A 185,669-nucleotide genomic window follows, 5' to 3' on the forward strand; every position below is an offset into this window, starting at 1 on the left:
GGGTGCGCGCCGACGGCGGACGCTGCCTGGCCTTCGGCCACGGCCACGCCAGCCGGGTGCTGGCCGCTCGCTGGCTGGGGCTGCCGGTGCGCGACGGCTGCCACTTCGCGCTCGACACCGCGACCATCTCGGTGCTCTCCGCCGAGCGGGAGTCCCCGGTCGTCCAGCGCTGGAACTCCTGACCCGGCCCGGTGGCTCTATCGTTGGCCGGTGGCCCTTGCTCCCTGGTGCCCGCGCTGCCAGCAGCCGGCCCCGCGCAGCTCGACCGGATGGGTCTGCGTCGACCACGGTGAGGTGACTCCGCTGTGGCGCGCGGCGCAGCCGGACTACGACGGCTTCGCCGAGGTGCTCGGCCGGTGCGGGGAGACGCCGGTCTACCTGCCCTGGCCGCTGAGCCCGGGCTGGCGCGTCGCCGACTACGGCTGCGTCGGCGACCCGGGTACCGGATCCGGCGCGCTCGCCACCGTGACCACCACCTGCGGCACCAGCTCGCTCGACGGCGACGTCGAGGTGACCATCGCGGTCGAGGAGCCGGGCGTGGGCCTCGGCGCTCGCCTCGCCGGCACCGGGACCGCCGACCCGGGCGCCACGGTGGGGCTCGGCGCCGCCGCGGTGCGGATCCGGGTCGACCAGCGGCCGGTGCCGCTGTGGGCGGTGCCCAGCGGCGAGAGCGACGACGTCCTGGCCCGATCGGTCTTCGCCGGCGAGGCCGGCGGCCGTTGGCTGTGGCTGGTGATGCGGCCCGCCTCGGCGGCGCTGCTGCTGCGCGACGAGTGGCTGTTCTCCGACGCCGCGACGTTCGGTCCGCAGGCGGTCGAGATCGGCTTCGGCGGCCGGCCTGCGTCGTGGTGAGCGCAGCCGGGGGCATCGACCTCCACACGCACTCCACCCGCTCCGACGGCACGGCGTCGCCCGCCGAGCTGGTCGCCCAGGCGGCCGAGGCCGGGCTGTCGGTGGTCGCGTTGACCGACCACGACACCACCGCCGGGTGGGACGAGGCCGCCGCGGCGGCCGAGCGCCACGGCGTCGAGCTGGTGCGGGGGATCGAGATGAGCACCGAGCTCCGCGGCCGCAGCGTGCACCTGCTGGGCTACCTCTTCGATCCCGACCACCCGCCGCTGGTGGCCGAGCTGGAGCGGATCCTGGCCGGACGCGAGGGCCGGCTGCCGGCGATGGTCGCGAGGCTGACCGACGCCGGCTACGAGCTGACCGAGGCCGACGTCTTGGCCGCGGCCCCGTCCGGCGCGGTGCTGGGCCGCCCGCACGTGGCCGACGCACTGGTGGCGCGCGGCTACGTCGGGCACCGCGACGAGGCGTTCGCGACGCTGCTGGGTCCCGGCGGCGTCGGCTACGTCCCGCGCTACGGCACCCCGCTCGAGGACGCCGTCAGGATCCTCACCGAGGCCGGCGGCGCGACCGTGGTGGCCCACCCGTGGGGCCGGGCCCGCGCCCTGCAGCCCGACGACCTGGCGCGGCTCTCGGTGCTGGGGCTGGCCGGCGTGGAGGTCGACCACCAGGACCACACGCCCGAGCAGCGCGCCGAGCTGGGTTCCCTGGCGCGGTCGATGGACCTGGTGGCCACGGGCTCCAGCGACTTCCACGGCACCGGCAAGACCGACCACGAGCTGGGCGTCAACACCACCGACCCGGCCGAGTACGCCCGGCTGCGGGAGCGGGCGCGGTGAACGCGACGCTCATGATCGAGGTCTTCGTGACCCTGTTCGTGATCATGGACCCGGTCGGCACCGTGCCGATCTTCTTGGCGCTGACCTCCGGCCGCTCGGCGCTGACGGCGCGGCGGGCCGCCTGGCAGGCGGTGACGGTCTCGTTCGTCGTGATCGCGGTGTTCGGGTTCTTCGGCCAGCAGATCCTGGGCTACCTCCACATCTCGCTGCCCGCCCTGCAGGCCGCCGGCGGCCTGCTGCTGCTCCTGGTCGCCCTGCAGCTGCTGACCGGGCAGGAGGAGGAGATGACGGCCAACGCCAACACCAACGTCGCCCTCGTGCCGCTGGGCACGCCGCTGCTGGCCGGCCCCGGTGCGATCGTCGCGACGATGGTCTTCGCCCGGCAGGTCGACGCGTTCGGAGACTTCTCCGCCGTGGGGCTCGGCGTCATCGGCGTGCACGTCACCTTGTGGCTTGCGATGCGGTTCTCGCTGCCCATCCTGCGGTTGCTGCGCGAGAGCGGCGTGCTGCTGGTGACGCGGATCTCCGGCCTGCTGCTCTCGGCCATCGCGGTGCAGATGGTGGCCGACGCGGTGCGTGCGTTCATCGAAGCCGGGTAGAGGGCAGGGCATGCGCATCCTCTTCACCGGCGGCAGCGGCAAGGCCGGCCGGCACGTCGCCCCCTACCTGGCCCATCGGGGACATCAGGTCACCAACGCCGACCTCGTCGCCCTCGACCACCCCGACGTGTCCGACCTGCGCGTCGACCTCACCGACGCCGGCCAGACCTACTCGGCACTGGCCGGCCTGGCCACCATGGCCGAGCTGGACCTGCCCCGGCCGCCGGCCTACGACGCGGTGGTGCACTTCGCCGCCGTGCCGCGCATCCTGCTCGTCCCCGACAGCACGACGTACGCGACGAACGTGCTGAGCACCTACCACGTGCTGGAGGCGGCCACCCGGCTCGGCGTGCCCAAGGTCGTGTTCGCCTCCTCGGAGACGACGTACGGCGTCTGCTTCGCCCAGGGCGAGCGTCGTCCGCTCTACCTGCCGGTGGACGAGGAGCACCCGACGGTGCCCGAGGACTCCTACGCGATGTCCAAGGTCGCCGGCGAGGCGACCGCCCGGTCGTTCCAGGCCCGCACCGGCCTCGACGTCTACGGGCTGCGGATCAACAACGTCATCGAGCCGCAGGAGTACGCCGAGCTGTTCCCGGCCTTCCTGGACGACCCGGCGCTGCGGCGTCGCAACCTGTTCGCCTACATCGACGTGCGCGACCTCGGCCAGCTGGTCCAGCGGTGCCTGGAGGTCGACGGGCTGGGTTACCAGGTGTTCAACGTGGCCAACGCCGACCTCTCGGTCGCCGCCACCACCGAGGAGCTGCGCCGGCGCTTCTACGCGGGCGTCGAGTGCCGGCGCGAGCTGGCGCCCGAGGAGACCTTCTACGCCATCGACAAGGCCCGCGACCTGCTCGGCTACGAGCCGCAGCACTCCTGGCGCGACGTCCTGCCCGACCCCCGCGCGCGGTGAGCCCGGGCCGACCGGGTGTCGCAGCGGCCCCGGCTTGGACGCGCGGGATTCAATAGGCACGACATGACGCACCCTCGCCGCCTCCTGCTCTCCGTCCTCGCCGGCGTCCTGCTGCTGACCGCCTCGGCGTGCGGCGACACCTCCGGCTCGACGCCGCAGGCCGGCTCCACGGCCACCGTCACCGTGACGCCGTCGACCTCCGCCTCGACCAGCCCGTCGCCCTCGGCCTCGCCGACGAAGAAGGTCTACCCGACCGGCCCGCCGATGCTGCTCGACAGCATCGCACCGCTCAGCGGCACCACCGTCGGGGTCGCCATGCCGATCTCGATCGTCTTCACCGACCCGGTGAAGCCCTCGGCCCGCGCCCGCGTCGAGCGGCACCTGAAGCTGACCACGTCGGTGCCGGTCACCGGCGCCTGGCACTGGTTCGGCGACCAGCGCGTCGACTTCCGCCCCCAGGGCTTCTGGCAGCCCGGCACCACCATCGCCCTGGACGCCGAGCTCGACCACGTCGGCGACGGCTACGGCCGCTACGGCACCCACAGCTACACGCGGAACTTCACCGTCGGCGCCGACGTGCGGACCCACGTCTACGTCAAGAAGCACAAGACGGTGGTGACCAAGAACGGCAAGGTCGTCCGCACCATGCCCAGCGACGCCGGCAGCCCGGAGTTCCCCTCCTGGGACGGCACGATGGCCGTCGTCAGCACCTCGCGCACCGTGCGCATGACCTCCTGCAGCGTCCAGATCGCCTGCAACAAGAACGACCCGAACTTCTATGACCTCACGCTGCCCTGGGACGTCCGGATCACCAACTCCGGCACCTTCCTGCACTACTCCACCGGCGACCCCTACCCCGGCCACAGCTACGGCTCGCACGGCTGCGTGCACCTCTCCTACAAGGACGCGCAGTGGTACTACCAGCTCTCCAAGGAGGGCGACCCGGTCACCATCACCGGCTCCCCGCGAGGCAAGGCCGAGGGCGACAACGGGTACGCCGACTACGACGTGAGCTGGACCGACTGGCTGGCCGGGAGCGGCATGAAGGCGTTCACGACGACCGCTGCGTGAGAGCTCGCCGGGAGTCGACTCAGAAGCCCAGCACCTTGCCGAGCGCGGAGAAGAAGACGTCGAAGGTCTTGGCGATCGGGCTCGTGGGTCCCTCGACGGTGGACTTCTGCCAGAAGAGCTCGTGGTGGCCGGTGAAGTCGCTGTCGACGAGCGGGGTCCTGCCCCACAGGTAGGGCCAGAAGACCTCAGTCCGTCTCACGCCGACGGACAAGCGCGAGTCGAAGCCCATGACCAGGTTCTGCTCCATCCTGGTGGACCTGCCACCGGGACTGGTGGCCACGACGTCCCCGAGTCCCTGGACGATGAGGCTGCCGGTGCCGGCGAAGAGGATGTAGCGCACCTGCCAGGTCGCGAACGACTGAATGCCCCACTGCCACCGCGTGTACAGATCCGGCGCACCGATGACACCCACGACGTGCTTGGGGTGGATCACCAGGCCCGGGTGATCGGCGAAGTCGATGCGCATCAGGTAGGAGTCGGGGTCGCTGGGGGTGGCCAGGGTCGCCGAGGTGCCCTGCTCGTCGCCGGTGATGCGGCTCAGGCCGTAGAGCCCGGCCGCGAAGCTGATGAACGGCGAGCTCCAGTCGTAGAGCAGTCGACTGCGCACCTTGCCCCGCACCGGGCGTACGTGCTCCGACCGCGCCGACATCACCTCGCCGACGGGCAGCTCGACCGTCAGGGTTCGCCGTGCCTCGGCCGTGTGCAGGCGGGCGGACGGATGCGAAGAACCGCCGGCGAGCTGCATGGGCCTGTGCACCCGGCTCACCATCGGCATCAGCACGAAGTAGCTGAGGGTGCGCAGGACTCCAGGCATGAGGACGAGGAGCAGTGCGGTCACCACCAGCCATCTCCACGACCGGTGCCACACGTTGACGACCCATCCCGACCAGGAGCCCTGAGCAGCGCGCAGGCTCTTCTCCTCGGCCTTCTTCTGGCCCAGCCTGGACTCCTGCGTGTCGATCTGCCGCGCGAGCGGCGAGAGGGCGCCGTCCGCGCCCAGCCGGTCGAGCTTCTGCTCGGCGCTCAGGTCGTCGTCACGGAGGATCGCAGCGTCCTTCTCGGCCCGGCCGAGGTTCTTCTCCAGGGTCTGCTCGGTCGCGACCGCCGCGTCGTACAGCTTCTGCTTGGCCCTGCAGGTGTCGGGCAGAGGTGTGTGGTTCTCGATGAACTTCCTGATCGGGCCGCAGACCTTGTCCCGGGCCTTGCGTCGATCGCTGACCTGTCGCTTGCTCTGGGCGACGTCGCGGCGCGCCTGGTCGATCTCGGCGTCGATCGCCGGCTTCAGGGAGCCGACGGCCTTCGTCTGCCCCGCTGCATACGTACGTCTGAGCTTCCCGAGATCCTTCTCCAGGGACGCTCGTTCCTCACTGACCTGCTGCAGCCGGTGCCGCTCCACCTCGGCCTTGCGCAGGGCCGGGACCAGGGCCGATGTCAGGAGGAGACCGAGGAACAGCGAGAGCAGCACCGCCGCGAACAGACCCGTCTTCCGGAACACGAAGCCGAGGACAGCCGACGCCAGGCGCACGCGCGCGATCCTACGTTCGCCACGTCCGGCCCGACCTCGACGAGCCGGGAGCCCTACGCACTCTCCGCCCCCACCCGCCTCGTCCCCGTGTGGTCGACCAGGTACATCGCGCCGGCGGGATCTCGCCAGAGGTAGATGCCCGGGAAGGGCTGCTCGACCTGCCAGTCGCTGTGGGTCTTGATGCGGTGGTGGCGTCTGGACATCGGGCCGTAGTTGCCGATTCGCGACTGGCCCGGTGGGCCACCCCGGCTCCGGGGGCGGTAGGGGCGGGTGTGGTCGATCTCGACGGCGCGGGTAGTGCGGCTGGCGAAGGGGAAGATGTCGGCCGGCGTCATCAGGTGGACGGCCTCGGCGTGGCGCGCCGGGACCTCGTAGGCGTCGACCGGGGTCTGGTGGAGCGGGTCGAGGACCGGCCGGACGGTGAACCCGGCGCGCAGGCCGAGGTGGCGACGCACCCAGCCCGCTGAGACCGGGCCATGACCCTCGATGCGGGCGACGCCGTCGTGGCCGTCCTCGGCGCTCTGTTGGGCGAGGTGGACGTAGAGCTGGGCGCGGGCGACGAGGGTGGAGGCGTCGGGGACGAGCTTGTGCAGGCCGGGCACCTCGCGACCGGCCTGGCGGTCGACGCGGTGGTGGATGGCGGCCACGGCCACGGCCGGGTTGCAGAGCACCAGCAGCGCCTGCAGCCGGATCTCCTGCACCCGTGCCGGCTCGGAGTCGCCGTCGACGCTGGGATCGGCCCAGCCGATCTCCTGAAGGGTGGCGGCCATGTCGGTGACGGCCGCGTCGATCTGGGTGGTTGCCTCGACCGGGCCACGGACGAAGAGCGCGCCCATCGCGTCGCCGAGTGGGCGGCAGGAGCGGACGCACACGTCCTCGGCCGCCTCGCGCTCGCGCTCGGCGGCGGTGTCGGGATCGGCCTGGATGACCGCGGCGTCGACCAGCGCGGTGAACCGCGACCACGGCAACCGGCCGTCGGCCACCTCGGCGGCGCGCGCGTCGACCCGGCCGGCCTGCTCGAGGCTGAGGTGACGCGTCTTGCGGGCCACCAGCCGCGCGTGGCCGACGGCGACCTCGAAGGCCGTCAGCCGGGCGAAGAGGTGGGGGAGTCGGAACTGCAGGTCGAGGCCGTCGGCGATGAGCCGGTCGGCCGACCAGGCGGAGAGCTGCAGCCGGCCACCGACCATGGCGCCGCTGAACTCCGCCACCGCCGGCGTGCCCTCGCCGCCGAGCCGCACCAGGCGCTCGCGGCCCGCGCGCCCCGCCTGGGCGGGATCGAGGTCGGCGTTCGCGAGGGCGAACGCCGTGGCCGTCAGCAGCTTCCGGGTCTGCGCCTCGCGCTCCTGCCGGTGCAGCACGTCCAGCTCGTCGAGCAGCCCGGGCTGCTGGAGCGTGGGGGTGGAGGGCATGAGGTCAATCTATCGAACACATGTTCGACATACAAGAGGATGTGCGCTGAGCCCGTCCTGCCATCGGCCAGCACTGCGAGCCCCCCTTCTCCGCGCTCGTGCGACGTCGCCGTCGAGCTCGGTCACGAGGATGTTGGTCACGTGGTGCGCCAGCGGGTTCCGCTCGCCCAGCGCCCTAGCAGCCTCGGCGATCGCCTGGGCACCCTCGAGCACGCCGCCACGGGCGTGCAGGTCGATCAGCTCGTGGATCGCGATCCGGTCGCTCGCCTCGCTCATCTCGCCGCGCTACTTCCGCCCCAGCACCTGCGCCCGCTGCTTGACCACGCCCGGCACCAGCCGGCTGCCGGCGACGATCGCCTTGTAGCGCAGGCTCGGGATGCAGACCGCCTTGCCGGCGTGAAGGTCGTGCAGCGCCTCGGCCACGACGTCGCCCGCCTCCAGCCACAGCAGCCGGGGCGCCGAGGACTGTGAGACGTCCATGCGCTGGTGGAACTCGGTGCGCACGAAGCCGGGGCACATCGCCATCACCTGCACCCCGGCGGGGGCGTACTCGGCGTGCGCCCACTCGCTGAGCTTGGTGACATAGGCCTTCGCGGCGCTGTAGCTGCCGCGCGGGAAGAACCCGGCCACCGAGGAGACGTTGACGACCTGGCCGCTGCCGCGCTCGACCATCGGGCCCAGGGCGGCGTGCAGCAGCCGCATGACGGCGACCACGAGCACGTCGAGCTGCGCCTGCTCGCGCTCGAGGCCGTGCTCGAGGAAGCGACCCTTGAGCCCGAAGCCGGCGTTGTTGACCAGGACGTCGACACCGGCCGCCAGTCTGGCCTCGACGGTCGCCAGCTGCTCGCGGTCGGTGAGGTCGGCCACCAGCACTTCCGTGCCCACGCCGTGCTGGTCGCGGAGCTCGGCGGCCACCTGCTCGAGCCGCTCCTCGTCGCGCGCGACGAGGACGACGTCGTGCCCCCGCGCGGCGAGGGCGTGGGCGAAGGCGTGCCCGATGCCGGCGGTGGGGCCGGTGACGAGAGCGGTCGACATGGCTCCACCCTGACAGGTTCGTACCGACCGGTACGGCATCATGGATGCGATGTCCTCCACCGACAGCGCGCGTGTGCTCGCCGTGGCGAACCAGAAGGGCGGCGTCGCCAAGACGACGACGGTCGCCTCGCTGGGTGCCGCGCTGGGCGAGCTGGGCCTGCGCGTGCTGCTCGTCGACCTCGACCCGCAGGCCTGCCTGACCTTCAGCCTGGGCATCGATCCCGAGGACGTCGAGCTCTCGGTGCACCACGTGCTCACCAAGGGCGTCGCGCCTGCCGAGGTGATCGTGGGCACCGACGACGGCGTCGACCTGCTGCCCGCCACCATCGAGCTCGCCCGCGCCGAGACCGACCTGCTGACGCGGACGGGCCGCGAGTACGCCGTGCGCTCGATCGTGGAGGACCTGCCCGACTACGACTGGATCGTGCTCGACTGCCCGCCCTCGCTCGGCGTGATGACGGTGGCCGCGCTCACCGCCGCCGACTCGGTGCTGATCCCGCTGCAGTGCGAGACGCTCTCGCACCGCGGTGTGGGCCAGCTGCTCGACACCGTCCACGACGTCAAGCGGTTCACCAACCGCGACCTCGAGGTGCTCGGCGTCCTGCCCACCCTCTACGACGGCCGCACCAACCACGCGCGCACCGTCTTGGACACCATCTCCGAGACCTACTCGCTGCCGGTGGTCGAGCCGCCGATCCCCAAGTCGATCCGCTTCGCCGAGGCGCCCGCGGCGGGCCGCTCCATCCTGCGCACCGCGCGGAGCACCAAGGGAGCACAGGCCTACCGCGAGGTGGCCGCCGGGCTCGCCGGGAGGGCGTGAGCGTGGCCGCACGCTCCCGCGTCCGCTACGACCGGATGACCGCGCTGCTGGTCGCCACCGGCACGACGCTGTTCGCGTTCCTGTCCGGCATGGGCACCTTCGGGCCGGTCTCGGCCGAGGGCGCACCGCAGCAGACCCGGGTCGGCTCGACGATGCTGCGCGCCGAGCGGGCGATGAGCACGGCGACGCCGCAACGTGCGGGCGTTGCGGTCGAGGCCAGCGCCCGCCACGAGGCGACCGACCAGGACGGCAGCACCGCGACCGTCGCCCTGCCCGCCGGCAGCGGCGCCGGCAAGCGCGTCGTCTTCGACATGTCCGACCAGCGGGTCTGGCTGGTCGGCGCGAACGGGTCGGTCGTGCGCAGCTACCTGGTCTCCGGCAGCGTCACCGACAACCTCAAGCCGGGCCGCTACCGCGTCTACTCGCGCTCGCGGCACGCCGTCGGCGTCGAGGACTCCGGCACCATGCAGTACTTCGTCCGCTTCACCCGCGGCCAGAACGCCGCGATCGGCTTCCACGACATCCCGGTCGACCACGGGCACTACGTGCAGACCACGGCCCAGCTGGGCACGCCGCAGTCGCACGGGTGCATCCGGCAGTACCGGCCCGACGCGATCCAGCTGTGGAACTTCGCCCCCGTGGGGACTCAGGTCTCGGTGGTGGCCTGACCGCTGGTCTGGCTGCTGGTCTGGCCGCTCGCCTGGCCGCCACGGGTGCGGCGGCGACGCCGGTTGCGGCTCTTGCGGGGCTGGTCGCCGTCGGCGGCAGCCGCCGGGGCCTCGGACCGCTCGGACCGCTCGGACCGCTGACCGCCTCGTGACCGTGAGCGGCCGCCGCCACCCTTGCTGCCACCGTTGCCGCCGCGGGCCGGCTTGTCGTCGGTCCTGGGGCGCTCCGACGGGGGCTTGATGCGGCCCTTGGTGCCGGGCGGGATGCCCATGTCGTGCAGGAAGTTCTCCGAGCTGGAGTACGTCTCGAGCACGTTGTCGAAGGGCAGGTCCAGCGCCTTGTTGATCATCTTCCAGCGGTGCAGGTCCGACCAGTCGACGAAGGTGACGGCGACGCCGGAGGCGCCCGCGCGGCCGGTGCGGCCGATGCGGTGGACGTAGGTCTTCTCGTCCTCGGGGCAGGTGTAGTTCACGACGTGGGTGACGCCGGAGACGTCAATGCCGCGAGCGGCGACGTCGGTGGCCACCAGCACGCGCAGCTTGCCCTCGCGGAACCGGGTCAGCGCCTTCTCGCGGGCCGTCTGGGCCATGTCGCCGTGCAACGGGCTGGAGTCGAAGCCGCGGTCGGAGAGGTCGTCGGCCACGCGCTGGGCCTGCCGCTTGGTGCGGGTGAAGACGATGGTGAGCCCGGAGTCCTCGGCCTGCAGCATCTTGCCGAGCATCTCGGGCTTGTCCAGGTCGTGGGCCTGGTAGATGAACTGCGCCGTGGCGGGCACGGTGGCGTTCTCGTACGACGACTCGGCCCGGATGTTCATCGGGTGGCGCATGTGCATGCGCGCCAGGGCGACGATCGCGGCCGGCATGGTGGCCGAGAACAGCATGGTCTGCCGGGTCTCGGGCGTGCTGCGGATGATCCGCTCCACGTCGGGCAGGAAGCCCAGGTCGAGCATCTCGTCGGCCTCGTCGAGCACCAGCGCCTTGACGTGGCTGATGTCGAGCGAGCGGCGGTTCATCAAGTCGATCAGCCGGCCCGGCGTGCCGACGACGACGTCGACGCCGGCGGACAGGGCGTCCAGCTGCGGCTCGTAGGGCACGCCGCCGTAGACGGTGAGCACGCGGATCTTGCGGTCCGCGCCGGCCAGGGCCAGGTCGCCCGACACCTGGAGCGCGAGCTCACGGGTGGGGGCGACGACCAGGGCCTGCGGCTTGCCGGGGGCGACCAGCTCGGCGTAGTCGGGGTCGTGGGGGGCGACCGTGCGCTGCAGCACGGGGATGCCGAAGGCGAGGGTCTTGCCGGTGCCCGTGCGGGCCTGGCCGATCAGGTCGGTGCCCATCAGGGCGACCGACAGGGTCATCTCCTGGATGGCGAACGGGGTGACGATGCCGACGCGCTCGAGCGCGTCGGCGATCTCGGGGAGCACCCCGAGCTCTCGGAAGGTGGTCAAGCGTGGTCACGCTCTCTCGTGCGTAGGTCGGAGAAAGACGCTCAAGCCTCGCTTGGTGGTGGAGCTTCACACCGTTCCCGGTGTGGTCACCCGGCTCCGCGGCTCGGGTGAGATGCGTCGGGATGCCTGGACGTCGAGCGCCAGTCTACCCGCTGCTAGCCGCGGAACCCGACGGTGCCGGTGACGCTGGTGGTGACGTCGACGTAGGCGAGCCGGTCGGCGGGCACCACGATGCGGCGCCCGCGAGCGTCGGAGAGGGCCACGACGCCGTTGTCGGCGATGGCCTTGGCCACCATCTTCTCGATGCCGTCGGCGTCGAGGTCGGTGTCGATGGACAGCTCGCGGGGGGCGTTCTGGACGCCGATCTTGACCTCCATGGGAGGACCTCCTGATACGTGGGTGGGTGTGGTCAGTGCTCGTCGTTGCGGGGGTAGCCGCGGATGCCGCGCCAGGCCAGTCCGGAGACCAGCGCCACGGCGTCGTCGCGGGAGAGCTTCGACCCCTGCGCCAACCAGTAACGCGCACTGACCTGGGCCATTCCCACCAGCGAGACCGCCAGCAGATGGGCGGGCTCGTCGGGCAGGCCGGTGTCCTCGCGGATGACCTCGGCGGTCAGCGCCGCGCACTCGCGGGTGACGCGGTCGACGCGCTCGCGGACGGCCGGCTCGTTGGTCAGGTCGGACTCGAAGACCAGCCGGAAGGCGCCCTCGGCGGCTGCGACGTAGTCGTAGAAGGCGCTCATCGTCGCCGCGACGCGCTCCTTGTTGTCCTCGGTGGAGGCCAGCGCACGGCGCGAGGAGTCGATGATCGTGTCGCAGGAGGTGTCCAGCAGCGCGAGGTAGAGCTCCAGCTTGCCGGGGAAGTGCTGGTAGAGCACCGGCTTGGAGACCCCGGCCCGGTCGGCGATCTCGTCCATGGCGGCGGCGTGGTAGCCCTGCTCGGCGAAGACCTCGAGCGCGGCCTGCAGCAACTGGCGCCGGCGAGCGCCGCGGGGCAGTCGTACGCCCCGGGCCGTGCGCGTCGCGCCGTCTGCTGTCGCCACGCCGCGAACCCTACCCGTCAGTCCGGATCGCGGTCGGTGCCCGGTCGGGCACCCACCACTGCGGGAACATGGAGCCGAGCACCGCTGTTGGGTGCATCGCAAGGACTCCACTGCGAAGGACTGCTGACGTGACCCCTCTGGTCGAACCCGCCGACGAGCTGAGCATCGACGAGGTGCGGCGCTACAGCCGGCATCTGATCATCCCGGACGTCGGGATGAGCGGGCAGAAGCGGCTCAAGAACGCCAAGGTGCTGGTCATCGGCGCCGGCGGGCTGGGCAGCCCGGCGCTGCTCTACCTGGCCGCGGCCGGCGTCGGGACCCTCGGCATCGCCGAGTTCGACGAGGTCGACGAGTCGAACCTGCAGCGCCAGGTGATCCACGGCCAGTCCGACATCGGCAAGCCGAAGGCGATCTCGGCGAAGGAGTCGATCGCCGAGACGAACCCCTACGTCGAGGTCGTCGTGCACAACGAGCGGCTCGACAACGACAACGTCATGGAGATCTTCCGCGGCTACGACCTCATCGTCGACGGCACGGACAACTTCGCGACGCGCTACATGGTCAACGACGCCGCGTACTTCCTCGGCATCCCCTACGTGTGGGGCTCGATCTACCGCTTCGACGGCCAGGCCAGCGTCTTCGCGCCCACCCTCGCCGACGACGCGCCGTGCTACCGCTGCCTCTACCCCGAGCCGCCGCCGCCCGGCATGGTGCCCAGCTGCGCCGAGGGCGGCGTGCTGGGCGTGCTGTGCGCCAGCATCGGCTCCATCCAGGTCAACGAGGCCATCAAGCTCATCACCGGCATCGGCGAGCCCGCCGTCGGCCAGCTGGTCATCTACGACGCCCTCGAGCTGGAGTGGCGCAAGCTCAAGGTCCGCAAGGACCCGAACTGCGCGCTGTGCGGGGAGAATCCCACCGTCACCGGCCTGATCGACTACGAGACCTTCTGCGGCGCCGTCTCCGACGAGGCCGCCGAGGCCGCCGCCGACGCCACCATCTCGGTGACCACGCTGGAGCACATGCTCAAGGAGCGCGCCGAGGGCACGCGGGACTTCCTGCTCGTCGACGTCCGCGAGCCCAACGAGTACGAGATCAACCAGATCCCCGGATCGGTGCTGATCCCCAAGGGCGAGTTCCTCAACGGCAACGCCTTCGAGCAGCTGCCCAGCTCCGACTCCGGGAAGCCGATCGTGCTGCACTGCAAGTCGGGTGTGCGCTCGGCCGAGGCGCTCGCGGTGCTCAAGGGCGCCGGTTACTCCGACGCCGTGCACGTCGGCGGCGGCGTGGTGGCCTGGGTGAACCAGATCGACCCCAGCCAGCCCAGCTACTGACGCGTAACCTCGACCCGCCGCCCTCGTTGGGGCCGGTATGCGTCGCACTCGACTCGTCCTGGCCGCCGCTTCAGCCGTCGCGCTCGCTGGGGCCGCCGTCACCGCAGGCACCACCACCGCGCAGGCCGCACCCACCTGGGCGCCGGCCGACTCGGCGCTGATTCACCCCGGCACGATGATGTACACCGACGGCGCCCAGTGCACGGCGAACTTCGTCTACAGCGACGCCGCCGGCGACGTCTACGTCGGCTACGCCGCCCACTGCGCGGGCACCGGCTCCTCGACCGACACCAACGGCTGCGACACCGCGTCGGTGCCGCTGGGCACCCAGGTCGACTTCACCAACGACGGCAACCTGGTCTCCGAGGGCACCATCGTCGGGCACGGCACGCTGGCCTACAGCTCCTGGATCACTGAGCGCGCGCTCGGCACCACCGACGCCAACACCTGCGCCTACAACGACCTGGCGCTGGTCAAGGTCGACGCCGCCGACGTCTCCAAGGTGAACCCGTCGGTGCCGTTCTGGGGCGGTCCCACCGGCATCGACACCGACGGCACCGCCGCCGGCGACCGGGTCTGGACCTACGGCAACTCCTCGCTGCGCGCGGGCCTCTCGCCGCTCTCGCCGCACACCGGCATCAGCCTGGGCGACGACGCCGCCGACGGCGGCTGGTCGCACCCGCTCTACACCGTCACCCCCGGCATCCCGGGCGACTCCGGAAGCGGCTTCATGAGCGCCGACGGCAAGGCGATCGGCGTGCTCTCCACCCTCGGGCTGGCACCGCTCCCGGCGTCGAACAACATCGGCGACCTGGCCAAGGAGCTCGCCTTCGCCCAGGAGCACTCTGGGATCAGCGGCCTGCAGCTGGTCGACGGCACCGAGCCCTTCGACCCCATCCTCTGACGACGGGGCACACTCCTCGGTGTGGTCAGCCGCACCGAGGAGTACGTCGAGCGCGTGCTCTCGATCGTCGAGCAGGTGCCGGCCGGGCGGGTCACCACCTACGGCCTGATCGCCGAGGTCGTCGGCAGCGGCCCCCGTCTGGTGGGCAACGTGATGGCCACCGACGGCGGCGGTGTGCCGTGGTGGCGGGTGGTGCGAGCCGACGGCTCGCTGCCGCCCTCGCACGGCGACGAGGCACGGCAGGCGTACCTGGCCGAGGGCACGCCGCTGCGGGCATCCGGCCGGGTCGACCTCAGCCGGGCGGTGTGGTTCCCGGACGACCCGCTGGACGAGGGCGCCACGCCAACAGCGGCGCACCGTCGCGGTTGACCAAGTAGGGCGAGAGCCACGGATCGAACTCGACGAGCTCGCCCCAGGTGCGGCGCAGGTAGGCCCGCTCACGCTCCACGCGCGGCTTCTCCTCCGGCGTGGTGGTGTCGCGGGTGGCGTTGGCCAGGTGCGTGAGCCGGGCGAACGGCGTCCACACCACGCGCAGCCCGGCCGCGCGCACGCGCAGGCACAGGTCGACGTCGCTGTAGGTGACGCGCAGCTCGTCCTGCTCCAGCCCGCCGACCTGCTCGAACACCTCGCGACGCATCGCCAGGCAGGCGCCGGTGACCGACCCGACCGTGCGGACGTCGAGCAGCGCGCCGCCCGCGACGGTCGAGTCCGCGGGCTCGTGACGGAACAAGTGTGGGGTGAGGGCCGCCGGACCGACGCTCATCCCGGCGTGCTGGACGCTGCCGTCCTCGTAGAGCAGCTTGGCGCCCACGGCCCCCACGTCGGGGCGGACGGCATGACCGACCAGCTCGGTGAGCCAGTCCGGGTCCAGCGCGACGGTGTCGTTGTTGAGCAGCACGACGACCTCGCCGCGTGCCAGCGAGACCCCGCGGTTGTTGAAGGCCGACCAGTTGAAGCCGCCGGGCTGCTCCACGACGCGCACCCGCGGGTCGGCGGAGAGCTCGGCCAGCAGGTCGGCCGTGGCCGGTTCGACGCTCTCGTTGTCGAGCACCAGCACCTCCAACCGCGGGTAGTCGGTGCGGTGCAGCAGAGCCTCAAGGCAGGCGCCGAGCAGGTCGGCCCGGTCGCGGGTGGGGATGATGATCGTGACCAGCGGCGCGGGGTCTGGCAGCCGATGGTGGACGCGGACGTGCGGTGCCGGGCCGCCGGGGGAGTGCAGGAACACGCCGGGCACGCGGCGGACGTCCGGCGGCGGGGTCCGGCCGGCGATCTGACGCACCAGGCTCCACGCCGGCGCGTCGGGGTCGAGACGGCACTGCGCCGCCAGCTCGCGACGCACCGCGACCAGGCCGGCCGGCGGCCGTGACCGTGCCTCGTCGGGGTCCCAGGCGGCGCGCAGCACCGGGCCGTCGGCCTGGTCGCCGTCGGTGAGCAGCACGTCGGCGTCGGCGTGCGGGCCCAGCCAGGCCTCGACGTCGGGATCCAGCTGCTGCCCCGGCTCCAGCAGCGCGACGAAGCGGCCGGTGGCGGCCGCCACCGCCGCCTCCCAGTCGGCGTCGGCAGGGATCAGGGTGAGCAGTCCCGGTGCCGGTGGGGGCGCGGTGGCCGCCCGCCACGACCGGTGGTGCTCGAGCCAGCGGCGGTAGGTCTGCGGGTGGGCCGGGTCGATGCCGCGCGGGGACTCCAGCTCCAGCTCGGAGTACTGGGCGCGCACTCCAGGGTCGGCGACCAGGGCCGCGACCGTCTCCGGCAGGCCCTGGGTGCGCTCCGCGGCGGTGGCCGGCCGTCGCTGGGCCCGGTCTGTCACGGTGTCGAACCGGTCCCGCTCGCCGAGGCGCTCGGCGTACTCCGGCTTGTTGGCCACCCGCTGCGCCGCCCAGGGGAGTCCACGTCCCTCACCGAGGCCGGTGAGGAAGGTCTGCTGCTCCTTGGGGCCGGGTGCCCGCTCCAGCAGCAGCCGGAAGACGATGAGCACGTCGAGCCGGTGGTCCGAGCCGCCCGAGCGTCGCCGGAGCCGACCGAACACCTCAGTCCCGCAGGGCCGCCACCGCGGCGTCGTAGTCGGGCTCGGAGCCGATGTCGGGCACCAGCTGGGCGTGCAGCACCGTGGCGTCGTCGTCGAGCACCAGCACCGCGCGGGCGAACAGCCCCCGCATCGGGCCGTCGGTCATCGTGACGCCGTACGTCTGGCCGAAGTCGGAGCGGAACGCCGAGGCCACCTTGACGTTGTCGATGCCCTCGGCGCCGCAGAAGCGGTTCATCGCGAACGGCAGGTCCATCGACACGCACAGCACCGTGGTCTCGGCGAGTCCCGCGGCGAGCTCGTTGAAGCGGCGGACGCTGGCCGCGCACACCCAGGTGTCGACGCTGGGGAAGACGTTGAGCACGGTGCGGCCGGTGGTGGGGAGACGGACGTCGGAGAGGTCCTCGGCGCTGAGCGTGAAGGCCGGTGCGACCGTACCGACGGCGGGCAGGTCACCCGAGGTGTGGACCTCGGACCCGCCCAGGGAGGTCAGGGACATGACCTCTGTCTACCGCACCCGGGCCCGGGTGCGGGCGGCGAGTGCGGCCAGCGCCGCCGGGAAGATCTCCGCCGGCGGCGTGACCAGTCCGGCGCCGACCTGGCCGACGCCGGCGACCGCTCCGGCCATGCCGGTGTTGATTTGCGGCAGGATGCCGGTCCGGCACACGCGGGCGACGTCGATGCCGCTCGGGGTGCCGTCGAAGTCGAGCACCGGGATGCTCCAGCGCGGGTTCTCGCCCAGCGTGATCTCGCGCATCCGGCGGGTGGTGGCCAGCGCGTCGGGCACGGTGCCGCCGACCAGCCGGACGATGGCCGGCGCCGTGGCCATCGCGAACCCGCCGAGCCCGGCGGTCTCGGTGATCGCGGAGTCGCCGATGTCGGGGTTGGCGTCCTCGGGGCCGTAGTCGCCGAGGAAGAGGCCGTCGGCCACCTGCGCGGGGCCGGTGAACCACTCCTCGCCCGTGCCGGCGGTCTGGATGCCGAACTCGGTGCCGTTGCGAGCCATGGCGACGACCATCGTCGAGCCCTCGATGTCGCGGGCGGCGTCGAGGGCCAGCTTGCAGGCCGGCATGGCCAGGTTGAGGAAGAAGTGGTCGTTGGCGCCGACGAAGCGGACCACCTCGGCCAGGTCGGCCTGGTCGGACTGGTCGCCTTCGGCGCGGATCATCGCCGGCATCAGGTCGCGCAGCAGCATCAGCGTGCCGGCGCGGTTGCGGTTGTGGGCCTCGTCGCCCATCTGCAGCATCTGGGTGAGGATCCCGGTGACGTCGACGGGCTCGCTCTGTGTCACCCCGACCCGCAGCCACGGCCCGAGCACGTCGTTCATCCACCGCAGCCGCTCGATCACCTCGGGGGAGTAGGCGCCGTAGCGCAGCACCTTGCCCAGTCCCTCGTTCAGGGTGCAGTGCGTGCGCCGGCCGCTGGCGGGGTCCTCGAGCACCCACATCCACATGCTGGGGGAGACGACGCCGGCCATCGGCCCGACCGAGGCGTGGTGGTGGCACGGCTCGAGGGTGAAGTCGCCGCGGGCGAACCGCTCGGCGGCGTCCTCCGGGTCCTCGACCAGCCCCTCCAGCGCGGCGGCGCCCATCAGTGCGCCACGCAGCGGGCCGGACGCCTGCTCCCAGGCGATCGGCGGCCCGGCGTGCAGGAACCGCCCCGGCTCCAGGCCGAGCACCTCGCCGGCGGGGCGGACGTCGACCAGCCGGGCCTGCACCGCCAGCATCGCGGCCAGTGCCTGCTCGTTCGCGCCCGGTCGTAGCGGGTCCAGCGCGACGGTGGCCAGGTCGTCCTCGGTGCCGGGCACGGGCGGTCGCCAGTCGACCCGCTCGACGCCGGCGGCCTGCTCGGCGACGGCGTCGGCGAGGACGTCGGTGCCGACGCTGACGACGTCAACCACGGCTGACCTCCAGGGCTCGGCGGGCGGCGCCCGCGTGGGAGAGGTGCACCTCGGCGCCGACCTCGACCAGCGCGGCCACCTGGCGCTCGCGGTGCTGCGGGTCGTGGCGGGTGCCCACGCAGGCGACGACCACGGCTACGCCGCGCTCGACGGCGGCCCGGACGGCCGGGGCGAGCCGCTCGGCGGGATCGGGCTCGGCGCCGTGGCCGAGCACGACGTCGAGCAGCAGCACGCCGTCGCCGACCTCTGCGATGCGCTCCAGCCGCAGGGTGGGGTCGATCATCGGATGGGCCCGGCCGCGGGTGTACTCGTCGTCGCCGAAGTCGATCACCTCCGCGCCCTCGTCCAGGATCTGGCGGGCCTCGGCCGCCAGCGTGCCGCCCACGTAGTAGCCGCGGACCGGGCCCGCGCTCGGCCGTGCCTGTCCGTCCACCGGCCAGGTCGGCTTCTCGGCGAGCAGGTCCTCCGACGCCGCGGTCAGGTCGAGGCGGCCCGCGCCCAGCAGGGCCCAGGAGACCGGGGTGCCCAGTCCCGCTGCGTACTGCTCCAGGTCTGCTGCGACCTCGGGTGCCGGTGGCTTGGAGACCACGACGATCCGCTCGACGGCCGGGTCGGCGTCGAGCCGGCGCAGCGCCTCGCGGGTGGCGGCGCCCCCGATCTCGGCGCTCAGGTCGCGCCCGCCCACGCCCAGCGCGTGGGTCACGCCGACGCCGGCGTGGTCGAGCAGGCAGAGCACCTGCTGGCAGCCGGTGCCCGAGGCCGCGACGATGCCGACCGGCCCCGGCTCGACGGCGTTGGCGAAGCCCAGCCCGAGCCCGTCGACCACCGCGGTGCCACAGTCGGGGCCCATCACCAGCAGCCCGTGCTGCGCGGCGTACGTCTTGAGTGCCACCTCGTGCGCGACCGGCACGTTGTCGCTGAAGAGCATGACGTCGTGCCCTGCCGCCAGCGCGTCCATCGCCTCCACGGCCGCGCTGGCGCCGGGCGTGCTGACCAGCACGATCGCGCCGGGAGCGTCGAGGAGGGCGGTGGCGGTGGTGCGGTGCGGCTCGGTCGCCGTCTCGGTGCTCCGGCTGCGGCGGGTCAGGGCGGTCTCGACGGCGGCCAGCGCAGCCCCGAGCGCCGCGTCGTCGTCGAGCCGGATCGCCACCACCATGTCGTTCGGGGTGGAGGCGGGCAGGTCGAAGCCCATCTTCGCCAGCACCTCGAGGTTGAGGGCCGTGGCCATCGCCACCTGGGCCGCGGCGACGCCGGCGACCTGCTGCACCTCGCGACTGACCTGCAGCAGCGCGACGGAGTCGGCGTAGGCGCCGGGACGGACCTCGACGTGCGTGCTCATGCCGCCAGCCCTCCGTGCTCGAGCTCCAGGCTGGCGCCCAGCAGCAGACCCGCGCCCGAGGTGTGGCCGACCGCCGCCAGTCGCTCGGCTGCCGCACCGAGGCTCGCGGGGTCGCCGAGGCCGACCACGACGTCGCGGAACTGCGGCAGCACCTCGCCGCGGGCCGCGCAGTCCACCAGGGTGGCCGAGAGCAGGGTGGTGGCACCCCGGACGTCATACGGAACGGTCGCCGGGACGCCCAGGGCGTATGACGTCGCGAGGCGGCCGGCGAGCACGTCGTCGCCGAGGGGGGTGAGCCCGCTGCCGCGGCCGACGAGGGAGACGGGATCGCTGACCTCGCCCAGCTCCTCGGACGCTGGGCTCGCGTGAGCGCTCAGGACGGCGGCCGCCTCGGGGTGGATCGCGGTGATCCTCGGCACGCGGACGTCGCGGAAGCGCGCGATCCTGACCCGTACCCCGTCCAGCTCCAGCTCGGAGTCGTCCGCGGTGGCGGTCTCGACGCCCGCCAGGTCGATCTCGGCGTCGGGACCCAGCACCAGCGCGCACGGCACCTGCACGGCGGGAGGCCGTACGACGCCCAGGCACCAGCCGCCCAGGTCGAGGTAGAGCGCGTCGTGGCCGCGGTGGACGATCGAGAGCTCGCGACGCGGGCCGGCCAGCCGCATCGCGGTGCGCGGGCCGGCCGCTGCGGCGAGCACGGCGCTGACCAACCTCACCGCAAGGACGGTACTGTCCGGCGCAGACGCGGGGTCATGTGAGGTTCTGCCAACGATCGGTGGTGAGCGGTGCAAGAGTTGCCCTCCGCCCCGACGGACTGGGACCAGCGGGCCGACGCCCTTCACATCGCGCTGACCCAGGTGGTGCTCGAGGGCGGTGAGCTGAGCCAGATCGCGGCCGAGCTCGCGCAGGTGCTCGACGTCGGCGTCCTCATCACCTCCACCGACGGCCGCGAGCGGGCGGCGTCGGTGCCGGCGCCGGTGCGCGAGGCGCTCGACGGGGCCGGGCTCCTCGACCCCACCGGGCGCTTCCGCGTGGAGCGCGCCGCCAAGGACGGCGCCGTGGTGGGCGCCGGACGGGCCCGCATGATGCGCGTGGTGGCGGCGGGCGCCGACCTGGCCCGGCTGGTGTGCGTCCGCATCGACGGCCCGATCACCGACCACGACGTGCGCGCGATGGAGCGCGCGTGCGCGGTCGCGGCGCTGTTCATCACCCGCCAGGAGGCGGTCAACGCGGTCGAGTCGAAGTACCGCGGCGACTTCTTGCGCGACGTGTTCCTGGGCCGTGCCGGCGACCCGGCGTACGTCGTGGAGCACGGCGCCGGGTTCGGCTGGGACCTCGGCCGCCCGCTGTTGGTGGCCTGCGCCGAGATCGACCCGCCGCTGCCCGACGAGCCGCCCGTCTCCCAGGCCCGGCAGCGGCAGTTCCAGGAGCGCTTCTCCGCGGCCTGGCGCCAGGTGGCGGCCGTCGTCGACCCCGGCATCGCCAGCCTGGACTTCTCCTCCGAGGTCGTCACCCTGCTGCCGGCCGGGGCCGACGCCGCGGCCGACACGCTGCTGGTCGAGCGGACGGTCCACGCCGTGCGCGGCGACAAGGGCGGCGGCCGGCGCAGCTTCTCGGTGGGGGTGGGGCGGCCGGTGCCCGGCGTCACCGGGCTGCCCGCGGCGTACGCCCAGGCACGGCGCGCGCTCGAGGTCGGCCGGATGATCCACGGCCGCGGCTCGAGCACCGCCTTCGACCAGCTCGGCCTGCACCGGCTGATCGCGCTGGTGCCCGACCCGGCCGAGCTCAAGGCGTTCGCCCACGACGTGCTGGGCGTGCTGGCCGGCACGACGCAGGAGGCCGCCGACCTGCGCGAGACGCTCCAGGTGCTGCTCGACACCAACTTCAACGTGGCCGAGGCCGCGCGCACGCAGTTCTTCCACTACAACACGATGCGCTACCGGGTCGGCAAGCTCGAACGGCTGCTCGGCCCGCTCGGCAGCGACCCGCACCTGCGCCTCGACGTCGCCGTCGCGCTGCGGGTGCTCGAGGTCACCGGGTGACACCGGGCTGAGGGCCCCACAACCGTTGCCATCGCACCCGGTGTTCCTTCGGCGCTTCTCGCCGGTGAGGGTGTGAACTGGATCGCACTAGTTTCGGGCCTCTCGGGAGCCGGACCAGGGCCGATGAAGGGTGCGCCGATGTCGCTGTTCAGCTGGGAGGTCGTCCACGACGGCAAGACGCCGCCGCCCGGACAGTCGGTGGGGCCGCGGCAGCGGCTGAGCTGGGGCCGCACCGCCGGGCTGGGGGCCCAGCACGTCGTGGCCATGTTCGGCGCCACCTTCGTGTTCCCGATCGTCATGGGCCTCGACCCCAACCTGGCGATCCTGTTCTCCGGCATCTGCACGATCGGGTTCCTGCTCGTGGTGCAGAACCGGGTGCCCAGCTACCTGGGCACCAGCGCCTCCTTCGTGGCCGCGGTGGCCGCGATCCGGGGGCAGGGCGGCGACTCCGCCGACGTCACCGGCGCCATCCTGGTCGCCGGCCTGGTGCTGGCGGTCATCGGCCTGGTGATCCACGTGGCCGGCGCGCGGGTGATCCACGCCGTGCTGCCGCCCGCCGTCACCGGCGCGGTGGTGATGCTGATCGGCTTCAACCTCGCCCCCGTGGTCGCCGGCATCTACTGGCCCCAGGACCAGTGGATCGCGCTGATCACCGCCACCTTCATGGTGGTCGCGGCGGTGATGTTCCCGGGCTTCTGGTCGCGCATCGCGGTCTTCTTGGCGCTGATCTTCGGCTACGTGCTGTCCTGGCTGAGCGACCTGCTGTTCGGCCAGATCCACTCGGTCACCGGCGCCGACACCACCAAGCAGATCGACCACGACCGCGTCAGCTGGGCCGGGGTCAAGGCCGCCGACTGGATCGGCCTGCCCAGCGGCAAGCTGGCCGACGGCGTCAGCGTCGTACACGCGCCGAGCTTCTCGCTCACCTTCATCCTGCTGGTGCTGCCCGGTGTCATCGCGCTCATCGCGGAGAACACCGGCCACGTGAAGGCGGTCGCGGAGATGACCGGCGACGACCTGGACCCCTACATGGGCCGCGCGATCGGCGCCGACGGCCTGGCCACGGCGCTCTCCAGCCTGTTCGGCGGCTCGCCCACCACCACGTACGCCGAGAACATCGGCGTCATGTCGGCCACCCGCGTCTACTCCACGGCCGCCTACTACGTGGCCGCCCTGGTGGCGATCCTGCTCGGGCTGTGCCCCAAGTTCGGCGCCATCGTCAGCGCGACTCCCGGCGGAGTCCTGGGCGGCATCACCGTGGTGCTCTACGGGATGATCGGTCTGGTGGGGGCCAAGATCTGGGTGGAGAACGGCGTCGACTTCGCCAACCCGGTCAACATGGTGGGCCTGGCCGCCGGCATCATCGCCGGCATCGGCGGCGTCACGTTGCAGATCACCGACGACTTCTCGCTCTCGGGCATCGCGCTCGGCACGATCCTGGTGATCGCCTACTTCCACCTGGTCAAGGGTCGGCGGGCCGAGCTCGGCTCGGGCGAGGTCACCAAGGCGCTGTGACACTGCTCCTGTGAAGCCGGCCCCCTTCGCGTTCGTCCGCCCCCGCTCCCTCGAGGAGGCACTCGAGGTCCTCGGCGCGCATCCTGACGCCAAGGTGCTGGCCGGCGGCCAGAGCCTGGTGCCGCTGCTCACGATGCGGCTGGCCGCGCCGGCGATGCTGGTCGACATCAACGCCGTGCCCGACCTCGACCGCATCTCCTGCGACGACGACGGGGTGCGCATCGGTGCCCTCGTGCGCCACGCCGCGCTGCTGCGCGACGAGGACGCCGCGCGTACGCAGCCGTTGCTGCGTCTCGCGCTCAGCCACGTCGCGCACCCGACCATCCGCAACCGCGGCACCACGGTCGGCTCGATCGTCCACGCCGACGCCGCGGCCGAGATGCCCGCGGTGCTGGCGCTGCTGGGCGGCTCGGTCGAGGTGGCCTCGGTCCGCGGCCGGCGCACCATCGAGGCCGCCGACCTCTTCGCCGGCCCGCTGGAGTCGACCCTCGCGCACGACGAGATCGCCGTCTCGGCGTGGTTCCCGGCGCTGCGTCCGGGCGAGCGGGTCGGCTTCGCCGAGATCGCCCGCCGGCACGGCGACTACGCGATGTGCGGAGTCGCCGCGCTGGTCGGGCCCGAGCGCACCCGGGTCGCCTACCTCTCGGTCGAGGAGGTGCCGACCATCGTCGACCTCACCGGGGTGGCGCCCGACGACGTCGGCGAGGCCGCGCTGGCCCACCTGGACCCGCAGCCCGACATCCACGCCACCGCGGCCTACCGGTCCCAGCTGGTGCGCGTGCTGACCCGCCGCGTCCTCGAGCAGGCCGCATGAGCGAGGAGCTCCACGAGATCACGCTGCGGGTCAACGGCCACGACCACGCCGTCGCGGTGCCGGCGCGGCGGCTGCTCTCCGACGCGCTGCGGCTCGACCTCGGCCTCACCGGCACCCACGTCGGCTGCGAGCACGGCGTCTGCGGGGCCTGCACGGTGCTCCTCGACGGGGCGCCGACGCGCGCGTGCCTGATGTTCGCGGTCTCGGCCGTCGAGGCCGAGATCACCACGGTGGAAGGGCTCTCGCAGCCAGACGGCTCGCTCGGCCCGGTGCAGCAGGCGTTCAAGGACTGCCACGGCCTGCAGTGCGGCTTCTGCACGCCCGGTTTCCTCACCACCATCACCGCCGGGCTCGAGGAGAACCCGCATCCCACGCGCGATGAGGCGCGGGAGATGGTCGGCGGCAACCTGTGCCGCTGCACGGGGTACCAGAACATCGTCGCGGCCGTGTTGAAGGCGGCCGAGCTGCGGTGACCACGAAGCTCTTCGGCACCAAGGTGCCGCGCGTGGAGGACGACCGGCTGCTGCGCGGGCAGGGCCGCTACGTCGGCGACGTGTTCTCCGGTCAGGACGCGCTGCACGCGGCCGTGCTACGCAGCCCCCACGCTCACGCCCGCATCCTCGACATCGACGTGGAGCCGGTGCTCGACGTCGAGGGCGTCGTGGCCGTCTACACCTACGACGACCTCGAGGACGCGATGGGCGAGCCGCTGCCGCTGCTCATCCCGCACCCGACGCTCACGCACGGCCGCACGCAGTACGCGCTGGCCAAGGACGAGGTGAACTACGCCGGCGAGGCGGTGGCGTTCGTGGTGGCCACCGACCGCTACGTGGCCGAGGACGCCGTCGCCCGGATCCGGGTGCGCTACGAGCCGTTGCCCGCGGTGGTGGGCATCGCGGCCTCGCGCGCGGCCGAGCACCTGGTGCACGACGACGTCCCGGGCAACGTCGGCGCCCGCATGGAGCAGCACAACGGCGACGCGCCCGCCGAGATCGCGAAGGCGCCGCACACGCTCACCTTGGACCTCGACGTCGAGCGCAGCGCGTGCACGCCGCTGGAGGGCCGCGGCGTCGCCGCCCGCTGGGACCCCGACCAGCAGCGGCTGCAGGTGTGGTCGTCCACGCAGACCGCCACCGGCGTGCGGGCCGCGGTGGCCGCCAAGCTCGGGCTGGACCTGCGGGCGGTCGACGTCATCACCCCCGACGTCGGCGGCGGGTTCGGGGTCAAGATCAACCACCCGTGGCCCGAGGAGCTGCTGGTGCCGCTGGCCGCGATGCGGCTGGGCCGGCCGGTCAGCTACGTGGAGGACCGCCGCGAGCACTTCGTGGCCAGCGCCCACGAGCGCGCGCAGGTGCAGCACATCGAGGTCGGCTTCGACGACGAGGGACGCCTCCTCGGCCTCGACGTGATGTTCTGGCACGACCACGGCGCCTACACGCCGTACGGGCTGATCGTCCCGATCATCACCAGCACGCAGCTGCTCGGGCCCTACAAGCCGCGCGCCTACCGGGTCGTGTTCGAGAGCATCTACACCAACACCGTGATCGTCACGCCCTACCGCGGCGCCGGCCGGCCCCAGGGCGTCTACGCCATGGAGCGCACGATGGACGCGATCGCGGCCTACCTCGGCAAGGACCGCACCGAGGTGCGTGCGGTCAACTTCATCCAGCCCGACGAGTTCCCCTACGAGCACGGCCTGGTCTTCCAGGACGGGCGGCCGCTGACCTACGACTCCGGCGACTACCCGGCGTCGCTGGAGAAGATCAAGCAGCTGGTCGGCTGGGACGAGTTCCCCCAGTACCGCAAGGAGATGGCGGCCCAGGGACGTCGCGTCGGCATCGGGCTGGCCTGCTACGTCGAGGGCACCGGAGTAGGGCCCTACGAGGGCGCGCACGTGCACATCGAGACCTCCGGGAAGGTCAAGGTGGCCACGGGGCTGACTTCGCAGGGACAGGGCCACCAGACCGTGTTCGCGCAGCTGGTGGCCGACGAGCTCGGGGTGCGGTTCGAGGACGTCGAGGTGGTCACCGGCGACACCCGGCGGATGCCGTACGCCGTCGGCACGTTCGCCTCGCGCGCGGCGGTGATGAGCGGTTCGGCCATCCACCTGGCCGCCAAGCGGGCCAAGGAGAAGGCGCTGCGGATCGCCGCCGAGGCGCTGGAGGCCGACGTCGACGACCTCGAGATCACCGACGGCGTGGTCTCGGTCAAGGGCGCGCCCGGTGCGTCGATCTCGCTCGGCACGGTGGCGGTGCTGTCGAACCCGCTGCGCTACGCCTTCGACGAGGCCTCCAAGTCGGCCACCCAGTTCGCCGTGGGCGACCCGGACAAGCCGCCGGTCGCACCGGGGGAGGAGCCGGGCCTGGAGGGCAAGGACTTCTACTCACCCGAGCGCTCGACCTTCGCCAGCGGCATGCACGCGGTGATCGTCGAGACCGACCCGGACACGGCCGAGATCACGATCCTCAAGTACGCGGTGGTGCACGACTGCGGGCACCTGATCAACCCGATGATCGTGGAGGGCCAGATCCACGGCGGGGTGGCGCAGGGCGTCGGCGGTGCGCTGTACGAGCGGATGGTCTACGACGAGAACGGCCAGCTGCAGAACGCCTCCTTCATGGACTTCCTGATGCCCTACGTGAGCGAGGTGCCCGAGACCATCGACATCGACCACCTCGAGACCCCCTCGCCGCTCAACCCGCTGGGCATCAAGGGCGCGGGGGAGGCCGGCGTCATCCCCTCGGCGGCGCTGTTCGCCTCCGCGATCGAGGACGCCGAGGGCATCGAGATCACCGCGATGCCGATCAGCCCCAGCGACCTGTTCACGCTGCGAGAGGAGCACCGATGAGGATCACCGGAGAGAACACGATCGCCGCCCCCGTGCAGCAGGTCTGGGACGCGCTGCTCGACCCGCGGGTGCTGGTGCGCACCATCCCCGGCTGCTCGCGGCTGGAGGAGACGGCCGAGCACGCCTACGCCATGACGGTCACCGCGGGCGTCGCGGCCATCAAGGGCACCTACGACGGCACCTGCGCGCTCTCGGACCTCCACGAGCCCTCCTCGCTGACGATGCGCCTGGACGGCTCCGGGGCGCCCGGCACGGTCGGTGCGACGGTGGAGGTGAGCTTCGGCGACAACGGCGACGGCACCACGCTGCTGCACTACGACGCCGACGCGGTGGTCGGCGGGATGGTCGGGGGCGTCGGGCAGCGGATGCTCACCAGCGTCTCGAAGCGGATGGCCGCGGAGTTCTTCACCCAGGTGGAGCGGGCGATCACCGACCCCTCGCAGGTCGAGGAGGTTGCGCCGGCCACCGTCTCGGAACCGAAGGGAGACAGGGTCTTCACCCCACCGTCGCGTCCTCCCGGCTCGCTGAACGAGCGTTCCTTCCTCACCGGCATCGCCGTCGGTGCGGGACTGGTGTTGCTCGGCGTCGTGGCCGGCCGGATCACGCGCCGCGTCTAGATGGATACGTACGCCTCGGCCCGGGCGATGGTGGCCGCGACCACCGCGGGCGAGATCTCGGCGGAGGAGCTGCTCGAGCTGCACCTGGCGCGCATCGCCGAGGTGAACCCGCGCGTCAACGCGATCGTCTCCCTCGACGCCGACCGCGCCCGCGAGGCCGCCCGGGCCGCCGACCGGCGCCGCTCGGCGCGCGGCCCGCTGTTCGGACTGCCGTTCGCCGTCAAGGACACCCACGACGCCGAGGGGTGGCCGACTACGTGCGGCTCGCCGATCCTGCGCGACAACGTCGCCACCGGCAGCGACCTGCTGGTCGAGCGCATCATCGCCGCCGGGGCCGTGGTGATCGGCAAGACCAACGTGCCGGAGTTCGCGGCCGGCTCGCACACCTTCAACCCGATCTTCGGCACCACGCTCAACCCCTGGGACCTGGGCCGCTCGGCCGGCGGCTCGTCGGGCGGTGCGGCCGCTGCCCTGGCCTCGGGGATGGTCGCGCTGGCCGACGGTTCCGACATGGGCGGCTCGCTGCGCAACCCCGCCTCCTTCAACGGCGTCGTCGGGCTGCGGCCCTCGCTGGGGCGCGTGCCGACCTGGCCCAGCGACAACTACTGGGAGACGGTCTCGGTGGCCGGCCCTCTCGCCCGCACCGTCGACGACCTGGCGCTGCTGCTCTCGGTGATCGCCGGCCCCGACCCGCGGGTGCCGACCGCGCTCGGCGAACCCGGCTCGACCTTCGCCCCCGCGGTGGCCGGGTCGCTGGCCGAGGTGCGGGTGGCGCTCTCGGTGGATCTCGGCGGCCTGCTCGACGTCGACGTCGAGGTGGCCCGGGTCGTCGAGGAGGCGGCCGGACCGCTCGGCGCCGCAGGCGCCTCGGTGCGATCGGCCTACCCCGACCTCAGTCGCGCCGACGGGGTGTTCCGCACGCTGCGGGCCTGGCTGTTCCACCACGGGCTCGGGCCGCTGCTGGCCGACCACGCCGATCGGATGAAGCCGTCGCTGGTGGCCAACATCCGGGCCGGGGAGAGCCTCACCGGCGAGGACGTCGCCCGGGGTTACGCCGGTCGTAGTGCGCTCTCGGACACGATGCGCACGTTCTTCGCCGACTACGACGTACTGGCGCTGCCGGTCTCGCAGGTGGCGCCGTTCCCGGCCGACCAGGAGTTCCCGACGTCTATCAACGGCCGGGCGATGGAGGACTACCTGGCCTGGATGCGCTCGGCCTACGTCATCACCACCACCGGCTGCCCGGCGATCTCGGTGCCGGCCGGGTTCACCCGCGACGGCCTGCCGGTGGGGCTGCAGCTGGTGGGTCCCCACGGCAGCGAGCGGCGGCTGCTGGAGATCGCCGCGGGGTTCGAGTCGGCCACCGGGCTGCGCGACCTCGCCGCCCAGCGCCGGCCCCTCGACCGACTGGCGGTATGAGTCCACAGCGACGTTCGCGGCCTGTGGATCCGAGACCCTTCCTGTGGATCTCGGCGGTCCATCGGTGGACGACTCGCGCCCGTTGCTCCCATCGCCGAGAAAGTTCCCCCGATCCCTTGCGCCGCGCCGAGCGCGGCGCATAGACATCTCCTCACGCCGTCCTCTGCTGAGGGCGGACGGACCCCGGGGTGGGGGATCCGATTCGGTGTCCGGCTGGGGCCGGCACACCGCGGTGGTGGGTGACGAGGCCACCGGGATCCGGTGCCGCCACGGGGCCTGGGCTGGAACGTCACCGCTCTCCGGCCCCGAAGAGCCCCAGCGCCTCATACCCGCTGGGGCTCTTCGCGTCCCGCCCCACCGGGCGTGACGCCTCTCGTGACACTGTGAGGGTCATGAGTGCCCCCGTCTCGGTTCTGGTCACCGGCGCCAACGGTCTGGTCGGCAGCGCGGCCTGTGCCGCTCTCGCCGAGCGCGGCGTGCGCGTACGCGCGTTGGTGCGGCGCTCCGGCACCGCGCCGCAGCTCGACGGCCTCGAGGAGCTGGTGGGCGACTTCGCCGACCCGCGCACGGCGCGTGCCGTCCTGGAGGGCGCCGGCGCGCTGGTCACCACCGTCCACCCGATGGGCTCCGACCTGGCCACCCAGCAGCGCATCGGCGTCGAGGGCACCGAGGTGATCGCACGCGCCGCGGCCGAGGCCGGCCTGGAGCGTCACGTGCACCTCTCCACCACCGCGGCCTACGACCGCAGGCCCGGCGTCGGCGACGTCGACGAGAGCTCCGACCTGGCCGCCGACGACGCCGGTGACTACGCCGTCACGAAGCGAGACACCGACCGCGCGATCGCCGCGGTCGAGGGCACCACCCGCATCCTGGTGCGCCCGCCGTGCATCCTGGGCCCGGGCCCGACGTCGGTGTGGAACACGCTGCGACCCCGCCAGCTGCGCGAGGACCCGGGCTCGCGCCACGCCGTCGCCGAGGAGACCTGGGCCTGGGTGCACGTCCGCGACCTCGCGGCGTTCATCGCCGACGCCGCCACCGGGGCCCTCACCGGCCCGGAGCCGGGCGGATGCACCGCGGTGAACGTGGCCGGCGGCTCGGACACCTGGCGCGACTACCTGGGCACGGTCGCCGGTGCCCTCGGCGTCGAGGTCACCTGGGACGACCAGCCGGCCTGGACCGGACGCATCCTCACCGAGCGCGCCGCCTCGTGGGGCTGGGCACCGCAGGTCGGCCTCGACGACGCGCTCGCCGAGCTGGACGCGGAGCAGCGGACCGAGCGGTAACCGCTTGAATGGACCCATGCTCTACGGCCTGCTCCACGCGGTGGTGCCGCCCGTGGCCAAGGCCGTGTGGCGCCCGGAGGTCGTCGGCCTGGAGAACGTGCCGCGCACCGGCGGGGTGATCCTGGCCAGCAACCACCGCAGCTTCGCCGACAGCGTGGTGGTGCCGATCGTCGTCCCGCGCACCGTGGTCTACCTGGCCAAGCAGGACTACTTCACCGGCACCGGGGTGCGCGGCTACCTCACCCGCTCGTGGTTCGAGGCGATCGACATGCTGCCGGTCGACCGCGACGACGCCAAGGCCGCCATCGCCAGCCTCGACACCGCGCTCGAGGTGCTGGCCGACGGCAAGGCGTTCGGCATCTATCCCGAGGGCACCCGCTCGCGCGACGGCCGGCTCTACCGCGGCCGCACCGGCGTCGCCCACCTCGCCCTGACGGCCGGGGTGCCCGTGGTGCCGGTCGGCCTGCAGGGCACCGAGCGGCTGCAGCCCGTCGGCGCCCGGCTGCCGCGCCTGGCCAAGGTCCGCGTCGAGTTCGGCGAGCCCCTCGACTTCACCGGCCGCTTCGACGGCGTCCCTGCCGGCCGCGCCCGCCGCGAGGCCACCGACGAGATCATGGCCGCCATCGGCCGCCTCAGCGGCCAGGAGCCCGCCGGCGTCTACAACGAGCGCCCGGGCGGCTCCTGACGTCATACGAGGTGGTTGCTCCCGCGACCTCTTCGTATGACGTCACGCGCCGTCCCTCCCTGACGTCATACGAGGTGGTTGCTCCCGCGACCCCTTCGTATGACGTCAAGAGTTCTCCACAGGTCGCGCAGGGGTGGGTGGTGAGAGAGACCGACGCCGGGGAGCGTTCCGGTCGTGTTCACCTCTCCCGCCCGTCGTGCCCTCCGACTCGCCGAGCAACAGGTCGGTGTCGTCTCGCGACGTCAGCTCTACGGCCTCGGGGTGACACGGGGCGAGGTCCGGGCGCACGTGCGTGCCCAGCGCTGGCGGCGGGTGGGCACCCAGAGCGTCGCCGTCCACCTCGGACCCCTGCCGGTCGAGGCGCGGCGCTGGGCCGCCGTGTTCGAGGCCGGCCCGCGGGCGATGCTCGACGGACTCTCCGCGCTCGAGGCGGCCGGGTTGCAGCACGTCACCTCACCGCTGGTGCGGGTCTCGGTGCCGCGGGGCGCCAAGGTCCGGCCGGGCCACGGCCGGCGGTGGGGGTTCGACATCCGGCAGACCCGGCGCTGGAGCGCGGACGACCTCGAGGCCACGGGGATCCCGCGTACGCAGCCGGCGGTGGCCGCGGTCCGGGCCGCTCTGTGGGCCCGTTCGGCGAAGGAGGCCGCGCTGGTGCTCACCACCACGGTGCAGCAGCGGCTCGCCGTGGCCGACGACCTCGGCCGCGAGGCGCTGCGGATCAGGCGCGACCGGCGTCGTGGCCTCGTCCTGGCCGTGGTGATGGACCTGGTGGGCGGTGTGGAGTCCCTCGGCGAGCTGAACGTCGTCCGCGAATGCCGGCGGCGCGGCATCCCACCGCCCTCGCGCCAGGTGGTGCGCCGCACCCGCCGCGGCACCTACTACCTCGACCTGGTCTGGGAGGAGTGGAAGGTGGTGGTCGAGGTCGACGGCATCCAGCACCTGTGGGCGGGTCGCGTGGTCGATGACGCCCTGCGCCAGAACGCCGTCACCCTCACCGACGCCACCGTCCTGCGGCTGCCCCTGCTCGGGCTGCGCCTGGAGCCCGACGAGTTCTTCGCCCAGATCGTCGACGCCCTGCGAGCCGCCGGCTGCCCGGGTCTCGGCCGGCTGAGCGCCTGAGCAGCCCAGGACGTCATACGAGGTGGTTGCTCCCACGACCGCGACGTATGACGTCACGCGCCCGCTCCGGTCGGCAGGTTGTGCCGGTGAGCCCCGGGGAGGGTCCGGGCTTGAATGCGGTCCATGGCAGCACGGCGGCTCCGCATCGGCATCGACACCGGTGGCACGTTCACCGACGTCGTCGCGTTCGACGAGGAGAGCGGCGAGGTGATCACCACCAAGACCCCCTCGACGCCGAGCAACCCGGCCGACGGGTTCCTGGCCGGGGTGGAGAAGGTGCTGGAGCTGGCCGGCGACGCGGTCGTCAGCGCGATCAGCCACGGCACCACGGTGGCGACCAACCAGCTGCTCGAGGGCAAGGTCACCGCGCTCGGGTTCGTCACCAACACCGGCTACGAGGCGATGCTGGAGATCGCCCGGCAGTCGGTGCCCGACGGCTACGGCAACTCCTACTTCTGGGTGAAGCCCGACCGGATCGTGCCGCGCCACCTCGTGAAGGGCGTCGAGGGGCGCCTCGACGTCGACGGCGCCGAGGTGCGTGCCTTCGACGAGGCCGGTGCGCGCGAGGTGGCGCGCTGGTTCCGCGAGCAGGGCACCGACACCCTCGGCGTCTGCTTCCTGCACGCCTACGCGAACCCTGCGCACGAGGAGCGGATGCGGGAGATCCTGCGCGAGGAGCACCCCGACTGCGTGGTGTCGCTCTCGAGCCACGTGCTGCGCGAGTACCGCGAGTACGAGCGCGCCATGACCACGCTGGTCGACGCCGCCGTGAAGCCGCGGGTGAGCCGCTACGTCGAGTCCATCAAGCAGCGCCTCGCACCGTTCGGGCCGCCGCCGTTCTACGTCATGAAGTCCAACGGCGGCGTGCTGAGCGCCGACGAGGTCGTGCACCAGCCGATCACCACCGTGCTCTCGGGTCCCGCGGCCGGCGCGCTCGGCGCGGCGCTGATCGCCAGCGTCGCCGGCTACGACAAGGTGCTCACCAGCGACGGTGGCGGCACCTCCACCGACGTCAGCGTCGTCGTCGGCGGCGAGCCGACGCTCACCACCGAGGGCAGCGTCGGCGTCTACCCCAGCAAGATCCCGATGATCGACGTCGTCACCGTCGGGGCGGGCGGAGGTTCCATCGCCTGGCTCTCGCCGGAAGGGACGCTCAAGGTCGGCCCGCAGTCGGCCGGTGCCGACCCGGGGCCGCTCTGCTACGGCGCCGGCGGCACGGAGGTCACGGTCACCGACGCCCACGTCGTGCTGGGCCGCATCCCGCCGCACCTGCTGGGCGGGGAGATCCCGCTCGACGTCGACGCCGCGCACAAGGGCGTCGAGGCGCTGGCCGACAGCCTGGGGCTGAGCCCCGAGGCGGCCGCCGCCGGCGTCCTGGAGATCTCGGCGTGGAACCAGGCCAACGCGCTGCGCCAGGTGACGGTCAAGCGCGGCCTCGACGTCCGCGACTTCACCCTCACCACCTTCGGCGGCTCCGGCTCGCTGCTGCTGTGCCGGCTGATGGACGTGCTCGGCATCCCGCGCGTGCTGGTGCCGCCCGACCCCGGCAACGTCTCGGCGTTCGGTCTGCTCACCGTCGACGTGCGCGGCGACTACGTGCGCACGCACGTCTCGCTCGACCCCGACGCCGCCGAGGTGGCGGCCGTCTTCGAGGAGCTGAGCGCCGAGGCCGCCGCGGCGCTGGCCGGCGAGGGGTTCGCCGCCGAGCACCACCGCTTCGCCCGCACCGCCGACCTGCGCTACTTCGGCCAGGCCTTCGAGGTGCGCGTGCCGGCCGAGGGGCAGCTGGCCGACGTCGAGGCGGCCTTCCACGCCGAGCACCGCGCCCTCTACGGCTACGACTTCGCCGATGACCCCGGCCAGCAGGTGGAGTGGGTCAACCTCCGGGTCACCGGCATCGGGCCGATCCAGCGGCCGGAGATCTCCCGCTCGGTCGACGTGCCGACCCCGACCCATGAGACATCGACCAGGCCCGTCTGCTTCGACCCCGCCGCCGGCTACGTCGACACCCCGGTGCTGTGGCGGCCCGACCTGGCCGGGGGCACCGTGGTCGAGGGGCCGGCGATCCTGGAGGAGTTCGGCTCGACGGTGCCGATCCATCCCGGCTACGCCGCCCGCGTGGACGACTACCGCAACCTCATCGTCGAGAGGAGCGGCCGATGAGCCGCCGCGCACCGACTCAGTTCCCGTTCGGCACGCTCACCGACGACGCCGGGGCCGGCGCCGACCCGGTGCTGGTCGAGATCGTGCAGGGCTCGCTGGCCAGCGTCGAGATGGAGGTCGAGACCGCCATCGCCCGCACCAGCCGCAGCCCGATGATCCGCGACGCCCACGACTTCCGCGCCGGCATCCACGACCGGCTGCTGCGCAAGCTCACCGGACGCTCGTACTCGGCGCTGGTGCACCCGGTGGCACGCGACTTCCCGATCAAGGAGATGCGCGAGGGCGACGTCTTCTTCCACAACGACGTCTACCGCTCCGAGGGCGGCATCGGCCACCTGCCCGACCTGTGCGTCACGGTGCCGGTGTTCTCGGCCGGGCGCGTAGTCGCGTTCGTGCAGGCCTTCGGCCACCACGACGACATCGGCGGCGCGGTGCCGGGCTCGATGCCCAGCCAGGCCACCAGCGTCTTCGAGGAGGGGCTGATGGTCCCGCCGATCCGGCTGTGGGACGCCGGGGTGCCCAACCGCGCGGCGCTGACGATCATGACCCGCAACTCGCGGATGCCGGAGTCGCTGGCCGCGGACCTCGACGCCGAGTGCTCGGCCTGCCTGATGGGCGCGCGGCGGCTGGGCGAGCTCTTCGACCGCTACGGCGTCGACGTCGTGGAGTCCTGCTTCGACGCCATCATCGACCGCACCACGCAGACCTACCGCCGCGAGATCCTCTCCCAGATCCCCGTCGGGGAGTGGGTGTGGGAGGACTACGCCGAGCACGACGGCGTCGACGAGCCGCGGCTGCACACCCAGCGCATCACGCTGACCCGCACCGGCCCCGACGACCCCGACGGCGAGCGCCTGGTGCTCGACTTCGACGGCACCTCGCCGCAGGCCAAGGGCCCGATCAACCACGTCGGCGACGCCAGCGACGGGGTCTTCCTCAAGAAGTGGCTGGCGCCGATCCTGCGCAACCTGGCCGAGTCGCCGGAGCGGATGGCCGAGCTCGACGTCAACGAGGGCGTCGTGCCGCTCATCGAGATGCGGTTCCCCGAGCCGGGCACCCTGCTCACGCCGGTCTTCCCGGCGCCCACCAACGCCCGCACCTTCGTCATCCTGCGGCTGCTCGGCGTGCTCGCCGGCGTCGTGGCCAAGGCCGTGGACGGCCGGATGCCGGCCGACCAGGAGACCATCCGCTACACCGGCGTCTACGGCGAGGACCTCCAGGGCCGGCCCTACCTGATGCGCGAGGTGCTCGGCGGCGGCTCGGGTGGGCGCTACTACGCCGACGGCGAGGACACCATCCACGTCGTCCCCGACTCGCGGAACCTGCCGACCGAGTTCACCGAGGCGCGCTTCCCCTTCCGTGTCGAGTCGCTCGGCCTGGCCGTCGACTCGGGTGGGGCGGGGGAGTTCCGCGGTGGGCTGGGCTACGAGAAGCAGATCCGCATGCTGGCCGACGCACACTTCATGTCCATCGCCGACCGCTCGATCCTGGCCTGCTGGGGCGTCAAGGGCGGCCTGGCCGGCCAGCCGTTCCAGGTCACCATCGACCCCGGCGGCCCGCACGAGCGCGAGGTCGACGCCCTCGCCGACGCCGAGCCCGTCCGCGCCGGCGAGCTGATCCGCATCCGCACCACCGGCGGTGGTGGCTGGGGCGACCCGCTGCGTCGCGACCCCGCGCTCGTCGTCCGCGACGTGCAGTGGCAGAAGGTCTCGCCCGAGGCGGCGCTGGCCGACTACGGCGTCGTGCTCACCGACGACGGGTTCGACCCGGCGGCCACCGAGGCCGAGCGTGGCTCGCGCCCGGCCCCCGCCGAGGCGTTCTTCGACCGTGGGCCCGGCTACGCGCGCCTGGCCGGCGGCGCCGAGCACGCCGAGGTGGACACGCTCTGACTCAGGGCCGCCCGCCGTGCGGCACGTCGACCGTGCAGGTGCGGATCTCGGCCTCGCGGGCGGCGCTGCGGGCGTGCTCGTCGAAGTCGGGCGCGCAGCTCATGAACAGCGTGCGGCCGTCGCTGCCGCCGAGCATGCAGGCGAAGACGCCGGTGCCGGGGGAGATCTCCTCGAGGATCTCGCCGCCCTCGCGCACCCGGAGCACGCGGCCGTTGATGGCGTCGGCCAGCCAGAGCGCCCCCTCGACGTCGAGTCCGCAGCCGTCGGGGCCGACCGACGCCTGGTGGAGCGCCTCGGCGATCACGCGGGAGGTGGGCAGCTCGCCGAACTGCGCCCAGATCCGGCGGTTGGTGAGCGTGCCGTCGTCGGCGATGTCGAACGCGGACACGCGGTTGCCGAACGTCTCGTCGACCAGCAGCACGCCGTCGTCGGTGACGACGCTGCCGTTGGGGAACCACAGGTCGTCGGCCACCTGCTCCACCGTGCCGTCGGGGTCGACCCGCAGCAGGACGGTGGGCTCGATGTCGGCGCCGGCCATCAGGTCGAACCCGAAGTTGCCCAGCCACGCGCGCCCGTCGGCGTCGACCACCATGTCGTTGGGGTGGCCGGTGACGAAGGCCGAGACGTCGGCGTGCACGACCAGCGAGCCGTCGGTCTCGCGGCGCATCACCGAGCTGTCCTTCATCGAGACGTAAAGCAGCCGGCCGTCGGGCAGCCAGCCGATGCCGGAGGGCTGCTGCGGCACCTCGACCTCGGTGCGCAGGTCGCTGCCGTCCTCGCCGACCGAGTAGATGGCGTGGGTGTAGAAGTCGGCGAACCACAGCCGGCCCTCGTGCCAGCGCGGGCACTCGGTATAGGACATGCCGCTGACGAGCGTGGTGATCTCCCGGGTCATGGCGCGACCCTAGCCAGTCGTGTGACGGCGGTCACCGTCGACGATGGACGCATGCACCCGCTCGTCACCCGCCTCGACCTGCAGCCGCACCCCGAGGGCGGCTGGTTCCGGCAGACCTGGGCCTCACCGGAGACGGTGGTGCTGCCCGACGGCCGGGTGCGTCCGACCGCCACGCTGATCTACTTCTGGCTGCCGGCCGGAGAGTCCTCGGCTTGGCACCGCGTGCGCTCCGACGAGGTCTGGCTCGCACACACCGGCACGGTCACCCTCGAGCTTGGGGGCAGCGGACCCGAGCCCGCCGCCGTCACCACCCGGGTCGTCGGCCCCGAGGCCGACGCCCAGGCGGTGGTGGCCGCGGACGTCTGGCAGCGCACCGTCCCCGCCGTCGACGACGCGCTGGTCAGCTGCCTGGTCTCACCCGGGTTCGACTTCGCCGACTTCGAGCTGCTCTAGCTCTTCTTCTTCTCCTGGCGCTCCTGCCGCTTGGCCTGGCACGCGTCCTGACGCTGCGCGCGCTTCTTGGCGATCTTCTCGACCTTCTCGCCGTAGGTGCCGGACGCGGCGTCCGACATGACCTTGGCGACGGCGGCCTTGCGCTGCTCGCCGGCGGGCTGCTGGGCGGCGTCCTTCAGCGCGGCCTTGAGGGCGTCGGGGGCCTGGGCGCGCCAGTGGAGCCGCCGGTTCTCCCGCTTGAGCACGGCGATCTCGGTGGCCTGGCCGTAGTGGCCCTGCCGGGCCTCCTTGCGGACCTTGGTCAGCGCCTCGCGGCGCTCCTTGCCCTTCGGCTGCTGGCGTGCCGCCTTGAGGTCGGTCTTGAGAGAGGCCGGCGCCTTGGCGAGCGCGAAGCCGTGACCGCAGTGCGCGGTCTTGGTGGTGGCGGCCGACGAGGCGCCGGCGGAGTGGACGCCGGTGACGCCGGTGACGATGGCGCCGGTGGCGAGAGCGGCGGTGCCGAGCACCTTGCCGGTGAGGATGAGGGTTCCGTTCATGTCACGAGACGATGCCGGGCCCTGGTGACGGGCGGATCAGACCGAGGTACGGGTTCGGTAAGTGGGACGGGTCTTCGCCCGTGCGCGCACTACCGTTCCTGCCATGGCGGAGACCGGACTGGTGCTCGTCGTCGAGGACGAGCCTGCGATCGCCGACCTCGAGCGGCGCTACCTGGCCCAGCAGGGCTACGGCGTGCACGTCGAGGCCGACGGCGAGGCCGCGCTGGCCGCGGTCGGCCGGCTGCGACCGGTGGCGGTGGTCCTCGACGTCGGGCTCCCGGGCGTGGACGGGGTCGAGGTGTGCCGCCGGCTGCGCGAGGCCGGCGACTGGACGCCGGTGCTGTTCGTGACCGCCCGCGACGACGAGATCGACCGCGTGCTGGGGCTGGAGATCGGCGCCGACGACTACCTGACCAAGCCGTTCTCGCCGCGCGAGCTGGTCGCCCGGGTCAAGGCCGTGCTGCGGCGCGGCCCGCGCGACGCCGACACGGTGGTGCTGGAGGCGGGGCCGGTGCGCCTCGACCCCGGGGCCCGCACGGCGAGCGTGGCGGGCGACCCGCTGGCGCTGACCGTCACCGAGTTCAACCTGCTCGAGGTGCTGTTGCGCGGCAAGGGCAAGGTGGTCGGCCGTTCGGAGCTGCTCGCCCGGGCCTGGGGCCAGGCCGACTACGGCACCAGCCGCACCGTCGACGTCCACGTCGCCCAGCTGCGGGCCAAGCTGGGCGAGGACAGCCCGATCGAGACCGTCCGCGGCGTCGGCTACCGGATCCCGGCCGGCTGAGCGGCCGCTGATGAGATCGGCGCTGACCACCCGGCTGATCCTGGCCATGCTCGCCGTGGCCACGGTGGCCTTCTTGTTCGCCGCGTTGCTGACCGCACCGCTGGTGCGCTCCTCGGCGGAGCAGTCCGCCCACACCACGCTGGGCCGCCAGGCCGACCTGATCGCCGACCTGCCCCGTGCGTCGCGGCTCACGCTGCGCGAGAACGCCCGCCTCGACGTCCGCGGCCTCAACCTGGGCACGGTCACCCCCGCCGGGAGGACCACCGGGGCGGCCCGCGCGCTGGACGAGTCGCAGGTCTCCCGGCTGCTCGCGGGCGGCTCGGTGTCCACCACCGGCCGGCTCGGCGACCGCCGGGTCATCGTGGAGGCCCGGCCGCTGCGCAACGGGGGCGCGGTGGTGCTGGCCACCGGCATCCGCGAGGTCTCCGCCGCGGTGGCCCAGCAGCGCGAGCGGCTGCTGCTGGCACTGGCGCTGGGGCTGGTCGTCGCCCTGGCCGTGGGCGCGGTGATCGCCAACGGCCTGGGCCGGCCGCTGGCCCGGCTGGCCGCGACGGCCCGGCGGATGGGCGCCGGCGAGCGCGGTGCCGTCACCCCGGAGATGGTCTCGGGCCGCGGCGGCACCCGCGAGGTCACCGACGTCGCCGACGCACTGCTCCAGCTCGACGTCGCCCTGCAGGGCAGCGAGGAGCGGCAGCGCCGCTTCCTGCTCTCGGTCTCCCACGAGCTGCGGACGCCGCTCACCGCCGTCCGCGGCTACGCCGAGTCGCTGGCCGACGGCGTCACCACCGGCGCCGACGTACCGGTGGTGGCGCAGACGATGGTCGCCGAGGCGCAGCGGCTGGAGCGCTACGTCGACGACTTGCTCGCGCTCGCGCGGCTCGACGCCGACGACTTCGGGCTGCGCGCGGGACCGGTCGACGTCGCCGAGCTGGCGCACGAGACCGCCGACGCCTGGGCCGAGCGCGCCGGCCGCGAGCAGGTGAGCGTCGAGGCCCGGGTGACCGGCGAACCGCCGGTGGTGACCAGCGACCGCGGCCGGCTGCGGCAGGTGCTCGATGCACTGGTCGACAACGCGGTGCGGGTCTGCCCGCCCGGAGCACAGGTGGTGGTGGCCGCGGCCGGTCACGAGGGCGGCGTCCGGCTGCAGGTGCGCGACTCCGGCCCCGGCCTCTCCGAGGAGGACGCCGTGGTGGCCTTCCGCCCAGGCGCGCTGCACGCCAAGTACGTCGACCGGGCCGGCGGCCACGGCCTGGGCCTGGCCATCGTCCACCGGCTGGTCACCCGGCTCGGCGGCACCATCCAGGTGGGCCGGGCCGCCGAGGGCGGCGCCGCCTTCGTGGTGGACCTCCCGCCACATCCGTGACGCAGGCGTTGGCAAGGGTTGCCACTGACCCGCGGCGGCCACGTCCGTACGTTGTCGGATCATGAGGGTTCTGCTCGCGCTCGGCGGCAACGCCATGACGGGACCCGACGGCAGTGCGCGGCCCGAGGACCAGATCGCGGCCGCCCGGCTGGCGATGGCGTCGGTGGCCGACCTGCTGGCCCACGGCGTCGACGTCGTGCTCACCCACGGCAACGGACCGCAGGTGGGCAACCTGCTGGTCAAGAACGAGCTCGCCGCGAGCGTGGTGCCGCCCGTGCCGCTGGACTGGTGCGGCGCGCAGACCCAGGCCACGCTGGGCTTCGTCCTCGTGGACGCCCTCGACGCGGCGCTGGCCGAGCGCGGCATCGACCGCCGTACCGCCGCGCTGGTCACCCGCACGCTCGTGGCCGCCGACGACCCCCACTTCGCCGATCCCACCAAGCCGATCGGTCGCTACCTCTCGCGTGCCGACGCCGCGGTGCTGGTCGGGCACGGCGAGACCTGGGAGGACCGCGGCGAGAAGGGCTGGCGGCGCGTGGTCGCCTCTCCCGAGCCGGTCGACATCGTCGACGCCCCGGCCGTCATGGCGCTGATCGACGCCGGGTTCGTCGTCGTCGCCAACGGCGGCGGCGGCATCCCGGTGGTCCGCGACGGCGCCGGTCTCACCGGCGTCGAGGCGGTCATCGACAAGGACCTCGGCGCCTCGCTGCTCGCCCGGCTGGTGGGCGCCGACCTGCTGGTCATCGCCACCGACGTGCCCCACGCCGTCCTGCACTTCGGCACCCCGGACGCCGAGGACATCGGCGAGGTGAGCGTCGCCACGATGCGCTCCTACGCCGCCACCGGCGCGTTCGGCTCGGGCTCCATGGGCCCGAAGGTCGACGCCGCCTGCCGGTTCGTGGAGCAGACGGGCCACCGTGCCGTCATCACCGACCTGTCCAGCATAGAGAAGGCCGTGACCGGGTCCGCCGGCACGGTCGTGACACCGGACGGTGGTTGAGGAGGTGCGCTAGCACCGCCTCGAAACCCCGTCAGAGAGAGGAACCCATGCCCAGCGCCATCGAGGTCCGCAAGGTCCCGATCCACTCCGTCTCCGACGCCAGCGAGCTGACCAAGCTCATCGACGACGGCGTCCTCGCTGCCGACCGCGTCGTCGCCATCATCGGCAAGACCGAGGGCAACGGCGGCGTCAACGACTACACGCGCATCATCGCCGACCGCGCCTTCCGCGAGGCGCTGGTGGCCAAGGGCGCCGACGCCGACCGGGTCAAGGAGATCCCGATCGTGTGGTCGGGCGGCACCGACGGCGTCATCAGCCCGCACGCCACGATCTTCGCCACCACGGACGCCGACGCCTCCGACGAGCCGCGCCTGACCGTCGGCTTCGCGATGAGCGAGGTGCTGCTGCCCGAGGACATCGGGCGCGCCGGCATGATCACCAAGGTCGCCGACGCGGTGAAGGTGGCGATGGAGCGGGCCGGCATCACCGATGTCGCCGACGTGCACTACGTGCAGACCAAGACCCCGCTGCTCACCCTGAGCACCATCGAGGACGCCAAGTCGCGCGGGAAGGACGTCTTCACCGAGGACACCCTGTACTCGATGGACGTCTCCAACGGCGGCACGGCGCTCGGCATCGCCGTCGCGCTCGGCGAGATCGACATGCCAGGAGACGAGCAGGTGCTCAAGGACCGCTCGCTGTACTCCTCGGTGGCCTCGTGCTCCTCCGGCGTCGAGCTCGACCGCGCGCAGGTGGTCGTCGTCGGCAACGCCACCGGGGTGGGCGGCCGCTACCGGATCGGGCACGCGGTCATGACCGACGCCCTGGACCAGGACGGGCTGTGGGACGCGATTCGCTCCGCCGGCCTCGAGCTGCCCGAACGGCCGCACACCAGCGACCTCGAGGGCCGCGTGGTCAACCTGTTCCTCAAGTGCGAGGCCAGCGCCGACGGCAAGGTCCGCGGCCGCCGCAACGCGATGCTCGACGACTCCGACGTGCACTGGCACCGCCAGATCAAGGCCGCCGTGGGCGGTGTGACCGCCGCGGTCACCGGCGACCCGGCCGTCTTCGTCTCCGTGTCCGCCGCCCACCAGGGCCCCGACGGCGGCGGCCCGGTGGCCGCGATCGTCGACCTGGGTTAGACCGCCGCCGTCATCCGGGCGGCGATCTCGCGCACGAACCCCTGCAGGTGCTCGCAGCCCTCGACGGTGAAGGGCACCGGCAGCCGGGCGAGGTTGGCGGCGTACTCGTCGGGGTTCTCGGTGCTGCCGACCAGCCGGCAGCGCTGCTCCTCGAGCGGCTCGACGCGGCCGGCGGCGCGTTGCACCCAGCGGCGGACGTCATCGGCCGGGGCCTCGATGCGCACCAGGCACTCGTGGGTCCACCCGGTGCCGAGGTGCTCGTCGAGCTCGCGGACCGCGTCGAGCCCGGCGGGCGGGGTGAAGGTGTCGTCCAGGACGCTCAGCCCGCGCACGCGGTCGACCCGGTAGGTCCGGCGCTCGCCGTGCGGGAACGTCTGGCAGTACAGGTACCAGCGCCCGGCCCGCACCACCACCGCCCACGGCTCCACCTCGCGCTCGAAGCTGCTGCCGGCCGCCGAGGCGTACTCGATCCGCACCCGGCGCCGGTCGGCGCAGGCGCGTACCAGGCGGGCGGTGGTCGCGGGATCGGGGCGGGCGGCGTAGCGGTCCGGCGTGGGGGTCGCGGTGCGGCGCACCGTCTCGGCCTGCTCGGCGACGGCCTGCGGCAGCGCTCGCATGATGCGGCCCAGCGCCGCGCCCACCGGATCGGCCGGGTCGGCGGCGGAGTCGCGGCTCTCCAGCACCGACATCACCAGCGCGAGCGCTTCCTCGGCGCTGAACTGCAGCGGCGGCAGCCGCAGCCCGCGGCCCAGCCGGTAGCCGCCGTAGGGGCCGCGGACCGACTCCACCGGGATGCCCGCCTCGCGCAGGATCGCCACGTAGCGCCGCGCGGCCCGCTCGGTGACGTCGAGGCGCTCGGCCAGGGCGTCGGCGGTGATGCCGGGGCGGGCCTGCAGCAGCTCCAGCGTGAGGAGGGCTCGAGCGGTCGGTGACATGCGGAAGCCTTTCGTCCGGAACCGATCCTAGGGTCGCGGCCATGACGTCGACGCCCTCCTGGGAACCACCGCTCGCCGGCACGGACCACGAGCACCTGACCGGTGCGCTGGACCGGCAGCGTGCCACCTTCCGCTTCAAGGCCGACGGTCGCGGCCGGGCCGGGCTCTCGCTCACCGTCGGCGCCTCGACGATGACCCTCGGCGGCCTGCTCGCCCACCTGACCGTGGTGGAGGACCACTACGCCGACCTGCTGGCCGGCCGGGTGCCGGCCGCGTGGGACGAGCGGGAGTGGGCGGCCGCGCGCGCGGCGGAGCCGCAGGCGCTCTACGACCGCTACGACGCGGCGGTGGCCCGCGCGCAGCAGGTCTACGCGGGCGCCGACCCCGACGCGCTCGTCCGCCGCGGCTCGGTCGACATGAGCGTGCGGCGGATCCTGTTCGACCTGCTGGAGGAGTACGGGCGCCACACCGGCCACGCCGACCTGCTCAGCGAGGCCGTCGACGGCCGGGTGGGGGAGGACCCGCCCCGGGACTGGTCGCCGGTCGGTGCGGTCGAGGACGGCGACGCGCACGGGGGTGCGGTGCAGGTCTTCGAGAACCGCCGCATGTTCGGAGCGCGCTTCCACGGCGTCGACCTGACCGGCGCGGACTTCTACCACGTGGACCTCTCCGGGGCCCGCTTCCGCAACATCGACCTCAGCGGGGCGAGCATCGTCAGCGCCGACCTGCTCGACGTCACGGTCACCGGCGACCTGCGCGACGTCGTCGTCAACGAGGTCGACGTCGTGCCGCTGATCGAGGCCGAGCTGAACCGCCGCGACCCCGACCGCGCGGCCGCCCACCCCACCGACGCCGACGGGTTCCGGGCCGGCTGGGAGCTGCTGGCACGACGCTGGGAGGAGACGGTGGCGCGCGCCCGGGCCCTCGACCCGACGCAGCTGCAGGAGTCGGTGGATGGCGAGTGGTCCTTCATCGAGACGCAGCGGCACCTGGTCTACGCCTCGCAGGCGTGGGTAGGTCGCGGCATCCTCGGGGAGGCCGCGCCGTGGCATCCGCTGTCGCTGCCGTGGGACCAGGCACCCGACATGCCGGGCGTGCCGCGCGACCGCGAGGTGCAGCCGTCGCTGGAGGAGGTGCTCGCCGTGCGCGAGCATACCCGGGCGACCGTCTCCGGGGTCATCGAGAGACTCACCGACGAGCAGCTCGACGTCGAGCACACCGCACCCGACGACGGCGTCTGGCCTTACGGCACGCACACCGTGCGCGACTGTCTGGCCACCGTGCTCGACGAGGAGTACGAGCACCGCCGGTTCGCGGAGCGAGACCTCGCGCGGCTGGAGACGCCGACCACCTAGGGTCGACGGATGGCCTTCTCGGAGCTGGCCCATCTGGAGTGCTCGCGTACCGGAGCGACCTACGACGCCGACGTGGTGCAGGGGCTCTCCGACGTCGGGGCGCCGCTGCTGGCGCGATACGACCTCGACGCCGTCACCGTGACGCCCGCGGAGATCGCGACGCGGCCCCCGGACCTGTGGCGCTACCACGAGGTGCTGCCGGTCCGCGATCCCGCGCACGTGGTGACGCTGGGCGAGGGCATGACGCCACTGCTGAGGCTGCCGCGGCACGGTGAGCGCCTCGGCGTGCCGAACCTCGTGATGAAGGACGAGGGACTCGTGCCCACGGGCGCGTTCAAGGCCCGCGGCGCGGCGGTCGGCGTCTCCCGGGCGCGGGAGCTCGGGGTCGCCGGGGTCGCCATGCCCACCAACGGCAACGCCGGTGCCGCCTGGGCGGCGTACGCGGCACGGGCCGGGATGCGTGCGCTGATCGCGATGCCCGTGGACGCCCCGCAGATCACGCGCCGCGAGTGCGTGGTGACGGGTGCCGAGCTGCACCTGGTCGACGGCCTCATCGGCGATGCCGGCCGGCTGGTGGCCGAGGCGATCACGCGGCGCGAGGGCTACCAGGACACCGCCACGCTCAAGGAGCCCTACCGCATCGAGGGCAAGAAGACGATGGGCTACGAGATCGCCGAGCAGCTGGGCTGGCGCTTCCCCGACGTGCTGCTCTACCCGACCGGGGGCGGCGTGGGGATCATCGCCATCCACAAGGCGATGCTCGAGCTGCAGCAGCTGGGCTGGGTCCAGGGCGACCTGCCGCGGCTGGTGGCGGTGCAAGCCACCGGCTGCGCTCCCATCGTCGAGGCGTACGAGGCCGGCGCCGAGGAGAGCACCGCCCCCGACGACCCGCACACGGTGGCCTTCGGCATCACCGTGCCCAAGGCGCTCGGCGACTTCCTGGTGCTGCGCGCGGTGCGCGAGACCGACGGCACCGCCGTCGCCGTCACCGACGAGGACCTGCTGGCCGCCCAGCGCTCGCTGGCCGGCGACGAGGGCACCTGGGTCTGCCCGGAGGGCGCGGCGTGCTTCGCCGCCGTCGGGCAGCTGCGCGAGGCCGGCTGGCTGCGGGGCGAGGAGGAGGTCGTCGTCCTCAACACCGGCACCGGACTGATCTACCCCGACACCGTGCTGGTCGACCTGCCGGTGGTGCCGAAGGACGGCGCGCTGCCATGACCGCGTTCCGGGCCATCGAGCGCGTCGGCAAGCTCGTGCCGCACCCGTTCTGGCTGTTCTGGTACCTGCTCGTCGTCCTCGGCATCGCCAGTGCGGTGCTCGCCGCCCAGGACGCCAGCGCGAAGCTGCCCGGCGCCGACAAGTCCACGCCGGTGCGCAACATCCTCTCCGTCGAGGGGCTGCAGCACCTGCTGACCACCTTCGTGCCCAACTTCATCGGCTTCCCGCCGCTCGGCGTCGTCCTCACCGTCCTCCTCGGCGTCGGCGTGGCCGATCGGTCGGGGTTCCTGCGCGCGGCCGTCGCCGCCAGCCTGGCGAGGGTGCCGGCCCGGCTGATGCCGGTGGCGGTCTGCTACGTCGCCGGCCAGGGCCACGTGATGGGCGACGCCTCGTTCCTGGTGCTGCCGCCGCTGGCCGGGCTGGCCTTCCGGGCCGTGGGCCGGCACCCGGTGGCGGGCATGCTCGGCGCCTTCGCCGGACTCTCGGCGGGCTACGGCTCCGGACTCATCATCGGCTCGCTCGACGCGAACCTCTCCGCGCTCACCACGGCCGCCGTGCCGAAGGGCGTCGACGCCAGCACCTCGGTGCTCATGAACTACTGGTTCCAGATCGCGGCCGGCCTGGTGCTGCCGCTCGTCGTCGCCTTCGTGCTGGTGCGCTGGGTCGAGCCCGGGCTGCGGCCCTTCGACCCCGACGCCAGCGACGCCGAGGCCGAGGAGCTGGCCTCGGTCACCCCGCGGCAGCGCCGCGCGCTGGTGCGCGCCGGCCTCGCCCTGGCGGTCTTCCTCGTCGTGGTGTTCGCCCTCTGGCTGGTGCCGGGCGGACCGCTGCAGGGCCCCGACGGAGCGCTGGTTGACTCCCCGTTCTTCGACGGGATCGTGCCGCTGGTGACGTTCTCGTTCCTCGTCGTCGGCATCACCTACGGCATCAGCGCCGGCACCATCCGCCGGGCCGACGATGTGCCGCGGTTGATGGCCGAGTCGGTGCAGGACATGAAGCTGTTCGTGGTGGTCGCGCTGGCCGCGGGCCAGTTCATCGCGATGTTCGACTGGAGCGGCGTGGGCGACTGGCTCGCCGTCGAGGGCTCCTCGGTGCTCGAGAGCGCCCACGTGACCGGGCTGTGGGCACTGCTGCTGGCCTTCGTCATCACCTCGGTACTGGCGATGGTGATCTTCTCCGGCTCCTCGTTGTGGGCGGTGCTCTCGCCGGTGTTCGTGCCGGTGTTCGTCGGCCTGGGCATCCACCCCGCGACGATCCAGGCCACCTACCGGATCGGCGACTCCGTCACCAACCCGATCTCCCCCCTCAACCCCTACCTGTACACGCTGGAGGAGCAGACCCGCAGGTACGACCCCGAGATCGAGATCGGCCAGATCTTCGCGCGGATGGCGCTCTTCGTGCTGCCCGTGGCGGTGTTCTGGGTGATCATCCTGGTCGTGTTCTACGTGCTCGGCATCCCGTTCGGTCCCGGCACCTCGGTGCAGCTGTGAGCACCGCTCTCGACTGGCGTCGCGACGTCCACGCCCACCCGGAGGTCGGCTTCACCGAGTTCCGCACCGCCAGCCGCGTGGCCGGTCACCTCGCCGACCTCGGCTGGACGGTGGTCGTCGGGCCGGAGGCGATGGCTCACGACCGCCGACTCGGAGTCCCGTCCGAGGCCGAGCTCGACGCCGCCTTCGAGCGGGCCTCCTCCGACGGCGGCGATCCCCGCTTCTTGCCGGCCATGCGGGGCGGGCACACGGCGGTCGTCGCCTCGATCGGCGAGGGCCACCCGCACCTGGCCATCCGGGCCGACATCGACGCGCTGCCGCTCGCCGAGAACGATTCTCGTTCCCACCGACCGGCCGCCGAGGGCTTCGCCTCGATGTACGCCGGCCGGATGCACGCCTGCGGCCACGACGCCCACGTGGGCATGGCCGTCGAGCTGGCGGAGCGGCTGGCCGCCGAGCCGCCGCCCGGCCGGGTGACGATCGTCTTCCAGCCCGCGGAGGAGGGCGGCCGGGGCGGCCGGGCGGTGGCGGCGTCGGGGCTGGTGGACGATGTCGACCTGCTCCTCGCCCTGCACGTCGGCCTCTCGCTGCCCACCGGCACGCTGCTGGCCAGCAACGACGGCCTGCTGGCCAACGCCAAGCTCCGCGCCACCTTCCACGGCCGCGCCTCGCACGCCGCGCTGCACCCGGAGGAGGGCCGCAACGCCCTGCTGGGCGCGGCGTCGGCCACGCTGGCCCTGCAGGGCATGACGCGGGTGGCCGGTCACGAGACCCGCGTCGCGGTGGGCCGCATCGCCGGTGGCACGTCGAGCAACATCGTGCCCGACCGGGCCGAGATGCTGCTGGAGGTGCGCGCCGACGACGGTGAGGTGTGCGACGACCTCGAGCGCCGTGCCCGCGAGATGCTCGCGGGCGCGGCGGCCATGCACGGCCTCGAGGTCGAGGTGGAGCTGGTCGGCCAGGTGACCACCGCCGTCGCCGACCCGGCCGCGGTGGCGGCGGTGCGTGAGGCCGCGTCCGCCGCTGGTCTCGCGCTCGTCGAGCCGGTGGCCGAGAGCGGCGTGGCCAGCGACGACGCCACCGCCCTGATGCGTCGGGTGCAGGAGCACGGCGGCCTGGCAACCTACGCCGCCCTGGGCGCCGACCTGGCCGGCGGCCACCACACGCCCACCTTCGACGTCGACGAGGCGGCGCTGCCGCTCGGCGTCGACCTGCTCGAGCGCCTCGCCCGCTCCTGTGGTCGGTAGCGGTCGCCGACCTTCGGCCGATGTGAGGAGGCGTCGAGGTTCCCTAGCGTCGCACGCGTGCGCAGACTCGGCCCGGTCCTCCTGGTGCTCTGGCCGTGCTGATCCGGGAGGTGGCCGTGCGCCGCGGGCGCGGCTGGGGCTGCGTCCTGCTGCTCGCGGTGGCGTTCGGGCTGGGCAGGCCGGGTTGGTCGACCAGAGCCTGTTCAACCCCGCCTACCGGGGCATCGGCTACTGGGATGCGATGCGCAAGCCCACCTACGTGGGCTGGCTGGGCACGAGTGCGTTCATGCTGCTCACCTTCGTCGGCGGGCACGTGCTGGGCAGCATCGCGGCATCGCTCGCGCTGGCTGAGTCGTGGTGGCCCGAGTGCGCGGGACGGCCCTGGCTGCGCCGCCGGGGCCTGGTCGGCGCCGGCCGGGTACCGCCGGCCTGGTGGCTGCTCGTGCTCAGCAAGGTCCTGCTCGGGGTCCGCAACGTCGTCGGCACCGGCTGGGTCTCGGTGGCGATGGTCGTCGTCTCGCTGGTGGCGTGGCTGGTGGCCTGGCGCGGCTGGCGGGTCAGCGGCCGGGTCAGTGGTGGGGGGCGACCAGCGCTGCCGGCGTGATCGTGACCGAGAACGGTCGGGTGAGGTGGCAGCTCTTCGCGCCGACTGCGTGGCCCGCCTCGACGTAGCTGCCGCCGTGCAGATCCCATGCGGTGATGCTCGGCTCGTCGGGGTCCACGATCCAGTAGGACGCGCAGCCGGCGTGCTCGAGGCGTGCCCTCTTGACGTGCAGGTCGATGCTGCGGGTTCTCGGTGAGAGCACCTCGACGGCGAGCACGGGGACTCGCTCGACGCCTCGGTCGCCGACATCGGTCGAGCGCGCCACGACGAGATCGGGCTCGATGACGGTGTCCTCGCCCAGATATACGTCCAGCGGAGCAAAGAACAGCTCCAGGCCGACGGGCGTGAGTGGATGGAGGAGGAGCGTGAGCTCTCGGACCACGCGCTGGTGGAGCGGACGAGGCGACGGGCTCACGACCAGGACTCCGTCGAGGATCTCGTAGCGGCGCCCGTCATCGGGCATGCCCTCGAGATCGGCGGCCGTGAACGGACCGCCGCGGGTCTCGGGGAGCGACGTCACGCCCACCATGGTGCCTCCTCCCGGTCACCCCGCCAACGATTGATCACGAGCCCGCCGCCGGCAACCGGTGCCTCACTCCGCTGTGGACAACCACTCCCGCACCGACTCGTCGTGCTGGCCGAGCATCGGCGGGGCCAGGTGCTCCTCGCGGCCGCCGGAGTAGGGGTTGTCGTCGAACCGCAGCGCCGAGCCCGGCAGCTGCACGGTGCCCAGGGTGGGGTGCTCGACGTCGATGAGCAGGTGCTGGGAGAGCGTCTGCTCCCAGGTGTAGACGTCGTCGAGGGTGCGCACCTTGCCCGACGGCACGCCCGCCTCGGCCAGTCGGGCGAGCCAGTGCTCGGCGTCGTGGCCGGCGAAGAGCGTCTCGAGCACCGCGACCAGCTCGTCGCGATGGGCCACCCGGTCGGGGTTGGTCGCGAAGCGGACGTCGGCGGCGTCGATCCCCAGCTCCTCGCACAGCGAGAGCCACAGCCCTTGGGAGCCGCAGGCTATCTGGATCGGTGCGCTGCCGGTGGCGAACAGCCCGTACGGCGCGATCGAGGGGTGGTGGTCGCCGGCCAGTCCCGGCACCTCGCCGGCCACCGTCCACCGCGTGCCCTGGAAGGCGTGCACGCCCACCATCCCCGCCAGCAGCGAGGTGCGAACGACCCGGCCGACGCCGGTGCGGTGCCGCTCGTGCAGCGCCGCGACGACGCCGTACGCGCCGTTCATGCCCGCGAGCAGGTCGGCGATCGGCACGCCCACCTTGGTGGGCTGCTCGGTGCCGGTGAGCGACATCAGCCCGCCCTCGCCCTGCGCGATCTGGTCGTAGCCCGACCGCCTCGCCTCCGGGCCGTCATGCCCGAAGCCGGTGATCTGCAGCACCACGAGCCGTGCGTTGAGCTCGTGCAGCCGCTGCACCGAGAATCCGAGCCGGTCGAGCACGCCGACGCGGAAGTTCTCGCACAAGACGTCGGCCCGGCGCACCAGCGCCTCGAGCACCTGCCTGCCGTCCTCGGACTTCAGGTCGAGGGTGACCGACTCCTTGTTGCGGTTGGCGGAGAGGAAGTACGTCGACTGCCGCTCGTCCTCCGGCCCGACGAACGGCGGCCCCCACGAGCGGGTGTCGTCGCCGCCGGGGCTCTCCACCTTGATGACGCGGGCCCCGAGGTCGCCCAGCATCATCGCCGCCTGCGGCCCGGCCAGGGCGCGGGTGAGGTCGACGACCAGGACATCGGACAGGGGGCCTTCGCTCATGCGGCCACGCTAGAGGCGACCCCGGACACCCTGAACGGCAGAGGTTGACCACAGGCCTGTCGGCGGCTCGTGCTTGGCTGACCCGACGATGACGACGTACCGCCTCCGGCTGCCCGAGCAGCAGACCCCCGAGCGCCCTGAGCTCGACGCCGACCAGCAGCGCGTGGTCGAGCACCCCGGCGGCCCGCTAGTGGTGCTGGCCGGCCCCGGCACCGGCAAGACCACCACGCTGGTCGAGGCGATCGTCGACCGCGTCGAGCGCCGCGGCGTCGATCCGGCCGGTGTGCTCGCGCTGACCTTCAGCCGCAAGGCCGCCGAGCAGCTGCGCGACCGCGTCACCGCGCGCCTCGGCCGCACGCTCGCCACCAACCCGGCCTCGACCTTCCACTCCTTCGCCTACGCCCTGGTGCGGCGCTACTCCCCGGCCGACCTCTACGCCGCTCCGCTGCGGCTGCTCTCGGCCCCCGAGCAGGACGTGCTCATCTCCGAGCTGCTCACCGGCGAGGGTGCGCTGGTCTGGCCCGACACCCTGGCGGCGGCCGTGCGCACCCGCGGGTTCGCCGCCGAGGTGCAGGCGGTGCTCTCGCGTGCCCGTGAGCGCGGCCTCGACCCCGTCGACCTGGTGGAGCTGGGGGAGCGGTCCGAGGAGCCGGCCTACGTCGTGGCCGGGCGCTTCCTGCAGCGTTACCTGGTGGTGCTCGACGACTCCAGCGCGGTCGACTACGCCGACCTGGTGCGCCGTGCGGTGCAGGTCGCCGAGCAGCACCGCGAGGAGATCCGGGCGCGGTACTCCTGCGTGTTCGTCGACGAGTACCAGGACACCGACCCCAGCCAGGTGGCACTGCTGCAGGCGTTGGCCGGCGACGGCCGCGACCTGGTGGTGGTGGGCGATCCCGACCAGTCGATCTACGGCTTCCGGGGGGCCGACGTCGACGGCATCCTGCGCTTTCCCAGCGCGTTTCCCACGGCCGGCGGCGCCCCGGCGCCGGTCGTCGCGCTGCGCACCACCCGCCGGTTCGGCAGCCGGCTGCTCGTCGCCTCGCAGCGGGTGGCCTCGGGCATCGGCACCCGCGGCGACATCGGGCGCGAGGCGTGGGCCGCCTTCCGCTCACCGGTCGCCGACGCCGAGAGCCCGGGCGCGGTCGAGGCGCTCACCTTCGACACCGCGCGCGCCGAGGTGGAGCACCTGGCCGACCTGCTGCGCCGGGCGCACCTGGAGGACGGCGTGCCCTGGTCGCAGATGGCGGTCCTGGTGCGCTCGGGCCGCTCGAGCCTGCCGGCGCTGCGCCGCTCGCTGACGGCGGGCGGGGTGCCGGTCGAGGTCGCCGCCGATGACACGCCGGTGGTCAGGGAGCCGGCCGTGATGCCGCTGCTGGCCGCGCTGTCCATGGTGGTCGACGCCGAGGTGAGCGATCCCGACGACCCGCGCTTCGTCGGTGCCGACCGGGTCGAGGAGCTGCTGGTCTCACCGCTGGGACGGCTCGACGCCACCGACGTCCGCGGTCTGGCCCGCGCGCTGCGGGGACGCGAGGTGGCCACGTCCGAGGGCGGCGTGCCGAGGTCCTCGCGCGAGCTGCTGCGTCGCTGCCTGCTCGAGCCCGAGCTGCTCACCGGGCTCTCGGGCCACGGCGTCGCCGGCGCGAGACGGTTGGCCGCGCTGCTGGCCCGCGCGGGCGACTCGCTACGGCGCGGCGAGACGGTGGAGGAGGTCTTGTGGTCGCTGTGGGACGGCACCGACTGGGGTGAGCGGCTGCGCACCGCTGCCCAAGGTGCCGGCGCGGCGGCGCGCTACGCCCACCGCGACCTCGACGCGCTGTGCGCGCTGTTCGAGACCGCGGCCCGGGCCGAGGAGCAGCGCGGCCACACCAGCGTGCAGGCGTTCCTCGAGACGCTGACCGCTCAGGAGATCCCGTCCGACACGCTGGCCGAGCGCGGGGTCCGCGGCGACGCCGTCCGGCTGCTCACCGCGCACCGCGCCAAGGGCCTGGAGTGGCGGCTGGTCGTGGTCGCCCACGTCCAGGACGGCGCCTGGCCCGACCTGCGCCGGCGCGGCTCGCTGCTCAACCCCGACCGGCTCGGCGCCGACGGTCTGCTGCCTCCGGTGGCGACCTCGCGGCTTCTCGCCGAGGAGCGCCGGCTGTTCTACGTCGCCTGTACCCGCGCCCGCGAGCGGCTGGTGGTCACCGCGGTCAGGTCTCCGGACGACGACGGCGAGCAGCCCTCGCGCTTCCTCGGCGAGCTGGGCCGTGACGTGACGCACCGCGTGGGGCGCCCCGTGCGGCCGCTGTCGATGCCCGGCCTGGTCGCCGAGCTCCGGCGCACGCTGGCCGACCCCGCCCAGCCGGAGGCACTGCGCCAGGCGGCGGCCACGCGGCTCGCCCGGCTGGCCCGGATCGAGGTCGGCGGGCGAGCCGTCGCGCCGCAGGCCGACCCGCAGTCGTGGTGGGGGATGCGCGAGCCCACGGCGTCGGTGCACCCGCTGCGCGATCCCGACCAGCCGGTCACCGTCTCGGCCAGCCTGCTGCAGTCGCTGCTGGACTGCCCGGCCAAGTGGTTCCTCGAGCGCGAGGCCGGTGGCGCGCGGGTGAGCACCGCGAGTCAGGGGTTCGGCACCGTCGTGCACGCGCTGGCCGACCGGCTCGCCACCGGCGACCTGGCGCCCGGCGAGGACCTGATGGCGCTGGTGGACGAGGTGTGGCCGCAGATGGAGTTCCGCACGCCGTGGTCGCGCGAGCGCGAGCGGGAGGCGGTCGAGGCGGCCCTGCTGCGGTTCGAGCTGTGGCAGGCCACCTCTGGCCGTCGGCTGCTCGGCACCGAGGTGCTGCTCGACACCGAGGTCGCGCTGGCGGGCGGCGAGACGGTCCGGCTACGCGGCTACGCCGACCGGCTCGAGCTCGACGCCGAGGGACGCGTGGTGGTCGTCGACCTCAAGACCGGCAAGTACCACCCCACCGACAAGAGCGTGAAGGAGGGGAACCCGCAGTTGAGCCTCTACCAGCTCGCCGTCGACCACGGCGCCGCCGACGAGCTCGTCGACGAGCCGACGTCTGCCGCCGGCGCCGAGCTGGTGCACCTGCGCGTCGGCGTGGGCGACGGCGCCCTGCCCAAGGTGCAGCGGGCCCCCGCCGACGACGACGGCCCCGAACAGCGCGTCCGCGAGCAGCTGGCCGAGGTGGTGCGCGTGGTGCGCGGGGAGCAGCTGGTGGCCCGCCCCGAGCCCACCCGCTGCGACCGGTGCGACTTCACGCCTATCTGCCCCGCCCACGTCTCGGGGTCGGTGCTCTCGTGACTCCGACCATGACGCCGACCATGACGCCGACCATGACCCCCGAGGAGCTGCGCGCCCTGATGCGCGCCGACTTCACCTTCTCCGACCAGCAGTTCGCGGCCATCACCGCGCCGCTCGCGCCGGGTGTGGTCGTCGCCGGCGCCGGCTCGGGCAAGACGACGGTCATGGCCGCTCGGGTGGTGTGGCTGGTCGCCACCGGCCAGGTCCGCCCCGAGCAGGTGCTCGGCCTCACCTTCACCACCAAGGCCACCGCGCAGCTCGCGGCCGGCATCCGCGGCGCGCTGCGCGACTCCGGGCTGATGCCGCCGCGCGAGCAGGGCCAGGACGAGGTCGTGGAGCCGGCGGTGGCCACCTACCACTCCTACGCCCAGTCGTTGCTGGTCGAGCACGGCCTGCGCATCGGCTACGAGCCCGACTCGCGACTGCTGGCCGACGCCTCGCGCTACCAGCTGGCCACCCGTGCGATGCATCGCTACCGCGCGCCCGTGCGTCACCTCACCGAGTCGCCCGACCACGTGGTGCGCTACCTGCTGGCCCTCGACGCCGAGATGACCGAGCACCTCGTCGATCCCGACGACGTGCGCCGGGTCGACGCCCACCATCGGCCGCTGCTGGTCGCCGAGCTCGAGCGGGAGTCGCGCAAGACCTACCGAGAGCTCAACGAGAAGGCGATCCGGGCCATCGACGCCCGCGGTGAGCTGCTCGGGCTGGTCGAGGCCTACCGGCGGCTCAAGGCCGACCTCGGGCTGGTCGACTTCTCCGACCAGATCGCGCTCTCGGCCCGGCTGGCGCGCGACCACGCCGACGTCGGTCGCCTGGAGCGCGAGAAGTACGCGGTGGTGCTGCTCGACGAGTACCAGGACACCTCGGTGGCGCAGGCGGTGATGCTGAGCCGGCTGTTCTCCGGCGACGACCCCGGTCACGGGCGGGGGCACCCGGTCACCGCCGTCGGAGACCCCCACCAGGCCATCTACGGCTGGCGCGGGGCCTCGGTCTCGAACATCCTCCAGTTCGACCGCTCGTTCGGTTCCGTCGAGGGGCGCACGCCGGTCTACCCGCTCAACGTCAACCGCCGCTCCGACGTGCGGGTGCTGGCCACCGCCAACCACCTCGCCGCCCCGCTCTACGCCGCGAGCGACGACGTGCGTCCGCTGCAGCCCAAGCCCGGCGCGGAGCCCGGCGAGATCCGCGCGGCGGTGCACGAGACGTGGGACGCCGAGCTCGCCGCGCTGGGCGACCAGGTGCTCGCCGCGCACGGGACCGGCACCGCCTGGCGCGAGATCGGCGTCCTGACCCGCGACAACGCGCACGCGGCTGCCGTCTTCGACGCGCTCTCGGCGCGCGAGGTACCGGTCGAGATCGTCGGTCTGAAGGGCCTGCTGCGGCTGCCCGAGGTGGCCGAGATCGTCGCGACCCTCTCGCTCGTGCAGGACGTCACGGACAACGCGGCCCTGCTCACCCTGCTCAACGGCCCCCGCTGGGCGATCGGGCTGCGCGACCTCGCCCTCCTCGGCCGGCGGGCGCGCGAGCTGGCCGGGCCGGCCGTGCGCGACCGCGCGTTCTCCGACGTCCACGCCGAGCTGGCCGCCGCCGTCGAGGGCTCCGACCCCGCCGAGCTGGCCGCCCTGGGCGACGCGCTGGACGACCCCGGCGAGGGGCCGTACTCACCGCAGGCGCTCGAGCGGTTCGCAGCGCTCGCCGCGGAGCTGCGCCGGCTGAGGGCCGCCGTGGGCGAGCCGATCCTCGACCTGGTGCGCCGCATCGTCGACGTCTGCGGCATCGACGTCGAGCTCGCCGCCTCGGTGAGCCCGGCGGCCACCGCCCGCCGGGAGAACCTGGACCTGTTCGTGCAGGCGGTCGCGGAGTTCCAGGCCGTCGACGGCCCGGTCACCTTGACGGCGCTGCTGGCCTGGCTGGAGGCCGAGGACGAGTTCGGCCAGGGACTGGACGTCGCCACCCCGAGCGAGGCCGACTCGGTCAAGCTGCTCACCGTCCACCGCGCCAAGGGCCTGGAGTGGGACGCGGTGTTCCTGGTCGGCGTCACCGAGACCAAGTTCCCGACCAACCGCGGCCGCTCGCGATGGACCACGGTCGCCTCGGTGATGCCGGTCGAGCTGCGCGGCGACGCCGAGGACCTGCCACAGCTGGGCGGCCACAGCCCGGCCGACCTCAAGGCCTACGCCGAGGCCGCCAAGGAGCACGACGGGGTCGAGGAGCTGCGGCTGGGCTACGTCGCCTGGACCCGGGCGCGGCACCTGCTCTCGGTCTCGTGCTGGCAGTGGAAGCCCAGCGGCAGGACGGGTCTTGGCCCCTCGCCCTACCTGGTCCGCACCCGCGAGGCCATGGCGCAGTGGGGTGCGACGCCGACGTCGTGGGCCGAGAAGCCGGAGAAGAGCACCCCGAGCCCCTACGCCGTCGACGGCGAGGAGCGGCCGTTCCCGCTCTCGCACCACACCGCCGAGGTCGAGCGGCGGCGCGAGGCCGCCCGGTGGGTGCAGCACGCAGAGGAGCAGGAGGAGGAGGCGTTCGAGGACGTGCTGGTGCTCGAGCAGGTCTCGGCCTGGGACGCCACCATCGACCGGCTGCTGGCCGAGGCCGAGCAGGCAGCCGTCGACGCCGTCGAGGTGCCGCTGCCCGGCAGCCTCTCGGCCACCGCGCTCTCGCGGCTGCGCGCCGACCCCGAGGCGTTCGCCGCCGACCTCGCTCGGCCGATGCCGCGGCAGCCCTCGCCCGCGGCGCGCTTCGGCACCCGGTTCCACGCCTGGGTCGAGGCGCGCTTCGACCAGCAGGGCATGTTCGACCCCGAGGAGCTCCCCGGACAGGGCGACGCCGGCATCGACGGCGAGGACGACCTGGCCGAGCTGGTGGCGCGCTTTGAGTCCGGCGCGTTCGCCGACCGCACCCCGTACGCCGTCGAGGCGCCGTTCGCGCTGGTGCTGCGTCATGGGGGAGGGCCAGGCCAGGTGGTGCGGGGTCGCATCGACGCCGTCTACACCGACGGCGACGGGTTCTTGCTGGTCGACTGGAAGACCAACCGGCAAGCCGACGCCGACCCGCTGCAGCTCGCCGTCTACCGGCAGGCCTGGGCCGAGCTGCACGGTGTCGAGCCGGAGCGGGTGCGGGCCGCCTTCTACTACGTCCGCGACGACCGGCTGGTCGAGCCCGACCTGGTCGATCGCGCGGCGCTGGAGGAGCTGCTCAGCCCTTGAACGCGGCCGCCCCGAACGCGGCGGTCAGTGCGATCTCGACCATGTCGGCGAAGGTCTGCTCGCGCTCCTGGGCACTGGTCTCCTCGCCGGTGACGATGTGGTCGGAGACGGTGCAGACCGCGAGCGCCCGCACGCCGTGCCCGGCGGCCAGCGTGTAGAGCGCACTGGCCTCCATCTCCACCGCGAGCACGCCGTGCTCGGCCATCGGCTTCATCAGCTCCGGGCGCGGGGTGTAGAAGCTGTCGCTGGAGAAGATCAGCCCGACGTGGCTGGTCAGCCCCTCGCGCGAGCGGGCGGCGGCCACCGCGGCCGCGAGCAGGTCGTAGTCGGCCACGGGCGCGTAGTCGTGGCCGCCGAACCGGATCCGGTTCATCGAGGAGTCGGTGCACGCCCCGGCGGCGATGACGACGTCGCGGACCGCCACCTGCTCGCTCAGCGCGCCGCACGAGCCGACCCGGATGGCGGTGGTGACGCCGTACTCGCGGAAGAGCTCGGTGGCGTAGATCGCCAGCGACGGCTGGCCCATGCCGGTGCCCTGCACCGAGACCGGGTGGCCCTGCCAGGTGCCGGTGAACCCGAGCATGCCGCGCACCTCGGAGTAGCAGGTGGCGTCGTCGAGGAAGGTCTCGGCGATCCAACGGGCGCGCAGCGGGTCGCCGGGCAGCAGCACGGTGGGCGCGACGGCGCCGGGCTCGGCGGCGATGTGGGTGCTCATGACGGTCCGATCTTCTGGATCCACGTCGGCGCCACGATGAACGCCTCGGCCCGCAAGGCTGCCACGCCGACCCGAGCAAGGTCGCCGGAGGTGCGGAAGCACAGGTACCGCGGCACCCACTCGGGGTGGTACTTGGCGTTGGCCCGGTAGAGCGACTCGATCTGCCAGAACCGCGAGGCCCACAGCAGCACGGCGTGGGTGAGCCGTTGCACCGGGCCGGCGCCGAGCCGCTCGCCGCGGGCGAACACGCTGCGGAACACCGCGAAGTTGAGCGAGATCCGCCGCACGCCGAGCTCGGGGCAGCGGGCGAGCAGCGCGACGACCATGTGCTCGATCAGGCCGTTCTCGCTGTCCCGCTCGCGGCGCATCAGGTCCAGCGAGAGCCCGTCGTCGCCCCACGGGGCGAAGTTGAGCAGGCCCTGCGGTCGTCCTGCTGCGTCGCGGGCGACGACGACGACGGAGCGGTCGTCGCCGGGGTCGCCGAACCGGTCGAGCGCCATCGAGAAGCCGCGCTCGACCGGGCCGTCGCGCCAGGCGTCGGCCAGCCGGCGCAGCTCGGCCCAGGTGGCCTCGTCGAGGTCGGTGGCGCGGTGGCACTCGACGGCCAGGTCGGCCCGGGTGCAGCGCGAGACGGCCTGCCGCACGACCCGCATGCTGCGGCCCTCCAAGGAGAACTCCTCGACGTCGAGGATCGCCTCGTCGCCGAGCTCGAGGGCATCCAGGCCGGCACGGTGGTAGGCGGTGGCGGCCTGGTCGCTGGCACCGAGCACGGCCGGCACCCAGCCGTAGGACTGCGCCTCCTCCAGCCACGCCTCGATGGCGCCGGGCCAGGCCTCGGGGTCGCCCAGCGGGTCGCCGGCGGCCAGCGAGACGGTGCCCATCACGCGGTAGGACACCGCCGCCTTCCCGCTCTTGGAGAACAGCACGGACCGGTCGCCGCGGGTGGCGAAGTACGACAGCGAGTCGACCTTGCCCCAGCGGGCCAGGATCTCGCGCACGGCGCGCTGCTGCTCGGCGTCGAGCGGGTGCGGGCCGTCGGCGGGCTGCAGCGCGACGACCGCGAGCGGGATCAAGATGCTGGCGCCGAGCACGACCAGCGCCACGGAGGCGCGGTCGTCGCTGGCGTCGCTGACGAACTGCACGGGGCCGCGGATGCCGGCCAGGCCGAGGAAGGCGTGCTGGAGCCGCTGCCAGGTGGTGGTGCCCGGCTCCTCGCCGCGGGCGTCGACGGCCAGCCACGCCCAGCCCAGCGCCGTGGCGATGATCGGGCCGAGCACGACGACGCTGAGGACCTTGCGCGGCGAGCGCGGGTCGGGCCGGGCGGTGAAGTGGCGTCGTCCGGCGATCAACAGCACCAGCAGCAGCAGCGAGATCGTCGCCTCCTCGACGTCGAGGCCCTTGACCAGGTGCAGCGCCACGGTGGCCGCGGTGAGCACCACCGCGAGCACCCAGGCCCGGTGCTTGCCGCGCCGCAGGGCGCGCGAGAGCACCATCAGCAAGATGCCCAGCGCCAGCGTGCCGGTGTCGGCGGCCGCCGGGAACACCGCGGGCAGCACGTCGAGCACCAGGTCCAGCCGGCCCCGGATCGCGGGCAGCAGGGCCGAGAGGAAGCTGATGAGGCCGACGACCCCGACGATGCGGGCCAGCCACGCCGGGCTGGTCAGCGCCTTCCACACGAGGCCACACCTTGGCACACCGGTGCTGAGCCCGTGCTGAGCCCCGGCTGACGTCGTGCTAATCCTGTGCTGTGGAGTACGACGTTCCGCCCATCGCGCTCTCACTGCGCGCGCACGACCGCGTCGCCGAGCACCGGGTCGACGACGAGTGGCTGGCGCAGGCCTGGGCCGACCCCGACACGCGGGTGCTGGTCGTGGCCGGCTCCCGGTTCGTCGTCGACGGCGACACGGTGCCCTGGGTGCCCACCGACCAGGCGCCCGAGGGGATCCGGGTGCTCCTCGGTCAACGAGATACCGCACAGCGCGACGGCGCGGTGCGCTTCGCGGTCGTGGCCGACCGGGTGCTGGCCGACACCGATCCGCCGGCGGGTCGCTGGACCGCGCTGCGCGGCGCCCTGCCCATCGTCCACAACACCGACGCCGAGCTGCTGGTGCACGCCCTCGGCATCGCCGAGTGGCTCGAGGCCACCCGCTTCTGCCCGCGCTGCGGCGGGGGGCTGGAGCCCACCCACGCCGGGCACGAGCTGCACTGCACGGGCGTGTGCGGCCGCAGCCAGTTCCCGCGCACCGACCCCGCGGTCATCATGGCCGTCATCGACGGCGAGGCTCCCCACGACCGGATCCTGATGGGTCGCAATCCCTCCTGGCCGCCCGGGCGCTACTCGACGCTGGCCGGGTTCGTGGAGCCGGGGGAGTCGATGGAGCAGGCGGTGCGGCGCGAGGTCTTGGAGGAGACGGGGGTCCGCGTCGGGGAGGTGACCTACATCGGCAGCCAGCCGTGGCCGCTGCCGGCCAGCCTCATGGTGGGCTTCCTCGCCCGCGCCGAGTCCACGGAGGTCGTCGTGGACGGTGAGGAGATCGAGGACGCGCGCTGGTTCACCCGCGAGCAGGTGGCGGAGGGCTCACGCACCCGCGAGCTGCTGCTGCCCGGCGGCATCTCGATCAGCCACGCGCTGCTGGAGACGTGGTTCGGCGGTCCGCTGCCCGGCGGCTGGTGAGCTAGAGCTCGCCGAGCTTGGCCTGGACCTGCTTCAGCGACGGGTTCGTCTGCGCGGTGCCGTCGGAGTAGACCAGCGTCGGCACCGTCTGGTTGCCGTTGTTGGCGGCCATGACGATCTCGGCCGCGCCCGGCACCCGCTCGATGTCGACGACCTCGTAGGTCTCGCCCTCGCGGATGCCCTCCCGCTCGAGCTGGCCGGAGAGCCGGTGGCAGTAGCCGCACCACGAGGTGCGGTACATCGTGAACGAGGGGCCTGTGGAGGCAGCCATGGAAGTGTCCGTCCGCGCGTCTAGATTGGTCGAGCACCTCAACAACCTGTCGCGGAGGACCATTCCGGATGCCCACGTCTGACGACCTGCTCGCGGCCCTCGACCCCGAGCAGCGCGCTGTCGCGCAGGCACTGCGGGGTCCGGTGCGGGTCCTGGCGGGTGCCGGCACCGGCAAGACCCGGGCGATCACCCACCGCATCGCCTACGGGGTGGCCACCGGCGTCTACGACCCCCAGCACGTCCTCGCGGTCACGTTCACCACCCGGGCGGCCGGGGAGATGCGCGGCCGGCTGCGCTCGCTGGGCGCGGGCGGGGTCCAGGCGCGGACCTTCCACTCCGCCGCGCTGCGCCAGGTGCGCTACTTCTGGCCCCGGGTCTACGGCGGCGAGCCGCCGGAGCTGATGGACACCAAGATCCCGATCGTCGCGGCCGCCGCCCGCCGCCACCAGGTCGAGACCGACCAGGCCCGCCGGCGCGACGTCGCCTCGGAGATCGAGTGGGCCAAGGTCAGCAACGTCCGCCCCGAGGACTACGCCCGCGTCGCCCCCACCCGCGGCCGCGAGGTCGCCGGGCTCGACCACGCCACGGTCGCCCGGCTCTTCGAGGGCTACGAGCAGCTCAAGCGCGACCAAGGCCGCATGGACATGGAGGACGTCCTGCTCTGCGGCGCCGCGATCCTGGCCGACGACGAGCGCGTCGCCGCCGAGATCCGGCGCCAGTACCGATTCTTCGTGGTCGATGAGTTCCAAGACGTCTCGCCCATCCAGTCCGCGCTCCTCGACCTGTGGGTGGGGGGCCGCGACGAGATCTGCGTGGTCGGCGACCCCGCCCAGACCATCTACTCCTTCGCCGGGGCCCGCGCGTCGTACCTGACCGACTTCCCTCGCCGCTTCGAAAGCTGCACCTCGGTCGAGCTGGTCCGCAACTACCGCTCCACCCCCCAGGTGCTCGACGTGGCGAACCGGCTGCTGGCCGGCACCGCCACCGCGAGCGTCCGGCTGCAGTCGCAGCGCGACGCAGGTCCCGATGTCGCGTGGGCCGAGCACCCCGACGAGGTCGCCGAGGCCGACGCCGTCGCCCGCGAGATCACCCGGCTCCGGCGCGCGGGAGTGCCGCTGCGCGAGACGGCGGTGCTGTTCCGGATCAACGCCCAGTCCGAGGCCTTCGAGGAGGCGCTGACCAGCGCCGGCATCCCCTACGTAGTGCGCGGAGCGCTGCGCTTCTTCGAGCGGCAGGAGGTGCGCCAGGCCACCGCGCTGATGCGGGGCGCCGTGCGCACCGACGACGTTGCCGGCGACTCGCTGCCCGAGCAGGTGCGCGCCGTGCTCTCGACCACCGGCTGGACCGACCAGGCACCCACGGCCCGGGGTCAGGCCCGTGACCGCTGGGAGTCGCTGCAGGCGCTGGTCACCCGGGCCGAGGAGCTGGCCCAGGAGAACCCCGCGGCCGACCTGGCCGGCTACGTCGCCGAGCTGGAGCGCCGTGCCCACGAGCAGCACGCCCCGGTCGCCGAGGGCGTCACGCTGGCCACGCTCCACACCGCCAAGGGCCTGGAGTGGGACGCGGTGTTCCTGTGCGGGCTGCAGGAGGGGTCGGTGCCGATCACCTACGCGAGCACCCCGGCCGAGGTCGAAGAGGAGCGGCGGCTGCTCTACGTCGGCGTCACCCGGGCCCGTGAGCACCTCACGCTGACGTGGTCGCTGGCGCGCAACCCCGGCGGGCAGGCCCGCCGCAAGCCCTCGCGGTTCCTCACCGACCTGCTGCCGGCGGGGGTCTCGGCCGCGAGCGTCCCGGGCCAGCGCGGGGCTCAGCGCGGGGAGAAGAAGCGCGGCCGGCGCCCGGCCACCTGCCGGATCTGCAACCTCGCCCTCACCACCGCGCGCCAGCGCAACCGCGGCTACTGCGAGGACTGCCCGGTGCCCTACGACGAGGAGCTGTTCGCCTCGCTGCGGGCCTGGCGCAAGGAGCGGGCCGAGGCCGACGAGGTGCCGGCGTTCGTGGTGTTCTCCGACGCCACCCTCGAGGCGCTGGCCGAGGTGCGGCCGGACTCGCGGGAGAAGCTCTTGCGCATCAACGGGGTGGGTCCTGCGAAGGTCGAGCGCTACGCCGACGACGTGCTGGAAATTCTGTCGTCATAAATCGTTTGGCGCGTCACCGTCACGGCGGTTACCTTGTTCTCACCCACCACGCGCACCACGGTCCTGGCACGACCGGCGCCCGATCAGCACGACAAGGAGGTGCAGGACCGATGAGCAACATCACCATCTGGATGGCCCCGTCCCACAGCACCTCTGACGTGCTCATGGGCGGTTACGCCTGCGCCGGTGCCGGCACGTTTGCCGGCCGCGAGCGTACGGCCGCCATCAAGCAGCACCCGGGGACCCAGGCCTGGAGTCCAGCGACGTAGGGGAGTCACTCCTCTCGATCGGCACTCACAGGCCGCGGAACCCGACAGGGATCCGCGGCCTTCGTGCTTCTCGGGGGGCACCGCCCTCCAGCGCCGCCGGATCCCGCGATGAGAAACCACCAGCGATCAGGTCGACCAGAGAGGAGGTGACACCCATGACCATCGACGTGAACCACCCGGGCCGGACCACCGGCCTGCCGTGCCAGGCCGGTGACGACGCGGAGCTGTTCTTCGCCGAGTCGCCCGCAGACCTGGAGCTCGCGAAGACCCTGTGTGCCTCCTGCCCCGTGATGGCGGAGTGCCTGGCAGGCGCCCTCGACCGACGCGAGCCCTGGGGCGTGTGGGGTGGCGAGATCTTCGACCACGGCGTCGTGATCCCCCGCAAACGCCCTCGTGGCCGTCCGCGGAAGAACCCGCTCCCGCTGCCCGCCGCCTGACCCGCACCCCGAGGAACACCACCACCGTCATGACCACTCTCGATCGGAGCAAGCAGATGAACCTGCGACATCACGACCTGGCCCGCAGCCATAGCCGGCTCGACCGCCACGCCGACCGCGCCCAGAGCGCTCGGCTGGCGCTCGCCCGGATGCTCTACGGCGGCCACGGCCGGTAGGACCCCAACGAAAACCTGATCGCTGGGAGAGGAGCCCCGGCTCGCATCGCGCGAGCCGGGGCTCTGTCGCGTGCTCCGGTAGCGTGCCGGCATGGTCACCTGCTCGTTCTGCGGCGCGACCGCCGAGACCGACGAGCCGCCGCTGACCTGGACCTCGGCCACCGAGCACGGGCGGTTGCGGCACTTCTGCGATCGCTGCTCGCGTGAGCACCTGCGCTCGATGGAGGGCAAGCTCGACAGCGAGTACTGGTGAGCGCCTACTCGGCGAACCCGGGCAGCGACTCCTCCAAGATGGCGCGGAACGGGGCCTCGGCGCCGAGCTGGCTCATCACGCCGATCGCGCCCAGCCAGGTGCGGTGGATCAGCATGTAGCTGGGCGGCAGGTTGAGCTTGATCGAGAGCGCGTAGCCCGGTTCGCGCGGGTCGTTGATCCGCTGGAACTGCGCGCGCATCCACTCCCGGCTGAACCGGAACCGCTCCACGCTGGCGGGCTCGACGAACGGCGCGAGGTAGTCGCGCAGCAGCCCGGCGTCGACCTCGACGCGGGGCCGGACGAAGCCCTCGTCGCGCAGCCCGGCCAGCAGCGAGGCGGGGTCGTCGTGCATCGCCACGCGGATCAGCCGGCCCATCGCCGGCGGCAGCCCGCCCTCGGGCAGCCGGGCGACGGCGCCGAAGTCGAGCACGCCGAGGCCGCCGGGGGAGCCGTCGGCGTCGGGCACCACCCGGTAGTTGCCCGGGTGCGGGTCGGCGTGCAGCATCCCCGTGCGCTGCGGCCCGGCGAACAGGGACCGCACGAACAGCTCGCCGTAGTGGTCGCGCTCGGCCGTGGTGGCATCGGCGATGATGCCGGCCAGCGACATCGGGCTCTCCAGCCACTCACTGACCAGCACCCGGGAGCCGTGGTCGACGACGTCGGGCACCACGATCCGCGACAGCTGGCCGGGCGCGTCGCGAAACGCCGTGGCGAACGCGGCCTGAGCCTCGGCCTCCAGGTCGTAGTCGAGCTCGTCCTTGGCGCGGTCCTGCAGCTCCTCGACCAGCGGCTTGACGTCGATGCCCGGCAGCATGGTGCCGATCGTGCGGGCGAGCCGGGAGACCTGCCGCAGGTCGGAGAGCAGTGCCTCGCCGGCGCCGGGGTACTGCACCTTGACCGCGACCTCGCGGCCGTCGACCCAGCGGCCCCGGTGCACCTGGCCGATGGAGGCCGCGGCCGCCGGCACGGGGTCGAGCTCGACCAGCCGCTGCTGCCAGTCCGCGCCCAGGTCCTCGGCCAGGATCTGACGCACCGTGCGGGTGGGCATCGGGGGAGCGGAGTCCTGCAGCTGGGTCAGCGTGGCGCGGTAGGGCGCCACCATGTCCTCGGGTAGCGCGGACTCCAGGATCGACATCGCCTGGCCGACCTTCATCGCGCCGCCCTTGAGCTCGCCCAGGGTCCGGAAGACCTGCTCGGCGGTGCGCTGCTGGATGTCGGCGAGCACGGCCTCGGCCGGAGCGCCGCCGAGGCGTCGGCCCAGGCCGAACGCGGTACGCCCGGCGTAGCCGATCGGGAGGGCGGCCAGCCGAGCGGAGCGGCTGATCGCGCGCCGCGGCAGGCTGCCGTCGTCGTCGCTCTTCTCCGCGTTCACCCCTCCATCCTCACCCACGCGTGGTGAGGCGGGGATCCTCCCCGAGGCTGACTCTTGTTCCATCCGCAGCCGCACGCGCGATGACGCAGCCAGCTGACCAGCTCGGCTCCGGTCAGCGAGGGTGGCAGGCGCAGCGTGGCCGACCACGTGGCCGGGCGGCCGCCGTCGAGAAAGGCCAGCAGATCGGTCAGCGCCCACCCGGCGGCGAGGGCGAGCAGCGCCGGGGGAGCGGGGTCGGGCACGCCGTCGTCACGGTGGGCGCTGCCGATCTGCTGCTCGACCAGCAGCGGCCACCGGGGATCGGTGTCGGCGTGGTGGGCGTCGACGCAGCGCAGGCAGGCGCCGTCGCCGGGGGCCGAGAACGGGCCGACCACCGCGACGCCCTCGCTCACCCGCACCACCAGGTGAGGCAGGCCGGCGCGGATCCACGGGTCGAGCAGGCTGCGCTCGGGCTCGCCCACGCCGATCAGCAGGCCTGCGGCCACCGGGGACTGCGCAGGGTCGACGGCTCGTAGGCCAGCCTGCCGCAGGAGCCGGTCCAGGCCCGGCCACGGTGTGGTTCCGAAGCGACGCACGTGGACCGATGGCGGATCGGTCTCGGCGCCGGTGTCGACGGCGGGGGCGAGCGCGTCGTGCTCGGCCAGCCGGGCGAGCACGTCGGCATCGGCCCGGACATCGGCCCGGACACCGGCCCGGGAGGGGGCACCGGGAGAGGAGAGCACGTCGAGGGTGCGGCGGACCGGTTCGGTCAGCGGCAGCACCATCGCGTGGTGCGGGTCGAGGCCGATCTGCACCTGGTCGGGCGCACGGCGCAGCACCCGCAGGCCGGCGCGCAACTGCAGTCCAGGCTGTCGTCGAGGCATGCCTGCATGTCAGCAGCCGGATCCGCGACTGCCAAGCGGCGGTCGGTCGTCCTGTGGATCGAGCGGATCAGGCCTTGCCGAGGATCCGGTTGAGCTTGGTGCCGCAGACGGGGCAGTCGGCCTTCGCCATCCGGGTGCCCTTGTCGTTGACGTGCACCTCGCCGCTGGCCTCGCGCTTCTCCTTGCACTTCACGCAGTAGAACTCGCCGCTCCAGGTCTCGGCCATGGCGGACTCCTTAGCTTGCGCTGTCTGGTTCGGCCCCGGTGGGCCGATTCGAGGCTACGACAACCCGCTACGGCGCGGCGCGAGGCGGGAAACGGCGCTCTTTGGCGTGTCGCTACTGTGCGCTGCGTGCACCTACGCTCCGAACGTCTCGCCGACGGCGTCGCCCTGCTGACCCTGGACAACCCCGACCAGCGCAACGCGATGTCGGATGAGATGACCTCGGCCTGGGTCGAGGCGGTCGAGGAGCTCGCCGCCGACCGCGAGGTGCGCGTCGTCGTGGTGACCGGTGAGGGCACCGCGTTCTGCTCAGGGGGCAACACCTCGTGGATCGCCAGCGAGCCCGACGCCTCGGTCGACTCGCTACGAGCGCGGATGGAGCCGTTCTACCGCGCCTGGCTCTCCGTCCGTCGGCTGCAGGTGCCCACGATCGCCGCCGTCAACGGGCCGGCCATCGGGGCCGGGCTGTGCCTGGCGCTGGCCTGCGACATCCGCTACGCCGCCGCCTCCGCGCGGCTGGGCGCGCCGTTCGTCAAGCTCGGGATGCACCCGGGCATGGCCGCTACCCACCTGCTGCCCGACGTCGTCGGCGCGGCCCACGCGCGCGAGCTGCTGCTGACCGGCCGGCTGGTCGACGCCGACGAGGCGCTGCGCATCGGCCTGGTCTCGCAGGTCTTCGCCGACGACACCTTCGCCGACGACGTGCTCGCCGTGGCCCGCGGTGTGGCCGCGACGGCGCCGATCGCCAGCCGCTACACCAAGGTCGCGCTGGCCGACGGCGGGCACCGCGACTTCGAGACCGCGCTGCGCTGGGAGGCGCTGGCCCAGCCGGCCACGCTGGCCACCGCCGACCTGCAAGAGGGCGTGCGCGCCTCGAGGGAGAAGCGTCGGCCCACCTTCACCGGGCAGTAGCGAGAAGGGGGAAGCCCCCGTCCACACCCACGCCGCTCGCCTTCCCCTTGCCAGCGGCGCCGGGTGCCCGGGGGCCTCGACCGAGGCCACCGTAGGCCGGTCTCCAGAGCCGGTCAACCGGCCGGTGGACACCGTTGTCCACTGCTTGTGGATAACTCTGTGGACGGTGTGTGGACCTGTCGCGGAGTGGTGTGGAAGCCCGGATAGTCAATGGTCCGATCGGGTCGGCGTGGCCCAGTCCAGCAGTCGCTCGCGGGGCCAGGTGTTGACGATCCGATCGGCCGGTACGTGGTGCTCCTCGGCGCGGGCGCAGCCGTAGATCAAGAAGTCGAGCTGCCCGGGCGCGTGGGAGTCGGAGTCGATGGAGAACAGGCAGCCCAGCTCCAGGGCGAGGTCGATCAGCTCCCCGGGCGGGTCGCGGCGCTCCGGGCGGGCGTTGATCTCGACCGCGGTGCCGTGCTCGGCGCAGGCCTCGAACACCGCGCGGGCGTCGAACCGCGACTGGTCGCGGGTGCCGCGGCTTCCCATCACCATCCGGCCGGTGCAGTGGCCGAGCACGTTGGTGCGCGGGTTGCGGACGGCGGCGATCATGCGGCGAGTCATCGCCTCGGGCTCCATCTTCAGCTTCGAGTGCACCGAGGCCACCCGTACGTCGAGCCGGTCGAGCAGCTCCTCGGACTGGTCGAGCCCGCCGTCGTCGAGGATGTCGACCTCGATGCCCTTGAGCAGCGTGAACCCCTCCTCGCCCCCTTGCTGGCGCAGGTGCTGGTTCACGGCGTCGACGACGCCGAGCTGCTTGGTCAGCCGCGCGGCCGAGAGCCCGTTGGCGACGGTGAGGCGGGGGGAGTGGTCGGTGAGCACCAGGTACTCATGACCCAGCTCCATGGCCGTGAAGGCCATCTCCTCGATCGGCGAGCCGCCGTCGGACCAGTCGGAGTGGGAGTGCAGGTCGCCGCGCAGCGCCGCTCGCAGCTCGGTGCCGCCGTCGACCAGCGGGCCGGCCTCCTCGCGCTCGAGCTTCGCCAGCCGTTCGGGCACGCGTCCGGCCACCGCGTCGGCAATGACGGCGGCCGTCGACGCCCCGACCCCGGGCAGCTCCTTGAGCGTGCCCGCCTCGGCCCGCGCGCGCACCTCGTCCTCGCTCAGCGGGAGCACGGCCGCGGCCGCCTTCCGGAACGCCTGCACCTTGTAGGTGTCGGCTCGCGAGCGCTCGAGCAGGAACGCGATGCGTCGCAGCGCCGCGACCGGTCCGTCGTCCCAGGTCTCGCTCACGCCAGGTATTCAACCGTCCTACTGGGTGGCCTGGTAGACGCTCATCGCGGCCGCCATGCTGCCCTCGCCCGCCACCGGGTGGCCGAGGTCGTCGTCGTGGCCGCAGCGGTCGCAGCGGCGATAGGGGGCGTTGTCGGCGGTGCGGTAGGTGTGCCAGTGGTGCAGGCCCAGCCGGCAGCGCAGCCGAATGCGGTGGCCGTCGAGACCGATCTGCGGTCGACGCAGGGCGTGACGCAGGGCGGGCACGGTCAGCCAGAACCCGATCACGTACCTCGCGCGGCGGTGGCCGCGCAGGTCGGCGAGGTCGGCCTCGGTCTCCTCGCGGTAGCGCGCGCGGACCTCGACCGGCAGCAGCCGCAGGGCGAGTCCGAGGCCGCTCACGACGCGCCGCCCCACGCCACCGCAGGCCGGCGAGCACGTTCCGCCGCGGCTCGCGCCCTGCCGAGGCCGTCGGGCGTCAACCGGTAGTACCGGCGTCGGGGCCGTCCCTCGGCGGTGGGGTCGACGTCCTCCCAGCGCGAGGTCAACCACCCGGCTCGCTCCAGCCGGGCCAGGATCGGGTGCACGGTGCCGCTCGGCAGCCCGGCGGCCTCCCCGATCCGGCGGCCGAAGTGCTCCCGCTCCGGCTCGGCGAGCATCGCCTCCAGCACCAGCCGGGTGGGGATCGTCATGCGAGCGACCATGGTCTTACTCTACCTAGGGCTGGTGCGATGTCCACAGCCGCGCGTCCGTGCGCGGCGATCGTCGGTGCGGCGTCCTAGTCTCGGTCCATGACCGCCGACCGGGTGCCTCGCCAGCGCGACGGGGTGGACGGCGTGGATGGCGTGGATGGCGTGGACGGGTCGACCGTGGTGGAGGTGCGCCGCTCCCGGCGGCGCACGCGCACGGTCTCGGCCTACCGGCAGGACGGCAAGGTCGTGGTGCTCATCCCGGCGCGGTTCAGCCGGGCGGAGGAGGCCGAGTGGGTGCAGACGATGCTGCAGCGCCTCGAGCGGAAGGGCAGCCGCCGCCGCAGCGACGCCGACCTGGAGCGGCGCGCCCACCGTCTCGGGCTGGAGCTGGGTCTCCCCGAACCCGACTCGGTGCGCTGGGTGACCAACCAGCAGGCCCGCTGGGGCTCCTGCACCCCGGCCGACGGCTCGATCCGGCTCTCCCACCGGCTGCAGGAGATGCCCGACTGGGTCTCGGACTACGTGCTCGTGCACGAGATGGCCCACCTGCTGGAGCCGCGTCACGACGCCCGGTTCTGGCGGCTGGTCGACGCCTACCCGCGCGCGGAGCGCGCGAAGGGCTATCTCGAGGGCGTCGCGGCGGCGGCGCACCTGGACCTGGCCGAGCTCACCGACTGACGGCCAGGCGCACCAGGGGCTCGAGCTCGGCGTCGGGCAGCTCGCCGACCGGCCACCAGCGCACGTCGTGCGACTCGGCGCTGACCGTCGGCTGCGCACCAGGCGGGGCGTGCAGCACGTACCGAACGTCGAGATGGCGGGCACCCGGACGGCAGAACGGCACCTCGTGGACGTCGAGCTGCACCGGTCCGGGCATCGGTAGCAGTCCGTCGATGCCGGACTCCTCGGTGGCTTCGCGCAGCGCCGCGTCGGCCAGCGTCGGGTCGGCCGGCTCGAGGTGGCCGCCGAGCTGGAACCACCGGTTCGCCTTACGGTGCAACGTGAGCAGCACCTGGCGGCGGTCGGCGTCGAGGACCACGGCGCTGGCGGTGAGGTGGTCGAGCCGACCGTCGCGCCACAGGGCGTCGGCGTGTGAGCTCAGCTGCTCGACGTAGGTGGCGCGAAGCACCTCCTGGCCGGCGTCGGGCGGCTGCCAGCCGAGGAGAGTGGCCAGCGCGTCGTCGCGCAGGCTCACTCGCGCTTGTCGTCGGGGCCGTCGGGCCCGTCGGGCTGGTCGCCGTCGAGCAGCTTGCTCAGCTCGGCGTCGAACTCGGCGTCGCTCATCTCGGCCGGCTCCTCGACGTCGGCCTTGAAGCCCAGCGGGTCGTCGAGGTCGGCGGCGCTGGGCAGCAGGTCGGGGTGCGCCCAGACCGCGTCGCGCTCGTCGGCGCCCAGCCGCGAGCGCAGCGAGCCCCACAGCGCCGAGGCGTCGCGCAGCCGGCGCGGTCGCAGCTCGAGACCGACCAGGGCGGCGAACGTCTGCTCCGCCGGGCCGCCGGCCGCGCGGCGTCGCCGGACGGCTTCCTGCAGCTTCGCGGCCGCCGGCATGCGCGGCGCGGTGGCCTGGCCGACGACCTCGTCGACCCAGCCCTCCACCAGCGCCAGCGTGGTCTCCAGCCGCTCCAGCGCGGCCTTCTGCGCCGGCGTCTGCTCGGGCTCGAAGAGGCCGCCGGTGAGCGCCTCCTGCAGGCCGCTGGGGTCGGTGGGGTCCAGGCCCTGCAGCTTGGACTCGATGCCGGCGACGTCGATGGTCATGCCGCGGCCGTAATCCTCCACCGAAGAGATCAGGTGCTGGCGCAGCCACGGCACGTGGGCGAAGAGCCGCTGGTGGGCGCACTCGCGCAGCGCCAGGTAGAGCACGACGTCGTCCTCGCCGACGTCGAGGCCCTCGCAGAAGGCGGTGACGTTGCTGGTGACCAGGGCCGCCATGCCGGCCGGGCCCAGCGGTAGTCCGATGTCGGAGGCGCTGAGCACCTCCTGCGAGAGCCCGCCCAGCGCCGAGCCGACCTGCTGGCCGAACATCGAGCCGCCGAGCTGGCTGAACATGCCGGTGAGCGGACCGAGCATCTGCTCCATGCCCTTGAGCTGCTCGGGCAGCCCGCCCAGCTGGCCGCCGAGGGCGTTGTCCACGGCCCCGGTGACGTGGTGGGCCACCGGACCCACGAGCACCTTCCAGACGTCCATCGTCTGCTCGACCCACTCCGCGCGGCTCCACGCGGCGCCGATGGTGACGCCCGAGGGCAGCGGGGTCATCGCGTCGAGCCAGTGGTCGGCCAGCCGCACCGAGTCGGCGACGCGGTCGCGGTCGGCGCGCCCGGGCGTCGGGTCCGGCTCCTGGGCCGTGGTGCGGCGAGCGATGTCGTGGGCCAGGCCCCAGTTGACCGGTCCGTCGTAGGGCTGCAGGAACGCCTGCATCTGGCCCATCAGCGCGCTGAAGTCGGGCAGCTGGCCGCCGGCGCCGCCGAACTGACCACCCAGCTGTCCCCCGAGCTGACCGAAGAGCTGCTCGAAGGGCGTGCCCTTGAACGGGTTGTCCTCCCCGGGGCCGTCATGGCCGTCGGGGTCTCCCGGCTGGTCCGGAGTGCGGTCTGCCATTGCTCCAAAGTACCGCCGTGACCATAGGCTCAGACCGGTGAGTGTGGTGCGGCTGGTCGACGTGCGCGAGGTCCCCCTCGACCCGGCCGAGGTGCTCGACGCCGTCCGCGACGCCGAGGGCGGCGGACTCGACCTCTTCGTCGGCCTGGTGCGCGACCACGACCACGGCCGCGGCGTCTCCCGGCTGGAGTACTCCGCGCACCCCACCGCAGCAGCGACGATCCGCGAGGTGGCCGAGGAGGTGGCCGCGGAGTTCGACGTCCTGGCCGTCGCGGCGGTCCACCGCACCGGGATGCTCGAGATCGGCGACGTCGCCGTGGTCACCGCCGCCGTGGCCGCCCACCGCGGTCAGGCCTTCGACGCCAACCGGGCGCTGATCGACCGTCTGAAGCAGCGCACGCCGATCTGGAAGCACCAGCTCTTCGCCGACGGCGACGAGGAATGGGTCGGCACGCCGTAGAACCGGGGCGAAACGGCACTCGGGTGCGCGAACCCGGCCGTTTCGTGGGCGGTGTGCCCGGCTTCGTCCCCCGGTTTCACCCGCCGGCCGGCGAAACCGGGGCCCGCCCGCGCGCCGCCCCACCAGCCCCACGAGCCCCACCTATCCTGTCCGGGTGGCGATCCTCCTCTGGCTGGTCCCGGCAGCACTGGCCACCTGCGCGGCCATGGTGCTCGCCGGCTGGCTGGGCCGGGAGCGCACGACGAGCCAGCGGCAGGCCGACCGGGCCCAGCAGCGGTTCGCCCGCGCCATGGACCGGCCGATGCCGGCCGGGTCGCGGGTGGCCTCGCCGCGAGTGCGCAGCACCGGGATCGCGGTGCGCGCCGCCCGGCGGCCCTTGCGATAGGTCCGGTCTGAGAGGGTCGGGGGCATGTCGCGCCGCACCACTGCCAGCGTGGTGGGCTTCGTCCTGCTGGTGGGGTGCCTTCTCGCGGCGGCCGTCGTGCCGCTGCCGTACACGATCTACTCGCCGGGTCCGACCGTGAACCTGCTGGGCAAGAGCGACAAGCGCGAGATCATCGCGGTCTCGGGCGCCAAGACCTACCGCGACGGCGGCGACCTTCGGCTGCTCACCGTCGTGCCCACCGGTCCCGACGACACCGTGAGCCTGCTCGGTGCGCTCAGCGCGTGGGTGCGACCCGACCAGGCGGTCTACCGCAAGAGCGACATCTACGCCACCGACCAGACCAGCGACAGCGTGGAGGAGCAGGGGCAGGTCGACATGGTCGACTCCCAGGACTCCGCGGTGGCCGCCGCCCTCACCCAGCTCGGCTACACCTTCACCACCTCGGTGCAGGTGCTCGGCATCCAGCGCGGCGGTCCCGGCGACGGCGCCTTGGAGGTGCACGACCAGCTGGTGTCGGTCAACGGCACCGCGGTGAGCGACATCGCGGGCGCGGTCAAGGACATCCAGGCGGTCAAGCCGGGCAGCCGGGTCCGTCTGGTGGTGCGGCGCAGCGGCAAGACGCAGACGTTGCGCGTGCGCACGGTCGCCTCCCAGGCCGACAAGACCAAGTCGGCGCTCGAGGTCACCATCGGCGTGGGCTACGACTTCCCGATCGACGTCGACGTCCGCGTCGGGGACAACATCGGCGGCCCGAGTGCCGGGATGATGATCGCGATGACCGTCTACGACACCCTCACGCCCGGCTCGCTGACCAAGGGCGCCGACGTCGCCGGCACCGGCACGATCGACGCGAAGGGGCAGGTCGGGGGCATCGGCGGCATCCAGCAGAAGCTGGTGGCGGCCCAGCGCGCCGGTGCCCGGCTGTTCCTGGCCCCGGCCGACAACTGCGACGAGGTGCGCGGCGGTCCCTACGACTCCGAGCGGATGCGGGTGGTGAAGGTGAGCACGCTCAAGGGCGCCATCGCCGACGTGAAGGCCTGGACGAGCGACCACGACGCGAAGCTGCCGGCATGCTGAACCAGCTGGAGGCGGTGGTGCGCGAGATCGAGGCGCACGCGGCCGAGTCCGGGTGGGACCGTGGCGCCGGCCTGTACGCGCTCGTCCCCACCGCCGAGCTGGCCGCGGCGGAGCCGGCGCTGGCCGCTCAGCTCGGCCTATCCGCCGACGCGGCCGGGTTCACCCCGATCGACCAGGAGCTGCCCGCCGACCGCGACCTGGAGGACGAGCTGTCGCGGATGAGCTGGCCCGAGGAGGTCGCGGGCTGCGCGGCGGTCGTGGAGCGGCTCGTGCTGCCGCCGTCGGCCGAGGCCGAGATCCCCGAGGAGCCCGGGGCCGCACAGACGTTCGCGGCGCAGCACCCCGAGCGACAGGAGCTGCGCCTGGTGGCCGCCGCGCTGCGCGACGGGACGACCTGCTGCGCGATGCGGTTCCGCAGCCACGACGAGGCCGCCTCCGTCGTGGTCGGACCCGACCTCGTGCCCACCCTTCTAGAGTTGCTCCAGACCACCCTGGCCGGGTCGGTCGAATCCGAGCACTCAGCAGATCCCGATCGCGAGGAGAGCCAGCAGTGAGCGACTTCGAGGCCGCACGACCGGCGCCCCGGCCCGGGCGGCCGCGCGGCGGCCGCCGTCGACCCAGCCCGCTGCTGATGACGGCGCTGGTGCTGGTGGTGCTGTTCCTCCTGCTGTCGCTGTTCACCAGCATCTGGACCCAGAAGCTGTGGTTCCAGAGCATCGGCTTCGGGTCGGTCTACGGCCGGCTCCTGGCCACCCGCATCGGGCTGTTCGTGGTCTTCGGGCTGGTCATGGCCCTCGTCGTCGGCGTGAACCTGTTCCTGGCCTTCCGGTTCCGCCCGCTGTTTCGCCCCAACACCCCCGACCAGGCCAACCTGGAGCGCTACCGCGAGGTGGTGACCCCGCTGCGGCGGGCGCTGCTGGTGGCGGTCGCGGCGGTGCTGGGCATCTTCGCCGGCATCTCGGCCACCGGGCAGTGGCGCACCTACCTGCTGTGGCGCCACCGGCAGTTCTTCGGCCAGGAGGACCCCTACTTCCACCGCGATATCGGCTTCTACTTCTTCTCCCTGCCCTGGTTCCACTACCTGGTCGACTTCCTCACCACGGCCCTGGTGATCGGGCTGATGGCGGCCGTGCTGGTGCACTACCTCTACGGCGGCATCCGGCTCACCGGTGGCCAGCGGTTCACCGGTGCGGCGCAGGTGCAGACCTCGGTGCTGCTGGGCCTGCTGCTGCTGCTGAAGTCCGGCGACTACTACCTCGACCGGTTCGACCTGACCACCAACCAGGGCAGCCTGATCACCGGCATGACCTACGCCCGCGACCACGCGGTGCTGCCCTCGAAGAACATCTTGATGTTCATCGCGCTGATCTGCGCGCTGCTGCTCTTCGCCAACGTCTTCCGTCGCACGTGGCTGCTGCCCGGCGTCGGCATCGCGCTGCTCGCGCTCTCCTCGATCCTGCTCGGGGTCATCTGGCCGACCGTGGTGCAGAAGCTGCAGGTCAACCCGTCGGTGGCGGACAAGGAGGCGCCCTACATCCAGCGCAACATCACCGCCACCCGCGCCGCCTACGACGTAGGCGACTCCAAGGTCACGCAGTACGACGCGTCCTCGACGCTGACCAACGACAAGCTCGCCGAGGACACCGCCTCGCTGCCCGGCATCCGGCTGGTCGACCCGCAGGTGGTGCGCCCGACCTTCGAGCAGCTGCAGCAGATCCGCGGCTACTACTCGGTGCCGAACGTCCTCGACGTCGACCGCTACGACGTCAACGACCGCGAGCGCGACGTCGTCGTCGCCGCCCGCGAGCTCAACATCAACGGCCTGCCCGACGCCCAGAAGAACTGGACCAACGAGCACACCGTCTACACGCACGGCTACGGGATGATCGCGGCCTACGGCAACCAGCAGAACGCCGACGACAAGCCGGTCACCGACAACCAGGGCAACCCGGTCTTCGCCGAGTACGACCTGCCGCCCAAGGGCCAGCTGGGCAAGTACGTGCCGCAGATCTACTACGGCGAGCAGAGCCCGACGTACTCGATCGTCGGCAAGCCCGAGGGCACGAAGTCCGTCGAGCTCGACACCCCCGACGCCAACGGCTCGGGCAACTCGCGCACCAACACCTACGACGGTCCCGGCGTCTCGATCGGCTCCACCTTCCACAAGCTGCTCTACGCCATGAAATTCGGCGACACCAACATCCTGCTCTCCAGTCGGGTCAACTCGGCCTCGAAGATCCTCTACGACCGCTCCCCGCGCGAGCGGGTGCAGAAGGTCGCCCCCTGGCTGACGGTGGACTCCGACGCGCTGCCGTCGGTGGTCAACGGTCGCATCGTGTGGATCCTCGACGGCTACACCACCAGCGACAAGTACCCGCTCTCGGAGTCGCGCTCGCTCAAGGAGATGGTCGACGACCGGCTGAACCCACGCTCGGCGTTCGCCACGCTGCCGACCGACCACATCAACTACATGCGCAACGCGGTCAAGGCCACCGTCGACGCCTACACCGGCAAGGTCACGCTCTACGCCTGGGACGAGTCCGACCCGCTGCTCAAGGCCTGGGAGGGCGTCTTCCCCGGTGTGGTGAAGCCGAAGAGCTCCATCCCGCAAGCGCTGCTGGCGCACATGCGCTACCCCGAGGACCTCTACAAGGTGCAGCGCAACATCCTGGCCGACTACCACGTGACCAACCCGCGCACCTTCTACGGCGGCTCGGACAAGTGGGAGGTCCCGCAGGACCCCGAGGTCGACAGCCTCAAGCAGCCGCCCTACCGGCTCTCGGTCGCCGCCAGCAGCAGCGAGAAGGCGCAGCCGGTGTTCTCGCTGACCAGCGTCTACGTGCCCACGAAACGGCAGAACCTCGCCGCCTTCATGTCGGTCGGCTCCGATCCCACCGATCCATCGACGTACGGCAAGATCTCGCTGCTGCGACTACCCGACGACAAACAGATTGCCGGGCCATCGCAGATCGCGAACCAGTTCAGCTCCAACGACTCGATCGCCGCGCAGCTGCTGCCGTTCACGCAGCAGAAGGCGGTCCTGCGCTACGGCAACCTGCTCACCTTGCCCGTCGGCGGGGGACTGCTCTACGTGCAGCCGCTCTACACGCTGCGCACCGGCGGCGGCGCCTCCTATCCACAGCTGCGCTTCGTGCTGGTCTCCTTCGGCAAGAACGTCGGCATCGGCGCCACCCTCGACGAGGCGCTCAACAGCGTCCTGGGCGGCAGCTCCGGCTCCGGGACCTCCGGTACCTCGGGTACCAGCGGTAGCTCCGGCAGTACCGGATCAGGTACCACCGGGACGCTGAACGGGCAGGCGCTAGCCCTGCTGCAGCAGGCCAACGCCAAGTTCACCGACGCCCAGAAGGCCCTGAAGGCCGGCGACCCGGTGACCTACGCCCAGGACATCGAGGCCGCCCGCAAGCTGATCGAGCAGGCCGTGGCCGCCTCGAAGAAGACGGCGAGCAGCAGCCCGTCCGCCTCCCCGTCGGCGTCCGCGTCCGCCTCGCCCAGCGCCAAGCCGAGCAGCTGAGCGAGCCGGCCCCGACGCTCAGCTGCGGCCGGAGGCCTCGGCCTGCAGCCGCTCCCACTCCTGCTGCGCCCGGCGGTGCCAGCGGGTGTGGCGGTCGTGGAACAGCGCGGTGGCGCGCGGCCCCGGCCAGGCGTGGTCGAGCAGCTCGCGCGGGAGGTCGGGATCGAGGAACGGGAACCGGCGCCACTCCTGGACCAGCTCCACCTGGGCCGTGAACGCCTCGGCCGCCGACGTCACCCGCCGGTCCTCGAAGGCCTCGAGGAACTCCAGGTACCGCTTCTCCACGTCGCCGAGGTCCCAGGCCGTCTCGACGAGCCGACTCTCGTCGCCGATGCCGGCGCTGGGGCCGATCCACGCCAGCGACTGGTCCTCCAGGCCGAGCTCGGCGACCGTCTCGTTGACCTCGTCGATCCGGCCGGGGTCGGGGGAGACCCACAGGCCCGAGGACGGTGAGCCGAGCCCGAGCCAGGTCAGCCGGGTGCGCAGCCGGTGACGCAGCCGGCGCTGGCTCTCGGGGATGGAGACGGTCAGGACGAGCCAGCGGCCGTCCCAGGCGTGCGAGGCGCGCATGAACCCGTAGATCCGCCGGGCGCCCTCCTCGAGCAGGGTGGTGCCGTGCGGCGTCAGGACCCACGCCGTACGCCGGCCGTGGCGCTGCGAGGTCAGCAGCCCCTCGCCGCTGGAGCGGGCCAACGCCTGCCGGGCGGCGCGCTCCTCGATCTCGAGGCGGCCCAGGGCGTCGAGCACCGTGGCCGTCCACACCGGCTCGGCCCGGGGGAGCGCGAACTCGCCCAGGACCGTGAGCAGCAACGAGCGCGCGCTGGCCGATCCGACCTCGCGCCGTCGGCTCAGCGCAGGCACCTGCTCCTCGGACACCCGCTGCCCTCCCTGGCTCGTGTGGGGTGCCGGCCACGTGGGCCGGCCCCGGCGCCGCCAGTTTCGCAGACGGCGCCGGCCCGGCTCACAGCGTCGGGTAGTCGGTGTAGCCCTCCGCGCCGCCGCCGTAGAAGGTGTCGGGGTTGGGCTCGTTGAGCTCGGCGCCGGTGCGCCACCGCTCGGCCAGGTCGGGGTTGGCCAGGAACTCCCGGCCGACCGCGACGACGTCGGCCAGGTCGGCCTCCAGCAGCTTCTCGACGTCGGCCAGCTCGGTCACCGAGGAGAATCCGGAGTTGATCACCAGCGGGCCGCCGAAGCGCTGCCGCAGGTCGGCCACCAGGTCGCTGCCGGGCTCGGCCAGGATGCTGAGGTAGGCCAGGCCCAGGTCGGCGATGCCGTCGACCAGCGTCTCGTAGGTGGCGCGGGTCTGCGCCTCGTCCTCCTCCAGCACACCCTGGATGTTGTGGGCCGGCGAGATGCGCACGCCCACCCGGTCGGCGCCGATCTCGGCCGCGACGGCGCGGACGACGTCGATGGTCAGCTTGGCGCGAGCCTGCGGCGAGCCGCCGTAGACGTCGGTGCGCTGGTTGCTCGACGGCGCCAGGAACTGGTGGAGCAGGTAGCCGTTCGCGGAGTGCACCTCCACCCCGTCGAGCCCGGCGTCGACGGCGTTGCGCGAGGCGGTCACGAACTCCTCGACGATGCCGGGGACCTCCTCGGTGGCCAGTTCGCGCGGCAGCGTCATCTCGTAGGTGCCGCTGGCGGTGACCATCTCGCCGGGTGCCTGCAGCGCGCTGGGGGCCACGGTCTCCAGACCGTCCTTGTTATCCGGGTGGGCGATGCGCCCGACGTGCATCAGCTGGGCCACGACGTACCCGCCACCGGCGTGCACCGCGTCGGCCACCTTGGCCCAGCCGGCCAGCTGCTCGGGGCTGTGGAAGCCGGGGGTGTCGAGGTATCCCTGACCCACGGCGCTGGGCTGGGACCCCTCGGTGATGATCAGGCCCGCGCCGGCGCGCTGCCCGTAGTAGGTGGCGTTGAGGTCGCCGGGCACGGTGCCCTTCGCGCGGTTGCGCGTCAGCGGCGCCATGACGAAGCGCTGGGGCAGGTCCCAGCGACCGATGCGGACGGGCTCGAAGGCACGGGAGGAAGTCATGTGAAGGTTCAACCAGCCGCGACGCCGCAGATTCCGGATGTGGCGCGAGACCCAGGTCACTCCCGCCTGCTCGATTTGAAAGGCGTCCGGCCGATCCCGTAACCTTCAGTTCACCGACGCGGGGTGGAGCAGCTCGGTAGCTCGCTGGGCTCATAACCCAGAGGTCGCAGGTTCAAATCCTGCCCCCGCTACTCGTCAGGGCCGTGGATCCAGTGGATCCACGGCCCTGTTTGACTCGGTGATTTGATCATGTGGGCAGAAAGTGCTCCTTTCCCAGCCACCACCGTCGCGCTGGATCGTCCGAACTCTTTGACGCCGGGACGGCACCGCAGGCCGGCCTGTGAACAGGCGAGAGAGACTGACCCCTACAACCTGTGGATGATCACCACCACCGCCGAGGCGCTGGCTGCCTCGCTGCCCGACAGTTCCGGTCTCGACCTCCCCGACGGGCTCACCGTCGACGACGCACTTCGGATCGCTGAAGCGGTCGCTTCCACGCTGGCTGCCTCGACCCGGCACGTTTACGGGCACGGCTGGCGGCAGTGGGAGCGCTGGTGCTCGACCAGGCAGACCTCGGCACTGCCCGCAAGCCCGGCGATGATCTGCGCCTACCTCACCGAGCGGGCCAGTCAGGGCGCCCTGGTTCCCACCCTCGACTTGGCGATCGGCGCCATCTCATATGCCCACCGCAGTCGAGGCCCCGACGACCCCACCCTGTCTGAGGCCGTGCGCCAGGTACGACGTGGACTGCGACGCATCATCGGAACGGCACCCCGCCGACAGGCCCGGCCCCTGGATACCAATGACATCCGTCAGATCCTCGGACCCATCGACCGCGCCACCGCGAAGGGTGCCCGCGACGCCGCGATCATCCTGCTCGGCTTCGCCTCCGCGCTGCGGGTCTCCGAGCTCGTCGGCCTCACCCTGGCCGACGTCGAGCACAAGCCCGCCGGGCACGCCACCACCGCCGCCCTCGCCGGGGTCAGCCTCGACCGCATCGCGATGCAGACCCGGCACAAACGACTCTCCACCCTCCTCGAGCGCTACATCCGCCCCGCCCAAGCCCTCGACCACACCAGCAGCGGCGCCATCGGACTGTAGGAAGGCCGACTGCAGGCCTGGCTGTGGTCGACTGGTGCATTGGCGGCGGGATGACGCGCCTGCCTCTGGGTTTCGGCGCCTATCGGCGGACCACCTCGGCCGCCAACACCCAGCAGTGGCGGTGCTCGGGAGCGACCGGAGAGGCGCGCTCGAGGCACGTCACGACCCGACCAACCCCCATCGATCGACAGCGGGGAACACGTGCCGCCGGCGTCATGCGTGTGACCACGTCATGCGCGATAGCACTGCGGTTTGGGCCCGGCCGGCCCCCAGTGTCCTTGTGCGCGTTGAGCCGGGTCGAGCTAGTGGCTCGCGGGAACTTCTTGCCGCAGCGAGGGCAGTACACCGTGTAGGGCATCGGCCTGCGTGAGCTGCCGTAGGGCCGGCTGGCTGTGTGGTTGCCCCGGAAGACGCCGGTCCGGTCGGCGTCGCCTGACTTGGCGAGCGTGACTTCGAACTTCGGCTCAAATTTCGCGTCGAGGACCTCGAGGGCGTTGATGTTGTAGTGCAGAAGCGATTTCAACCCCGGTCCGGAGCGCCTGCCGCCTGTCCGGTCGTACACATACAGGTACTCCTGCCCGACTCCATCAGACGGCCGGACCTTGAACGTCAGGGAGTACGGCTCGACGATCCTTGGGACGCCCTGGTAAGTCATCGCCATCAGCTTGCGGTCCGCACCGGCCTCGAGGATCAAGTTGCGCAGGCGCGAGGGGTAGAAGGCGGCCTCGCCGCCTCGGTAGCCCGAGATGGGGAGGAACAGGTCCGAGATGCCCTCGCGCAGCTTGGTGACGGCGTCGTCGAAGGACAGTCGGGCCGCCGATGGGACGAGGATCTTGCCCCAGAATCCGCGGAACAGATCAAGGGGAAGGTCTAATAGCAGCGACCGCGCTGCGGACGGGCTGCGGCTGAACAGCGTCTTCCGGAAGAAGGGTTCAAGGATCGCTGCTCGGTCGACCTCGATTTCAGTGGTGATGAACGCGCCGTAGACAAGATCGAAGAGGTTGTAGCAGCACCGGCGCTGCAGCAAGCACTTCATCTTGTCTGCCAGCGCCTCCTCGATCGCGACGCATCTCAGAGTCACGGCGCACGCGTCGGCATCTGAGTACGGGTGGATGAGCCGGCGTTCCTGGGCTGGGAGGTGCAGACGGTCGTATTCGGTCATGTCGACTCGCAACGACAAGGTGATGTGGTCCTTCTCGCCGATGAGGTCCTTGAAGTAGAGCCGGTACTTGTACACGTGCCGCGAGCGGTCGATCTGCTGCTCAGCGGAGAGGCGGTTCCGGTCGATATCGAAGTCGATGCCGGCGCCTCCTCTCGCGTACTCACAGACGAGGTTGAGTTGGTCGAGGACAGCGTCCGGGTCAAGCTCGTGCGGAGTAGAGAAGTCGAGGTCGTCGGAAAACCGGGTCATCGGCAAGTAGCCCTTGCGCAGGGCATTGCCGCCCTTGAGGACCGCGGTCTTGTTTAGGTTCGACTGTGAGAAGAAGCCGCTAATGATCCATCCAAAGACGTAGTCGCACTGGATGTCTGCCTCGTTCAGGTCGAATGCAGTGGCTCGTGGTGCTCTCCGACCTCTGCGTCGAGGCTGGTCTGAGCCCGGACGAGGCTCGGGTCCACGCGCGGCTGAGATTGGCCGCGGCACGTGGGCTGCTGCTCGATCTCGCTGCGACAGCCGATCGGACGGGTGTGGACGCCGCGGCCGATCTGCTGATGGACATGACGCGGAGGCAGGTGGCCCTCACGGTCATGCCCGCGGGGTCTGAGTAGGCGCGTCGACCAGGCTCAGCTCACGAAGCTGTCGGCGGTGACGGGCAGTGAGCGCACGCGCACGCCGGTCGCGTGGAACGCGGCGTTGGCGATGGCGGCGGCGGTGCCGACGATGCCGATCTCGCCCAGACCGCGGGTGCCCATCGGTGACACCACGAAGTCCTCCTCATCCAGCCACTCGGCACGGACGTCCCCGATGTCGGCGTGAGCGGCCACGTGGTAGCTGGCGAGGTCCTGGGTGACGACGTGCCCGAACCGGGGGTCGCGGTAGGAGTCCTCGTGGAGGCCTGAGGACAAGCCCATGATCAGGCCGCCGTAGAACTGAGAGCGGGCCAGCACCGGGTTGACGATCCGGCCGGCGGAGAACACGCCGAGCAGGCGCGGCACGCGCAGCTCGCCGGTCCAGCGGTGAACCCGCACCTCGGCGAAGATCGCGCCGAAGGAGTGCAAGGCGTGGTCCTCGGCCGCGGGGATGTCGGCCGCCGAGGCGGTGGTCTGCAGGCCGGGGTCCGGGGAGTCGCCGTGGTCGGCACGGAAGAGCTGAGCCGCGGCCACCACCGCGGCGCCCCATGAGGCCGTGCCCGACGAGCCGCCCGCGACGGTGGCCGGGCCGATGGAGCTGTCGGCCATCTCCAGCTGCACACACGAGGGATCCACGCCCAACGCGTCGGCCGCGATCTGCTTCATGGCCGTCCGTGAGCCGGTGCCGATGTCGACGGCTCCTACCTCGACGCGGTACTCCCCGGCCTCGCACGAGGTCACCGTGGCCTGGTTGGCGGGCATCACCTTCGCGGGGTACGTCGAGGAGGCGACGCCGGTGCCGACCCACCAGACGCCGTCGGCGCGGGAGCGGGCGTCGTCGGGACGCTCGGCCCAGTCGAAGAGCTCGGCGCCGCGCTGCAGACACTCCACCAGGCGGCGTCGGCTGAACGGCTTGCCCGTCTCGGGATCGACCGTCGGCTCGTTGCGCTCCCGCAGCACGATCGGGTCGACGCCGCAGGCGACGGCCAGCTCGTCCATGGCGACCTCGTGGGCGAACATCCCCGGCATCTCACCGGGTGCCCGCATGAAGCTGGGGACGGCGACGTCGAGTCGGGCGAGCCGGTGGACGGTACGGCGGTTCTCCGCGGCGTACATGGTGCGCGTCGAGGTCGCCGTCTGCTCAGCGAACTCCTTCCAGCGCGAGGTCTGCTCGACCACGTCGTGGTCGATCGCCACCAGGACGCCGTCGGGTCGGGCGCCGAGCCGGAAGTGCGAGACCGTGCGGGTGCGGTACCCGGTCAGCGCGAACATCTGCTGGCGGGTGACCGCGAGGCGGACCGGACGGCGTGGCGCCGTTATCGCCGCGAGCGCGGCGGTCATGGCCGGCGCGTGGGCCATGCCTTTGCTGCCGAACCCGCCACCGACGTAGGGGGAGGTCACCACCACGTCGGCGACGTCGAGGCCGAGCAGCGGCGCCAGGCTGCTCGCGACGGCATAGGGACCTTGGCTGGCCTCCACCAACCGCAGTCGCTCGCCGTCCCACAACGCGGTGGTGGCGTGCGGCTCGAGCGGGTTGTTGTGCTCGTAGGGAGTGCGGTAGGTCTGGTCGACGACGACCTCGGCCTGGGCCAGGGCGGCGTCGACGTCGCCGTCGTCGCTGGTGGCGTCGTAGTCGGGGTTGACCTTGTCGGGGATTTCGAGCGTGGTGTCCGGGCCGAACTCGACCTCGGCGTCCTGCTCGGCGTAGGAGACCCGCACCAGGGCTGCGCCCTCGCGGGCCGCCTCGGCGCTCTCGGCGAGCACGGCCGCCACCACCTGGCCTCGGAACCGGACCTCCGTGCTCTGCAGCACCATCAGCTCCAGGTCGGGTTCGTCGACGCCCTGGCCCAGGATCGGAGCGTTCGTGTGGTCGAGCACCGACACGACGCCGGGATGGGCGAGCGCGGCCTCGGCATCGACGTCGAGCACCCGGCCGCGCGCGATCGTCGACTGGACCAGCCAGAGGGTCAGCGCGTCCTTGCCGAGCGCGCCCTCACGATGCTCCACGGCGTACGGCGTACGGCGCGCGGCCGGCCACCTTCAGGGGGCCGTCCACGCGATGATGGCTCGTGCCCATGCTCTGTGCTGGGACCGGGCGTGTGGCGTACTCAGTGGGGTCGGCGGTCACCGTGAGCCCTCCAGGAGTCGGTGGACGGCATAGGTCGTGGTCGCCCGCACCATGGGCAGCTTGTAGGCCGACTGGTCGTCGGTGTTGGCGCCGGTGAGTTCGATATCGACGGCGGCCCGCACGGCGTCCTCTGTCGGCTGCTCGCCCCGCAGGGCGTCCTCGGCCCGGGTCGCCCGCCACGGCTTGTGGGCCACCCCACCCCAGGCGATGCGCACGTCGCGCACCGTGCCGTCCTCGTCGAGGTCCAGCCCGACCGCAGCGGAGACGAGCGCGAACGCGTAGGAGGCTCGGTCGCGTGCCTTCTGGTAGGTCGAGCGCGCGGCGAGCGGCGACGACGGCAGCTCGACTGCGGTGATCAGCTCGCCGTGGCGCAGGGTCGTGTCGTGCTCGGGATGCTCCTCGGGCAGTCGGTGCAGCTCGGTGGCCGGGATCCGCCGCTCGCCGTCGGGTCCGAGCACCACCACGACGGCGTCGAGCGCGGCCAGGGCGACGGCCAGGTCCGAGGGGTGGGTCGCCACGCATTGACCGCTCGCGCCCAGGACGGCGTTGTAGCGGCCGTAGCCGCCGATGGCCGAGCAGCCGGAGCCGGACTCGCGTTTGTTGCACGGGGTGGTGACGTCCTGGAAGTACACGCAGCGGGTGCGCTGCAGCAGGTTGCCCCCGGTGGTGGCCTGGTTACGGATCTGCCCGGATGCGCCGGCGAGGAGTGCCCGCGACACCGCTGGCCACCCGGCACGCAGCGCGGGGTGAGCAGCCAGATCGCTGTTGCGAACGTTCGTGCCGATCCGCAGGCTGGCATCGGTCTGCTCGACGGTGTCCAGGCCCAGCCCCGTGACGTCGACCAACGTGCCGGGGCGGGTCACCCCCAGCTTGAGATGGTCGACCAGGTTCGTGCCGCCGCCCAGGAAGCTGGCAGCGGGGTCGGCAGCGACGAGCGCGACGGCCTCGGCCGGATCCGCGGGCCGGTGGTAGGCGAACGGCCTCATGCCGACGCCTGCGCGCTCTGCCGGATCGCGGCCAGGATGCCGACGTAGGCGCCGCAGCGGCACAGGTTGCCGCTCATGCGCTCCCTGATCTCCTCGTCGGTCGCCTTCGGCGCGGCGGTGAGGTCCGGCGAGACGTGGCTGGGGTGGCCGTCGGCCAACTCGGCCAGCATGCCGACCGCCGAGCAGATCTGCCCCGGCGTGCAGTACCCGCACTGGTACCCGTCGTGCTCGAGGAACGCGCGCTGCATCGCGTGCAGGTCGTGCTCGCCGTCGGGACCGCCGGCCAGCCCTTCGGCGGTGACGATCTCCGCTCCGTCCTGGGCGACGGCCAAGGCCAGGCAGGTCAGGTGGCGGCGGCCGTCGAGCAGAACGGTGCAGGAGCCGCACTGGCCGTGGTCGCATCCCTTCTTCGGCGCGATCACGTCGAGGCGCTCACGCAGGAGGTCCAACAGCGTGGTGCGCGGGTCGACATTAACGTCCACCCGGCGCCCGTCGACGCTCAGCTGCACGGACATGGCGGTCACGGGGTTCTCGTCGGCAGGTGTCACGGGTGGTGGGTACCCATCCGGCGCGAGTTCCAACGCCGAGCTCGTCGGCGCAGGAGAGTGCGGAGTGGCGCTGGTGCTCGAGCCGGCCACTCTGACCCGCGGGTGGGCGGCCGCGGCAGGAGAGCCCGATCGAGTCTCAGAGGTCGATGGTCTCGCCCCGGCGGGGAACGCGGACGGCGCCGGTGTAGTCGCGGCTGCGTGCCGCCGCTCGTTCCCAGTCGACGGCGGGGGAGCGGAACACGCGGTAGTCGTCCTAGCGGATGCCGAGTGCGTGGCCGGGCTGGAGGCGTTCGAGGAAGTCGACTCCCTGGGTCGCGTCCATCGTTACGAAACGACGCGCGGCATGTATCCGCACCGCCTATCGGGAGAGAGACGCTCGCAGCCGAGTAGGTCTCTGCGCCACCGACGATGGGCTAAACGATGACGGGATAGATGTCCGCGGCGTGCCCGACGAGCCTCTCGCGGTGACCCGCTGTGAGGGTCGGCGCTCGGATCTACCCCGTGGTGCTGATGGCGATCAGACCGGCGACGCCGAGGGCGTAGAGGATCAGGACGACCAGGGAGTCTGTTCCCATGCGTGCGATCCGCTTGCGGGGGCGGAAGAGCAGTCCGGTGGCGTAGACCAGGGTCAGCAGGATCGCGACGGCGGTGAGGTAGATGTCGGTGCGGTTGGCCTGCGGCAAGACGGCCTGCCCGGAGATCAACGTGGCGGGCAAGAAGAGGACGGGTAGGAAGGCGTTGCCGCCGAAGATGTCGCTGATCGCGAGCTGGTCGTCGCCGTTGCGTACCGAGGTGAGTCCGGTGGAGACCTCGGGGAGGGAGGTGGCGGCGGCGAGGAAGGTCGCTCCGAACAGCACACCGGACAAGCCGACGTGGTCGGCGATGGCGTCGCCGCTGCGTTCGAGCACCACGCCGGCCGCGAGCGTGGCCAGTGCCGCGGCTGTGAAGATGAGTAGCGAGCGGCGGGTGCTGACGCCCTTCTTCGTTGCATTGGTCTCGGTCATCTCGCGAGAATGACCACGAGGCTGCTTCTGGTTGTCCGGAGCCTCGCCGGACTCATGCCACGGAAGGGCGTGACCCGCGCGCTGAAGCAGCACCAGCCCCACCACCCACAGCACGGCGATCAGGACCGAGCTGGGTGCCAGTCGCAGGACGACGAGCCCGGCAGGTAGCTGGGTCCCGGCCACGACAACGGCGAGCACGGCGACGACGAGAAACGCTTCGAGGACCAGCACCAGCGATGCCGCACGGTAGGTCAGCGGTCGTGCGCCTCGGACGCCGAAGACGTCGAGCACGACGAGCACCACGGTTTGGATGGCGATGCCACCGAGGACGTTGCCGACCGCGACGCCTACCTGGCCAGAGGCGGCGGCGCTGACCACGATCGCCAGCTCGGGAAGGTTCGTAGCCACGGCCAGCAGGATCAATCCACCCAGTGCCGAGCCGAGATGCAGCCTGGTGGAAAGGATGTCGGTCTGGTCGGAGAGCTGGATGCCGGCCAGCCAGACGACGGCCGCGGCGACCAGGAAGATCGCGAACAACACGACCAGGGGAAGGTCAGACACTCGGGTTCCTCAGAACGGCCTGACGACTCTGGCGTCGCCTACCGCCGGAGTCGTCGAGGGTGGGTCAGGCCAGGCCGAGCTGGGTCATGATGCCGAGCTCGTCACTGCTGCCCCATCGCTCGATGAGCTTGCCGTCGGCGAACTTGCTGATCTGCATGCCGCGTACCTTGATTGCCTTGCCGGTGGCGTCGTGGCCCTGGAAGGGGCCGTTGTGCGTCCCGGTCAAGGTGTAGGCGAACCCGACCTGATCGTCGTCGGCGACCAGGGTCTCGACCTCGACGTGGAGATCTGGGAACGCGGTGCGCATCTCGGAGAAGAACGACTTGAACCCCTCGGGACCAGCGCCCTGGCCGGGTGCAGGGTCATGGTCGACGGCGTCAGATGCCACGAGCTGATCGAACGCACCCAGATCGCCGGTGTTGACGGCCTCACCGAAGGCTTCCTGCGAGGCGATATTGGTCTTCTTGTCGAACATGGGAATCTCCTTGGTCTCGTCGTGCCAGACGGTCATCGGTCTGCTCGTATTGCGCGCAACCGCACATGTTTCCCGCCCGAGGTCTGTATAGGGACGTCTCGGTAAGACTGACTCCACGTCTCAAGCGTGGTGTGCCCCCGGGGTCGTCACCTTGATGCGCTGGAGCTATGGCAGTCCATTACCCAGGACATCTCGTCATAGCCGCTGCCACGGCATCTGTTTGGCACCTATGTGGCATCACGACCAGCGAGAAGGCCGACGAGGTCAGGTTCCTCGCTCCTGGTCGACGTGGATCGTTTTGGTGGGCCAGGCCGTGTTTCCGTAGCCCTTGGGGTTCCACAGGCTCGCGGCTTCTTGGGGCTGTTGGGTTCCAGTGTCGTCCCATGCTCGCGCGACCAGAGTGCGGTTGCCGGGGTCGAGGTCGAGGTTGGTCCTCCAGTGCACCCAAGTCCAGGGCGATGGCTGTTCGTCGAGGAGGGCGTCGTGCCAGGTGGCGCCTTCGTCGGCGGAGACCTCGACGCGGACAACGCGACGGTGTTCGGGGGCGACGGCGTAGCCGGTGACGGCGACAGCACCTGCGGGTACCGAACCGTCGTCGGTGGGGGTGAGGATCTCGCTGTTGAGGGCCCACGGTCCGAGTGAGATGCCGTCACCCGGGCCTGCTTGGTCCGGATCGGCGCTGGGGGCCAGGATTCGATAGGCGGTGGCTTGGAAGTAGTTGTCCGACGGTGTCGTCTGCACGCTGATGCGGTCGATCCACTTGACGCTGCGCGCGCCGATGTAGGCGGGTGCGACGACGCGCACCGGGGCGCCGTGCACCCGTGGGAGATCTCGCCCGTTCATGCGCCAGGCCAGCAACACCTCAGTCTGCATGGCCTTGCTGAGGGGGATCGAGGAGCCGTAAGCCTGCGGTGGGGTCGCCAACTCAGACACGTCGGGCGCGCTGAAGTCGACGTGAAGATCCGCGGAGTCATCGGCGAGTCCGGCAGCTGCGAGGACGTCGACGAGTCGAGCGCCGGCCCAGACGGCGGTGCCGATGGCCCCGCCCTGCCAGGGATCTTCGCCAGGGATGTCGGCGACGGCGAGAAACCCCGCACGTCGGTTGCCGGCGCATTGCAGGGTCGCGACCACCTCGTGGATCTCGAACTGGGACTTCAGATCAGCCAGGCTCAGCTCGAGTGGAGTGTCGACCAGTCCGTCGACGACCAGGCGCCATTTGTCGTGGTCGATGGTGGGGATGGGGCCGTGATTGCGGCTGTAGAACGCATTGATGGGTGTCAGTGTGGATCGACCGAGAACCTTCGGTGTGGGTTCCGCGTTGAACGGCTCGTCTTCGTGGACGAGCATGTCGTCCCGCTTGTCCCACAGTCCGGGCACAACATCCCTCTCTGGTTGATTTGAACGCCGATGGTGTTGGCCCGCTGGCCCTGCGCTCTCTGGGAAAACCGGATAGACGCGTCGCCGTCCTGCAGTCACCTGCCCGCGATGATGATGCCGTACAGCGCATGGTCGAGGGCCAGCATCGCGCGGCCGACGATCTTCTCCTGGGGGTTCCGTACGCCGAGCGCTGGTGCCACGACCGCCTCGAAGCCGAGCCAGATGCCGATGCCGTAGGCGACTCCTGCAACCCTGGAGGACCGAATGGGCGTCGGCAACAGACCGCAGACCGCAGCGCCGGTTCCTCCGTATGCCCAGTGCACAGCCTCGGCGAACGCTGCGCGCTGGCCAGGAGACATCTGCGACAGCAGGCCCGGCACTGTCTGCTTGACCACCGTCTCCGGCGGTGTCTCCTCCATCAGGTCCAGGTTGCTGGTCAGACCGCGAGCACCCGACATCGCCATCGCTGCGAGGACGCCGCGCGCGAAGGCCCGACCGATCGGTTGGGGTTGTCTGTCTCGTGTCGACACGATGTGGTCCCTTCGCGAGTGGTTCGAGCGAGCTCACGCTCGTCCGGTACCCAGCCTGTTGTCACCGATCTGGGGTCTGTTGGGGTGAGCTCGTTCAATCGAGGGACACCGCACAGGATTGGCAGCGAAGTTCGGGGCGAACGTCCTCCCAATTGTGGCCTGCTAACTCGCGCCAGTGCAGGCGGTGGAGCGACAGGCCGCACAGGCTATGCGTGTCGCCTCCGAGATATGCGTGGGTGAAGCGACCCTCGGCAATCAGCTGCTCACCCGCTGGACTCTGGAGTGAAATCAGGGTGTCGGCGGCGAGGTAACGCACTTCCATGACACCTTCTCAGCGACTCGACTGGCCATCTGGCGTCTCACCACGCACAGCCATGACGTGGTGAGACGACCAGATACGGCGCGACAGCGCATCCGAGAGAGGCGCCCAAGCAGCTCACGGGCGCACAGATGGCCACAGCCATTGAGCGAGTACACGGTGGCGAGATCGTCCACTCAGCACCACCCGCCTACGACGGCAAGCCAGGCGACGACCGTCGATGGCCCGGTCAAGACTCCGGCCTGAGCGAACGACCTTCAGAGATTCTTGCGCTGATCTCCCACGACTTGAGCAACAAGGAGATCGCGCAGTCATTGTTCCTCGGCCAGAACACCGTCAAGACCTACATCCGAAGCCTCTACCAATAGACCGGCGTCTCCAGCCGAACCCAAGCACTGTTGTGGGCGCTAGACCACGGATTTGAGCGACGGCGCTCCCCTCGCAGCGACTGAACAGCCCCACGGGTGGGTTTCTGACTCCGCCTCTCGGCTACCGGATACATACGAGAACACTCAATGAGGAGGACGTATGCGCGCAGTGGTCTATCGGGGCACGAAGAAAATCGCCGTCGAGGAGGTTCCCGACGCGAGCATCCAGGAGGCGACCGACGCCGTCATCCGCATCACCACCACGAACATCTGCGGGTCGGACCTGCACATGTACGAGGGTCGTGCTGGTGTGGAAGAGGGCAAGATCCTCGGCCACGAGAACATGGGGATCGTCGAGGAGGTCGGCGCCGGGGTGACCCGGGTGAAGAAGGGCGACCGGGTCTCGGTGCCGTTCAACATCGCGTGCGGCACGTGTCGTTCGTGCAACCAGGGCTGGACGTCGTTCTGCGAGCGGGTCAACCCGGTCGAGGGCATGCAGGGGTCGGCCTACGGCTACGCCAACATGGGCCCCTACGACGGCGGCCAGGCCGAATACCTGCGCGTGCCGTATGCGGACTTCAACCTGCTCGAGCTGCCTGAGGGCACCGAGCACGAGAACGACTTCACGATGCTCTCCGACATCTTCCCCACCGGCTGGCACGGGGTCGTGCTTTCCGGCTTCCAACCCGGTGACCGGGTGGCGGTGTTCGGTGCCGGCCCGGTCGGCCTCATGGCCGCCCACAGTGCGCGGATCATGGGGGCCAGCGACGTGTTCGTAGTCGACCAGCACTCCGACCGGCTCGACCTGGTCAAGCAGCTGGACTGCATGCCGATCGACTTCTCCGCCGGTGACCCGGTCGAGCAGATCATGGACGCCACGCAGGGTCTGGGCACCGACGTCGGTGTCGAGGCGGTGGGCTGGCAGGCCCACGACCCCAGCGGCGACGAGCACCCCGAGATGGTGCTCGACAACCTGGTCCAGGTCGTCAAGGTGCACGGCGGCATCGGCGTCGTCGGCGTCTACGTGCCGGAGGACCCGGGCGCCGGCAGCGACCTGGCCAAGGAGGGTCGGATTGCCTGGCGCTACGGGGACTTCTTCACCAGGGGTCAACGCATGGGTACCGGGCAGGCCCCGGTGAAGCGGTACAACCGCCAGCTGCGGGACCTGATCATCCAGGGCACGGCCAAGCCGTCGTTCCTGGTCTCCCACGAGATCGGGCTGGACGAGGCACCGACCGGCTACAAGAACTTCGACGAGCGCGACAACGGCTGGACCAAGGTGCTGCTCAAGCCGTGAGCGAGGCCGAGTCCGAGGAGTTCGGGACGACCGCGACCTGGGCGGCGGACTCAATCGAACGGCTCGGGCCGGTCCACGCGTTGCCGGCGGCCTGTCAGGGGAGCGGGTCGCCGGAGGCGTTGCACTGGTTGTGCCAGGAGCTCGCATTGCAACCAGGGAGGCGACTGCTCGACGTCGGCGCCGGGATCGGGGGTCCGGCGGCCTACGCCCGCGAGGAGACCGGGGTCGAGGTCGACCTCGTGGACCCGATGCCGCAGGCCTGCGCTGCCGCCGAGCGGATCTTCGGGCTGCCGGCTCTGGTCGGCGATGCCGGCAAGCTGCCGTTGGACGACCGCGGCCACGACGCCGCGTGGTCGCTGGGAGTGCTGTGCACCCTCTCCGACCAGCCGGCCGCGTTGGCCGAGCTGGCGCGCGTCGTGCGATCCGGCGGCGGCATCGGGCTCCTGGTTTTCGTGCGGCTCGCGCAGCGGCAGCGGGTGCATATGCCGGACAACGACTTCCCTGCCTGGCGCGAGCTCCGCGACATGCTGGACGACGCCCGGCTGGACCTCGTGCACGAGCACCGGCTGAAGGACTTCGGCGCACCCGACGCCGGCTGGACCGCACGGGCGGACCGGGTGCACGACGACGTCCGCCGGCACCACCTGCGCGACCCGCGCTGGCAGCGGGCCGAGCGCCAGCGCAAGGCTGTCGAAACCTTCGTCGACGAGGGTCTCGTCGAGGGCGTCGTCCTCACCTGCCGCGTCCGGTGACGCTCAGGCCGACCTCTAGCGTCACGGACATGCACGACGTCATCCACTGGGTCCTCGACTTCATCGGCGTCCATAACGGCGAGGACCGGTTCTCCACCCGCATGTATAACTTCTGGTCCGGCTTTGGCGGCAACATCAGCGTCCTGGCGCTCGGCGGCACGATCTTCGGGGTCTACCGTCACAACGCGAAGCTCCTGCTGCGCCTCAACCCGCTGCGGCACCGAGGCCACCGCAGGGACGAGACAGACCCCGACCAGACAGAGCCCGACACGACAGAGCCCGACCACAGCTGACCGTGCGCTGCGCTCACCCGACCGGGTGCGGTTGCATCGGCGGTGGTCGGTCACGGGGTGGACATGACCGACCTCTCCGTCCTCGTTCTCAACTGCACGCTGAAGCCGAGCCCGGCTCCGTCGAGCAGCGACAAGCTGTCGGGGCAGCTGGTCGATGCGATGAAGGACGTGGCACAGCAGGCCGGCCACACCGTCGCCGCCGAGACGGTGCGCGTGGTGGACCACGACGTGCACCCGGGCGTCGAGGCCGACATGGGGGACGGCGACCAGTGGCCGCAGATCCGCTCCAAGATCCTCGCCGCAGACGTTCTCGTCCTGGCGACGCCCACGTGGATGGGCCAGCAGTCCAGCGTGTGCCAGCGGGTGCTCGAGCGGCTCGACGCCGAGGTCGCCGAGACCGACGAGGCCGGCCGCCCGATCCTGTACGGCAAGGTCGCGGCGGTCACCGTGGTCGGCAACGAGGACGGTGCCCACCACATCAGCGCCGTTGCCTTCCAGTGCCTCAACGACGTCGGCTTCACCATCGCCGCCCAGGCCGCGACGTACTGGAACGGCGAGGCCATGAACTCGACCGACTACAACGACCTCGACGAGACCCCCGAGGCCGTGGCCTCGACCACCAAGGGGGTGGCGACCAACACCGTGCACCTGGCCGCCGCGCTCGCTGCGTCCAACTACCCCGCCTAGAGAGGTCTCGCCGCTGAGCGTCGTTCAGCGGCCTGTCGAACGCCCCTAATGCAAGGCGGCCGCAGTGAATTCCACCGCTGCACGCTCGAACTCGCTCGCGTGGGAGAGCATCGCGTGCTTGCCGCCATCGACCGTCACTTCCTCGACCTCGATGTGACGATGCAGCCGCTGCGCCACGGTGTTGGCGGCGCCGGCGTGCGATGAGGTCATGCGAACCATAAGCACTTCGCGCCCCGGATGGTCGACGGCGTTCGAAGACCTTGATCAACGAGCAGGCCATGCAGTTGCTCGCCTAGGAGATTATTGTCCTCACTCACAACGACGCGCTGCTTAAGGTGGAACTCGGCTGGCACCCGCGGGGCGAGGACCTGTTGTGGCGCTCGGACCTGCAGGAGACCAATCGCGGCCATAGCGGTCAGCTGAACCTGCGGTATCGCGCGGCGTGCAAGGCTCGGCGTCGAGACCAGCTCATCGGGCACTCACTGCCGACACGACGTCTTACCGGCGGCTGCGCTACGCGTTGTGGACGTTGCTAGAGAGTTGATGCCGAGCCATGCTCACGATCGGAAAATGCATCCGATCACCTTGGACGGAGGGGTGCCGGCGCGGCTGGCTCAATCTAGTGCGAGTGAGACACGAGCCGCGTCCGCGGCCAAGGGGGAATGATCGTCACCCAGGCGAGGTCGCGTCCTTTGCGGCGGGGTGACGCATCCCGGAACCGCGGTATCTCGGCCGATCCGGGCGGTTATAGGCAGCCGAACGAACTACGAACGCTTGTTGCCCGAGGATTTGAGCGGGGGCCGAAAATGGGCCAGGTATTGCCAGCCAGAAGTGAGCACCACCGGGCTACAGTGAGCATTGTCAGAGCGCGTTATCGCAAGCGCTATCAGCAGGAATGCGCTGGATCTGGCAATGATGAGCAACAGAGGGTAGACGGCTGACCTCATCCAGAGGTCGCAGGTTCAAATCCTGCCCCCGCTACGAACTGAGAGGCCCGGACCATCAGGTCCGGGCCTCTTGACGCGTGTTGGTGTCGTTCGAGCACCGGTCTTTCCGACCAGGAAGATGAATCCGGCCAGATCCGACCCTGGCGGTTCCCTGGGACGAACGCCGGCGTGCCGGAGTCAACGTGCCATCGCGACCGTGCCCGGTCACATGACGAAGGCGGCCCCGTCCCCTCGGGGCCGTAGGTGACGCTCGTCGACATCGGCCCAGAATCAGCGGCGACTCCGCGAATCGAGAGTCGAGGATGGCGGCCGGGCCAACGTATCCGGCGACTTCGCCGCCTTCGCCACGGCGGCGATCCGCAAGGACCTCCTGCCGGGTCGGGTGCTGTTGGCCGTCGGCTAGCTCGATCTCGCGTGCACTCGAGACGAGGAACGCGATCCGCGGCATCCAGGGATTCGACCCCAGAACAGACCTTGGCAGGAGTAGTTCTCGACGGCTCGACGGCTCGACGGCTCGACGGCTCGACGGCTCGTCGTGCAGATGGGGCGCGAGTCGCGACTGAAGACGAGGCGGGCTTCTATCGTTGCGTAGTGAATGGTGATTCACTAACCTCGTGACAGCGGTCACGCAAGGGAGCGGGCCGGTCACGTCGGGAGTGCGGATGAGCGAGCAGACCTTCGACGTCGCGTCCCTGTTCGACCGACGCGCCGACCGTCGGTGGGAGCGGGTCTGCGGGGCCGACCTGGTCGAGCGCAACACGTGGAGCGCACCTGACAAGGAGGCGCTCGTCGGGTGGTCCGGCGCGTACGGCGAGGACCGGTTCGAGCGGCTCACCTACCGACAGCTCGACGAGCTCGCGAACCAGGTCGGCCACGGCCTGCGAGCCGCGGGCGTCGGGCGCGGTGACCGGGTCGTCGCCGTCGGTGAGAACTCGGTCGAGGGCTTCGTGCTCCGGCTCGGCGTCGCCAAGATCGGCGCCGTCGTCGCCTACCTCAACCCGGCGCTCGCGCCCGACGTCGTCGAGCACCTGCTCGAGCGCTACGACCCGCGGTTCGCCGTTGTCGACGCCGAGCTGTGGGACCGGGTCGCGGCGCCCTTCGCTGCCCGAGGCCTGAGCCTCGACGTCACGATCGAGATCGGTGGAGGCGTCGTCGCGGGCAGCATCGGGTTCGGCGCCTTCGTCGACGCGCAGCCGACCGACGAGCCCGAGGCGACCGTCCACGGCGACGACATCTGGGAGATCCAGAGCACGTCGGGCACCACCGCGATGCCGAAGGGCGTGATGCTCTCGCACAGCAGCGCCACGATGGTCGCGCACGGCTTCGCGCTCACCTTGACCCGCGGCGTCCCGATCGAGAACGACGTGCGGCTGGTCGCCTTCCTGCCGATGCTCTACCACATCGGCAGCCAGATCTTCGGGCTCTCCGTCTTCGCCTGCGGAGGCACCCTGGTGCTGGGCCGCAGGCCTGATGTCGAGGCGGTCGCCGACGCGATCGAGCGGGAGCGGGCGACCGCGCTGTGGGGCGGCGCGCCCGCGATGTACGGCGCCGTGCTGGCCGCCAACCGGGCTCGTCGGCGTGACATGTCGAGCCTGCGGATCGGTGTCTTCGGCTGGGCCGCGCTGCGCACCGATGTGCTCGAGGGGCTGCGCGAGTTCGCGCCGCACCTGAGCCCGGTCGGGATCTTCGGGCAGACCGAGGCGATCGCCTGCCATCGCTGGTGGATCGACGCCCACGAGGAGCTCTGGCGCGAGACCTCGCCCGGGCTCAACTACGTCGGCGTGCCCAGCCCGCTGCTCGCCTCGCAGATCGTCGACGCCCTCGGCGAGCCGCTCGACGGGCAGGCCGGCGTCACCGGCGAGGCCGTCTACCGCTCGCCGGTGATGACGGCCGGCTACTACCAGGACGAGGCCGCCACGCGCGAGGCGTTCCGGGGCGGCTGGTTCCACTCCGGCGACTCCTGCGTGTACGACGAACGCGGGATGCGGATCATGGTCGACCGCTTCAAGGACATCGTGAAGTCCGGCGGTGAGAACGTCTCCAGCATCCGGGTCGAGGGCTGCCTCGGTCAGCACCCTGGCGTCGCCAAGGTGGCCGTGATCGGCGTGCCCGACGACCGCTGGGGCGAGGCGGTCACCGCGGTCGTCGTACCTGAGGGCGACGGCGTCTTTGAGGCCGACCTGATCGCCTTCGCCCGCGAGCGCCTGGCCGGTTTCGAGACCCCGAAGCAGGTGGTCTTCGTCGACGCGCTGCCGGAGACCGTCGGCGGCAAGGTCCTCAAGTACCGGCTGCGCGAGCAGTACCGCTAGTCACTGGCCGTTCACTCGTCCGCCCACCACAGGAAGGCCCGATGCAGGTCCTCACCAGCCGGCACGACCCGGCCAGCGACATCTCCCGCAGCAACCGCGCGGGCAACCTCGAGCGGATCGCCGACCTCGACGAGCAGCACCGGCTCGCCCGGGCCGGCGGCGGCGAGCGGTACGTCGAGCGGCACCGGAAGCGCGGCCGCCTCCTCGCCCGCGAGCGGATCGAGCTGCTGCTCGACCGCGACGCGCCGTTCCTCGAGCTCGGCACCGTCGCCGCGTGGGGCACGGAGTACACCGTCGGCGCCAGCGTCGTCACGGGCATCGGGGTGGTCAGCGGCACCGAGTGCGTGATCGTGGCCCACGACCCGACGGTCCGCGGAGGGGCGTCCAACCCGTACACCTGGCAGAAGGTGCTGCGCGCGATGACGATCGCCCGCGAGAACCGGCTGCCGACGATCAGCCTCGTCGAGTCCGGCGGCGGCGACCTCGAGCGCCAGGTCGAGCTCTTCGTCCCGGCCGGCCGGCTCTTCCACGAGCTGTCGGCGCTGTCCGCGGCCGGCGTACCGACCATCGCGCTGGTCTTCGGCAACTCGACCGCCGGTGGCGCCTACGTGCCCGGCATGTGCGACTACGCGGTGATGGTGCAGCAGCAGGCGAAGGTGTTCCTCGGCGGTCCGCCGCTGGTCAAGATGGCGACCGGCGAGGACGCCGACGACGAGTCCCTCGGCGGCGCCGACATGCACGCGCGTACCTCGGGCCTGGCCGACTACCTCGCCCGCGACGAGCACGAGTGCCTGTCCATCGGGCGCGGCATCGTCGAGCACCTGAACTGGCGCAAGCGCGGTCCCGGTGCCACCGAGTCGCCCGACGATCCCCGGTACGACGCCGAGGAGCTGCTCGAGATCGCCTCGGTCGACCTCAAGGTGCCCTTCGACCCCCGCGAGGTGCTCGCCCGCACCGTCGACGGCTCGCGCTTCGAGGAGTACAAGCCGCTCTACGGCACCGCCCTGGTCACCGGTTGGGCGTCGATCCACGGCTTCCCGGTCGGCGTTCTCGCCAACGCCCGCGGTGTCCTGCTCAACGAGGAGGCCAAGAAGGGCGCGGAGTTCATCATGCTCTGCAACCAGACCGACACCCCGCTGGTGTTCCTGCAGAACACGACCGGCTTCATGGTCGGCACGCAGTACGAGCAGAACGGGATGATCAAGGACGGCTCGAAGATGATCAACGCCGTCACGAACAGCCGCGTCCCGCACCTGACGATCAACATGGCCGCCTCGTACGGTGCCGGCAACTACGGCATGTCGGGACGCTCCTACGACCCCCGGCTGCTCTTCACCTGGCCCGGCTCGAAGACCGCGATCATGGGTCCCGAGCAGCTCGCCGGCGTGATGTCGATCGTGGCCCGTCAGGCTGCCGCGTCGGCCGGTCGACCCTTCGACGAGGAGGCCGACGCCGTCCGCACCCGGACGCTGACCGAGAAGGTCGAGGCCGAGTCGCTCGCGCTGTACATGAGCGGCCAGGGCTACGACGACGGGATCATCGACCCCCGCGACACCCGGGCCGTGCTCGGGATGGGCCTGTCGATGTGCCACAACGACGAGATCAGCGGAACCCGCGGCTTCGCGGTCTTCCGCATGTGAGGCAGCGATGATCACCAAGCTCCTGGTCGCGAACCGAGGCGAGATCGCCCGTCGCGTCTTCCGCACCTGCCGCGACCTCGGTGTTGCGACGGTCGCCGTCTACTCCGACGCCGACACCGAGGCGCCGTTCGTCCGCGAGGCAGACGAGGCCGTCCCGCTCGGCGGGCAGACGCCGGGCGAGTCCTACCTGCGCGCCGACCTGGTCGTCGCGGCGGCGCTGCGGGTCGGGGCCGACGCGGTCCACCCCGGCTACGGCTTCCTGTCCGAGAACGCCGACTTCGCGCGGGCCTGCGCCGACGCCGGGCTGACCTTCGTCGGACCGGGCGTCGAGGCGATCGAGCTCATGGGCTCGAAGCTCACCGCGCGCTCGATCATGGAGGACGCCGGGGTGCCGGTGCTCCCCGGGCGCGACCTCACCGGCGTGGACGACGCGAAGGTGTGCGGCCTGGCCGAGGAGGTCGGCTGGCCGATCCTGGTCAAGGCGTCGTTCGGCGGTGGCGGGCGTGGCATGCGCGTCGTCCGCGAGGAGGCCGACCTGCTCGAGGCCATCGCGTCCGCGCGGCGCGAGGCCGGCTCGGCATTCGGCAACGACACCGTCTTCCTCGAGCACTACGTCGACGAGCCCCGCCACGTCGAGATCCAGATCTTCGGCGACATCCACGGCACCGTCGTCCACCTCAACGAGCGCGACTGCTCGATCCAGCGCCGCCACCAGAAGGTGGTGGAGGAGAGCCCGTCGCCGGCCGTGACCCCGGAGCTGCGCGAGACGATGGGCGCCGCAGCAGTCGAGGCCGGCCGTGCCCTCGGGTACGTCGGCGCCGGGACCGTCGAGTTCCTGCTCGCCCCCGACGGCCGGTTCTTCTTCCTCGAGGTCAACACCCGGCTGCAGGTCGAGCACCCGGTGACCGAGATGGTCACCGGTCTCGACCTGGTCCGCCTTCAGCTCGAGGTGGCCTCCGGCCTGCCGCTGCCGCCCGAGGCGCAGGCGCCGACCATCACCGGCCATGCCGTCGAGGTGCGGCTCTACGCCGAGGACCCGGCGCACGAGTTCCTGCCCGCCGCCGGGACCCTCGAGGAGTTCACCGTCCCGCTCGGGCCCGGGGTCCGGCTCGACGGCGGCGTCGAGACCGGCGACGTGGTGTCGACGAACTACGACCCGATGCTGGCCAAGGTGATCGCCCACGGCGCGACCCGCGAGGAGGCGGTCGCCCGGCTGGTCCGCGCGCTCCGCAACGCCCGGGTGCACGGGGTCACGACGAACCGCTCGCTGCTCGTCGGCATCCTCGAGCACCCCGACTTCGCGGCGTCGAGGGTCGACACCCACTTCTTCGACCGAGTTCCGCCCGAGACGCTCCTCCAAGACGTCCCGCCCGACCGGGCCGCCGCCGCTTCCCTGGCGGCCGCCCTCTCGGCGCAGGCGGGGGAGCGGGCCGCGACGCGGGTGCTGGCCACGATCCCGTCCGGCTTCCGGACGAACCCGTCCGACCTGCAGCGCCGTGCCTACCTGCACGGAGCGACCAAGGTCGAGGTCGGCTACGCGCTCGGACGCGCCCCGGTCTTCGAGGTCGACGGCGACGAGATCGACGTCCGCGTGCTGTCGGTGTCGCCGGTGGCGGCCGACCTCGTCGTGGCCGGTGTACGACGCCGCTACGACGTGCGGCTCGGCGCTCGCGCGACGTACGTCGACTGGCCGGGCGGCTCGCTCGAGCTCAAGCCGGTCCCGCGCTTCCCGGACCCCGACGACCTCGCCGAGCCCGGCTCGCTGCTCGCCCCGATGCCCGGCACCGTCGTCCGCGTGACCGTCGCGGCGGGCGACACCGTGAGCGCCGGCCAGACCGTGCTGGTGATCGAGGCGATGAAGATGGAGCACGCGATCACCGCCGACACCGACGGCGTCGTCGGCGACCTGCCCGTGACCGTCGGCCAGGCGGTCGACAACGGACAGGTGCTGATCGTGATCGAGGAGACCGTCGGTGAGTGAGCTCCTCTACGAGGTCCGCGACGGCGCCGCGTGGATCACGATCAACCGGCCCGAGGCCCGCAACGCCCTCAACACCGCCGTCCGCGAGGGCCTCAAGGACGCCTTCGAGCGCGCCGAGGCCGACCCCGCCGTCTCGGTCGTCGTGCTGACCGGCGCCGGGGACAAGGCGTTCTGCGCCGGCGGCGACCTCAAGGAGATGGCGTCGGCCTCGCTGACGATCCCGCCGCCCGACTACGTGCCCCAACCCAACCGCACGCTGCCGATGACGAAGCCGGTCGTGGCCGCGGTCAACGGCGGCGCCTTCGGCGGCGGGTTCCTGCTCGCCCAGTCGGCCGACCTCGTCGTCGCGGCCGAGCACGCGAAGCTCGGCATCTCCGAGATCAAGATCGGCCGAGGTGCACCGTGGGCGGCGCCCCTGCCCTGGCTGGTCCCGCCGCGGATCGCGATGCAGATGCTGGTCACCGGCGAGCCGTTGACCGCGCAGCGCGCCTACGAGGTCGGGCTGGTCAACGAGGTCGTCCCGGCCGACGAGCTGCTCAGCCGCACCGAGGCGCTCGTCGCGGCGATCGTCGCCTGCGCCCCCCTCTCGGTCCGGGCCGGCAAGGCCACCGTGTACGCCGCGGCGCAGCACGGTCGTGACGCGGCCTTCGACGCCGCCGAGCAGATCTGGGAGCCGGTCTACCTGAGCGAGGACGCCCAGGAGGGACCGCGGGCGTTCGCCGAGAAGAGGAGGCCGGTGTGGCAGGGCCGCTGATCGCCGATCTCGTCCACGACCTGTCCGAGGAGTCCTACGACCTCGTAGGGATCCTCACCGACGCCGCCGACTGCGCGTGGGCCGTCCCGACCCCCGCGGTCGGCTGGACCGTCCACGACCAGGTCGCCCATCTCGCGCACTTCGACTGGGTGACCCGGATGGCGGTCACGGAGCCGGCGTACTTCGTCCGGCTGCGCGACGGGCTGCACGACCTGCAGACGTACGTCGACTCGATCGGCCCCGCCAACGCCTCGCGCGACGGCGTCGACATGCTCCGCTGGTGGACCACCGAGCGGGGCGCCCTCCAGAGCGCCTTCCTCGACGCCGACCCCACCGAGCGGGTGCCGTGGTTCGGCCCGGCCATGAGCCTGGCCTCGAAGGTGACCGCACGGATCATGGAGACCTGGGCGCACGGGCAGGACGTCGCCGACGCCCTCGGCGTCACGCGGACACCCACCGACCGGCTGCGCCACGTCGCCCGGATCGGGGTGCTCGCGATGCCGAACAGCTTCCGCACCCACGGCCGGGACGCCCCGCAGACGCCCGTCCGCGTCGAGCTCCGGGCGCCGTCCGGGGACACCTGGGCGTGGGGGCCCGACGACGCTGCCGACGCGGTGGTCGGCGACGCCCTCGACTTCTGCCGGGTGGTCACCCAGCGCCGGCATGTCGCCGACACCGCACTCGCGGTGAGCGGGCGCACGGCGCAGGCCTGGATCGAGGTCGCGCAAGCATTCGCGGGCCCGCCCGGTGCGGGACGCAGCCCCGGCCAGTTCCCAGCGAGGGAGAACGCATGAGTGCGCGTCCCGTCCGGATCGCCAACGCGGCCGGCTTCTACGGCGACCGTTTCGACGCGGTGAAGGAGATGGTCGAGGGCGGACCGATCGACGTCCTGACCGGCGACTACCTTGCCGAGCTCACCATGCTGATCCTGTGGAAGGCCCGGCAGAAGAACCCTGCGCTCGGTTACGCCACGACGTTCCTCGGCCAGCTCGAGCAGGTGCTCGGCACCTGTCTCGACCGCGGGATCAAGGTGGTCACCAACGCCGGCGGGCTCAACCCCGGTGGTCTCGCCGACGAGGTTCGGACGCTGTCGCAGCGGCTGGGGCTTCAGGCGAAGGTCGCGCACGTGAGCGGTGACGACCTCCTCGACCGGATCCCCGACCTGGTCGCGCAGGGCGAGCACCTGGCCCACCTCGACACCGGTCGCAAGCTCGACGAGGCCGGGATCGAGCCGGTCTCGGCCAACGCCTACCTCGGCGGGTTCGGGATCACCTGGGCGCTCGACGCCGGTGCCGACGTCGTCGTCTGCCCGAGGGTGACCGACGCGGCGCTCGTCGTCGGACCGGCCGCCTGGTGGCACGGCTGGGGACCGGATGACCTCGACCAGCTGGCCGGGGCGGTCGCGGCCGGGCACGTGATCGAGTGCGGGCCGCAGGCGTGCGGCGGCAACTACTCGTGGCTCGACGAGATCACCGACCGCCGCTACCCCGGCTTCCCGATCGCCGAGGTCGCGGCCGACGGCTCGAGCGTGATCACCAAGCACGAGGGGACGGGCGGGTTGGTGTCGCCGGGCACGGTCACCGCGCAGCTGCTCTACGAGATCGCCGAGCCGGCGTACGCCAACCCCGACGTCGTCGCGCACTTCGACACCGTCGAGCTCACCCAGGAGGCGCCGCACCGGGTGCGGATCTCCGGCACCCGCGGCGCCCCGCCGCCCGACCGGCTCAAGGTCGCGCTCAACCACGTCGGTGGCTACCGCAACTCGATGACGATGGTCGTCACCGGCCTCGACGTCGAGGAGAAGGTCGACTGGGCGCTCGACGAGCTGTTCACCGCGCTCGGCGGTCGCGAGCAGTTCGACGACGTGGACGTGCGGCTGACCCGGTTCGACCGCGAGGACGCCGGCACCGAGGAGCTCGCCGGCGCCCAGCTGACCGTGTCGGTGAAGGACCGCGACCGCACCAAGGTCGGGCGCCGGTTCTCCAACGCGACGATGGGCCTCTTCCTCGGCGGGTACGCCGGGTTCCACGCGACCACGCCGCCGTCGGGGGAGAAGGAGTTCGGCGTCTACTGGCCGGCCACCGTCCCCGCGTCGTACGTCGAGCACATCGTGGTCCTGCCCGACGGCAGCACCGAGACGGTGCCGCACCCGGCGCCGGCGTCCGCGCCCGTCGTCCGCGCTCGGGAGGTGGACCTGCCGCCGGTCCCGACCGGCCCGACCACCCGCGCACCGCTCGGTCGGGTGGCGGCCGCGCGCAGCGGCGACAAGGGCGGCAACGCCAACGTCGGGCTCTGGACGCGCGACCCCGCAGCGTACGCGTGGCTACGTGGGGCGCTCACCGTCGAGACGTTCCGCGAGCTGCTGCCGGAGGCCGACGGCCTCGAGGTACGTCGCTTCGAGCTGGCCAACCTCTGGGCGCTCAACTTCGTCGTCGTCGGCCTGCTCGGCGAGGGCGTCGCGTCCTCCACCCGTCCCGATCCGCAGGGCAAGGCGGTCGGCGAGTACGTCCGCAGCCGCCTGCTCGACATCCCCACGTCCCTGCTCACCCCTTGACCGGAGAGTCCCATGGAGTTCAGCACCAACCCCGACCACGAGGCGCTGCGCAAGGCCGTCGCCGACATCTGCGACGGCTTCGGCCCGCAGTGGTACGTCGAGCACGCCGAGCGGCGCGAGCCCACGACGCAGCTGTGGGAGACGCTCGGCAAGCACGGTTACATCGGGATCAACATCCCCGAGGAGCACGGCGGGGGCGGGGCCGGGCTGACCGAGCTCGCCATCGTCGTCGAGGAGTCGGCCGCTCGCGGGACACCGCTGCTCCTCCTGCTGGTCGCCTCCGCGATCTCGGCCGAGGTGATCGCGACGTACGGCTCGGACGAGCAGAAGGCGCACTGGCTGCCCCGGCTGGCCGACGGCAGCGGCAAGGTCGTCTTCGCGATCACCGAGCCCGACGCCGGGTCCAACTCGCACCAGCTCTCGACGACCGCCAGCAAGGACGGCGACCAGTGGGTTCTCACCGGCCAGAAGTACTACATCTCCGGCGTCGACGAGGCCGACGCGATCCTCGTCGTCGCGCGCACCGGCACCGACGAGGCGACCGGCCGCGGACGGCTCTCCCTGTTCATCGTCGACACGGACGCGCCCGGTCTGGAGAAGACGCCACTCCCTGTTTCGGTGACGCTGCCGGACAAGCAGTTCACGCTGCACTTCGACGACGTCCGGCTGCCGGCGGACCGGCTGGTCGGCACCGAGGGCGACGGGCTGCGTCAGGTGTTCCGGGGGCTCAACCCGGAGCGGATCACGGGTGCCGCGCTGTGCGTCGGGATCGGTCGGCACGTGCTCGCGCAGGCCTCGGCGTACGCGAACACCCGTGAGGTGTGGGGCACCCCGATCGGCACCCACCAGGGCGTCTCGCACGCGCTCGCGAAGGCGAAGATCGAGGTCGAGCTCGCCGCCTTGATGACCGCGCGTGCCGCCTGGCTGCACGATCAGGGGATGCCCGCCGGCGAGGCGTCCAACATGGCCAAGTACGCCGCAGCCGAGGCCGCGCTCGCCGCCACCGACGCCGCGATCCAGACCCACGGCGGCAACGGCCTGGCCACCGAGTACGGCCTGCTGCCCTACTGGGGTCTCGCCCGGCTGCTCCGGATCGCGCCGGTCAACCGCGAGATGGTCCTCAACTTCGTCGCCCAGAACTCGCTCGGCCTGCCCCGTTCGTACTGATCACGGAGATCGTCATGGAACCAGCCGTCCTCGCCGACAACCTGATCCACCGGGTCAACGTCGGCGACAGCCTGACCCGCACCGCGCGCCGGCGGCCCGACAACGTCGCGGTCGTCGACGGCGACCGGAGCTGGACGTACGCCGAGCTCGACGCGTGGGTGAACCGGGTCGCGCACGCCCTCGCGCGCGACGGCTACACCCGCGGCGACGCCTTCGCCCTGGCGTCGGGGAACAGCGCCGAGTTCCTCGCCGTCTACTACGCCTGTGCCAAGCTCGGCGTCGTCTGCGTGCCGATGAACCTCGGCTGGCGCGAGAAGGAGATCGGCTACGTCCTCGACCACTCCGAGGCGAAGGGGCTCGCGGTCGAGGCCCAGCTCGCGGCCGCGATGGCGCCCGCGGTCCGGGGCACGGCGGCGGTCCGCGACGTCGTGGTCCTGCCCGGCCTCGGCGGCGAGGACGCCGACTTCGGCGACGCCACGGTCCGCACCCTCGACGCGCTGCTCGACCACGCGGACGACGGCCCGGTCGAGGTGTACGTCGAGGACCGCGACGCCCTGACCTTCCTCTACACGTCGGGCACCACGTCGTTCCCGAAGGGCGTCGTCGGCAACCACACGGCGATCTACCTCGAGTCGATGATGATGTGCCTCGAGGCCCAGTTCGTCGACGACGACGTGTTCGTCGCGATGATGCCGATGTTCCACACGGCGCAGATCAACTGTCACTGCACGAGCGCCGTCATCGTCGGCGCGACGATCCGCGTCGAGCGGGCGTTCGACCCGGGCCGGCTGCTCGCGACGATCGAGGAGCACCGGGTCACCCAGATCTTCGGGCTGCCGATGATGTATCGCGCGATGCTCGACCACCCGGCGATGGAGCAGGCCGACGTGAGCTCGCTGCGCCGGGCCCTCTATGCGATGGCGCCGATGCCCGAGGCACTCGTCAAGCGCTGCGTCGAGCGCTTCGACTGCGGCTTCTACCTGCTGTTCGGGCAGACCGAGATGAGCCCGACGACCACGCTGTTCCGCCCCGAGCACCAGCTCAGCCACAACGGCGCGGCCGGCACCCCGGTGGTCAACGTCGAGGTCGCGATCATGGACGACGAGGGCCGGCTGCTGCCGCAGGGCGAGCAGGGCCACATCGTCTACCGCGGGCCGCAGACGATGACGGCGTACCTGAAGAACCCGGAGGCGACGGCCGAGGCGTTCGCGCACGGCTGGTTCCACTCCGGCGACGTCGGGGTGTTCGACGCCGACGGGCTGCTGTGGTTCAAGGACCGCAGCAAGGACGTGATCAAGACCGGTGGCGAGAACGTCGCCTCGATCGAGGTCGAGAAGGCGGTCTACGCCGCCAGCCCGGACGTCGCCGAGGTGGTCGTCGTCGGGCTGCCGCACGAGCACTGGACCGAGGCGATCACCGCCTTCGTCGTCCCGGTGGCGGGGGCGAGCATCGACGAGGCAGCTCTCATCGCCGAGGTCAAGGGGATCATCGACCCCTACAAGGCACCCAAGGCGGTCGTGCTGGTCGACGCCCTGCCGAAGACCTCGACCGGCAAGATCCAGAAGAACGTCGTGAGGGACGAGCACGCGCTCCACTACGGTGGGGACGATGCCTGACGGTGCTCCCCGCGTCCGCGACCCCGCACGCAAGGAGAAGATCCTCGCCGCGGCGGCGTTCCTGATCGCGCGCAACGGCTACCACTCGGTGTCGATGGCCGACATCGGTCGCGAGGCGGGCATCGTCGGCTCCGGCATCTACCGGCACTTCGACGGCAAGGCCGCGATCCTGGTCGCGATCTTCGACCAGGTCATCGACGACCTGCTCACCGACGAGCAGCGGATCGTCGAGTCGCAGCCCGACCTGGTGCGCGCGCTCGACCTGCTGATCGACGGCCAGGTCGAGTTCGTCGTGGGCACCCGCGCGATCGCGCAGGTCTACCACAACGAGATCGCCAACCTGCCCGACGAGGACCGCAGCCGGCTGCGCCGCAAGCAGCGCCTCTACGTCGAGGACTGGGTGCACGTGGTCCGCGCGCTTCGGCCCGACCTCGACGACGTCGAGGCGCGGACGCTGGTGCACGCGGCGATCAGCGCGATCCAGTCGACGCTCTTCCACCATGCCGGGCTGGACGAGGAGCGCCTACACCGAACCCTCGCTGCGTCTGCTCGTCGAATCCTGCTCGCTCCTGTGGACTGAGCCGACATCCGCAAGCACCCGGTGAGGGACGAGCCGCGTCACCATGGGTTTGGGACCCTCGAAGGGGGCGTTCGAGTACAGCTTCCGAGGTGTGCTGCTGAAGCGGTCGGACGAGCTCATCGCGCACCGCGGTTCCCGGGCCCTCACCTCGCGGCACCGGACGACGAGTGGCCGGGCCCGGTGCGGCGACCGTCAGTCGCGGCCTGTCGAGAGTGCGCGCTCGCAGGTGCGTCTGCAATCGTCGGACAGGTCGAGTGCTCGCAGTCCTGAGCGCGACGCCAGGTAGCTGAACGGGACGGGCCGTCTGAGAGCGCCTCGATCGACCGACCGATCCGTCGGCGAGCAGCTGCGCGCCTCCGACCTGCATGTTCAGCGCCTTGGTGACGGGCTGATCGGCCGGCAGGCCGGCGTCGTCGGCCCGCTCCGGGGCCCGCGCTGAGGCCTCGGTCACAAATGACCGGCGGGTACGTCTTGACTCGCTGTGACGACGCACACATGATGAGCGCATGCCCATTAGGGCAGTGAATATATATCCGCAGACGCCGACCGAGCGGCGCCTTCCGAGGAGAACCAGATGACCCGCACCCAGGCCTTCCGGGCCGCCACCGCTCTCGCGACCGTCGCTCTCGCGGCCTCCGCGCTGTCCGCCTGCGGCGCCGGCGGCGCCGGCTCCGGGGGCAAGAAGGTCATCGGTGTGGCCGTCGCCGACCAGAAGTCGCTCTTCTACGTAGCCGAGGTGGCGGGCATCAAGGCCGAGGCGAAGAAGCGGGGCTACAAGATCAAGCTGGTCTCGGCCAACAACGACTCCAACCTGCAGATCAAGCAGGTCAACGACCTCATCACCCAGCAGGTGGGCTCGCTGATCTTCACCTCGCAGGACTCCACCGCCGCGGCCGCCGGCGTGAAGGCCGCCAATGCCGCCGACATCCCGGTGATCGCGGTCGACCAGCGCCCGGAGAACGGCCAGGGCAAGCTCGCCACCTACATCGCCACCGACAGCGTCAAGGCGGCCGACCAGCTGTGCACCTGGATGTTCTCCCAGATCGGCGGCTCCGGTGACATCGCGATCCTGCACGGGGTGCTCGGCTCCACCGCGGAGATCCAGCGGACCCAGGGGTGCAAGGACGCGCTGGCCAAGAACAAGAACATCAAGGTCGTCGCGCAGGAGACCGCCAACTGGGACGAGACCGAGGCCTACAAGGCCACCCAGAACATCCTCACCGCGCACCCCGAGATCAAGGCCGTGTTCGCCGAGAGCGACGCGATGGGCCTGGGTGCGGCCAAGGCGGCCAAGGCAGCCAACAAGCAGATCGTCTCGGTCGGAATCGACGGCTTCCCGACGATGTTCGACGGCATCAGCCAGGGGCTGACCCAGGCCACGATGGCCCAGCAGCCTTACAAGATGGGCAAGATCGCGGTCGACAACGCCATCTCCTTGATGACCGGCAAGGGCAGCGTGCCGAAGCTGCAGTACCAGAACACGGTGCTCATCAACAAGGACACGGTCGGCAACTACAAGGCCACGCAGTTCTACGGCCCGAACGCCAACTCGTTCAAGTGACGCCGGGCGCGACGATGACTGCGCGAGGCGACCACCGCCGCGACGGTGCGGGCCTGGTCTGCCAGGACCTGGTCAAGGCCTTCAGCGGCGTGACCGTGCTCAAGGGCGTCAGCTTCGAGGTGCGACCGGGCAGCGTGGTGGGCCTGATCGGTGAGAACGGCGCTGGGAAGTCCACGCTGAGCTCGCTGATCACCGGGGTGCTGCCGCCGACGTCGGGCACGATGCGGCTCGACGGCCAGCCCTACGCGCCGGCCTCACCGTCGGAGGCGCTGGCCAAGGGCGTCGTGCTCATCCACCAGGAGATCCGGCTCCTGCCCGAGCTCTCGGTGGCCGAGAACATCTTCCTCGGCCGGCTGCCGCAGCGCGGAGGCCGCATCGACCGGGCGCGGATGAACCGCGAGGCCACCGAGGTGCTCGGCTCCCTCGGCGTCGACCTCGACCCGCGCCGCGTGGTGGGCGGGCTGTCGATGGCGCGCCAGCAGGAGATCGAGATCGCCAAGGCCATCAGCCGCAACCCCGAGTTCGTCATCTTCGACGAGCCGTCGGCCTCGCTCGGGGAGACCGAGACCGAGCACGTGCTCGAGCGCATCCGCACCCTGCGCGAGCGGGGTACGGGCGTCGTCTACATCAGCCACCGCCTCGACGAGGTGCTCGACGTCGCCGACCACGTCGTGTGCCTGCGCGACGGCCACCAGGTCGGCAGCTGGACCCGGGGCGACGTGACGCGGCAGGACCTGGTCAACGCAATGGTCGGGCGCGAGTTCACCTACGAGCACGTCGCACCGCGACCCAGCCGCGCCGAGACGGTGCTGGAGGTCGAGGACCTCGGCCGCACGGGCGTCTTCGAGCACATCGACTTCACGGTGAGCGCCGGAGAGGTGCTCGGCATCGCCGGGCTGGTCGGCGCCGGGCGCACCGAGGTGGTACGCGCGATCGCCGGCGTCGACAAGCACGAGACCGGCCGGGTCGTCATCGGCGGCCGCCCGCTCAAGGGCGGGCGCCCCAGCGAGGCCATCAAGGCCGGCATCGTCATGGTCCCCGAGGACCGCAAGAGCCAGGGCCTCCACCTGGACCGCTCGGCCGAGGAGAACGTCGTGCTGCCGTGGGAGCGCGACCTGGCCGGCGGCGGGCTGATGACCCGCAAGCTGATCCGCCGGGTCGGCACCCAGCAGCGCGAGCGGCTCGACATCCGCGGCCGGATGGCGCTGCCCGTGAAGTCGATGTCGGGCGGCAACCAGCAGAAGGTCCTCATCGCCAAGTGGCTGGTCAAGGACCCCAAGGTGCTCATCGTCGACGAGCCCACCCGGGGCGTCGACGTCGGCGCCAAGATGGCGATCTACGAGATCATCCGCTCCCTGGCCGCCGAGGGCATGGCCGTCATCGTCGTCTCCTCCGAGCTGGAGGAGGTGCTCGGCCTGGCCCACCGGGTGCTCGTCATGGCCGGCGGCCGCCAGCAGGGCGTGCTCACCCGCGACGAGGCCACCCCCGAACGCGTGATGGAGCTGGCCGTCCCGGGCGGCGCCACGAGCGAGTCCTTCGGCCACGACGAGTCGCTCGCAGCGACGGCAGAGAGGTAGCGATGTCCACCACCAACCCGGCTCCCCAGCACGACTCGAGCACCTCAGAAGGGACGACCCCCACCGTGCCCGCACCCCGTTCCGCCGACGCCGCGCCCGAGACGCCCGAGACGACCGAGCCGGCGACCCGACAGACCCCGCGCGAGACCGCGTTGCAGTGGTTCCGGGCGCTGCCCGGCCCGCTGCTGGGCCTGATCCTGGTGGTGGTCGTGCTCAGCTTCCTCTCCCCGTACTTCCTCACCGAGCGCAACCTCATCAACATCGTCAGCCAGAACTCCGACATCGGGATCATGGCGGTCGGGGCGGCGCTGGTGATCCTCATCGGCGGCATCGACCTCTCGGTCGGCTCGACGCTGGCGCTCTCGCTGATGACCACGGCGTGGCTGTTCAAGGTGCACGACGTCCCGTTCACGGTGTGCGTGGTGGCCGGCCTGATCGTGGGCGCGCTGGTCGGGCTGCTCAACGGCGTGCTCTCCACCTACGGCCGCATCCAGCCGTTCGTGGCCACCCTGGCCACCATGTCGGCGGCGGCCGGCCTCGCGCTCTACGTCACCGACGGCAACCCCATCACCGACTTCCCGAACTGGTACAACGCCGTCACCAGCAAGGAGATCCTCGGCATTCCGCTGCAGGTGTTCATCCTCATCGCGGTCTACGTCGTGGCCGCGTTCTGGCTGCGCTTCCGGCCCACCGGCCGTGCCCTGTACGCCGTCGGCGGCAACGCCGAGGCCGCGCGCCTGTCGGGCATCAACGTCACCCGGACCAAGATCGCGGTCTACGTGATCGCCGGGCTGCTGGCCGCGCTCGCCGGCAACATCGTCGGCTCGCGGCTCGACTCGGCCCAGCCGACGGCCGGCACCGCCGACCTGCTCAACGTCATCGCCGTGGTCGTCATCGGCGGCGCCAGCCTCTCGGGGGGCTCCGGCGGGATGCTCAACACCTTCATCGGTCTACTCATCATCGGCGTGCTCAACAACGGCATGTCGCTGCTGAACGTCTCGCCCAACCTGCAGCCCGTGGTCATCGGCATCGCGATCATCGTGGCCGTCCTCACCGACCGCGGCACCCGTTCGCGCCTCGTGCACTCCTGATGGAGGTCATGGACGAGGTCCGGGTCCTCCTGCGCGACGCCGATCCGGACGGTGAGCTGCCGCCGTGCCACCTGCGCTCACTGGTGCTCGGACGAGATGCGCTCGAGCAGGTTCCCGAGCTGCTCGACGTGCTGCTGCGCGAGACCGGGGCCGACGCCGACGGTCGGGTGGTGCTGCTGGTCGACCCGACGCTGATCGTGCGCGAGGGGGCCGACGTCAAGCTGCGCGCCGAGCAGCTGCTGGCCGAGCGCTTCGACACCGTCAAGGCCGTCCTCGACGACGGCCACGACGAGCTGCACGTGGTGGACGAGGTCGTCGCCGCAGCAGCCGAGGCGGCCCGCGGCGCGGCGGCCGTGGTGGCGCTGGGCGGCGGCACCGTCAGCGACATCGGCAAGCTCGCGGTGGCCGCCTGCGAGCCGCCGCCGGTGCTGGTGACGCTGCAGACCGCCGCCTCCGTGGACGGCTACACCGACGACGTGTCGGTGCTGCTGCGCGACGGCGTCAAGCGCACGGTGCCCTCCCGGTGGCCCGACGCGGTGGTGGCCGACGCCCAGACGATCGCCGAGGCGCCGGTGGGCATGACCTGCGCCGGCTTTGGCGAGATGACCTCGATGCTCACCGCCCCGGCCGACTGGTACCTCGCCTCCCTGGTCGGCGCCTCCGGCTTCCACGACGGCCCGATCCGGCTGCTCGACCGCGTCGGCGACGGGCTGGCCCAGTGGTCGGTCGGCGTCGGTTCCGGCGATCCGGCCGCCGTCGAGCGGCTGACCCACGCGCTGGCGGTCCGCGGCATCGTCACCGGCGTCGCCGGCACTACCGCCGCGCTCTCGGGCGTCGAGCACCTGGTCAGCCACATGCTCGACCTGCACCACGCCGAGCACGATCTGCGGATGGGCCTGCACGGGGCACAGGTGGGTGTCGGCGCCGTGGTGGCTGCGGCCTGCTGGGAGCTGCTCGCCGACCGGATGGCCGACGAGACACCGACACTGACCGCGGACGCGCTGGACGAGGACGCCGCCCACCAGCACGTGCTGGCCGCGTTCGGCCATCTCGACGAGCGGATCGTCGCCGAGTGCTGGAGCGACTACGCCGCCAAGCTGCGCCGACTCGACCGCGAGCGCGTCGAGGCGGTGCTGGGCGACTGGCCGCGACACGTGAAGCGGCTCGGCGAGCTGGTGCGTCCCAGCGCCGAGATCGCCGAACGGCTCGCGGCCGCGGGCGCCACCGCCTCCTTCGCCGCGCTCGACCCGGCCGTCGGGCCCGGCCTGGCGCGCTGGGCGGTGGCGAACTGCGCGCTCATGCGCAACCGCTTCACCGTGGTCGACCTGCTGATGCTGCTGGGCTGGTGGGGCGAGGCCGAGGTGGACGAGGTCTTCGAGCGGGTCGCCCGGGTGACGTCATGACGCGCGACTACGTCATCGGCGTCGACTGCTCCACCACCGCGGCCAAGGCGGTCGTGTGGAACGCCCACGGCGCCGCCGTCTCGCAGGCCCGGGCCACCTTCGACCTCAGCCAGCCCCGACCCGGCTGGGGCGAGCAGAACGCCGAGGACTGGTGGACCGCGACGGCCACCGCCGTCCGCCGGGCGGTGCAGACGGTCGATGAGTCCCGGCTGGCCGCGATCTGCGTGACCCACCAGCGTGAGACCTTCGTGTGCCTGGACCGGGCGGGACGGCCGCTGCGCCCGGCGATGCTCTGGCTCGACACCCGCGCCACGGCCGAGGTCGACAAGCACGGGACCGACGAGGTGCACCGGATCACCGGCAAGCCGCCGAACCCCACGCCGGCCTGGTACAAGCTGCACTGGCTGGCGGCACACGAGCCGGAGACGCTCGAGCGCGTCGGCACCGTCACCGACGTCGGCGGCTTCCTCGTGCACCGGCTGACGGGGGAGTGGGCCACCTCGTGGGCCAGTGCCGACCCGCTCGGCGTGGTGGATCTGGAGAGCTTCGGCTACGACGCCGACCTGCTGCAGGCCGTCGGGCTGACGCCCGAGCAGATGCCGGCGCTGGTGGCGCCGGGCAGCGTGGTGGGCGCCGTGCGCGACGACGTCGCCCGCGAGCTGGGCCTGCCCGACGGGCTGGCCGTGGTGGCCGGCGTGGGCGACGGTCAGTCGGCCCAGCTGGGCACCGGGGTCACCGCGCCTGGCCGGGCCTACCTCAACCTGGGCTCGGGGATCGTCTCGGGCACCTTCAGCCCCACCTACTCCTACGGGCGGGAGTACCGGACGCTGGCCGCCGCCGTGGCCGGCGGCTACACCCTGGAGACGTTCATCGGCGGCGGCACCATCAACCTGTCGTGGTTCGTGGAGAAGTTCGCCGGCGTCGACACCACCGCGCTGGGACTCGACCTCTCACCTGAGCAGGTGCTCGAGACCGCCGCGGCGCAGCTGCCGCCCGGCGCCGAGGGGCTGCTCGCGCTGCCGTACTGGACGGGCGCGCTCACGCCGTACTGGGACCACCACGCGCGCGGCGTGCTGGTCGGCCTCTCCGGCATCCACGGCAAAGCGCACGTCTACCGCGCCCTGCTCGAGGGCATCGCCTTCGAGCAGCGGCTGCTCACCACCGGCGCGGAGGAGGCGCTCGCGCAGCCGGTGACCGACGTCGTGGCGCTGGGCGGCGGCTCCCGCAGCCCCGTGTGGTGCCAGATCATCGCCGACGTCATGCAGCGCCCCGTCCAGATCGTGCGCGAGCCCGAGAGCACCTGCCTCGGCTCGGGCATGCTCGCCGCGGCGGCGGCGGCGATCCATCCGAGTCTGCCGGAGGCCGCCACCGCGATGAGCGGCTGCGCGGCGGTGTACGACCCCGACCCGGCCCGCGGCGAGACCTACGACGCGCTCTTCGAGGTCTACCGCGACATCTACCCGACCAACCGTGCGCTGTTCGCGCGTCTGGCGGCCGCGACCCATGCGTGACTACGACGGCTACCTCTTCGACCTCGACGGCACCATCTACCTGGGCGAGGAGCTGCTGGCCGGCGCGCTGGAGCTGCTGGACGGACTGCACGAGCGGGGCCGGCGGACGTTGTTCCTCTCGAACAACCCCACCAAGGACCCGCAGATGTACGCCGAGAAGCTGACGCGGCTGGGCGTGCCCACCGAGCCGGCCGACGTCGTCAACACCGTCGTCACGATGACCGCCTGGCTGCTGCGGGAGGCACCGGGCGCCGGGGTGTTCGTGCTGGGGGAGGAGCCGTTGCTGCGCTCGCTGCGCGCGGCCGGCGTCCGGCTGACCGACGACCCGACCGAGATCGACGTCGTGGTCGCCAGCTACGACCGCTCCTTCGACTACCGCAAGCTGCAGGTCGCCTTCGACGCGATCTGGTTCCACCGCAGGGCGCGCCTGGTCACCACCAACCCCGATGCGTACTGCCCCCTGTCCGGCGGCCGCGGTGAGCCTGATGCCGCCGCGGTCGTCGCCGCCATCGAGGCGAGCACCGGCGTCCGGTGCGAGGTCAACGTCGGGAAGCCGTCGCCGCTGATGCTGCAGACGGCGGTCGACGTGCTGGGCCTGGACGCCCACGACTGCGTGATGGTCGGCGACCGGCTCCACACCGACATCGCGATGGCCGTCGACGCCGGCATCGACTCCGCGCTCGTGCTCACCGGGGAGAGCACCCGCGAGCACGTCGCGCGTCTCGGCGCCGACCGGCGCCCGACCTACGTCCTGGACCGCATCGACGACCTGCTGGTGGGAGCCCGCAGGTAGTCCGGCGCACCACCGCAGCGCATCACCTACTCGGAGGAGAAGCACGTGAGCACCACCCAGCAGCACGTCGTCGAGGAGTTCACCGTCGACGTCGCCCAACCCGACCTGGACGACCTGCAGGACCGGCTGCGCCGCACCCGGTTCCCGGAGGACTTCGGCAACGACGACTGGCGCTACGGCTACAACGGCGCCTACCACCGGCAGCTGGTCGAGTACTGGATCGAGGAGTACGACTGGCGCGACGTCGAGCGGCGGATGAACGAGCTGCCGAACTACCGCACCGAGATCATGGGCGTGCCGCTGCACTTCGTGCACGCCAAGGGCAAGGGACCGAACCCGATGCCGCTGCTGCTGCACCACGGCTGGCCGTGGACGTTCTGGGACCTGCGCAAGGTGATCGGCCGGCTGACCGACCCGGCGGCGTACGGAGGCGACCCGGCCGACTCCTTCGACGTCGTGCTGATCTCCCTGCCCGGCTACGGGTTCTCCTCGCCGCTCACCGAGACCGGCTGGAACTTCTGGCACACCGCCGACCTCGAGAACGTGCTGATGAGGCAGGTGCTGGACTACGAGCGCTACGCCACCGCGGGCGGCGACTGGGGCGCGCTGATCGCCCAGCAGCACGGGCACAAGTACGCCGAGGACGTCATCGGCCTCTACACCCACTTCCCGGCGCAGCTGAGCCACTACCTGCCCGATCACCCCGACGCGCCGCCCGAGGTCGCCTACGACCCGCAGCTGGGGCTGCCCGCCGCCTCGGAGTACGCCGCGGGGGAGGAGGGCTGGTTCGAGCGCGGGAAGCACTTCGTCGAGCACGAGAGCGGCTACGGCGAGATCCAGCTGACCAAGCCGCAGACGCTGGCCGCGCTGGTCACCGACTCCCCCGCGGGCCAGCTGGCCTGGATCACCGAGAAGCGCTACTTCTGGGGCCTGGCCGAGCGCGGCGAGGGCACCGAGGCGTTCGAGAAGGTGTGGCCGAAGGAGGACCTGGTCACTACCGCGGCCGTCTACTACCTCACCGGCACCGGCGGCACGTCGTCGCGCTACTACTGGGAGTGCCGCGGGAACCCGTGGACGCCGACCCACACCCGGTTCCCGGTGGTCGACGTGCCCACCGCGGTCAGCATCTACCCCGGCGAGATCTACAAGCCGCCGCGCACCTGGACCGAGCGCTACTTCGACCTGCGCCAGTACCGGGTGCACGACGAGGGCGGGCACTTCGCGCCGCTCGAGGTGCCCGAGACCTACGTCGACGACGTGGCCACCTTCTTCCGAGGCCTGCGGTGAGGCCGCTGCGACGCCGGCTGCTCCTGGTGGTGGCCGCGCTCACCACGGTGTGCCTGACGGCCGCCTGCTCGGTGGTGACCAGGGTCGGCGGCGCGAACGCCAAGACCTACCCCAAGAAGGACGTCGTGCTGGTCGCCTCGGTGATCAACACGACCAACCCCTACATGGTCTCGATGATCCAGGGCGCCAAGGCGCTCTCGAAGCGGCTCGGTGTGCCGCTGAAGATCGTCGACTCCCAGGGCAGCTCGCAGACCGAGATCTCGAAGATCCAGGCGATCCTCGCCCAGGGCAAGAAGGTGGCGCTGATGGTGAACACCGTTGCGAGCTCCGACGCTCCGACGATCGTCAACGCGGTAAAGGCCGCGGGTGGGTACGTGACGATCTGGTGGAACAAGCCCGACAGCTTCGAGCCGGCCCGCGTGGGCAACAATTTCGCGGCCTTCCAGAAGTTCCCCGGCGTCGTGAGTGGTGAGTGCACCGGCAAGGCGCTGGCCGAGGGCATCGGCAAGAAGGGCGACATCATCGCCCTGGCCGGGGTGCTCGACAGCACCACGAGCCAGACCCGGGTGGCCGGGCTCAAGCAGGCGCTCAAGGCCTACCCGGGCGTGCACCTGCTCGACGTGCAGGCCGGCAACTGGGACCCCCAGGTGGCCTTCGGCGTCACCCAGAGCCTGATCTCCAAGTACGGCAAGAAGATCGACGGTGTCTGGGCCGCCGACGACGCGATGATCCTGGGCGCCACGGAGGCGATGAAGAAGGCCGGCCGGTTCGACCAGGTCAAGTTCGCCTCCGACGGCCTGTACCCGCCGGTCGTGAAGCTGATGAAGGACCACGCCGGCAACGACGCCGTGGTCGGCGAGACCTTCCACCGCGGCTACATGGCCTCGGCTATCGGGCTCTACACCTCCTACCTGGCCGTCACCGGCAAGATCAACCCGGCCAAGCTGCCGCGCGACAAGCGGGACAGCCTCTTCAAGCTCGCCTGCGTCACCCCCGCCAACCTCGCCGAGTACAGCAGGTACGACGACGACATCGACGGCTGGGTCGACACGATGGTCGAGAAGGGTCCGTGGAACACCGCGCCCGCCCAGCTGGTCGGCGCCGGACCCGAGAAGCTCCCGCGATGAGCGCCGCGACGCACGTCGTGCCCACGGCCTCACCGCGCCGGGTCAGCCCGCGCGAGCTGGGCGAGGTGGGGGCGCTGGTCCTGCTGGTGGTGGTGTTCACCGCGCTCAACCCGAGCACCTTCGTGACCCTGACCAACATCCGCACCGTGCTCGACCAGGCGTCGGTGCCACTGATCCTCGGCGTCGGCGCGACGCTGGTGATCTTGATGGGCTCCATCGACCTCTCGGTCGAGGGCGTCATGGGCGCGGCCGGGATGACCTTCATCCTTCTCTCGGACAACACGCGCAAGACCGTCGACCTCGGCGCGGGCGCGATCGTCGTCGCGCTCGCGGTGGGCCTGGCGCTCGGCCTGCTCAGCGGACTGCTGCACACGCGGCTGCGCGTGCCGTCGTTCATCGTCACCCTCGGCGTCTGGTTCGTCGGGCTGGGCATCGCGACACTGCTCTTCGGCGAGTCCGTCATCCCGTTCCTGCCCGACGGCGGCATCAAGGCGTGGCCGAGCCACCACCCGCTGGGGGTGCCGAACTCGTTCCTGCTGGCGCTGGTGATCGTCGTAGCGGGACTGCTGGTGGCCCGGTTCACCACCCTGGGCCGGATGGCCTACGCCATCGGCGGCGACGAGCAGGTGGCCCGCGACAACGGGCTGGCCGTCGACCGCTACAAGGTGCTCGTCTTCGTCGTGGCCGGCGGCTGCGGCGCGGTGGCGGGCATCCTCGCCACGATGCAGCTCGGGGCCGGATCGGCCACGGTCGGCGTCGGGAACCTGTTCACCACCATCGCGGCGGTCGTCATCGGCGGCACCTCGCTCGGCGGTGGACGCGGTGGCATCCACCGCACCGTCGTGGGCGTGCTGCTGCTGGTGGTGCTGCAGAACGGCCTCGTGCTCTCCGGCGTGAGCCCCAACGTGCAGTCGGCCGTCTCCGGCGCCGTGCTCATCGTGGCCGTCGCCGCGGCCGCCTGGCCCCTGCGTGACCGACTGAGGATCGTGACATGACCACACCCGCAGCCCTGCGCCTCGACGGCGTCTCGAAGTCCTTCGGCTCGGTGCACGCTGTCCGCGACGTCTCCTTGACGATCGCGCGCCACGAGGTCGTCGGCCTCGTGGGCGAGAACGGCGCCGGCAAGTCCACGCTGCTGAAGATCCTGACCGGCATCCACACCCCCGACGCGGGCACCATCGAGGTCGCCGGGTCGCCGGTGCGCTTCTCGCGACCCCAGGACGCCGTCGCCGCCGGCATCGGGGTGGTGCACCAAGAGCAGTCGCTGCTGCCCAACCTGTCCGTGGCGGAGAACCTCGCGGTCCACGACGCCGGGCCCGACAGCCCGACCCGCTTCGGGCTCTACCGGTGGGGCCGGCTGAACGCCGATGCGCGCCAGGTGCTCGACCGGGTCGGCTCACGGGTCGACCCGCGCACGCTGGTGCGCGACCTCTCCTTCGTCGACCGGCAGATGGTGGAGATCGCCCGCGCCCTGCGCGTCGGCGAGCGCGCGCACACCAGTCCGCTGCTCGTGCTCGACGAGCCCACCGCGGTGCTGGACCGCGACGAGACCGAGGTGCTGGAGCAGGAGATCGCCTCGCTCAAGGAGGTGGGCTCGGTCGTCTTCGTCTCCCACCGGCTCGACGAGGTGCGCCGCATCTGCGACCGGATCCTGGTGATGACCCACGGGGAGCTGGTGGCCGACCGCCGCTCGGAGGAGGTCAACGAGGCCGAGATCTTCGAGCTGATGATCGGGCGCCGCGCCGACGCGCGGGAGCGCTCGTGGACGGCGCCGGCCGCGGCCGAGCCCGTGCTCGAGGCCACCTCGCTGCGTCGCTCGGGCCGGTTCGCCGACGTCTCGCTGGCGCTGCACCCGGGTCGCTGCCTGGCGATCGTCGGCGCGCTCGGGTCGGGGCGCGAGCAGCTGTGCCGGGCACTGTTCGGGGCCGTGGGTCTCGACGGCGGCCGCATCGAGCTCGCTGGTCGTCCCGTGCGCTCCTGGTCGATGCGCAGCGCCGTGGAGCAGGGCGTCGGCTACGTCTCCTCCGAGCGCCGCGTCGAGGCGATGGTCGGCGGGCTCTCGGCGCGCGAGAACCTCGCGCTCGCGCCGCGGGGCACGCGTCCGGCCGGGAGCCACGACGCCCGACGACTGACCGAGCAGTGGTTCGAGCGGCTCGACGTCCGCCCGAACGACCCCGACGTGGCCCTGGACCGCTTCTCCGGCGGCAACCAGCAGAAGGTCGTCATGGCCAAGTGGCTCACGATGACCGACCTCAAGGTGCTGATCCTCGACCACCCGCTGCGCGGCCTCGACCCCGACGCCGCAGCGGCGGTCAACGCCGAGATCCGCAGCGCCTGCGAGCGCGGCGCCGCGGTCGTGATGCTCCCCGACACCCTCGAGGAGGCGCTGGAGACCGCCGACGACGTACTCGTGATGCGCGACGGCGAGATCACCGCACGCTTCGACGTCGTGGCCGACGCGCCGACCTCCCTCGACCTCCTCGAAAGGATGGTGTGACCGCCATGTCGCACGCCCTCGTCGACGCTCCCTCCACCGCGCCCGACCGGCCGACCCGCTCGCCCGCTGCGCGGGCGCTCGCCCTGTGGCAGTCGGCCGGGCCGGTGGCGGTGTTCGTCGTGCTGCTGATCCTGGTCGCGATCGTGCAGCCGCCGTTCGTCACCGGTGGCGGGCTGCGCATCCTCGCGGTGCAGGCCACGCCAATCATGCTGGTCGCGCTGGGGCAGGCGATGGTGCTCCACGTCGGCTCCATCGACCTGTCCAACGCCGCCATCGCGATCTTGTCGGCCATCGTGCTGGCCAAGGCGCTGGGGCCGCTCGGCGCGGCGGCGCCGCTGCTGTGCTTGGTGCTACTGACCGCGGTGGGCGCCGTGAACGGCCTCCTCGTGGCCTTCGCGCAGGTGCCGTCGTTCGCGCTCACACTGGGCACGCTGGGGGTGCTGCAGGCGGTCTCGCTCGTGGTCTCCCACGCCTCCACCGTCTACGCCACCGCCCACACCGGCGTGCTCGACTTCCTCTTCGAGATCGACGTCTTCGGCTTGCCCATCGCGTTCTGGGTCGCCGTGCTGCTCGCTCTCGCGCTGTGGCTGCTGCTGCGCCGCACGGCCACCGGCCGGGCGATGACAGCCGTCGGGCTCAACGAGACCGGCGCACGGTTCGCCGGGCTGCGGACCCAGTGGCTGCGCGTGCTCGCGTTCGCGCTCTCGGGAGCGATGGCGGCGGTGGCCGGCATCATGATCGTGGCCCAGGCCCAGTCGGCATCGTCCTCGGGGCTCGGCAGCGACCTGCTGATCCCTGCGATCGCGGCCGCCATCGTCGGCGGCACCGCGCTGACCGGTGGCGTGACCAACCCGCTCAACGTGGTGGTCGGCGCCCTCACGGTCTCGCTGGTGCCCATCGGCGCCCAGACCATCGGCGTCACCTCTCAGGCCCAGAGCCTGGTCTATGGACTGGTCATCGTCGTGGCCGTCGCGCTGACCGTCCCCCGTGTCCGCTCCATCGTCAAGTGAAGGGAACCGCAACGATGACCGTCCTCAGCTCTCTCGAGCCCGCCGAGATCCTCGGCCACTTCGAGACCCTCGCCGGCATCCCGCGCGGCTCCGGCAACGAGCAGCAGGTGGCCGACTGGGTGGTCGCCTTCGCCCGCGAGCGCGGGCTGGAGGCCGAGCAGGACGCCAAGCACTGCGTCCTGGTCCGCAAGCCCGGTCAGGGCGGCCTCGAGGACGCGCCGCCGCTGATCCTGCACGGCCACCTCGACATGGTCTGCGAGCGCAGTGAGGGCGTGGTCAAGGACTTCGCCACCGAGCCGATCGACTTGGTCGTCGACGGCGACTACATCAGCGCCGCCGGCACCTCGCTCGGCGCCGACAACGGCATCGGCGTCTCCTACATCCTCGCGCTGCTCGACGACCGCGAGATCGCCCACCCGCCGCTGGAGGCGGTGCTCACGGCCATGGAGGAGAAGGGCAAGGCCGGTGCGGGCCAGTTCGACTTCTCGCGGCTGACCGGCACCCGGATGATCGACTTCAACTGGATCACCGACCACGAGATCCTCGCCGGCTGCAGCGGCGACATCACCTTCGCCGTCGAGGTGCCAGCGGAGTGGGAGGACGTACCCGGCTCCCACGGGGCCGCGGTGCTGGTCAAGGTGCGCGGTCTCAAGGGCGGCCACTGCGAGTTCGACATCCACCTCGAGCGGGCCAACGCGTTGCTGCTGCTGGCGCGCACGCTCAACGCCGTCCAGGAGCGCTACGACGTGCGCCTGGCCCGCGCGCACGGGGGAGCGCAGAACAATGCCATCCCGGCCGACGCCGAGGCCGTGCTGGTGGTGCGGGACGAGGACGTCGAAGGCATCGGCGCGCTGGTCGCCGAGCTGGCCGGTGAGGTCCGCGCCGAGTACAGCGAGGCCGATCCGGCCGTCCGGCTCGAGGTGGAGCCGGCCGAGACGCCGCAGCGGGTGTTCTCCGCCGCGGCGACGCAGCGCTTCTCGCGGGTGACCTCGCTGGTGCCCAACGGCGTGCTGAGCTGGAACCTGGTGGCCCGAGGCGTGGTCGAGTCCTCCAACAACCTCGGCACGGTGCGCGCCACCGACGAGGGCGTGGAGCTCACCGCCACCATCACCTCGGCCGTCACCTCTCGCAAGCACGAGGTGCTCGACCGCGTGCGCTCGCTGGCGGCGCTGGCCGGCGGCGGCGTGCGGGTGGAGACGCAGGGCCTCGACGCCCCGGAGTTCCCCTACCGACCGGACTCGCCGCTGCTGGCGACCGCGGTCGGGGCCTACCGCGACGTCGTCGGCGAGGAGCCCGAGGTGCACGTCTCGCAGTGCAGCCTCGAGCTGGGCTTCTTCAGCCGTCGGGTGCCCGGCCTGGACGTCATCTCGATCGGCACCGAGCTGCACGACCTGCACTCGCCGGCCGAGCGCGTCAGCCACGTCTCCGTGGCGAAGGTGTGGCCGCTGGTCCGCGAGGTCGTGAGCCGGCTGCGCTGATGCCCACCCACCCCTTGCACGTGATGCCCGTCACCGCATAGCATCGAGATTCATACACAGAATGAATATTCATATCGGCTCAGCGAGGAACACATGACCTCCCCAGACCAGACGACGCTGCTGGAGATGCAGCGACGCATGCTGCGCATCCGGCGCTTCGACGAGCGCGCCTCGAAGATGGTCAAGCGCGGCCAGATCCCCGGCACGGTGCACACCAGCATCGGCCAGGAGGCGCAGGTGGTCGGCGCGGCGATGACGTTGGACGACGGCGACTACATGACCGGCAACCACCGCAGCCACGGCCACCCGATCGCCAAGGGCTCCCCGCTCGCCCCGCTGATGGCCGAGCTGGTCGGCAAGGCCGGCGGCGTCTGCGGCGGCAAGGGCGGCTCGCTGCACCTGGCCGACTTCAAGGTCGGCAGCCTGGGGGAGTCGGGCATCGTCGGTTCTTCCATCCCGATCGCCACCGGCGCCGCGCTCTCGAGCAAGGTGCTGGGCAACGGCAAGGTGTCGATGGCCTTCTTCGGCGACGGCGCCGCCAATCAGGGCTGCCTGTACGAGGCGATGAACCTGGCCGGCGTGTGGGACCTGCCGGTGGTCTTCCTCTGCGAGAACAACCAGTACGCGCTCTCCACGCCCGCCCACACGGTCACCTCCGGCGTCATCGCCGAGCGCGCGGCCGGGTTCGGCATCGCCGGCGAGCGGGTCGAGGACGGCCAGGACGTCCTGGCTGTGCACGCCGCGGCGCAGGCGGCCGTCGAGCGCGCCCGCAGCGGCGGCGGGCCGACGCTGCTGGAGGTCGTCACCTACCGCTACAACGAGCACTCCGAGGGCCTGCGTCTGGGAACGGACTACCGCAACGCCGAGGAGAAGGAGACCTGGGTGGGGCGCGACCCGATCGCGCAGTTCCGCCGCCACCTGGCTCAGGAGGGCGTCGCGACCGAGGAGGAGCTCGACGCGCTCGAGCAGGAGGTGCTCGACGAGGTAGAGCAGGCCTTCGAGTTCTCCCAGGAGAGCCCCTACCCCGAGCCCGAGGTCGCCTTCGCCGACCTCTACACCGAGCCGATCGGAGCCTGAGCCATGGCCACCACCACGATGAGCTTCCTGGGTGCCATCGGCGCCGCGCAGCGCGAGGCGATGGAGGCCGACGAGCGCGTCGTCATCATCGGCGAGGACGTCGAGGCGAACGTCTACGGCACGACCGGCGGCGGCAAGTCGCGCAAGGACAAGGGCGACTTCCTCGAGCTGTTCGGCGCCAACCGCATCCGCAACACCCCGATCTCCGAGGAGGTCATCGTCGGCGCCGCGGCGGGTGCGGCCATGACGGGCCTGCGGCCGATCGTCGACCTGTCGTACTCCAGCTTCCTCTACATGGCCATGGACCAGTTCGTGAACCAGGTGGCCAAGAACCGCTACATGTTCGGCGGCCAGGCCTCGCTCCCGGTGGTGTTCCGCTCGGCGATGTTCTACGGCCTCTCGACCGGCGCGCACCACTCCGACCGGCCCTACCCGATGTTCATGAACGTGCCGGGCCTGAAGATCATGGTGCCCTCCACGCCGGCCGACGCGAAGGGCCTGCTGCGCACCGCGGTCGACATGGACGACCCGGTGCTGACCTTCGAGGCCTGCATGCTGTGGGGCCTCAAGGGCGAGGTCGAGGAGGACGAGTACCGCATCCCGTTCGGGCAGGCCGCGATCGCCCGCGAGGGCACCGACGTGACGGTCGTGGCCATCGCCACCGCTGTGCCCGAGGCGCTCAAGGCGGCCGAGACGCTGGCCGAGGACGGTGTCTCGGTCGAGGTGATCGACCCGCGGACGCTGGTGCCGCTCGACTCCCGCACGATCTTGGAGTCGGTGGCCAAGACCGGCCGGCTCGTCGTGGCCGACCCCGCGCACCGCACCTGCTCCGCGGCGGCCGAGATCGCGGCCATCGTGGTCGAGGAGGCCTTCGACTCCCTCAAGGCCCCCATCGCGCGGGTCACCACGCCGGATACGCAGATCCCGTTCAGCCCGGCGATCGAGAAGCCGCTCTACCCCAACCGCGAGTCGATCGGCGAGGCGATCCGCCGTGTGACCGGCGAGCGCGGCGCGTCGGTGCCCGAGAGCCCGCAGGGCATCGACGACGAGCTGTCCACCCAAGCCCATCGCTAGACCCCAACCCGAGGAGAACCACATGCCGAGTGTCGACGTCCTGCTTCCCCAGTGGGGGATGGGCATGAGCGAGGGCACCATCACCAGCTGGCTCAAGGCCGTCGGCGACACCGTCGCCGAGGACGAGCCGCTGGCCGAGGTCGAGGCCGAGAAGGTCGAGGAGACGCTGGAGGCCCCGGCCAGCGGCACGCTCGCCGAGATCCTGGTCCAGGAGGGGGAGACCGTCGAGGTCCGCACCCTCGTGGCCCGCATCGAGACGGCCTGAGGTCATGGCCCAGGTCGACCCGAAGGGTCTCGTCGAGGCCGCCGCGGCCGGCGGCTACGCCGTCGGCGCCTTCAACATGCACAATCCGGAGACCACCGAGGCGCTGCTGCTCGGCGCCGAGCAGGCCGCCTCGCCGGTGTTCCTCCAGGTGGGCCGCGCCCTCGTCCCGCACGTCGGGTTGCGCAAGGCCTACGAGATGACACGTCGCATCGCCGAGGAGTCCGAGGCCGAGTACGTCATCCACCTCGACCACGGTCCCTGGGACGAGGTCTTCGAGGCCATCCGCCTCGGCTTCACCTCGATCATGTACGACGGCGCGCACCTGCCCTTCGAGGAGAACATCGCCACCACGCGCCACGTCGTGGAGGTGGCGCACTCCTTCGGCATCCCGGTCGAGGCCGAGCTGGGCCGCATCCCCGACGCCGACCAGCCGGTCGACGACTGGACCGCCTACTACACCGACGTCGCCGAGGCCGAGCGGTTCGTGGCCGAGACCGGCGTGGACCTCCTGGCCGTCTCGGTGGGCATCGTGCACGGCGTGCCGCTGGCCGACCCACAGCCGCTGGACATCCAGCGGATCAAGGAGATCAAGGCCGTCACCGGCGTCCCGCTGGTGCTGCACGGCGCCTCTGGCGTGCCCGACGCCGAGATCACCGCCGCGATCGACGCCGGCGTGCACAAGTTCAACGCCGACACCGACCTGCGCCACGCCTTCCGAGCCGGCATCGAGGACGTGTGGAAGCAGGGCGACCGACAGCTGGAGGAGGCGATGGCCGAGGGCCGCCGCCGGATGGTCGCCGCCACGGTGGGGAAGATGCGCGTCTACGGCTGCGCCGGCACCGCAGGAGGCGCGGCGTGAGCGAGGGCACCACGACGCCGCTCAAGGGCATCCGCCGTACCGCGGCCCGCCGCATGGTGGCGGCCTGGGAGGCGCCGGTCTTCCACCTGGTCGTCGAGGTCGACATGACCACCGCACTGGCGGTCAAGGAGCGCGAGCCCAGCGCCACCGTCACCGACGCACTGCTCCAGGCGTGCGCGGCCGCGCTCGGCAAGCACCCCGACCTCAACGCCCACTACGGCGAGGAGTCGGTCACCTGCTTCGAGGAGGTGAACCTGGGTCTGGCCGTGGCCACCGAGGCCGGCCTGATGGTGCCGGTGATCCCCCACGCCGGCTCGCGCGACCTGGCCTCGCTGGCCGCGGCGCGCAAGGACGTCGCCGGCCGGGCGCGGGAGGGCAAGCTGACGATGGACGACGTCACCGGCGGCACCTTCACGGTCTCGAACCTGGGCATGATGGGCATCGACCGCTTCGACGCGATCCTCAACGTGCCGCAGGTCGCGATCCTGGCCGTGGGCAGCACCCGGCAGCGCCAGGTGTGGCCCGGTCCCGACGGGGGTGACCCGCAGTGGCGCCCGATCGCCGAGCTGACGCTGACCTGCGACCACCGGGCCGTCGACGGGGCCACCGGGGCCGGGTTCCTGGGCACGCTGCGCGAGCGGCTCGAGCAGGGCTGAGGTGTTCGACCTCGCCGGCCGCACCGCCCTGGTCACCGGCGCGAGCAGCGGCATCGGCGAGGCGATCGCGCGCGGGCTGGCCGACCTCGGCGTCACGGTCGGTTGCTTCGCGCGTCCCTCCGAGCGGCTCGACACCGTGGTGGCCGACCTCGGCCCGCGTGCGCTGGCCTGCCCCGGCGACGTCCGCGACACCGCAGCGCTGGCCGCGGCCGTCACCACCGTGGAGGAGCACGGCCCGCTGACGCTGGCGGTGAACAATGCCGGCGTCGCCGACGCCCACCCGGCCGAGGAGATGCCGTTGGCGCAGTGGCAGCGCGTGCTCGACGTCAACCTCACCGGCGTCTTCGCCTCCTGCCAGGCCGAGGCGCCCGCGCTGTTCCGCGCGGGCGGTGGCGCCATCGTCAACATCGCCTCGATGTCGGGCTCGATCGCCAACCGCGGGCTGACCCAGGCGCACTACAACAGCTCCAAGGCCGCGCTCGTCCACCTCGGCCGCAGCCTGGCCTGGGAGTGGGCCGACCGCGGCGTGCGGGTCAACACCGTGAGCCCCGGCTACACCAACACGCCCATGGCCCGGCGCCCCGAGCAGGTGGCCAAGATGGCCGGCTACGCCGCCGACACGCCCCTGGGCCGCAACGCCGAGCCGGAGGAGATCGTCGGACCGGTGGTGTTCCTGCTCAGCGACGCCGCCTCGTTCGTCACCGGGATCGACCTGCTGGTCGACGGCGGCCACACCATCTGGTGAGGTCAGGAGACCAGGTACTCCGCGGTGACGGTGTCGGTCACCAGCGTGTCGACGTAGCCGCCGGCCAGGGCCGCGCGGATCGCGGCGTGCTTGCGCTCGCCGCCGGCGACCGCCCACCGGCGTCGGGCCGACTTCAGCTGCTCGCGGGTGACGCCGATGACCAGCTCGTCGAGCTCGCCGTCGATGGCGTTGCCGTCAGCGTCGAGGAAGTGCAGGCACACCTCGCCGACGGCGCCGCGGTCGCGCATCTGCTTGAACTGCTCGTGGGTGAAGAAGTTGTCGCCCGCGGTCAGCGCGGGGTCGACCTCGGCGGCGCCGATACCCACCAGGGCGAGGTCGATGTGGTCGAGCATCGCCAGCGCCTGCTGGGCGTAGACGTCGCGGCTGACCATCAGCTCACGCATCTCGGCGCTGGCCACCACGCCGGGAGTGCGCAGGAACACCGCCTGCGCGTCGGCCAGCGTGGCCAGCTGACGGGTGGAGTAGGCGGCGTCGTGCTGCAACGACGGCGGCCCGAGGTCGCCGAGCATCTCCACCACGTGGGTGGTCTTGGTGCGCAGCGGCGCGAGGTCGTCGACCAGCACCCGCAGCGTCTGGCTCCAGGAGGTGAAGCCGATGGTGGGGGCGTCGAAGGTCACGTCGCCCAGCAGCGTGCCCATGGCGTGGGCGAGGTCGCGGGTGAGCTCGGCGGAGTCCTGGCTGACGACGTCGATGACGTGCACCTCGCGGACCGGGTAGCGCTGCTCCACGGCGTCCTCGAGGTCGCCGAAGATGTGCGGCGGCACCGCGACGACGGTGCGCACGATGCCGGACTCCTCGGCCTGGGTGAGCAGCCGGGAGACCCGCGACTGGCTGATCTGGAGCCTGCTGGCAATGTCGGTCTGCCGCATGCCGTGGGTGTGGTAGAGCCGCGCGACCTTCGTCATCAGACGGGTCTGCTCGTCGGCCATGGCGGTCATCCTAGGTTGACAGGGGCGGTGTGACGGGCATTACGCTACATCTGCATTCATATCCAGCATAGATATGCAGGAGGTCGGCCATGTCCGACGCGAGCAAGCCCTACGACCTGGTGGTCGTCGGGGCCGGCATCAACGGCCTCGGTGTGGCCCGCGACGCCGCGAGCCGGGGGCTGCGCGTGGTGCTGCTGGAGCAGGACGACCTCTGCAGCGGCGTCTCGGCCTGGTCCGGTCGGCTGGTGCACGGCGGGCTGCGCTACCTCGAGCACCGCGACGTCGCGCTGGTGCGCGAGTCGCTGCGCGAGCGCGAGCGGCTGTTCCGGCTCGCGCCCCACCTCGTGCGCCCGAAGCGGCTCATCATGCCGTTCTACTCCCACAACAAGCGTCCGGCCTGGCTGATCCGGGTGGGCATGCTGGTCTACGACGCCCTCTCCTTCGACAAGCGCACCGGCCGCCACGAGATCCTCAGCCGCTCGGCCCTGCTGCGCCGCTTCGCCGGGATCGACACCGACGGCCTGGGCGGTGCGGCGGTGTTCACCGACGGCCAGGTCGAGTACGCCGAGCGGCTCTGCGTCGAGGTGGCGTTGGCCGCGCGCGGGGCGGGTGCCGACATCCGCACCAAGGCCCGCGTGGAGGAGCCGCTGATCGAGGGCGGCCAGGTGGTCGGCGTGCGCTACCGCGACACCAGCAGCGGGGGCGGCGACACGCTGCACGAGGTGCGCGGCCACGTGGTGCTCAACGTCGCGGGTCCCTGGATCGACCGGGTGTTTCGCCGGGGCGCGCCCGAGCAGCCCCGCCTCAACGGCGGCACGAAGGGCAGCCACCTGGTCGTCGACCCGTTCCCCGGCGCACCTGACGACGTCGTCTACTACGAGTCCAAGGCCGACGGCCGGCTCGTGCTGGTGATCCCCTGGATGGGCCGCTACCTGATCGGCACCACCGACCTGCGCTTCGACGACGACCCCTCGCTGGCGCGCTGCGACGCCGCAGAGATGTGCTACCTGCTCGAGGAGGTCAACACCCTCATCCCCGAGGCGCGGCTGACCCGCGACGACGTGCTCTTCACCTACTCCGGCGTGCGGCCGCTGCCCTACGCCCCCGACGTGGAGGAGTGGGAGATCCCGCGCAGCCACGTGCTCCACGACCATGCCCCCGACCTGCCCAACGTGGTCACCGTCGTGGGCGGCAAGCTCACCACCTACCGGCAGCTGGCCGAGGACGCGGTCGACGACGTCTTCCGCCGGCTCGGGCGCACCGCGCCGCGCTGCGTGACGGCGTACCTGCCGCTGCCCGGCGCCGTCGGCGACCCGCGCGAGGTGGGGGAGGCGCTGACCGCGCTCGGGCTCTCCACCACCAGCGTCGTCCGGCTGGTGCAGCTCTACGGCGGCCGGGCTCTCGACGTCGTAGCCGCCGGCGGCCACGAGGTGCTCGACGAGGACTCCGGCGCCCTGGTGGCCGAGCTGTTCTTCGCGGTGGACCACGAGCTCGCGCGTACCCTCACCGACGTGCTCGCCCGCCGGCTGCTGCTCGCGTTCGAGCCCGGCCACGGTCGCGAGGCCGCCGGGCGCGCGGCCGACCTGCTCGGCGAGCGGCTGGGCTGGAGCTCCGAGCAGCGTGCCTCGCAGCTGGCCGAGTACGAGGAGTGGCTGACCCGGCTGGCGGTCCCGGCGCCATGAGCCGCCGGCTGGCCGTCGCCTTGGACCTGGGGTCGAGCAGTGCTCGCACCGTGGTGGTCGACGCGGACGGCGAGGTGGTGGCCCAGGCCGGCCGGCCGACGGATCCGCAGTACCCGCAGCGCGGCTGGGTCGAGCTCGACCCGTGGCACCTGTGGCACGGGCTGCGCGACTCCCTGGAGGAGGCGCTCGCCCACGCCGGCGCCACCACCGACGACATCGCCGGTGCCGGCGTCACCACCTCGCGCGAGACCTGCCTGGTCTGGGACCGCGCCACCGGCGAGCCGGTGCACCCGGCGATCATGTGGATGTCGAAGCAGACCGACGCCATCGTCGAGCGCTGGCGCGCCGATGGCCTCGACGAGGAGTTCCGCCGTCGCACCGGGCTCTTCAACGACTCCTTCTTCTCCGCCGCCAAGTACGCCTGGATCCTCGAGAACGTCGACGGCGCCCGGGCGCGGGCCGAGGCGGGGGAGCTGGCCGGCGGCACGCTCGACACCTGGCTGGTGTGGAACCTGACCGGCGGCCGCAGCCACGCCACCGACCCCAGCGAGGCCTCGCGTACCGCGCTGTACTCGCTGGCCGACCTGGCCTGGGACGACGTCCTGCTCGAGGCCTGCGGGGTCCCGCGGGCGCTGCTGCCCGAGGTGCTCGACTCCGACGGCGACTTCGGCCAGGCCCGCCCCGCCGACCTGCAGCTGCCCGGCACGCGAGCCTTCGACGTCTCGGCCGTCATGGGCGACCAGATGGCGGGGATGTTCGGGCAGGGCTGCCTGGCCACCGGGGCGGTGAAGAACACCTTCGGCACCGCCGGCGTGCTCACCGCCAACACCGGTGAGCGCCCGGCGATCCTCGACGGGCTCACCGCCAGCGTCGGCTGGACCCTGGCCGGCACCACCGACTACGAGGCCGAAGGCGTCGTCTTCCACAGCGGCCAGACGCTGCAGTGGCTGCGGGAGAACCTGGGCGTGCTCGGCGAGGGCGAGCGCAGCGAGCAGGTGGCGGCGCAGGTCGAGGACAGCAACGGCGTCTACGTCGTGCCGGCCTTCGCCGGCATCTGCGCGCCGCGCTGGGTGCGCGACGCCGCCGCCGGCATCGTCGGGCTCACGCTGGAGACCCAGCGCGCCCACGTGGTCCGGGCCGGGCTGGAGGCGATGGCCTACCAGACCCGCGACAACGTCGAGGCCTTCCGGGCCAGCGGCTACGAGGTGCCCGAGCTGCGCGTCGACGGCGGGGCCACCACCAACGAGCTGCTATGCCAGTTCCAGGCAGACATCCTCGGCGTGCCCGTGCTGCGTCCCACCCAGCTCGAGCAGACCGCCATCGGCGTCGCGCACGTCGCCGGCGTCGCGGGCGGCCTGTGGCAGCTGGGCGACCTGGCCGAGCGGTGGCAGGTGGAGCGGGTCTTCGAGCCGCAGATGTCGCCCGACCGGCGCGAGAGCCTCTACGCCGGCTGGCGCGAGGCCGTCCGCAGCGTCGTCGGGTGAGGTCGCAGACTGACCGTGTGACCTCGACCGAGCTGACGGTGGTGCGCCGGCCGGCGCCGGTGAGCGGTCGGAGCGACCTCGACGCGGTCAAGGCGGCCTTCGACGCACTCGACCCCGACGCCGGTGACGGTGCGACACTGCTGCTGGGCCGGTGTGCACCGACGGCGGCCTTCACCCGCCGCGACGCGCTGCTGCCGGGCTACCACGAGGCCTGTGCCGTGGCGCTCGAGCGCGGCTTCGAGCCGGTGCTGCGCCCGGTCGGCGGGCACCTGGCCGCCTACGACGAGGGCAGCCTGGTGGTGCACCTGTGGCAGCCGCTGCGCGAGGCCCGCGAGGGCATCCGGTCGCGCTTCGAGCGCCTCGGCACCGCCCTGGGCGAGGCGCTGAGCGGACTCGGCGTCCCCGACGTCCGCCTCGGCGCGGTGCCGGGGGAGTACTGCGACGGCGAGTGGAGCCTCAACCACGCCGGGCGCCACAAGCTGGTCGGCACCGGCCAGCGCATCAGCCGCAACGGCTACCTGTTCTCCGCGGTCGTCGTCGTCACCGGCGCCGACCGGCTGCGCTCGCTGCTGGTGCCGGCCTACGACGCGCTCGGCCTCGGGCTCGACCCCGAGACGGTGGGCGAGGTGTCGGCGAGCGTGCCGGGGATCGGGGTGGAGCAGGTGGCCGAGGCGGTGGCAGAGGCGGTGGCAGAGGCGGTGGCAGAGGCCCTCGGCGCCGGCTAGGTCCGCTCGGCCAGCGCTGCGGCGTTGCGGGCGGCGAGGTCGAGGGCGCACTCGCGCGGCGTACGCCCGGACCGGGCCGCGTCGTCGAGCACGGTGGTGACGAGGCGGTGCATGACCGCGTCGATCTTGGCGAAGGAGGAGTCGGCGTCGGGAGCGATGTCGCCGAAGACGACCCACCACCACCAGGCGTTGGTCATCACGTTGGCCAGGAAGTCGGGCACGACCAGCACGCCGCGAGAGGTCAGGGCGGCCTCGGCGTCGGGGAGCGTGGGCAGGTTGGCGCCCTCGACGACGATCGGCGCCCGCACGCGGTCGGCGTCCTCGGCGGTGATGACGTACGACATCGCGGCCGGCACCAGCAGGTCGCACGGCACGTCGAGCCAGGAGTCGTCGGTGGCGACGGCGCCCTCGGGCAGCCTGCCGCGGTCGATGACGCCGAGTCCGTCGCGGCCGGCCAGCAGCGCCTCGACGTCGAGGCCGGCGTCGTCGCGCACGAGGCCGGCGCGGTCGGCGACGGCCACCACGCGCACTCCGGCGGCGGCCAGGTAGCGCGCCGCCGCGCCGCCGATGGAGCCGAAGCCCTGCACCACCGCGGTGTCGATCGGCAGCCCGTGGTGGGCGGCGGCCTCGAGCGCGGCGCGGGCGACGCCGTAGCCGCCGACGACGTCGCCCAGAGAGATGCCGCCGACGCTGCGGGCGAACGCCTCGGCCAGCCGGTCGCGGGCCGCCGGGGCGTCGTCGAGGGTGGCGAAGACGGCCTCGACCGTGGAGGCCAGGCCGAGCTCGGCGGCCACCACGTCGAGCGTCTCCTGCCGCAGCCCGAAGTCCTCGCCGGTGTTCCACTGCTCGCGGACCACCGGCAGCACGGCGGCCAGGAAGCGTCGCAGCACCTCGATCGCCTCGGGGTCGGCCGGGTCGACGTCGATGCCGCCCTTGCCGCCGCCCAGCGGCAGGTAGCGGTCGGCCGGGTCGTAGACCAGCGCCTCCTTGCGGCTCATGCCCTGCGCGAGCCCGCGCACCTCGGCCAGCGTGCAGCCCTCGCGCAGCCGCAGGCCGCCGCTGGCCAGGCCGTGCACCAGCCGGTCGATGACCACCCAGCCCCGGCGTCCGGTCACCGGGTCGGTCCAGGCGATCTCCAGCAGGCTCATGGGCGCACCACCAGGTGGATCACCGTGGGCCGGTCGGCGGCGAACGCGGCGGTGACGGCGCCGCTGAGCCCGTCGACGTCGTCGAGCCGTACGCCGTGGCACCCCAACGACTTGCCCAGTGCGGCGAAGTCGGGGGAGGGGAGATCGACCGCGTGGACCGGGTCGCCTCGCTCGGCCATCTCGTTCCTGATCTCGCCGTAGCCGCCGTTGTCGACGACGACGACCGGCAGCGCGAGCGCCTGCTCGGCTGCCGTGGCCAGCTCGGCGACGGTGAACATGACCCCGCCGTCGCCCAGCAGCGCCAGCACCGGGCGGCCGGGGTGCGCCAGCTTCACGCCGATGGCCGCCGGCAGGGCGTAGCCGAGGGTGCCGTAGCCCGACGGGAACAGGTAGGCACCCGGTGCGTACGCCGGCAGGTGGGCCAGTGCGCCCAGGTAGCTGACCATCGCGTTGTCGGCGGCGACGACGGCGTCGCGGGCCAGCGCCGCAGCCAGCGCCGCGACCAGCTCGAGCCACGCAGCGCCCTCCTCCTGCGACTCGGCGAGCTTGCGCTCGCGCCAGGTGGCGACGTCGACCTCGCGCGTCGCCTCGCCCAACCGAGCGAGGATCGCCTGCAGGGACAGGGATGCGTCGCCCACGACGGCCACCTCGGGGGAGGCGTTGGTGAGGACGCCGACGGGGTCGACGTCGACACGCACGAGCCGGCCGGCTACCGGCAGCGGGCCGTACCAGAGGTCGGCGGGGGCCAGCTCGGTGCCCACCGCGAGCACGACGTCGGCCTGCTCGACCAGCGCGGCCACGGCCGGCAGGTGGATGCCGGCGCCGAGCGCGAGCGGGTGATCCTCGGGCAGGACGCCCTTGCCGTTGGCGGTGGTGACCACCGGCGCGCCCAGCCGCTCGGCGACCGCGCGGACCTCCGCGGCCGCGCCGCGGGCGCCGCCCCCGACCACGATCACCGGTGCGGTGGCGGCCGAGAGCCGTGCCACCGCAGCCGCGACGGCTGCCTGCGGCGGTGTGGCCGGCGCCACCTCGGCGACGAGCACCGGCCCGGTGTCGGCGTCCTCCTCGAGCACGTCGAGCGGCACCTCCAGGTGCACCGGCCGGGGTCGTCCGGAGGTCATGATCGCGAACGCCTGCGCCACCGCCGTCGGGATCTCGGCGACGCTGGTGGGGCGCAGGCTCGCCGCGGCGACGGCGGCCATCGCGCCCTGCTGGTCGCGGGTCTCGTGGAGCAGGCCCTGCCCGAGCGTCGGCTGCCGCAGCGGCATGCCGGGGGAGACGACGAGCACCGGCACGGAGTCCGAGTACGCCTGCCCCACGGCGGTGGCGACGTTGAGCACCGCGGGTCCGCTGGTCACCAGGGCCACCCCGACACGCCCGGTGCTGCGCGCGTACCCGTCGGCGGCGTAGCCCGCGCCCTGCTCGTGACGAGTGCCGACGTGGCGGACGCCGTAACGCGCCAGGTGCCGGTAGATCTCCAGGTTGTGCGTGCCGGGGATGCCGAAGGCGAGGTCCACCCCGTGCGCGGCCAGGGCCGCCACGAGCGCCTCACCTCCCCTCACGCGTCGCAGTATGGCCGGTCGAGCGCCGCCCGCCGAAACGCCGAGCATGTAGCCTCCCGACCTACTTCGATGCCCCGCTGATGCTCCAGCCGACCGTGGAGGGAACCCTCACATGCCGCTGCACCGTCTGACCGCCGCCGTCGGCGCCGCCGTCCTGATCGCGACCATGGCCGGCTGCGGGTCGTCGGGAGGCTCGTCGGGCTCGTCCTCGGGCGGGTTCGGCGACTGCAAGGTCACCAGCAAGAAGAACTCGATCAAGATCAAGCCGGTGAAGTCCGGCACCCTCACGGTGGAGACCACGCTGCCGGCCCAGGGCTGGTGGAACGGCACCACGCCGAAGTCGATCAAGTCCGGCTACGAGTACTGCATGGGTGCCGAGCTGGCCAACATGGCCGGGCTCTCCTCGGTGACGGTCAAGAACGTCTCCTTCGACCAGCTCGTCGCCGGTCGCACCAACACCTTCGACATCGCGCTGGCGGAGATCTCGATCACCCCCGAGCGGCAGAAGGTCGTCGACTTCTCCAAGGCCTACTTCGACTCCAACGTCGGCGTGCTGGCCAAGAAGGACGCCGGCGTCACCAACGACAACGTGCAGGACAAGACCTGCGGCGCGTACTCGGGCACCACCTCGGTGGACTTCATCAAGGACAAGCTCAAGTGCAAGAACGAGAAGATCTTCCCCAACTCCCAGGCGCTCTACCAGGCCGTGCTCTCGGGCCAGATCGACGCTGCGTTCCTCGACACCGCGATCGTGCTGGCCGAGGCCAAGGCCACCAACGGCAAGCTGGCCGTCGTCGGCCAGTACAAGACCGGTGAGCAGTACGGCGCGATCTACCCCAAGAACTCGGCCAACGAGAGCGCCCTCGACAAGGGCATCTCGACGCTGATGAGCGACGGCACGCTGGACCAGCTCTCCAAGAGCTACCTGGGCCCGGCCTTCGGTGGCGACCCGTCGTCGGTGCCGATCTGGACCATCAAGTAGCACGGGGCTCGCGATGAGCGCCGTCGACCTGGTCAGCGACGAGGTCCAGCCCGGGCCGACACCGAGCCAGCCCCGCGGGGTCGCGGGGCTGGCCACGACCGGGCTGGTCGTGGCCCTGGCCGGTCTCGCGCTCGCCGTGGCCGCCGCGCTGCGGCTGCACTCCTACAGCAAGGGCGCGGCGGTGCCCACGGGCGTCGGCGTGCTCCTGGTGCTGGCCGCGCTGTACCCGCTGCTGCCCACCGCCCGGGCCTATGCCCGCTCGGGGCGGCGCTCGACGCTGCTGGGCGAGGGCCAGCTGGTCGCCTCCCGCCGTGCGGCCGCCGCCGGCCGCGACGAGGCCACCGTGGCGATGGGCTACGCCGTCGGCGCCGCGATCGTCTCGGTGCTGCTGCTGATCGCGCTGGCCCAGGACGGTGGCATCGCGCAGACGTTCTTCGCCGGGCACTCCTGGAAGCTCGCCTTCCCGGAGATGATCCAGGCCTTCTGGACCAACATCTGGGTGGCCTGTGTGGCCCAGGTGCTGGTCCTCGTCTTCGGGCTGCTGCTCGCGGTGATGCGGATGCTGCCGGGGCGCGCCGGCCGGCCGCTGCGGTTGATCGCACTGATCTACTGCGACGTCTTCCGCGCCATCCCGGCGCTGGTGACGATCCTGCTCATCGTCTTCGGCCTGCCGCTGGCCTTCCCCGCGCTGGCGAACTGGCCCAGTGCCTGGCTCGGGGCGGTGGCGCTGACGATGACCTACTCGGCCTACGTCGCCGAGGTCTACCGTGCCGGGCTGTCCTCGATCCACCCCAGCCAGAGCGCGGCCGCCCGCTCGCTGGGCCTCAGCTACGCCCAGACGCTGCGCACGGTGCTGGTGCCACAGGCGGTGCGGCGCGTGATCCCGCCGCTGCTCAACGACTTCATCAGCCTGCAGAAGGACACAGCCCTGTTGACCATCGCCGGCATCGTCGAGGTGGTCAACGCCTCCACCCTGTGGCAGAGCAAGCTGTTCAACCTCTCGCCGGTGACGCTCGCGGCGCTGTTCTTCATCGTGGTCACGATCCCGCAGGCGCGGTTCGTCGACTTCCTCATCGACCGCGACGCCGCGCGTCGCAGCGGGCGGTAGCGCCATGTCCTTCCTGCAGATCGACGACGTCCACAAGGCCTACGGCCAGCACGAGGTGCTCAAGGGCGTCTCCCTGGACGTCGAGCGTCACGAGGTGGTCTGCCTGATCGGCGCCTCGGGCTCGGGCAAGTCCACGCTGCTGCGCTGCGTCAACGGCCTGGAGGAGATCAATGGCGGCGAGATCCGGATCGAGGGCGATACCGTCACCGGCGCCGGCGTCGACCTCAACGCGCTGCGGCGCGACGTCGGCATCGTCTTCCAGTCCTACAACCTGTTCCCGCACATGAGCGTGCTGGAGAACGTCACGCTCGCCCCGATCCGGGTCGGTGGCGTCTCCAAGGCCGAGGCCGAGGAGCGGGCGATGGGGCTGCTGGGCAGCGTCAACATGCAGGACAAGGCGCGGTCGTACCCCGACATGCTCTCCGGCGGCCAGCAGCAGCGCGTGGCCATCGTCCGCGCGCTGGCCACCCAGCCGCGGGTGCTGCTGCTCGACGAGATCACCGCCGCGCTCGACCCCGAGCTGGTCGGCGACGTGCTCGAGATCGTGCGCGAGCTGGCCCGCGGCGGCCTGACGATGCTGCTGGCCACGCACGAGATGGGGTTCGCCAAGGAGGTAGCCAGCCAGGTCTGCTTCCTCGACGCCGGCTCCATCCTCGAGCGCGGCCCCGCGCAGCAGATCTTCGAGGAGCCGCGCGAGGAGCGCACGCAGCAGTTCTTGAGCCGGGTGGTGAAGTCCGGGCGCCTCTGAGCCGTGCTCAGTCTTGATCCATTCAAGAAAACCGGGTAGGACTGGGGCATGGTCCGATCCAGCGACGAGGCACTGCGCGCGGCCGGGCTGCGGGTCACCCGACCGCGGGTCACGGTGCTCGACGCCGTGCATGCCCTCGACCACGCCGACACCGAGACGATCATCGGGGCGGTACGCGAGCAGCTGCCCGACGTCTCCCACCAGGCCGTCTACGACTGCCTGCGCGCGCTCAGCGGTGCCGGCCTGCTGCGGCGGATCCAGCCGCCGGGGTCCGTGGCCCGCTACGAGGCCCGGGTCGGCGACAACCACCACCACCTGGTCTGCCGCTCCTGCGGCGTGATCGTCGACGTCGACTGTGCCGTCGGGCAGGCCCCGTGCCTGGACCCCTCCGACGCCCGCGGCTTCGTCGTCGACGAGGCGGAGGTCGTGTTCCACGGCCTGTGCCCGAACTGCTCGACGTCCTGACACCCCACCTGAGAAAGGCAAGCGCTGTGACCGAGAAGCCCGCCACCGGCGAGGTCGAGACCGACAAGCCCGACGCCGTCGTCGGAGAGATGAACGAGCCCCAGCAGAACGACGCCCACGGGGCGGCCGGCTGCCCCGTCGTGCACGGCCAGCGACCCTACCCGGTCGAGGGCGGCAGCAACCGTGACTGGTGGCCCAACCAGCTCAACCTCGCGATCTTGCGCAAGCACCCCGCCGTGGCCAACCCCATGGACGCCGACTTCGACTACAAGAGCGCCTTCGAGAGCCTCGACCTGGCCGAGGTCAAGTCCGACCTGGAGCAGGTGCTCACCACCTCCCAGCCCTGGTGGCCCGCCGACTTCGGCCACTACGGCGGCCTGTTCATCCGCATGGCCTGGCACAGTGCCGGCACCTACCGCGTCGAGGACGGTCGCGGTGGCGCTGGCGCGGGCATGCAGCGGTTCGCGCCGCTGAACTCCTGGCCCGACAACGCCAGCCTCGACAAGGCCCGCCGGCTGCTGTGGCCGGTGAAGAAGAAGTACGGCAACAAGATCTCCTGGGCCGACCTGATCGTGCTGGCCGGCAACGTGGCGCTGGAGTCGATGGGCTTTGCCACGTTCGGCTACGCCGGCGGCCGCGAGGACGTCTACGAGCCCGACCAGGACGTCTACTGGGGTCCGGAGGAGACCTGGCTCGGCGACGACCGCTACACCGGCGACCGGCAGCTGGAGAGCCCCTTGGCCGCAGTGCAGATGGGTCTGATCTACGTCAACCCCGAGGGCCCCAACGGAAACCCCGACCCTGTCGCCGCCGCTCGCGACATCCGCGAGACCTTCGGGCGGATGGCGATGAACGACGAGGAGACCGTGGCGCTCATCGCCGGCGGCCACACCTTCGGCAAGACCCACGGTGCCGGCGACGCCGAGGAGCACGTCGGCCCCGAGCCCGAGGCCGCGCCCCTGGAGCAGATGGGCTTCGGCTGGAAGAGCAGCTACGGCTCGGGCGTGGGCAAGGACGCGATCACCAGCGGCCTGGAGGTCACCTGGACCTCCACCCCGGTGCAGTGGAGCAACGGCTTCTTCGACAACCTCTTCGGTCACGAGTGGGAGCTGGAGAAGTCGCCTGCGGGCGCGAGCCAGTGGGTGGCCAAGGACGCCGAGGCGACCATCCCCGACCCCGACGGCACGCCCAACAAGCGCAAGCCGACGATGCTCACCACCGACCTCTCGCTGCGCTTCGACCCGATCTACGAGCCGATCTCGCGCCGCTTCCACGAGGACCCCGCCGCGTTCGCCGACGCGTTCGCCCGGGCCTGGTACAAGCTCACCCACCGCGACATGGGCCCGATCCAGCGCTACCTCGGCCCGGAGGTGCCCAGCGAGCGGCTGCTGTGGCAGGACCCGGTGCCGGCGCCGACCGGTGCGCCCTCGGCCGAGGACGTCGCGGGTCTCAAGCAGGCCATCGCCGACTCCGGCCTCTCGGTGGCCCAGCTGGTCTCCACCGCGTGGGCGGCGGCCTCGTCGTTCCGCTCCAGTGACAAGCGCGGCGGTGCCAACGGCGGCCGGATCCGGCTCCAGCCGCAGGCCTCGTGGCAGGTCAACGACCCCGAGCAGCTCTCCGGTGTGCTGGGCACGCTGGAGGAGATCGCCGGGCGCTTCGAGGGCGTCTCCTTCGCCGACGTGGTCGTGCTGGCCGGCGGCGTGGGCATCGAGCAGGCCGCCCAGGCGGCCGGCCACGACGTCGAGGTGCCCTTCCACGGCGGCCGCACCGACGCCACCCAGGAGGAGACGGACGTCGAGTCGTTCGCCTACCTGGAGCCCACCGCCGACGGGTTCCGCAACTTCTACGGCAAGGGCCACCGGCTGCCGGCGGAGTACCTGCTGGTCGACCGGGCGAACCTGCTCGGCCTCTCCGCGCCGGAGCTGACCGTGCTCGTCGGCGGGCTGCGGGTGATCGGCGCCAACGCGGGCGGCTCCACCGAGGGCGTCCTCACCGACGCCCCGGGCACGTTGACGAACGACTTCTTCGTCAACCTGCTCGACATGGAGACCACCTGGTCGGCCACCGACGACACCTCGACGCGCTACGAGGCCCGCACGGCCGACGGCTCGGTCCGCTGGACCGGCACCCGCGCCGACCTGGTCTTCGGCTCCAACGCCGAGCTGCGCGCCGTCGCCGAGGTGTACGCCCAGGACGACGCCGCTCAGAAGTTCGTGACGGACTTCGTCGCCGCCTGGGTGAAGGTCATGGACGCCGACCGGTACGACCTGGTCTGAGGCTGCCGCAACGTCATCCGCCCCGGTCGCGCGAGCGACCGGGGCGTATGACGTCTACGCCGCCGCGCTCCACCCCAGCGCCGGACCCAGCCGGGTGGCGATGTCGGTGAGGATCTGCACGTAGTCGTCGTGCTCGAGGGTGAACGGCAGCGCGAAGGCCACCTCGCTGACCTCGCGGTAGCCGGCGTGGGCCTGCAGCATCTCGGCGATCTGCTCGCTGCTGCCCAGCAGGTCGCGGGCGACCAGGATCCGACGGGGACCCTGCGGTGCGAGGGTGCGTGGCGTCCTCGACTCCACGTACGCGGTGTAGCGGGCGACCTGCTCGGGCGTGGCGGAGTCGGTGGGGATGACGACCAGGCCCTGGGAGACGCGGCCGGTGGGGTGCGCGTCGCGGAAGGCGTGGATCTGCTCGGCCTGGATGTCGGCGAAGTCGGTGGGGCCGTCCTCGGTGGCGAAGACCACCGAGCTGGTGAGCAGGTTCATGGCGTGCTCCCCGGCCCGCCGCGCGGAGGAGAGGCTGGCCGCGCCGTACCACAGGCGAGAGCGCAGCCCGGGCGAGTGCGGCTCGACGCGCTCGGAGAAGTCCTCGATGCCCTCGTGGCCGGCGAACGTGCTGGCCGGCACGCCCTCGACGAAGCGCATGAACCGCTCGACGCGCTCGAAGCCGAAGTCCTCGGCCCCGGCGGTGTCGGGGTAGAGGGAGGCCTTGACCTCCTCGTAGTGCATCGGCGGGCCGACGCTGATGCCCGGGTTGACGCGGCCGCCGGAGAGGACGTCGACGGTGGCCAGGTCCTCGGCCAGCCGCAGCGGGTTCTCCCAGCCCAGCGGCGTCACCGCGGTGCCGAGCTGGATCCGGCTGGTGCGCTGGCTGGCGGCGGCCATCACGGCCACGGGCGAGGAGATGCCGTACTGCAGGTGCCGGTGGCGCAGCCAGGCGCTGTCGAAGCCGAGCCGCTCGGCGAGCTCGATGATCTCCAGGGTCGAGCGGTGCCCGGCACCGGGGTCGTCGCGGTCGAAGAGGCCGATGGTGAGGAAGCCCAGGCTGCGCAGCATGGTCAGAGTCTGCCCGGCGCCCGCGCGGTGCGGGTTTCGGTCAACCAGGTGGCCGGTTTCGGGCAGGACACGCACCGACGCCGCTGCCTAGGCTCGGCCGGCAGGTGAGCGCGGTCACACCCGACCGTGCGAGAGCAGGAGGTGGCGTGCGTTCCTTCACCGACGAGGTGGGCGGCCAGCGGGTCGTCTTCGGCGCCGGCACGCTCGGGCAGGTCGGCGAGGAGCTCGCTCGGCTCGGCGGCGGCCGGCCGTTGGTGCTCGCCACCCCGGAGCAGCGCGAGCTCGCCGAGCGCGTCGCGGCGATGCTGGGTGGGGCCGCGACCTTCACCGGCGCTGCGATGCACACCCCCGTGGCGGTCACCGAGGAGGCGCTGGCGGCCGCGGGCGACGCCGACTCGCTGGTCTCGGTGGGCGGTGGCTCCACCACCGGCCTGGGCAAGGCGGTCTCGGTGCGCACCGGGCTGCCGCACCTGGTCGTGCCCACCACCTATGCCGGCTCGGAGAGCACCCCGGTGCTCGGCGAGACCGCCTCGGGGGAGAAGACCACCCGCTCGGCGCCGGAGATCCTGCCCGACGCCGTGCTCTACGACGTCGAGCTCACCACGACGCTGCCGTGGCCGATGACGCTGACCAGCGGCGTCAACGCGATGGCCCACGCCGTCGAGGCCCTCTACTCGCCCGACCGCACCGAGGACACCGACGCGATGGCCGAGGACTGCCTGCGCGCCATCGCCGGCGGGCTGCGCGCCCGAGCCGCGGACCTGGACGCCCGCGCGGAGCTGCTCTACGGCGCCTGGCTGGGCGGCCGGTGCCTGGCCGCGGTCGGCATGGGGCTGCACCACAAGCTCTGCCATACCCTCGGCGGCAGCTTCGGGCTGCCGCACGCCCCCACGCACACCGTCGTGCTGCCGTACGCGATGGAGTACAACGCCGGCCCCGGCGTGCGGCGCGCCTCAGCCGCGATCGGCACCGACGACCTGCAGTCCCTGGTGGCCGAGCTGGGTGGTCCGACCGACCTGGGCGGCCTCGGGTTCGACGCCGCCGACGTCGACCGGGCCGCCGAGCTGGCCACCGCCCGTCCCTACCCCAACCCCCGCGAGGTCACGCGCGACGGCATCGCCGACCTCCTCGGCCGCGCGACGGCCGGTACCCCGATCGGAGCGCTCACGTGACCGACCTGCCCGAGGAGACCCGCGAGGCGGTGGACGTCCTGACCGCCGAGGTGGTCGCCAGCTTCGACGACGCCCCGGACCGGCTGCGGCAGCTCACCCAGGACCTCGTGCGTCACCTGCACGCCTTCGTGCTGGACAACGACGTGACCCAGGAGGAGTGGCGCTTCGCCATCGACTTCCTCACCCGTGCCGGCCACATCACCACCGACGTCCGCCAGGAGTTCATCCTGCTCTCCGACACCCTCGGCGTCTCCAGCCTGGTCGACATCCTCAGCAACTCCCGCACGCCGGAGTCGACGCCCTCGGCGGTACTCGGGCCGTTCTACGTCGAGGGTCCGCCCGAGCTGCCCGACGGCGCCGACATCTCCGGCGGCCTCGAGGGCGAGCCGGTGCAGGCCCGGATCGCGGTCACCGACACCGCCGGCCGGCCGGTGGCGGACGCGGTGGTCGACGTGTGGCAGTCCAACCAGGACGGCTTCTACGACGTGCAGCTGCCCGACCTCGACGGCCCGGTGCTGCGCGGCCGGCTCCGCACCGACGACGCCGGCCGCATCACCTTCACCACGATCCTGCCCTCGCCCTACCCGATCCCCGACGACGGGCCGGTGGGCCAGATGCTCGCCGCCACCGGGCGGCACCCGATGCGGGCGCCGCACGTGCACTTCATGATCGCCGCCGAGGGCAAGCACACCTTGATCACCCAGCTCTTCGTCGAGGGCGGCGAGTACCTCGACTCCGACACGGTCTTCGGCGTCAAGGAGCCGATCATCGTCCCCTTCCCCGCCGACGGGTCCGGCACCTACCGCACCCTCGACTTCACCTTCGTGCTCGCCGACGCCGACAGGAGCAGCAGATGAGCGACCAGGACTTCGACACCGACGTGCTCGTCGTGGGGTCCGGCCCGGCCGGCGGCGCGATGGCGGCGCTGCTGGCGACGTACGGCGTGCGCACCCGGATGGTGACCAAGTACGGCTGGGTCGCCAACTCCCCGCGCGCCCACATCACCAACCAGCGGGCGATGGAGGTCTTCCGCGACCTGGGCGTGGAGGACCTCGCGCTGCGCGACGGCACGCCGAGCGCGCTCATGGGCGACACCGTCTTCGCGACCTCGCTCACCGGCACCGAGATCGGCCGCATCCGCACCTGGGGCACAGGCGACGAGTCGCTCACCGAGTACGTCGCACAGAGTCCGTGCCAGATGGTCGACCTGCCGCAGACCTACCTCGAGCCGATCCTGCTGCAGACCGCGGCCGAGCGCGGCGCGAAGGTCTCCTTCGACACCGAGCTGATCGGCCTCACGCAGGACGAGGAGTCGGTGACGGCGCGGCTGCGCGACCGGGCCACCGGACGCGAGTACGACTGCCGCGCGCGCTACCTGGTCGGGGCCGACGGCGGTCGCAGCCTGGTCGCCGAGGCGATCGGCCTGCCGATGGAGGGCCAGATGGGTAAGGCCGGCTCGATGAACATCGTGTTCCGCGCCGACCTGTCCGAGCTGGTGGCCCACCGGCCCAGCGTCCTGTACTGGATCATGCGGCCCGGCGCCGACGTCGGCGGCATCGGCATGGGCCTGCTGCGGATGGTGCGGCCCTGGAACGAGTGGCTCATCGTGTGGGGCTACGACATCGACGGCGAGCCACCGGAGGTCACCGACGCCTCCGCGACGGCCATCGTGCGCGACCTGGTGGGCGACCCCGAGCTCGAGGTGAGCATCGACTCCGCCGCGCTGTGGACCGTCAACCACGCCTACGCCACCGAGTACTCCCGCGGCCGCGTGTTCTGCGGCGGCGACGCCGTGCACCGGCACCCGCCGTCCAACGGGCTGGGCTCGAACACCTCCGTGCAGGACTCCTACAACTTGGCCTGGAAGCTCGCCGCGGTGCTGCGCGGCGAGGCCGGGCCGCAGCTGCTGGAGACCTACAGCGAGGAGCGCGCCCCGATCGGCCGTCAGATCGTCGAGCGGGCCAATCTCTCGCGCGACCAGTTCGGCCCGCTGTTCGAGGCGCTGGGCGTGGTCGGCGGCGACGAGGAGGGCATCACCAAGGCGCTGGCCTCCGCCGCCGAGCCGAGCCCCGACGGCAAGAAGAAGCGCGACGCCATCCACGAGGCCATCGAGCTCAAGCACTACGAGTTCAACGCCCACGGCGTGGAGCACAACCAGCGCTACACCTCCTCGGCCGTCGTGCCCGACGGCACGCAGGAGGAGGTCGTGCGCGACGACGAGCTCTACGGCCGGCCGTCCTCGCGGCCGGGGGCCAAGCTCCCGCACGCCTGGCTGGTCGAGCCCGACGGACGCCGCGTCTCCACCCTGGACCTGGTCGGGCACGGCTCCTTCACCGTGCTGACCGGTCTCTCCGGCACGGCGTGGGCCGAGGCGGCCGAGGCCGTCGCCCGCGAGCTCGGGGTGCCGCTGCGCACCGTCGTGGTCGACCGCGACGCCCGTGACGCCTACGGCGAGTGGCACCGCCGCAGCGAGATCGAGGAGGACGGCGTCCTCCTCGTCCGACCGGACTGCTACGTCGCCTGGCGGCGTACCTCGGGAGCAGTCGACGCGCACGAGGCGACGGGCCTGCTCCGCGAGGCGCTGTCCGCCGTCTTGTCCCGCACCGCCTGACCCCCCCACCCCAGCAGAACCCGGAGTACGACCATGACCGACCACCAGCCCCTGCTCGCCACCGACCGCCGCTCCCTGCTCAAGCTGGGGGGCCTGGGTGCCCTCGGCGTCGGCGCCGCCCCCCTGCTCTCGGCGTGCGGCATCAAGTCCAGCTCGGGCGCCTCGGGCAGCGACACCGTGCGGATCGGCTACGTGAGCCCGCAGACCGGCTCGCTGGCACCCTTCGGCGAGGCCGACGCCTTCGTCGTCTCGCAGGTCAAGAAGATCTTCGCCCAGAAGGGGCTGAAGATCGGGGGCAAGAAGGCCAAGGTCGAGATCCTGGTGCGCGACAGCCAGTCGGACTCCAAGCGCGCCGGCGACGTGGCCTCCGACCTGATCCTCAAGAGCAACGTCGACCTGATGCTGGTCTCCTCCACCCCCGACAACACCAACCCGGTCTCCGACCAGTGCGAGGCCAACGGCGTGCCGTGCATCTCGACGGTGGCGCCGTGGCAGCCGTGGTTCCTGGGCCGCGGCGGCACCACGTCGAAGAGCTTCGAGTGGACCTACCACTTCTTCTGGGGCCTGGAGGACGTCGAGTCGGTCTACATGGACATGTGGGGCCAGGTCGACTCCAACCAGAAGGTCGGCGCCATCTGGCCCAACGACTCCGACGGCAACGCCTGGGGCGACGCCAAGACCGGCTTCCCGCCGGTGGTGGCCAAGAAGGGGTTCAGCATCATCGACCCCGGCCACTACGCCGACGGCACCACCGACTTCACCGCGCAGATCAGCAGGTTCAAGTCGGGCAACGCCGAGCTGCTGGCCGGCGTGCCGATCCCGCCGGACTTCATCACCTTCTGGAAGCAGGCGGTGCAGCAGCAGTACCAGCCCAAGCTGGCCACCATCGGCAAGGCGCTGCTGTTCCCCTCCACCATCTCGGCGCTGGGCGACACGGGTAACAACCTGGGCACCGAGGTGTGGTGGTCGCCCAGCCACCCCTTCACCAGCTCGCTCTCGGGGCAGAGCGCCAAGCAGCTCGCCGACGCCTACACCGCCTCCACCAGCAAGCAGTGGACCCAGCCCATCGGCTTCGTGCACGCCCTGTTCGAGGTGGCCAGCGCCGCGCTGGCCAAGGCCTCCTCGCCCTCGGACAAGAAGGGCATCGTCAAGGCGCTCTCCACGATGAGGCTCTCCACCGTCGTGGGCGACCTCGACTGGACCTCCGGCCCGGTGCCGAACGTCGCCAAGACCCCGCTGGTCGGCGGCCAGTGGCGCGGCGACAGCAAGGGCTACGACCTGGTCATCGTCTCCAACGCCGACCACCCGAACATCCCGGCCGGCGGCAAGGTCCAGCCTCTGTGACCGCACCGATCCTCGAGGTCGAGCACCTGGGCCGGTCCTTCGGCAAGGTCAGCGTGATCGAGGACCTCAGCTTCGACCTCGCGGCCGGCCAGACGCTCGGCATCGTCGGGCCCAACGGGGCGGGCAAGTCCACGCTGCTCAACCTCGTGGGCGGGGTGCTGGCCCCCTCCAGCGGGCGCATCCGGTTCGAGGGGCAGGACGTGACGCGGCTGCGCGCCGAGGTGCGAGCCCGGCGCGGGATCGGGCGCAGCTTCCAGGTGCCGCGTCCCTTCGGCGGTCTCACGGTGCTGGAGAACCTGCTCGTCGCCGCCCGCTTCGCCGGCGGCCGGACCACCCCCGAGGCCGGCGAGCGCGCGCTGCAGGTGCTGGAGACCACGGGGCTGCTCAGCCAGGCCAACGCGCCGGCCGGGTCACTGCGGCTGCTGGACCGCAAGCGGCTCGAGCTCGCCCGCGGCCTGGCCAGCGGCCCGCGGCTGCTGCTCCTCGACGAGATCGCCGGCGGCCTGACCGAGCACGAGGTCCCGGCCCTGGTCGAGACGGTGCGCGAGGTCAAGGAGTCCGGGGTGACCGTGGTCTGGATCGAGCACGTGGTGCACGCCGTGCTGGCCGTGGCCGACCAGATGATGTGCCTGACCTACGGCCGGATGCTCGCGCTGGGCGAGCCGCAGGCCGTGATGAACGACCCCGAGGTGCGCCGGGTGTACCTGGGCAGCACGCCCGAGGAGGCCCTCGGGTGACCGCGCTGCTGGAGGTGCGAGACGTCGAGGCCCGCTACGGCGACGCCCTGGCGCTGAGCCGGATCAGCCTCGAGGTGGCCGAGCAGCAGACGCTGGCGGTGATCGGGGCCAACGGCGCGGGGAAGTCGACGCTGCTGCGCTGCCTGGCCGGGCTGATGCCGGTCTCGGCCGGCCAGATCCGCTTCCGCGGTGAGTCGCTGGACCGGGTCCCGGCCCACCGCCGCGTGGCGGCCGGCATCAGCCTGGTCCCGGAGGGTCGCCGGCTCTTCGCGAGCCTGACCGTCACCGACAACCTGCTCGTCGGCGCCCACCAGCGCCGGCCCGGACCGTGGGACCTCGACGCCGTCTTCGAGGCGCTGCCCCTCGTCGCGCAGCGCCGCGACCGCTACGCCGGTGCGCTCTCGGGCGGTGAGCAGCAGGCGGTCGCGATCGGGCGTGCGCTGATGGCCAACCCCGAGCTGCTGCTGCTCGACGAGGTCAGCCTGGGCCTGGCTCCCGTGGTCATCAAGCAGGTCTACGAGGTGCTGCCGGCGATCAAGGCCGCCGGCACCACCGTGCTGGTCGTCGAGCAGGACGTCCGGCAGGCCCTCGCGGTGGCCGACGAGGTGCACTGCCTGCTCGAGGGCCGCACCACGCTCACCGGCCCCGCGGGGTCGGTCTCGCAGGAGGAGGTCGCCCGTGCGTACTTCGGAGTCTGAGGAGGCCCGGCCGTGGACCTGACCAACGCCGTGCTGCAGGGCGTCCTGCTCGGCGGCCTCTACGCCATCTTCGCCACCGGGCTCTCGCTCGTCTTCGGCGTCATGCGCATCGTCAACCTCGCCCACGGCGACTTCGCCACCCTGGCCGCGTTCGTCGCCCTGGTACTGGTCACCGGCGTGGGGCTGCCGGTCTGGGCGACGCTCCTGGTGGTGGTGCCGGTGCTCGCACTGCTGGGCTACGCGGTGCAGCGGCTGCTGCTGCAACGCGCGCTCTCGCCGAGCCCGCTGCCCGTGCTGCTGGTCACCTTCGCGCTCTCCATCGTGATCCAGAACGGGCTGCTGGAGGTCTTCTCCTCCGACCAGAACCGGCTGCGGCTGGGTCGCCTCGACACCGCCAGCCTGCACGTGGGCGCGTTCGCGCTGGGTGTCTACCCGCTGCTGGTGTTCGTGGTGGCGGTGCTGATCCTGGCGGGGCTGGCCCTGTTCTTGAGCCGGACGCGCACCGGCCGGGCCATGCGGGCGACCAGCGACGACCGCGAGGCGGCGCAGCTGGCCGGCGTCGACCACCGACACGTCTACGGCGTGGCCACCGCGCTGGCGTTCGCGACCGTGGCGGTGGCCGGCGTGCTGTCCGGGGCGCAGACCAGCTTCACCCCGAGCAGCGGGCCCTCGCTGCTGATCTTCGCCTTCGAGGTCGTCATCATCGGCGGGCTGGGCAACCTGTGGGGGTCGCTGGCCGGCGGCATCGTGCTCGGCGTCGCCCAGAACGTCGGCGCGTGGGTCGACCCGGCGCAGCAGGTGCTGGCCGGTCACCTGGTCTTCCTGCTCGTGCTCGCGCTGCGCCCGCAGGGCCTGTTCGGGCGGGCGGTGCCGGCGTGAGCGCCGACGTGGCCCACCCCGTCGGCGTCGTCCGCTGGACCGGCGCCTCGCGCGTGGGGCCGCCGCTGCTCCTCGTGGTGGTCGTGGCGCTGGCGGCCGGTCCGTTCGTCGTCGCGCCGCAGCAGCTGTTCGGGCTGGTGAACCTCTTCGCCTACGTGATGCTCGCCGTCACGTGGAACCTGCTGGCCGGCTACGGCGGCATGGTCTCGGTGGGGCAGCAGGCCTCCATCGGCCTGGGGGCGTACGCCGTCGCCTACCTGGCGCAGACCGTGGGCCTCAACGGCTTCCTCGCGCTGCCCGTGGCGGCCGTGATGGCCGGGGTGGTGGCCGTGCCGGTCTCGTTCCTGGCCTTCCGGCTGGTGGGCGGCTACTTCGCCATCGGCACCTGGGTGGTGGCCGAGGTGTTCCGGCTGCTGACCGTGCAGTGGGACGCGGTGGGCGCCGGCTCCGGTACGTCCATCACGTCGCTGTCGGGCTACGACCGCGACGTGCGGCTGGCCCTGACCTACTGGGTGGCGCTGGCCGCCGCCGCGGTGGTCGTCGTCGGCAGCGTGCTGCTGGTGCGCTCCCGGTTCGGGCTGGGGCTGGCCGCGGTCCGCGACGACCCGGTGGCCGCCGCCAGCACCGGGGTCGGGGTCACCACGGCCAAACGGGTCGTGTTCGTGCTGGCCGCGGCCGGTGCCGGGCTGGCCGGGGGCGTGCTGGCGCTGGGCTCGCTGCGGGTGCAGCCCGACAGCGTCTACAGCGTGCAGTGGACCGCGTTCATGGTCTTCATGGTGGTCATCGGCGGCGTCGGCACCATCGAGGGGCCGATCGTGGGGGCCGTGGTGTTCTTCGTGCTGCAGCAGACGCTGGCGCACTACGGTGCGACGTACCTGATCGTGCTCGGCGTCGTGGCCATCGCGATGGTGCTGCTCGCGCCGCGCGGGCTGTGGGGGCTGCTCGCGGGCTCGCGGGGCACCACCTTGTTCCCGGTGGGCTATCGCGCTGTGCTCGGCCGCCGCTCGTGAGACGATGTGACCGGGGTAACACGCCGAGGAGGTGACCCGGTATGAGCGTCGCGCAGGAGCTCTCGCCCGACGACACCCTCGGGATCCTCGACCTGCCCGGGGTGGCCACCGAGCGCACCAGTGCCGGCCTGGGGTGGGAGCGGATGCTGCTCTCGGTGCAGGCCGAGCAGCCCTACCACGCCGCGTTCGGCGGCGTGTCGAACCACCTGCTGATCTTGCACCTCGACGGGCCGGTGCAGGTCTCGCGCGGCACCGGCACCACCCGGCAGACCCGCACGATCGGCGCCGGCGGCATGTTCTTGCACCCCGCGGGGCGCGAGCTCGACGTCGAGCTGGGCGGTCGGCTGCGCACGCTGCACATGTACCTGGACGAGACGATGGTCGCCGACGCCGCCGGCCGTCCGGTCGACCTCGCCGAGGAGATCGGCACCAAGGACCCGCTGCTGGAGCAGCTGGTGCTCTCCTTGGACACCGTCTCGCGCTCCTACACCGACAGCGCCCGGCTCTACGTCGACAGCCTGGGCACCGCGGTGGCCGCCCAGCTGGCCGAGCGCCACGCGGCGGTGCCGCGGCAGCGCAGCGTGCCGGCCTCGCGCGGCCTGGGCGACCGCGAGCTCGACGTGGCCACCGAGCTGATGCGCGAGCACCTCGCCGACGGCATCAGCCTGGCCGCGCTGGCCGGAGCCGTGGGGCTCAGCGAGAGCCAGTTCGCGCGCGCGTTCAAGGCGCGCATGGGCGTGCCGCCGCACCGCTACCTGATCACGGTGCGGCTCGAGCACGCGCAGCGGCTGCTGCGCACCACCGAGCTGCCGATCGCCGACGTGGCCGCGGCCAGCGGGTTCGCCGGTCAGGAGCACCTGACCCGGGTGATGCGGGCGCGCTGGGACACCACCCCCGCCGTGCTCCGCACGTCGTTTCGTTGAGTGTCCCGAACTCGAATTCCGCCGCGTATCTCGCAGCCCGAGCACGCACCTCGCTGCGTTGACATCGCTGGAAAGACACCCGGTATGTCGGCGAGACGCCGCCTTGCGATGCACGCACTCAGACCGCGACCTACGCAACGTTCTTCTCGCCCGGGCCACTAGCTGGTCGGCCCGACGTCGACGCGAGGCTGCACGGTGACCGTGCCGTCGGTGGCGAAGGAGTAGAGCTGGTAGCCGGTCACCAGGCGCGTCTCGTCGTCGACGAAGACCACCGGGAACGACGCCTCCTGCGCGGGCGGGGTCCACGGCGTGGAGAAGTGGTTGAAGGTCGGGGTGGCGATGGCGCCGCCGCTGGTGTCGAGCTCCATCACCAGCGTCCAGGTGCCGTCGGAGTTCTGCACGACGCGCGGCGGCACGCTGCGGTGCCAGTGGCCGTAGAAGACCGCCGAGGCGGGCACGTCAAAGACGTCGGATCCGTCGAAGGTCCGCATGTTCTCCTCGGTGCCGAGGAACGCCTTGGCGGCGTACGCCTCGTGCACCAAGACGATGGTGGGCTTGTCGTCCTCGGCCCGCCGGCGCAGCGCCGTGCCCATCGACGTCTCGGTCGCCGTGCCACACAGGTGGCTGGCGCCGAACAGCTCGGTGCGCTCGGGGTCGGGGGCGCCGAGGAAGCTGAGCCCGCCGACTGTCCTCGTGGACCCGTCGAGCACGTCCATCCCGGCGCTCTTCATCTGCTGGACGCTCTGGTCGCTCTCGTGGTTGCCGGTCACGGCCACCACCGGTTTGGTACCGGCGACCGCCCGCTCGGCGCGCACGCAGTCGCGCTCCGCAGCAGTGCCGTTGGTGGTGAGGTCGCCGGCGATGGCCAGCACCGCGGGCACCTCGGAGCCGGCCTGCTTCTCCAGCATCCGGCGTACCTGGGTCTGCAGCGCGATCATCACCTCGTTGCAGTGCATGTCCGACTGCATCAGCACCGCCGTCTCGCCCTTCTCCGGCACGGCCATCGCCTCGGCCTGGGCGTCGAGCTGCGCGCTCGCCCGAGTGCGGTAGTCGTCGGAGGCGTCGGTCTGGCGCTGGGTGAGGACCCGGATCTTGGTGACCGCGTCGCCCAGCAGCAGCCGGAGCACGGGGCTGTCGGTGGTGGCGCCCGCTGCTGCGGTGTCGTCCAGCACCGGCAGCGGGTACGACGCGCCGGACGCCGGCGTCCGGTCGACCCGCCCCACCGCCACCGCGCTCGCGGTGGTCAGCACGAGCGCGAGCAGCACCACTCCGGCGGTCCGGCCGCGTCCCACCTCGCCGAGCGGCAGGACCCGCCGCAGCACCAGCACCGCGCCGCTGCCCACGACGGTCAGCAGCACCTCGGCCAGCAGCACGTCGTGCACCAGGCGGGCCCGCAGCAGGTCGACGTAGCCGTCGATCGCCCGGCCGGGGTGGTGGTAGAGCCCGGCGTAGACCTCCAGCATCTGGGGGGAGACCAGCGAGGCCAGGTCGCTGGTGCCGTCGGGCAGCGCGTCGGCGTCGGTGGGTGCGTCGACCCGCGCCACCAGGCCGAACGGACCCTTCGCGCGCGGCACGTAGACGGTCCCGGCCAGGCCCAGCTCCAACGCGCTGCGGCCGTCGGTGCTCAGGCTGAAGGTGGCCGGCGACACGCCGATGGTGTCGTGCACCCGCGTCGTCGTCACGCCCCAGGCCAGTGCCAGCGGCGCCACCACCACCGCGACGACGGCCACCAGCGCCGCCCCTCGGCCCGCCGTGCGTCCCCACCGCGCCAGCCGTCCCATCGGCTCCAGGCTAGGCGGTCGCTCGCGCCGCCCCGTGACCGCGCCTACGCTCGCGACGTGGCCGAGCCCGAGCGCACCGACGACGGCCGCTACGTGCTCATCGACGGTCGCCGTTGGCGAGCCACCGACCCGGCCATCCCCGAGGACCGCCGCGCCGAGCTCACTCGTGTGCTCATGGCCTGGCGCCGCGAGGTGCGCCGGACGAAGGACACCGACGCCGAGGCCGCCTCCCGGGCCGGCGTGCAGGCGGCCAAGGTCGCCCTCGGCGAACGCGGCACGCCGTGGTGGGAGCAGTCCGACGACGAGCGACGAGCGCGGTGGAGCGCGGACGTCGCCGCCCCGGACCCAGGGTGAGCGGCCCGGACGACGCGGGCCTGATCGACCGGGTTCGCGGCACGGTGCTCGGCGTCGCGGCCGGCGACGCGCTCGGCGCCGGCGGGGCGGGGGAGTGGACCGACGACACTGCTCAGACGGCGGCCCTCCTGCGCGTGGTGGTCACCGGAGCGGACCTGCGCACGCCGGCGGCTCTCGACGCCGTCGCGAGCGGCTTCGCCGAGTGGTACGCGGGCGACCCGTCCGACGCCGGCCGGCAGACGCACGCGATCCTCGGCGCCCTCAGCCCGCACCCCACCGCGGCCGAGATGACGGCGGCCGCCCGCGCGTACCTGGAGAGGACGGGCCGGGCCGGTGGCAACGGCTCCCTGATGCGCACCGCGCCCGTCGCGCTGGCCCATCGTGGCGACCCGACCGTCATCGTCGCAGCGGCCGTCGCCGTCAGCGAGCTGACGCACGCCGACCCCCGCGCCGGCGAGGCGTGCGCCCTGTGGTCGTTGGCGATCGACCACGCACTCACGCACGCGTCGATGCCCGACCTGCGTGACCTGCTGGTGCATCTTCCCGGCGCGGCCCGTGACTTCTGGCGCGAGCGGGTCGACGAGGCCGAGCGCTTCGACTCCTCGCGCCTGCGCCCGAACGGCTACGTCGTCACCGCGCTCCAGGCCGCGTGGTCGGCCGTCTGCCGCACTCCGGCCGACTCCTCCGACCCGCTGGCGCGTGGGATCGAGGCCGCCATCGCCATCGGCGACGACACCGACACGATCGCCGCCATCGCCGGTGCTCTCCTCGGCGCGCGGTGGGGTGCATCGGCGGTGCCGACCGCGTGGCGTCGGTCGCTGCACGGCTGGCCGGACCTGACCGGCGACGAGCTGGCCGACCTGGCCGAGCGCTCGCTACGAGCCGGGCGGCCGGCGTAGGCGTGCGCCTACGGCACCATCCAGTGCGGGTGCGTGTGGCTACCCTTGCAGACGTAACGGCGCCCGACGGCGTCCCACCCGCTGTGCCCGTACTGGGACTGCCGGCAGAACTCGCCGCCACGGATGCAGGTCCCGCTGGAGGTCCGGGTGCAGGCGTGCCGGTGGGCGACCGAGTGCGCGGAGGCGGTGTCGCTGGACGGCGCAGCCGCCGTGGCGGCCCCGGGTGTGACGAGACCGAGGCCGGCGACGAGCGCGATGACGGCCAGGACTGAGCGCATGGATCTCTCCTTCGAGACTGCGTGTGAGGGCGCCAGTGTGTGCTGTCCACAGGCGTCCCCGTGGCCGATTGACAGAACCCGTCGCGACCGTCTCAGTCCAACGCTGAGCGCAGCTCCACCGTGACCTGGTCGAAGCGGTCCTCGCCCAGCCCCAGGGTCCGGCGCACCTCGTAGCGTCCGGCGAGCAGCGCGAGGTCGTCGTCGTCCAGTGCGTCGGGGTCGACGTCGCGCAGCGGCATCGTGAACCAGCGCAGCGCCTCACGGGGGCGGCCGCCGTCGGCGAGCGCCTGGCCGACCATCTCGTAGGTGAGCGACGAGAGCGTGGCGGCGCGGGCGGCGGTGAGCAGGTCGGCGAGGACTGCGTCGGCCTCGTCGTCGCGGCCGTGCTGCAGCAGGAGCAGGAGGAGCGCGGAGACGGCGTAGCGGTCCGGGTCACCGGCGTCGGCGATGGCGGCGCGGAAGGCGGCCTCGGCGCGCTCGGTGTCCTCGGCGAAGCCCCAGAAGTCGCCCGCGGCGTTGAGGAAGCCGCTGCGGGACACCGAACCCGGCGGGCTGCTGGCCGCTCGTTGTTCGAGCGCGTCGGCTAGCTCGGTGGTCGACAGTCCGCTGGCCTGCAGCCGCTCGAGCTCCTCGAGGTAGTCCTCCTCCCAGGCGCCCGGCTCCATAGGCGTGGTTATACCGCGGGGGCTGCTGAGGTCACCATCGGAGGCGTCCGCCGCCGGCGTCCGACGAACACCGCCAGCACCGCCGCGAGCAGGCCGAACAGGGCGAGCGCCACCAGGGCCAGGCTCACCGTGCCGGTCTGGGCCTTGACGACGCCGAAGCCGTACGGCGCGACGAAGCCGCCCAGGTTGCCCAGGGAGTTGATGATCGCGATCGCCGGCGCGAGCACGGCCGGGTGCATGCTGCGCTCGGGCACGGCCCAGAACAGCGAGCTCGCCGCCTTGAAGCACATCGTGCCCACGGTCAGCAGCGCCAGTGCGCCCCAGGGGCCGGTGAAGGCGCTGATCATCGTGGCCACCGCGGCGACGACCAGCGTGAGGACCAGCCAGCGGCGGTGGGAGTCATGCCGGTCGGCGACGCGGTTGAAGCCGAAGGCCGCACCGATCGCGAACACCCACGGGATGGCCGAGAGCCAGCCCACCTCGGTGTCACCCGCGCCGGGGATGTCGTGCAGGATCGAGGGCAGCCAGAAGGTCGTGGCGTAGATCGCCATCGAGCAGGCGAAGAAGATCGCGCAGCAGCCCAGCACGGTGGGGTCGACCAGCACCCGCAGCCGCGAGGGCTTGGCCTGGCCGGCGGTCTGCTCGGCGCGACGGGTGCGCTCGGCGTCCTCCGCGGCCACGACGTCGGCCAGGGCGGTGCGCTCCTCGGCGCTGAGCCAGGTGGCGTCCTCGATGCGCGAGTCGAGCATCGCGTAGGCCACGACGCCGATCACCACCGACAGCGCGCCCTCGGCCACGAACAGCGACTGCCAGCCGGTGAGCCCGAACAGGTGCATCGAGAGCAGCGGCACCGACAGCGGTCCGGAGATCGCGGCGGCGATCGACGACCCGGCGATGAACAGCGCGATGGCGCGACCGCGGTGGGAGTTCGGCACCCAGCGGGTGAAGTAGTAGATGATCGCCGGGAAGAAGCCCGCCTCGGCGACGCCGAGCAGGAAGCGCAGCACGTAGAACGAGCGCTCGCCCTGCACCAGCGCCATCCCGGCCGACACCAGTCCCCAGGTGATCATGATCCGGGTCAGCCAGATCTTCGGCCCGAACCGCTCCATCAGCAGGTTGCTGGGCACCTCGAAGATGGCGTAGGCGATGAAGAACACTCCCGCGCCCAGCCCGTACGCCGCGTCGCCCAGGCCGACGTCGGCCTCCAGGTGCTCCTGGGCGAAGGCGATGTTGCCGCGGTCGAGCTGGTTGCAGATCAGCATGACGACGAACAGCGGCACCACCCGGCGGAAGATCTTGGCCACGGCGCTGGCGGTGTGCCGATCCGAGTACGGGTTCACGATCGTGCCTCCGAGACGGTGACGGAATCGGTGGTCCAGGCCCGGGCCTGCTGGCTCGGGGTGAGTCCCAGACCGGGTCGGTCGGGGACGACCATCTGGCCGTCCCGGGTCTCGAGCCGCTCCTCGAAGAGCGGCTCGAGCCAGTCGAAGTGCTCCACCCAGACCGGGCCCGGGTAGCAGGCGGCCAGCTGCACGTGGAGCTCCATCGCGAAGTGCGGCGCGACGGTGAGGTGGTGCCTCGAGGCATGGGTGAGCAGGGTCAGCAGCTCGGTGATGCCGCCGACGCGGGCGGCGTCGGGCTGCAGCACGTCGACGGCCGCGGCGTCCACCAGGGCCAGGTGCTCGCGCACCGAGGTGAGCATCTCGCCGCTGGCCACGGGCGTCGCGAGGGTGCGGGTGAGGTGGGCGTGCCCCTCGACGTCGTAGGCGTCGAGCGGCTCCTCGATCCAGACCAGCTCGAACGGCTCGAGCAGCCGGCCCATGCGCATCGCGGTGGCCCGGTCCCACTGCTGGTTGGCGTCGACCATGAGCGGCACGTCGTCACCCAGGTGGGCGCGGATCTTCTCCAGCCGCCGCAGGTCCTCGCGCCAGTCGGGCTGGCCGACCTTCACCTTGATGCCGCCGATGCCGCGCTGCAGCGCCGTGGTGGCGTTGGCGCAGACCTCGTCGACCGGGGTGTGCAGGAACCCGCCGGAGGTGTTGTACGTCGGCACCGCGTCGTGGTGGGAGCCGATCAGCTTGGCCAGCGACAGGCCGGCCCGCCGGGCCTTGAGGTCCCACAGTGCGACGTCGAAGGCCGCGATCGCCTGTATGGACAGGCCGCTGCGCCCGACGGAGGCGCCGGCCCACGCCAGCTTCGTCCACAGCCGGCCGATGTCGCTGGGGTCCTCGCCGACGAGGTCGGGCGCCACCTCGACCGCGTGCGCGTACTGGCCGGGCCCGCCCGCGCGCTTGGAGTAGGAGAAGCCGAAGCCGTGGTGACCCTCCGCGGTGTCGATCTCCGCGAGGAGCATCGCCACCTCGGTCATCGCCCGCTGCCGCCCGGTCAGCACCTTCGCGTCGCTGATCGGGGTCGGCAGCGGGAGCGTCACCGAGGAGACCGTGACCCGGGTGATGCGGTCGGTCATCGCGTGACCGCGCCGGCGTCGGTCGGCAGCCCGGCACGGGCCCGCAGGTCCAGCTCGATCTGCTCCAGCGACCGCCCCTTGGTCTCGGGCACCAGCCACCAGGTGAGGAAGAAGAGCACGACGTTGATGCCGGCGAACACGAACATCGAGCCGCCGATGCCCAGCCGCTGCGGCGCCGAGATGAGCGGGAACACGGCGGTGACCACGCCGGTCATCGCCCACAGCACGACGCTGCTCACGCCCATGCCGGCCGGGCGGTTCTTGAGCGGGAAGACCTCGCTCATCATCACCCAGACGATCGCGCCCCAGCCCAGCTCGTAGCCGGCGAGGTAGACGATGATGAGCACGAGCATCAGCAGGCCGCGCGTGCCGGTGTCGGTGACGTTGGTGGCCACCAGCCCGGCGCCGAGCAGGCAGACCGCCATCAAGACGTTGCCCACCAGCAGCAGCGGCTTGCGGCCCCACTTGTCCACCACGAAGACCACCCACGCGGTGAACACGAACTTGGTGATCCCCAGCAGGACGCCGGAGAGCAGCGCCGCCTGCGTGGCCAGGCCCAGCGCGATCAGCATGGTCGGGTAGTAGGCGTTGATCGCGTTCACGCCCGAGAGCTGCTGACCCGCCGCCAGGAGCACGGCCACGAAGAGCATCGGCCGCACCCACGGCTTCCAGAGGTCGCCCGGCCGGCCGCGCTGCTCGTCGATGGCGATGACCTCGCGGATGGTGGCGAGCTCGTGGTCGAGGTCGGCGTCGGACCCGTGCGACTGACGCAGCACGGCTCGCGCGGACGCCTCGTCGCCGTGCTGCAGCAGCCACCTCGGCGTCTCCGGCAGGATCGAGAGGCCGACGATGAGCACGATCGCCGGCACCGCTGCTCCGGCGAGCATGATCCGCCAGTCGCCGGACTTGCCGAGGGCGTAGCTGGTGAGGAAGGCGACGAGGATGCCCAGCACGATGAAGATCTGGTTCAGCGCGCCGAGGGCGCCGCGCAGCCGGGCCGGCGCGAGCTCGGAGAGGTACGTCGGCACCGTCGAGGACGACAGCCCCACCCCGATGCCGATGACGAACCGGCCGAAGGTCAGTACCCCGGCCGATCCGGCCACGGTGGCGATGGCCGTGCCCACCAGCGCCACCGCGCCGGCCAGCTGGATGGTGCGCCGCCGGCCGAGCGCCTTGTTGGTGCGCGCGGAGAGGATCGCGCCGACGACGGCCCCGGCCGAGACACTGGCGGTGATGACGCCGGTGCCCCAGCTGCTCAGGTGCCACAGCTCCGTCACGAACGGCAGCACCCCGGCGACGATGCCCAGGTCGTAGCCGAACAGCACACCCCCGAGCGCGCCGAAGAAGTAGAGCGTGAAGCGGCCGATGTTGCGAGGTGGTGCGGTTGTCTGCGCCATTGCAGTGCCTCCGAGTAGGCGGTGGGGGGTTCTTCTCAGGGGTGAGGTGTCCCGTCGACGCGACGGGGGAGCGACCAGGGGTTGGCCTCCTGCAGGGCCGGTGGCAGCAGGGCGTCGGGGAAGCCCTGCCAGGCGACGGGGCGCAGGAAGCGCTCGATGGCGGCGGTGCCCACCGACGTCGTGGTGGGCGCGGTCGTCGCCGGGTAGGGGCCGCCGTGCTGCTGGGCCCAGGTGACGGTCACGCCGGTGGGCCACTGGTTCCACAGCAGCCGGCCGGCCAGTCGCTGCAGCGACGGCATCAGGTCGCGCACCAGGTCGGCGTCGGACTCCTCGGCCTGCACGGTCAGCGTCAGGTTCGGCTCGAGCGCGTCCAGCACGGCGCGCAGCTCGTCGGGCGAGCGGTAGGTCGCCACGACCGACGTCGGGCCGAACGCCTCCTCGGCGAGGTTCTCGACGTCGGCCAGCAGCTCCTCGGCGGTGACCCCCAGCAGCTGTGGTGCGGGCGCTTGGTGGCTGCCGCCCTCGACGGCGGCGATGCGGCCGGCGCGGGCGAGGTCGCTCACGCGCTGGGCGTAGCCGTCGGCGATCTTGTCGTTGAGCAGCGGCTGCGGCTTCGTGGTGCCGACGGCGTCGACCAGCGCCTTGTCCAGGTCGGTGCCGTCGGGCACCAGCAGCAGGCCCGGCTTCGTGCAGAACTGGCCGGCGCCCATCGTGAACGACGCCGCGAACTGCTCGGCGATCTCCGCGGCGCGGGCGTCGAGCGCGGCCTGGGTCACCACCACCGGGTTGAGGCTGCCGAGCTCGCCGTAGAACGGGATCGGCCGTGGCCGTGCGCCCGCGATGTCGAACAGCGCGCGGCCACCCTTGACCGAGCCGGTGAACGCCGCCGCGACGATGCGCGGGTCGCGCAGCGCGGCCACGCCGGCCTCGTCGCCGGCGATGACGGCGAACGCGCCGTCGGGCGCGCCGGCCCGGGCCAGCGCCTCCGTGACCACCTGGCCGGTGCGCTCGGAGAGCCGCAAGTGACCCGGGTGGGCCTTGAGCACCACCGGGCAGCCGGCGGCCAGCGCCGAGGCCGTGTCGCCCCCGGCGACGCTGAAGGCGAAGGGGAAGTTGCTGGCCGCGAACACCAGCACCGGCCCGATCGCGGTCTGCGCCCGGCGGATGTCGGGCCGTGGGCCCATCGGCCAGTCCGGGTCGGCGTGGTCGACGGTCGCGTCGAGCCAGGCGCCGTCGACCAGCACGTCGGCGAACAGGCGCAGCTGGAACGTGGTCCGCGCCAGCTCGCCCTTCAGTCGCGGCTCCGCCGGCAGGTGGCTCTCCTCGTGGGCCAGCGGCACCAGCTCGTCGGCGGCCGCGTCGAGGGCGTCGGCGACGGCGCGCAGCCAGCCGGCGCGCTCCTGCGGTGTGCTCGCGGCGAAGGGCGCCGCTGCCTCGGCGGCGGCCGTGAGGGTCTTCTCCAGATCGGTCATGCGCTCAGTCTTTCCAGGTCGGGCCAGCGGGCCGGGCCCGCGAGGCCGAGGTGGTAGAGGTGCAGCTCGTCGGCGCCGGCCTGTGCCAGTGCCGCGGCGTAGCCCTTCGGGTCGGGCAGTCTCGTGGGGCCGACGGCCGTGACGTAGGCGCCGACGCGCTCGGCCTGTGTCGCCCGCACCGTGTCGGCGCCGGTGCTGGGGTCCCAGGCCTTGACGACGACGGTGCCGACGTCGGCTGCGGCCGAGGCGGTGAGGCCGGGGTTCGCGCCGGTCTCCCACGGGTCGGGCGAGGCGTGCAGGACCAGCCGGTCCCGCGAGATCGCCAGGGCGTCGACGAGCTGGCGGCGCAGCAGGTCGGTGGACTCCTGGCGCCGCTCGAGGCCGCCGGCGCCGCAGGCCTCGCAGTGGCAGGTGCTGAGCCGGCGGACGTCGTCGGCGGTCCACACCGCGTCGGTCTTCTCGTGCGTGCACTGGTGCAGCACGCCCATCTGGCCGCACGACTCCAGCACCACGCGGTGCACCGGCAGGTCGCGGACCGCCTCGACCGCCAGCACCGTGGCGTAGTCGCGCACCTCCGCATGGGAGGGGCACAGCGCCCAGGGATACGTCTCACCGAGGTGGTTGCGCACGGCGAGCTCGGGGTGCGCGGCGCCCAGCCGGGAGTCGTGCAGCAGCACCAGCCAGGCGCTGGCGGCGATACCGGCGTCGTTCAGCAACGTGAACGCCGTCTCGGCGACGTCCGCTTCGACCCAGCTCGGTCGACCCGGAGTCAGCCGGCCGAACGCCGTCTCGCGCACGGCACGGTAGACGGCGGCATGGCTGGCGATCACGCTGCTGCGCCGCGTCGACCACGGGGTCGCTGCCCGGGCGCTGTGGTAGCTCACCGCCACGGCGACCTCGTCGACGCCGAGCGAGCGGGCTCGCTCGACGAACCCGGGCTCGACGACGTCCCAGGGGTAGGCGTAGCCGACCAGCCTCACCATCGAGCGGTGTTGGGCGTGAAGCCCGGCTCCCAGCGGCGCATGTAGCTGACGTCGTCGCGGTTGGTCTGACCGCAGGTCGTGTAGCGCTCGTGTGCCCGGGCGAGGGCGTCGCGGTCGAGGCTGACGCCCAGCCCCGGGCCGGTGGGTACGGCGACCGCGCCGCCCTCGAAGTCCAGCACGCCGGGCTCGATCACGTCGGCGGTCTTCCACGGCCAGTGCGTGTCGCAGGCGTACGTGAGCTGCCGGGTGGCGGCGGCGACGTGCACCATCGCGGCCAGGCTGATGCCCAGGTGGCTGTTGGAGTGCATCGACAGGCCCACCCCGAACGCGCCGCACGTGGTGCCCAGCGCCAGGGTGTCGCGCAGCCCGCCCCAGAAGTGGTGGTCGGAGAGCACGACGCCGACCGCCTCGGCCCGGAAGGCGGGTGCGACGTCGGCGAAGGAGACCACGCACATGTTGGTGGCCAGCGGCATCGGTGCCCGCCGGGCCACCGCGGCCATGCCCTCGATGCCCGGGGTCGGGTCCTCGAGGTACTCCAGGACGCCGTCGAGCCGCTCGGCCACCTTCACCGAGGTGTCCACCTGCCAGGCGGCGTTGGGGTCCAGGCGCAGTGGCAGGTCGGGGAAGGCCTCGGCCAGCGCCTCGATCGCCTCGCACTCCTCCTCGGGGGCGAAGACGCCGCCCTTGAGCTTGATCGAGCCGAAGCCGTACTCCTCGATCATCGTGGTGGCCTGCCCGACGATCTCCGCGGGTGTGAGCGCGCGTCCCCAGCGGTCGCCGGAGCCGTCCTGGTGGGTCTCGTACTTGTAGAACAGGTAGGCCGAGAAGTCCACGCGATCACGGGCCGCACCGCCCAGCAGGTCGACGACCGGGACGCCGAGCCGGTGACCCTGGGCGTCGAGGAAGGCGACCTCGATCAGCGAGTACACGCTGGCCACCGTCTTGTCGGCGGAGTAGCCGCCGATCAGGCCGTGGGCGTCGGTGACGACCGCGCCGGCCAGGGTCTCGGTGACCAGGCGCCGCAGGCCGGGCAGGTCGAACACGTCCGCCCCGGCGAGTCGCTCGACCACGCGCCGCGCCTGCTCGAGGAACGAGGCGTCGCCGTAGGACTCGCCGAGCCCGACCACGCCGTCCTCGCACTCCACCTCCAGCACGCTGCGCAGCGCCGACGGCTCGTGCACGCCCATGCAGTTGAGCAGCGGCGGGTCGGCGAAGGCGACCGGCGTGAGGGTGGCGCCCAGGACCTTCATGCCGGCGCCCTTCACGAGACCGCCTTGAGGCCGGCGGTGACGATCTGGTCCAGCCGCTCGAGCTGGTCCTGCCGCGGCTCGACCAGCGGCGGACGTACGCCGCCGACGCGGTGGCCGCGCTGTCGCGCCGCGGCCTTGACCAGTGAGACCGCGAACCCGGGCGTCTCGTCGCGCAGCGCCACCAGCGGCAGGTAGAAGTCCGCGAGCAACCGGTCGGTGGTCGCGGTGTCGCCGTCGTGCAGCGCGGTGTAGAAGGCCATCGCGATCTCCGGGGCGAAGCAGTGGACGGCCGAGGAGTAGCGCGCGACGTCGATCGCGGCGTACGCGCGGGCCGAGACCTCGGCGGTGGGCAGGCCGTTGAAGAACAAGAAGGCGGCCGAGCGTGCACGCACGGCCGAGACGATGCGGGTCATCAGGTCGACGTTGCCCAGGCCGTCCTTGAGGCCGACGACCGAGGGCAGGTCGACGAGCTCGGCCGCGGTCGACGGGGTGAACAGCCCGGTGCCGCGGTGGTAGACCACGACCGGGACCGACGAGCCGGCCACGGCGTAGCGGACGTAGTCCAGCGTGCCCTCGGGCGGGCCTGCGGTGAGGTACGGCGGCAGCAGGAGCACGCCGTCCGCACCGCCGGACTCTGCGGCACGGATCCCGGCCCGGGCGTCGGCCGCGCTGCCGCCGGCGCCCACCCACACCGGCACCCGGCCGGCGGCGGCGTCGCGGCCCGCGGCGAGCAGCGCCAGCACCTCCTGGCCCGACAGTGCGCTGAACTCGCCGGTGCCGCAGGCCAGGAACACCGCGGAGGCGCCGTCCTCGACGTGCCGGTCGACGCCCTCGGCGTACGCGGACAGGTCGAGCGTCAGGTCGGCGTCGAACGGCGTGAGCGGAAAGGCGAGCAGACCTTCGAGCAAGTGTCAGTCCTTTGAATAATGTTCATATACGTGAATAACGTCCACAAGTTAGGCTGCTGATCGTGGTGACGTCAACTGCCCCCCAGGAGCCGCCGGAGAGTGCCGGCGTGAAGTCGGCCCGTCGCGCCATCGAGCTGGTCGAGACCTTCGCGGCCGCGGACGGCTGGTTGACCGCGAGCGAGCTGCACGAGCGCACCGGCATGCCGCGCTCGAGCCTCCACGGCCTGCTCCGCACGCTGCACGAGGCGGGTTGGGTCTCCGCCGACGAGGGGCAGGGTCGCTACCGGCTCGGCGTCCGGGCGCTGATCTGCGGCACGGCCTACCTCGACCGCGACCCGGTGGCGGTCCACGCCACCCGCACGCTGGAGGACGTCCGCTCGCGCACCGGCTACACCGCCCACTTCGCGCGCCGGCACGGCGACGAGGTGGTCTACCTCGAGACCCGCGAGTCCCAGCGCTCCACCCACCTGGTCTCCCGCGTGGGCCGGACGCTGCCCGCGCACGCGACCGCGCTGGGCAAGGCGCTGCTGGCCGAGCTGACGACCGAGGAGGTCGACCGGGTGCTGCCCGCCGAGCTGCGCCCCCTCACGCCGAACACGGTCACCGACCGGGCGGCGCTGCACGAGCAGCTGGCCCAGGTGCGCGACGAGGGTGTGGCCTCGGAGGTCGAGGAGAGCAGCCTGGGCGTGCGGTGCGTCGCGGCGGTGATCCCGTACCGGATCCCCGCCACCGACGCGCTGAGCTGCTCGATGCCGATGGAGCACTCCTCCGACCTGGCCGCCATCCGGCTCGAGGAGGTGCTGCGCGACGCGGCCGACGAGCTGGGCCGGACGCTCCGCAAGGCGGGCATCCGATGAGCGCGACCGGCCGCGTGCTGCTGACCGGTGCCGCCGGCAACCTCGGCACGCTGCTGCGGCCCCGGCTGCGGCGCGAGGGTCGGACGCTGCGACTGCTCGACGTCGCGGCGCTGGACCCCGGCCCGGGGGAGGAGGCGCTGCAGGGCAGCGTCACCGACGCCGAGGTCATGGCACGGGCCTGCGAGGACGTCGACGCGGTCGTGCACCTCGGCGGACTGAGCCGCGAGGCGCCCTGGACCGACATCCTCGAGGTCAACATCGACGGCACCCACACCGTCCTGGAGGCCGCGCGGCTGGCCGGGGTGCCGCGGGTGGTCCTGGCCTCCAGCAACCACGCGGTGGGGTTCCGCACCCTCGAGCCCGAGCTGCCCGCCGACTCCAGCTGCCGGCCCGACACCTACTACGGCGTCAGCAAGGCCGCGATGGAGGCGCTGGGCAGTCTCTACCACTCGCGGTTCGGCATGGACGTCGTCGCGATCCGGATCGGCTCGTGCTTCCCGACGCCGGTCGAGCTCGGCATCCGCGGGCTCTCGACCTGGCTGTCCCCGGACGACGGCGGCCGGCTCGTCGAGGCCTGCCTGAGCGCGCCGAGCCCGGGCTTCCGCGTGGTGTGGGGCGTCAGCGACAACACCCGTCGCGTCTACTCGCTGGCCGAGGCGGAGGCGCTCGGCTACCGAAGCCAGGACGACGCCGAGGTCTACGCCGACCAGATCGAGGACCCGACCCCGCCCGGGGAGTACGTCGGCGGGCCCGCCTTCACCCAGTGCGAGCTCGGTCGGCCGAACTGAGTCGTCTCGACTAGGGTGTGACGCCACGGCGGTGGGGCTCGCCGGACCGAACCGTAACGCCGGTGGGCGTCGCCAACAGTCCCTACCCGACCCGGTAGGAGTGCGCCCCATGAGCCCCGACGACCGCCCCGACGAGAGCCCCGACCATCTCGATCGTCCGGGTCGCACCGGCTCCGAGCCGGAGGACACCGACCGCGACCGGCCGCGGCCCCCGCGCCTGGAGTGGGACGTGGTGGGGGTCGTCGCCGCCGGCGGTGCGATCGGCAGCGTGGCCCGCTGGGGGGTCGGCGAGCTGGTGCCGCACGCCGCGGGCGCGTTCGTGTGGAGCACCTTCCTCGACAACGTGCCCGGCGCCTTCCTGCTCGGCCTGCTGACCGCGCTGGTCTACGACGTCTGGGCGCCGACGCGGCTGGTGCGGCCGTTCTGGGGCGTCGGCGTGCTCGGCGGATACACCACGTTCTCCACCTGGATGCTCGACGCGCACGACCAGCTGCGGGCCGGGGCGTTGCCCACCCTGGCGCTGTACGTCTCCTTGACGCTGGTGCTCGGCCTCGCCGCGGCGTGGGCCGGGCTCGCGCTCGGACGGCGCTTCGCATGAGCGTGCTGCTCGTCCTCCTCGGCGGCGCGGTGGGAGCACCGCTGCGCTACCTGACCGACCGCTACGTGCAGGCCCGGCACGACCAGCCGTTCGCCTGGGGCACGTTCCTGGTCAACGTCGCGGGTTCGCTCCTGCTGGGGATCGTCGCCGGGGCGGTGGCCCAGGCGGACGCGCCGACCTGGGTGCAGACCCTCGTCGGCACCGGGGTGTGCGGCGCGCTGACGACGTTCTCCACGTTCTCGGTCGAGATCGTCCGGCTCCTCGAGGAGCGGCGCACCGGCGTCGCCGGGCTGTACGTGGTCGCCAGCCTCGTCGCCGGGTTCGCCGCCCTGAGCCTCGGCTGGTGGTTGGCGGCGTCCTTCTAGTCTTGCGCCGTGACCACGCTCGCCGACCGCTACGAGCTGCTGCGCGAGGTGGGTCGAGGCGGGGCGGGCGTCGTCTGGCTGGCCCAGGACACGCTGCTGGGACGCCAGGTCGCGGTGAAGCGGATCGGGCTGCTGCCCGGGGCCACCGAGGAGGACGTCGACCGGGTCCGCCGCGAGGCGCGCGTCTCGGCGATGGTCAGCGACGAGCACGTGGTGATGGTCTACGACCAGGTGCCGGGCGCGGCGGGGGAGTCCTGGCTGGTGATGGAGTACGTCCCCAGCCGCAACCTGGCGCAGATCGTGCGCGCCGACGGTCCGGTGCCGACCGAGACGGCCGCCGGCTACCTTCAGCAGGCGGCCAAGGCGCTCACCGCCGCCCACCGGGCGGGCATCGTGCACCGCGACGTCAAGCCCTCGAACCTGCTGGTGCGCGAGGACGGGCTGGTCAAGCTCAGCGACTTCGGTGTCGCCCGCGTGGAGCAGGACCAGACCATCACCATGACCGGCACGCTGGTCGGCTCACCGAGCTACCTGGCCCCCGAGGTCGCCTCCGGGTCAGCCGCCAGCCCGCGCAGCGACATGTGGTCGCTGGGGGCGACGGCCTTCCACGCGCTGGAGGGGCACGCGCCGTACGCGGCCGACGGACCGCTGGTCGGCACGCTGTACAAGATCGTCAACGACGAGCCGCCGCAGCCCACCCGGGCCGGCTGGCTGGCGCCGATGGTGCGCGGGCTGATGCAGCGCGACCCGGCGGCGCGGTGGTCGGCCGAGCAGGTGGTGGACTTCCTGGGCTCGCGCGGCAGGACGGCCGCGCCGGTGGTCACGCCGGTCGTCCCACTCGACGCCGCCCCCGAGCCAGCCCCCGAGCCCGCCCCTGAGCGCACCGCCTCGTTCGCGCCCGCGCGACGCCGTGGCGGCCGGTTGCCGCTGCTGCTGGTGGGCGTGGGCCTGGTGCTGCTGCTCGCGATCGTCGCGGGCGTCGTGCTCCTGGACCGCCGGGGTGGCGGCGACGGCGGCAGTGCCGCCACGGCCAGCAGCAGCCCCACTCCGAGTGCCACCGCGAGCAGCACGCCGAGCCCCACCGCGGCCACGATGGCGGCGTTCGTGCAGACCTACCTGACCACGGTCACCAGCGACGCCGACGAGGCCTTCGCCATGCTGACCCCCGCCTTCCAGGCCACCAGCGGCGGCATCAAGGGCTACGAGGGGTTCTGGGGCACCGTCCGTGACGCCACCGCGAGCAACGTCAGCGCCGACCCCGCCAAGCTGACCGTCAGCTACGACGTCGCCTACCGGATGCGGCGCGGCAAGGACACCACCGACTCGGTGACGCTCTACCTCGTGCAGGACGGCGACGGCTACAAGATCGCCGGGGATGATGGCAATCCGCCCTCGTGAGGCTCGCGAAGCGAGCTGTGAGAGGGCGGATAGAAGTCTCGGCGAGACGACCGCAGACGGCGACGACGCCACGGAGCGAGGAGTGAAGGGGTCTGCCTGAACCTGGGGAACGAGGTCCTCAAGGCTCGACAGTCACCTTGATCGCCTCGCCGTTCTGCACGATCGAGAACGCCTCGAGGGCGCGCTCGAGGGGGATGTGCTCGGTGATGAGGTCCTTGACCGGCACCTGGCCGGTGGAGATGTACTCCAGCGCGCGCTTGTTGTGCTCGGGGGCCGAGCCGTTGGCGCCGTGGATGTGCAGCTGGCGGTAGTGCACGACGTTGGAGTCGCAGGTGATGGTCGGGTTGGTCTTGGGCAGGCCGCCGAAGAAGGAGATCCGGCCGTTGCGGGCGGCCATCGCGATGGCCTGCTCCTGGGTGACGTTGGCCGCGGTGGCGGTGATGACGACGTCGGCGCCACGGCCGTCGGTGAGCTCCATGACCTTCTCCACGACGTCGACCTCGGAGGCGTCGATGACCTCGTCGGGGTGGACGGCGTCGGCCGACATCTTCAGCCGGGCGGCGTTGACGTCGACCAGGAACACCCGGCCCGCCTCGTGCACGCCGCGGGCGATGCGGATGTGCATGCACCCGATGGGGCCGGCGCCGAAGACGACCACGGTGTCGCCGGCCTCGATGCCGAGCAGCTCCTGGGCGTTGATGGCGCAGGCGAAGGGCTCCGCGGCGGAGGCCTCGTCATAGCCGACGTTGTCGGGGATCTTGTTCAGGCCGTCGACCTTGAGCACCTGGCGCGGCACGATCATGTACTCGGCGAAGCCGCCGTCGTACTGGTAGCCCACCGAGGTCTGGTTCTCGCACACCGCCATCCAGCCCTTGCGGCACTCGTAGCACTCCCCGCAGGGCACGGCGGCGATGACCTGGCACCGGTCGCCGACCTGCCAGTCGCTACCGAACGTGGCGTTGACGTCGGCGCCGACCTCGACGACCTCGCCGGCGATCTCGTGCCCGATGGTGCGCGGCGGCGTCAGGTTCTGGTGGCCGTTGTGGAGGATCTTGACGTCGGTGCCGCAGGTGGAGCAGTTGCGCACCCGCAGCTTGACCTCGTCGGGCCCGCACTCGGGCTCGGGCACGTCCTCGAGCCGTACGTCCTCGGGAGCGTAGAAGCGCAGCGCCTGCATCGGCCGGTCCTCTCTGTTACGGGTCGTCCTGGGTGGTCGGGGTCACTTTAGCCGATGCTTTGGTTGGAAGTGGTTGGCAACATGTTGGTTTTGCCCTCTTGACTCCCCGGAATCTGCGGAGATATAAACACGATCACAGATCCTGTGGTGATCGGAGTCACAGGTGCGCTCACACGACCAGGGAGGCCCGTCGGTGGCCACAGCAACTACCAGTCCGCAGCGCAGCGGGAGCGCGCGGCTGCACGTCCAGCGGTTCGGGACGTTCTTGTCCAACATGATCCTGCCCAACATCGGCGCGTTCATCGCCTGGGGACTGATCACGGCCCTGGTCATCGAGACCGGCTGGATCCACCTCATCGGGCACAACTGGTTCGGCTACGACGGCAGCTACGGCATCGTCGAGAAGCTGGGCCACTGGGGCTCCTACGCCAAGGACGACAACGCCGGCATCGTCGGCCCGATGATCACCTACCTGCTGCCGCTGCTCATCGGCTACACCGGCGGCCGGATGATGTACGACGACCAGCTGCGCGGCGGCGTGGTCGGCGCGATCGCCACGATGGGCGCGGTCACCGGCTCCCCGGTGCCCATGTTCCTCGGCGCGATGATCATGGGCCCGCTCGGCGGCTGGTCGATGAAGAAGCTCGACGGGCTGTGGGCGCACAAGATCCGGCCGGGCTTCGAGATGCTGGTCAACAACTTCTCCGCCGGCATCTGGGGCATGGTGCTGGCCTTCGTCGGCTTCGTGGTGGCCGCGCCGTTCGTCAGCGGGTTCTCCAGCCTGGCCGGCAAGGTCGTGAAGTTCCTCATCGACAACCACCTGCTGCCGCTCACCTCGATCTTCATCGAGCCGGCCAAGGTGCTCTTCCTCAACAACGCGGTCGGCAACGGCATCTTGGTGCCGCTGGGCATCACCCAGGCCTCCGGCTCCGACGGCAAGTCGATCCTGTTCCTGCTCGAGGCCAACCCCGGCCCGGGTGTGGGCCTGCTGATCGCGTTCGCGCTGTTCGGCAAGGGCATCGCGAAGTCCTCGGCGCCCGGCGCGATCCTCATCCAGTTCATCGGCGGCATCCACGAGATCTACTTCCCCTACGTGCTGATGAAGCCGCGCCTGATCGTCGCGCTGATCCTCGGCGGCATGACCGGTGTCGCGACGAACCTCGTCTTCGACTCCGGTCTGCGGTCCCCGGCCTCGCCCGGCTCGATCATCGCCGTCTGGGCCGCCGCCCCGCCGAGCAGCCTGGTGGGGGTCACGCTGTCGGTGATCTTCTCCGCGGCGGTCTCCGGTGCGGTCGCCGCCTTCCTGCTCAAGATCGACCGCAGCGACGACGACGGCGACCTGGCCGACGCCACCGCGAGCATGGAGGGGATGAAGGGCAAGAAGTCCTCTGTGGCCGGTGCCCTGGTCGGCTCCGGAGCCGGTGCGGCCGGTAGCCCGATCCACTCCATCGTGTTCGCCTGCGACGCCGGGATGGGCTCCTCGGCCATGGGCGCCTCGGTGCTGCGCAAGAAGATCCAGGCGGCCGGTTTCGGTGACGTCACCGTGGTCAACAAGGCGATCTCCAGCCTGACCGACACCTACGACCTCGTGGTCAGCCACCAGGACCTGACCGCCCGCGCCCAGCAGAAGACGCCCTCGGCCACCCACGTGCCGGTGGCGAACTTCATGAGCGCGCCGGAGTACGACGACGTCGTCGCGCTGCTGGCCGAGCGCAACAACGGCGAGGGCGGCGCCGACGGGACTGCGGAGGCCGCTGCGGCTCCCGCGGCCGGCGGGGTCGGCTCCGACCTGCTCGGCCGGGACTCGATCGTGCTCGACGCCACGGGGTCGCGCGAGGACGCCATCACCCGGGCCGGTGAGCTGCTGGTGGCCCGCGGAGCGGTGGAGCCCTCCTACGTCGAGGCGATGCACGAGCGCGAGCAGTCGGTGTCGACCTACATGGGCAACCTGCTGGCCATCCCGCACGGCACCAACGAGGCCAAGAGCGCGGTGCACAGCAGTGCGCTGAGCTTCGTACGGTTCCCGCAGGGCGTGGACTGGAAGGGCAAGGAGGTCAAGTTCGTGATCGGCATCGCCGCCACGGGCAACGACCACCTCAAGCTGCTGGGCCAGATCGCCGAGATCTTCCTCAGCTCCGAGCAGGTGGCCCGGCTCGAGGCCGCCACCACGCCCGACGAGGTGCTCGAGGTGCTCGGCGGGGTGCGCCAGCCGGCCTGAGCGCAGTCCGCACGACCGATGACGGCGTGCTGGGACACTGCTCCTCGTGAGTGGTGACCAGCACGCCGTCGTCGTCGGGGCCGGCATCGTCGGCCTCGCCACCGCGCGGGCGCTGACCCGCCGCGGCGTCCGCGTCACCGTGCTCGACAAGGAGCACGACGTCGCCGCCCACCAGACCGGGCGCAACTCCGGGGTGATCCACTCGGGCCTGTACTACAAGCCCGACAGTCTCAAGGCGCGGCTGGGCACCGCCGGCGCGGCCTCCATGCTGGCCTTCGCCCGCGAGCACGGCGTGGCGGTCGAGCAGTGCGGCAAGCTCGTCGTCGCCACGCGGGAGGAGCAGCGTCCGGCGCTGGCCGAGCTGCTGCGCCGCGGCACCGCCAACGGCGTGCCCTGCCACGCGATCGGTCCCGAGGAGGCGCGCGAGCACGAGCCCGAGGTGAGCTGCGTCGCCGCGCTCTGGGTGGAGACCACCGGCATCGTCGACTACGTCGGCGTCTCCCGCGTGATGGCCGATCAGGTGGTGGCCGGCGGTGGCGAGATCAGGTTCGGCGCCGAGGTCACCGCGGTGCACGACGGCCGGGTGCGCCTCGCCGACGGCGACCAGGTGGCCTTCGACCTGCTGGTGAACTGCGCCGGGCTGCACAGCGACCGGATCGCCCGGCTCGCCGGCGCCGAACCCGACGTGCGCATCGTGCCCTTCCGGGGTGAGTACTTCGAGCTGGCGCCCGCCTACACGCACCTGGTGCGCGGCCTGATCTACCCGGTGCCCGACCCGACGCTGCCCTTCCTCGGCGTCCACCTCACACGGCTGGTGCAGGGCGGGGTGCACGCCGGGCCGAACGCGGTGCTGGCGCTGGCGCGCGAGGGCTACCGGTGGCGCGACGTCGTGCCGCGCGACGTCTGGGACTCCGCCAGCTGGCCGGGGCTGTGGCGGCTGGCGCGCCGCTACTGGCGCACCGGTGTCGAGGAGGTGGCGCGCTCGGCCTCGCAGCGTCGCTTCGCGCGCAGCCTGCGCGAGCTGGTGCCGGCCGTCCCCGACGAGGCCCTGGTGCCCAGCCACGCCGGCGTGCGCGCCCAGGCGCTGCGCCGCGACGGCTCGCTGGTCGACGACTTCCTGCTGCTGCGCCGGCCCGGGCAGCTGCACGTGCTCAACGCACCCTCCCCGGCGGCCACGGCCTCGCTGGAGATCGGGGATCGGGTGGCCGGCGAGCTCCTGGAGGACCGCGACGCATGAGTCACCCCTGCAGGGGGTACGGCATCGGTCTTCTCGTGGCTACGTTCGAACGCGTGACCCCGCTTCGCGCCGAACCGAGCCGCCATGAGCGTGCCGAGCGGACGGCCGACCTGCTCGCCCGGCTGGCGCGGGCGAGCGACGAGGCCGCCCGTCGCACCCTGGTCGACGAGGTGGTCGAGCTCAACCTCGGAGTGGCCGACTCGGTGGCGGCCCGCTACGCCAGCCGCGGGGTGCCGCTGGAGGACCTGCGCCAGGTCGCCTACGTGGCGCTGATCCGTTCGGTGAGGGCCTTCGACAGCGAGCGAGGGTTCGACTTCCTGGCCTACTCGGTGCCGACGATGCGCGGGGAGATCCGGCGCTACTTCCGCGATCTCGGCTGGATGGTGCGTCCGCCGCGCCGCATCCAGGAGATGCAGGCGCGACTGAGCACGGCGCGCGCGGAGCTGACCTTCTCCCTGGGCCGGGCGCCCCGTCCCAGTGAGCTCGCCGAGCACCTCGAGGTCAGCGTGGGCGACGTCGAGGAGGCGCTCTCCAGCGACGCGGCGTTCACCCCGGACTCGCTCGACCGCCCCGTCGGCGACGGTGACGACACCCTGGCCCAGGCGCTGGGCGGCCTGGACCCGGCCCAGGCCGCCGCCGAGGCGCGCGCCATGCTGCGCCCGGTGGTGCGGGTGCTGGGCGACCGCGACCGGCGCATCCTCGAGCTGCGCTTCGTGAGGGGGCTGACCCAGCAGGAGATCGCCGAGGACATCGGCATCACCCAGATGCAGGTCTCGCGGCTGCTGGCGCGGATCTTCCGCGACCTGCGCCAGGGGCTGACCGGCTCGGCCGACGCGGCGGCCCTGGTCGAGTGACGGCGGCCGCATGACGGAGGAGGGTGGCTCCTCCGGTCTCACCGTGCTCTTCGCGGGCGTCGCCAACCTCGCGATCGCCATCGCCAAGCTGGTCGGCGGCGTGATGACCGGGTCCTCGGCGATGCTCTCGGAGGCCGCGCACTCCTTCGCCGACACCTTGAACCAGGCGTTCTTGATGGCGGCGCTGCGGCGCAGCGTGCGCCCGGCCGACGCCGAGCACCCCTTCGGCTACGGCAAGGCGCGCTACTTCTGGTCGCTGCTGGCGGCGGTGGCCGTCTTCGTGCTCGGCGCCGGGTTCTCGGTGTTCCAAGGGGTCTCGGCGCTGGTGCACCCGCGTGAGGAGCACAGCCCGCTCGTGGCGTTCGTGGTGCTGGCGGTGGCGCTGGTGCTCGACGGCGGGTCGCTGCTGCGCGCGGTGTGGCAGCTGGTCGGCGAGGCACGGGAGGCCGGCGTCGGCTTCGGCCGGCAGCTGCTCCACGAGGCCGAGCCGACGGTGCGCGGGGTGTTCTTCGAGGACACCGCCGCCGTCGTGGGCATCCTGCTCGCCGCCGGCGGGTTGGGCCTCGACGAGCTGCTCGGCACGACCGTCTTCGACGCGGTCGCCTCGCTGCTGATCGGCGTGCTGCTGGTCGGCGTGGCGCTGGTGCTGGGCCGGCAGAACGGCGCCCTGCTGATCGGGCAGGCCGTCGATCAGGAGCTGGTCGACGGGCTGCGCGAGGTGGTGGTCGGCACCGACGGCATCCGCGGCGCCCCCGAGGTGCTGACGATGCAGCTGGGACCGGACCAGGTGCTGATGGCCGCGCGGGTGCAGGTCGACCCCGACGCCACCGGTCGCGACCTCGAGCAGGTGGCCGACTCCGTCGAGCAGCGGGTGCGCGAGGCGTACCCCGACGTCGTGCACGTCTTCCTCGACCCGACGCCCGAGAGCCCGCACACCCGCACGGGTGGTCCCACGGTCGGGTAGTTTCTGCACCGATGGGTGAGGATGGGACCGTGCGGATCGCGCTGGTGAACGACTATGAGGTGGTCGTCGCCGGCTTGGCCGCCATGCTCGAGCCCTACGGGGAGCGGGTCACCATCGTCGAGCTGGACGTCAACGCCTCGGTCGAGGCCGACGTCGACCTGGCCCTCTACGACAACTTCGCCCAGCGCTCGGGCTCGCAGATCGAGTGCGACGACATCTGCCGCGACTGCTCGGCGAAGTGGCTGGTCGTCTACTCCTGGAACACCTCCGACCAGGCTGTGGCCGAGGCCCTCGACGGCGGGGCGCGTGGCTACCTGCCCAAGGGGCTGCCCGCCGAGGAGCTGGTGGCGGCGCTGGAGAAGATCAACGCTGGCGAGACCGTCGTGATGACCCAGGGCGAGGCCGTGACCGAGCCCGAGCCCGGCGACTGGCCGGGGCGCCGCGAGGGACTGAGCGAGCGGGAGGCCGAGGTCGTCGCCCTCATCGCCCAGGGCCTGAGCAACGAACAGGTCGCGGCGCGGGCCTTCTTGTCCATCAACACCGTGAAGTCCTACATCCGCTCGGGCTACCGCAAGATGGGCGTCCAGAGCCGCAGCCAGGCCGTGCTGTGGGCCCTCGACCACGGTTTCCGGCCCGATCGGCAGCGGGTGCGGGTCGACCAGGACGAGATGTAGTCCAGGTCCTCGGGGGGACGTCTCAGCCCGCGCCCGGCGCCACCAGCCAGGCATAGTCTTTGCTGCGGTGCTCCAGGTGCCAGCCCTGGTCGTGGACGAGGGCGTAGGCGAGCGGCTCGGTGGGGTCGAGCAGGGCGTACCGGATACCGCTGGCGCGCAGCACCCGAGGCCAGCCCGGGGAGAGGTCGACCAGCTGGCGGGTCCGGTGGAGCTGGGCGAGGGTGAAGGCGTCGCCGTAGCCGTGGGCCCAGATCTGGACCTGCGGGTAGCGCCACATCAGGTAGCCGCCGTCCTGGTCGTCGTTGAGCAGGCTCGTGCCGGCGGGCAGCGCGGAGATCTCGCTGTCGATCCAGGCCGGCTTGGGGGCCGGGTGGGCGGCGGTGAACGGCACCGCGCAGGCCAGCCCGACCAGGCCGGCTCCCGCGACCGCGTGCGCGATGAGGCCGTCGCGGCGCCGGGTCGCCTGGGCGCGGTCGGTGATCTCGCCGAGGGCGGCAGCGGCCTGCAGCGCGAGCAGGCCGGCGGCCACCGGCACCGTGCGCGAGGAGTACACGCAGAAGCCGGCGGCGACGACGATCGAGCCGAGCACGTACCAGCTGCGGGTGCCGGTGCGGATGCGCACGACGAGCACGACGGCGAAGAGCAGCATCAGGGCGATCTCGGGGACCCGGTGGAAGTCGGGCGGCTGCCATTCGGTGTAGTAGCGGCCGCGGTCGGCGACCAGCAGCACCGCGGGGTAGATCTTGGGTCCCACCGGGGTCAGCGCCGAGACCACCGCCATCGACACCGGCAGCGCCAGCAGGTCGCGGCACTGCCGGCGGCTCAGCGTGGCGCGCCGGTCGGCGACGATGCCGAGCGCCGCGACGGCGCTCACGACGATGCCCAGCGGCCACATCCCGTGCAGCATCGGCCAGAACCAGGCCGGCGCCAGCAGCCACCAGCGGGGGCGAGCGTCGCGGCTGGTGCGCCGCCAGGCCTCGGCGTAGACGACGACGAGCAGGTAGCTGATCTGCTGGGGCCGTGCGGAGAGCCCGTCGCTGGCCGCGATCACCATCAGCGCGGCGATCGTGGTCGAGACCCAGGCGCCGCTGACGCGACGGCAGGCCAGGTAGACGACGAGGGTGAGCGCCACGAAGCCCGCGCCGGTGATCCAGGCGATGCCGGGCAGCCCGAACCAGTCCTCGACCTTGGCCATGGCCATCTCGGCGAGCCACTGCGTCGGCACCCAGGGGGCGGTGGCGAAGTGGGTGACGCTGCCGGGGTCCCAGATCGACCAGCCGTCGAGGAACTCGTGGCCGAAGCGCAGGTGGAAGAAGGTGTCGGGGTTGGAGACCGTCTCGGAGCTCTTCTTGGTCACCAAGAACACCAGCGCGACCAGCATGAGCGTCGGCATCAGCCGCACCAGCTGGGTGACGAGCGCGTCGACGGGCGCCGGCGGTGACGGCGTCGTGTGCTCGCGCACCTGGCTGGTCACCCGCTCAGGCTAGGTGGTGCTCGTCCGCAATGTCAGAAAATGTCGCTCAGCCGCCCCGCTCCCGCGTGTCCCGATCCGAGGTGTCGCAGCACTGTTGCCAGCTCCTCGGGTCGCGACAGCGCGGCCAGGTGGCCACCCGGGACCACCAGCGGCTCCAGTCCGAGCCGGTCGCGCGAGACCCGCTGCTGCAGGGGCAGCGGGAACAGCCGGTCCTCGGCGCCGCTGAGCACCGTGGTCGCCACGTCGGGCCAGGCCGGCAGCGGCCAGGGCTCGGCGAAGGCGATCTCGGCCTCGTCGCGCTCCCCGCGCGAGAAGGCCTCGCGCGTGAGGTCCGCGGGCACGTCGTGGAAGAAGGTCTGCTCGACGTCGAAGTCCGGGCCGGGGCCGTCGCAGCCCACGGCCTCCCACCAGGCCCCGGCGGTCTCGCCGGGTCGCGGGACCATGGCGTTGAGCAGCACCAGCTGCGCGACGTCGAGTCGATCGGCCGCGAGCGGTGCGCAGAACCCGGCCATCGACTGCGCGACCAGGGTGACGTCGGCCAGCCCGCGTCCGGCCGCGGCGATGAGGTCCGCGTAGGCGGCGAGTCCGACGTCGGGGTCCGGTCCGGGCAGGTCGACGGCCACCGCGTCAGCCCCCGTCTCGCGCAGCAGCGGCAGCAGCCGGTGGAAGTACCACGGGTCGCCGCCGGCGCCGGGAACCAGGAGGAAGCTCATGCTGGTCTGGACTCGTCGGGTCGCCGGGACTCATCGCTCATGCGCTGCGGAGTAGCGTTTTCACCGTGACGGATGCTCCCACCATCTCAACGCTCGGTGCCCTGCGCGAGTCCGGCCACGTCGCGAAGACGCTGCGCCAGGAGATGCGCGACAACTTGCTGGCCGCGCTGGCCGAGGGCCGTGACCCGTGGCCCGGGCTGCACGGCTTCGACGACACGGTCATCCCGCAGCTCGAGCGGGCGCTGATCGCCGGGCACGACGTCGTGCTGCTCGGCGAGCGCGGGCAGGGCAAGACGCGGCTCCTGCGCACCATGGTCGGCCTGCTCGACGAGTGGACGCCGGTGATCGCCGGCTCCGAGCTGCGCGAGCACCCGTACGAGCCGCTCACCGCCGCCTCGCGCAACGCCGTCGCGCTGCACGGCGACGACCTGAAGGTCGTCTGGGTGCACCGCAGCGAGCGCTACGCCGAGAAGCTGGCCACCCCCGACACCTCGGTGGCCGACCTGATCGGCGACGTCGACCCGATGAAGGTCGCCGAGGGCCGCTCGCTGGGCGACCCGGAGACCATCCACTTCGGTCTCATCCCGCGCTCGCACCGCGGCATCGTGGCCATCAACGAGCTGCCCGACCTCGCCGAGCGGATCCAGGTCGCGATGCTCAACGTGATGGAGGAGCGCGACATCCAGATCCGCGGCTACGTGCTGCGGCTGCCGCTCGACGTGCTCGTCGTGGCCAGCGCGAACCCCGAGGACTACACCAACCGCGGGCGCATCATCACCCCGCTCAAGGACCGGTTCGGGGCGGAGATCCGCACCCACTACCCGACCGAGCTCGAGGACGAGATGGCGGTGATCCGGCAGGAGGCCGACCTGGTCGCCGACGTGCCGGACTACCTGGTGGAGATCTTGGCCCGCTTCACGCGCTCGCTGCGCGAGTCCCAGTCGGTCGACCAGCGTTCCGGCGTCTCGGCCCGGTTCTCCATCGCCGGCGCGGAGACCATCGCCGCGGCCGCCCTGCACCGGGCGACGATCACCGGCGAGGGCGAGCCGGTGGCGCGCGTGGTCGACCTGGAGACGGCGGTCGACGTCCTGGGCGGCAAGGTCGAGTTCGAGACCGGCGAGGAGGGCCGCGAGCGCGACGTGCTCGACCACCTGCTGCGCACCTCGACCGCCGAGACCGTGCGCCACGTGCTGCGCGGCATCGACTTCGCGCTGCTGGTCGAGGCCATCGAGCATGGCAGCTCGGTCAGCACTGGGGAGCAGGTCACCGCCCGCGACTTCCTGGCCGGCCTGCCGGTGCTGGGGGAGTCCGACCTCTACGACCAGGTCACCGACCGCCTCGGCGCCACCAACGACGGCCAGCGCGCCAGCGCGCTCGAGCTCGCGCTGGAGGGGCTGTACCTGGCCCGCAAGATCGACAAGGACTCTGCTGGCGGCGAGACCGTCTATGGGTAGGGCCGACCGCCACCGTTCACGCTACGGGCGCTACACCGGCGGCCCCGACCCGCTCGCGCCGCCGGTCGACCTGGCCGAGGCGCTGGACGCCATCGGCCAGGACGTCATGGCCGGCTACTCGCCCGAGCGCGCGATGCGGGAGTTCCTGCGGCGCGGCGGTGACAGCCAGCGCGGCCTGGACGACCTCGCGCGCCAGGTGGCCGAGCGGCGTCGTGAGCTGCTCTCCCAGCACCGGATGGACGGCACGCTGCAGGAGGTCAAGGAGCTCTTGGACAAGGCGGTCCTGGCCGAGCGCGGCCAGCTGGCGCGCGACGTCGACCTCGACGACTCCGACCGGTCGTTTCGCGAGATGCAGCTGGACAACCTGCCGGCCAGCACGGCCGCCGCGGTGAGCGAGCTGTCGTCCTACGACTGGCAGTCCGGCGAGGCGCGCGAGGCCTACGAGCAGATCAAGGACCTGCTCGGCCGCGAGCTGCTCGACCAGCGCTTCAAGGGCATGAAGCAGGCGATGCAGAACGCCACCGACGAGGACCGTGCCGCGGTCAACCAGATGCTCACCGACCTCAACCAGCTGCTCTCCGACCACGCCCAGGGCACCGACACTCCCGAGCAGTTCGAGGAGTTCATGGCCCAGCACGGGGAGTACTTCCCGGAGAACCCGCGCGACGTCGACGAGCTGCTCGACGCGCTCGCCTCCCGCGCCGCCGCGGCCCAGCGGATGATGAACTCGATGACCGCCGAGCAGCGACAAGAGCTGATGGAGCTCTCGCAACAGGCGTTCGGCTCCCCGGAGCTGATGCAGTCGCTGGCCCAGCTCGACGCGAACCTGCAGGCCCTGCGTCCCGGCGAGGACTGGACCAGCGGCGAGCGGTTCGACGGCGAGGAGGGCATGGGGCTGGGCGACGGCACTGGTGTGCTGCAGGACCTGGCCGACCTCGACGAGCTCGCCGAGCAGCTCTCGCAGAGCTACGACGGCTCGCGCATGGACGACGTCGACCTCGACAAGCTCTCGCGCCAACTCGGCGAGGAGGCCGGCGTCGACGCCCGCACGCTGGCCGAGCTCGAGCGCGCCCTGCGCGACAGCGGTTACATGAAGCGTGGCTCCGACGGCGAGCTGCGGCTCTCCCCGAAGGCGATGCGGCAGCTGGGCAAGGCGCTGCTCAAGGACGTCGCGACGCGGTTGTCGGGCCGCCAGGGCCAGCGCGACGTGCGGCAGTCCGGGGCGGCCGGCGAGCTCTCCGGCTCCAGCCGGGAGTGGGAGTTCGGCGACACCGAGCCGTGGGACGTCACCCGCACCGTCACCAACGCCGTACTGCGCCGCGCCGGCGACGCCGCCGGTCCGCTGCTCTCGATCGAGGACGTCGTGGTGCAGGAGACCGAGGCGCGCACCCAGGCGGCCGTGGCGCTGCTGGTCGACACCTCGTTCTCCATGGCCATGGACGGTCGCTGGGTGCCGATGAAGCGCACCGCGCTGGCGCTGCACCACCTGATCCAGAGCCGCTTCCGCGGCGACCACCTGCAGCTGATCGGATTCGGCCGGCACGCCGAGGTGATGGAGATCGAGCAGCTCACGGCGCTCGACGCCATGTGGGACAAGGGCACGAACCTGCACCACGCGCTGCTGCTGGCCAACCGTCACTTCCGCAAGCACCCCAACGCCCAGCCGGTGCTGCTGATCGTCACCGACGGCGAGCCCACCTCGCACCTCGAGCGCAACGGCCAGGTCTCGTTCTCCTACCCGCCGCACCCGCTGACCGTGGCGCTCACGGTCCGCGAGCTGGACAACTCCGGCCGGCTCGGTGCCCAGGTCACGTTCTTCCGGCTGGGGGAGGACCCCGGCCTGGCCCGGTTCATCGACCAGATGGCCCAGCGCGTCGGCGGGCAGGTGGTCGCACCCGAGCTGGACGACCTCGGCGCCGCCGTCGTCGGGTCCTACCTGGGCTCGCGGCAGGGCGGCTCCTACCGCGACAGCTTCGGCGACTGGGGCTTCGGCGGCGGCCGCGGGTTCTGGGTGGGCTGACCTCACGCACGGGTGGGGCCGGACGTCTGCGAGGTATGAGCGTGACGACCACCCGGACCCATACCGTCGTCCCCTCGCCGGTCGGCGAGCTGACCCTGGTGCTCGAGGGCTCCGGCCGGCAGGAGGCCCTCGCCGGGCTGTACTTCCCGGGCCACCTGCGCAAGCCGCCGGTCGAGGGCTTGGGCCCGCGCGTCGAGGACGCCGGTGGGATCGTCGGCGAGCAGCTGGCGGCGTACTTCGCCGGTGAGCTGCAGACCTTCGACCTGCCGCTCGCGCTGCGCGGCAACGACTTCCAGCTCCGGGTGTGGGACCTGCTCCAGCAGATCCCCTACGGGCAGACCCGGTCCTACGGCGAGCTGGCCCGCGAGCTGGGCGACGTGCACTGGGCCCAGGCCGTCGGGCACGCCAACGCGATGAACCCGGTAGCGGTCGTGGTCCCGTGCCACCGTGTCATCGGCGCCGACGGCACCCTCACCGGCTACGCGGGCGGCATCGAGCGCAAGCGGTTCCTGCTCGACCTCGAATCCGGGCCTCCGGACCAGTCCGGTCGGCTGTTCTGAGGCGAATACCCCGCGCCGCGACAGCTCGTGGGGTGTACTACCGACGAGCCGACAACTGCGGGGGGTGACGATGGGCCAGGTGACCGTGGCGAACGACGTCGTCGACGCCCAGGGGTACAAGCTCGCCCTCACCCGCGACGGCGTCCAGGAGATCCAGGGCGACCTGCCGCGGGGCGCCGACCTGCTGATGTGGGGCGGCGAGCCCGCCTTCGTCGTGGCCGTGCTGGAGCCGGCGGTGGCCCCGGGCGCGGTGCCCGAGGACGTCGGCCTCGCTCTGCACCGCGCCGTCGACCGGCTCTACGACGTCACCCGCTCCGGCGAGGAGGTCGACCACCCCGCGCTGGGCGAGGTCAGCGCCGAGTGGGTCCACGGACCCGCGCTCACCGAGCTCGGTCTGCTGGTCTCGGTCGACCTCGACGGCGCCGGCTTCTCGATGGCCATGCTCGAGACGATGGTCCGCATCCTCACCGAGGAGCTGGCCACTGCCGACGCGCACACCTACCTCTTCGCCGCCCCGCTGGACCTGGACCGGCACACGCCGTTGTGGGAGCCCAGGACGACGAGCGAGCGCAGCGAGTAAGGCGTTCGAGGCTCCCACAACGGCAGGAGCCGAGACGTCGGATCTCGACGGCTCTGCTCGACGTGCGGAGCGCGCCCGCCAGGGCGGTCGGGATGCGACGTCTCGGCGAGACGGTCAGCAGCCGTGAGGTGTGCGGGACTCGGGATACGGCGGGGTTTGCCTGCACCTGGGGTACGGCGGGGGCTGCCTGTGTCTGGGGTACACGTGCCCGTGCCCCGGCTCCAGACAGACCCGCTCGTCCCGGCCGCTCTGGGAGCGTTACCCGCCGCTGTGGTCTCGGCTCCTGCCCTTCGCTCGCTGGAGCTCACTCAGGGCAACGGCTCGACGACCCCATGGTCGGTCAAGCTGGTGGAGAGCGCGGCGACCATGTCACGGCCGTCGCCCAGGGTGTGGTCGATGGCGGTGAGGCGAGCGGTGATGTGGCCGACCGCGTACTCCATCGTCATGCCGATGCCGCCGTGGAGCTGGATGGCCTCCTGACCGATGTGGCGACCGGCCTTGCTCACCTGCAGCTTGGAGCGGAACGCGGCCTCGCGCACCTTCGCCGGGGTGGAGGAGGAGTCGGCCAGCACCATCGTGGCCCAGGTGACGATCGAGCGGGTGAGCTCGAGCGAGGTGTACATGTCAGCCGCGCGGAAGGTGAGCGCCTGGAAGGTGTTGAGCGTGACGCCGAACTGCTTGCGCGTGGTCAGGTAGGACGTCGTGAGCCGCAGCGCGGTGTCCATCAGGCCGAGGGCCTCGTGGCCGTAGGCGATGCGCGCGATGGCGGCGATGGTGCGAAACGACTCCGACATGTCGCTGCCGTCGCCCAGCGGGGTGGCCGGGGTCTGGTCGAAGACCACCTCGGCCGCGCGCAGCCCGTCGACGGTGCGGTAGGAGGTCCGGCTGCCGTGGCTGTCGACGTCGGCGCCGGAGACCAGGAAGAGCCGGCCGCCGGCGAGCACGACGAGCAGGTCGGCCCGGGCGCCGTTGAGCACCGGCTCCTTGGTGCCCGACAAGGTGCCGTCGTCGTTGACGGTGACGCCCTCGCCGCTGCCGTCGGGGGCGTGCCAGGCCACCGCCGGCAGCACCGAGCCGTCGGAGATGGCGGCCAAGTGCTCCTGCTTCTGCTCAGCGGTGCCGCAGGCCGCGATGAGCCCACCGGCGAAGACCACGGCCTCCACGAACGGCTCGGGCGCGGTCACCTTGCCCAGCTCCTCGGCCACCACGGCCACCTCGACCGGTCCAGCGCCGGAGCCGCCGACGTCCTCGGGGTAGGGCAGGCCCAGCACCCCCATGTCGGCCAGCTTCTTCCACATCTCCTCGTCGAAGCCCGGGTCGTCCTCGGTGACGGTGCGGCGCTTCTCGGCGTCGTAGCCCTTGAGCAGGCCGCGGACGGCGTCGGCCAGGGCCTGCTGTTCGTCGTCGAGCAGGAAGTCCATGTCGTTGCTCCTTCTACAGACCGAGGATGGTGCCGGCGATGATCTGGCGCTGCACCTCGTTGGAGCCGCCGTAGATGGAGGCCTTGCGGAGGTTGAGGTACGTCGGGCCCGCGAGCGCGGCGGCCAGCGGCACGCCGGTGTCGCGGGCGCCGGAGGCCAGCGACGACGTGCCGTAGACGTCGACCGCCAGCTCGGAGACCGCCTGCTGCAGCTCGGTGCCCTTGAGCTTGAGCACCGAGGAGGCCGGGTGCGGCTTGCCATCGGTGGAGTTGGCCACCACCCGCAGCGCGGTGAGCTCGAGGGCGAGCAGCTCGTTCTCCAGCTCGACGATGCGGGCGGCCAGCAGCGGGTCGTCGATGCCCCCGTCGGAGCTGCCCGCGGCGGCCGTCTCCTTGACCAGGGCGAGGTTGCGCTTCGTGGCGCCTACTGGGGCGACGCCGACGCGCTCGTTGCCGAGGAGGAACTTGGCGTAGGTCCAGCCCTGGTTCTCCTCACCCACCAGGTTCTCGGCGGGCACGCGGACGTCCTCGAAGAAGACCTCGTTGACCTCGTGGCCGCCGTCGATGAGCTGGATCGGGCGCAGCGTGACGCCCTCGGCGTCCATCGGGATGAGGATCATCGAGATGCCGGCCTGCTTCTTGACCTCGGGGTCGGTGCGGCACAGGCAGAAGATCCAGTCGGCGTACTGACCCAGGGTGGTCCAGGTCTTCTGGCCGTTGATGACCCAGTCGTCGCCGTCCTTGACCGCCTTGGTGGTCAGCGAAGCGAGGTCGGAGCCGGCGTTGGGCTCGGAGAAGCCCTGGCACCACCAGATGTCCATGTTCGCGGTCTTGGCGAGGAACTTCTCCTTCATCTCCTCGCTGCCGAAATTCGCGATGACCGGGCCGATCATGTTGGCGTTGAAGGCCAGCGGCGGGATGACGTTCGCCAGCTGCATCTCCTCGTGCCAAATGTGCTTCTGCAGCGGGGTCCAATCCTGGCCGCCCCACTCGGTGGGCCAGTTCGGCACGGCGTAACCGGCCTCGTTGAGGATGCGCTGCGTGGTGACGACGGCGTCCTTGAAGGACTCGCCCTCCTCCGTTGCGCCGCGCTCGCGCAGCTCCTTCGGGATCTTGGTGGTGAAGAACGTCCGCATCTCCTCGCGGAACGCCTGCTCCTCCTCGGTGAGCGACAGCTTCATCGACGCACTCCTCGCGCTGTAGGTGACTCGCTGGTAACGCTACCGCCCACCTCTACGGTGGGCGCGTGACCCTGCTCGCCGCCGACCCCGACGCTGACGCCGATCGCCGCGTACGGCTGCGCCGGATGCGCACGGTCGCGACGTCGCTGCTGGCCCTGGCCGCGGTGGTCTACGTCGCGACCCTTCACCTGGCGCACTCGGTGGGCGGCTTCTGGGGCTACGTCAACGCCGGCGCCGAGGCCTCGATGGTCGGTGCGATCGCCGACTGGTTCGCCGTCACCGCGCTGTTCCGCCACCCGCTGGGAGTGCCGGTGCCGCACACCGCATTGGTGCCACGTCGCAAGGACGAGCTGGGCCGCGGGCTGGAGTCGTTCGTGCGCGAGAACTTCCTGGCCGAGCCGGTGGTGCGCGAGCGGCTGGCCTCGGCCGAGCTCGCGCGACGCACGGGGGAGTGGCTGCGCCAGCCGGCCAACGCCGCCCGCGCGGTGGACGAGGCCTCGGCGCTGGTCTCGGCCGCGCTGCGGCGGGTGCGCGACGAGGACGTGGCCGTCGTGGTCGTCGACGTGCTGATCCCGCGGCTGCGCCAGGAGCCGCTCGGACCGGTGCTGGGCAGCCTGCTCGGCGAGGTGGTCGAGGACGGCGCGCACCACGGCATGGTCGACCTGGTGCTGGAGGAGGCCCACCGATGGCTGGCGCACCACCAGGACACCTTCACCGACGTCATCGGCCAGCGCGCGCCGTGGTGGGCGCCGCCGCGGCTCAACGAGGTGGTGACCGACCGCCTTCACCTCGAGGCGATCCGCTGGGTGGCCGACGTGCGCGGCGACCCCGACCACGAGGTGCGGCACGCGATCGACTCCGCGCTCACCCAGCTCGCCCAGGACCTGCTCGACGACCCCGGCACCCAGGCCCGCGCCGACCGGCTGCGCGACCGGCTCCTCGAGCAGCCGCAGCTGGTCGAGTCGGGCCTGCGGATCTGGAGCGCGCTGCGGCAGGCGCTCGTCGAGGCGCTGGCCGACGCCGAGGGCCCGCTGCGCCGCCGCGCGGTGACCGAGGCGGCGGCCTTCGGAGGCCGGCTGGCCACCGAACCGGCGCTGCAGCAGCGCTTCGACGCCTGGGCCAGCGACGCCGCCGTGTTCGTCGTCGAGCGCTACGGCGCCGAGCTGACCGGCGTCATCACCCAGACCATCCAACGCTGGGACGGCACCGAGGCCTCCCGGCGCATCGAGCTGCACGTGGGCCGCGACCTGCAGTTCATCCGGATCAACGGGACGCTGGTCGGCGGACTGGTGGGCCTGGTCATCCACGCGGCCTCGGAGGTGTTGTCATGAGTGTCCACGAGACCCGGGAGGTCGAGATCCGCGACGAGTCGATACGGCTCGGCCAGCTGCTCAAGCTGGCCAACCTGGTCGACTCCGGCTCCGACGTCCGTCCGCTGCTCGCCGACGGCCAGGTGCTGGTCAACGCAGAGGTCGAGACCCGCCGCGGCCGTCAGCTCGTGCCCGGCGACGTCGTCGTCCTGGGCGGGGTGTCGTGCCGGGTGACGAAGGCCAAGTAGCGAACGCAGGGGAGCGAACGCTGGGTGACGAGTCGGGCGAAGTGGACGGTGGCCTCCCGAAACTCGTGGGATCGACCGTTTCTGGAGCTGATTTCCGGGGG

The 185,669-nt window shown here is 72.1% G+C and carries 173 protein-coding genes and 1 tRNA gene (1 of these 174 cut by a window edge); 116 read left to right on the top strand and 58 right to left on the bottom strand.

Annotated elements, in window-relative coordinates; genetic code table 11:
- The 6 genes from D9V37_RS02555 to D9V37_RS02580 all read left to right on the top strand — a co-directional run.
- On the top strand, positions 1–182 hold the end of the coding sequence (locus D9V37_RS02555) for a histidine phosphatase family protein (protein ID WP_121804532.1). Its footprint begins 388 nt before the window's first position; 182 of the gene's 570 nt are visible here — the last part of the coding sequence; the start codon falls outside the window, past its left edge; the stop codon is at positions 180–182.
- Positions 183–210: 28 nt separating this feature from the next.
- Positions 211–852 (top strand): DUF6758 family protein, encoded by a 642-nt coding sequence (locus D9V37_RS02560; protein WP_147455847.1) that lies wholly within the window; start codon positions 211–213, stop codon positions 850–852.
- Positions 849–1,685, top strand: a complete 837-nt coding sequence (locus D9V37_RS02565; RefSeq protein ID WP_232524694.1) for a PHP domain-containing protein — start codon at positions 849–851, stop codon at positions 1,683–1,685. Before D9V37_RS02560 ends, D9V37_RS02565 begins: the two co-directional genes overlap by 4 nt.
- The gene (locus D9V37_RS02570) at positions 1,682–2,284 is read left to right on the top strand and encodes a MarC family protein (protein ID WP_232524695.1); all 603 of its coding nucleotides are present in this window, start codon (positions 1,682–1,684) and stop codon (positions 2,282–2,284) included. Before D9V37_RS02565 ends, D9V37_RS02570 begins: the two co-directional genes overlap by 4 nt.
- A 10-nt stretch (positions 2,285–2,294) precedes the next feature.
- Positions 2,295–3,194 carry an NAD-dependent epimerase/dehydratase family protein gene (locus D9V37_RS02575; RefSeq protein WP_121804534.1) on the top strand — a complete coding sequence of 300 codons (900 nt, stop codon included), beginning with the start codon at positions 2,295–2,297 and terminating at the stop codon, positions 3,192–3,194.
- A gap of 63 nt (positions 3,195–3,257) precedes the next feature.
- On the top strand, positions 3,258–4,265 hold the full coding sequence (locus D9V37_RS02580) for a L,D-transpeptidase (RefSeq protein WP_121804535.1): 1,008 nt from the start codon (positions 3,258–3,260) through the stop codon (positions 4,263–4,265).
- A 19-nt stretch (positions 4,266–4,284) separates the two neighbouring features.
- Here D9V37_RS02580 and D9V37_RS20165 read toward each other — a convergent pair whose 3' ends face one another.
- From D9V37_RS20165 to D9V37_RS02590, 3 genes are all read right to left on the bottom strand, one after another.
- Positions 4,285–5,790, bottom strand: a complete 1,506-nt coding sequence (locus D9V37_RS20165) for a hypothetical protein (protein WP_158604358.1) — start codon at positions 5,788–5,790, stop codon at positions 4,285–4,287.
- 53 nt (positions 5,791–5,843) lie between these two features.
- Entirely contained in the window at positions 5,844–7,199 is a 1,356-nt protein-coding gene (locus D9V37_RS02585; RefSeq protein ID WP_121804536.1) for a hypothetical protein, read from the bottom strand.
- Positions 7,200–7,484: 285 nt separating this feature from the next.
- Entirely contained in the window at positions 7,485–8,234 is a 750-nt protein-coding gene (locus D9V37_RS02590; protein WP_121804537.1) for an SDR family NAD(P)-dependent oxidoreductase, read from the bottom strand.
- A 49-nt stretch (positions 8,235–8,283) separates the two neighbouring features.
- Here D9V37_RS02590 and D9V37_RS02595 point away from each other — a divergent pair, with 49 nt between their 5' ends.
- Both D9V37_RS02595 and D9V37_RS02600 read left to right on the top strand, forming a co-directional pair.
- Positions 8,284–9,054 (top strand): ParA family protein, encoded by a 771-nt coding sequence (locus D9V37_RS02595; RefSeq protein WP_121804538.1) that lies wholly within the window; start codon positions 8,284–8,286, stop codon positions 9,052–9,054.
- A 2-nt stretch (positions 9,055–9,056) separates the two neighbouring features.
- Positions 9,057–9,722, top strand: coding sequence for a L,D-transpeptidase (locus D9V37_RS02600; RefSeq protein ID WP_121804539.1), 666 nt, complete (start codon positions 9,057–9,059; stop codon positions 9,720–9,722).
- Here the strand turns inward: D9V37_RS02600 and D9V37_RS02605 are convergent.
- The 3 genes from D9V37_RS02605 to D9V37_RS02615 all read right to left on the bottom strand — a co-directional run bounded on the left by D9V37_RS02605 (position 9,701) and on the right by D9V37_RS02615 (position 12,209).
- Positions 9,701–11,167, bottom strand: coding sequence for a DEAD/DEAH box helicase (locus tag D9V37_RS02605; RefSeq protein WP_232524696.1), 1,467 nt, complete (start codon positions 11,165–11,167; stop codon positions 9,701–9,703). The genes D9V37_RS02600 and D9V37_RS02605 overlap by 22 nt on opposite strands.
- Positions 11,168–11,322: 155 nt before the next feature.
- Positions 11,323–11,544: a DUF3107 domain-containing protein gene (locus D9V37_RS02610; RefSeq protein WP_121804540.1), complete on the bottom strand. Its 222-nt coding sequence runs from the start codon at positions 11,542–11,544 to the stop codon at positions 11,323–11,325.
- A 32-nt stretch (positions 11,545–11,576) separates the two neighbouring features.
- Complete coding sequence (locus tag D9V37_RS02615; protein WP_232524697.1) at positions 11,577–12,209, bottom strand: TetR/AcrR family transcriptional regulator; 633 nt, start codon at positions 12,207–12,209, stop codon at positions 11,577–11,579.
- Between the two features lie 68 nt (positions 12,210–12,277).
- Here D9V37_RS02615 and moeZ point away from each other — a divergent pair, with 68 nt between their 5' ends.
- Genes moeZ through D9V37_RS02630 form a run of 3 tightly spaced genes read left to right on the top strand, consistent with a single transcriptional unit; the run spans position 12,278 to position 14,813 of the window.
- On the top strand, positions 12,278–13,540 hold the full coding sequence (gene moeZ / locus D9V37_RS02620; protein WP_121804541.1) for an adenylyltransferase/sulfurtransferase MoeZ: 1,263 nt from the start codon (positions 12,278–12,280) through the stop codon (positions 13,538–13,540).
- A gap of 37 nt (positions 13,541–13,577) precedes the next feature.
- On the top strand, positions 13,578–14,444 hold the full coding sequence (locus tag D9V37_RS02625) for a hypothetical protein (protein ID WP_121804542.1): 867 nt from the start codon (positions 13,578–13,580) through the stop codon (positions 14,442–14,444).
- Positions 14,445–14,465: 21 nt separating this feature from the next.
- Positions 14,466–14,813, top strand: a complete 348-nt coding sequence (locus D9V37_RS02630) for an MGMT family protein (RefSeq protein ID WP_121804543.1) — start codon at positions 14,466–14,468, stop codon at positions 14,811–14,813.
- Here the strand turns inward: D9V37_RS02630 and D9V37_RS02635 are convergent.
- The 5 genes from D9V37_RS02635 to D9V37_RS02655 are packed head-to-tail and all read right to left on the bottom strand — an operon-like array spanning position 14,737 to position 20,422.
- Positions 14,737–16,470 carry a glycosyltransferase family 2 protein gene (locus tag D9V37_RS02635; RefSeq protein WP_121804544.1) on the bottom strand — a complete coding sequence of 578 codons (1,734 nt, stop codon included), beginning with the start codon at positions 16,468–16,470 and terminating at the stop codon, positions 14,737–14,739. The two genes, D9V37_RS02630 and D9V37_RS02635, sit on opposite strands and share 77 nt — an antisense overlap.
- A gap of 1 nt (position 16,471) precedes the next feature.
- Positions 16,472–16,966 (bottom strand): thiol peroxidase, encoded by a 495-nt coding sequence (gene tpx / locus D9V37_RS02640; protein WP_121804545.1) that lies wholly within the window; start codon positions 16,964–16,966, stop codon positions 16,472–16,474.
- A 9-nt stretch (positions 16,967–16,975) separates the two neighbouring features.
- Positions 16,976–18,367, bottom strand: coding sequence for a YlbE family protein (locus D9V37_RS02645; protein ID WP_121804546.1), 1,392 nt, complete (start codon positions 18,365–18,367; stop codon positions 16,976–16,978).
- Positions 18,360–19,706, bottom strand: coding sequence for an FdrA family protein (locus tag D9V37_RS02650; RefSeq protein ID WP_121804547.1), 1,347 nt, complete (start codon positions 19,704–19,706; stop codon positions 18,360–18,362). The genes D9V37_RS02645 and D9V37_RS02650 overlap by 8 nt, the downstream gene beginning before the upstream one ends.
- Complete coding sequence (locus D9V37_RS02655; protein ID WP_121804548.1) at positions 19,703–20,422, bottom strand: oxamate carbamoyltransferase subunit AllH family protein; 720 nt, start codon at positions 20,420–20,422, stop codon at positions 19,703–19,705. The genes D9V37_RS02650 and D9V37_RS02655 overlap by 4 nt, the downstream gene beginning before the upstream one ends.
- Positions 20,423–20,500: 78 nt before the next feature.
- Between D9V37_RS02655 and D9V37_RS02660 the strand changes: the two genes are divergently transcribed.
- From D9V37_RS02660 to D9V37_RS02715, 12 genes are all read left to right on the top strand, one after another.
- Positions 20,501–21,748, top strand: a complete 1,248-nt coding sequence (locus tag D9V37_RS02660; RefSeq protein ID WP_121804549.1) for a PucR family transcriptional regulator — start codon at positions 20,501–20,503, stop codon at positions 21,746–21,748.
- A gap of 138 nt (positions 21,749–21,886) precedes the next feature.
- Entirely contained in the window at positions 21,887–23,263 is a 1,377-nt protein-coding gene (locus tag D9V37_RS02665; RefSeq protein WP_121804936.1) for a uracil-xanthine permease family protein, read from the top strand.
- A 10-nt stretch (positions 23,264–23,273) separates the two neighbouring features.
- The gene (locus D9V37_RS02670; RefSeq protein ID WP_121804550.1) at positions 23,274–24,077 is read left to right on the top strand and encodes an FAD binding domain-containing protein; all 804 of its coding nucleotides are present in this window, start codon (positions 23,274–23,276) and stop codon (positions 24,075–24,077) included.
- Positions 24,074–24,550 carry a (2Fe-2S)-binding protein gene (locus D9V37_RS02675; protein WP_121804551.1) on the top strand — a complete coding sequence of 159 codons (477 nt, stop codon included), beginning with the start codon at positions 24,074–24,076 and terminating at the stop codon, positions 24,548–24,550. Before D9V37_RS02670 ends, D9V37_RS02675 begins: the two co-directional genes overlap by 4 nt.
- Entirely contained in the window at positions 24,547–26,925 is a 2,379-nt protein-coding gene (cutA, locus tag D9V37_RS02680; protein ID WP_121804552.1) for an aerobic carbon-monoxide dehydrogenase large subunit, read from the top strand. Before D9V37_RS02675 ends, cutA begins: the two co-directional genes overlap by 4 nt.
- A complete protein-coding gene (locus tag D9V37_RS02685) occupies positions 26,922–27,542 on the top strand; it encodes an SRPBCC family protein (protein ID WP_121804553.1) in 621 nt (206 codons plus the stop codon). The genes cutA and D9V37_RS02685 overlap by 4 nt, the downstream gene beginning before the upstream one ends.
- Complete coding sequence (locus D9V37_RS02690) at positions 27,543–28,961, top strand: amidase (RefSeq protein WP_121804554.1); 1,419 nt, start codon at positions 27,543–27,545, stop codon at positions 28,959–28,961.
- A 392-nt stretch (positions 28,962–29,353) separates the two neighbouring features.
- A complete protein-coding gene (locus D9V37_RS02695; protein WP_121804555.1) occupies positions 29,354–30,244 on the top strand; it encodes an NAD-dependent epimerase/dehydratase family protein in 891 nt (296 codons plus the stop codon).
- A gap of 16 nt (positions 30,245–30,260) precedes the next feature.
- Positions 30,261–30,929 (top strand): lysophospholipid acyltransferase family protein, encoded by a 669-nt coding sequence (locus D9V37_RS02700; protein WP_121804556.1) that lies wholly within the window; start codon positions 30,261–30,263, stop codon positions 30,927–30,929.
- A 174-nt stretch (positions 30,930–31,103) separates the two neighbouring features.
- The gene (locus tag D9V37_RS02705; protein WP_121804557.1) at positions 31,104–32,048 is read left to right on the top strand and encodes a DUF559 domain-containing protein; all 945 of its coding nucleotides are present in this window, start codon (positions 31,104–31,106) and stop codon (positions 32,046–32,048) included.
- 123 nt (positions 32,049–32,171) lie between these two features.
- Positions 32,172–34,211 carry a hydantoinase/oxoprolinase family protein gene (locus D9V37_RS02710; protein ID WP_121804937.1) on the top strand — a complete coding sequence of 680 codons (2,040 nt, stop codon included), beginning with the start codon at positions 32,172–32,174 and terminating at the stop codon, positions 34,209–34,211.
- Positions 34,208–36,100, top strand: coding sequence for a hydantoinase B/oxoprolinase family protein (locus tag D9V37_RS02715; RefSeq protein WP_121804558.1), 1,893 nt, complete (start codon positions 34,208–34,210; stop codon positions 36,098–36,100). The genes D9V37_RS02710 and D9V37_RS02715 overlap by 4 nt, the downstream gene beginning before the upstream one ends.
- 1 nt (position 36,101) lies before the next feature.
- On the opposite strand, the gene D9V37_RS02720 is transcribed toward D9V37_RS02715, so the two are convergent.
- The gene (locus D9V37_RS02720) at positions 36,102–36,995 is read right to left on the bottom strand and encodes an SMP-30/gluconolactonase/LRE family protein (RefSeq protein WP_121804559.1); all 894 of its coding nucleotides are present in this window, start codon (positions 36,993–36,995) and stop codon (positions 36,102–36,104) included.
- A 51-nt stretch (positions 36,996–37,046) separates the two neighbouring features.
- Here D9V37_RS02720 and D9V37_RS02725 point away from each other — a divergent pair, with 51 nt between their 5' ends.
- A complete protein-coding gene (locus D9V37_RS02725; RefSeq protein ID WP_121804938.1) occupies positions 37,047–37,448 on the top strand; it encodes a cupin domain-containing protein in 402 nt (133 codons plus the stop codon).
- Here D9V37_RS02725 and D9V37_RS02730 read toward each other — a convergent pair.
- The gene (locus D9V37_RS02730) at positions 37,445–37,984 is read right to left on the bottom strand and encodes a hypothetical protein (protein WP_121804560.1); all 540 of its coding nucleotides are present in this window, start codon (positions 37,982–37,984) and stop codon (positions 37,445–37,447) included. The two genes, D9V37_RS02725 and D9V37_RS02730, sit on opposite strands and share 4 nt — an antisense overlap.
- A gap of 103 nt (positions 37,985–38,087) precedes the next feature.
- On the opposite strand from D9V37_RS02730, the gene D9V37_RS02735 reads away from it, so the two are divergent.
- From D9V37_RS02735 to bar, 4 genes are all read left to right on the top strand, one after another.
- The gene (locus tag D9V37_RS02735; RefSeq protein ID WP_121804561.1) at positions 38,088–38,765 is read left to right on the top strand and encodes a response regulator transcription factor; all 678 of its coding nucleotides are present in this window, start codon (positions 38,088–38,090) and stop codon (positions 38,763–38,765) included.
- A 10-nt stretch (positions 38,766–38,775) separates the two neighbouring features.
- On the top strand, positions 38,776–40,128 hold the full coding sequence (locus D9V37_RS02740; protein WP_121804562.1) for a sensor histidine kinase: 1,353 nt from the start codon (positions 38,776–38,778) through the stop codon (positions 40,126–40,128).
- Positions 40,129–40,189: 61 nt separating this feature from the next.
- Positions 40,190–41,128 carry a carbamate kinase gene (locus tag D9V37_RS02745; protein WP_121804563.1) on the top strand — a complete coding sequence of 313 codons (939 nt, stop codon included), beginning with the start codon at positions 40,190–40,192 and terminating at the stop codon, positions 41,126–41,128.
- 47 nt (positions 41,129–41,175) lie between these two features.
- On the top strand, positions 41,176–42,270 hold the full coding sequence (gene bar, locus D9V37_RS02750; protein WP_121804564.1) for a barbiturase: 1,095 nt from the start codon (positions 41,176–41,178) through the stop codon (positions 42,268–42,270).
- On the opposite strand, the gene D9V37_RS02755 is transcribed toward bar, so the two are convergent.
- Positions 42,267–43,205, bottom strand: coding sequence for a helix-turn-helix transcriptional regulator (locus D9V37_RS02755; RefSeq protein ID WP_121804565.1), 939 nt, complete (start codon positions 43,203–43,205; stop codon positions 42,267–42,269). The genes bar and D9V37_RS02755 overlap by 4 nt on opposite strands.
- Before the next feature lie 41 nt (positions 43,206–43,246).
- Here D9V37_RS02755 and D9V37_RS20605 point away from each other — a divergent pair, with 41 nt between their 5' ends.
- The 5 genes from D9V37_RS20605 (at position 43,247) to D9V37_RS02785 (ending at position 49,116) form a co-directional block, all read left to right on the top strand.
- Positions 43,247–44,560: a mycothiol transferase gene (locus D9V37_RS20605; RefSeq protein ID WP_232524699.1), complete on the top strand. Its 1,314-nt coding sequence runs from the start codon at positions 43,247–43,249 to the stop codon at positions 44,558–44,560.
- A 9-nt stretch (positions 44,561–44,569) separates the two neighbouring features.
- Complete coding sequence (locus tag D9V37_RS02770) at positions 44,570–45,775, top strand: threonine synthase (RefSeq protein ID WP_121804566.1); 1,206 nt, start codon at positions 44,570–44,572, stop codon at positions 45,773–45,775.
- A complete protein-coding gene (locus D9V37_RS02775) occupies positions 45,772–47,265 on the top strand; it encodes an AbgT family transporter (RefSeq protein WP_121804567.1) in 1,494 nt (497 codons plus the stop codon). Before D9V37_RS02770 ends, D9V37_RS02775 begins: the two co-directional genes overlap by 4 nt.
- On the top strand, positions 47,262–48,512 hold the full coding sequence (locus D9V37_RS02780; RefSeq protein WP_158604359.1) for an amidohydrolase: 1,251 nt from the start codon (positions 47,262–47,264) through the stop codon (positions 48,510–48,512). Before D9V37_RS02775 ends, D9V37_RS02780 begins: the two co-directional genes overlap by 4 nt.
- A 184-nt stretch (positions 48,513–48,696) precedes the next feature.
- Entirely contained in the window at positions 48,697–49,116 is a 420-nt protein-coding gene (locus D9V37_RS02785) for a hypothetical protein (protein ID WP_121804569.1), read from the top strand.
- Here the strand turns inward: D9V37_RS02785 and D9V37_RS02790 are convergent.
- Positions 49,082–49,645 (bottom strand): Uma2 family endonuclease, encoded by a 564-nt coding sequence (locus D9V37_RS02790; RefSeq protein WP_121804570.1) that lies wholly within the window; start codon positions 49,643–49,645, stop codon positions 49,082–49,084. The genes D9V37_RS02785 and D9V37_RS02790 overlap by 35 nt on opposite strands.
- Positions 49,646–49,708: 63 nt before the next feature.
- The gene (locus D9V37_RS02795) at positions 49,709–50,872 is read right to left on the bottom strand and encodes a CaiB/BaiF CoA transferase family protein (RefSeq protein WP_121804571.1); all 1,164 of its coding nucleotides are present in this window, start codon (positions 50,870–50,872) and stop codon (positions 49,709–49,711) included.
- 88 nt (positions 50,873–50,960) lie between these two features.
- On the opposite strand from D9V37_RS02795, the gene D9V37_RS02800 reads away from it, so the two are divergent.
- Both D9V37_RS02800 and D9V37_RS02805 read left to right on the top strand, forming a co-directional pair.
- Positions 50,961–54,161, top strand: coding sequence for an ATP-dependent helicase (locus D9V37_RS02800; protein WP_121804572.1), 3,201 nt, complete (start codon positions 50,961–50,963; stop codon positions 54,159–54,161).
- Between the two features lie 8 nt (positions 54,162–54,169).
- Positions 54,170–57,370, top strand: coding sequence for an ATP-dependent DNA helicase (locus D9V37_RS02805; RefSeq protein ID WP_232524700.1), 3,201 nt, complete (start codon positions 54,170–54,172; stop codon positions 57,368–57,370).
- Here the strand turns inward: D9V37_RS02805 and deoD are convergent.
- On the bottom strand, positions 57,360–58,085 hold the full coding sequence (deoD, locus tag D9V37_RS02810; RefSeq protein ID WP_121804573.1) for a purine-nucleoside phosphorylase: 726 nt from the start codon (positions 58,083–58,085) through the stop codon (positions 57,360–57,362). The genes D9V37_RS02805 and deoD overlap by 11 nt on opposite strands.
- Complete coding sequence (locus D9V37_RS02815) at positions 58,082–59,761, bottom strand: phosphatidylglycerol lysyltransferase domain-containing protein (protein WP_158604360.1); 1,680 nt, start codon at positions 59,759–59,761, stop codon at positions 58,082–58,084. Before D9V37_RS02815 ends, deoD begins: the two co-directional genes overlap by 4 nt.
- A 71-nt stretch (positions 59,762–59,832) precedes the next feature.
- On the opposite strand from D9V37_RS02815, the gene nudC reads away from it, so the two are divergent.
- Positions 59,833–60,759: an NAD(+) diphosphatase gene (gene nudC / locus D9V37_RS02820; protein WP_121804941.1), complete on the top strand. Its 927-nt coding sequence runs from the start codon at positions 59,833–59,835 to the stop codon at positions 60,757–60,759.
- A 1-nt stretch (position 60,760) separates the two neighbouring features.
- Here the strand turns inward: nudC and D9V37_RS02825 are convergent, their stop codons facing one another.
- Positions 60,761–61,030: a mycoredoxin gene (locus D9V37_RS02825; protein WP_121804575.1), complete on the bottom strand. Its 270-nt coding sequence runs from the start codon at positions 61,028–61,030 to the stop codon at positions 60,761–60,763.
- A 68-nt stretch (positions 61,031–61,098) separates the two neighbouring features.
- Here D9V37_RS02825 and D9V37_RS02830 point away from each other — a divergent pair, with 68 nt between their 5' ends.
- From D9V37_RS02830 to D9V37_RS20360, 4 genes are all read left to right on the top strand, one after another.
- Complete coding sequence (locus tag D9V37_RS02830; protein ID WP_121804576.1) at positions 61,099–63,168, top strand: ATP-dependent DNA helicase UvrD2; 2,070 nt, start codon at positions 61,099–61,101, stop codon at positions 63,166–63,168.
- Between the two features lie 424 nt (positions 63,169–63,592).
- Positions 63,593–63,874 carry a WhiB family transcriptional regulator gene (locus D9V37_RS02835; RefSeq protein WP_121804577.1) on the top strand — a complete coding sequence of 94 codons (282 nt, stop codon included), beginning with the start codon at positions 63,593–63,595 and terminating at the stop codon, positions 63,872–63,874.
- A gap of 29 nt (positions 63,875–63,903) precedes the next feature.
- Complete coding sequence (locus D9V37_RS20170; RefSeq protein ID WP_158604361.1) at positions 63,904–64,050, top strand: hypothetical protein; 147 nt, start codon at positions 63,904–63,906, stop codon at positions 64,048–64,050.
- A gap of 91 nt (positions 64,051–64,141) precedes the next feature.
- Complete coding sequence (locus D9V37_RS20360; RefSeq protein WP_198412324.1) at positions 64,142–64,303, top strand: hypothetical protein; 162 nt, start codon at positions 64,142–64,144, stop codon at positions 64,301–64,303.
- A gap of 4 nt (positions 64,304–64,307) precedes the next feature.
- Here the strand turns inward: D9V37_RS20360 and D9V37_RS02840 are convergent, their stop codons facing one another.
- The 3 genes from D9V37_RS02840 to D9V37_RS20365 all read right to left on the bottom strand — a co-directional run bounded on the left by D9V37_RS02840 (position 64,308) and on the right by D9V37_RS20365 (position 66,764).
- The gene (locus D9V37_RS02840; protein WP_232524701.1) at positions 64,308–65,675 is read right to left on the bottom strand and encodes an ABC1 kinase family protein; all 1,368 of its coding nucleotides are present in this window, start codon (positions 65,673–65,675) and stop codon (positions 64,308–64,310) included.
- Entirely contained in the window at positions 65,672–66,538 is an 867-nt protein-coding gene (locus D9V37_RS02845; protein WP_147455848.1) for a hypothetical protein, read from the bottom strand. Before D9V37_RS02845 ends, D9V37_RS02840 begins: the two co-directional genes overlap by 4 nt.
- Before the next feature lie 67 nt (positions 66,539–66,605).
- On the bottom strand, positions 66,606–66,764 hold the full coding sequence (locus D9V37_RS20365) for a DUF5679 domain-containing protein (protein WP_198412325.1): 159 nt from the start codon (positions 66,762–66,764) through the stop codon (positions 66,606–66,608).
- Between the two features lie 126 nt (positions 66,765–66,890).
- Between D9V37_RS20365 and D9V37_RS02850 the strand changes: the two genes are divergently transcribed.
- On the top strand, positions 66,891–67,673 hold the full coding sequence (locus D9V37_RS02850; RefSeq protein ID WP_232524702.1) for an enoyl-CoA hydratase/isomerase family protein: 783 nt from the start codon (positions 66,891–66,893) through the stop codon (positions 67,671–67,673).
- 207 nt (positions 67,674–67,880) lie between these two features.
- On the opposite strand, the gene D9V37_RS02855 is transcribed toward D9V37_RS02850, so the two are convergent.
- Genes D9V37_RS02855 through D9V37_RS02865 form a run of 3 tightly spaced genes read right to left on the bottom strand, consistent with a single transcriptional unit; the run spans position 67,881 to position 69,628 of the window.
- Positions 67,881–68,945, bottom strand: coding sequence for a PHP domain-containing protein (locus tag D9V37_RS02855; RefSeq protein ID WP_121804580.1), 1,065 nt, complete (start codon positions 68,943–68,945; stop codon positions 67,881–67,883).
- 18 nt (positions 68,946–68,963) lie between these two features.
- Positions 68,964–69,326 carry a hypothetical protein gene (locus D9V37_RS02860; protein ID WP_147455849.1) on the bottom strand — a complete coding sequence of 121 codons (363 nt, stop codon included), beginning with the start codon at positions 69,324–69,326 and terminating at the stop codon, positions 68,964–68,966.
- Positions 69,323–69,628, bottom strand: a complete 306-nt coding sequence (locus D9V37_RS02865) for a PadR family transcriptional regulator (protein ID WP_198412326.1) — start codon at positions 69,626–69,628, stop codon at positions 69,323–69,325. Before D9V37_RS02865 ends, D9V37_RS02860 begins: the two co-directional genes overlap by 4 nt.
- 87 nt (positions 69,629–69,715) lie before the next feature.
- On the opposite strand from D9V37_RS02865, the gene D9V37_RS02870 reads away from it, so the two are divergent.
- On the top strand, positions 69,716–70,294 hold the full coding sequence (locus D9V37_RS02870; protein WP_121804582.1) for a M48 metallopeptidase family protein: 579 nt from the start codon (positions 69,716–69,718) through the stop codon (positions 70,292–70,294).
- Here the strand turns inward: D9V37_RS02870 and D9V37_RS02875 are convergent.
- Together D9V37_RS02875 and D9V37_RS02880 are read right to left on the bottom strand one after the other, a co-directional pair.
- Positions 70,284–70,808 carry an NUDIX hydrolase gene (locus D9V37_RS02875; RefSeq protein WP_121804583.1) on the bottom strand — a complete coding sequence of 175 codons (525 nt, stop codon included), beginning with the start codon at positions 70,806–70,808 and terminating at the stop codon, positions 70,284–70,286. The two genes, D9V37_RS02870 and D9V37_RS02875, sit on opposite strands and share 11 nt — an antisense overlap.
- The gene (locus D9V37_RS02880) at positions 70,805–72,208 is read right to left on the bottom strand and encodes a zinc-dependent metalloprotease (RefSeq protein ID WP_121804584.1); all 1,404 of its coding nucleotides are present in this window, start codon (positions 72,206–72,208) and stop codon (positions 70,805–70,807) included. The genes D9V37_RS02875 and D9V37_RS02880 overlap by 4 nt, the downstream gene beginning before the upstream one ends.
- Positions 72,209–72,245: 37 nt before the next feature.
- Here D9V37_RS02880 and D9V37_RS02885 point away from each other — a divergent pair, with 37 nt between their 5' ends.
- From D9V37_RS02885 to D9V37_RS02905, 5 genes are all read left to right on the top strand, one after another.
- Entirely contained in the window at positions 72,246–72,668 is a 423-nt protein-coding gene (locus tag D9V37_RS02885; protein ID WP_121804585.1) for a molybdenum cofactor biosynthesis protein MoaE, read from the top strand.
- Between the two features lie 154 nt (positions 72,669–72,822).
- Positions 72,823–73,053 (top strand): hypothetical protein, encoded by a 231-nt coding sequence (locus tag D9V37_RS02890; RefSeq protein ID WP_121804586.1) that lies wholly within the window; start codon positions 72,823–72,825, stop codon positions 73,051–73,053.
- A gap of 24 nt (positions 73,054–73,077) precedes the next feature.
- The gene (locus D9V37_RS02895; RefSeq protein WP_121804587.1) at positions 73,078–74,130 is read left to right on the top strand and encodes a YlbL family protein; all 1,053 of its coding nucleotides are present in this window, start codon (positions 73,078–73,080) and stop codon (positions 74,128–74,130) included.
- Entirely contained in the window at positions 74,124–74,684 is a 561-nt protein-coding gene (locus tag D9V37_RS02900) for a PPA1309 family protein (RefSeq protein ID WP_198412327.1), read from the top strand. Before D9V37_RS02895 ends, D9V37_RS02900 begins: the two co-directional genes overlap by 7 nt.
- Positions 74,681–77,662, top strand: coding sequence for a UPF0182 family membrane protein (locus D9V37_RS02905; protein ID WP_232524703.1), 2,982 nt, complete (start codon positions 74,681–74,683; stop codon positions 77,660–77,662). The genes D9V37_RS02900 and D9V37_RS02905 overlap by 4 nt, the downstream gene beginning before the upstream one ends.
- Positions 77,663–77,680: 18 nt before the next feature.
- Here D9V37_RS02905 and D9V37_RS02910 read toward each other — a convergent pair whose 3' ends face one another.
- Both D9V37_RS02910 and D9V37_RS02915 read right to left on the bottom strand, forming a co-directional pair.
- Entirely contained in the window at positions 77,681–78,538 is an 858-nt protein-coding gene (locus D9V37_RS02910) for a PaaX family transcriptional regulator (RefSeq protein ID WP_198412328.1), read from the bottom strand.
- Positions 78,539–78,623: 85 nt separating this feature from the next.
- A complete protein-coding gene (locus D9V37_RS02915) occupies positions 78,624–79,694 on the bottom strand; it encodes an alkene reductase (RefSeq protein WP_121804588.1) in 1,071 nt (356 codons plus the stop codon).
- 117 nt (positions 79,695–79,811) lie between these two features.
- On the opposite strand from D9V37_RS02915, the gene D9V37_RS02920 reads away from it, so the two are divergent.
- A tRNA-Met gene (locus D9V37_RS02920) sits at positions 79,812–79,885 on the top strand.
- A gap of 58 nt (positions 79,886–79,943) precedes the next feature.
- A complete protein-coding gene (locus D9V37_RS02925; RefSeq protein WP_232524739.1) occupies positions 79,944–80,795 on the top strand; it encodes a site-specific integrase in 852 nt (283 codons plus the stop codon).
- Positions 80,796–80,874: 79 nt separating this feature from the next.
- Here the strand turns inward: D9V37_RS02925 and D9V37_RS02930 are convergent, their stop codons facing one another.
- The 9 genes from D9V37_RS02930 to D9V37_RS20610 all read right to left on the bottom strand — a co-directional run bounded on the left by D9V37_RS02930 (position 80,875) and on the right by D9V37_RS20610 (position 90,514).
- Entirely contained in the window at positions 80,875–82,437 is a 1,563-nt protein-coding gene (locus D9V37_RS02930) for a nucleotidyl transferase AbiEii/AbiGii toxin family protein (protein ID WP_158604362.1), read from the bottom strand.
- A gap of 140 nt (positions 82,438–82,577) precedes the next feature.
- Entirely contained in the window at positions 82,578–84,590 is a 2,013-nt protein-coding gene (locus D9V37_RS02935; protein WP_332835734.1) for a xanthine dehydrogenase family protein molybdopterin-binding subunit, read from the bottom strand.
- A 117-nt stretch (positions 84,591–84,707) separates the two neighbouring features.
- Positions 84,708–85,697, bottom strand: a complete 990-nt coding sequence (locus tag D9V37_RS02940) for an FAD binding domain-containing protein (protein WP_121804591.1) — start codon at positions 85,695–85,697, stop codon at positions 84,708–84,710.
- On the bottom strand, positions 85,694–86,212 hold the full coding sequence (locus D9V37_RS02945) for a 2Fe-2S iron-sulfur cluster-binding protein (protein ID WP_121804946.1): 519 nt from the start codon (positions 86,210–86,212) through the stop codon (positions 85,694–85,696). The genes D9V37_RS02940 and D9V37_RS02945 overlap by 4 nt, the downstream gene beginning before the upstream one ends.
- Positions 86,213–86,739: 527 nt before the next feature.
- The gene (locus D9V37_RS02950; RefSeq protein WP_121804592.1) at positions 86,740–87,810 is read right to left on the bottom strand and encodes a sodium:calcium antiporter; all 1,071 of its coding nucleotides are present in this window, start codon (positions 87,808–87,810) and stop codon (positions 86,740–86,742) included.
- 64 nt (positions 87,811–87,874) lie between these two features.
- A complete protein-coding gene (locus D9V37_RS02955) occupies positions 87,875–88,321 on the bottom strand; it encodes an ester cyclase (protein ID WP_198412329.1) in 447 nt (148 codons plus the stop codon).
- Between the two features lie 228 nt (positions 88,322–88,549).
- Entirely contained in the window at positions 88,550–89,662 is a 1,113-nt protein-coding gene (locus D9V37_RS02960; RefSeq protein WP_198412330.1) for a sulfite oxidase, read from the bottom strand.
- Between the two features lie 95 nt (positions 89,663–89,757).
- Complete coding sequence (locus tag D9V37_RS02965; RefSeq protein ID WP_147455851.1) at positions 89,758–90,192, bottom strand: hypothetical protein; 435 nt, start codon at positions 90,190–90,192, stop codon at positions 89,758–89,760.
- Between the two features lie 94 nt (positions 90,193–90,286).
- Positions 90,287–90,514, bottom strand: coding sequence for a hypothetical protein (locus tag D9V37_RS20610; RefSeq protein WP_232524704.1), 228 nt, complete (start codon positions 90,512–90,514; stop codon positions 90,287–90,289).
- 128 nt (positions 90,515–90,642) lie between these two features.
- On the opposite strand from D9V37_RS20610, the gene D9V37_RS02970 reads away from it, so the two are divergent.
- From D9V37_RS02970 to D9V37_RS02990, 5 genes are all read left to right on the top strand, one after another.
- Complete coding sequence (locus D9V37_RS02970; RefSeq protein ID WP_121804594.1) at positions 90,643–90,879, top strand: helix-turn-helix domain-containing protein; 237 nt, start codon at positions 90,643–90,645, stop codon at positions 90,877–90,879.
- A 160-nt stretch (positions 90,880–91,039) separates the two neighbouring features.
- Complete coding sequence (locus D9V37_RS02975) at positions 91,040–92,176, top strand: glutathione-independent formaldehyde dehydrogenase (protein WP_121804595.1); 1,137 nt, start codon at positions 91,040–91,042, stop codon at positions 92,174–92,176.
- 146 nt (positions 92,177–92,322) lie between these two features.
- Positions 92,323–92,928 (top strand): class I SAM-dependent methyltransferase, encoded by a 606-nt coding sequence (locus D9V37_RS02980; protein ID WP_158604363.1) that lies wholly within the window; start codon positions 92,323–92,325, stop codon positions 92,926–92,928.
- A 29-nt stretch (positions 92,929–92,957) separates the two neighbouring features.
- Positions 92,958–93,221 carry a hypothetical protein gene (locus tag D9V37_RS02985; RefSeq protein ID WP_147455852.1) on the top strand — a complete coding sequence of 88 codons (264 nt, stop codon included), beginning with the start codon at positions 92,958–92,960 and terminating at the stop codon, positions 93,219–93,221.
- A gap of 63 nt (positions 93,222–93,284) precedes the next feature.
- A complete protein-coding gene (locus D9V37_RS02990) occupies positions 93,285–93,908 on the top strand; it encodes a flavodoxin family protein (RefSeq protein ID WP_121804949.1) in 624 nt (207 codons plus the stop codon).
- Positions 93,909–93,953: 45 nt separating this feature from the next.
- Here the strand turns inward: D9V37_RS02990 and D9V37_RS20175 are convergent, their stop codons facing one another.
- Positions 93,954–94,118, bottom strand: coding sequence for a hypothetical protein (locus tag D9V37_RS20175; protein WP_158604364.1), 165 nt, complete (start codon positions 94,116–94,118; stop codon positions 93,954–93,956).
- Positions 94,119–95,517: 1,399 nt separating this feature from the next.
- On the opposite strand from D9V37_RS20175, the gene D9V37_RS03005 reads away from it, so the two are divergent.
- The 27 genes from D9V37_RS03005 to D9V37_RS03135 all read left to right on the top strand — a co-directional run bounded on the left by D9V37_RS03005 (position 95,518) and on the right by D9V37_RS03135 (position 127,467).
- Positions 95,518–97,164 carry an AMP-binding protein gene (locus D9V37_RS03005; RefSeq protein ID WP_121804600.1) on the top strand — a complete coding sequence of 549 codons (1,647 nt, stop codon included), beginning with the start codon at positions 95,518–95,520 and terminating at the stop codon, positions 97,162–97,164.
- A 41-nt stretch (positions 97,165–97,205) separates the two neighbouring features.
- Positions 97,206–98,804: an acyl-CoA carboxylase subunit beta gene (locus D9V37_RS03010; protein ID WP_121804601.1), complete on the top strand. Its 1,599-nt coding sequence runs from the start codon at positions 97,206–97,208 to the stop codon at positions 98,802–98,804.
- Between the two features lie 7 nt (positions 98,805–98,811).
- Positions 98,812–100,785, top strand: a complete 1,974-nt coding sequence (locus tag D9V37_RS03015; RefSeq protein WP_121804602.1) for an ATP-binding protein — start codon at positions 98,812–98,814, stop codon at positions 100,783–100,785.
- Entirely contained in the window at positions 100,778–101,539 is a 762-nt protein-coding gene (locus D9V37_RS03020) for an enoyl-CoA hydratase/isomerase family protein (protein ID WP_121804603.1), read from the top strand. The genes D9V37_RS03015 and D9V37_RS03020 overlap by 8 nt, the downstream gene beginning before the upstream one ends.
- Positions 101,524–102,333, top strand: coding sequence for a TIGR03084 family metal-binding protein (locus tag D9V37_RS03025; protein ID WP_121804604.1), 810 nt, complete (start codon positions 101,524–101,526; stop codon positions 102,331–102,333). Before D9V37_RS03020 ends, D9V37_RS03025 begins: the two co-directional genes overlap by 16 nt.
- Positions 102,330–104,093, top strand: coding sequence for an acyclic terpene utilization AtuA family protein (locus D9V37_RS03030; RefSeq protein ID WP_121804605.1), 1,764 nt, complete (start codon positions 102,330–102,332; stop codon positions 104,091–104,093). Before D9V37_RS03025 ends, D9V37_RS03030 begins: the two co-directional genes overlap by 4 nt.
- A 12-nt stretch (positions 104,094–104,105) precedes the next feature.
- Positions 104,106–105,260, top strand: a complete 1,155-nt coding sequence (locus tag D9V37_RS03035; protein ID WP_121804606.1) for an acyl-CoA dehydrogenase family protein — start codon at positions 104,106–104,108, stop codon at positions 105,258–105,260.
- Positions 105,261–105,274: 14 nt separating this feature from the next.
- Positions 105,275–106,876 carry a long-chain-fatty-acid--CoA ligase gene (locus tag D9V37_RS03040; protein WP_121804607.1) on the top strand — a complete coding sequence of 534 codons (1,602 nt, stop codon included), beginning with the start codon at positions 105,275–105,277 and terminating at the stop codon, positions 106,874–106,876.
- Positions 106,869–107,456, top strand: coding sequence for a TetR/AcrR family transcriptional regulator (locus tag D9V37_RS03045; protein ID WP_121804608.1), 588 nt, complete (start codon positions 106,869–106,871; stop codon positions 107,454–107,456). The genes D9V37_RS03040 and D9V37_RS03045 overlap by 8 nt, the downstream gene beginning before the upstream one ends.
- 574 nt (positions 107,457–108,030) lie before the next feature.
- Positions 108,031–109,017, top strand: coding sequence for a substrate-binding domain-containing protein (locus D9V37_RS03050; RefSeq protein ID WP_121804609.1), 987 nt, complete (start codon positions 108,031–108,033; stop codon positions 109,015–109,017).
- 14 nt (positions 109,018–109,031) lie between these two features.
- A complete protein-coding gene (locus tag D9V37_RS03055) occupies positions 109,032–110,594 on the top strand; it encodes a sugar ABC transporter ATP-binding protein (RefSeq protein ID WP_121804950.1) in 1,563 nt (520 codons plus the stop codon).
- A gap of 65 nt (positions 110,595–110,659) precedes the next feature.
- Positions 110,660–111,685 (top strand): ABC transporter permease, encoded by a 1,026-nt coding sequence (locus D9V37_RS03060; protein ID WP_198412331.1) that lies wholly within the window; start codon positions 110,660–110,662, stop codon positions 111,683–111,685.
- Complete coding sequence (locus D9V37_RS03065) at positions 111,685–113,088, top strand: iron-containing alcohol dehydrogenase (protein WP_121804611.1); 1,404 nt, start codon at positions 111,685–111,687, stop codon at positions 113,086–113,088. The genes D9V37_RS03060 and D9V37_RS03065 overlap by 1 nt, the downstream gene beginning before the upstream one ends.
- Complete coding sequence (locus D9V37_RS03070; RefSeq protein ID WP_121804612.1) at positions 113,085–114,599, top strand: xylulokinase; 1,515 nt, start codon at positions 113,085–113,087, stop codon at positions 114,597–114,599. The genes D9V37_RS03065 and D9V37_RS03070 overlap by 4 nt, the downstream gene beginning before the upstream one ends.
- Positions 114,592–115,392: an HAD-IIA family hydrolase gene (locus D9V37_RS03075; RefSeq protein ID WP_121804613.1), complete on the top strand. Its 801-nt coding sequence runs from the start codon at positions 114,592–114,594 to the stop codon at positions 115,390–115,392. Before D9V37_RS03070 ends, D9V37_RS03075 begins: the two co-directional genes overlap by 8 nt.
- Before the next feature lie 45 nt (positions 115,393–115,437).
- Positions 115,438–116,679: an epoxide hydrolase family protein gene (locus D9V37_RS03080; protein WP_121804614.1), complete on the top strand. Its 1,242-nt coding sequence runs from the start codon at positions 115,438–115,440 to the stop codon at positions 116,677–116,679.
- Positions 116,676–117,806 carry a sugar ABC transporter substrate-binding protein gene (locus D9V37_RS03085; RefSeq protein ID WP_121804615.1) on the top strand — a complete coding sequence of 377 codons (1,131 nt, stop codon included), beginning with the start codon at positions 116,676–116,678 and terminating at the stop codon, positions 117,804–117,806. The genes D9V37_RS03080 and D9V37_RS03085 overlap by 4 nt, the downstream gene beginning before the upstream one ends.
- A complete protein-coding gene (locus D9V37_RS03090) occupies positions 117,803–118,801 on the top strand; it encodes an ABC transporter permease (protein ID WP_121804616.1) in 999 nt (332 codons plus the stop codon). Before D9V37_RS03085 ends, D9V37_RS03090 begins: the two co-directional genes overlap by 4 nt.
- Positions 118,798–120,303: a sugar ABC transporter ATP-binding protein gene (locus D9V37_RS03095; RefSeq protein WP_121804617.1), complete on the top strand. Its 1,506-nt coding sequence runs from the start codon at positions 118,798–118,800 to the stop codon at positions 120,301–120,303. Before D9V37_RS03090 ends, D9V37_RS03095 begins: the two co-directional genes overlap by 4 nt.
- A gap of 5 nt (positions 120,304–120,308) precedes the next feature.
- Positions 120,309–121,313, top strand: coding sequence for an ABC transporter permease (locus D9V37_RS03100; RefSeq protein ID WP_147455853.1), 1,005 nt, complete (start codon positions 120,309–120,311; stop codon positions 121,311–121,313).
- Positions 121,310–122,791 carry a beta-Ala-His dipeptidase gene (pepD, locus tag D9V37_RS03105; protein WP_147455854.1) on the top strand — a complete coding sequence of 494 codons (1,482 nt, stop codon included), beginning with the start codon at positions 121,310–121,312 and terminating at the stop codon, positions 122,789–122,791. Before D9V37_RS03100 ends, pepD begins: the two co-directional genes overlap by 4 nt.
- A 93-nt stretch (positions 122,792–122,884) precedes the next feature.
- Positions 122,885–123,868, top strand: coding sequence for a thiamine pyrophosphate-dependent dehydrogenase E1 component subunit alpha (locus D9V37_RS03110; protein ID WP_198412332.1), 984 nt, complete (start codon positions 122,885–122,887; stop codon positions 123,866–123,868).
- A gap of 3 nt (positions 123,869–123,871) precedes the next feature.
- Positions 123,872–124,942, top strand: coding sequence for an alpha-ketoacid dehydrogenase subunit beta (locus D9V37_RS03115; RefSeq protein WP_121804620.1), 1,071 nt, complete (start codon positions 123,872–123,874; stop codon positions 124,940–124,942).
- Between the two features lie 22 nt (positions 124,943–124,964).
- Positions 124,965–125,207, top strand: coding sequence for a lipoyl domain-containing protein (locus D9V37_RS03120; protein WP_121804621.1), 243 nt, complete (start codon positions 124,965–124,967; stop codon positions 125,205–125,207).
- 4 nt (positions 125,208–125,211) lie between these two features.
- Positions 125,212–126,066 (top strand): class II fructose-bisphosphate aldolase, encoded by an 855-nt coding sequence (locus tag D9V37_RS03125; RefSeq protein WP_121804622.1) that lies wholly within the window; start codon positions 125,212–125,214, stop codon positions 126,064–126,066.
- Positions 126,063–126,722, top strand: a complete 660-nt coding sequence (locus D9V37_RS03130; RefSeq protein WP_198412333.1) for a 2-oxo acid dehydrogenase subunit E2 — start codon at positions 126,063–126,065, stop codon at positions 126,720–126,722. Before D9V37_RS03125 ends, D9V37_RS03130 begins: the two co-directional genes overlap by 4 nt.
- A 1-nt stretch (position 126,723) precedes the next feature.
- Positions 126,724–127,467: a glucose 1-dehydrogenase gene (locus D9V37_RS03135; protein WP_121804623.1), complete on the top strand. Its 744-nt coding sequence runs from the start codon at positions 126,724–126,726 to the stop codon at positions 127,465–127,467.
- A gap of 2 nt (positions 127,468–127,469) precedes the next feature.
- Here the strand turns inward: D9V37_RS03135 and D9V37_RS03140 are convergent, their stop codons facing one another.
- A complete protein-coding gene (locus D9V37_RS03140; RefSeq protein WP_158604365.1) occupies positions 127,470–128,417 on the bottom strand; it encodes a sugar-binding transcriptional regulator in 948 nt (315 codons plus the stop codon).
- An 89-nt stretch (positions 128,418–128,506) separates the two neighbouring features.
- On the opposite strand from D9V37_RS03140, the gene D9V37_RS03145 reads away from it, so the two are divergent.
- The 3 genes from D9V37_RS03145 to D9V37_RS03155 are packed head-to-tail and all read left to right on the top strand — an operon-like array spanning position 128,507 to position 132,308.
- Complete coding sequence (locus D9V37_RS03145; protein ID WP_121804625.1) at positions 128,507–130,099, top strand: glycerol-3-phosphate dehydrogenase/oxidase; 1,593 nt, start codon at positions 128,507–128,509, stop codon at positions 130,097–130,099.
- Positions 130,066–131,583, top strand: coding sequence for an FGGY family carbohydrate kinase (locus tag D9V37_RS03150; protein ID WP_121804626.1), 1,518 nt, complete (start codon positions 130,066–130,068; stop codon positions 131,581–131,583). Before D9V37_RS03145 ends, D9V37_RS03150 begins: the two co-directional genes overlap by 34 nt.
- Positions 131,584–131,600: 17 nt before the next feature.
- Positions 131,601–132,308 (top strand): lipoyl protein ligase domain-containing protein, encoded by a 708-nt coding sequence (locus D9V37_RS03155; RefSeq protein ID WP_121804627.1) that lies wholly within the window; start codon positions 131,601–131,603, stop codon positions 132,306–132,308.
- Here D9V37_RS03155 and D9V37_RS03160 read toward each other — a convergent pair.
- Together D9V37_RS03160 and D9V37_RS03165 are read right to left on the bottom strand one after the other, a co-directional pair.
- Positions 132,305–133,456, bottom strand: coding sequence for a Glu/Leu/Phe/Val dehydrogenase dimerization domain-containing protein (locus D9V37_RS03160; protein ID WP_121804628.1), 1,152 nt, complete (start codon positions 133,454–133,456; stop codon positions 132,305–132,307). The two genes, D9V37_RS03155 and D9V37_RS03160, sit on opposite strands and share 4 nt — an antisense overlap.
- Positions 133,453–135,018: a 5-guanidino-2-oxopentanoate decarboxylase gene (locus D9V37_RS03165; RefSeq protein WP_232524705.1), complete on the bottom strand. Its 1,566-nt coding sequence runs from the start codon at positions 135,016–135,018 to the stop codon at positions 133,453–133,455. The genes D9V37_RS03160 and D9V37_RS03165 overlap by 4 nt, the downstream gene beginning before the upstream one ends.
- A 112-nt stretch (positions 135,019–135,130) precedes the next feature.
- Here D9V37_RS03165 and D9V37_RS03170 point away from each other — a divergent pair, with 112 nt between their 5' ends.
- The 5 genes from D9V37_RS03170 to katG all read left to right on the top strand — a co-directional run bounded on the left by D9V37_RS03170 (position 135,131) and on the right by katG (position 140,597).
- Positions 135,131–136,000, top strand: coding sequence for an ABC transporter substrate-binding protein (locus tag D9V37_RS03170; RefSeq protein WP_198412334.1), 870 nt, complete (start codon positions 135,131–135,133; stop codon positions 135,998–136,000).
- Between the two features lie 13 nt (positions 136,001–136,013).
- Positions 136,014–137,108, top strand: a complete 1,095-nt coding sequence (locus tag D9V37_RS03175; RefSeq protein WP_121804630.1) for an amino acid ABC transporter permease — start codon at positions 136,014–136,016, stop codon at positions 137,106–137,108.
- A 4-nt stretch (positions 137,109–137,112) separates the two neighbouring features.
- Positions 137,113–137,856 (top strand): amino acid ABC transporter ATP-binding protein, encoded by a 744-nt coding sequence (locus tag D9V37_RS03180; RefSeq protein ID WP_121804631.1) that lies wholly within the window; start codon positions 137,113–137,115, stop codon positions 137,854–137,856.
- A gap of 48 nt (positions 137,857–137,904) precedes the next feature.
- The gene (locus D9V37_RS03185) at positions 137,905–138,321 is read left to right on the top strand and encodes a Fur family transcriptional regulator (protein ID WP_121804632.1); all 417 of its coding nucleotides are present in this window, start codon (positions 137,905–137,907) and stop codon (positions 138,319–138,321) included.
- Positions 138,322–138,410: 89 nt separating this feature from the next.
- Positions 138,411–140,597, top strand: a complete 2,187-nt coding sequence (gene katG / locus D9V37_RS03190) for a catalase/peroxidase HPI (RefSeq protein WP_121804954.1) — start codon at positions 138,411–138,413, stop codon at positions 140,595–140,597.
- A gap of 54 nt (positions 140,598–140,651) precedes the next feature.
- Here katG and D9V37_RS03195 read toward each other — a convergent pair whose 3' ends face one another.
- Positions 140,652–141,650 (bottom strand): LLM class flavin-dependent oxidoreductase, encoded by a 999-nt coding sequence (locus tag D9V37_RS03195; protein ID WP_121804633.1) that lies wholly within the window; start codon positions 141,648–141,650, stop codon positions 140,652–140,654.
- A 146-nt stretch (positions 141,651–141,796) separates the two neighbouring features.
- Here D9V37_RS03195 and D9V37_RS03200 point away from each other — a divergent pair, with 146 nt between their 5' ends.
- The 9 genes from D9V37_RS03200 to D9V37_RS03240 are packed head-to-tail and all read left to right on the top strand — an operon-like array spanning position 141,797 to position 151,024.
- Positions 141,797–142,822, top strand: a complete 1,026-nt coding sequence (locus D9V37_RS03200) for a maleylacetate reductase (protein WP_121804634.1) — start codon at positions 141,797–141,799, stop codon at positions 142,820–142,822.
- Positions 142,819–143,679, top strand: coding sequence for a dioxygenase family protein (locus D9V37_RS03205; protein WP_121804635.1), 861 nt, complete (start codon positions 142,819–142,821; stop codon positions 143,677–143,679). The genes D9V37_RS03200 and D9V37_RS03205 overlap by 4 nt, the downstream gene beginning before the upstream one ends.
- A complete protein-coding gene (locus tag D9V37_RS03210; protein ID WP_121804636.1) occupies positions 143,676–145,433 on the top strand; it encodes an FAD-dependent oxidoreductase in 1,758 nt (585 codons plus the stop codon). The genes D9V37_RS03205 and D9V37_RS03210 overlap by 4 nt, the downstream gene beginning before the upstream one ends.
- A gap of 33 nt (positions 145,434–145,466) precedes the next feature.
- Positions 145,467–146,777: an ABC transporter substrate-binding protein gene (locus D9V37_RS03215; protein WP_121804637.1), complete on the top strand. Its 1,311-nt coding sequence runs from the start codon at positions 145,467–145,469 to the stop codon at positions 146,775–146,777.
- Entirely contained in the window at positions 146,774–147,514 is a 741-nt protein-coding gene (locus D9V37_RS03220) for an ABC transporter ATP-binding protein (protein ID WP_121804638.1), read from the top strand. The genes D9V37_RS03215 and D9V37_RS03220 overlap by 4 nt, the downstream gene beginning before the upstream one ends.
- The gene (locus tag D9V37_RS03225; RefSeq protein ID WP_232524706.1) at positions 147,511–148,212 is read left to right on the top strand and encodes an ABC transporter ATP-binding protein; all 702 of its coding nucleotides are present in this window, start codon (positions 147,511–147,513) and stop codon (positions 148,210–148,212) included. Before D9V37_RS03220 ends, D9V37_RS03225 begins: the two co-directional genes overlap by 4 nt.
- Positions 148,213–148,224: 12 nt before the next feature.
- Positions 148,225–149,091, top strand: a complete 867-nt coding sequence (locus tag D9V37_RS03230; protein ID WP_121804639.1) for a branched-chain amino acid ABC transporter permease — start codon at positions 148,225–148,227, stop codon at positions 149,089–149,091.
- On the top strand, positions 149,088–150,101 hold the full coding sequence (locus tag D9V37_RS03235; protein ID WP_198412335.1) for a branched-chain amino acid ABC transporter permease: 1,014 nt from the start codon (positions 149,088–149,090) through the stop codon (positions 150,099–150,101). Before D9V37_RS03230 ends, D9V37_RS03235 begins: the two co-directional genes overlap by 4 nt.
- 41 nt (positions 150,102–150,142) lie before the next feature.
- Positions 150,143–151,024: a helix-turn-helix domain-containing protein gene (locus tag D9V37_RS03240; RefSeq protein ID WP_121804640.1), complete on the top strand. Its 882-nt coding sequence runs from the start codon at positions 150,143–150,145 to the stop codon at positions 151,022–151,024.
- A gap of 158 nt (positions 151,025–151,182) precedes the next feature.
- Here the strand turns inward: D9V37_RS03240 and D9V37_RS03245 are convergent, their stop codons facing one another.
- Positions 151,183–152,805 carry a metallophosphoesterase family protein gene (locus tag D9V37_RS03245; protein ID WP_121804641.1) on the bottom strand — a complete coding sequence of 541 codons (1,623 nt, stop codon included), beginning with the start codon at positions 152,803–152,805 and terminating at the stop codon, positions 151,183–151,185.
- A gap of 57 nt (positions 152,806–152,862) precedes the next feature.
- On the opposite strand from D9V37_RS03245, the gene D9V37_RS03250 reads away from it, so the two are divergent.
- Both D9V37_RS03250 and D9V37_RS03255 read left to right on the top strand, forming a co-directional pair.
- Entirely contained in the window at positions 152,863–153,159 is a 297-nt protein-coding gene (locus tag D9V37_RS03250) for a hypothetical protein (protein WP_121804642.1), read from the top strand.
- Positions 153,156–154,058, top strand: a complete 903-nt coding sequence (locus tag D9V37_RS03255) for an ADP-ribosylglycohydrolase family protein (RefSeq protein WP_198412336.1) — start codon at positions 153,156–153,158, stop codon at positions 154,056–154,058. The genes D9V37_RS03250 and D9V37_RS03255 overlap by 4 nt, the downstream gene beginning before the upstream one ends.
- Positions 154,059–154,066: 8 nt before the next feature.
- Here the strand turns inward: D9V37_RS03255 and D9V37_RS03260 are convergent, their stop codons facing one another.
- The 9 genes from D9V37_RS03260 to D9V37_RS03300 all read right to left on the bottom strand — a co-directional run bounded on the left by D9V37_RS03260 (position 154,067) and on the right by D9V37_RS03300 (position 163,478).
- Positions 154,067–154,336, bottom strand: a complete 270-nt coding sequence (locus D9V37_RS03260) for a hypothetical protein (protein WP_121804643.1) — start codon at positions 154,334–154,336, stop codon at positions 154,067–154,069.
- Positions 154,337–154,428: 92 nt separating this feature from the next.
- Positions 154,429–155,001, bottom strand: a complete 573-nt coding sequence (locus D9V37_RS03265; RefSeq protein WP_121804644.1) for a hypothetical protein — start codon at positions 154,999–155,001, stop codon at positions 154,429–154,431.
- An 8-nt stretch (positions 155,002–155,009) separates the two neighbouring features.
- Complete coding sequence (locus tag D9V37_RS03270) at positions 155,010–156,341, bottom strand: MFS transporter (RefSeq protein ID WP_198412337.1); 1,332 nt, start codon at positions 156,339–156,341, stop codon at positions 155,010–155,012.
- A complete protein-coding gene (locus D9V37_RS03275) occupies positions 156,338–157,468 on the bottom strand; it encodes an L-talarate/galactarate dehydratase (RefSeq protein WP_121804645.1) in 1,131 nt (376 codons plus the stop codon). Before D9V37_RS03275 ends, D9V37_RS03270 begins: the two co-directional genes overlap by 4 nt.
- The gene (locus tag D9V37_RS03280; RefSeq protein ID WP_121804646.1) at positions 157,465–158,865 is read right to left on the bottom strand and encodes a sugar porter family MFS transporter; all 1,401 of its coding nucleotides are present in this window, start codon (positions 158,863–158,865) and stop codon (positions 157,465–157,467) included. Before D9V37_RS03280 ends, D9V37_RS03275 begins: the two co-directional genes overlap by 4 nt.
- 35 nt (positions 158,866–158,900) lie before the next feature.
- The gene (locus tag D9V37_RS03285) at positions 158,901–160,337 is read right to left on the bottom strand and encodes an aldehyde dehydrogenase (NADP(+)) (RefSeq protein WP_121804647.1); all 1,437 of its coding nucleotides are present in this window, start codon (positions 160,335–160,337) and stop codon (positions 158,901–158,903) included.
- Entirely contained in the window at positions 160,334–161,320 is a 987-nt protein-coding gene (locus tag D9V37_RS03290) for a hypothetical protein (protein ID WP_232524707.1), read from the bottom strand. The genes D9V37_RS03285 and D9V37_RS03290 overlap by 4 nt, the downstream gene beginning before the upstream one ends.
- Positions 161,314–162,570: an enolase C-terminal domain-like protein gene (locus D9V37_RS03295; protein ID WP_121804959.1), complete on the bottom strand. Its 1,257-nt coding sequence runs from the start codon at positions 162,568–162,570 to the stop codon at positions 161,314–161,316. Before D9V37_RS03295 ends, D9V37_RS03290 begins: the two co-directional genes overlap by 7 nt.
- 11 nt (positions 162,571–162,581) lie before the next feature.
- Positions 162,582–163,478, bottom strand: a complete 897-nt coding sequence (locus D9V37_RS03300; protein WP_121804649.1) for a 5-dehydro-4-deoxyglucarate dehydratase — start codon at positions 163,476–163,478, stop codon at positions 162,582–162,584.
- 62 nt (positions 163,479–163,540) lie between these two features.
- Between D9V37_RS03300 and D9V37_RS03305 the strand changes: the two genes are divergently transcribed.
- The 5 genes from D9V37_RS03305 to D9V37_RS03325 all read left to right on the top strand — a co-directional run bounded on the left by D9V37_RS03305 (position 163,541) and on the right by D9V37_RS03325 (position 167,484).
- Entirely contained in the window at positions 163,541–164,335 is a 795-nt protein-coding gene (locus D9V37_RS03305) for an IclR family transcriptional regulator (protein WP_232524708.1), read from the top strand.
- Positions 164,332–165,123, top strand: coding sequence for an NAD-dependent epimerase/dehydratase family protein (locus D9V37_RS03310; RefSeq protein WP_121804651.1), 792 nt, complete (start codon positions 164,332–164,334; stop codon positions 165,121–165,123). The genes D9V37_RS03305 and D9V37_RS03310 overlap by 4 nt, the downstream gene beginning before the upstream one ends.
- Positions 165,124–165,232: 109 nt before the next feature.
- Positions 165,233–165,721: a FluC/FEX family fluoride channel gene (locus D9V37_RS03315; protein ID WP_121804652.1), complete on the top strand. Its 489-nt coding sequence runs from the start codon at positions 165,233–165,235 to the stop codon at positions 165,719–165,721.
- On the top strand, positions 165,718–166,086 hold the full coding sequence (gene crcB / locus D9V37_RS03320) for a fluoride efflux transporter CrcB (RefSeq protein ID WP_121804653.1): 369 nt from the start codon (positions 165,718–165,720) through the stop codon (positions 166,084–166,086). Before D9V37_RS03315 ends, crcB begins: the two co-directional genes overlap by 4 nt.
- A 9-nt stretch (positions 166,087–166,095) precedes the next feature.
- Positions 166,096–167,484 (top strand): serine/threonine-protein kinase, encoded by a 1,389-nt coding sequence (locus D9V37_RS03325; RefSeq protein ID WP_121804654.1) that lies wholly within the window; start codon positions 166,096–166,098, stop codon positions 167,482–167,484.
- A 118-nt stretch (positions 167,485–167,602) separates the two neighbouring features.
- Here the strand turns inward: D9V37_RS03325 and D9V37_RS03330 are convergent, their stop codons facing one another.
- The gene (locus D9V37_RS03330) at positions 167,603–168,661 is read right to left on the bottom strand and encodes a zinc-dependent dehydrogenase (RefSeq protein ID WP_121804655.1); all 1,059 of its coding nucleotides are present in this window, start codon (positions 168,659–168,661) and stop codon (positions 167,603–167,605) included.
- A 193-nt stretch (positions 168,662–168,854) separates the two neighbouring features.
- Between D9V37_RS03330 and D9V37_RS03335 the strand changes: the two genes are divergently transcribed.
- From D9V37_RS03335 to D9V37_RS03355, 5 genes are read left to right on the top strand one after another with little or no spacing between them, the layout of a single operon-like run.
- On the top strand, positions 168,855–170,879 hold the full coding sequence (locus tag D9V37_RS03335) for a PTS mannitol transporter subunit IICBA (RefSeq protein WP_232524709.1): 2,025 nt from the start codon (positions 168,855–168,857) through the stop codon (positions 170,877–170,879).
- A 46-nt stretch (positions 170,880–170,925) separates the two neighbouring features.
- A complete protein-coding gene (gene lhgO / locus D9V37_RS03340; RefSeq protein ID WP_121804657.1) occupies positions 170,926–172,116 on the top strand; it encodes an L-2-hydroxyglutarate oxidase in 1,191 nt (396 codons plus the stop codon).
- 53 nt (positions 172,117–172,169) lie between these two features.
- The gene (locus D9V37_RS03345; protein WP_232524710.1) at positions 172,170–172,970 is read left to right on the top strand and encodes a sigma-70 family RNA polymerase sigma factor; all 801 of its coding nucleotides are present in this window, start codon (positions 172,170–172,172) and stop codon (positions 172,968–172,970) included.
- A gap of 10 nt (positions 172,971–172,980) precedes the next feature.
- On the top strand, positions 172,981–173,934 hold the full coding sequence (locus D9V37_RS03350) for a cation diffusion facilitator family transporter (RefSeq protein ID WP_121804659.1): 954 nt from the start codon (positions 172,981–172,983) through the stop codon (positions 173,932–173,934).
- An 11-nt stretch (positions 173,935–173,945) separates the two neighbouring features.
- Positions 173,946–174,608 (top strand): response regulator transcription factor, encoded by a 663-nt coding sequence (locus tag D9V37_RS03355; RefSeq protein ID WP_121804660.1) that lies wholly within the window; start codon positions 173,946–173,948, stop codon positions 174,606–174,608.
- 22 nt (positions 174,609–174,630) lie between these two features.
- Here D9V37_RS03355 and D9V37_RS03360 read toward each other — a convergent pair whose 3' ends face one another.
- On the bottom strand, positions 174,631–176,082 hold the full coding sequence (locus tag D9V37_RS03360) for a hypothetical protein (protein ID WP_121804661.1): 1,452 nt from the start codon (positions 176,080–176,082) through the stop codon (positions 174,631–174,633).
- A 32-nt stretch (positions 176,083–176,114) separates the two neighbouring features.
- On the bottom strand, positions 176,115–176,795 hold the full coding sequence (locus tag D9V37_RS03365) for an alpha/beta fold hydrolase (protein ID WP_121804662.1): 681 nt from the start codon (positions 176,793–176,795) through the stop codon (positions 176,115–176,117).
- 65 nt (positions 176,796–176,860) lie between these two features.
- Here D9V37_RS03365 and D9V37_RS03370 point away from each other — a divergent pair, with 65 nt between their 5' ends.
- The 4 genes from D9V37_RS03370 (at position 176,861) to D9V37_RS03385 (ending at position 181,409) form a co-directional block, all read left to right on the top strand.
- The gene (locus D9V37_RS03370) at positions 176,861–178,249 is read left to right on the top strand and encodes an ATP-binding protein (RefSeq protein WP_121804663.1); all 1,389 of its coding nucleotides are present in this window, start codon (positions 176,861–176,863) and stop codon (positions 178,247–178,249) included.
- Complete coding sequence (locus tag D9V37_RS03375; protein ID WP_121804664.1) at positions 178,242–180,269, top strand: vWA domain-containing protein; 2,028 nt, start codon at positions 178,242–178,244, stop codon at positions 180,267–180,269. Before D9V37_RS03370 ends, D9V37_RS03375 begins: the two co-directional genes overlap by 8 nt.
- A 35-nt stretch (positions 180,270–180,304) precedes the next feature.
- Positions 180,305–180,829, top strand: a complete 525-nt coding sequence (locus D9V37_RS03380; RefSeq protein WP_121804665.1) for a methylated-DNA--[protein]-cysteine S-methyltransferase — start codon at positions 180,305–180,307, stop codon at positions 180,827–180,829.
- A 79-nt stretch (positions 180,830–180,908) separates the two neighbouring features.
- Positions 180,909–181,409 carry a hypothetical protein gene (locus tag D9V37_RS03385; protein ID WP_147455855.1) on the top strand — a complete coding sequence of 167 codons (501 nt, stop codon included), beginning with the start codon at positions 180,909–180,911 and terminating at the stop codon, positions 181,407–181,409.
- A gap of 308 nt (positions 181,410–181,717) precedes the next feature.
- On the opposite strand, the gene D9V37_RS03390 is transcribed toward D9V37_RS03385, so the two are convergent.
- Complete coding sequence (locus D9V37_RS03390; RefSeq protein ID WP_121804667.1) at positions 181,718–182,830, bottom strand: acyl-CoA dehydrogenase family protein; 1,113 nt, start codon at positions 182,828–182,830, stop codon at positions 181,718–181,720.
- 13 nt (positions 182,831–182,843) lie between these two features.
- Complete coding sequence (locus tag D9V37_RS03395; protein ID WP_121804668.1) at positions 182,844–184,010, bottom strand: acyl-CoA dehydrogenase family protein; 1,167 nt, start codon at positions 184,008–184,010, stop codon at positions 182,844–182,846.
- Positions 184,011–184,075: 65 nt separating this feature from the next.
- Here D9V37_RS03395 and D9V37_RS03400 point away from each other — a divergent pair, with 65 nt between their 5' ends.
- Both D9V37_RS03400 and D9V37_RS03405 read left to right on the top strand, forming a co-directional pair.
- Complete coding sequence (locus tag D9V37_RS03400) at positions 184,076–185,341, top strand: DUF445 domain-containing protein (RefSeq protein ID WP_232524711.1); 1,266 nt, start codon at positions 184,076–184,078, stop codon at positions 185,339–185,341.
- Entirely contained in the window at positions 185,338–185,568 is a 231-nt protein-coding gene (locus tag D9V37_RS03405; protein WP_121804669.1) for an RNA-binding S4 domain-containing protein, read from the top strand. Before D9V37_RS03400 ends, D9V37_RS03405 begins: the two co-directional genes overlap by 4 nt.
- The last annotated feature ends 101 nt before the right edge of the window (positions 185,569–185,669 follow it).

The sequence above is a fragment of the Nocardioides mangrovicus genome (assembly GCF_003674065.1).
Classification (GTDB): Bacteria; Actinomycetota; Actinomycetes; order Propionibacteriales; family Nocardioidaceae; genus Marmoricola; species Marmoricola mangrovicus.

Excerpts from the sequence above, each read along its gene's own strand:
- D9V37_RS02575 (WP_121804534.1), top strand. The coding sequence starts at position 2,295 with ATGCGCATCCTCTTCACCGGCGGCAGCGGCAAGGCCGGCCGGCACGTC.
- D9V37_RS02580 (WP_121804535.1), top strand. The coding sequence starts at position 3,258 with ATGACGCACCCTCGCCGCCTCCTGCTCTCCGTCCTCGCCGGCGTCCTG.
- D9V37_RS02585 (WP_121804536.1), bottom strand. The coding sequence starts at position 7,199 with ATGCCCTCCACCCCCACGCTCCAGCAGCCCGGGCTGCTCGACGAGCTG.
- D9V37_RS02590 (WP_121804537.1), bottom strand. The coding sequence starts at position 8,234 with ATGTCGACCGCTCTCGTCACCGGCCCCACCGCCGGCATCGGGCACGCC.
- D9V37_RS02595 (WP_121804538.1), top strand. The coding sequence starts at position 8,284 with ATGTCCTCCACCGACAGCGCGCGTGTGCTCGCCGTGGCGAACCAGAAG.
- D9V37_RS02610 (WP_121804540.1), bottom strand. The coding sequence starts at position 11,544 with ATGGAGGTCAAGATCGGCGTCCAGAACGCCCCCCGCGAGCTGTCCATC.
- moeZ (WP_121804541.1), top strand. The coding sequence starts at position 12,278 with ATGGAGCCGAGCACCGCTGTTGGGTGCATCGCAAGGACTCCACTGCGA.
- D9V37_RS02625 (WP_121804542.1), top strand. The coding sequence starts at position 13,578 with ATGCGTCGCACTCGACTCGTCCTGGCCGCCGCTTCAGCCGTCGCGCTC.
- tpx (WP_121804545.1), bottom strand. The coding sequence starts at position 16,966 with ATGTCCCTGACCTCCCTGGGCGGGTCCGAGGTCCACACCTCGGGTGAC.
- D9V37_RS02650 (WP_121804547.1), bottom strand. The coding sequence starts at position 19,706 with ATGAGCACGCACGTCGAGGTCCGTCCCGGCGCCTACGCCGACTCCGTC.
- D9V37_RS02665 (WP_121804936.1), top strand. The coding sequence starts at position 21,887 with ATGTCGCTGTTCAGCTGGGAGGTCGTCCACGACGGCAAGACGCCGCCG.
- D9V37_RS02675 (WP_121804551.1), top strand. The coding sequence starts at position 24,074 with ATGAGCGAGGAGCTCCACGAGATCACGCTGCGGGTCAACGGCCACGAC.
- D9V37_RS02685 (WP_121804553.1), top strand. The coding sequence starts at position 26,922 with ATGAGGATCACCGGAGAGAACACGATCGCCGCCCCCGTGCAGCAGGTC.
- D9V37_RS02690 (WP_121804554.1), top strand. The coding sequence starts at position 27,543 with ATGGATACGTACGCCTCGGCCCGGGCGATGGTGGCCGCGACCACCGCG.
- D9V37_RS02695 (WP_121804555.1), top strand. The coding sequence starts at position 29,354 with ATGAGTGCCCCCGTCTCGGTTCTGGTCACCGGCGCCAACGGTCTGGTC.
- D9V37_RS02700 (WP_121804556.1), top strand. The coding sequence starts at position 30,261 with ATGCTCTACGGCCTGCTCCACGCGGTGGTGCCGCCCGTGGCCAAGGCC.
- D9V37_RS02710 (WP_121804937.1), top strand. The coding sequence starts at position 32,172 with ATGGCAGCACGGCGGCTCCGCATCGGCATCGACACCGGTGGCACGTTC.
- D9V37_RS02715 (WP_121804558.1), top strand. The coding sequence starts at position 34,208 with ATGAGCCGCCGCGCACCGACTCAGTTCCCGTTCGGCACGCTCACCGAC.
- D9V37_RS02720 (WP_121804559.1), bottom strand. The coding sequence starts at position 36,995 with ATGACCCGGGAGATCACCACGCTCGTCAGCGGCATGTCCTATACCGAG.
- D9V37_RS02725 (WP_121804938.1), top strand. The coding sequence starts at position 37,047 with ATGCACCCGCTCGTCACCCGCCTCGACCTGCAGCCGCACCCCGAGGGC.
- D9V37_RS02730 (WP_121804560.1), bottom strand. The coding sequence starts at position 37,984 with ATGAACGGAACCCTCATCCTCACCGGCAAGGTGCTCGGCACCGCCGCT.
- D9V37_RS02735 (WP_121804561.1), top strand. The coding sequence starts at position 38,088 with ATGGCGGAGACCGGACTGGTGCTCGTCGTCGAGGACGAGCCTGCGATC.
- D9V37_RS02740 (WP_121804562.1), top strand. The coding sequence starts at position 38,776 with ATGAGATCGGCGCTGACCACCCGGCTGATCCTGGCCATGCTCGCCGTG.
- D9V37_RS02745 (WP_121804563.1), top strand. The coding sequence starts at position 40,190 with ATGAGGGTTCTGCTCGCGCTCGGCGGCAACGCCATGACGGGACCCGAC.
- bar (WP_121804564.1), top strand. The coding sequence starts at position 41,176 with ATGCCCAGCGCCATCGAGGTCCGCAAGGTCCCGATCCACTCCGTCTCC.
- D9V37_RS02755 (WP_121804565.1), bottom strand. The coding sequence starts at position 43,205 with ATGTCACCGACCGCTCGAGCCCTCCTCACGCTGGAGCTGCTGCAGGCC.
- D9V37_RS20605 (WP_232524699.1), top strand. The coding sequence starts at position 43,247 with ATGACGTCGACGCCCTCCTGGGAACCACCGCTCGCCGGCACGGACCAC.
- D9V37_RS02770 (WP_121804566.1), top strand. The coding sequence starts at position 44,570 with ATGGCCTTCTCGGAGCTGGCCCATCTGGAGTGCTCGCGTACCGGAGCG.
- D9V37_RS02775 (WP_121804567.1), top strand. The coding sequence starts at position 45,772 with ATGACCGCGTTCCGGGCCATCGAGCGCGTCGGCAAGCTCGTGCCGCAC.
- D9V37_RS02790 (WP_121804570.1), bottom strand. The coding sequence starts at position 49,645 with ATGGTGGGCGTGACGTCGCTCCCCGAGACCCGCGGCGGTCCGTTCACG.
- D9V37_RS02795 (WP_121804571.1), bottom strand. The coding sequence starts at position 50,872 with ATGAGCGAAGGCCCCCTGTCCGATGTCCTGGTCGTCGACCTCACCCGC.
- D9V37_RS02800 (WP_121804572.1), top strand. The coding sequence starts at position 50,961 with ATGACGACGTACCGCCTCCGGCTGCCCGAGCAGCAGACCCCCGAGCGC.
- D9V37_RS02805 (WP_232524700.1), top strand. The coding sequence starts at position 54,170 with ATGACGCCGACCATGACGCCGACCATGACCCCCGAGGAGCTGCGCGCC.
- deoD (WP_121804573.1), bottom strand. The coding sequence starts at position 58,085 with ATGAGCACCCACATCGCCGCCGAGCCCGGCGCCGTCGCGCCCACCGTG.
- D9V37_RS02825 (WP_121804575.1), bottom strand. The coding sequence starts at position 61,030 with ATGGCTGCCTCCACAGGCCCCTCGTTCACGATGTACCGCACCTCGTGG.
- D9V37_RS02830 (WP_121804576.1), top strand. The coding sequence starts at position 61,099 with ATGCCCACGTCTGACGACCTGCTCGCGGCCCTCGACCCCGAGCAGCGC.
- D9V37_RS02835 (WP_121804577.1), top strand. The coding sequence starts at position 63,593 with ATGACCATCGACGTGAACCACCCGGGCCGGACCACCGGCCTGCCGTGC.
- D9V37_RS20170 (WP_158604361.1), top strand. The coding sequence starts at position 63,904 with ATGACCACTCTCGATCGGAGCAAGCAGATGAACCTGCGACATCACGAC.
- D9V37_RS20360 (WP_198412324.1), top strand. The coding sequence starts at position 64,142 with ATGGTCACCTGCTCGTTCTGCGGCGCGACCGCCGAGACCGACGAGCCG.
- D9V37_RS02845 (WP_147455848.1), bottom strand. The coding sequence starts at position 66,538 with ATGCCTCGACGACAGCCTGGACTGCAGTTGCGCGCCGGCCTGCGGGTG.
- D9V37_RS20365 (WP_198412325.1), bottom strand. The coding sequence starts at position 66,764 with ATGGCCGAGACCTGGAGCGGCGAGTTCTACTGCGTGAAGTGCAAGGAG.
- D9V37_RS02865 (WP_198412326.1), bottom strand. The coding sequence starts at position 69,628 with ATGGTCGCTCGCATGACGATCCCCACCCGGCTGGTGCTGGAGGCGATG.
- D9V37_RS02870 (WP_121804582.1), top strand. The coding sequence starts at position 69,716 with ATGACCGCCGACCGGGTGCCTCGCCAGCGCGACGGGGTGGACGGCGTG.
- D9V37_RS02880 (WP_121804584.1), bottom strand. The coding sequence starts at position 72,208 with ATGGCAGACCGCACTCCGGACCAGCCGGGAGACCCCGACGGCCATGAC.
- D9V37_RS02895 (WP_121804587.1), top strand. The coding sequence starts at position 73,078 with ATGTCGCGCCGCACCACTGCCAGCGTGGTGGGCTTCGTCCTGCTGGTG.
- D9V37_RS02900 (WP_198412327.1), top strand. The coding sequence starts at position 74,124 with ATGCTGAACCAGCTGGAGGCGGTGGTGCGCGAGATCGAGGCGCACGCG.
- D9V37_RS02915 (WP_121804588.1), bottom strand. The coding sequence starts at position 79,694 with ATGACTTCCTCCCGTGCCTTCGAGCCCGTCCGCATCGGTCGCTGGGAC.
- D9V37_RS02925 (WP_232524739.1), top strand. The coding sequence starts at position 79,944 with ATGTGGGCAGAAAGTGCTCCTTTCCCAGCCACCACCGTCGCGCTGGAT.
- D9V37_RS02940 (WP_121804591.1), bottom strand. The coding sequence starts at position 85,697 with ATGAGGCCGTTCGCCTACCACCGGCCCGCGGATCCGGCCGAGGCCGTC.
- D9V37_RS02945 (WP_121804946.1), bottom strand. The coding sequence starts at position 86,212 with ATGTCCGTGCAGCTGAGCGTCGACGGGCGCCGGGTGGACGTTAATGTC.
- D9V37_RS02955 (WP_198412329.1), bottom strand. The coding sequence starts at position 88,321 with ATGACCGTCTGGCACGACGAGACCAAGGAGATTCCCATGTTCGACAAG.
- D9V37_RS20610 (WP_232524704.1), bottom strand. The coding sequence starts at position 90,514 with ATGGAAGTGCGTTACCTCGCCGCCGACACCCTGATTTCACTCCAGAGT.
- D9V37_RS02970 (WP_121804594.1), top strand. The coding sequence starts at position 90,643 with ATGGCCACAGCCATTGAGCGAGTACACGGTGGCGAGATCGTCCACTCA.
- D9V37_RS02975 (WP_121804595.1), top strand. The coding sequence starts at position 91,040 with ATGCGCGCAGTGGTCTATCGGGGCACGAAGAAAATCGCCGTCGAGGAG.
- D9V37_RS02985 (WP_147455852.1), top strand. The coding sequence starts at position 92,958 with ATGCACGACGTCATCCACTGGGTCCTCGACTTCATCGGCGTCCATAAC.
- D9V37_RS02990 (WP_121804949.1), top strand. The coding sequence starts at position 93,285 with ATGACCGACCTCTCCGTCCTCGTTCTCAACTGCACGCTGAAGCCGAGC.
- D9V37_RS20175 (WP_158604364.1), bottom strand. The coding sequence starts at position 94,118 with ATGACCTCATCGCACGCCGGCGCCGCCAACACCGTGGCGCAGCGGCTG.
- D9V37_RS03005 (WP_121804600.1), top strand. The coding sequence starts at position 95,518 with ATGAGCGAGCAGACCTTCGACGTCGCGTCCCTGTTCGACCGACGCGCC.
- D9V37_RS03010 (WP_121804601.1), top strand. The coding sequence starts at position 97,206 with ATGCAGGTCCTCACCAGCCGGCACGACCCGGCCAGCGACATCTCCCGC.
- D9V37_RS03015 (WP_121804602.1), top strand. The coding sequence starts at position 98,812 with ATGATCACCAAGCTCCTGGTCGCGAACCGAGGCGAGATCGCCCGTCGC.
- D9V37_RS03030 (WP_121804605.1), top strand. The coding sequence starts at position 102,330 with ATGAGTGCGCGTCCCGTCCGGATCGCCAACGCGGCCGGCTTCTACGGC.
- D9V37_RS03035 (WP_121804606.1), top strand. The coding sequence starts at position 104,106 with ATGGAGTTCAGCACCAACCCCGACCACGAGGCGCTGCGCAAGGCCGTC.
- D9V37_RS03040 (WP_121804607.1), top strand. The coding sequence starts at position 105,275 with ATGGAACCAGCCGTCCTCGCCGACAACCTGATCCACCGGGTCAACGTC.
- D9V37_RS03045 (WP_121804608.1), top strand. The coding sequence starts at position 106,869 with ATGCCTGACGGTGCTCCCCGCGTCCGCGACCCCGCACGCAAGGAGAAG.
- D9V37_RS03050 (WP_121804609.1), top strand. The coding sequence starts at position 108,031 with ATGACCCGCACCCAGGCCTTCCGGGCCGCCACCGCTCTCGCGACCGTC.
- D9V37_RS03055 (WP_121804950.1), top strand. The coding sequence starts at position 109,032 with ATGACTGCGCGAGGCGACCACCGCCGCGACGGTGCGGGCCTGGTCTGC.
- D9V37_RS03065 (WP_121804611.1), top strand. The coding sequence starts at position 111,685 with ATGGAGGTCATGGACGAGGTCCGGGTCCTCCTGCGCGACGCCGATCCG.
- D9V37_RS03070 (WP_121804612.1), top strand. The coding sequence starts at position 113,085 with ATGACGCGCGACTACGTCATCGGCGTCGACTGCTCCACCACCGCGGCC.
- D9V37_RS03075 (WP_121804613.1), top strand. The coding sequence starts at position 114,592 with ATGCGTGACTACGACGGCTACCTCTTCGACCTCGACGGCACCATCTAC.
- D9V37_RS03090 (WP_121804616.1), top strand. The coding sequence starts at position 117,803 with ATGAGCGCCGCGACGCACGTCGTGCCCACGGCCTCACCGCGCCGGGTC.
- D9V37_RS03095 (WP_121804617.1), top strand. The coding sequence starts at position 118,798 with ATGACCACACCCGCAGCCCTGCGCCTCGACGGCGTCTCGAAGTCCTTC.
- D9V37_RS03100 (WP_147455853.1), top strand. The coding sequence starts at position 120,309 with ATGTCGCACGCCCTCGTCGACGCTCCCTCCACCGCGCCCGACCGGCCG.
- D9V37_RS03110 (WP_198412332.1), top strand. The coding sequence starts at position 122,885 with ATGACCTCCCCAGACCAGACGACGCTGCTGGAGATGCAGCGACGCATG.
- D9V37_RS03115 (WP_121804620.1), top strand. The coding sequence starts at position 123,872 with ATGGCCACCACCACGATGAGCTTCCTGGGTGCCATCGGCGCCGCGCAG.
- D9V37_RS03120 (WP_121804621.1), top strand. The coding sequence starts at position 124,965 with ATGCCGAGTGTCGACGTCCTGCTTCCCCAGTGGGGGATGGGCATGAGC.
- D9V37_RS03125 (WP_121804622.1), top strand. The coding sequence starts at position 125,212 with ATGGCCCAGGTCGACCCGAAGGGTCTCGTCGAGGCCGCCGCGGCCGGC.
- D9V37_RS03140 (WP_158604365.1), bottom strand. The coding sequence starts at position 128,417 with ATGGCCGACGAGCAGACCCGTCTGATGACGAAGGTCGCGCGGCTCTAC.
- D9V37_RS03145 (WP_121804625.1), top strand. The coding sequence starts at position 128,507 with ATGTCCGACGCGAGCAAGCCCTACGACCTGGTGGTCGTCGGGGCCGGC.
- D9V37_RS03160 (WP_121804628.1), bottom strand. The coding sequence starts at position 133,456 with ATGAGCCTGCTGGAGATCGCCTGGACCGACCCGGTGACCGGACGCCGG.
- D9V37_RS03170 (WP_198412334.1), top strand. The coding sequence starts at position 135,131 with ATGCCGCTGCACCGTCTGACCGCCGCCGTCGGCGCCGCCGTCCTGATC.
- D9V37_RS03175 (WP_121804630.1), top strand. The coding sequence starts at position 136,014 with ATGAGCGCCGTCGACCTGGTCAGCGACGAGGTCCAGCCCGGGCCGACA.
- D9V37_RS03180 (WP_121804631.1), top strand. The coding sequence starts at position 137,113 with ATGTCCTTCCTGCAGATCGACGACGTCCACAAGGCCTACGGCCAGCAC.
- D9V37_RS03185 (WP_121804632.1), top strand. The coding sequence starts at position 137,905 with ATGGTCCGATCCAGCGACGAGGCACTGCGCGCGGCCGGGCTGCGGGTC.
- katG (WP_121804954.1), top strand. The coding sequence starts at position 138,411 with ATGAACGAGCCCCAGCAGAACGACGCCCACGGGGCGGCCGGCTGCCCC.
- D9V37_RS03195 (WP_121804633.1), bottom strand. The coding sequence starts at position 141,650 with ATGCTGCGCAGCCTGGGCTTCCTCACCATCGGCCTCTTCGACCGCGAC.
- D9V37_RS03210 (WP_121804636.1), top strand. The coding sequence starts at position 143,676 with ATGAGCGACCAGGACTTCGACACCGACGTGCTCGTCGTGGGGTCCGGC.
- D9V37_RS03215 (WP_121804637.1), top strand. The coding sequence starts at position 145,467 with ATGACCGACCACCAGCCCCTGCTCGCCACCGACCGCCGCTCCCTGCTC.
- D9V37_RS03240 (WP_121804640.1), top strand. The coding sequence starts at position 150,143 with ATGAGCGTCGCGCAGGAGCTCTCGCCCGACGACACCCTCGGGATCCTC.
- D9V37_RS03245 (WP_121804641.1), bottom strand. The coding sequence starts at position 152,805 with ATGGGACGGCTGGCGCGGTGGGGACGCACGGCGGGCCGAGGGGCGGCG.
- D9V37_RS03260 (WP_121804643.1), bottom strand. The coding sequence starts at position 154,336 with ATGCGCTCAGTCCTGGCCGTCATCGCGCTCGTCGCCGGCCTCGGTCTC.
- D9V37_RS03265 (WP_121804644.1), bottom strand. The coding sequence starts at position 155,001 with ATGGAGCCGGGCGCCTGGGAGGAGGACTACCTCGAGGAGCTCGAGCGG.
- D9V37_RS03275 (WP_121804645.1), bottom strand. The coding sequence starts at position 157,468 with ATGACCGACCGCATCACCCGGGTCACGGTCTCCTCGGTGACGCTCCCG.
- D9V37_RS03280 (WP_121804646.1), bottom strand. The coding sequence starts at position 158,865 with ATGGCGCAGACAACCGCACCACCTCGCAACATCGGCCGCTTCACGCTC.
- D9V37_RS03285 (WP_121804647.1), bottom strand. The coding sequence starts at position 160,337 with ATGACCGATCTGGAGAAGACCCTCACGGCCGCCGCCGAGGCAGCGGCG.
- D9V37_RS03290 (WP_232524707.1), bottom strand. The coding sequence starts at position 161,320 with ATGGTGAGGCTGGTCGGCTACGCCTACCCCTGGGACGTCGTCGAGCCC.
- D9V37_RS03295 (WP_121804959.1), bottom strand. The coding sequence starts at position 162,570 with ATGAAGGTCCTGGGCGCCACCCTCACGCCGGTCGCCTTCGCCGACCCG.
- D9V37_RS03310 (WP_121804651.1), top strand. The coding sequence starts at position 164,332 with ATGAGCGCGACCGGCCGCGTGCTGCTGACCGGTGCCGCCGGCAACCTC.
- D9V37_RS03315 (WP_121804652.1), top strand. The coding sequence starts at position 165,233 with ATGAGCCCCGACGACCGCCCCGACGAGAGCCCCGACCATCTCGATCGT.
- crcB (WP_121804653.1), top strand. The coding sequence starts at position 165,718 with ATGAGCGTGCTGCTCGTCCTCCTCGGCGGCGCGGTGGGAGCACCGCTG.
- D9V37_RS03330 (WP_121804655.1), bottom strand. The coding sequence starts at position 168,661 with ATGCAGGCGCTGCGCTTCTACGCTCCCGAGGACGTACGGCTCGAGGAC.
- D9V37_RS03350 (WP_121804659.1), top strand. The coding sequence starts at position 172,981 with ATGACGGAGGAGGGTGGCTCCTCCGGTCTCACCGTGCTCTTCGCGGGC.
- D9V37_RS03355 (WP_121804660.1), top strand. The coding sequence starts at position 173,946 with ATGGGTGAGGATGGGACCGTGCGGATCGCGCTGGTGAACGACTATGAG.
- D9V37_RS03365 (WP_121804662.1), bottom strand. The coding sequence starts at position 176,795 with ATGAGCTTCCTCCTGGTTCCCGGCGCCGGCGGCGACCCGTGGTACTTC.
- D9V37_RS03375 (WP_121804664.1), top strand. The coding sequence starts at position 178,242 with ATGGGTAGGGCCGACCGCCACCGTTCACGCTACGGGCGCTACACCGGC.
- D9V37_RS03380 (WP_121804665.1), top strand. The coding sequence starts at position 180,305 with ATGAGCGTGACGACCACCCGGACCCATACCGTCGTCCCCTCGCCGGTC.
- D9V37_RS03390 (WP_121804667.1), bottom strand. The coding sequence starts at position 182,830 with ATGGACTTCCTGCTCGACGACGAACAGCAGGCCCTGGCCGACGCCGTC.
- D9V37_RS03395 (WP_121804668.1), bottom strand. The coding sequence starts at position 184,010 with ATGAAGCTGTCGCTCACCGAGGAGGAGCAGGCGTTCCGCGAGGAGATG.
- D9V37_RS03405 (WP_121804669.1), top strand. The coding sequence starts at position 185,338 with ATGAGTGTCCACGAGACCCGGGAGGTCGAGATCCGCGACGAGTCGATA.